Origin of the sequence: Nonomuraea sp. NPDC049309 (assembly GCF_043196965.1) — a bacterium.
GTDB lineage: Bacteria > Actinomycetota > Actinomycetes > Streptosporangiales > Streptosporangiaceae > Nonomuraea > Nonomuraea fastidiosa.
On record NZ_JBICSH010000006.1, the window covers coordinates 169,006 to 393,951 of the forward strand.

Annotated in this window: 201 protein-coding genes, 5 tRNA genes, 1 pseudogene and 2 riboswitches (2 of these 209 cut by a window edge); of the genes and pseudogenes, 124 read left to right on the top strand and 83 right to left on the bottom strand. The window is 71.8% G+C overall.

Going from position 1 to position 224,946, the window contains the following annotated elements; all coding sequences use genetic code 11:
* Nucleotides 1–999 carry the 3' portion of a cysteine desulfurase family protein gene (locus tag ACGFIM_RS32445; protein ID WP_393208217.1) on the top strand. 165 nt of this gene lie to the left of the window's left edge, so only the last 999 of its 1,164 coding nucleotides appear in the window; the start codon falls outside the window, past its left edge; it ends in the stop codon at nt 997–999.
* Nucleotides 1,000–1,083: 84 nt separating this feature from the next.
* Here ACGFIM_RS32445 and ACGFIM_RS32450 read toward each other — a convergent pair whose 3' ends face one another.
* Nucleotides 1,084–2,133: a DUF695 domain-containing protein gene (locus tag ACGFIM_RS32450; RefSeq protein WP_393208220.1), complete on the bottom strand. Its 1,050-nt coding sequence runs from the start codon at nt 2,131–2,133 to the stop codon at nt 1,084–1,086.
* A 66-nt stretch (nt 2,134–2,199) separates the two neighbouring features.
* Between ACGFIM_RS32450 and mnmA the strand changes: the two genes are divergently transcribed.
* Complete coding sequence (gene mnmA / locus ACGFIM_RS32455; protein ID WP_393208223.1) at nt 2,200–3,258, top strand: tRNA 2-thiouridine(34) synthase MnmA; 1,059 nt, start codon at nt 2,200–2,202, stop codon at nt 3,256–3,258.
* Nucleotides 3,259–3,287: 29 nt separating this feature from the next.
* Here the strand turns inward: mnmA and ACGFIM_RS32460 are convergent, their stop codons facing one another.
* Nucleotides 3,288–3,920 (bottom strand): MBL fold metallo-hydrolase, encoded by a 633-nt coding sequence (locus ACGFIM_RS32460; protein WP_393208226.1) that lies wholly within the window; start codon nt 3,918–3,920, stop codon nt 3,288–3,290.
* 24 nt (nt 3,921–3,944) lie between these two features.
* Between ACGFIM_RS32460 and ACGFIM_RS32465 the strand changes: the two genes are divergently transcribed.
* The 6 genes from ACGFIM_RS32465 to gatB all read left to right on the top strand — a co-directional run bounded on the left by ACGFIM_RS32465 (nt 3,945) and on the right by gatB (nt 14,054).
* On the top strand, nt 3,945–4,931 hold the full coding sequence (locus ACGFIM_RS32465; RefSeq protein ID WP_393208229.1) for a methionine synthase: 987 nt from the start codon (nt 3,945–3,947) through the stop codon (nt 4,929–4,931).
* A gap of 65 nt (nt 4,932–4,996) precedes the next feature.
* Nucleotides 4,997–7,186, top strand: coding sequence for an NAD-dependent DNA ligase LigA (gene ligA / locus ACGFIM_RS32470; RefSeq protein WP_393208232.1), 2,190 nt, complete (start codon nt 4,997–4,999; stop codon nt 7,184–7,186).
* Between the two features lie 1,390 nt (nt 7,187–8,576).
* On the top strand, nt 8,577–10,640 hold the full coding sequence (locus ACGFIM_RS32475; RefSeq protein WP_393208235.1) for a putative bifunctional diguanylate cyclase/phosphodiesterase: 2,064 nt from the start codon (nt 8,577–8,579) through the stop codon (nt 10,638–10,640).
* Nucleotides 10,641–10,727: 87 nt separating this feature from the next.
* Nucleotides 10,728–11,027: an Asp-tRNA(Asn)/Glu-tRNA(Gln) amidotransferase subunit GatC gene (gene gatC, locus ACGFIM_RS32480; protein ID WP_364059075.1), complete on the top strand. Its 300-nt coding sequence runs from the start codon at nt 10,728–10,730 to the stop codon at nt 11,025–11,027.
* Nucleotides 11,024–12,517: an Asp-tRNA(Asn)/Glu-tRNA(Gln) amidotransferase subunit GatA gene (gatA, locus tag ACGFIM_RS32485; RefSeq protein ID WP_393208239.1), complete on the top strand. Its 1,494-nt coding sequence runs from the start codon at nt 11,024–11,026 to the stop codon at nt 12,515–12,517. The genes gatC and gatA overlap by 4 nt, the downstream gene beginning before the upstream one ends.
* Nucleotides 12,518–12,548: 31 nt before the next feature.
* A complete protein-coding gene (gene gatB, locus ACGFIM_RS32490) occupies nt 12,549–14,054 on the top strand; it encodes an Asp-tRNA(Asn)/Glu-tRNA(Gln) amidotransferase subunit GatB (protein ID WP_393208241.1) in 1,506 nt (501 codons plus the stop codon).
* Nucleotides 14,055–14,169: 115 nt separating this feature from the next.
* On the opposite strand, the gene ACGFIM_RS32495 is transcribed toward gatB, so the two are convergent.
* The 3 genes from ACGFIM_RS32495 to ACGFIM_RS32505 are packed head-to-tail and all read right to left on the bottom strand — an operon-like array spanning nt 14,170 to nt 17,148.
* A complete protein-coding gene (locus tag ACGFIM_RS32495) occupies nt 14,170–15,687 on the bottom strand; it encodes a tripartite tricarboxylate transporter permease (RefSeq protein ID WP_393208244.1) in 1,518 nt (505 codons plus the stop codon).
* A gap of 1 nt (nt 15,688) precedes the next feature.
* Nucleotides 15,689–16,174 carry a tripartite tricarboxylate transporter TctB family protein gene (locus tag ACGFIM_RS32500; protein WP_393208246.1) on the bottom strand — a complete coding sequence of 162 codons (486 nt, stop codon included), beginning with the start codon at nt 16,172–16,174 and terminating at the stop codon, nt 15,689–15,691.
* Nucleotides 16,174–17,148: a Bug family tripartite tricarboxylate transporter substrate binding protein gene (locus tag ACGFIM_RS32505; RefSeq protein WP_393208249.1), complete on the bottom strand. Its 975-nt coding sequence runs from the start codon at nt 17,146–17,148 to the stop codon at nt 16,174–16,176. Before ACGFIM_RS32505 ends, ACGFIM_RS32500 begins: the two co-directional genes overlap by 1 nt.
* Before the next feature lie 150 nt (nt 17,149–17,298).
* Here ACGFIM_RS32505 and ACGFIM_RS32510 point away from each other — a divergent pair, with 150 nt between their 5' ends.
* The 3 genes from ACGFIM_RS32510 (at nt 17,299) to ACGFIM_RS32520 (ending at nt 21,625) form a co-directional block, all read left to right on the top strand.
* Nucleotides 17,299–18,873: an ATP-binding protein gene (locus ACGFIM_RS32510; protein ID WP_393208252.1), complete on the top strand. Its 1,575-nt coding sequence runs from the start codon at nt 17,299–17,301 to the stop codon at nt 18,871–18,873.
* Nucleotides 18,870–19,538: a response regulator gene (locus tag ACGFIM_RS32515; protein ID WP_393208255.1), complete on the top strand. Its 669-nt coding sequence runs from the start codon at nt 18,870–18,872 to the stop codon at nt 19,536–19,538. Before ACGFIM_RS32510 ends, ACGFIM_RS32515 begins: the two co-directional genes overlap by 4 nt.
* 92 nt (nt 19,539–19,630) lie before the next feature.
* Nucleotides 19,631–21,625 carry a VanW family protein gene (locus ACGFIM_RS32520; protein ID WP_393208258.1) on the top strand — a complete coding sequence of 665 codons (1,995 nt, stop codon included), beginning with the start codon at nt 19,631–19,633 and terminating at the stop codon, nt 21,623–21,625.
* A 329-nt stretch (nt 21,626–21,954) separates the two neighbouring features.
* Here the strand turns inward: ACGFIM_RS32520 and ACGFIM_RS32525 are convergent, their stop codons facing one another.
* Entirely contained in the window at nt 21,955–23,013 is a 1,059-nt protein-coding gene (locus ACGFIM_RS32525) for a PQQ-dependent sugar dehydrogenase (protein WP_393208261.1), read from the bottom strand.
* A 38-nt stretch (nt 23,014–23,051) separates the two neighbouring features.
* On the opposite strand from ACGFIM_RS32525, the gene ACGFIM_RS32530 reads away from it, so the two are divergent.
* From ACGFIM_RS32530 to ACGFIM_RS32570, 9 genes and pseudogenes are all read left to right on the top strand, one after another.
* Nucleotides 23,052–23,960, top strand: coding sequence for a 2-hydroxyacid dehydrogenase (locus tag ACGFIM_RS32530; protein WP_393208264.1), 909 nt, complete (start codon nt 23,052–23,054; stop codon nt 23,958–23,960).
* A gap of 240 nt (nt 23,961–24,200) precedes the next feature.
* Complete coding sequence (locus ACGFIM_RS32535) at nt 24,201–26,822, top strand: putative bifunctional diguanylate cyclase/phosphodiesterase (protein ID WP_393208267.1); 2,622 nt, start codon at nt 24,201–24,203, stop codon at nt 26,820–26,822.
* Nucleotides 26,823–27,020: 198 nt separating this feature from the next.
* Nucleotides 27,021–28,766, top strand: a pseudogene (locus ACGFIM_RS32540) (acetolactate synthase large subunit); the annotation flags it as partial.
* A gap of 60 nt (nt 28,767–28,826) precedes the next feature.
* Entirely contained in the window at nt 28,827–29,351 is a 525-nt protein-coding gene (gene ilvN / locus ACGFIM_RS32545) for an acetolactate synthase small subunit (RefSeq protein WP_393208270.1), read from the top strand.
* Nucleotides 29,352–29,374: 23 nt separating this feature from the next.
* Nucleotides 29,375–30,358: a ketol-acid reductoisomerase gene (gene ilvC / locus ACGFIM_RS32550; RefSeq protein WP_393209247.1), complete on the top strand. Its 984-nt coding sequence runs from the start codon at nt 29,375–29,377 to the stop codon at nt 30,356–30,358.
* A gap of 471 nt (nt 30,359–30,829) precedes the next feature.
* Nucleotides 30,830–31,360, top strand: a complete 531-nt coding sequence (locus ACGFIM_RS32555) for a PadR family transcriptional regulator (RefSeq protein WP_393208273.1) — start codon at nt 30,830–30,832, stop codon at nt 31,358–31,360.
* Nucleotides 31,361–31,457: 97 nt separating this feature from the next.
* Nucleotides 31,458–32,180, top strand: a complete 723-nt coding sequence (locus ACGFIM_RS32560; protein WP_393208276.1) for a siderophore-interacting protein — start codon at nt 31,458–31,460, stop codon at nt 32,178–32,180.
* 168 nt (nt 32,181–32,348) lie between these two features.
* Complete coding sequence (map, locus tag ACGFIM_RS32565; RefSeq protein WP_393208279.1) at nt 32,349–33,116, top strand: type I methionyl aminopeptidase; 768 nt, start codon at nt 32,349–32,351, stop codon at nt 33,114–33,116.
* Nucleotides 33,117–33,361: 245 nt separating this feature from the next.
* Nucleotides 33,362–33,604 carry a hypothetical protein gene (locus ACGFIM_RS32570; protein ID WP_393208282.1) on the top strand — a complete coding sequence of 81 codons (243 nt, stop codon included), beginning with the start codon at nt 33,362–33,364 and terminating at the stop codon, nt 33,602–33,604.
* An 80-nt stretch (nt 33,605–33,684) separates the two neighbouring features.
* On the opposite strand, the gene ACGFIM_RS32575 is transcribed toward ACGFIM_RS32570, so the two are convergent.
* Entirely contained in the window at nt 33,685–34,611 is a 927-nt protein-coding gene (locus ACGFIM_RS32575; protein ID WP_393208285.1) for an adenosine deaminase, read from the bottom strand.
* Between the two features lie 88 nt (nt 34,612–34,699).
* Here ACGFIM_RS32575 and ACGFIM_RS32580 point away from each other — a divergent pair, with 88 nt between their 5' ends.
* On the top strand, nt 34,700–35,896 hold the full coding sequence (locus ACGFIM_RS32580) for a helix-turn-helix domain-containing protein (protein ID WP_393208288.1): 1,197 nt from the start codon (nt 34,700–34,702) through the stop codon (nt 35,894–35,896).
* On the opposite strand, the gene ACGFIM_RS32585 is transcribed toward ACGFIM_RS32580, so the two are convergent.
* Nucleotides 35,861–37,048 carry an amidohydrolase family protein gene (locus ACGFIM_RS32585; RefSeq protein ID WP_393208291.1) on the bottom strand — a complete coding sequence of 396 codons (1,188 nt, stop codon included), beginning with the start codon at nt 37,046–37,048 and terminating at the stop codon, nt 35,861–35,863. The two genes, ACGFIM_RS32580 and ACGFIM_RS32585, sit on opposite strands and share 36 nt — an antisense overlap.
* Nucleotides 37,049–37,265: 217 nt before the next feature.
* Between ACGFIM_RS32585 and ACGFIM_RS32590 the strand changes: the two genes are divergently transcribed.
* Genes ACGFIM_RS32590 through ACGFIM_RS32605 form a run of 4 tightly spaced genes read left to right on the top strand, consistent with a single transcriptional unit; the run spans nt 37,266 to nt 40,615 of the window.
* Nucleotides 37,266–38,327, top strand: coding sequence for an ABC transporter substrate-binding protein (locus ACGFIM_RS32590; protein ID WP_393208293.1), 1,062 nt, complete (start codon nt 37,266–37,268; stop codon nt 38,325–38,327).
* Nucleotides 38,324–39,073 (top strand): ABC transporter ATP-binding protein, encoded by a 750-nt coding sequence (locus tag ACGFIM_RS32595; protein ID WP_393208296.1) that lies wholly within the window; start codon nt 38,324–38,326, stop codon nt 39,071–39,073. The genes ACGFIM_RS32590 and ACGFIM_RS32595 overlap by 4 nt, the downstream gene beginning before the upstream one ends.
* A gap of 13 nt (nt 39,074–39,086) precedes the next feature.
* Nucleotides 39,087–39,839 carry an ABC transporter permease gene (locus ACGFIM_RS32600; protein ID WP_393208298.1) on the top strand — a complete coding sequence of 251 codons (753 nt, stop codon included), beginning with the start codon at nt 39,087–39,089 and terminating at the stop codon, nt 39,837–39,839.
* On the top strand, nt 39,836–40,615 hold the full coding sequence (locus ACGFIM_RS32605; RefSeq protein WP_393208301.1) for an ABC transporter permease: 780 nt from the start codon (nt 39,836–39,838) through the stop codon (nt 40,613–40,615). Before ACGFIM_RS32600 ends, ACGFIM_RS32605 begins: the two co-directional genes overlap by 4 nt.
* Nucleotides 40,616–41,032: 417 nt before the next feature.
* On the opposite strand, the gene dacB is transcribed toward ACGFIM_RS32605, so the two are convergent.
* The 4 genes from dacB to ACGFIM_RS32625 all read right to left on the bottom strand — a co-directional run bounded on the left by dacB (nt 41,033) and on the right by ACGFIM_RS32625 (nt 45,845).
* Nucleotides 41,033–42,577, bottom strand: coding sequence for a D-alanyl-D-alanine carboxypeptidase/D-alanyl-D-alanine-endopeptidase (dacB, locus tag ACGFIM_RS32610; protein WP_393208304.1), 1,545 nt, complete (start codon nt 42,575–42,577; stop codon nt 41,033–41,035).
* 191 nt (nt 42,578–42,768) lie between these two features.
* Nucleotides 42,769–43,317 carry an FHA domain-containing protein gene (locus ACGFIM_RS32615; protein WP_393208307.1) on the bottom strand — a complete coding sequence of 183 codons (549 nt, stop codon included), beginning with the start codon at nt 43,315–43,317 and terminating at the stop codon, nt 42,769–42,771.
* Nucleotides 43,318–43,445: 128 nt separating this feature from the next.
* Nucleotides 43,446–44,807 (bottom strand): MFS transporter, encoded by a 1,362-nt coding sequence (locus ACGFIM_RS32620; protein ID WP_393208310.1) that lies wholly within the window; start codon nt 44,805–44,807, stop codon nt 43,446–43,448.
* A gap of 300 nt (nt 44,808–45,107) precedes the next feature.
* Nucleotides 45,108–45,845 (bottom strand): hypothetical protein, encoded by a 738-nt coding sequence (locus ACGFIM_RS32625; RefSeq protein ID WP_393208313.1) that lies wholly within the window; start codon nt 45,843–45,845, stop codon nt 45,108–45,110.
* A 361-nt stretch (nt 45,846–46,206) separates the two neighbouring features.
* On the opposite strand from ACGFIM_RS32625, the gene serA reads away from it, so the two are divergent.
* Nucleotides 46,207–47,796 (top strand): phosphoglycerate dehydrogenase, encoded by a 1,590-nt coding sequence (gene serA, locus ACGFIM_RS32630; protein ID WP_393208315.1) that lies wholly within the window; start codon nt 46,207–46,209, stop codon nt 47,794–47,796.
* A gap of 766 nt (nt 47,797–48,562) precedes the next feature.
* Here the strand turns inward: serA and ACGFIM_RS32635 are convergent.
* Nucleotides 48,563–48,967, bottom strand: coding sequence for a C40 family peptidase (locus ACGFIM_RS32635; RefSeq protein ID WP_393208318.1), 405 nt, complete (start codon nt 48,965–48,967; stop codon nt 48,563–48,565).
* Nucleotides 48,968–49,180: 213 nt separating this feature from the next.
* A riboswitch (cyclic di-AMP (ydaO/yuaA leader) is annotated at nt 49,181–49,322 on the bottom strand.
* Between the two features lie 99 nt (nt 49,323–49,421).
* Between ACGFIM_RS32635 and ACGFIM_RS32640 the strand changes: the two genes are divergently transcribed.
* Together ACGFIM_RS32640 and ACGFIM_RS32645 are read left to right on the top strand one after the other, a co-directional pair.
* On the top strand, nt 49,422–50,468 hold the full coding sequence (locus ACGFIM_RS32640; RefSeq protein WP_393208321.1) for a 3-isopropylmalate dehydrogenase: 1,047 nt from the start codon (nt 49,422–49,424) through the stop codon (nt 50,466–50,468).
* 243 nt (nt 50,469–50,711) lie between these two features.
* Nucleotides 50,712–51,809 carry a branched-chain amino acid aminotransferase gene (locus ACGFIM_RS32645; protein WP_393208323.1) on the top strand — a complete coding sequence of 366 codons (1,098 nt, stop codon included), beginning with the start codon at nt 50,712–50,714 and terminating at the stop codon, nt 51,807–51,809.
* A 56-nt stretch (nt 51,810–51,865) separates the two neighbouring features.
* Here the strand turns inward: ACGFIM_RS32645 and ACGFIM_RS32650 are convergent, their stop codons facing one another.
* Complete coding sequence (locus ACGFIM_RS32650) at nt 51,866–52,849, bottom strand: aldo/keto reductase (RefSeq protein WP_393208326.1); 984 nt, start codon at nt 52,847–52,849, stop codon at nt 51,866–51,868.
* A 130-nt stretch (nt 52,850–52,979) separates the two neighbouring features.
* Here ACGFIM_RS32650 and ACGFIM_RS32655 point away from each other — a divergent pair, with 130 nt between their 5' ends.
* Both ACGFIM_RS32655 and cimA read left to right on the top strand, forming a co-directional pair.
* The gene (locus ACGFIM_RS32655; protein WP_393208329.1) at nt 52,980–53,624 is read left to right on the top strand and encodes a DsbA family protein; all 645 of its coding nucleotides are present in this window, start codon (nt 52,980–52,982) and stop codon (nt 53,622–53,624) included.
* Between the two features lie 235 nt (nt 53,625–53,859).
* Complete coding sequence (gene cimA, locus ACGFIM_RS32660) at nt 53,860–55,434, top strand: citramalate synthase (protein WP_393208332.1); 1,575 nt, start codon at nt 53,860–53,862, stop codon at nt 55,432–55,434.
* Nucleotides 55,435–55,484: 50 nt separating this feature from the next.
* On the opposite strand, the gene ACGFIM_RS32665 is transcribed toward cimA, so the two are convergent.
* Nucleotides 55,485–57,041, bottom strand: coding sequence for a heparinase II/III family protein (locus ACGFIM_RS32665; RefSeq protein WP_393208335.1), 1,557 nt, complete (start codon nt 57,039–57,041; stop codon nt 55,485–55,487).
* Nucleotides 57,042–57,273: 232 nt separating this feature from the next.
* Here ACGFIM_RS32665 and ACGFIM_RS32670 point away from each other — a divergent pair, with 232 nt between their 5' ends.
* Nucleotides 57,274–57,870 carry an HD domain-containing protein gene (locus ACGFIM_RS32670; protein WP_393208338.1) on the top strand — a complete coding sequence of 199 codons (597 nt, stop codon included), beginning with the start codon at nt 57,274–57,276 and terminating at the stop codon, nt 57,868–57,870.
* A gap of 24 nt (nt 57,871–57,894) precedes the next feature.
* Here the strand turns inward: ACGFIM_RS32670 and ACGFIM_RS32675 are convergent, their stop codons facing one another.
* Nucleotides 57,895–58,278: an antibiotic biosynthesis monooxygenase family protein gene (locus ACGFIM_RS32675; protein WP_393208341.1), complete on the bottom strand. Its 384-nt coding sequence runs from the start codon at nt 58,276–58,278 to the stop codon at nt 57,895–57,897.
* A 193-nt stretch (nt 58,279–58,471) separates the two neighbouring features.
* Here ACGFIM_RS32675 and ACGFIM_RS32680 point away from each other — a divergent pair, with 193 nt between their 5' ends.
* On the top strand, nt 58,472–59,248 hold the full coding sequence (locus tag ACGFIM_RS32680; RefSeq protein WP_393208344.1) for a fumarylacetoacetate hydrolase family protein: 777 nt from the start codon (nt 58,472–58,474) through the stop codon (nt 59,246–59,248).
* The gene (gene gltX / locus ACGFIM_RS32685) at nt 59,241–60,614 is read left to right on the top strand and encodes a glutamate--tRNA ligase (protein ID WP_393208347.1); all 1,374 of its coding nucleotides are present in this window, start codon (nt 59,241–59,243) and stop codon (nt 60,612–60,614) included. Before ACGFIM_RS32680 ends, gltX begins: the two co-directional genes overlap by 8 nt.
* A 61-nt stretch (nt 60,615–60,675) precedes the next feature.
* Here the strand turns inward: gltX and ACGFIM_RS32690 are convergent, their stop codons facing one another.
* On the bottom strand, nt 60,676–62,646 hold the full coding sequence (locus tag ACGFIM_RS32690) for a M3 family metallopeptidase (protein ID WP_393208350.1): 1,971 nt from the start codon (nt 62,644–62,646) through the stop codon (nt 60,676–60,678).
* 164 nt (nt 62,647–62,810) lie between these two features.
* Between ACGFIM_RS32690 and ACGFIM_RS32695 the strand changes: the two genes are divergently transcribed.
* A tRNA-Gln gene (locus tag ACGFIM_RS32695) sits at nt 62,811–62,882 on the top strand.
* A 38-nt stretch (nt 62,883–62,920) separates the two neighbouring features.
* Here ACGFIM_RS32695 and ACGFIM_RS32700 read toward each other — a convergent pair.
* The gene (locus tag ACGFIM_RS32700) at nt 62,921–63,847 is read right to left on the bottom strand and encodes an alpha/beta hydrolase (RefSeq protein WP_393208353.1); all 927 of its coding nucleotides are present in this window, start codon (nt 63,845–63,847) and stop codon (nt 62,921–62,923) included.
* A 110-nt stretch (nt 63,848–63,957) separates the two neighbouring features.
* On the opposite strand from ACGFIM_RS32700, the gene ACGFIM_RS32705 reads away from it, so the two are divergent.
* The 5 genes from ACGFIM_RS32705 (at nt 63,958) to ACGFIM_RS32725 (ending at nt 67,611) form a co-directional block, all read left to right on the top strand.
* The gene (locus ACGFIM_RS32705; protein WP_393208356.1) at nt 63,958–65,271 is read left to right on the top strand and encodes a sensor histidine kinase; all 1,314 of its coding nucleotides are present in this window, start codon (nt 63,958–63,960) and stop codon (nt 65,269–65,271) included.
* 40 nt (nt 65,272–65,311) lie between these two features.
* Complete coding sequence (locus ACGFIM_RS32710; RefSeq protein ID WP_393208359.1) at nt 65,312–65,932, top strand: response regulator; 621 nt, start codon at nt 65,312–65,314, stop codon at nt 65,930–65,932.
* A 979-nt stretch (nt 65,933–66,911) separates the two neighbouring features.
* The gene (locus ACGFIM_RS32715) at nt 66,912–67,361 is read left to right on the top strand and encodes a hypothetical protein (protein WP_393208362.1); all 450 of its coding nucleotides are present in this window, start codon (nt 66,912–66,914) and stop codon (nt 67,359–67,361) included.
* Nucleotides 67,362–67,443: 82 nt separating this feature from the next.
* A tRNA-Glu gene (locus ACGFIM_RS32720) sits at nt 67,444–67,519 on the top strand.
* A 19-nt stretch (nt 67,520–67,538) separates the two neighbouring features.
* Nucleotides 67,539–67,611 (top strand) — tRNA-Glu (locus tag ACGFIM_RS32725).
* 439 nt (nt 67,612–68,050) lie between these two features.
* Here ACGFIM_RS32725 and ACGFIM_RS32730 read toward each other — a convergent pair.
* On the bottom strand, nt 68,051–69,766 hold the full coding sequence (locus tag ACGFIM_RS32730) for a hypothetical protein (RefSeq protein WP_393208365.1): 1,716 nt from the start codon (nt 69,764–69,766) through the stop codon (nt 68,051–68,053).
* Between the two features lie 58 nt (nt 69,767–69,824).
* Nucleotides 69,825–70,541 (bottom strand): IclR family transcriptional regulator, encoded by a 717-nt coding sequence (locus tag ACGFIM_RS32735; RefSeq protein ID WP_364058936.1) that lies wholly within the window; start codon nt 70,539–70,541, stop codon nt 69,825–69,827.
* A 61-nt stretch (nt 70,542–70,602) separates the two neighbouring features.
* Between ACGFIM_RS32735 and leuC the strand changes: the two genes are divergently transcribed.
* The 4 genes from leuC to ACGFIM_RS32755 all read left to right on the top strand — a co-directional run bounded on the left by leuC (nt 70,603) and on the right by ACGFIM_RS32755 (nt 73,209).
* Nucleotides 70,603–71,988 carry a 3-isopropylmalate dehydratase large subunit gene (gene leuC, locus ACGFIM_RS32740; protein ID WP_393208368.1) on the top strand — a complete coding sequence of 462 codons (1,386 nt, stop codon included), beginning with the start codon at nt 70,603–70,605 and terminating at the stop codon, nt 71,986–71,988.
* 15 nt (nt 71,989–72,003) lie between these two features.
* Nucleotides 72,004–72,591, top strand: a complete 588-nt coding sequence (gene leuD, locus ACGFIM_RS32745) for a 3-isopropylmalate dehydratase small subunit (protein ID WP_393208371.1) — start codon at nt 72,004–72,006, stop codon at nt 72,589–72,591.
* On the top strand, nt 72,570–72,809 hold the full coding sequence (locus ACGFIM_RS32750; RefSeq protein WP_393208374.1) for a hypothetical protein: 240 nt from the start codon (nt 72,570–72,572) through the stop codon (nt 72,807–72,809). Before leuD ends, ACGFIM_RS32750 begins: the two co-directional genes overlap by 22 nt.
* Before the next feature lie 100 nt (nt 72,810–72,909).
* Nucleotides 72,910–73,209 carry an HU family DNA-binding protein gene (locus ACGFIM_RS32755; RefSeq protein WP_364058924.1) on the top strand — a complete coding sequence of 100 codons (300 nt, stop codon included), beginning with the start codon at nt 72,910–72,912 and terminating at the stop codon, nt 73,207–73,209.
* Nucleotides 73,210–73,311: 102 nt separating this feature from the next.
* Here ACGFIM_RS32755 and ACGFIM_RS32760 read toward each other — a convergent pair whose 3' ends face one another.
* Together ACGFIM_RS32760 and cofC are read right to left on the bottom strand one after the other, a co-directional pair.
* On the bottom strand, nt 73,312–73,527 hold the full coding sequence (locus tag ACGFIM_RS32760; RefSeq protein WP_364058921.1) for a hypothetical protein: 216 nt from the start codon (nt 73,525–73,527) through the stop codon (nt 73,312–73,314).
* Nucleotides 73,528–73,554: 27 nt separating this feature from the next.
* Complete coding sequence (gene cofC / locus ACGFIM_RS32765; protein WP_393208378.1) at nt 73,555–74,205, bottom strand: 2-phospho-L-lactate guanylyltransferase; 651 nt, start codon at nt 74,203–74,205, stop codon at nt 73,555–73,557.
* A gap of 131 nt (nt 74,206–74,336) precedes the next feature.
* Here cofC and ACGFIM_RS32770 point away from each other — a divergent pair, with 131 nt between their 5' ends.
* The 3 genes from ACGFIM_RS32770 (at nt 74,337) to ACGFIM_RS32780 (ending at nt 77,169) form a co-directional block, all read left to right on the top strand.
* The gene (locus tag ACGFIM_RS32770) at nt 74,337–74,996 is read left to right on the top strand and encodes a lysophospholipid acyltransferase family protein (protein WP_393208381.1); all 660 of its coding nucleotides are present in this window, start codon (nt 74,337–74,339) and stop codon (nt 74,994–74,996) included.
* 4 nt (nt 74,997–75,000) lie between these two features.
* The gene (locus tag ACGFIM_RS32775; RefSeq protein ID WP_393208384.1) at nt 75,001–76,011 is read left to right on the top strand and encodes an NAD(P)H-dependent glycerol-3-phosphate dehydrogenase; all 1,011 of its coding nucleotides are present in this window, start codon (nt 75,001–75,003) and stop codon (nt 76,009–76,011) included.
* A 63-nt stretch (nt 76,012–76,074) separates the two neighbouring features.
* A complete protein-coding gene (locus ACGFIM_RS32780; protein WP_393208387.1) occupies nt 76,075–77,169 on the top strand; it encodes a D-alanine--D-alanine ligase family protein in 1,095 nt (364 codons plus the stop codon).
* 10 nt (nt 77,170–77,179) lie between these two features.
* On the opposite strand, the gene ACGFIM_RS32785 is transcribed toward ACGFIM_RS32780, so the two are convergent.
* The gene (locus tag ACGFIM_RS32785) at nt 77,180–77,611 is read right to left on the bottom strand and encodes a DUF3515 family protein (RefSeq protein WP_393208390.1); all 432 of its coding nucleotides are present in this window, start codon (nt 77,609–77,611) and stop codon (nt 77,180–77,182) included.
* 61 nt (nt 77,612–77,672) lie between these two features.
* On the bottom strand, nt 77,673–77,906 hold the full coding sequence (locus tag ACGFIM_RS32790) for an Lrp/AsnC family transcriptional regulator (RefSeq protein ID WP_393208393.1): 234 nt from the start codon (nt 77,904–77,906) through the stop codon (nt 77,673–77,675).
* Between the two features lie 68 nt (nt 77,907–77,974).
* Between ACGFIM_RS32790 and ACGFIM_RS32795 the strand changes: the two genes are divergently transcribed.
* Nucleotides 77,975–78,931 (top strand): thiamine-phosphate kinase, encoded by a 957-nt coding sequence (locus ACGFIM_RS32795; protein WP_393209250.1) that lies wholly within the window; start codon nt 77,975–77,977, stop codon nt 78,929–78,931.
* A gap of 267 nt (nt 78,932–79,198) precedes the next feature.
* A complete protein-coding gene (locus ACGFIM_RS32800) occupies nt 79,199–80,812 on the top strand; it encodes a hypothetical protein (RefSeq protein ID WP_393208395.1) in 1,614 nt (537 codons plus the stop codon).
* Nucleotides 80,813–81,589: 777 nt separating this feature from the next.
* Here the strand turns inward: ACGFIM_RS32800 and rpmB are convergent.
* The gene (rpmB, locus tag ACGFIM_RS32805; protein WP_043618345.1) at nt 81,590–81,775 is read right to left on the bottom strand and encodes a 50S ribosomal protein L28; all 186 of its coding nucleotides are present in this window, start codon (nt 81,773–81,775) and stop codon (nt 81,590–81,592) included.
* 268 nt (nt 81,776–82,043) lie between these two features.
* Here rpmB and ACGFIM_RS32810 point away from each other — a divergent pair, with 268 nt between their 5' ends.
* The 8 genes from ACGFIM_RS32810 (at nt 82,044) to mutM (ending at nt 90,520) form a co-directional block, all read left to right on the top strand.
* Entirely contained in the window at nt 82,044–83,624 is a 1,581-nt protein-coding gene (locus ACGFIM_RS32810) for a DAK2 domain-containing protein (RefSeq protein WP_393208398.1), read from the top strand.
* 75 nt (nt 83,625–83,699) lie between these two features.
* On the top strand, nt 83,700–85,874 hold the full coding sequence (recG, locus tag ACGFIM_RS32815; RefSeq protein ID WP_393208401.1) for an ATP-dependent DNA helicase RecG: 2,175 nt from the start codon (nt 83,700–83,702) through the stop codon (nt 85,872–85,874).
* 604 nt (nt 85,875–86,478) lie between these two features.
* Complete coding sequence (gene rsmD, locus ACGFIM_RS32820) at nt 86,479–87,045, top strand: 16S rRNA (guanine(966)-N(2))-methyltransferase RsmD (protein ID WP_364058885.1); 567 nt, start codon at nt 86,479–86,481, stop codon at nt 87,043–87,045.
* 14 nt (nt 87,046–87,059) lie between these two features.
* Nucleotides 87,060–87,536, top strand: a complete 477-nt coding sequence (gene coaD / locus ACGFIM_RS32825; RefSeq protein ID WP_393208405.1) for a pantetheine-phosphate adenylyltransferase — start codon at nt 87,060–87,062, stop codon at nt 87,534–87,536.
* Nucleotides 87,537–87,608: 72 nt separating this feature from the next.
* The gene (locus ACGFIM_RS32830; RefSeq protein ID WP_393208408.1) at nt 87,609–88,160 is read left to right on the top strand and encodes a YceD family protein; all 552 of its coding nucleotides are present in this window, start codon (nt 87,609–87,611) and stop codon (nt 88,158–88,160) included.
* Nucleotide 88,161: 1 nt separating this feature from the next.
* On the top strand, nt 88,162–88,341 hold the full coding sequence (gene rpmF / locus ACGFIM_RS32835; protein WP_082535183.1) for a 50S ribosomal protein L32: 180 nt from the start codon (nt 88,162–88,164) through the stop codon (nt 88,339–88,341).
* 243 nt (nt 88,342–88,584) lie between these two features.
* Nucleotides 88,585–89,277, top strand: a complete 693-nt coding sequence (rnc, locus tag ACGFIM_RS32840; protein WP_393209253.1) for a ribonuclease III — start codon at nt 88,585–88,587, stop codon at nt 89,275–89,277.
* A 388-nt stretch (nt 89,278–89,665) separates the two neighbouring features.
* Nucleotides 89,666–90,520, top strand: coding sequence for a bifunctional DNA-formamidopyrimidine glycosylase/DNA-(apurinic or apyrimidinic site) lyase (mutM, locus tag ACGFIM_RS32845; RefSeq protein WP_393208412.1), 855 nt, complete (start codon nt 89,666–89,668; stop codon nt 90,518–90,520).
* Here mutM and ACGFIM_RS32850 read toward each other — a convergent pair.
* A complete protein-coding gene (locus ACGFIM_RS32850) occupies nt 90,459–91,634 on the bottom strand; it encodes an MFS transporter (protein ID WP_393208415.1) in 1,176 nt (391 codons plus the stop codon). The genes mutM and ACGFIM_RS32850 overlap by 62 nt on opposite strands.
* A 102-nt stretch (nt 91,635–91,736) precedes the next feature.
* On the opposite strand from ACGFIM_RS32850, the gene ACGFIM_RS32855 reads away from it, so the two are divergent.
* The 6 genes from ACGFIM_RS32855 (at nt 91,737) to ACGFIM_RS32880 (ending at nt 100,553) form a co-directional block, all read left to right on the top strand.
* A complete protein-coding gene (locus tag ACGFIM_RS32855; RefSeq protein ID WP_393208418.1) occupies nt 91,737–92,639 on the top strand; it encodes a LysR family transcriptional regulator in 903 nt (300 codons plus the stop codon).
* 57 nt (nt 92,640–92,696) lie between these two features.
* Nucleotides 92,697–92,984 carry an acylphosphatase gene (locus ACGFIM_RS32860; protein ID WP_393208421.1) on the top strand — a complete coding sequence of 96 codons (288 nt, stop codon included), beginning with the start codon at nt 92,697–92,699 and terminating at the stop codon, nt 92,982–92,984.
* 190 nt (nt 92,985–93,174) lie between these two features.
* Nucleotides 93,175–93,369 carry a hypothetical protein gene (locus ACGFIM_RS32865; RefSeq protein WP_090938435.1) on the top strand — a complete coding sequence of 65 codons (195 nt, stop codon included), beginning with the start codon at nt 93,175–93,177 and terminating at the stop codon, nt 93,367–93,369.
* A 189-nt stretch (nt 93,370–93,558) separates the two neighbouring features.
* On the top strand, nt 93,559–97,239 hold the full coding sequence (gene smc, locus ACGFIM_RS32870; RefSeq protein ID WP_393208424.1) for a chromosome segregation protein SMC: 3,681 nt from the start codon (nt 93,559–93,561) through the stop codon (nt 97,237–97,239).
* Between the two features lie 193 nt (nt 97,240–97,432).
* Entirely contained in the window at nt 97,433–98,608 is a 1,176-nt protein-coding gene (gene ftsY, locus ACGFIM_RS32875) for a signal recognition particle-docking protein FtsY (protein WP_393208426.1), read from the top strand.
* A 259-nt stretch (nt 98,609–98,867) separates the two neighbouring features.
* The gene (locus ACGFIM_RS32880) at nt 98,868–100,553 is read left to right on the top strand and encodes a tetratricopeptide repeat protein (RefSeq protein ID WP_393208429.1); all 1,686 of its coding nucleotides are present in this window, start codon (nt 98,868–98,870) and stop codon (nt 100,551–100,553) included.
* A gap of 96 nt (nt 100,554–100,649) precedes the next feature.
* Here the strand turns inward: ACGFIM_RS32880 and ACGFIM_RS32885 are convergent, their stop codons facing one another.
* The 3 genes from ACGFIM_RS32885 to ACGFIM_RS32895 are packed head-to-tail and all read right to left on the bottom strand — an operon-like array spanning nt 100,650 to nt 103,515.
* Nucleotides 100,650–101,441, bottom strand: a complete 792-nt coding sequence (locus tag ACGFIM_RS32885) for an ABC transporter ATP-binding protein (RefSeq protein ID WP_393208432.1) — start codon at nt 101,439–101,441, stop codon at nt 100,650–100,652.
* Nucleotides 101,438–102,481: a FecCD family ABC transporter permease gene (locus ACGFIM_RS32890; protein ID WP_393208435.1), complete on the bottom strand. Its 1,044-nt coding sequence runs from the start codon at nt 102,479–102,481 to the stop codon at nt 101,438–101,440. Before ACGFIM_RS32890 ends, ACGFIM_RS32885 begins: the two co-directional genes overlap by 4 nt.
* The gene (locus ACGFIM_RS32895) at nt 102,481–103,515 is read right to left on the bottom strand and encodes a FecCD family ABC transporter permease (RefSeq protein ID WP_393208437.1); all 1,035 of its coding nucleotides are present in this window, start codon (nt 103,513–103,515) and stop codon (nt 102,481–102,483) included. Before ACGFIM_RS32895 ends, ACGFIM_RS32890 begins: the two co-directional genes overlap by 1 nt.
* A gap of 98 nt (nt 103,516–103,613) precedes the next feature.
* Between ACGFIM_RS32895 and ACGFIM_RS32900 the strand changes: the two genes are divergently transcribed.
* The gene (locus ACGFIM_RS32900; protein WP_393208440.1) at nt 103,614–104,597 is read left to right on the top strand and encodes an ABC transporter substrate-binding protein; all 984 of its coding nucleotides are present in this window, start codon (nt 103,614–103,616) and stop codon (nt 104,595–104,597) included.
* Between the two features lie 117 nt (nt 104,598–104,714).
* Here ACGFIM_RS32900 and ACGFIM_RS32905 read toward each other — a convergent pair whose 3' ends face one another.
* Nucleotides 104,715–105,788, bottom strand: coding sequence for a PLP-dependent cysteine synthase family protein (locus tag ACGFIM_RS32905; RefSeq protein WP_393208443.1), 1,074 nt, complete (start codon nt 105,786–105,788; stop codon nt 104,715–104,717).
* Between the two features lie 246 nt (nt 105,789–106,034).
* Here ACGFIM_RS32905 and ACGFIM_RS32910 point away from each other — a divergent pair, with 246 nt between their 5' ends.
* The gene (locus ACGFIM_RS32910; RefSeq protein ID WP_393208446.1) at nt 106,035–106,619 is read left to right on the top strand and encodes a sigma-70 family RNA polymerase sigma factor; all 585 of its coding nucleotides are present in this window, start codon (nt 106,035–106,037) and stop codon (nt 106,617–106,619) included.
* On the opposite strand, the gene ACGFIM_RS32915 is transcribed toward ACGFIM_RS32910, so the two are convergent.
* Entirely contained in the window at nt 106,620–107,528 is a 909-nt protein-coding gene (locus tag ACGFIM_RS32915; RefSeq protein WP_393208449.1) for an anti-sigma factor RsbA family regulatory protein, read from the bottom strand.
* 54 nt (nt 107,529–107,582) lie between these two features.
* A complete protein-coding gene (locus ACGFIM_RS32920; RefSeq protein WP_393208452.1) occupies nt 107,583–108,422 on the bottom strand; it encodes an EamA family transporter in 840 nt (279 codons plus the stop codon).
* A 93-nt stretch (nt 108,423–108,515) separates the two neighbouring features.
* On the opposite strand from ACGFIM_RS32920, the gene ACGFIM_RS32925 reads away from it, so the two are divergent.
* From ACGFIM_RS32925 to ACGFIM_RS32940, 4 genes are all read left to right on the top strand, one after another.
* The gene (locus ACGFIM_RS32925) at nt 108,516–109,091 is read left to right on the top strand and encodes a helix-turn-helix domain-containing protein (protein WP_393208455.1); all 576 of its coding nucleotides are present in this window, start codon (nt 108,516–108,518) and stop codon (nt 109,089–109,091) included.
* A gap of 399 nt (nt 109,092–109,490) precedes the next feature.
* Nucleotides 109,491–109,796, top strand: a complete 306-nt coding sequence (locus tag ACGFIM_RS32930; RefSeq protein WP_393208457.1) for a hypothetical protein — start codon at nt 109,491–109,493, stop codon at nt 109,794–109,796.
* A gap of 30 nt (nt 109,797–109,826) precedes the next feature.
* The gene (locus tag ACGFIM_RS32935) at nt 109,827–110,618 is read left to right on the top strand and encodes a polysaccharide deacetylase family protein (protein WP_393208460.1); all 792 of its coding nucleotides are present in this window, start codon (nt 109,827–109,829) and stop codon (nt 110,616–110,618) included.
* Between the two features lie 31 nt (nt 110,619–110,649).
* Nucleotides 110,650–111,300, top strand: a complete 651-nt coding sequence (locus tag ACGFIM_RS32940) for a DUF2461 domain-containing protein (protein WP_393208463.1) — start codon at nt 110,650–110,652, stop codon at nt 111,298–111,300.
* A gap of 310 nt (nt 111,301–111,610) precedes the next feature.
* On the opposite strand, the gene typA is transcribed toward ACGFIM_RS32940, so the two are convergent.
* On the bottom strand, nt 111,611–113,461 hold the full coding sequence (gene typA / locus ACGFIM_RS32945) for a translational GTPase TypA (protein WP_364058815.1): 1,851 nt from the start codon (nt 113,459–113,461) through the stop codon (nt 111,611–111,613).
* Between the two features lie 178 nt (nt 113,462–113,639).
* Here typA and ACGFIM_RS32950 point away from each other — a divergent pair, with 178 nt between their 5' ends.
* From ACGFIM_RS32950 to ACGFIM_RS32965, 4 genes are all read left to right on the top strand, one after another.
* Complete coding sequence (locus tag ACGFIM_RS32950; protein WP_393208467.1) at nt 113,640–114,383, top strand: AMP-binding protein; 744 nt, start codon at nt 113,640–113,642, stop codon at nt 114,381–114,383.
* A gap of 52 nt (nt 114,384–114,435) precedes the next feature.
* A complete protein-coding gene (locus ACGFIM_RS32955) occupies nt 114,436–116,925 on the top strand; it encodes a LuxR C-terminal-related transcriptional regulator (RefSeq protein WP_393208470.1) in 2,490 nt (829 codons plus the stop codon).
* A gap of 89 nt (nt 116,926–117,014) precedes the next feature.
* The gene (locus ACGFIM_RS32960; protein WP_393208473.1) at nt 117,015–117,395 is read left to right on the top strand and encodes an AMP-binding protein; all 381 of its coding nucleotides are present in this window, start codon (nt 117,015–117,017) and stop codon (nt 117,393–117,395) included.
* Between the two features lie 282 nt (nt 117,396–117,677).
* Nucleotides 117,678–118,445, top strand: a complete 768-nt coding sequence (locus ACGFIM_RS32965) for an alpha/beta hydrolase (protein ID WP_393208476.1) — start codon at nt 117,678–117,680, stop codon at nt 118,443–118,445.
* Between the two features lie 242 nt (nt 118,446–118,687).
* On the opposite strand, the gene ACGFIM_RS32970 is transcribed toward ACGFIM_RS32965, so the two are convergent.
* On the bottom strand, nt 118,688–120,121 hold the full coding sequence (locus ACGFIM_RS32970; protein WP_393208479.1) for an aldehyde dehydrogenase: 1,434 nt from the start codon (nt 120,119–120,121) through the stop codon (nt 118,688–118,690).
* Nucleotides 120,122–120,784: 663 nt separating this feature from the next.
* Between ACGFIM_RS32970 and ACGFIM_RS32975 the strand changes: the two genes are divergently transcribed.
* On the top strand, nt 120,785–121,681 hold the full coding sequence (locus ACGFIM_RS32975; protein ID WP_393208482.1) for a hypothetical protein: 897 nt from the start codon (nt 120,785–120,787) through the stop codon (nt 121,679–121,681).
* Here ACGFIM_RS32975 and ACGFIM_RS32980 read toward each other — a convergent pair.
* Nucleotides 121,651–122,985, bottom strand: a complete 1,335-nt coding sequence (locus ACGFIM_RS32980; RefSeq protein ID WP_393208484.1) for a GH1 family beta-glucosidase — start codon at nt 122,983–122,985, stop codon at nt 121,651–121,653. The genes ACGFIM_RS32975 and ACGFIM_RS32980 overlap by 31 nt on opposite strands.
* A 93-nt stretch (nt 122,986–123,078) precedes the next feature.
* Here ACGFIM_RS32980 and ACGFIM_RS32985 point away from each other — a divergent pair, with 93 nt between their 5' ends.
* Nucleotides 123,079–123,735: a TetR family transcriptional regulator gene (locus ACGFIM_RS32985; RefSeq protein WP_393208486.1), complete on the top strand. Its 657-nt coding sequence runs from the start codon at nt 123,079–123,081 to the stop codon at nt 123,733–123,735.
* Here ACGFIM_RS32985 and ACGFIM_RS32990 read toward each other — a convergent pair.
* Nucleotides 123,732–124,664, bottom strand: a complete 933-nt coding sequence (locus ACGFIM_RS32990; protein WP_393208488.1) for an aldo/keto reductase — start codon at nt 124,662–124,664, stop codon at nt 123,732–123,734. The two genes, ACGFIM_RS32985 and ACGFIM_RS32990, sit on opposite strands and share 4 nt — an antisense overlap.
* A gap of 92 nt (nt 124,665–124,756) precedes the next feature.
* Here ACGFIM_RS32990 and ACGFIM_RS32995 point away from each other — a divergent pair, with 92 nt between their 5' ends.
* The 7 genes from ACGFIM_RS32995 (at nt 124,757) to ACGFIM_RS33025 (ending at nt 133,783) form a co-directional block, all read left to right on the top strand.
* Nucleotides 124,757–125,116 carry a MerR family transcriptional regulator gene (locus ACGFIM_RS32995; RefSeq protein ID WP_393208491.1) on the top strand — a complete coding sequence of 120 codons (360 nt, stop codon included), beginning with the start codon at nt 124,757–124,759 and terminating at the stop codon, nt 125,114–125,116.
* Nucleotides 125,117–125,152: 36 nt separating this feature from the next.
* Nucleotides 125,153–126,592: a penicillin-binding transpeptidase domain-containing protein gene (locus tag ACGFIM_RS33000; RefSeq protein WP_393208494.1), complete on the top strand. Its 1,440-nt coding sequence runs from the start codon at nt 125,153–125,155 to the stop codon at nt 126,590–126,592.
* Between the two features lie 129 nt (nt 126,593–126,721).
* Complete coding sequence (locus ACGFIM_RS33005) at nt 126,722–129,118, top strand: ATP-binding protein (protein WP_393208496.1); 2,397 nt, start codon at nt 126,722–126,724, stop codon at nt 129,116–129,118.
* Between the two features lie 506 nt (nt 129,119–129,624).
* Nucleotides 129,625–130,410, top strand: a complete 786-nt coding sequence (locus ACGFIM_RS33010; RefSeq protein WP_393208499.1) for an AMP-binding protein — start codon at nt 129,625–129,627, stop codon at nt 130,408–130,410.
* A gap of 231 nt (nt 130,411–130,641) precedes the next feature.
* Nucleotides 130,642–131,937: an ABC transporter substrate-binding protein gene (locus tag ACGFIM_RS33015; RefSeq protein WP_393208502.1), complete on the top strand. Its 1,296-nt coding sequence runs from the start codon at nt 130,642–130,644 to the stop codon at nt 131,935–131,937.
* 92 nt (nt 131,938–132,029) lie between these two features.
* Nucleotides 132,030–132,926 (top strand): carbohydrate ABC transporter permease, encoded by an 897-nt coding sequence (locus ACGFIM_RS33020; RefSeq protein ID WP_393208505.1) that lies wholly within the window; start codon nt 132,030–132,032, stop codon nt 132,924–132,926.
* Entirely contained in the window at nt 132,923–133,783 is an 861-nt protein-coding gene (locus ACGFIM_RS33025) for a carbohydrate ABC transporter permease (protein ID WP_393208508.1), read from the top strand. Before ACGFIM_RS33020 ends, ACGFIM_RS33025 begins: the two co-directional genes overlap by 4 nt.
* Before the next feature lie 44 nt (nt 133,784–133,827).
* Here ACGFIM_RS33025 and ACGFIM_RS33030 read toward each other — a convergent pair whose 3' ends face one another.
* The 6 genes from ACGFIM_RS33030 to ACGFIM_RS33055 all read right to left on the bottom strand — a co-directional run bounded on the left by ACGFIM_RS33030 (nt 133,828) and on the right by ACGFIM_RS33055 (nt 140,652).
* Nucleotides 133,828–134,835 (bottom strand): 2-hydroxyacid dehydrogenase, encoded by a 1,008-nt coding sequence (locus ACGFIM_RS33030; protein ID WP_393208511.1) that lies wholly within the window; start codon nt 134,833–134,835, stop codon nt 133,828–133,830.
* Nucleotides 134,832–135,455: a histidine phosphatase family protein gene (locus tag ACGFIM_RS33035; protein ID WP_393208514.1), complete on the bottom strand. Its 624-nt coding sequence runs from the start codon at nt 135,453–135,455 to the stop codon at nt 134,832–134,834. Before ACGFIM_RS33035 ends, ACGFIM_RS33030 begins: the two co-directional genes overlap by 4 nt.
* On the bottom strand, nt 135,452–136,885 hold the full coding sequence (locus tag ACGFIM_RS33040) for an FGGY-family carbohydrate kinase (RefSeq protein WP_393208517.1): 1,434 nt from the start codon (nt 136,883–136,885) through the stop codon (nt 135,452–135,454). Before ACGFIM_RS33040 ends, ACGFIM_RS33035 begins: the two co-directional genes overlap by 4 nt.
* Nucleotides 136,882–138,405 (bottom strand): FGGY family carbohydrate kinase, encoded by a 1,524-nt coding sequence (locus ACGFIM_RS33045; protein ID WP_393208519.1) that lies wholly within the window; start codon nt 138,403–138,405, stop codon nt 136,882–136,884. Before ACGFIM_RS33045 ends, ACGFIM_RS33040 begins: the two co-directional genes overlap by 4 nt.
* An 84-nt stretch (nt 138,406–138,489) precedes the next feature.
* A complete protein-coding gene (locus ACGFIM_RS33050) occupies nt 138,490–139,455 on the bottom strand; it encodes a sugar-binding transcriptional regulator (protein WP_393208522.1) in 966 nt (321 codons plus the stop codon).
* Nucleotides 139,456–139,644: 189 nt separating this feature from the next.
* The gene (locus ACGFIM_RS33055) at nt 139,645–140,652 is read right to left on the bottom strand and encodes a helix-turn-helix domain-containing protein (protein WP_393208525.1); all 1,008 of its coding nucleotides are present in this window, start codon (nt 140,650–140,652) and stop codon (nt 139,645–139,647) included.
* Nucleotides 140,653–140,711: 59 nt separating this feature from the next.
* Between ACGFIM_RS33055 and ACGFIM_RS33060 the strand changes: the two genes are divergently transcribed.
* On the top strand, nt 140,712–141,902 hold the full coding sequence (locus ACGFIM_RS33060) for an MFS transporter (protein ID WP_393208528.1): 1,191 nt from the start codon (nt 140,712–140,714) through the stop codon (nt 141,900–141,902).
* Nucleotides 141,903–141,960: 58 nt separating this feature from the next.
* Here ACGFIM_RS33060 and ACGFIM_RS33065 read toward each other — a convergent pair whose 3' ends face one another.
* Nucleotides 141,961–142,950 carry a LacI family DNA-binding transcriptional regulator gene (locus tag ACGFIM_RS33065; RefSeq protein WP_393208531.1) on the bottom strand — a complete coding sequence of 330 codons (990 nt, stop codon included), beginning with the start codon at nt 142,948–142,950 and terminating at the stop codon, nt 141,961–141,963.
* Between the two features lie 68 nt (nt 142,951–143,018).
* On the opposite strand from ACGFIM_RS33065, the gene ACGFIM_RS33070 reads away from it, so the two are divergent.
* Nucleotides 143,019–144,194 (top strand): CynX/NimT family MFS transporter, encoded by a 1,176-nt coding sequence (locus tag ACGFIM_RS33070; RefSeq protein WP_393208534.1) that lies wholly within the window; start codon nt 143,019–143,021, stop codon nt 144,192–144,194.
* Nucleotides 144,191–144,895, top strand: coding sequence for a hypothetical protein (locus ACGFIM_RS33075; protein WP_393208537.1), 705 nt, complete (start codon nt 144,191–144,193; stop codon nt 144,893–144,895). Before ACGFIM_RS33070 ends, ACGFIM_RS33075 begins: the two co-directional genes overlap by 4 nt.
* Here the strand turns inward: ACGFIM_RS33075 and ACGFIM_RS33080 are convergent.
* Nucleotides 144,884–145,459, bottom strand: a complete 576-nt coding sequence (locus ACGFIM_RS33080; RefSeq protein WP_393208540.1) for a cysteine dioxygenase — start codon at nt 145,457–145,459, stop codon at nt 144,884–144,886. The two genes, ACGFIM_RS33075 and ACGFIM_RS33080, sit on opposite strands and share 12 nt — an antisense overlap.
* Entirely contained in the window at nt 145,456–146,316 is an 861-nt protein-coding gene (locus ACGFIM_RS33085) for an amidohydrolase family protein (protein ID WP_393208543.1), read from the bottom strand. Before ACGFIM_RS33085 ends, ACGFIM_RS33080 begins: the two co-directional genes overlap by 4 nt.
* 235 nt (nt 146,317–146,551) lie before the next feature.
* Here ACGFIM_RS33085 and ACGFIM_RS33090 point away from each other — a divergent pair, with 235 nt between their 5' ends.
* Complete coding sequence (locus ACGFIM_RS33090) at nt 146,552–147,517, top strand: LacI family DNA-binding transcriptional regulator (RefSeq protein WP_393208546.1); 966 nt, start codon at nt 146,552–146,554, stop codon at nt 147,515–147,517.
* Between the two features lie 39 nt (nt 147,518–147,556).
* Here the strand turns inward: ACGFIM_RS33090 and ACGFIM_RS33095 are convergent, their stop codons facing one another.
* Both ACGFIM_RS33095 and ACGFIM_RS33100 read right to left on the bottom strand, forming a co-directional pair.
* On the bottom strand, nt 147,557–148,891 hold the full coding sequence (locus tag ACGFIM_RS33095; protein WP_393208549.1) for an aromatic amino acid lyase: 1,335 nt from the start codon (nt 148,889–148,891) through the stop codon (nt 147,557–147,559).
* A gap of 13 nt (nt 148,892–148,904) precedes the next feature.
* Complete coding sequence (locus ACGFIM_RS33100; RefSeq protein WP_393208552.1) at nt 148,905–149,285, bottom strand: phage holin family protein; 381 nt, start codon at nt 149,283–149,285, stop codon at nt 148,905–148,907.
* Nucleotides 149,286–149,416: 131 nt separating this feature from the next.
* On the opposite strand from ACGFIM_RS33100, the gene ACGFIM_RS33105 reads away from it, so the two are divergent.
* On the top strand, nt 149,417–149,692 hold the full coding sequence (locus ACGFIM_RS33105) for a hypothetical protein (RefSeq protein ID WP_393208555.1): 276 nt from the start codon (nt 149,417–149,419) through the stop codon (nt 149,690–149,692).
* Nucleotides 149,693–149,853: 161 nt separating this feature from the next.
* Here ACGFIM_RS33105 and ACGFIM_RS33110 read toward each other — a convergent pair whose 3' ends face one another.
* Entirely contained in the window at nt 149,854–150,735 is an 882-nt protein-coding gene (locus tag ACGFIM_RS33110; RefSeq protein WP_393208558.1) for an FAD:protein FMN transferase, read from the bottom strand.
* A 50-nt stretch (nt 150,736–150,785) separates the two neighbouring features.
* The gene (locus ACGFIM_RS33115) at nt 150,786–151,487 is read right to left on the bottom strand and encodes a hypothetical protein (RefSeq protein WP_393208561.1); all 702 of its coding nucleotides are present in this window, start codon (nt 151,485–151,487) and stop codon (nt 150,786–150,788) included.
* Nucleotides 151,488–151,539: 52 nt separating this feature from the next.
* Between ACGFIM_RS33115 and ACGFIM_RS33120 the strand changes: the two genes are divergently transcribed.
* The 3 genes from ACGFIM_RS33120 to ACGFIM_RS33130 all read left to right on the top strand — a co-directional run bounded on the left by ACGFIM_RS33120 (nt 151,540) and on the right by ACGFIM_RS33130 (nt 153,405).
* Nucleotides 151,540–151,932, top strand: coding sequence for an OsmC family protein (locus tag ACGFIM_RS33120; protein WP_393208564.1), 393 nt, complete (start codon nt 151,540–151,542; stop codon nt 151,930–151,932).
* A gap of 376 nt (nt 151,933–152,308) precedes the next feature.
* Complete coding sequence (locus ACGFIM_RS33125) at nt 152,309–153,235, top strand: nucleoside hydrolase (RefSeq protein WP_393208567.1); 927 nt, start codon at nt 152,309–152,311, stop codon at nt 153,233–153,235.
* Nucleotides 153,236–153,328: 93 nt separating this feature from the next.
* A tRNA-Lys gene (locus ACGFIM_RS33130) sits at nt 153,329–153,405 on the top strand.
* A gap of 439 nt (nt 153,406–153,844) precedes the next feature.
* Here the strand turns inward: ACGFIM_RS33130 and ACGFIM_RS33135 are convergent.
* Both ACGFIM_RS33135 and ACGFIM_RS33140 read right to left on the bottom strand, forming a co-directional pair.
* Nucleotides 153,845–154,279, bottom strand: a complete 435-nt coding sequence (locus tag ACGFIM_RS33135; protein ID WP_393208569.1) for a nucleoside deaminase — start codon at nt 154,277–154,279, stop codon at nt 153,845–153,847.
* A 324-nt stretch (nt 154,280–154,603) separates the two neighbouring features.
* Nucleotides 154,604–155,464, bottom strand: coding sequence for a DUF4429 domain-containing protein (locus ACGFIM_RS33140; RefSeq protein WP_393208572.1), 861 nt, complete (start codon nt 155,462–155,464; stop codon nt 154,604–154,606).
* A gap of 50 nt (nt 155,465–155,514) precedes the next feature.
* Here ACGFIM_RS33140 and ACGFIM_RS33145 point away from each other — a divergent pair, with 50 nt between their 5' ends.
* On the top strand, nt 155,515–156,096 hold the full coding sequence (locus tag ACGFIM_RS33145; protein ID WP_393208575.1) for an HD domain-containing protein: 582 nt from the start codon (nt 155,515–155,517) through the stop codon (nt 156,094–156,096).
* 138 nt (nt 156,097–156,234) lie between these two features.
* Here ACGFIM_RS33145 and ACGFIM_RS33150 read toward each other — a convergent pair whose 3' ends face one another.
* The 6 genes from ACGFIM_RS33150 to ACGFIM_RS33175 all read right to left on the bottom strand — a co-directional run bounded on the left by ACGFIM_RS33150 (nt 156,235) and on the right by ACGFIM_RS33175 (nt 164,614).
* Complete coding sequence (locus ACGFIM_RS33150) at nt 156,235–157,893, bottom strand: catalase (protein ID WP_393208578.1); 1,659 nt, start codon at nt 157,891–157,893, stop codon at nt 156,235–156,237.
* Between the two features lie 74 nt (nt 157,894–157,967).
* The gene (locus ACGFIM_RS33155) at nt 157,968–158,342 is read right to left on the bottom strand and encodes a BlaI/MecI/CopY family transcriptional regulator (protein ID WP_393208581.1); all 375 of its coding nucleotides are present in this window, start codon (nt 158,340–158,342) and stop codon (nt 157,968–157,970) included.
* Nucleotides 158,343–158,396: 54 nt separating this feature from the next.
* Nucleotides 158,397–159,341, bottom strand: a complete 945-nt coding sequence (locus ACGFIM_RS33160; protein ID WP_393208584.1) for a sugar kinase — start codon at nt 159,339–159,341, stop codon at nt 158,397–158,399.
* Nucleotides 159,342–159,618: 277 nt separating this feature from the next.
* A complete protein-coding gene (locus ACGFIM_RS33165) occupies nt 159,619–160,830 on the bottom strand; it encodes a CU044_5270 family protein (RefSeq protein ID WP_393208586.1) in 1,212 nt (403 codons plus the stop codon).
* A gap of 37 nt (nt 160,831–160,867) precedes the next feature.
* Complete coding sequence (locus ACGFIM_RS33170) at nt 160,868–161,422, bottom strand: RNA polymerase sigma factor (protein WP_393208589.1); 555 nt, start codon at nt 161,420–161,422, stop codon at nt 160,868–160,870.
* A 51-nt stretch (nt 161,423–161,473) separates the two neighbouring features.
* Nucleotides 161,474–164,614 carry a BTAD domain-containing putative transcriptional regulator gene (locus tag ACGFIM_RS33175; protein WP_393208591.1) on the bottom strand — a complete coding sequence of 1,047 codons (3,141 nt, stop codon included), beginning with the start codon at nt 164,612–164,614 and terminating at the stop codon, nt 161,474–161,476.
* Between the two features lie 337 nt (nt 164,615–164,951).
* Between ACGFIM_RS33175 and ACGFIM_RS33180 the strand changes: the two genes are divergently transcribed.
* From ACGFIM_RS33180 to ACGFIM_RS33190, 3 genes are all read left to right on the top strand, one after another.
* Nucleotides 164,952–166,016 (top strand): HesA/MoeB/ThiF family protein, encoded by a 1,065-nt coding sequence (locus ACGFIM_RS33180; RefSeq protein WP_393208593.1) that lies wholly within the window; start codon nt 164,952–164,954, stop codon nt 166,014–166,016.
* 353 nt (nt 166,017–166,369) lie between these two features.
* Nucleotides 166,370–167,581: a hypothetical protein gene (locus ACGFIM_RS33185; RefSeq protein ID WP_393208596.1), complete on the top strand. Its 1,212-nt coding sequence runs from the start codon at nt 166,370–166,372 to the stop codon at nt 167,579–167,581.
* Between the two features lie 66 nt (nt 167,582–167,647).
* Nucleotides 167,648–169,342: a serine/threonine-protein kinase gene (locus ACGFIM_RS33190; RefSeq protein ID WP_393208599.1), complete on the top strand. Its 1,695-nt coding sequence runs from the start codon at nt 167,648–167,650 to the stop codon at nt 169,340–169,342.
* 5 nt (nt 169,343–169,347) lie between these two features.
* Here ACGFIM_RS33190 and ACGFIM_RS33195 read toward each other — a convergent pair whose 3' ends face one another.
* The 3 genes from ACGFIM_RS33195 to ACGFIM_RS33205 form a co-directional block, all read right to left on the bottom strand.
* Nucleotides 169,348–173,523 (bottom strand): protein kinase, encoded by a 4,176-nt coding sequence (locus tag ACGFIM_RS33195; RefSeq protein WP_393208602.1) that lies wholly within the window; start codon nt 173,521–173,523, stop codon nt 169,348–169,350.
* 105 nt (nt 173,524–173,628) lie between these two features.
* Nucleotides 173,629–174,183, bottom strand: a complete 555-nt coding sequence (locus tag ACGFIM_RS33200) for a GNAT family N-acetyltransferase (RefSeq protein ID WP_393208605.1) — start codon at nt 174,181–174,183, stop codon at nt 173,629–173,631.
* Nucleotides 174,184–174,195: 12 nt separating this feature from the next.
* Nucleotides 174,196–174,705 carry a shikimate kinase gene (locus ACGFIM_RS33205; RefSeq protein ID WP_393208608.1) on the bottom strand — a complete coding sequence of 170 codons (510 nt, stop codon included), beginning with the start codon at nt 174,703–174,705 and terminating at the stop codon, nt 174,196–174,198.
* 38 nt (nt 174,706–174,743) lie between these two features.
* Between ACGFIM_RS33205 and ACGFIM_RS33210 the strand changes: the two genes are divergently transcribed.
* Together ACGFIM_RS33210 and ACGFIM_RS33215 are read left to right on the top strand one after the other, a co-directional pair.
* On the top strand, nt 174,744–175,067 hold the full coding sequence (locus ACGFIM_RS33210; RefSeq protein ID WP_393208611.1) for a hypothetical protein: 324 nt from the start codon (nt 174,744–174,746) through the stop codon (nt 175,065–175,067).
* On the top strand, nt 175,054–175,437 hold the full coding sequence (locus ACGFIM_RS33215) for a ChaB family protein (protein ID WP_393208614.1): 384 nt from the start codon (nt 175,054–175,056) through the stop codon (nt 175,435–175,437). The genes ACGFIM_RS33210 and ACGFIM_RS33215 overlap by 14 nt, the downstream gene beginning before the upstream one ends.
* A 279-nt stretch (nt 175,438–175,716) precedes the next feature.
* On the opposite strand, the gene ACGFIM_RS33220 is transcribed toward ACGFIM_RS33215, so the two are convergent.
* Complete coding sequence (locus ACGFIM_RS33220; RefSeq protein ID WP_393208617.1) at nt 175,717–177,543, bottom strand: transketolase; 1,827 nt, start codon at nt 177,541–177,543, stop codon at nt 175,717–175,719.
* 182 nt (nt 177,544–177,725) lie between these two features.
* A complete protein-coding gene (locus ACGFIM_RS33225) occupies nt 177,726–177,989 on the bottom strand; it encodes a hypothetical protein (protein WP_393208620.1) in 264 nt (87 codons plus the stop codon).
* 54 nt (nt 177,990–178,043) lie between these two features.
* Here ACGFIM_RS33225 and ACGFIM_RS33230 point away from each other — a divergent pair, with 54 nt between their 5' ends.
* From ACGFIM_RS33230 to ACGFIM_RS33240, 3 genes are read left to right on the top strand one after another with little or no spacing between them, the layout of a single operon-like run.
* Nucleotides 178,044–179,135 carry a DNA topoisomerase IB gene (locus ACGFIM_RS33230; protein WP_393208623.1) on the top strand — a complete coding sequence of 364 codons (1,092 nt, stop codon included), beginning with the start codon at nt 178,044–178,046 and terminating at the stop codon, nt 179,133–179,135.
* 55 nt (nt 179,136–179,190) lie between these two features.
* The gene (locus ACGFIM_RS33235; protein WP_364058644.1) at nt 179,191–179,439 is read left to right on the top strand and encodes a BON domain-containing protein; all 249 of its coding nucleotides are present in this window, start codon (nt 179,191–179,193) and stop codon (nt 179,437–179,439) included.
* Nucleotides 179,423–180,166 carry a metallophosphoesterase gene (locus ACGFIM_RS33240; protein WP_393208627.1) on the top strand — a complete coding sequence of 248 codons (744 nt, stop codon included), beginning with the start codon at nt 179,423–179,425 and terminating at the stop codon, nt 180,164–180,166. The genes ACGFIM_RS33235 and ACGFIM_RS33240 overlap by 17 nt, the downstream gene beginning before the upstream one ends.
* A 92-nt stretch (nt 180,167–180,258) precedes the next feature.
* Here ACGFIM_RS33240 and ACGFIM_RS33245 read toward each other — a convergent pair whose 3' ends face one another.
* Complete coding sequence (locus ACGFIM_RS33245) at nt 180,259–180,408, bottom strand: GPGG-motif small membrane protein (RefSeq protein WP_345388959.1); 150 nt, start codon at nt 180,406–180,408, stop codon at nt 180,259–180,261.
* Between the two features lie 199 nt (nt 180,409–180,607).
* Between ACGFIM_RS33245 and ACGFIM_RS33250 the strand changes: the two genes are divergently transcribed.
* The gene (locus ACGFIM_RS33250; protein ID WP_393208631.1) at nt 180,608–181,204 is read left to right on the top strand and encodes a nucleotidyltransferase; all 597 of its coding nucleotides are present in this window, start codon (nt 180,608–180,610) and stop codon (nt 181,202–181,204) included.
* A 1-nt stretch (nt 181,205) separates the two neighbouring features.
* Here the strand turns inward: ACGFIM_RS33250 and secA2 are convergent, their stop codons facing one another.
* The 3 genes from secA2 to ACGFIM_RS33265 form a co-directional block, all read right to left on the bottom strand.
* Nucleotides 181,206–183,407 (bottom strand): accessory Sec system translocase SecA2, encoded by a 2,202-nt coding sequence (secA2, locus tag ACGFIM_RS33255; RefSeq protein WP_393208634.1) that lies wholly within the window; start codon nt 183,405–183,407, stop codon nt 181,206–181,208.
* Between the two features lie 121 nt (nt 183,408–183,528).
* Nucleotides 183,529–184,404 carry a DMT family transporter gene (locus ACGFIM_RS33260; RefSeq protein ID WP_393208637.1) on the bottom strand — a complete coding sequence of 292 codons (876 nt, stop codon included), beginning with the start codon at nt 184,402–184,404 and terminating at the stop codon, nt 183,529–183,531.
* Between the two features lie 285 nt (nt 184,405–184,689).
* The gene (locus tag ACGFIM_RS33265; protein ID WP_393208640.1) at nt 184,690–185,772 is read right to left on the bottom strand and encodes an acyltransferase family protein; all 1,083 of its coding nucleotides are present in this window, start codon (nt 185,770–185,772) and stop codon (nt 184,690–184,692) included.
* A 190-nt stretch (nt 185,773–185,962) separates the two neighbouring features.
* Here ACGFIM_RS33265 and ACGFIM_RS33270 point away from each other — a divergent pair, with 190 nt between their 5' ends.
* Together ACGFIM_RS33270 and ACGFIM_RS33275 are read left to right on the top strand one after the other, a co-directional pair.
* Nucleotides 185,963–186,337, top strand: a complete 375-nt coding sequence (locus tag ACGFIM_RS33270) for a VOC family protein (protein WP_393208643.1) — start codon at nt 185,963–185,965, stop codon at nt 186,335–186,337.
* Nucleotides 186,338–186,513: 176 nt separating this feature from the next.
* Complete coding sequence (locus tag ACGFIM_RS33275) at nt 186,514–187,455, top strand: hypothetical protein (RefSeq protein ID WP_393208646.1); 942 nt, start codon at nt 186,514–186,516, stop codon at nt 187,453–187,455.
* Here the strand turns inward: ACGFIM_RS33275 and ACGFIM_RS33280 are convergent.
* A complete protein-coding gene (locus tag ACGFIM_RS33280; RefSeq protein ID WP_393208649.1) occupies nt 187,382–188,578 on the bottom strand; it encodes an FAD-dependent monooxygenase in 1,197 nt (398 codons plus the stop codon). The two genes, ACGFIM_RS33275 and ACGFIM_RS33280, sit on opposite strands and share 74 nt — an antisense overlap.
* 86 nt (nt 188,579–188,664) lie before the next feature.
* Between ACGFIM_RS33280 and ACGFIM_RS33285 the strand changes: the two genes are divergently transcribed.
* From ACGFIM_RS33285 to ACGFIM_RS33300, 4 genes are all read left to right on the top strand, one after another.
* On the top strand, nt 188,665–189,375 hold the full coding sequence (locus ACGFIM_RS33285) for a TetR/AcrR family transcriptional regulator (protein ID WP_393208652.1): 711 nt from the start codon (nt 188,665–188,667) through the stop codon (nt 189,373–189,375).
* Nucleotides 189,376–189,525: 150 nt separating this feature from the next.
* A complete protein-coding gene (locus tag ACGFIM_RS33290; protein ID WP_393208655.1) occupies nt 189,526–190,728 on the top strand; it encodes an acyl-CoA dehydrogenase family protein in 1,203 nt (400 codons plus the stop codon).
* Entirely contained in the window at nt 190,725–191,888 is a 1,164-nt protein-coding gene (locus ACGFIM_RS33295) for an acyl-CoA dehydrogenase family protein (RefSeq protein WP_393208658.1), read from the top strand. Before ACGFIM_RS33290 ends, ACGFIM_RS33295 begins: the two co-directional genes overlap by 4 nt.
* On the top strand, nt 191,885–192,940 hold the full coding sequence (locus ACGFIM_RS33300; RefSeq protein ID WP_393209256.1) for an acyl-CoA dehydrogenase family protein: 1,056 nt from the start codon (nt 191,885–191,887) through the stop codon (nt 192,938–192,940). Before ACGFIM_RS33295 ends, ACGFIM_RS33300 begins: the two co-directional genes overlap by 4 nt.
* Here ACGFIM_RS33300 and ACGFIM_RS33305 read toward each other — a convergent pair.
* Nucleotides 192,911–193,501 (bottom strand): TetR/AcrR family transcriptional regulator, encoded by a 591-nt coding sequence (locus tag ACGFIM_RS33305; RefSeq protein ID WP_393208661.1) that lies wholly within the window; start codon nt 193,499–193,501, stop codon nt 192,911–192,913. The genes ACGFIM_RS33300 and ACGFIM_RS33305 overlap by 30 nt on opposite strands.
* A gap of 171 nt (nt 193,502–193,672) precedes the next feature.
* Here ACGFIM_RS33305 and ACGFIM_RS33310 point away from each other — a divergent pair, with 171 nt between their 5' ends.
* Nucleotides 193,673–194,440, top strand: coding sequence for a nuclease-related domain-containing protein (locus tag ACGFIM_RS33310; RefSeq protein WP_393208664.1), 768 nt, complete (start codon nt 193,673–193,675; stop codon nt 194,438–194,440).
* A 9-nt stretch (nt 194,441–194,449) separates the two neighbouring features.
* Here the strand turns inward: ACGFIM_RS33310 and ACGFIM_RS33315 are convergent, their stop codons facing one another.
* Both ACGFIM_RS33315 and ACGFIM_RS33320 read right to left on the bottom strand, forming a co-directional pair.
* The gene (locus tag ACGFIM_RS33315) at nt 194,450–195,826 is read right to left on the bottom strand and encodes a VWA domain-containing protein (protein ID WP_393208667.1); all 1,377 of its coding nucleotides are present in this window, start codon (nt 195,824–195,826) and stop codon (nt 194,450–194,452) included.
* Nucleotides 195,819–196,658, bottom strand: a complete 840-nt coding sequence (locus ACGFIM_RS33320) for an AAA family ATPase (protein ID WP_393208670.1) — start codon at nt 196,656–196,658, stop codon at nt 195,819–195,821. The genes ACGFIM_RS33315 and ACGFIM_RS33320 overlap by 8 nt, the downstream gene beginning before the upstream one ends.
* A 114-nt stretch (nt 196,659–196,772) precedes the next feature.
* On the opposite strand from ACGFIM_RS33320, the gene ACGFIM_RS33325 reads away from it, so the two are divergent.
* Nucleotides 196,773–196,846 (top strand) — tRNA-Lys (locus ACGFIM_RS33325).
* Nucleotides 196,847–197,106: 260 nt separating this feature from the next.
* Here the strand turns inward: ACGFIM_RS33325 and ACGFIM_RS33330 are convergent.
* Nucleotides 197,107–197,889 (bottom strand): hypothetical protein, encoded by a 783-nt coding sequence (locus ACGFIM_RS33330; RefSeq protein WP_393208673.1) that lies wholly within the window; start codon nt 197,887–197,889, stop codon nt 197,107–197,109.
* A gap of 125 nt (nt 197,890–198,014) precedes the next feature.
* Between ACGFIM_RS33330 and ACGFIM_RS33335 the strand changes: the two genes are divergently transcribed.
* The gene (locus ACGFIM_RS33335; protein WP_393208676.1) at nt 198,015–198,425 is read left to right on the top strand and encodes a RidA family protein; all 411 of its coding nucleotides are present in this window, start codon (nt 198,015–198,017) and stop codon (nt 198,423–198,425) included.
* 22 nt (nt 198,426–198,447) lie between these two features.
* Here the strand turns inward: ACGFIM_RS33335 and ACGFIM_RS33340 are convergent, their stop codons facing one another.
* Nucleotides 198,448–199,662 (bottom strand): sensor histidine kinase, encoded by a 1,215-nt coding sequence (locus ACGFIM_RS33340; protein WP_393208679.1) that lies wholly within the window; start codon nt 199,660–199,662, stop codon nt 198,448–198,450.
* 18 nt (nt 199,663–199,680) lie between these two features.
* On the bottom strand, nt 199,681–200,337 hold the full coding sequence (locus tag ACGFIM_RS33345; RefSeq protein WP_393208682.1) for a response regulator transcription factor: 657 nt from the start codon (nt 200,335–200,337) through the stop codon (nt 199,681–199,683).
* 164 nt (nt 200,338–200,501) lie between these two features.
* Between ACGFIM_RS33345 and ACGFIM_RS33350 the strand changes: the two genes are divergently transcribed.
* Genes ACGFIM_RS33350 through ACGFIM_RS33365 form a run of 4 tightly spaced genes read left to right on the top strand, consistent with a single transcriptional unit; the run spans nt 200,502 to nt 204,197 of the window.
* Nucleotides 200,502–201,035, top strand: a complete 534-nt coding sequence (locus tag ACGFIM_RS33350) for a hypothetical protein (RefSeq protein WP_393208685.1) — start codon at nt 200,502–200,504, stop codon at nt 201,033–201,035.
* Nucleotides 201,035–202,114, top strand: coding sequence for a peptidoglycan-binding protein (locus ACGFIM_RS33355; protein ID WP_393208688.1), 1,080 nt, complete (start codon nt 201,035–201,037; stop codon nt 202,112–202,114). The genes ACGFIM_RS33350 and ACGFIM_RS33355 overlap by 1 nt, the downstream gene beginning before the upstream one ends.
* 8 nt (nt 202,115–202,122) lie before the next feature.
* Entirely contained in the window at nt 202,123–202,884 is a 762-nt protein-coding gene (locus tag ACGFIM_RS33360; RefSeq protein ID WP_393208691.1) for an ABC transporter ATP-binding protein, read from the top strand.
* Entirely contained in the window at nt 202,884–204,197 is a 1,314-nt protein-coding gene (locus ACGFIM_RS33365) for an ABC transporter permease (RefSeq protein ID WP_393209259.1), read from the top strand. Before ACGFIM_RS33360 ends, ACGFIM_RS33365 begins: the two co-directional genes overlap by 1 nt.
* Here the strand turns inward: ACGFIM_RS33365 and ACGFIM_RS33370 are convergent.
* Nucleotides 204,182–204,619 carry a hypothetical protein gene (locus ACGFIM_RS33370; protein ID WP_393208694.1) on the bottom strand — a complete coding sequence of 146 codons (438 nt, stop codon included), beginning with the start codon at nt 204,617–204,619 and terminating at the stop codon, nt 204,182–204,184. The genes ACGFIM_RS33365 and ACGFIM_RS33370 overlap by 16 nt on opposite strands.
* 42 nt (nt 204,620–204,661) lie before the next feature.
* Nucleotides 204,662–205,294, bottom strand: a complete 633-nt coding sequence (locus tag ACGFIM_RS33375) for a TetR/AcrR family transcriptional regulator (RefSeq protein WP_393208697.1) — start codon at nt 205,292–205,294, stop codon at nt 204,662–204,664.
* A gap of 60 nt (nt 205,295–205,354) precedes the next feature.
* Between ACGFIM_RS33375 and ACGFIM_RS33380 the strand changes: the two genes are divergently transcribed.
* Complete coding sequence (locus tag ACGFIM_RS33380; protein WP_393208700.1) at nt 205,355–205,645, top strand: antibiotic biosynthesis monooxygenase; 291 nt, start codon at nt 205,355–205,357, stop codon at nt 205,643–205,645.
* Here the strand turns inward: ACGFIM_RS33380 and ACGFIM_RS33385 are convergent.
* The 3 genes from ACGFIM_RS33385 to ACGFIM_RS33395 form a co-directional block, all read right to left on the bottom strand.
* Nucleotides 205,642–206,154 carry a VOC family protein gene (locus tag ACGFIM_RS33385; RefSeq protein ID WP_393208703.1) on the bottom strand — a complete coding sequence of 171 codons (513 nt, stop codon included), beginning with the start codon at nt 206,152–206,154 and terminating at the stop codon, nt 205,642–205,644. The two genes, ACGFIM_RS33380 and ACGFIM_RS33385, sit on opposite strands and share 4 nt — an antisense overlap.
* 235 nt (nt 206,155–206,389) lie before the next feature.
* The gene (locus tag ACGFIM_RS33390) at nt 206,390–207,343 is read right to left on the bottom strand and encodes a rod shape-determining protein (protein WP_393208706.1); all 954 of its coding nucleotides are present in this window, start codon (nt 207,341–207,343) and stop codon (nt 206,390–206,392) included.
* 218 nt (nt 207,344–207,561) lie between these two features.
* On the bottom strand, nt 207,562–208,056 hold the full coding sequence (locus tag ACGFIM_RS33395; RefSeq protein WP_393208709.1) for a PadR family transcriptional regulator: 495 nt from the start codon (nt 208,054–208,056) through the stop codon (nt 207,562–207,564).
* A gap of 56 nt (nt 208,057–208,112) precedes the next feature.
* Between ACGFIM_RS33395 and ACGFIM_RS33400 the strand changes: the two genes are divergently transcribed.
* The 4 genes from ACGFIM_RS33400 (at nt 208,113) to ACGFIM_RS33415 (ending at nt 212,256) form a co-directional block, all read left to right on the top strand.
* Nucleotides 208,113–209,582: an MDR family MFS transporter gene (locus ACGFIM_RS33400; protein WP_393208712.1), complete on the top strand. Its 1,470-nt coding sequence runs from the start codon at nt 208,113–208,115 to the stop codon at nt 209,580–209,582.
* A gap of 37 nt (nt 209,583–209,619) precedes the next feature.
* Nucleotides 209,620–209,832, top strand: coding sequence for a DUF5302 domain-containing protein (locus tag ACGFIM_RS33405; protein WP_393208715.1), 213 nt, complete (start codon nt 209,620–209,622; stop codon nt 209,830–209,832).
* Between the two features lie 169 nt (nt 209,833–210,001).
* Nucleotides 210,002–210,143, top strand: a riboswitch (cyclic di-AMP (ydaO/yuaA leader).
* Between the two features lie 193 nt (nt 210,144–210,336).
* Nucleotides 210,337–210,936 carry a hypothetical protein gene (locus ACGFIM_RS33410; protein WP_393208718.1) on the top strand — a complete coding sequence of 200 codons (600 nt, stop codon included), beginning with the start codon at nt 210,337–210,339 and terminating at the stop codon, nt 210,934–210,936.
* Between the two features lie 474 nt (nt 210,937–211,410).
* A complete protein-coding gene (locus ACGFIM_RS33415; protein WP_393208721.1) occupies nt 211,411–212,256 on the top strand; it encodes an alpha/beta fold hydrolase in 846 nt (281 codons plus the stop codon).
* Nucleotides 212,257–212,756: 500 nt separating this feature from the next.
* Here the strand turns inward: ACGFIM_RS33415 and ACGFIM_RS33420 are convergent, their stop codons facing one another.
* Nucleotides 212,757–213,125: a winged helix-turn-helix transcriptional regulator gene (locus tag ACGFIM_RS33420; RefSeq protein ID WP_393208724.1), complete on the bottom strand. Its 369-nt coding sequence runs from the start codon at nt 213,123–213,125 to the stop codon at nt 212,757–212,759.
* A gap of 54 nt (nt 213,126–213,179) precedes the next feature.
* On the opposite strand from ACGFIM_RS33420, the gene ACGFIM_RS33425 reads away from it, so the two are divergent.
* Complete coding sequence (locus tag ACGFIM_RS33425; RefSeq protein ID WP_393208727.1) at nt 213,180–213,797, top strand: NAD(P)-dependent oxidoreductase; 618 nt, start codon at nt 213,180–213,182, stop codon at nt 213,795–213,797.
* Between the two features lie 116 nt (nt 213,798–213,913).
* On the opposite strand, the gene ACGFIM_RS33430 is transcribed toward ACGFIM_RS33425, so the two are convergent.
* A complete protein-coding gene (locus tag ACGFIM_RS33430; RefSeq protein WP_393208730.1) occupies nt 213,914–215,350 on the bottom strand; it encodes a DUF4032 domain-containing protein in 1,437 nt (478 codons plus the stop codon).
* A gap of 22 nt (nt 215,351–215,372) precedes the next feature.
* Between ACGFIM_RS33430 and ACGFIM_RS33435 the strand changes: the two genes are divergently transcribed.
* Nucleotides 215,373–216,941, top strand: coding sequence for a DUF885 domain-containing protein (locus ACGFIM_RS33435; RefSeq protein WP_393208733.1), 1,569 nt, complete (start codon nt 215,373–215,375; stop codon nt 216,939–216,941).
* 189 nt (nt 216,942–217,130) lie between these two features.
* Here the strand turns inward: ACGFIM_RS33435 and ACGFIM_RS33440 are convergent, their stop codons facing one another.
* Complete coding sequence (locus ACGFIM_RS33440; protein WP_393208736.1) at nt 217,131–217,763, bottom strand: class II aldolase/adducin family protein; 633 nt, start codon at nt 217,761–217,763, stop codon at nt 217,131–217,133.
* Nucleotides 217,764–217,782: 19 nt separating this feature from the next.
* The gene (locus ACGFIM_RS33445) at nt 217,783–218,370 is read right to left on the bottom strand and encodes a TetR/AcrR family transcriptional regulator (RefSeq protein ID WP_393208739.1); all 588 of its coding nucleotides are present in this window, start codon (nt 218,368–218,370) and stop codon (nt 217,783–217,785) included.
* Nucleotides 218,371–218,416: 46 nt separating this feature from the next.
* Between ACGFIM_RS33445 and ACGFIM_RS33450 the strand changes: the two genes are divergently transcribed.
* The 4 genes from ACGFIM_RS33450 to ACGFIM_RS33465 all read left to right on the top strand — a co-directional run bounded on the left by ACGFIM_RS33450 (nt 218,417) and on the right by ACGFIM_RS33465 (nt 221,671).
* Nucleotides 218,417–219,331 carry a carbohydrate kinase family protein gene (locus tag ACGFIM_RS33450; protein WP_393208742.1) on the top strand — a complete coding sequence of 305 codons (915 nt, stop codon included), beginning with the start codon at nt 218,417–218,419 and terminating at the stop codon, nt 219,329–219,331.
* A 54-nt stretch (nt 219,332–219,385) separates the two neighbouring features.
* Nucleotides 219,386–220,600 (top strand): aminotransferase class III-fold pyridoxal phosphate-dependent enzyme, encoded by a 1,215-nt coding sequence (locus tag ACGFIM_RS33455; protein WP_393208745.1) that lies wholly within the window; start codon nt 219,386–219,388, stop codon nt 220,598–220,600.
* Nucleotides 220,601–220,749: 149 nt separating this feature from the next.
* Nucleotides 220,750–221,034, top strand: a complete 285-nt coding sequence (locus ACGFIM_RS33460) for a 4a-hydroxytetrahydrobiopterin dehydratase (RefSeq protein ID WP_393208748.1) — start codon at nt 220,750–220,752, stop codon at nt 221,032–221,034.
* Between the two features lie 85 nt (nt 221,035–221,119).
* Nucleotides 221,120–221,671, top strand: a complete 552-nt coding sequence (locus ACGFIM_RS33465; protein WP_393208751.1) for a hypothetical protein — start codon at nt 221,120–221,122, stop codon at nt 221,669–221,671.
* Between the two features lie 94 nt (nt 221,672–221,765).
* Here ACGFIM_RS33465 and ACGFIM_RS33470 read toward each other — a convergent pair whose 3' ends face one another.
* On the bottom strand, nt 221,766–223,133 hold the full coding sequence (locus ACGFIM_RS33470) for a serine hydrolase (protein ID WP_393208755.1): 1,368 nt from the start codon (nt 223,131–223,133) through the stop codon (nt 221,766–221,768).
* 164 nt (nt 223,134–223,297) lie between these two features.
* Between ACGFIM_RS33470 and ACGFIM_RS33475 the strand changes: the two genes are divergently transcribed.
* Nucleotides 223,298–224,946, top strand: partial view of a sensor histidine kinase gene (locus ACGFIM_RS33475; RefSeq protein WP_393208758.1) — the 5' portion only. The gene runs 103 nt beyond the window's last position; only the first 1,649 of its 1,752 coding nucleotides appear in the window; the start codon lies at nt 223,298–223,300; its stop codon lies off the right edge, out of view.

Genomic DNA, 224,946 nt, shown 5'->3' on the forward strand with positions numbered 1-224,946 from the left:
GCCGATGCGCTCGGCGCGCGGCCAAGCGAGGTCGTCTTCACCTCGGGCGGCACCGAGGCCGACAACCTCGCGGTCAAGGGCCTCTACTGGGCGCGCCGCCCGCGCCGCCGCGTGCTCATCAGCTCCGTCGAGCACCACGCCGTGCTCGACCCCGCCCACTGGCTGGCCGACAGCCAGGGCGCCGAGGTCGAGCTGCTGGAGGTCGACGAGCTCGGCCGGGTCCACCCCGAGACGCTGCGCGCCGCCATCGAGCGCGACCCCGGCGACGTCGCCATGGTCAGCGTCATGTGGGCCAACAACGAGGTCGGCACCGTCCAGCCCGTCCAGGTGCTGGCCGCCATCGCCCACGACCACGGCATCCCGTTCCACAGCGACGCGGTGCAGGCCGTCGGGCAGCTTCCTGTGTCGTTCTCCGGCTCGGGCGCCGACGCGATCACCATCAGCGGGCACAAGGTCGGCGGTCCCGTCGGGGTCGGCGCGCTGCTGCTGGCCAGAGGGCTGACGCCGGTGTCCGTGCAGCACGGCGGCGGTCAGGAGCGCGACGTGCGCTCCGGCACGCTCGACGTGCCCGGCATCGCCGCGTTCGCCGCCGCCGTCAGCGTCGCCGTACGCGAACAGGAGGCGCTCGCCCGCCGCCTGTCGGAGCTGCGCGACGAGCTGATCAGGCGGGTACGCGAGGTCGTGCCCGACGCCGTGCTCAACGGCGACCCCGACGACCGGCTGCCCGGCAACGCCCACTTCTCCTTCCCCGGCTGCGAGGGCGACGCGCTGCTCATGCTGCTCGACGCCAAGGGCGTGGAGTGCTCCACCGGGTCGGCCTGCTCCGCGGGGGTCGCGCAGCCGTCCCACGTGCTGCTCGCCATGGGCGCCGACGCGGCCACCGCGCGCGGCTCGCTGCGCTTCACGCTGGGCCACACCTCGACGCGCGACGACGTCGACCGCCTCATCGAGGTGCTGCCGGCCGCCGTGGAGCGCGCCCGCCGCGCCGGCCTCGGCTGACCCGCGCGGCCGCGGGCGGCTCTTCGGAGAGGGTCAGCAGGGCCGGTTCCGCATGAGGCGGCCAGGGGCGGCGGTCAGCGTACGTCAGGTGAGGAACGGTGCGACGGCCGTCCACGCCGGGTCGCGTGAGACGTCCACCAGCGCCTTGCCCTCCCGCCAGCCCGAGGCCAGCTCCTCGGCGACCGCGGCGGCGCCGGCGTCCGGGTCGGCGTAGACGTGGACGACGCGGTGACCGTCGGCGCTCAGGTGCACCGCGAGCAGCGCGTCGGCGGGCAGCTCGCCCAGGCGCGCGGTCAGCCGTTCCTCGAGGTCGCGCAGCGCCTCAAGCGAGCCGCTCGCGGGCAGGTCCCGCTCGTCGCGCTCGTCGTACGGGAGCGTGATGGCGATGTGCTGGTCGCACAGCGGATGGTCGACGGGACGCAGCGGGTAGCGGGCGGTGGCCACCAGCGGCTTGCCGCCGGCCTGACCCTCGAGCAGCACCCACTCGTCCTCACCGACACCCGAGGCCACGTCGGCGACCACGGCGGGCAGGTGGACGGCCGCGACGGCGTCGATCGGCTCGAACGCGACCGCCGTGATCTCGCCGATCCACCTGGCCACCTCGTCCTCGCCGAGCAGCGCGTCGAGGGCGCGCAGCGTGGTCTGCATCCGGTCGTCCGGCTCCAGCTCGCCGAAGACCGGGTGGTAGGCGGCGACGTCGACCCTGGCCTGGTTGCGCGGCACGCGCAGCCCCAGCGTCATCCTGTCGATCCCGACCGCGTACTCGCCGACCTCGATGGTGCGCTCGGCGGCGCGCGGGTCGGCCTGACGCGACGGGTGGAACTCCCACAGCAGGTCGGCGGGCGGCGCCGCCTTGGCCCAGCGGTGGGCGAGCGGGCGCAGCTCGGCGTCGCCCTCCGCGGTCACCACGAGCGCGTGCGCGGCCTCCTTGCCCGGCGCCACCTCACAGACCAGCGCCGGATCCATCGCGGCGACCGGGGCCGCGAGCAGCTCCTCCAGCTCGCCGGTCTCGCCGGAGGCCACCAGCGCGTCCAGCCGCGGCCCGTTCTCCTGCCACCAGGTCCAGAATCCGGCGATGGCCGCTTCCCCCTGGCCCGCCCTTTCGTCTGCGTCTTTGCGCCCGAACAGTCGCATGGACGAATCCTTCCAGACCCATGCCATGGTCGCGCACTCCCGCCCGGACAGTACGCTGGATGCGTCATGGGATTGCGTGTGCTTGCCGCCATGTCGGGCGGCGTCGATTCAGCGGTGGCCGCCGCCCGCATCGCCGAGGCCGGCCACGACGTCACCGGTGTGCATCTCGCGCTGTCGGCCAACCCTCAATCCCACCGCACGGGCGCCAGGGGCTGCTGCACGATCGAGGACTCGCGTGACGCGCGCCGCGCCGCCGACGTCATCGGCATCCCGTTCTACATCTGGGACATGGCCGAGCGCTTCCAGCGCGACGTGGTCGAGGACTTCGTCTCCGAGTACGCCGCGGGCCGCACGCCTAACCCGTGCCTGCGCTGCAACGAGAAGATCAAGTTCGCGGCGGTGCTCGACCGGGCGCTCGCGCTCGGCTTCGACGCGGTCGCCACGGGCCACCACGCCAGGCTGGTCGACGGCGTGCTGTCGCGCAGCGTCGATCAGAGCAAGGACCAGTCGTACGTGCTGGGCGTGCTCACCCGCGAGCAGCTGAGCCACGCGATGTTCCCGCTGGGCGACTCCACCAAGGCCGAGGTGCGCGCGGAGGCCGCCCGGCGCGGCCTGACGGTGGCGGACAAGCCCGACAGCCACGACATCTGCTTCATCGCCGACGGCGACACCCGCGGCTTCCTGGCCAAGCGGCTCGGCACCGCCGAGGGCCCGATCGTCGATCAGAACGGCGAGGTCGTCGGCACCCACCAGGGCGCTCACGGGTTCACCGTGGGCCAGCGCAAGGGCCTGCGCATCGACCGTCCCGCGCCCGACGGGCGCCCCCGCTACGTGCTGTCGATCGAGCCGGTCTCCAACACGGTGACGGTGGGCCCGCGCTCGGCGCTCGAGGTCACCACGATCACCTGTGGCCGCCCCGTCTGGAACGGCCCGTCGCGCTACGACGACCTGACCGTGCAGCTCAGGGCGCACGGCGAGGTCTACCCGTGCCGGTTCGAAGAGACCGGCGACGGCCTGACGATCGAGCTCGACCGGCCCGCCACGGGCGTCGCCGCCGGGCAGGCGGCCGTGCTCTACTCGGGTGACGTCGTGATCGGGTCGGCCACCATCATGTCCGCCGCCTGACCGTCCAGCCGGCCCGACCGCCCGATCGTCTAGCCGATCGTCACCGACTCGCCGACCGGGATCCGCCGGATGTCGGCCTGCTGCTTGTCGGCCTCCATGCGCAGCCAGTTGTCCACCAGGCCGAGGCCGATCTCGCTGTAGAGGCCGTCGTGCGTCGAGTACGCCCGCGCCGGGCGGAGCTTGCGCAGGTATTCCACGGTCTCGGCGAGCTTGAGCCACGGCGCGCCGGTCGGCACCAGCACCGTCGGCACCTCCACGCCGGGATCGGTCAGCGCGTCGCCCGGGTAGAAGACCTCGTCGTCGATCAGGAAACCGACATTCTGCACGATGGCCATGTCCGGGTGGTTGTAGGCGTGCCACTCGCCGAACACCCGGATGCGGAAGCCCGCCACGTCGAAGCCGTCGCCCTGGCGTACCACCTGGACCTTTCCCGGCACCTCGGTCAGGAGGGCCGCGACGCCCTCGCACGTGTAGATCTCCAGATCGGGCGATGCGGCCTTGAGCCGGTCGACGTCCACATGGTCGGCGTGCTCGTGGGTGATGAGCACCGCGTCGGCGCCGTCGAGCACCGGGCCCTTGGCGAACGCACCCGGGTCGATGACCAGCGCCTTGCCGTTCTTCTCCACGCGGACGCAGGCGTGATCGTGCTTCGTGAGCTTCATGCGGCAGAGCCTACGCTTGTGCACATGTCTATAGGGGAGGCCACCGGGGTCGGCTCGCACCCCGGTTCCGATCATCTTGAGGCGATCAGAGTCGTGTTCGGCGAGGTGCCGGGGCTGCCGTACCTTCCGGAGCTGCCCGCGCGGGGCGTCGGCGCCGACATGGTGGGGCGGAGCGCGGGGCTGCTGATCGACCTGCCCGTGGAGGTGCAGCCCTCGGGATGGAGGCTGACCGACCGGCCGGGGCGCGACCACCAGCGCGCCGTCGATCATCTGCGCCGCGACCTCGACGGTCTCGAGGAGGTCGGCCACGAGTACGCGGGGCCGCTGAAGCTGCAGGTCTGCGGGCCGTGGACGCTGGCGGCGTCGATCGAGCTCAAGCACGGCGACAAGATGCTCTCCGACGCGGGCGCCGTACGCGATCTGATCGCCTCGCTGGCGCAGGGCGTGGCCGATCACTGCGCCGAGGTGCGCAGGCGGCTGCCCGGGGTGACGGAGATCGTGCTGCAGCTCGACGAGCCGGGGCTGCCCGGCGTGCTGGCCGGTACGGTGCCGACCGCGTCCGGGTTCGGGCGGCTGCCCGCGGTCGAGGAGTGGCGGGTCGAGGAGTCGCTGCGCCACTTCGAGTCGCCGGTGGTGCACTGCTGCGCGCCGGATGTGCCGTTCGCGCTGCTGCGCAGGGCCGGCGTGCGCGGCGTGTCGGTGGACGCCTCGCTGCTGCGGCGGCGTGACGAGGACGACCTCGGCGAGCTGTTCGAGGCGGGGCTGACGCTGTTCATGGGCGTCGTGCCCGGCACCGACACCCGGCTGCCGGACATCGGCGTGGTGGCCAAGCCCGCGCTGGAGCTGTGGCGGCGGCTGGGGTTCCCGGCCGACCGGCTGGCCGAGCAGGTCGTGCTCACCCCGGCGTGCGGGCTGGCGGGCGCCTCTCCCGCCTACGCGCGCCAGGCGCTTGCCGCGTGCACGAAGGCGGCCCAGGTGCTCAGGGACGATCCCGCGGGCGAAGGCGGCTGAGACATGGTTTTGTCGGTGGCCGGCGGTAGCGTTTGCTCAGGTCGTCGTACGGAAGGAGACGTCGCGTGAGTGAGGCGGGCGGCGAGGTCGAGGGCGTGCCGGTGACCGCGCTCAAGCGGCATGCCGAGCTGAGCGAGCTGGTCAAGGAGGCGCGCTGGCGCTACTACGTGCTCGACCAGCCCACGGTGAGCGATGCCCAGTTCGACGAGTGGTTCAAAGAGCTGCTCGCGCTGGAGGAGCAATATCCCTCGCTGCAGACGCCCGAATCGCCCACGCAGCAGGTGGGCGCGCCGGTCTCGGGGGAGTTCGCGAAGGTTCAGCATCTCGCCCGGATGGAGAGCCTCGACAACGCGTTCAACGCCGACGACATGGCCGCCTGGGTGTCGCGGGCCGAGCGGCTCGCCGAGGGCCACCCCGGTCCCTTCCTGTGCGAGCTGAAGATCGACGGGCTCGCCGTCGCGCTGGTCTACCGCGACGGGAAGCTGGAGCGTGCCGCCACCCGCGGCGACGGCCGCACCGGCGACGACGTCACCGACAACGTCCGCACCATCAAGGGCGTCCCCCACCGGCTCACGGGCGACGGCGTGCCGAGCCTGGTCGAGGTGCGCGGCGAGGTCTACATCCCGGTCGAAGACTTCAAAAAGCTCAACGAGCAGCTCGTCGAGCAGGGCAAGGCGCCGTTCGCCAACCCGCGTAACTCCGCGGCCGGCACGCTGCGGCAGAAAGACCCGCGCATCACCGCCCAGCGGCCGCTGCGCATGCTGGTGCACGGCATCGGCGTGTGGGAGGGCTCCGAGGAGCCGCGCGCGCAGTCGGAGTGCTACGAGCGGCTGCGCGAGTTCGGGCTGCCGGTCAGCGACCTGTACAAGGTGGTGCCGGGGCTCGACGAGGTCAACGAGTTCATCGAGCACTACCGCGTCCACCGCCACGACCCGCCCTACGAGATCGACGGCGTCGTGGTGAAGATCGACGACTTCCGCACCCAGCGGGAGCTGGGCTCGACCTCGCGCGCGCCGCGCTGGGCGATCGCCTACAAATATCCGCCGGAAGAGGTCAACACCAAGCTGCTCGACATCCAGGTCGGGGTGGGGCGCACCGGGCGGGTGACGCCGTTCGCGGTGATGGAGCCGGTCACGGTGTCGGGCTCGACGGTCGAGCGGGCCACGCTCCACAACGCCGCGATCGTCAAGAAGAAGGGCGTGCTCATCGGCGACACCGTGGTGCTGCGCAAGGCGGGCGACGTCATCCCCGAGATCGTCGGGCCGGTCGTGGCGCTGCGCGACGGGACCGAGCGCGAGTTCGTCATGCCGACCCACTGCCCCGAGTGCGGCACCGAGCTGGCGTACGAGCAGGAGGGCGACGCCGACCTGCGCTGCCCCAACGCGCGCGGCTGCCCGGCGCAGATCCGCGAGCGGCTGTTCTTCGCCGCCGGGCGGCGCGCGCTCGACATCGACGGGCTCGGCTATGTCGCGGCCACCGCGCTCACCCAGCCGCTGCCGCCACAGGAGCCGGTGGTGCGCACCGAGGCCGACCTGTTCGACATCACCCTCGACCGGCTCATCCCGATCAAGTCGGTGGTCCGCGACCAGGAGACCGGGCTGCCCAAGATCGACCCGAAGACCGGTAAGGAGAAGGTCGTCACGTTCTTCTCCAACGTCAACGGCGAGCCCAGCCAGAACGCCCTGCGTCTGATGGAGGAGCTCGAGCGGGCCAAGCAGTCCTCGCTTGCGCAGGTGCTCGTCGCGCTGTCCATCCGCCACGTCGGCCCGCCCACCGCCCGCGCGCTCGCCGACGCGATGCGCTCGATGGACGCGATCATGAACGCCTCCGAGGAGGAGCTGGCGGCCGTCGAGGGCATCGGTCCCAAGGTGGCGGCCACGATCAAGGAGTGGTTCGAGGTCGACTGGCACCGCGAGATCATCGAGCGGTGGCGGGCCGCCGGGGTCCGCATGGAAGACGAGCCCGCGCCCGAAAAGGGGCCGCAGACGCTGCAGGGCCTGACGTTCGTGGTGACCGGCACGCTCGACGGCTACACCCGCGACTCGGCCGCCGCCGAGATCACCAGCCGGGGCGGCAAGGTGTCCAGCTCGGTGTCGAAGAAGACGTCGTTCCTGATCGCGGGGGAGAACGCGGGGTCGAAGTACGACAAGGCCGTGGACCTGAAGGTGCCGATCCTGGATCGGGCCGGCTTCGAGGTTCTGCTGAACGAAGGCCCCGAGGCCGCCGCCCAGGTGGCCACCACACCGGACGACTGAGCGGGCCGGGCGGAGGCGCCCGGCCTGCGCGTGAGGGGGCTGCTCGCGGCGTGGGCGGCCCCTTTTGGTGTGGCGGCGCTGGGTGTGTGGGCGGCCCCCTTTCCGTGTGGTCGTGCTGGGTGTGTGGGCGGTGCGGTTCTGTGTGGGTGTGCTGGGGGTTGGGTGGGGTCGGGTGGTGGGGGCTGGTTCGGGGTGTTGTGGGTGGTCCGTTGGTGTGGTCGTGCTGGGTGTGTGGGCGGTGCGGTTCTGTGTGGGTGTGCTGGGGGTTGGGTGGCGTCGGGTGGAGGGGTTGGCTCGGGGTGCGGGCGGTGAGCGTCCGTGTGGTCGGAGCGGGTGCGGAGCGGAGCTGCGCACCCTTCGTCCCGGCGGCCCCGGAACCGACCACGGGAAGCCATCGCGCGGGCCGTCGGCACACCGCCGGAGGCGGCCACGGACCGTCAGGGCCGCTCTCCTCGGCAAGAGACGACGCCGCTCGACACGACGGCACCCAGCCGGCGCTCCCCGATACGAGCGTGAACACCAGAGACGTTTCAGGTCACTCGACGAGCGTGAACACCAGAGACGTTTCAGGTCACTCGACGAGCGTGAACACCAGAGACGTTTCAGGTCATTCGACGCTTTAGAGTGACACCCTCACCCCTGCAAAACGAGCGAACCAGGACAGGCTTGCGGCGGACCAGAGAATCACTCGCTCACCGGCCAGGTGATAGCACTGGTGCGGCGGTGCCCCGACCACGCAACGCGCGAAAACGCGAACCGTCCCTGTAGCACCCCGCCCGAACAGCACAAGCGCAAGCGCGGTCCACAACCGCCACGCCCAGCACATCGCGGGCAGCATCCGCAGCAATCGCGGGCAGGATCCGCAGCCGCGCAACAGGCGACCTCCCGACAGCGCGGAAGCCCACCGGCACGACACCCGGAAGGAGCTCGCCCATCCCCGATAGCCCCGAGTAGCCCTCGCCCATCCCCGACAGCCCCGAGTAGCCCTCGCCCATCCCCGACAGCCCCGAACAGCCCTCGCCCATCCCCGATAGCCCCGAACAGCCCTCGCCCATCCCCGACAGCTCCGAAGAGCCCCCGTTCACCCCCGACAGCCCCGAACAGCCCCCGTCCACCCCCGAACAGCCCCCGTCCACCCTCTGACGGGTTGTTTACAGCTATGGGCAACCGTTTGTGGGGGTTGGTCGTCTTCTATGCGAGCCGTGTGGGCGTTGCCCGGGTTCAGGCTGCTTCGGCGTAGGTTGGGGTCGCTGTGTGCTCGGTTTGCTACACAGGGTGCTTTTTGGGTATATGTCGGAAAGGAGAAGTGACGGAACGTACGCGCTTGGTTTCGCGAAGTGGGGTGAAGGTCGTACCCTCCCATAGTGACCTAATGGGGGTTCTGTTACCGATGACTGACCCAACCGACACCCGCGACACAGGGCCACGCGTCGGCACGCCGTTGTGGGGTTACCTCGCGGGCGTCACCGTGATCGGCTTCACCGGCCTGCTGGTGGCCATGCTGCGGCTGGACCCGTCCGGTCTGGTGGAGCTCGCCAACACCCCGCTGTTCTGGGTGCTGGCGGTGCTGGTGATCCTGGGCGAGCTGCGGCCCGTCATGGTGTCGTCGGCCACCGCCGTGGGCGGCACGTACCCGTCCACCATGTTCACCTTCGCGGTGCTGCTGCACCTCGGACTGCCCGTCGCCGTGCTCATGCAGGCCGTGGCGGTGGCGATGAACGGCGCGGTGACGCGCAAGGCGTGGCATCGGGTCATGTTCAACATCGCGCAGTCCTCCCTGGCGCTGATCGCGGCCGCCGTGGTGCTGAGCCTGTTCGGCATCGTGCCGAGCCCGGCCGCGCCCTGGGTGCCCGCGGGTGACGACCTGCTGGCCATCGCGCCGGCGGGGATCGCGTACTTCCTGGTCAGAGGCGCGCTCGTGTGCGGCGCGGTCGCGTTGCACGAGCGGCGCTCGCTGGTACGCGTGCTCAGGGCCAGCGTCGGCCCCCAAGCGCTGGTGTACATCGGCCTGCTGGGCCTCGCGCCGCTGGTGGTGGTCGTCATGAACCACTCGCCGGGGCTGGTGCCGCTGTTCGTGGCCCCGCTGGCCGCCGTCTACTTCACCGCCACTCTCTCCTTGCGCCGCGACCACCAGGCCATGCACGACGAGCTGACCGGCCTGCCCAACAGGAAGATGCTCGTGGTCAGCACCGAGGAGGCGCTGGCCGAGGTGCGCCAGGACGAGCGGGTGGGGCTGTTCCTCCTCGACCTCGACCGGTTCAAGGAGGTCAACGACACGATGGGCCACCCGGTCGGCGACCGGCTGCTGCAGCTCGTCGCCCACCGGCTCACCCACGCCGTACGCCCGGGGGACGTGGTGGCGCGGCTCGGCGGCGACGAGTTCGCCGTGCTGCTGCCCTCGATCAGGGACGCCCACGCGGCCAGGGAGGTCGCGGCGCGGCTGCGCGCGGCGCTCACCGAGCCGGTGCGCCTGGAGGGCATGACGTTCGACCTCGACGCCTCGGTGGGCATCGCGCTCTACCCCGATCACGCGCCCGACTTCGAGCTGCTGCTGCAGCGGGCCGACGTGGCGATGTACCTGGCCAAGGAGGGCCGTACGGGCGTCGAGCTCTACCAGCCCGACAAGGACCGCAACTCGCCGGAACGCCTGACCCTGCTCGGCGACCTGCGCCGCGCCATCGACAACGGCGAGCTGCGCCTGCACTACCAGCCCAAGGTGGCGCTCGGCACCGGCGACGTGCAGGGCGTGGAGGCGCTGCTGCGCTGGCGGCATCCCGTGCACGGGCCGGTGGCGCCGGCCGACTTCGTGCCGCTGGCCGAGCAGTCGTACCTGATGCGGCAGCTCACCGCGTACGTGATCGAGGAGGCGATGCGGCAGGCCGCCGCCTGGTGGCACACGGGCCTGCGGGTGCAGATCTCGGTCAACATCTCGGCCCGCGACCTGCTCGGCTCCGCACTGCCCGAGCAGCTCGGGGTGGGCCTGGCCAAGTACGCGCTGCCGCCGACCGCCATCCAGCTGGAGGTCACCGAGCGCATCCTGACCGGCGACCAGGCGTACACGCAGGAGACGATCAAGGCGCTGGCCGCGCTGGGTGTGCCGCTCGCGATCGACGACTTCGGCACCGGCTACTCCTCGCTGATCAGGCTGCAGCGGCTGGCCGTCTCGGAGGTCAAGATCGACGCCTCGTTCGTGCGCCGGATCGCCGAGTCGGAGGACGACTACCGCATCGTCCGCTCCATCGTCGACCTCGTACGGAGCCTGGGCCTGCGCTCGGTCGCCGAGGGCGTCGAGTCGGAGGAGGTCGCGATGCGCCTCGTCGAGCTGGGCTGCGACATCGGGCAGGGCTGGCTGTTCTGCGAGCCGATGCCCGCCGAGGAGGCCGCGGTCTGGCTGCGCGACCGCACGGGCGGCTCGGTGGACTACGAGTACCAGCCGGAAGTCAGCTCGGCCTGACCGGATAATGCGTTCGGGGGTGCTACGTCAAGACCCCTAGGATGGCAGTGTCCAAAGACTCCATCCACGAAACGGGTTCAACGACTCATGTCCGCCATAACCCGCGACGAGGTCGCACACCTGGCCCGGTTGTCCAGGCTGGCGCTCAGCGACGACGAACTCGATCACTACGCCACCCAGCTCGATGCGATCATCGAGTCGGTCGCGAAGGTGGCCGAGGTCGCCGCCGAGGATGTGCCGCCTTCGTCGCACGCGCTTCCGCTGACCAATGTCTTCCGTGCCGACGAGGTGCGACAGTCCCTGACGCCCGACCAGGCCCTCGCCGGCGCGCCCGCCGTCGAGGACGACCGCTTCCGGGTGCCGCGCATCCTCGGGGAGGAGGCATGAGCCTGATCCGCAAGACCGCCGCCGAGCTCGGCGCGATGATCGCTGCGGGCGAGGTGTCGGCCGTCGAGGTGGCCGAGGCGCACCTCGACCGCATGGCCGAGGTCGAGCCGAAGGTCCAGGCCTTCCTCCACATCGATCGTGAGACCACGCTGGAGCAGGCCCGCGCGGTGGACGCCCGTCTGCGGGCGGGGGAGAAGCTGGGCCCGCTGGCCGGCGTGCCGGTCGCCCACAAGGACATCTTCACCACGCGCGACATGCCGACGACGGCCGCGTCCAAGATCCTCGAGGGTTGGCGGCCGCCGTACGACGCCACCGTCACCGCCCGCCTGCGCGAGGCCGGCCTGGTCATCCTGGGCAAGACGAACCTCGACGAGTTCGCGATGGGCTCCTCGACGGAGAACTCCGCCTACCACGTCACCCGCAACCCGTGGGACCTGAGCCGGGTGCCCGGCGGCTCCTCCGGCGGGTCGAGCGCCGCCGTGGCCGCGTACGAGGCGCCGCTGTCCACCGGCACCGACACCGGCGGCTCGATCCGGCAGCCCGCCGCCGTCACCGGCATCGTCGGTATGAAGCCCACCTACGGCGGCTCGTCCCGCTACGGCCTGATCGCCTTCGCCAGCTCGCTGGACACGCCGGGCCCGTTCGCGCGTAACGTGCTCGACGCGGCGCTGCTGCACGAGGCGTTCTCCGGTTACGACCCGATGGACTCCACCTCCATCGACGCGCCGGTGCCCTCGGTGGTCGAGGCGGCCAAGCACCCCGACGTCGCCGGCATGCGCATCGGCGTGGTCAAGGAGTTCTCCGGCGAGGGCTACCAGCCGGGCGTGCTGGCCCGCTACAACGAGGCCGTGCAGCTGCTGGAGTCGCTGGGCGCCAAGGTCGTCGAGGTCTCCTGCCCGTCGTTCAAGACCGCGCTGCCCGCCTACTACCTGATCGCGCCGTCGGAGTGCTCGTCCAACCTGGCCCGCTTCGACGCCATGCGCTACGGCCTGCGCGTCGGCGACGACGGCACCCGCAGCGCCGAGGAGGTCATGGCGCTGACCAGGGCGGCCGGGTTCGGTCCCGAGGTCAAGCGGCGCATCATGCTCGGCACGTACGCGCTGTCCAGCGGCTACTACGACGCCTACTACGGCCAGGCCCAGAAGGTGCGCACGGTCATCTCGCGCGAGTTCGAGGCCGCCTACCAGCAGGTCGACGTCCTGGTCTCGCCCACCACGCCGACCACGGCGTTCCCGATCGGCGAGCGCACCGACGACCCGATCTCGATGTACCTCGCCGACCTGTGCACCATCCCGTCCAACCTGGCGGGCAACGCGGCCATCTCCGTGCCGGTGGGCCTGGCCGACGAGGACAACCTGCCGGTCGGCCTGCAGATCATGGCCCCGGTCCTGGCCGACGACCGCTGCTACCGCGTCGGCGCGGCCGTGGAGCAGGCGCTGGAGGGCCGCTGGGGCGGCAGCCTGCTGTCCAAGGCACCGGAGCTGGCGTGACACGCAACGAGCTGAAACTGAGGACCTCACCATGACTGCCGGTACGCTCATGCCGTACGACGAAGCGCTCGAGCGCTTCGAGCCGGTGCTCGGCCTCGAGACGCATGTCGAGCTGGGCACCAAGTCGAAGATGTTCTGCGGTTGCAAGACGACCTTCGGCGCGCCGCCCAACACGCAGGTCTGCCCCACCTGCCTGGCGCTGCCCGGGGCGCTGCCGGTGGCCAACCAGAAGGCCATCGAGTCGACGATCCGCATCGGCCTGGCGCTGAACTGCTCGATCGCCGAATGGTGCCGCTTCGCCCGGAAGAACTACTTCTATCCGGACATGCCGAAGAACTACCAGATCTCCCAGTACGACGAGCCGCTCTGCTACGACGGCTACATCGACGTGGAGGTCGACGGCAAGACGGTCAGGATCGGCATCGAGCGGGTGCACCTGGAGGAGGACACCGGCAAGTCCACCCACGTGGGCGGTGCCACGGGCCGCATCCACGGCGCCGACTACTCGATCGTCGACTACAACCGCGCCGGCATCCCGCTCGTCGAGATCGTGACCAAGCCCATCGAGGGCGCCGACCGGCTCGCGCCGGAGGTGGCCAGGGCCTACGTCACCGAGCTGCGCGAGATCATGCGCTCGCTGGGCGTCTCCGACGTGCGCATGGAGGAGGGCTCGCTGCGGTGTGACGTCAACGTCTCGCTGATGCCGCGCGGGTCGTCGGAGTGGGGCACCCGTACGGAGACCAAGAACGTCAACTCCCTGCGCAGCGTCGAGCGCGCCGTGCGCAGCGAGATCGAGCGGCAGGCGGCGGTGCTGGCCGGCGGCGGGAAGATCATCCAGGAGACCCGCCACTTCCACGAGGACACCGGCACCACCACCTCCGGCCGGTCCAAGGAGGAGGCGCAGGACTACCGCTACTTCCCCGAGCCCGACCTGGTGCCGATCGCGCCCGACAAGGCGTGGGTGGCCGAGCTGAAGGCCGCGCTGCCCGAGCTGCCGTCGGTCAAGCGCAAGCGGCTGCAGGCCGAGTGGGGCCTGTCCGACCTCGACATGCAGGCCATGCACAACGCCGACGCGATCGACCTGGTCGAGGCCACGGTCGCGGCCGGTGCGCCGCCGGCCGACGCCCGCAAGTGGTGGATGGGCGAGCTGGCGCGGCGGGCCAACGAGACCGGTGTCGCGCTGGCCGACCTGCCGATCACGCCCGAGCAGATCGCCCGGGTGACCGAGCTGGTCGCCTCCGGCGCGCTCAACGACAAGCTGGCGCGCGAGGTGCTCGAAGGCGTGCTGGCCGGCGAGGGCACGCCCGACGAGGTCGTCGAGCGGCGCGGCCTGCGCATCGTCAACGACGAGGGCGAGCTGTCGGCGCTCATCGACCAGGTGCTGGCCGAGAACGCCGACGCGGCCGAGAAGGTCCGCGCCGGGAAGATCGCCGCGGCCGGTGCGCTGGTCGGCGGCGTGATGCGGGCCAGCAAGGGCAAGGCCGACGCGGCCAGGGCCCGCCAGCTCATCCTGGAGAAGCTCGGCGTCCAGGAGTGACCCGCGCCGGGCGGCCCCGCGTAGCGGGCGGAGCCGCCCGGCAGCGACCCCGTGGGAGGGCTCCGCCGCATCGGCGGGGCCCTCCCGCTGCGTCCGGGCCGCTGCGTCCGGGCCGCTACGAGCCGGCCGGTTCCGCCGTGCGGGCGGCGCGCCGGGCGTACCACCGCCTGATCAGCGGGCTGAGCAGGGCGAGCAGGGACAGCGTGAGCAGGACCACCGCGACCGGGCTGCGCACGAGCACGGTCACGTCGCCCGCCCCGATGGCCAGCGCCCTGCGGAGCTGGACCTCGGCCATCGGCCCCAGGATCATGCCGATCACGGCGGGCGCGACCGGCAGGCCGAAGCGGCGCATGGCGTACCCGAGCAGGCCCAGCACGTACAGGACGAACAGGTCCACGACGGTGCCGTTGAGCGCGTAGACGCCGAGCGCGGCGAACAGCACGATCCCGGCGTACAGGTACGGGCGGGGGATGCGCAGCATGCGCGCCCACACCGGGGCCAGCGGCAGGTTGAGCACCAGCAGCATCGTGTTGCCGAGGAACAGCGACGCGATCATGCCCCAGACCAGCGCCGGGTTGTGGTCGAAGAGCTGCGGGCCGGGCTGCAGGCCGTACTGCTGGAACGCGGCCAGCATGATCGCGGCCGTGGCCGAGGTCGGCAGGCCCAGCGTGAGCAGCGGGACCAGGGTGCCGGCCGCGGAGGCGTTGTTGGCCGCCTCGGGACCGGCCACGCCCTCGATGGCGCCCTTGCCGAACTCCTCCTTGGCCACGCCCTTCGCCAGGCGCTTCTCGGCCGCGTACGACAGGAACGTGGGGATCTCGGCCCCGCCGCCGGGCAGCGCGCCGAACGGGAAGCCCAGAGCGGTGCCGCGCAGCCACGGCTTCCAGGAGCGCCGCCAGTCCGAGCGTCCCATCCAGGCCCGGCCCACCGGCACGACCTCGGGAGGCGCGTGCCGCAGGCGGCTGGCGACGTACAGGGACTCGCCGAGCGCGAACAGGCCGACCGCGACGATCACCACGTCGATGCCGTCGAGCAGCTGCGGGATGCCGAGCGTGAGCCGCGCCTGCCCGGTCTGCTGGTCGATGCCGATCAGCCCGATCACCAGGCCGAGTCCCAGCGAGGCCAGGCCGCGCACGATCGAGCGGGACAGCACCGACGAGACGGCGGTGAAGGCGAGGATGGCGAGGGCGAAGTAGTCCTCGGGACCGAACGCGATCGCGAAGCTCACCACCGCGGGCGCGGCCACCACGAGCAGCGCCGTGGCGATCGTGCCGGCCACGAACGAGCCGATGGCGGCCGTGGCGAGGGCCTGCGCCGCCCGCCCGCGCCTGGCCATCTGGTTGCCCTCCAGCGCCGTGATCATCGAGGAGGACTCGCCGGGCGTGTTGATCAGGATCGAGGTGGTCGAGCCGCCGTACATGCCGCCGTAGTAGATGCCGGCGAACATGATGAACGCGCTGGTCGGCGGCACGGTGAAGGTGATCGGCAGCAGCAGCGCCACGGTCATCGCGGGCCCGATGCCGGGCAGCACGCCGACGAGGGTGCCGAGCGTGACGCCGACGAGCGCGTACAGGAGGTTGACGGGGGTGAGCGCGGCGGCGAAGCCGTCGAGCAGGAGCTGGAACGAGGTCACCTCAGATCAGCCCCTCCAGCGGCCCGCCGGGCAGCGAGACGCCGAGCCCCTTGACGAACAGCAGGTACGTCACCACGCCCATCACCACCGCGATCCCGGCCGCGCGCATCCGGTTCCCGGCCCCCAGCGCGACGGCCAGCCCGAAGAACAGCAGGCTCGCGCCGATGATCCAGCCGAGCACGTCGAGCAGCGCGGCGAAGGCCAGGAAGACGCCGCTGACCAGGCCGAGCGTGCGCCAGTCCGTGGGCGCGTCGGCGTCCACGTCCTCGCTCTCCTCGGGGTCGGCGCGGCCGCCGCGCAGCACGTCGGCCACGTAGAACAGGCCGATGAGCACCATCGCGCCGCCCACCAGCATGGGGAAGAACCGTGGCCCGAGGCCGAGCTGGGAGGCCGCGGCCGACACGTCGAGCGTGCCGACCATGACGAACACGCCCAGCAGCAGCACCACGAGCGCCAGCCCGAGCTCGGGCCGCCACCAGCGAGCCATCAGGACACGAGCCCCATCTCGGCGATGATGCCCTTGACCCTGGCCTGCTCGGCGGCGAGGAAGTCGGCGAACTCCTGCCCGGTCTGGAACGAGTCGATCCAGCCGTTCTTGGCCACCGCGTCCTTCCACGGCTGGGCGTCGTGCATCTTGGTGATCAGGTCGGTCAGGGCCTGCTTGTCGGCGTCGGAGATCCCGCCCGGGGCCACGAAGCCGCGCCAGTTGGACAGCTCGACGTCCAGCCCGGCCTCCTTCAGGGTGGGGGCGTCGACGTCGGGCAGCCGCTCGCCGGAGGTGACGCCCAGCGCGCGGAGCTTGCCGGACTTCACGTGCTCGGCGAACTCGCCGACGCCCGAGATGCCCGCGCTGACCTTGTTGCCGAGCAGCTCGTTCAGCGCCTCGCCGCCGCCGGAGTGCGCGATGTAGTTGACCTGCTTGGGGTCCACGCCGGCGGCCTTGGCCATCAGCCCGGCCACGATGTGGTCGGTGCCGCCCGCCGAGCCGCCCGAGATCGACACCTTCGCCGGGTCGGCCTTCCAGGCCGCGACCAGGTCGGCGAGCGTCTTGAACGGCGACTCGGCCGGGACGACGACGATCTCGTACTCCTCGGTCAGCTTGGCGATGGGCGTGGTCTCGGACAGCGTGACCTTCGACTTGTTCTGCTCGATGGCGCCCACCATGACCAGGCCCATCGTCATCAGCAGGTTGCCGTTGCCCTTCTCACCGGCGAGCTGGGCCAGGCCGATCGTCCCTCCCGCGCCGGGCACGTTGTACACCTCGACCTTGCGGTCCGGCACGGCGGCCTTGAGCGCCTGTTCGGCCACGCGGGAGGTCTGGTCCCAGCCGCCGCCGGGCGCGGCGGGGGCCATGATGCGCAGGGTGGCGTTCGCGGACGTGCCGCCTCCGCCGGCGCCGCCGCAGGCCGTCAACGCGCCCAGGGTGAGTGCCGCGAGGGCGGCGAATACGCGCAAGCGCATGTTCACTCCAAGATGGGGGGGTTTCACAGTCGTCGGGAGTGGCATGGTGAGGTCCGTTTCCCGCCGCGTCGAGACTTTGTGTGGTTGCCGTCGTAGTGGTCGTATTGGTCGCGACCCGGACGTGACCTGCTTTTGTTTCGATGAGCCACGATGAACAGGCTGAGAAGGGTTCGTGACGCCTCGCTCGGCACGCAGCTCTTCGCGCTCCAGATGGTGATCGTGCTGCTGGCCGCCGGCGGCACGGCCGCCGTGTGGGCGGAGCACACCCTTGACCAGCTCGACTCGCTGCACGAGCAGCGCGCGCTGGCGATCGCCCAGTCGGTGGCCGCGCTGCCGCAGGTGCGTGAGGCGTTCAAGCTGGAGCACCCGGAGAGCGTGCTGCAGCCGCTGGCGCTGAGCGTCCAGGCCGAGACCGGCGCCGACTACGTGGTCATCGCCGACACCCGGCAGCTGCGCTACGCCCATCCCAACGCCTCGCTGATCGGCAAGAAGCTGTCCACCGACGGCAGCACGGTCCTGCGTACCGGCCGGAGCTGGGTCGGCGTCGAGACGGGCACGATCGGCACCACCCTCAGGGGCAAGACGCCCATCAGGGACGAGTACGGCGAAATCATCGGCCTGGTCTCCGTCGGCGTGCTGGAGACCACGGTCACCGGCCAGCTCTTCGACGCCCTGCCGCCGCTCATCTGGACCGCGTGCGCGGTGCTGCTCGCGGGGCTCGCGCTGGCGGCGTTCATCACGGCGCGGGTGCGCAGGCAGACGTTCGGGCTGGAGCCGCGTGAGATCGCCGCGCTGCTCGAGCAGCGCGAGGGCGTGCTGCACGGCGTGAAGGAGGGCCTGCTCGCCCTCGACATGGAGGGCAGGGTCACGCTCGTCAACGACGCCGCCCGCGAGCTGCTCGGCGACGTCGGCGAGGACCTGGACAGCATGCCGGTCTCCGACCGCATGCGCGACGTGCTCGGCGGCGCCGACCCGGGTGAGGACCGCATCGTGCTGCACGGCGAGCGGGTGCTCGTGCTCAACCGCACCCCCGTCTGGGTGCGCGGCCGCCAGCTCGGCTGGGTGGTCACCCTGCGCGACCGCACCGAGCTGGTCCGCCTGGCCCGCGAGCTGGACGACACCAGCAGCGCCACGGAGGCGCTGCGGGCGCAGGCGCACGAGTTCGCCAACCGCATGCACACCGTGGTCGGCCTACTCGAACTCGGCGAGCACGAGGCCGCCATCGGCTTCATCACCCGCACCACCCACGACACCAACGCCACCGACGTGCGCGAACGCGTCCAGGACCCGACGCTGGCCGCGCTGCTCATGGCCAAGTCGGCCGAGGCGGCGGAGCGCGGTGCCAGGCTGGTGCTCTCCGACGACTCCTCGGTGCCCGAGGGCGCGCTCGGCGACCCGCGCGATGCGGTGCTGGTGGTCGGCAACCTCGTCGCCAACGCCATCGACGCGCTCGACGGCGCCGAGGGCACGATCGAGGTGTCCGTACGCGCCGATGCCGACGGGCTGCACGTGCGGGTCGGCGACTCCGGCCCCGGCATCGCGCCCGAGCTGGTGGAGGAGGTCTTCAGGGAGGGCTTCACCACCAAGGCCGCACACTCGGGGCCGCGCGGGCTGGGGCTCGCGCTCACCCGGCAGGCGTGCCTGCGCCGGGGAGGCTGGGTGCGCGTACGCAACGACGGCGGCGCCGTTTTCACCGCCCTGCTGCCCGCGAGGACCGCCACATGACCGAGACCGCCATCCGGGTGCTGGTCGTGGACGACGACTTCATGGTGGCCCGCATCCACAGCGGCTACGTGGCCAGGGTGCCCGGCTTCGAGGTCGTCTCGGTCGCCCACACCGGCGCCGAGGCGCTCGCCGCCGCGGCCGAGCTGCGGCCCGACCTGGTGCTGCTCGACATCTACCTGCCCGACATGTCGGGCCTGGAGGTGCTCAAGGCGCTGGACGACGTGGACGTCCTGATGATCAGCGCCGCCCGCGACGTGCCCACGGTCAGGGAGGCCATGCGCGGCGGGGCGGTCAACTACCTCATCAAGCCGTTCACCGCCGCCGCGCTCACCGAGCGCCTGCGCCAGTACGCCGATACCCGCGAGCGCCTGACCGCCATCGGCCCCGAGGCGCGCCAGGACGACGTGGACCGGCTCTTCGGCCTCCTGCCGTCCGCCGCCCCCATGCCCAAAGGACTGTCCGCGGCCACCTGCGCGCTGGTCGCCGACACGCTGCGCGAGGCCGGGCGCGACCTGTCCGCGGCCGAGGCCGCCCAGCTCACGGGCCTGTCGCGGGTGAGCGCGCGCCGCTATCTGGAGTACCTGTGCGCGGTCGGCCAGGCCGAGCTGAGACCCCGTTACGGGACCGCCGGGCGGCCCGAGCATCGCTACCGGTGGCTAGGTTGACACACTTCCGTATCCATTTCCCGTGACATATGCGGATCTGCGTGCCTTACTGTTGCCTGAGACTTGGCTGCGGACCGGGAGGAGATTGAGGCGTGCGAAACGCCGGACCGATCGAATCACCGACCGACCCGTTCGCCTCGGTGCCTCTACCCACGTCGAAGGTCTCCAAGAAGCCGCGGATCGAAGGGCTGCCCCCCGGAGTCTCCCGGGACATCTTCGGTCCGCCGGACCGGCAGGAGGCCCGACCGGCCCAAGGCCCGGGCGCCGCGGGCGGCACGGCGGGCAAGGGCGGGACGCTGCCGCCGGCGGCGCCGCCCGCGCAACCCTGGCCCATGGCCTCCGAGAAGCCCGCGCAACCCGCGCCCGTCTTCGGGACGCCGGAACGCCCGTCGTCCTTCGAAGAGCCCGAGCCGCCACGGCGCCGCCGGCTGCTGCCCGTCATCGTCTCGGTGATCGTGATCCTGGCCGCGCTCGCGTACGTGGTGCCCGCCGTGCTCATGTCCGGCTCCGTGCTGCGCGGCACCCGGGTCGCCGGAGTGGACATCGGCGGCCTGACCGTGACCAAGGCCGCCGACAAGCTGCGTACCGAGCTGGCCACCAAGCTCAGCAAGCCCGTCATCGCCGACATCGGCGGCAAGAAGGAGACGATCCAGCCGGACGAGGCCGGGCTCGAACTCGACGTCGTCGCCACCATCGGGCAGGCGCCCAGCGGGTTCCCCACCCCCGAGGAGGTCTGGCGGGGGCTCACCGGCACCACCGAGCTCACCCCCAAGATCACCCTCGACGCCGCCCAGCTCGCCAGGACCGTCGAAGGGCTCGCCGGCACCGTCGACAAGCCCGCCCGCGAGGGCCGCATCGTCTTCAACGGGCTCCAGCCGCGCGCCCGCATGCCCGAGAACGGCGTGCTGCTCGACCGCGACGACGCCATCCGCAGGATCGGCAAGGCGTTCCTCAACGGCGGCGGCAACGTCGTGCTCACCCTCAGGCCCGCCAAGCCCGCCACCACCCCTAAGGCCGTCGACGAGGCGCTGACCAAGGCCAAGGCCGCCGTCTCCGCGCCGCTGACCCTCACCTCCGGGGCCAAGCAGGTGCAGATCCCGCCGGCCATGATCGCGGCGAACCTCACGTACGAGGTGAACGGCGACGGGCGGCTCGTGCCGCGGTTCAACGCCAAGGCCGTGCTCCAGCAGGTCGAGAACAACCTGGTGGACGAGGCGCAGCAGCCCAGGGACGCGACGTACGAGATCGTCAACGGCAGGCCCGTCCTCGTGCCCTCGCGGCCGGGACGCGGCGTCAACGACAAGCTGCTCGCCAAGGACGCCGAGAAGGTGTTCGACCAGGGCGGCAGCCGGGTCATCGAGGTACGCCTCGGCACCGTCGCCCCCACCGTCGAGACCTCCCGCATCCAGGGGCTCGGCATCAAGGAGATCGCCGCGTCGTTCACCACCACCTTCGACTGCTGCCAGCCGCGCGTCACCAACATCAGGCGCATGGCGGAAAAGCTCGACGGTTACGTGGTGCGGCCCGGCGAGACGTTCTCGCTCAACGAGGCGCTCGGCGAGCGGACCGCCGAGGACGGGTACGTCCAGGCCGGTCAGGTCGTCGGCGGGCGCACGGTCAACGTCGTCGGCGGCGGAGGCGGGCAGTTCGCGACCACGCTGTACAACGCGGCGTACTTCGCCGGGTTCGAGGACGTCGAACACCAGCCCATGGACTACTACTCCGCCCGCTTCCCCGCCGGGCGCGACGCCACGCTTCTCTGGCCCGACCCCGACCTCAAGTGGCGCAACGACTCCCAGAACGGCGTGCTCATCAAGACCGCCTCCACCCCGACGTCGGTGACCGTCACGCTGTGGGGGGTCAAGCGGTACGACAAAATCGAGGCGGTGGAGTCGGAGCGGCGGGACTTCACCCCGTTCCGGCGGGAGGTCAGCACCGCGCCCGGCTGCGTGCCGACGACGGGGGAGCAGGGCTTCACCATCGACGTGACCCGCGTCTTCCACAAGGACGGCAAGGTGGTCAAGAAGGACAAGAAGGTCACCACCAAGTACCGCCCCCGCCCCCAGACGGTCTGCACCGGCGGCTGACCTCACCCTCAGGGCCCCCTCAACCGTCGCCCGCCTTCCGCTCCCCACCCGAACGGACCGCCCCCGAAAGGGACCTGAGCCCTCGTCCCTCTTCAACCGAAGGGACTGCGGCCGCGACGGTGGGGGAGGGGCGCAGCGGTGGTGAGCCGCCCCTTCGAAGCGACCTCGGCCGCCGCTCTTGTCCGCCCGAGGGACCTCGGCCATCACCGCCTTGGTTCACCGAGGGGACCCCGGCCGCGACGGTGGGGGAGGGGTGTGCGGTGGGAACTCCTGTGCGAGCACGGGGGGCGCAGTGGCGTGGCCCCCGGTAGCGGCGAGCCCCGAGGGGGTCAGGACGGGGCGAGGGTGAGGAGGCGGTCGTCGCCGGGGCGGGGGGAGCCGCGGCCGTCCTTGTTGCTGGTGCCCACCCACAAGGATCCGTCGGGCGCGGCGGCCACGGCGCGCAGGCGGCCGTAGCGGTCGGTGAAGCGGGCGACCGGCGTCCCGGCGGAGCCGTCGGCGCCGAGCGGGATCTGCCAGAGCCGCTCGCCGCGCAGCGCGCCGACCCACAGGGACCCGCCGGCGTACGCCATCCCGGACGGTGACGCCTCCGAGGTGGGCCAGGTGAGGATGGGGTTGATGTAGCGGGGATCGTCGCCGCGCCCTTCGACCTCGGGCCACCCGTAGTTGCCTCCGGGCTTGATCAGGTTGACCTCGTCGTAGGTGTTGGCGCCGAACTCGGAGGCGTACAGGCGCCCGGACGGGTCCCAGGCGAGGCCCTGGACGTTGCGGTGGCCGTAGCTGTAGACGAGGGTGCCGAACGGGTTGCCGGGCGCGGGCGCGCCGTCGGTGGTCATGCGCAGGATCTTGCCGCCGAGGGAGTCGCGCTGCTGGGCGAGGCTCCGGTCGCCGACCTCGCCGGTGGTGGCGTACAGGAAGCCGTCGGGGCCGAAGGCGAGCCGGCCGCCGTTGTGGATGCCGCCCTTGGGGATGTCGCGGACGAGAATCCGCTCGTCGGCGAGCGTGCCGCCGGTGAGGCGGTAGCGCACGATCCGGTTGTCGTTCTCGGCGGTGTAGTAGAGGAAGACCTGGTCGTCCTTGACGGCGACGCCGAGGAGGCCGCCTTCGCCGTCGGGCCGCGCCTCCTTGATGGTGGCCAGCTCGGTGACCTGGCCCGCGGGGGTGACGCGCAGCAGCCGGGCGGTGTCGCGTTCGGTGACGAGCGCGTCGCCGCCGGGCAGGAACGCGACTCCCCACGGCACGGCGAGCCCGGTGGCGACGTCCTTCGGCTCGCCGGGGGCGGCCTCGGCGGTCAGGGTCGCGGTGGGGCTGACCTCGCCGCCGCTCGCCGTGCACGCCGTGAGCGCCGTCAGAACCACCGGCAGCATGATCGTCCAGAGCCTCCTCATGTGTTCCATCCTGCCCCCGCAGTCGTAAGGTTCTCGGCATGAAGACCTGGGTTCCGTCCGAATCGGTGGCAGCTGCACTCTCCGACCTTCCCGGCATCGAATGTGCCGTCTACAACAGCACGACCCCGATGCCCGAAGGGGTGGAGGAGGTCGAGGTCTGGGTTCCGCCGCTGGTCACGGTGCCCGACGTGCCGGGGACGCTGGCGAGGATGACCTCGTTGCGGCTGGTGCAGACGGTGACGGCCGGCGTGGAGCCGTACCGTCCGCACATGCCGGAGGGCGCGGTGCTGTGCAACGCGCGCGGCGTGCACGACGCGGGCACGGCCGAGTGGGCGGTGGGCGCGATGATCGCGGTGCTCAGGGAGTTCCCCGGTTTCGTGGACGCGCAGCGCAGGGGCGAGTGGACCTACCACCCCACCGACGTGCTGGCCGACTCGCGCGTGGTGATCGTCGGCTACGGCTCGATCGGGTCGGCGCTTGAGCGCCGGCTGGAGGGGTTCGAGGTGGAGGTCGTCCGGGTGGCGAGGAGGGCGCGCGACGGCGTGCACGCCATGGACGAGCTGCCCGCCCTGCTGCCGGACGCCGACGTGGTGGTGCTGCTGGTGCCGGCCACCCCCGACACCGCCGGCATGGTGGACGCCGCGTTCCTCGCGCGCATGAAGGACGGAGCCGTGCTGGTCAACGCGGCCAGGGGGTCGATCGTCGACACCGACGCCCTGGTCGCCGAGCTGAAGACGGGCAGGCTGCGCGCGGCGCTCGATGTGACCGCGCCGGAGCCGCTGCCGGAGGGCCACCCCCTCTGGAGCGCGCCCAACGTGCTGATCACGCCGCACATCGCGGGCAGCACCCCCGCGTCCGAACGGCGGACGCTGCGTCTCATCCGGGCCCAGCTGGAGCGTTACGTCGCCGGTGAAGAGCTGGTCAACGTCATAACCGACGAGTACTGAGAGGATTCCGGAACGTGGCTGGTCCGTGACCTCGGTTGCGTACCGTTACGTTTGCAGGGAGTTCCTGACTCCTGTCAAGGAGCTCTTGGCAGCGGCATATTGGTCTGTCTGGTTATCAGATCGGTGACGACATCGGCGTTGTCACCACCCGCGCACCTACGACCGCACACACTGGCAGAGGTGATCGTCCGGGCTCGGGCGGTCGCGGGTGCAGAGTTCGAGACGGGATGGGCAACGACTGTGATCCGCTGGCGTGATCCACGGGTGCCGCCGGCCGCCGCGGCGGTGACGGGCGCGGCGGCGTTCGCCGCCGTCCTGCTGGCGCAGGCCCCTGCCACGATCACCGGTGCGGTCGCCGGCGGGCTGGCGGCGCTGATCGCCGCGGCCTCCCTGTTGATCGCGTCGGTACGACGTGCCGCGACGCACCGTCCCTCGGCGGCGAGCGCCCGCTGGATGGGCGGCGGCGCGGTCATCTGGGCCGCCGGAGTGACCCTGAGGCCGTTCGCCGACGGGTTCGTGGTCAACTTCGCGGACATGTTCGTCCTGCTCGGCACCGTGGTCACGGCCGGCGGCGCGCTGATCGCCGCGGATCGCAGGTTCCCGGCGAGGACGGCTTTACGGCAGCTCACGGACGCCTATCTGTGCGCCGTGTCCCTCCTGCTCATCGGATGGGTGACGGCGCTGCGGCATGTCTACGCGGAGGCCTCGGACCCGGTCGGGTTCACGCTGGCCATGCTGCCGCCGATGATCGCGCTGCTGGTGACGTGCGCGGTGATCCCTTCGGTGGTCACCAGCAAGGCGCCGTCGTCGCTGCTCGGCCTGGCCGGGCTGGGTGTGCTGGTCACCATGACGGTGGCCGCGGTGGGCTCGGCCGTGGGACGGCTGCTGGAGGGCGAGCCGCAGCTGTGGAGCGTCATGCTCGCGCCCGTCGCGTTCCTCATGCTGGCCGCGGTGCCGTGGGGGCCGAAGGGCCGGGCGGCGGGCCGTCCCGCCGTCGGCCAGGCGGTGGGCCTCGCGCCGCTGGTGCTGGTCGCGGTGGCGGTCTGCTCGATGCTGGCCCACCAGATGGGCGGCAACCCCGACCCGCCGAACGCGGGCATCGCGGCGCTCAGCGCCTCGCTCGTGCTGCTCCTGCTCGTACGCCTGTTCGTCGCCTCGGCCACCAACCTGCGCCTGCGCGGCCAGGTCAAGCTGGGCCGGCGCCAGCTCATGGATCTGGCCGAGAGCATCGGCGACGTGGTGTTCACCTGCGACTACCAGGGCGTCGTACGGGAGATCGGGGCCGGCGTCGAGGCGACGTACGGTTACAAGCCCGGCGATGTCGTGGGCGGCTCGATCTTCGACTACATCCACCCGGAGGACGTGCCGGGCATCCAGGTCGCCATGCGCACCCTGACCCTCGACGACGATGCGGCGGCCGCGCCGGGCGCCTGCCTGATCGCCTGCCGGGTACGCGCGGCCGACGGCACCTGGCGGCCCACCGAGTCGGTGGCCACCCGCCGGCTGGGCGGCGACGAGCTGATGCTGGTCACCACGCGCGACGTGAGCGACGAGGAGGCCCTGCGCAACCAGGTGGCCCACCTGACCTTCCACGACGGCGTGACGGGGCTGCCCAACCGCGCCTACTTCGAGGAGCGCACCAGGGAGGTGCTGTCGGGCCGCACGTCCGGCAACGTCGCGGTGATCTTCCTCGACCTCGACGGCTTCACCTCGGTCAACGACTCGGTGGGGCATGCCAGCGGCGACTACCTGCTCGGGCAGGCGGCGCGCAGGCTGCGCAGCGCGGTCCGCGCCGACGACACGTTGGCCCGCTGGGGCGGCGACGAGTTCGCGGTGCTCGTGGAGACCGGCGGCGAGGCGCAGGTGGCGGTCGATCTGGCCGAGCGGCTGGTACGCGCGGTCTCGCAGGAGCCGTTCCGCGTGGCCGACCGCGACGTGGCGCTGACGGCGAGCGTCGGGGTGGCCTTCACCGAGGAGGGCATGCCGGCCGGTGACCTCATGCGCAACGCCGACGTCGCCATGGCGCGCTCCAAGGAGCTGGGCGGCCGGCGGGTCGAGGTGTTCGCCGCGCAGATGCACGCCGACGTGGTGCGCCGCCTGGAGCTGGCGGCCGACCTGCAGCGGGCGCTGATCGAGCAGCAGTTCGCCATCGAGTACCAGCCGGTGGTGGACCTCGCGACGTCGCGGGTGACCGCGGTGGAGGCGCTGGTGCGGTGGTGGCGCGGCTCGGTGTTCGTGCCGCCCGAGCAGTTCCTCGGCCCGGCCGAGGACACCGGGCTGATCGTGCCGCTGAGCGAGTGGATCCTGCGCGAGTCGTGCAGGGAGGTCGCGGCCTGGCGGGCCTCGTCGTGGGACATCGGGCTGTCGCTGAACCTGTCGGCGCGGCAGATCATGGCGCCCAGGTTCGTCGAGACGGTCGAGGAGGCGCTGCGCGAGAGCGGCCTGCCCGCCTCGTCGCTCACCCTCGAAGTCATCGAGGAGATGCTGGTCGAGGACGCCGAGGAGACGATCAAGCGGCTGTCGGAGCTGCGCTCGCTCGGCGTGCGGCTGGCCATCGACGACTTCGGCACCGGCTACGCCTCACTGGCCTTCCTGCGCCAGCTTCCCGTCGACATGATCAAGATCGACCCGTCGTTCGTGGCGGGGCTCGGCAAGGACGACACGCTGACCCTGCTCACCCGTACGATCGTGCAGCTCGGCCGCGACCTGGGGCTTATCGTGGTGGCCGAGGGGATCGAGCGTCCCGAGCAGCTCGAACTGCTCAAGCAGATGGGGTGCACGAGGGGGCAGGGCTTCCTGGTGGCGCGGCCGATGGCGGCGCGCGGCGTCGACTCGCTCATGCGGACGAGTCTCACCGTTTGAGACATGTGTCCACCAAGTTGACACCGGGGCGTTCGGAGCGGCTATCGTGTAGGCCATGCTTCGCAGTGAGATTCTCGTAGTACTTCGCTGGCGCGCAGGCCGCTAGCGAAGCACTACGACCTGCGCGCCGCCCCAGACCCACCGTTCGGTGGGAAGGGGCATTTTTTATGTCCTTAAGCGAGTAGCCACGCAAGGAACGAGCCGATGACCGAACGGATGACAGGTGCACAGGCCCTGGTCAGGGCACTGGAGCACGTCGGAGTCGACATAGTGTTCGGGATCCCGGGCGGTGCCATTCTCCCGGCCTACGATCCCCTCTACGACTCGACCAAGGTCCGGCACGTGCTCGTACGCCACGAGCAGGGTGCAGGTCACGCGGCCGAGGGCTACGCGCAGGCCACCGGCAAGGTCGGGGTGTGCATGGCGACCAGCGGTCCCGGTGCCACGAACCTGGTGACACCGCTGGCCGACGCGTTCATGGACTCGGTGCCGATCGTGGCGATCACGGGACAGGTGGCCTCGCCCATGATCGGCACCGATGCTTTTCAGGAAGCCGACATCTCCGGCATCACCATGCCGATCACGAAGCACAACTTCCTGATCACCGAGGCCGGTGACATCGCGCGCACGATCGCGGAGGCGTTCCACATCGCCTCCACGGGACGCCCCGGCCCTGTGCTGGTGGACATCTCGAAGGACGCGCTGCAGGCGGAGACCACGTTCAGCTGGCCGCCCGTCCTGCAGCTCCCCGGCTACCGCCCGGTCACCAAGCCCCACAGCAAGCAGATCCGCGAGGCGGCCAAGCTCATCGCCGAGTCCCGCAGGCCCGTCCTGTACGTCGGCGGCGGCGTCCATAAGGCCCGCGCGTCGGAGGAGCTGCGCGAGCTCGCCGAGCTGACGAACATCCCGGTCGTCACCACCCTGATGGCCCGCGGCACGTTCCCCGACAGCCACCCGCAGCACATGGGCATGCCCGGCATGCACGGCAGCGTCTCGGCGGTCGGCGCGCTGCAGAAGTCCGACCTGATCATCGGCCTGGGCGTGCGCTTCGACGACCGGGTGACCGGCGACCTGTCGACGTTCGCCCCCAACGCCAAGGTCGTGCACGCCGACATCGACCCGGCGGAGATCTCCAAGAACCGTCACGCCGACGTGCCGATCGTGGGCGACTGCAAGGAGGTCATCAGCGACCTCGTCGCCGCGATCAAGGCGTCCGGCCAGAAGGGCGACTACACCGAGTGGTGGAAGGTCCTCAACGGCTACAAGGAGACCTACCCGCTCGGCTACGAGCAGTTCGAGGACGGCTCGCTGGCCCCGCAGTACGTCATGGAGCGGCTGAGCGCGATCGCCGGCCCCGACACCTACTACGTCGCCGGCGTCGGCCAGCACCAGATGTGGGCCTCGCAGTTCATCGACTACGAAAAGCCCGGCACGTTCATCAACTCCGGCGGCCTCGGCACGATGGGCTTCGCCGTCCCGGCCGCGATGGGCGCCAAGATGGGGCGGCCCGACACCACCGTGTGGGCGATCGACGGTGACGGCTGCTTCCAGATGACCAACCAGGAGCTGGCCACCTGCGCGCTCGAAGGCGTGCCGATCAAGATCGCGGTCATCAACAACGGTAATCTCGGCATGGTCCGCCAGTGGCAGACCCTGTTCTACGACGAGCGTTACTCCAACACCGACCTGCAGACGGTCCGGCGGATCCCGGACTTCGTCAAGCTGGCCGAGGCCTATGGCTGTGTGGGCCTACGATGCGAGCGTCCGGAAGACGTGGACGCCGTGATCAAGAAGGCCATGGAGATCAACGACGTGCCCGTGGTGGTCGACTTCGTCGTCCACCAGGACGCCATGGTCTGGCCCATGGTGGCCGCGGGCACGAGCAACGACGACATCAAGATCGCCCGTGACATGGCGCCGAAGTGGGAGAACGAGGATGACTAGGAGCGGACCCGGCGCGACGACGCAGCGCCCGCGCGGCGCACGGAGGAAGGTGAGCGAGCGATGAGCCGTCACACGCTGTCGGTGCTGGTCGAGAACCGGCCCGGTGTCCTCGCCCGCGTCTCATCGCTGTTCAGCCGGAGGGGGTTCAACATCGACTCCCTCGCCGTCGGTCCCACCGAGCACGACGACATCTCCCGCATCACGATCGTGGTGAACGTCGAGGAGCTGCCGCTTGAGCAGGTCACGAAGCAGCTCAACAAGCTGGTGAACGTGCTCAAGATCGTCGAGCTGGACCCCGCGCAGTCGGTGCAGCGCGAGCTGATGCTGATCAAGGTCAAGGCCGACGCGGAGAGCCGCTCCCACGTGCTGGAACTCGTGCAGCTCTTCCGGGCCCGCTGCGTCGACGTGGCGGCCGACGCGGTGACCATCGAGGTCACCGGCACTCCCGACAAGCTTGAGGCGTTCGTCAGGGTCCTCGAGCCGTTCGGGATCAAAGAACTCGTCCAATCGGGCATGGTGGCCATCGGCCGCGGTGCCCGCTCCATCACCGACCGGTCCCTCAGGGCACTGGACCGTACCGCCTGAAAGGTTTTGAGCAAGTGACCGAGATCTACTACGACGACCAGGCCGACCTCTCGATCATCCAGGGACGTCACGTGGCCGTGCTGGGGTACGGCAGCCAGGGCCACGCCCACGCGCTCTCCCTGCGTGACTCGGGTGTCGATGTGCGCGTCGGGCTGCCCGAGGGCTCCAAGAGCCGCGAGAAGGCGGAGAACGACGGCCTGCGGGTGCTCACCCCGTCCGAGGCCGTCGAGGAGGCCAACCTCACGATGATCCTCGCGCCGGACCACGTCCAGCGCGACCTGTACAACCAGCACGTCGCCCCCAACCTCGTCGAGGGTGACGCGCTCTTCTTCGGCCACGGGCTCAACATCCGTTACGGCCTCATCGAGCCGCCGGAGGGCGTCGACGTCTGCATGGTCGCCCCCAAGGGCCCCGGCCACCTCGTGCGCCGCCAGTTCGAGGCCGGCCGCGGCGTCCCGGTGCTCGTCGCCGTCGAGAAGGACGCCTCGGGCAAGGCGCTCGACCTCGCGCTGTCGTACGCCAAGGGCATCGGCGGCACCCGCGCCGGCGCGCTGCGCACCACGTTCAAGGAGGAGACCGAGACCGACCTGTTCGGCGAGCAGGCCGTGCTGTGCGGCGGCGTCTCCGAGCTGATCAAGGCCGGCTTCGACACGCTCATCGAGGCGGGCTACCAGCCCGAGGTCGCCTACTTCGAGTGCCTGCACGAGATGAAGCTGATCGTCGACCTCATGTACGAGGGCGGCATCTCCAAGATGTACTGGTCGGTCTCCGACACCGCCGAGTACGGCGGCTACACCCGCGGGCCGCGCGTCATCAACGACAAGACCCGCGAGGAGATGCGCCGCATCCTCGGCGAGATCCAGGACGGCAGCTTCGCCCGCCAGCTCGTCAACGAGTTCGACAGCGGCCAGAAGGAGTTCAAGCGCTACCGCGAGGAGCTCGCCGAGGACGCCATCGAGAAGACCGGCGCCAAGCTGCGCCCGATGATGAGCTGGCTCAAGGGCTGAGCCCCACCGGCCTCACCCGCCTCGCACCCCCGGCGCCACACGGCCGCGCGCAGCACCTAGCGCCCGGCCACCCGGCGTGAAGGGGTTTCGTGCGCGGCCGCCCGGCCTCGCTCCGAGGGGGTCTTGTGCGCGGCCGTTCGATCCCGCCGCAAAGGGCCCCCTTGTGGGCGGCCGGGCGGTCTCGTGCGTGGCCGCTCGGCCTTGTGTGCGGCGGCCGCCGCTGGCTCTGTCGCCGGGCCCGGCCCCGGCCTCGCCGCCGAGCCGCGAGCGGTCTGGCGGGCGCCTCGTGAACCGCTGAGCGCGGCGGGCGAGGGGAGTACCCCTCGCCCGCCGCGCTTTTTCGTGCCCGCTCGCGCGAGGCTGCGGTGCTTGCTCCTGCGCGGCCATGCCCGAGGTGAGGTGCTCGCTCTCCTTCGAAGTCGCGATATTACGTCTTTACGGCGGTATATCGTTCGATATAGCATCCGAGTCATGATGAACGCGCGCCGCAGTCCGGGCGCGGGCGGGTTCGGCCCCACGGGCCGCTTCTTCGGGCCTGGCGAGCTGCGCCTGGCCGTGCTCGCCCTGATCGCCGAGCAGCCCGGTCACGGTTACCAGGTCATGACCCGTCTCGCCGACCGCTTCAACGGCACGTACGAGCCCAGCGCCGGCTCCATCTACCCCACGCTCCAGCTCCTGGAGGACGAGGGCCTCGTCCGCGTCGAGCCCGAAGGTGGCCGCAGGGTGTACCACGCCACCGAGCAGGGCCTGCGGGTCGCCGAGGGGCAGCGGGAGGAGATCGAGCGGCTGTGGGGACGTGCGGCCAGCAGGGGTCAGTGGGGGATGTTCGGCGAGCCCGAGGCCGCCGAGATCGTCGGCCCCGCGCTGCGCCTGGTCAAGGCGGCGGTGAAGACGCTCGCGCACGCCCACCGCGACCCCCGGGTGATCGAGGGTGTGCTGGAGGTGTTCACCGACGCCCGCCGCAGGATCGAGGAGCTCGACCCGAAACGGAGGTCATCATGAGGGCGTCCGCTTACTCGCCGGCCGCCCGGCCCGAAGCGAGGAACGCGACGAGGCGGCCGCTCGCCGGCCGGTCGCCCGGCCTGGAGCGGAGGCCGTCATGAGCCGTCCGCTCGCGCGCAGGCTGCTCGACCCGTGGCTGGTCAAGGGGCGGGTCGCCGAGACCGGGCAGGTCGCGCCGCGCATGCGGCGCATCAGGATCGCCGGCCCCGAGATCGCCGGTTTGAGCTGGACTCCGGGCCAGCACGTACGGGTGCTCGTCGGCGGCGGGAGCGTGCTCGGCGGCGTGCTGCGGACGTACTCGGTCTGGCGGCACGACCCCGAGCGGGAGTCGATCGAGCTCATCGGGTACGACCACGGCGGCGACGCGCCGGGCGCCACCTGGGTCAGGAGCGTCGAGCCCGGCCACGAGGTCGCCTTCACCCGTCCGGAGGGCGGCTTCGTGCTGCGTCCCGGCGCCACATATCACCTGTTCGCGGGGGAGGAGACGGCCTCGGTGGCGTTCGGGGCGATGCTGCGGGCGCTGCCCGGGGACGCCAGGGTCTACGGGGTCGTGGAGGCCGAGGGCCCCGGAGATCACCTCGACCTGCCGGGCGGCCTGGTCACGGTGTGCAGGAACGGCGCTCCCGCGGCCTCCTCCCAGGTCCTGCTGGAGGCGGTCAGGAAGCTGGAGCTGCCGGACGAGCCGGGCACGGCCTACCTGGCGGGTGAGGCCCGCACCATCCAGGCGATCCGCGCTCACCTGGTGACTGAGCGCGGCTGGCAGCGCAGGGACGTCCGGACGAAGCCCTTCTGGGCACCCGGCAGGAAGGGGCTGGACTGACCGCAGCGCGCTGCTCCCCGGCGTCGCGCGCCCTCGGGGCGTGAGACCGGTCCTCCTCGCCATCGCGTGCTCCGGGCGCGAGACCGGCCGCACCGCCCGTCTCTCCGGTGTCGCCGCGCCCATCGGGCGTGATAAAAATACCGGTATAGTTATCGACGAGGAGGGGCCGTGATCGAGCTCAAGTCAGCCGGGGAGATCGCCGCGATGCGCGAGGCGGGCCGGGTCGTGGCCGCCGTGCACGCGGCGACGCGGGAGCAGGCCGGCGTGGGAGTGACGCTGAAGCACCTGGACGAGGTGGCGAGGACCGTCATCGAGGAGGCGGGGGCGGGCGCGTCGTTCTTCGGCTACCACCCGTCGTTCGGCGCGACCCCCTACCCGGGCGTCATCTGCACCTCCGTGAACGGGGTGATGCTGCACGGCCTGCCGACGCCGTACCGGCTGCGCGACGGCGACCTGATCAGCATCGACTGCGCGGCGTTCGTCGACGGCTGGCACGCCGACGGCACGGTGAGCTTCACCGTCGGCACGCCGCGCGACGAGGACCTCAAGCTGATCCAGGTCGCCGAGGAGACGCTCGCCGCGGGCATCGAGGCGGCCAGGCCCGGCAACAAGCTGGGCGACATCGGCCACGCGATGGCCACGGTCGGCCGCGGCGCCGATTACGGCATGCAGAACGACTTCGGCGGCCACGGCATCGGCCGGGCCATGCACGAGTCGCCGTTCGTGCCGAACGTGGCCCCTCGCGGGCGCGGGCTGCGGCTGCGGCCCGGCCTGGTCATCGCGATCGAGCCCAGCCTGATGGCCGGCGGCCGCGACGACTACTACATGGCCGACGACGGCTGGTCGGTGTGCTCGGGCGACGGCAGCAGGAGCGTTCACGTTGAGCACACGGTCGCCATCACGGAGGACGGGCCGGTCGTGCTGACTTGTCCGTGAAACCCCGCTTGTACGGGCTCCGCGGGCCCCGCGGACCGGTCATGCTTCGGCAAGGTCAGCGCCCGGCGGCCTTCAGCGGGGGACACCTCTTCGTCAAGTGAGACGATGATCGGTATCCGTTCGGCCAGACGCCGTATTCGGCCTGGTCAACAGCGAAAATATGGGCGTTTGTCGAACTTGGGCGATGGGCAGATCTTCCTCCGGTAGCTACGGAGAGTAGTCGAGAGGTATCAGGGGGAAACACTATGTATCGCAAGGGACTCGTCCTGGCCGGGCTCGTCGGCGGGATGGTCATGTTCGGAGGTTCCGCGCTCGCCGCGTCGCCCGTCGTCACGGCCGAGTCCGGTCAGGCTCGCATCCTTCCCGGCCCGAACCACGGCAAGGATGCCACTTGGGACTTCGGCGAGTGGAACAACTTCGGTGAGGACAACGACATCCTCGACCTGGACCTCCTGAACCAGCTCCTCTCGCGCGTGCTGAGCGGCTGACGAGAGACGTACGAACAGGGGCTCGCCCGGACCATGGGCGGGCCCCTTTCGCCGTCCCGGGGCCCGTCGTGTCGCGGGGTTCAGCCCTGGTACGCGAACGACGCCTCGAAGGAATTGCGCGCGATCGCGTCGAGCTGCGCCTCGCTCATCCCCAGCTCCCGCCGCAACGCGGCGTAGTTGTCCTCCACATAGCCGCCGAAGTAGGCGGGGTCGTCGGAGTTGACGGTCACCAGCAGGCCCTCGTCCAGCATCGCGGGCAGGATGTGGTCGCGCAGCGACGGCACCACGCGCAGCCGCACGTTCGACAGCGGGCACACGGTGAGCGGGATGCGCTCGTCCCGCAGCCTGGCCACGAGCTGCGGATCCTCCATCGCCCTGATGCCGTGGTCCACCCGCTCGACGCGCAGCACGTCGAGCGCCTCCCACACGTAGTCGGGCCCGCCCTCCTCGCCGGCGTGCGCCACCCGGTGCAGCCCTTCGCCCCCGGCGATCTCGAACACCTTGCGGAACAGCGACGGCGGATGCCCCACCTCCGCCGAGTCCAGCCCCACTCCGATGAAGTGCTCCCGGTACGGCAGCGCCTCCCGCAGCACCTGCTCGGCCTCCTCCGGCCCTCGATCGCGGAGGAAGCACAGGATGAGCGCCGCCGAGATGGGGCCGTCCTTGAGCGCGGCGGACAGGCCGGCGAAGACGACCTCCAGCGGCACGCCCCTGCTCAGATGCGCCTGCGGATCGAAGAAGATCTCCGCGTGCCGCACCCCCTGGGCGGCGGCCCTGCGCAGGTAGGCGGCGGCCAGGTCGTGGAAATCCTGCTCGGTGCGGAGCACGGCGAGGTTCTCGTAGTACACGTCGAGGAACGACTGCAGGTTCGCGAACGAGTACCGCGCGCGGATGGCCTGCACGTCATACGTCGGCAGCTCGATCCGGTTACGCCTGGCCAGCTCGACGACGAGCTCCGGTTCGAGGGTGCCCTCGATGTGCAGGTGGAGTTCCGCTTTGGGACGCATGCCCACGAGTAAACAGGACCTGTCAGGGCCTAGGTATCGTGCGAACCTCTGAACTCTCAGCTGTTGACCTGGCATAACATCAGATTTCATGAGGCTGGAGGATCTGCTGGCGCGCGAGGACCTGCGGCTGACGCTGGTGACGGGCTCCGGCGCGCTCGACAGGGAGATCCTCAGGGCCTATCCGACGGACCTGCCCGACCCCCGCCGCTACCTGCGCTCCGGCGACCTCGTGCTGACCAGCGGCGTCTGGTACTCCCAGCCTTCCGACTGCGAGCGCTTCGCCGACGCGCTGTGGGCGAGCGACGCCGCCGGTCTGGTCGTCGGTCTGGTCGTGCTCGGCGAGCTGCCGGCCGAGCTGGTCAAGGCGTGCGAGCGGCGCCGCCTGCCGCTCCTGCTCGCCGCCCCCGACCAGGCGTTCGGCGCGATCACCGAGGTGGTGACCGCCGAGGGCTTCGCCGCCGAGCAGCGCAGGGCCGAGCGGGTCAGGGCGCAGACCCTGCTCGACGTGCTCGGCCGCATACCGCCCGGCGAGGTCTCCGCCCACCTGCGGCTGCTCGGCGCCGACCCGGGGCTGCCGACCACGGCCATGGCGGTGACGCGGACCGGCGGCCCCGAGCTGGACCTGCCCGAGCTGCTGCATGAAGGGCTGGCGAAGAAGGGCCGCCACCTGATCGTCGGCGGCACCTCCGACGAGGCGATCGTACTGGTCAACGGCCGTGCCTCGCGCAAGAGCCTGGCCGACGAGCTGCGCGCGCTGATCGCCGCACGCCCCGGCACCAGCATCGCGGCCGGCATCAGCGAGATGGCTTCCAGCGTCTCCCAGCTCGGCGAGGCGCTGGAGACGGCCAGGCGCGGCATGGAGTCGGCGCGCAGCGGCCCAGGCCCCGTCTCGATCATGTCGCTGGCCGACATCGACAGCTTCGACATGCTGCTCGCCGCGCTGCCCGCCGCGACCCGCCGCTCGTTCCGCGACCACCTGCTCGGCCCCGTCGAGGAGTACGACGCCCGCCACGGCTCCGAGCTGCTGCGCACGCTGGACACGTTCCTGGAGACGTGCGGCTCCTGGCAGCGCACCGCCGACGAGCTGTACGTGCACGTCAACACCCTGCGCTACCGGATGCAGCGCATCGAGGAGCTCACCGGGCGGCGCATGTCGTCGATGCGCGACCGCACGGACCTCTATCTGGCCCTGCGCTCAGGACAGACCGGCTCAGGACAGGACAGCTCAGGACACAGCTCAGGACGGGTTTCAGGGCAGGCGGCCGGCGACGACGCGGCCACGTGAGACGACGGCCACGATGTTCTCCGCGGCCAGGTCCTCGATGTTCTCCCACGGGCGGCCGCGCAGCACGATGAGGTCGGCGCCCAGGCCCACCTTGACCCGCCCCACCGGCATGCCGAGCGCGTCGGCGGCGTCGGAGGTGGCCGCGCGCAGCGCCGACTGCGCATCCATGCCGAGGATGCGCGTCATGTGGACGACCTCGGCGAGCTGGTCGCCGAACTGCACGTGGTGACCGTTGGCGTCGGTGCCGAGCACGAACCGCACGCCCAGCGCGGCGGCCTGGGCGAGCAGCACGTCGCGGGTGGCGACCAGCTCGGCAGCCTTGGCCCTGGCCTGCGGCGTCACGGGCACCCGGCCCTCGGCGATGGCCTCGTTGATGAGCAGCGTGGGCGCGACGGGCGTGCCTCTGGCGGCCAGCGTCTCGGCCAGGTCGCGGCTGAGCAGCGTGCCGTGCTCGATGGAGTCGACGCCCTCCTCGACGGCCACCCGGATGCCCTCTTCCGAGTGCGCGTGCGCGGCGACCGGCATGCCGAGCGCGTGCGCCTCGTCGATCACGGCCCTGATCTCGTCGCGGGTGTAGTTGCGCCAGGCGTTCTTGTCGCCCATGGACAGCACGCCGCCGCTGGTCGTGAGCTTGATGCCGTCCATGCCGGCCCTGGCCCATGTGCGTACGAGCTTGCGGCACTCGTCGGGCCCGTCGGCCACCGGCTTCCTGAGCGCGGCCGGCACGGCGGGCGGCACGAACAGGTCGTTGTGCCCGGCGGTCATCCCCACCACGCCGTGCACCTGGATGCGCGGCCCGGGCAGCACCCCGGAGTCGAAGACCCGCCGCAGCGCGATCTGCGCCTCGTCGCCGGCGAGGTCGCGCAACGTGGTGACGCCGTGGCGCATGGCCTTCTGGGCGTGCGCGACGCCGTGCAGCACCTGCTCGTCGCGGGTGGTGGTGAGCGGCCATGTGGCGAAGTCGGGCGGCTCGCCGTCGCCGGCGTAGCCGACCAGGTGAACGTGGGTGTCGACCAGGCCGGGCAGCACGCACAGGTCGGTGTGCCTGGCGGGGGCGGCGTCGATGCCGGTGATCCGGTCGGGCTCCCATGTCAGGTCGACCGGGCCGCGGAATTCGGTACCGTCCCAAAGGGGGATTCCGTCGAGTCTCATCTTCCGTTCGACGGTACCGGAGCGGCCGGGCGGCTGGAGGGATCTACGGTCCTCGCGAGGCCCTCTCGTAGGGACCTACAGGGACGGCCAGCGGTTTTCCGGCGATGTACGCACATGGCAGCCCGAAGCGGCCATTGTCCGAAATGACCGTCACACTTTGGTAATAATCGATAGATACCGTCCTGACCTGCTGGTTCACCGCCGTCCAAGGAGAATTATGGCTACCTTCGACCGTCGCGCGTTCCTGCGGACGACAGGTCTGGCCGGTCTTGCGCTCGGTCTGGCCGCCTGCGGCGACAACGGCACCGCCACGTCCGGCTCCTCCTCCGCGAGCGGCGCGGACGGCTTCGGGGCGGTCAAGCTCCAGCTCTCCTGGAAGAAGAACGTCGAGTTCGCCGGCGAGTACTTCGCCGACACCAACGGCTACTACAAGGCGGCCGGGTTCACGCAGGTCGAGCTGCTGTCCGGTGGCGGCTCCGGCACCTCGGTCGAGTCGGGCCTGGCCACCGGCCGCTGCTGGGCGGGCCTGTCGGCGCCCACGATCACCGCGCCCGCCGTGCTCCAGGGCGCCCCGCTGAAGATCGTCGGCGCGACGTTCCAGAAGAACCCGTTCGCGATCATCTCGCTGAGCAAGAACCCCATCAAGGAGGCCAAGGACCTGGCCGGCAAGCGCATCGGCGTCCAGGACTCCAACGAGCTGGTGTGGAACGCGCTGCTCAAGGCCAACGGCCTCGACGCCTCCAGCGTCACCAGGGTGCCGTTCCAGTCGGACCCGTCGATGCTCACCTCCGGCCAGCTCGACGGCTACGTCGGCTTCGTCACCAGCGGCCCGGTCAACCTGCGCCTGCAGGGCCACGACCCCGAGTACCTGCTGCTCTCCGACGCCGGGCTGCCGCTGGTCGCCGAGACGTTCACGGTCACCCAGGAGACCATCGACAACGAGCGCGACAAGCTCAAGGCGTTCCTGACCGCCGAGATCAAGGGCTGGAAGGACGCCGTCGCCGACCCGGCCAAGTCCGCCGAGCTGGCCGCCACCGTCTACGGCAAGGACCAGAACCTCGACGTCAAGGAGCAGACGGAAGAGGCCAAGATGCAGAACGAGCTGGTCGTCACCGACGACGTCAAGAACAACGGCCTGTTCACGATGACGCCCGAGCTGATCGAGCAGAACATCGCCTCGCTGGCCAAGGCCGGGCTGAACATCAAGGCCGAGCAGCTCTTCGACCTGTCGATCCTCGACGAGGTCTACCAGGCGGACCCGAGCCTGAAGCTGTCATGAGCGGCATCAGCATCACCGGGCTGAGCAAGACCTTCGGCAAGGGGCTGACGGCCGTCCGGGACGTCGACCTGCGGACGCCGAAGGGCTCGTTCCTGTCGCTGCTCGGCCCGTCCGGCTGCGGCAAGTCCACGGTGCTGCGCATCCTCGCCGGCCTGGAGGAGCCCACCACCGGCGAGATCCGGGTGAACGGCATGACGCCGCAGGAGCTGCGCAAGGCTCACCAGCTCGGCATCGCCTTCCAGGACTCCGCGCTGCTCGCCTGGCGCAGCGTCGCCGCCAACATCCGGCTGCCGCTGGAGGTCGCCGGCATCAAGCCGGAGCCCGGCGTCATCGACGACCTCATCAAGCTGGTCGGGCTCGAAGGCTTCGAGAAGGCGCGGCCGTCGGAGCTGTCCGGCGGCATGCGCCAGCGGGTCTCGATCGCCCGCGCGCTCGTGGTCAAGCCCAGCGTGCTGCTGCTCGACGAGCCGTTCGGCGCCCTCGACGACATGACGCGCCAGCGCCTGAACCTGGAGCTGCTGCGCATCTGGACGGAGAAGCCCGCCACCACGCTCATGGTCACCCACGGCATCGGCGAGGCGGTCTTCCTGTCGGACGTGGTCGCCGTCATGAGCCCGCGCCCCGGCCGGGTCATCGAGCTGGTGGAGATCGACCTGCCCCGGCCGCGCACGCCCGAGATGATGCGCACGCCCGAGTTCCACGCGCTCCACGACCACCTCAGCGACCTGCTGTTCGGGCACGGTTGAGGGGGACCGGCTCATGAGACGGATCCAGGGCCTCATCGGCGTCGTCGTCCTCGTCGCGCTGTGGTGGCTGCTGGCCGCCACGGTCTTCGCCGGCGGGGGAGCGGTGCCCACCCCGGCGGCGGTGGTGGCCTCCATGGCCGAGGACGGCTGGTCCTTCTACGGCCCCAACGCCTCGGCCACGCTGTCGGCCGCCGTCCAGGGCTTTCTGTGGGGCAACGGGCTCGCCATCGCCGTCGCCCTGCTCGTGCTGCTCGTCCCCAGGCTGGAGGCCGTGGCCACGCAGCTCGCGGTGATCAGCTACTGCATCCCGCTGCTCGCCATCGGGCCGATCGTGCTCGTCGTCTTCGGCGGCAAGGCGACCGTGGTGTTCCTCGCCGCCATCTCCGTCTTCTTCACCACGCTCATCGGCGCGCTGCTCGGGCTGCGCTCGGCGGACCGGGCCGGTCTCGACCTCATCACCGTCTACGGCGGCGGCCGCCTGGCCAGGCTCAGGTACGTCCAGGTCATCGCGGCGCTGCCCAGCACGTTCGCCGGGCTGAAGATCTCGGCGCCGTCCGCGCTGCTCGGCGCCATCATCGGCGAATACCTCGGCAGCAACGACCAGGGGCTCGGCGTCTCGCTGATGATCTCGCAGCAGCAGTTCCAGGTGCCGCGCACCTGGGGGCTCGCGCTGGTCGCCGGCCTCATCGCGGGCCTCGGGTACGCGATCGTCGCGCTCGTCGCCCGCGTGGTCACGCCGTGGTCGAGAGGGGAGGCCCAGCGGTGATCGGGCGTATCGTGCTCCGGATCGTGGGCCCGCTCGCGCCCTCGGTCGTCATCGTCGTCGCCGCGTGGTGGCTGGCGCTGGAGGCGTTCGGCATCAGCCCGCTGGTGGGCAAGCGGCCGCCGCAGGTGTGGGAGTACCTGACCTCCTCGCAGGAGCATCGCGACGCCGTGTTCGGCGCGCTCGGCATCACGATCAGGGACGCGGCCACCGGCTTCGTCTCCGGCATGGTCGCGGCGGGCGTCGTGGCGGTGCTGTTCGTGCTGTTCCGGACCGTCGAGCAGACGTTCATGCCGGTCGCGATGCTGCTGCGCTCGGTGCCGCTCGTGGTCATGACGCCGCTGATCACGCTGATCTTCGGCCGCGAGCTGCCCGGCGTGGCGGTCATCGGCGGCATCGTGGTGTTCTTCCCCGCGCTGGTGAACATCGCCTTCGGGCTGCGCTCGGCCTCGCCCCAGGCCACCGACCTGATCATGGCGTACGGCGGCACCCGGATGACCGTGCTGCGCAAGGTGGCCGTGCCGACCGCGATGCCCTCGGTCTTCGCCTCGGCCAGGATCTCCGTGCCCGCCTCGATCATCGGCGCTCTCATCGCCGAGTGGCTGGCCACCGGGAAGGGCATCGGCGCCGAGATCCTGCGGGCGATCGGCGGATTCCGCTACGACGAGGTGTGGGCGGACATCGTGGTGGTCACCGGGGTGTCGATCCTGGCGTACGCGGCGGTCGGCGTGGTCGAGGCGCTGGTGCTGGCCCGCTTCTCGGACCGGCCGCAGGACTGACCCTGCAGGTTATCGTGAGCCTGGCTCGTGTTTGCGGACCCGGCCGCGGTCCTGTGTGCGGGGGGAGGCGCGGCCGGGTCCGCCCGAAGGGGAGCGCTGCGGGCGTGCGGTGGGAGACCGGCTCGGGGTGGGCCGGTGAAGCCCTGTTCGCTCCCATGGTCCGTACGAGCGCCGTAGCGGGCGGCGTTGGCGCTCAATCACGAATTCTGTCCTGACTGAGCCGCGTTTGTAGGCAAATGGCCGACTAACCTGGAGCTCCAGGTGGCCGAATCGTGATGACATATCGCCTGAACTCGGTAAACCCCGGCGGACTCTCACGCGTCGAGACATCGCCGGGGTCGTGCGCCGGTCACGCATCAGCCGTGCACCGGCCGCGGAGCGGCCCGTGCACGGCTGTCGGGAGACGTCGGCCCGCCGTCAGCAGGAGGCCGGCTTGAGCCAGGAGCACTCCAGCTCGCCCGCCTGCGGCGCCTGCGTCGCGCGGAGCTGGACGGTCCCATCCACCGCCGCCGTATGCGAGAACTGCGCCAGCCGGACCGCGATCTTGTCCTCGATGTCCTTCGGCGAGCCCGACAGGTACTGGTTCAGCATGATCGAGAAGATCAGCGGCTCGCCGTCCGCGCTCGTGACGTAACCGGACAGCGAGGTGACGCCCGTCAGCGAGCCGGTCTTGGCGTGCACGTTGTTCTCCGCTGGCGTGCCCTGCATGCGGCTGCGCAGCGTGCCGCCGGTGAACCTGTCGCTGTTGCCGGCGATCGGCAGCGACTCGTACCAGGTGTCGAACCACGGCTTGTCGCGCACGGCCGACAGCAGCTGCACGATCGAGGCCGGCGAGAAGCCGTCGCGGCGCGACAGGCCCGAGCCGTCCCGCATGTTGATCACCTCGACGCCGTGCGCCTTGGCGAAGTCCGTGGTGACCTTGAGCCCGGCCGACCATGTGCCCTGGTTCGCGACCTTGCGGCCCATCGCCTTGGTGAGGATCTCGGCGTGGATGTTGTTGCTCAGCTTCAAGAACGGCACCAGCAGCTCGCCGAGCGTCATCGACTCGTGCTTGGCCAGCTCCTTGGCGTCCGACGGGGCCGCCCCGGTCGTGGTCGGGCCGAGCACCTTGACGCCGTGCCGCTGCAGGCCGTCGCGGAACAGCGAGGCCGCGTACGCGGTGGGGTCGTCGACCGCCACCCACTCCTGGTACGGGTCCTTCACCGTGCCCGTGATGACCACCGTGCGGGTGCCGTGCTGCCGCTCGATGAGGACGTCCGTCGAGTCGCCGACCGTCGCCTTGTTGACGATCTTCAGGTAGTCGGTCTCCGGCGTCGTGGTCACCTTGACCTTGCCGCCGCTCGCCGAGACGGCCACGACCACCGAGCCCGCGTCGTAGTCGCGGTCGGGCGCGGCGGTCAGCGCCGAGATCGGGGCGGCGTAGTAGGCGGTCTCGTCGTCCCAGGCCCAGTCGTTGCCGAGCCGCTGTGAGTCGAACCAGGTGTCGTCGGCCACCAGCTTGCCGGTGACGACCTTGACGCCGGCCTTGGCGACCTGGGCGGCCAGTGCGTCGTAGTCCTCGGCCAGCATCGTCGGGTCGCCGGTGCCGCGCAGCACCAGGTCGCCGGTCAGCACCGAGCCCGCCTTGCGGCCGGTGCCGAGCACGCTGGTGGTGAAGCGGTAGTCGAGGCCGAGCGTCTCCACGGCGGCGGCCGAGGTGAACAGCTTGGTGTTGGACGCGGGGATGAGCAGCTTGCCCGCGTCCGTGGCGTACAGCTCCTCGCCGGTCTTCGCGCTCTTCACCACGACGCCCGCGCGGGCGATCGTGAGCCGGGAGTCGCTGAGGATCTGGTTGATGTCCTGGGTCAGGTCCGCCACGCCCACGTCGGGGTCTTGCGCGATGGCCGGGGAAGAGGGGGCTGACGCCCACGCGAGGGCCGCGACGAGCGCGCCCGCGACGAGTGAGGCTGAGGTGCGCCGCATGGGGTCTCCAAGTGACTGGGGGAATCGCCAGAAGAGCATGAATCACCGCAGGCGGCCTGTAATCCGCAAATACACGTATTTATCGGCTGTAGCAGCGTTGTGAGAACGGACGGGCCGCGTACGGACGGCTCTTTTCCTAGCACGCTCCGACAGCGCCGTGCGGCGTGTCGGGATGGACGGCCGGAAATGTGTCAGGACGGGCGCTCGGCCGTGAGCAGGAAGCCGCAGTCGCCGAAGGCCACCTCGTCGCCCGACTTCACCCGCGCGGGCCCCACCAGCCGCCAGCCGTTCAGCCGGGTGCCGTTGAGGGAGCCGAGATCGACCAGCATCCACGCGCCGTCGCTCTCGCGCCGCAGCTCGGCGTGCACGCGGGAGACGGTCAGGTCGGTGAGCACGAGGTCGCAGGACGACCCGCGCCCGACCACGTAACGCTCGCGGTCGTCGTCGGGGAGCGCCAGGCGGGGCAGCCGGGGCCGCCGCCATGCGGCCTGGATCTTGGTGGTGAACTCCGACAGCGAGGCGACCGCGTCCGTCAGCCGCTGCCGGAGAGTGGGCCGCCTGGGCAGGTCGGCCACGAGTTCGTCGAGCTCGTGCCGGTTACGCGCGCGCAGTGCCTGATCGACGCGGCCGACGAAGGTGTCATGGGAGATGCGGCCCTCGACGGCGCGGTGCTTGAGCTCCTCGATCGCACGGTCACGTTCCCCATCTGAGGCGCGAAAAGGCGGATGAGTGGAGCTCATAGAGCGAGTATCGGCCCGAACCTCGGCCGCTGTCCAGAATACGGGGATCAGATGGAAATGGCCCCAGGACAAGGGCCATGCGGCGCTCCGGGTGGGCGCGCACGCCCGCCTGGGCGGTCACTCCGGGGTCACTCCGCGGTCGCTGCGGCCGGTACGGCCGGCGGCTTGAGCCGGTACTTCAGCGTCATCAGCACCGAGGCGAAGATGATCAGCGCGGGGATCAGCGTCTGCCCGATGAGCACCGCGCTCAGCGCGCTCTCCGGCTGCTCGACCGGCCGGCTCGGCTCCGACTCGATGAAGCCGCCGATCGACAGCACCACGCCGAAGATCAGCGCGCCGAACGCGCTGACCCCGCTCTCGATCGCCGTCCACAGCCCGGTGAGCACGCCGGCCCGCCGCTTGCCCGTCGCCGCCGCGTCGGTCGCGATCACGTCGGCCAGCATCGAGAACTGCAGCAACTGCATCCCGGCGTAGCCGATGCCGACCAGCAGGATCCAGCCATGCGCCCACGGCGAGCCGAACATCGGCGTGGCCAGCGCGGCCGTGGTGCCGCCGCCGTACATCAGCGCCGCCAGCACCATCGCGCCGCGCTTGTCGAAGCGCTTGGCGAGGCGCACCCACAGCGGCATGGTCAGTAGGATCGGCCCCACGAGCGCGGCGAACAGCGTCTGCGTGGCCCCGGGGTCGCCCAGCGTGTACGTCGCGAAGTACGGCGCCGCGGCCAGCATCATGCTGACCGCCAGCATCTGCGTGCACGACAGCACGGTCAGCCAGAGGAACGCCGAGTTGCCCTTGATCGCCGCGAACTGCTCGCGCCACCCGCCGCGGTCGGGCTCGGGCGCCCCCGTCATGGGCGCGCGTGCGGTGCCGAAGAACGAGGCGAGCATGGCCACGAGCATGATGGCCGCGATCGTCAGCCCCATCACGCGGTAGCTGCCCACGGTGCCGTGCTCGCCCTCGCCCGAGGCGATGGCGGGCGCCAGCACGCCGCTGATCGCGGTGGCCGCGCCGATGAAGACCATCCGCCACTGCAGCAGCGACGTGCGCTCGTGATAGTCGTGCGTCATCTCGCCGGGCATCGCCTTGTACGGCACCTCGAACAGCGCGTACGCGGTGGCCGTGGCGAGGAAGCAGGCGCCGACGTACAGCGCGGCGGGCACCCCGGACAGCGGGGGACCGGCGAACATCAGGAAGAACGCGACCGGCATCGTGCACGCGCCGGCGAGCAGCCAGGGCCTGCGCGGCCCCCAGCGCGAGACGGTGCGGTCCGACCAGCGGCCGACCAGCGGGTTGATGATGAAGTCCCAGACCTTCGGCGCGGTCACCACCACGCCGGCCAGCCACGCCGGCACGGCCAGGAAGTTCGTCATGTAGTACAGCAGCAGCAGGCCGGGCACCGTGTTGACGGTGGCGGTGCAGAAGGAGCCGATGCCGTAGCCGAACCGCACGCCCTTCGAGACGGTGACCTGGCCCGCGCCCGGTGTGATCATTACCTCATTGAAGCCGAGCCAGGGCTTGTTGGGGAGGGCCCAGTTTCCCGGCCAAGGTCCGTTTCCGGCGGGCTCGGTCCGGGGACGGGGGCTCGGGCCGGCGCCGGCCCGGCCCGGCCCGGCGGCGAGGGCGCGAACGAAGCGGCGCCTTTCGGGGGGAGGGTACGGGGCGGAGTGGTGCCGTCCGGCGGGGGAGGGTGCGGGCGGAGTGGTGCCGTCCGGCGGGGGAGGGTGCGGGCGGAGTGGCGCCGTCCGGTGAGGGAGGGCCCGGATGCAGCGGGCCCTCCGGGGTTCAGCGGGTCAGTCGTTGACGCTGGCGCAGACGACGTGGGCGCCGATCTCGATCATGCGGCGCTCGCTCCGCGCGTCGGCGACCCTGGCCATCAGGATCGGCGCGCCGGAGGCGGCGAACTGCGGCAGCCGGGCGCGCACGAGGCGGTGCAGGTCGCGTACGACGTCCTCGGCCGCGGACATGTGCACCTTGACGTGCAGCATGATGCCGGTGGCGCCGGAGGCCGTGCGGGCCTCGCTGATCCACACGTGGTGCACGAGCGGGAAGTCGACCAGCAGGTACGCGATCGCCTTGCGCAGCGCGGGCAGGATCGGGTGCGTGCACCGCCGGTAGCCCGGGTCCACCTGCTGCATCGGCCCCGACAGGTGCGGGCGGGGAGCGGGCACCCAGGGCAGCGCGGGCGCTTCGGGCGAGGGCGGCGCCACCTGGGCCAGGGCGGCACCGCGCGAGACGGTGGCCATCGCGCCCGTGGCGTAGGCGGCGGGGGCGGCCCCCGACAGCACGGGCGTGGATCCCGTGCGCGTCGTGGTGATGAAACGCTGCAGATCGTCGATGGGCACGGCCGCGGCCGCCGGTCCGGCCGCGTCGATCACGATCTCGCGCACCCCGGTGACGCGCTGGATGTCCAGGATGGTGTCGGCGTCGCAGGCCGAAAGGGAATGGCTGCCGCGGTGCCGGGCGTAGGTGGCGGGGCTGGTGTATCCCAGCAGCACCCGGTCACCCAATTGCGTGGTCCCGAGGACCACGGAACGATCTGGTCGCACTGCCACCAGGACTCCACCGTCGGCAAGAGCGCCCAGGAGGCGGTGAGGGGTGCCATGCTGGGCGAGCACGTCGGCAAGCGCAGGATTCCCGATGCTCATATGACGAACCATAGGTAGTCGGCCACGGCTTATCAGGCTAATGGCGAATAAATCCCCCGATCAAGACAAAGATGGGAGCCGCGTGGATGACTTTGCCGCCCGGTGGGTACACCGCCGCGCGTCTCACATCGTGAGTCCCTCGTGAACGCGTTCACAAGCGCCCGATAGACTCTGTGGGACCGCCGGGGGGGATCCATGGACGTGTCCCCTCCCCCAGCCCGCCTTGCCTTAAGGATCCACACCAGTGAACAAGCCCGTCGTTCTGGTCGCAGAGGAGCTGTCCGAGGCCGGTCTCGCCGTTCTCGGCGCCGATTTCGAGGTCCGCCACACCGACGGCGCCGACCGTTCCCAGCTGCTGCCCGCCCTCGCCGACGTTGACGCGCTCATCGTCCGCTCGGCCACGCAGGTCGACGCGGAGGCCATCGCCGCGGCGCCCAAGCTGCGCGTGGTCGCCCGCGCGGGGGTCGGCCTCGACAACGTCGACGTCGAGGCGGCCACCAAGGCCGGTGTCATGGTCGTCAACGCTCCGACCTCCAACATCACCAGCGCCGCCGAGCAGACCATCGCCCTGATCCTGGCCAGCGCGCGCAACACGCCCCAGGCCCACGCCGCGCTGAAGAACGGCGAGTGGAAGCGCTCGAAGTACACCGGTGTCGAGCTGGACGGCAAGACCGTCGGCATCCTCGGTCTCGGCAAGATCGGCCAGCTCGTGGCGCAGCGGCTGGCGCCGTTCGGCGTCGAGCTGATCGCCTACGACCCTTACCTGCCGCCGGCCCGCGCCGCGCAGATGGGCGTCCGGCTCGTCAGCCTCGAAGAGGTGCTCAAGCAGTCGGACTTCATCACCGTCCACCTGCCCAAGTCCAAGGAGACCATCGGGCTCATCGGTGACCGCGAGCTGCACCAGGTCAAGCCCAACGTGCGGATCATCAACGTGGCGCGCGGCGGCATCGTCGACGAGGGCGCGCTCTACGCGGCGATCAAGGAGGGCCGGGTCGCGGGAGCCGGCCTGGACGTCTTCGCCAAGGAGCCGTGCACCGACAGCCCGCTCTTCGAGCTCGACCAGGTCGTGGTCACGCCGCACCTCGGCGCCTCCACCCACGAGGCCCAGGAGAAGGCCGGCACCCAGGTGGCGCGGAGCGTGAAGCTGGCGCTGGCCGGCGAGTTCGTGCCCGACGCGGTCAACGTCCAGGGCGGCGCGGTCGCCGAGGACGTCAAGCCGGGCCTGCCGCTGGCCGAGAAGCTGGGCCGGGTCTTCACCGCGCTGGCCGGCGAGGTGGCCACCAAGCTCGACGTCGAGGTGCGCGGCGAGATCGCCTCCCAGGACGTCCGGGTGATCGAGCTGGCCGCGCTCAAGGGCGTCTTCGCCGACGTGGTGGAGGAGCAGGTCACCTACGTCAACGCGCCGCTGCTGGCGAAGGACCGCGGCATCGAGGTCGAGCTGGTCACCAGCTCCGAGAGCCCCGACTGGCGCAACGTGGTCACCGTGCGCGGCGTGCTGGCCGACGGCCGCACGGTCTCGGTCTCGGGCACGCTGTCCGGGCCGCGCCAGATCACCAAGATCGTCGAGGTCAACGGCTACGAGATGGAGATCGAGCCGACGGCCCACCTGTGCTTCTTCACCTACACCGACCGCCCCGGCGTCGTCGGCGTGGTCGGCCGGCTGCTCGGCGAGCACGGCATCAACATCGCCTCGATGCAGGTGGCCCGCGACGTCAAGGGCGGCAAGGCGCTCATCGCGCTGACCGTCGACTCGGCGATCCCGGCCGACGTGGTCGAGCAGATCGGCGCCGAGATCGGCGCCGAGAGCGGCCGCTCGGTGGACCTGGAGGACTGAGCCGACTCCGCCCGGCCGGGAGAGGCGAACCGCCTCCCGGCCGGGCGGAGGGCCGCGCATCCGGGTCGTGGTCGTGGAGAGGGAAGTCCTCCACGGCGAACCGGCTCCCGGCCGATCCGGAGGGTCGCGCAGCGGACCTGAATGAGGTGGGCCGGAGGCCGCGCTTTCGGCCGACCGGCTCGGGGCACACCCCTGATGACCTGCGAAGGGCCGTCACCCGTTTCGGGTGGCGGCCCTTTTCTGTCTCAGGATGCGAGATAGTAGGACATCCAAGCTTCATCCTCGGGTACTGTGGCGGTGATGCGCCAGGTTCTCGTACTCATTACCTGCCGCGGCGGGGCCTGTTAGGGCAGGTCGACGTACCCGCCGCGGTGAGCGGCGCATGTGTCGGCCGTTAAGTCCCTTCGCCTGGTCCGCAACCCGGACCACGAGATCAGGCCCGATCGGGCTCGCGACCGGAGCCCGGCTTCCCCCTCTTGTTCAGGAACGCGTCCGCGAAGCGAGATGAGTCACATGTACGAGATGTATGCCTACAACCGTGCCGAGGACCACGAGGACGAGGCCACGGAGGCCGTCCAGATGGCCCTGGACCGGCGCGACAACGGCGGAGCCCCGCAGAGCAGGTGAGCACGAGCGGCCCCGCGCCCGTCGCACGGGGCCGATGAGTCGCCGGAGTGCCGCCGCGGTTCGGCCGGGTTCACGGTCAGGTGCCGGAGTTCGGCCGGAGTTCGCGCGGTGTGGTCCGGCGGGCCTCACGGGTGCACGCTCAGAGGGTGGCGGTGAGCATCGGCGGTGCGGGTTCCTTGCGCCGTTCGAGCTCCTTGGCCCACCGGCGGACGCCCTTGGGGTCCGGCCTGACCGCGCCGACGAACGCCTGACGGCGCCACTCGGAGAGCTTCTCCTCCTTCACCACGTCGCCTGAGTGCGGCGCGTGCACCATGTATCCGGGCTTGGAGATCATGCCCACGTGGCCGAGGCCGCTGAAGAAGACCAGGTCACCGGGCTTGAGCTGGTTCCAGCCGATCTTCCGGGAGAACGCGTGGTACTGCTCGGCGGCGGTGCGCGGCAGGTGGATCCCCGCCTTCCCGTACGCCCTGAGCATGAGCCCGGAGCAGTCGTAGCCGCCGTTGCCGGTGCCGCCCCACACGTACGGGGTGCCGCGCTGGCGCATGGCGAACCTGAGCGCGACCTTCCAGGCGGGCTTGGGCAGGCGCTTTAGCTGGATGCGCTTGACCTGGGGGCCGGTGAGGGTGATCGGGCCGGCCGGCTTGGTGTCCTGGCCGGCGTGGTCGCGGCCTTTGCCGGGGTCGGCGGAGGCCGGAGAGGGGAGTGCGATGAGCCCGGCGGCGACGCCCGCCAGGGCGATGGCGATGCGAGACAGGGGTCTGTCCTTCCACGTGGCCGACCGGGTTAGCTGACGGGCTCGGGCCTGGAAGACAGCCCTACGGCGTGTGCCGATTCGCCCCTGGGGGAGGTTGGGTCCCCGGCTCCACGCACCCGCTGCGTGGATTAGGCCTGACGGACTCTAACGAAACGGTCAAAAGGTCGCAATGCGTCTAAAATCGGACGTCCGGACAATGAGATGATGTGTTCGTCAGTCGAGACGAGCCGGTAAGGTACCGCCCATGGAGTCGCGTAACATCCGCTTGGCTGTCATCCCCGGTGACGGCATCGGCACCGAGGTCGTCGCAGAAGGACTCAAGGTCCTGGAGGCGGTGGGTACGAAGATCGAGCCCACCCACTATGACCTGGGCGCCGCCCGCTATCACCGCACCGGCGAGACGTTGCCCGACTCGGTGCTCCAGGAGCTGCGCGGCTACGACGCCATCCTGCTCGGCGCCGTCGGCGACCCCAGTGTGCCGCCCGGCATCCTGGAGCGCGACCTGCTGCTGCGGCTGCGGTTCGAGTTCGACCACTACGTCAACCTGCGCCCGGTCAAGCTCTTCCCCGGCGTGCGCACCCCGCTGGCCGACACGCCGCCCGAGAACATCGACATGATCGTCGTCCGCGAGGGCACCGAGGGCCTCTACGCCGGCACCGGCGGCGCCATGCGGCGCGGCACCCCGCACGAGATCGCCACCCAGGAGTCGCTCAACACCGCCTACGGCGTCGAGCGCGTGGTGCGCTACGCCTTCGACAAGGCGCAGTCGCGCCCCCGCAAGAAGATCACGCTCGTCCACAAGACGAACGTCCTCACCTACGCGGGCGACCTGTGGCAGCGCACGGTCGACCGCGTGGCCGCCGACTACCCCGAGGTCAGCGTCGACTACTCCCACATCGACGCCGCCTCGATGTTCTTCGTCACCCAGCCCGAGCGCTTCGACGTGGTCGTCACCGACAACCTCTTCGGCGACATCATCACCGACCTCGGCGCCGCCATCGCGGGCGGCATCGGCCTGGCCGCCAGCGGCAACATCAACCCCACCGGCGCCGCGCCCAGCATGTTCGAGCCCGTTCACGGCAGCGCGCCCGACATCGCCGGCCAGGGCAAGGCCGACCCGACCGCGACCATCCTGTCCGTCGCCATGCTCCTCGACCACCTCGGCCTGAGCGCTGAGGCGGCCAAGGTGGAGCAGGCGGTCGCCGCCGACATCGCGGCGCGTGCCGAGGGCGCCGGCCCGCGCAGCACGCAGCAGATCGGCGACGACATCACCGCGCGAGTAGCCGGCTAGGGTCGCCTAGCCGATTCACGAGCGCCCGGCGGCCCTAGGACGGACTGCCGGGCGCTTTTTGGTGTCCCCAGCACCGGGGAAAAGTGCGCTTAATGCACGATTGACCCCTTGCCATCCCATATAGCGAGACAATAGGAAGTACGGACTGCCTCCGGCACGGCCGCCCCGCGGCAGTCGCGCAGCACCGCAGCCGGCGGACAGCTCCGTTAGATTCGGTAGATCGCAGAGAGAAGGATCGTCGTCATGACCGTCGCTCAGAAGCTCAGCTTCGACGTGCAGCTATCCGACCACGCTCGCACCGCGGCCGAGCGGGAGCAGGTACTGGCGAACCCCGGTTTCGGGCAGATCTTCACCGATCACATGGTCTCGATCGATTACACCGAGGGTCAGGGCTGGCACGACGCGCGGCTCACGCCGTACGGGCCGCTCACCCTCGACCCCGCCACTGCGGTCTTCCACTACGCCCAGGAGCTGTTCGAGGGCCTCAAGGCGTACCGGCAGGCCAATGGCTCGATCGTGATGTTCCGCCCGTACGCCAACGCCCGCCGCTTCAACCGCTCGGCCCAGCGCATGGCCATGCCCGAGCTGCCGGAGGAGACGTTCGTCGAGTCGCTCGAGCTGCTCGTCGACACCGACAAGGAGTGGGTGCCCACCACCGAGGGGCACAGCCTCTACCTGCGGCCCTTCATGATCGCCACGCAGGTCGGGCTGGGCGTCAACTGGCCGTCGAAGACCTACCGGTACATGGTCATCGCCTCGCCCGCGGCCTCCTACTTCACCGGCGGCGTCAAGCCGGTCTCCGTCTGGCTGTCCACCGAGTACACCAGGGCCGCGCCCGGCGGCACCGGCTTCGCCAAGTGCGGCGGCAACTACGCCGCGGCCTTCGTGGCGCAGCGGCAGGCCGTCGAGAACGGCTGCGACCAGGTCGTCTGGCTCGACGCGCACGAGCACCGCTACGTCGAGGAGATGGGCGGGATGAACCTGTTCTTCGTCATCGGCGGCAAGCTCGTCACCCCCGCGCTCACCGGCACGCTCCTGCCCGGCATCACCCGCGACTCGATCCTCCAGCTCGCCGGCGACCTCGGCCTGGAGACCGAGGAGCGGCTGGTCTCCGTGGACGAGTGGCAGGCCGGATGCGCCAGCGGCGAGCTGACCGAGGTGTTCGCCTGCGGCACCGCGGCCGTGGTGACGCCGGTCGGCTCGGTCAAGGGCGCCGACCGCGCCTGGACGATCGGCGACGGCACGCCCGGCCCGATCACCATGCGGGTGCGCGAGGAGCTCGTCGGCATCCAGTACGGCGCCCGCCCCGACACCCACAACTGGATCCACAAGATCGCCTGAACCCCCGGCGGCGGGCGCGGCCGGCGAGGTGGCGGGGCGGGCCGACCGGGGCGGCGTCAGGTGTCGAGGTTGGCCAGGTAGGCGGCGTTGCCCCGCTCACCGGCCACCGCGCCCGGCGGTACCAGCGCCTCGAGCCGCCGCACGGTCTCCTCGTCGAGGGCGACGTCGGCGGCCGCGGCGTTGGCCCGCGCGTTCTCGGCTCTGCGCGTCCCCGGGATCGGCACGGTCCCGCGGTGCACGAGCCAGGCCAGCGCGAGCTGCGCCACCGGCAGCCCCAGCTCGGCCGCGAAGCCCGCCACGGCGTCGGCCAGCTCCACGTTGCGGTCCACGTTGCCCTCGGCGAAGCGCGGGTTGCCCCTGCGCCAGTCGCCCTCCTCCAGCGAGTCCCGGCCGCGGATCGCGCCGCCGAGCAGGCCGCGCCCGAGCGGGCTGTAGGCGACGAACCCCACGCCCAGCTCGTCGCAGGCCGGGCGGACGTCCTGCTCCGGGTAGCGGTGGAACAGCGAGTACTCGGTCTGCAGGGCCGTGACCTGATGGACGGCGCAGGCGCGGCGCAGCGTCCGCTCCGACACCTCCGACAGGCCGATGTAGCGGATCTTCCCCGCCTGCACAAGCTCGGCCAGCGCGCCCATCGTCTCCTCGATCGGCGTCGTGGGGTCGAGCCGGTGCTGGTAGTACAGATCCACACGATCGGTACGGAGGCGGTCGAGGCTGGCCTCCAGCGCCCTGCGCACGTACTCGGGCCGGCCCATGCCCGGCAGCAGCCGGCCCTGCTCGTCGGAGTTCCCGCCGAACTTCGTGGCCAGCACGACCTCGTCCCGGCGGCCGCGCAGCACCCGCCCGATCACGGTCTCGCTGTGCCCCGCGCCGTAGATGTCGGCGGTGTCGACGAACGTCACGCCCGCGTCCAGCGTGGCCAGCAGCGTCTGCTCGGCCTCCGGCTCGCTCACGTCGCCGTACAGCCTCGGCGCCAGGGTCATCGCCCCGAAGCCCACCGCCGAAACCGTCGGCCCGTCGCGGCCGAGCGTCACGTACCGCATCCGCGTTCCCCCTTGTGCGCATGTCCCCTGAGGACCACACTGCCCGTCGCGCCGCAACCCTACGCGCGTGATCGGCGTTGTCACCGCTTCCGGTAGGGTCTGCGCGATCGATAAAGGTGAGAGTGGGCTCATGAAGAAGCGGTTTGTGGCGGTAGTGGCGGCCTTCGCGGCGATCGCCGTACTCGGGGTGCTGGCCTTCGCCCGGCCCGGCATGTCATCCGACGGGGTGGAACTGACCAGGCAGGCGGACGGCTCGATGATCCTGGCGGACCTGGGCAGCGACGCCCCGGTGCTCGACGTGTTCGAGGATTTCGACTGCCCGGTGTGCAAGGACATGCACAACAGGGTCGATGCGACGATCCAGCGCCTGGCCAGGGAGGGCAAGGTGAAGGTCGTCTTCCACGCGGTGACGATCTTCCGCGACGAGCCCATGCGGTCCAACTCCATCCGCGCCGCCGCGGCCGCGCGCTGCGTGCCGGAGCAGAACTGGCTGGCCTTCAGGGACGCCCTGTACGCCATGCAGCCCGCCCCGCACGGCGTGGCCTCGGGCTTCACGGTGGAGGAGCTGGTGGCGGCGGCGAGGAAGGCGGGAGCGTCGGTCGACGCGTGCGTGGAGTCGCAGGCGTACGCGGACGAGCACCTGGCGGAGACCGCCAAGATCCCGCTGGAGGGCACGCCGACCGTGCTGCTCGACGGCCGCATGCTGGGCGGCGAGGTCTTCGACCCGGTCGCGCTCGAGCGGCTGATCACGGACGGCGGCGGCGTCCGGGTGTGACCGTCCTTCCGACGCCGTGTCCCAAGGGGTGAGATCCGTGTGCCAGATGGTGAATCCATGTGGCACACTGGACGGCACCATGTTCTACGGTCTGCTCATTATCGGCAGGCGCGCCGGCTGACAAGGGACACCGCCGGCGCGCAGACCTCTCACGTCCGTGAGGGGTCTTTTTGTTTTCCCGGACGATTCTCCGCCCCAGACCCGACAGAGAAGCACCCGCAGAGAGAAGAGACTCATGGCCGACGACCGCTTCCACGTCTACGACACGACGCTACGCGACGGCGCACAGCAGGAGGGGCTCAACCTCACCGTCGCCGACAAGCTCGCCGTCGCTCGTCACCTGGACAGCCTGGGCGTCGGCTTCATCGAAGGGGGCTGGCCGGGCGCCAACCCCAAGGACACCGAGTTCTTCAGGCGCGCTCGAACAGAGCTGGACCTGAAGCACGCGCAGCTCGCCGCGTTCGGCGCGACCCGCCGGGCAGGTGTGAAGGCCGCCGACGACCCTCTGGTGGCCGCCTTGCGCGAATCCGGCGCGCCGGTCGTGACCCTTGTCGCCAAGAGCCACGACCGGCACGTGGAGCTGGCCCTCCGCACGACTCTCCAGGAGAACCTCGCGATGATCCGCGACACGGTCTCTCACCTTCGTGCGGAGGGCCGGCGCGTCTTTCTCGACGCCGAGCACTTCTTCGACGGCTACAAGTCCAACCCAGCGTACGCGCTGGAGGTCGTCAGGACCGCCGCCGAAGCCGGGGCCGACGTCATCGCCCTGTGCGACACCAACGGCGGCATGCTGCCCGACGAGCTGGCCGAGATCGTGCACGAGGCCGTGCAGACCAGCGCCAGGGTCGGCATCCACTGCCACGACGACACCGGCTGCGCCGTCGCCAACACCCTGGCCGCGGTCAAGGCGGGCGCCACCCACGTCCAGGGCTGCGCCAACGGCTACGGCGAGCGCTCGGGCAACGCCAACCTCTTCACCGTCGTCGCCAACCTCCAGCTCAAGCGCGGCTACGACCTCGTGCCCGAGCAGTCGCTCGCCGAGATGACCCGCATCGCGCACGCCATCACCGAGGTGACCAACGTCACCCCCAACTCCCACGCCCCCTACGTCGGCACCTCCGCCTTCGCGCACAAGGCCGGGCTGCACGCCAGCGCCATCAAGGTGGACCCCAACCTCTACCAGCACATCGACCCGGCCCTGGTCGGCAACGACATGCGCATGCTCGTCTCCGACATGGCCGGCCGCGCCTCCGTCGAGCTGAAGGGCCGCGAGCTGGGCTACGAGCTGACCCCCGAGGACACCAAGACGCTCGTCGAGCGGGTCAAGGACCTCGAGGCGCGCGGCTTCACGTTCGAGGCCGCCGACGCCTCCTTCGAGCTGCTGCTGCGCGACACCGTCGAGGGCGAGCGCAAGCGTCACTTCGCGGTCGAGTCGTGGCGGGTCATCGTCGAGCGCACCAAGGGCGGCGAGCTGGTCAGCGAGGCCACCGTCAAGCTCCACGCCAAGGGCGAGCGCATCGTCGCCACCGGCGAGGGCAACGGCCCCGTCAACGCCCTCGACAAGGCCGTACGCCAGGCGCTCGAACGGCTCTACCCCGAGCTGGCCAAGCTGGAGCTGGTCGACTACAAGGTCCGCATCCTGGAGGGCACCCACGGCACCGGCGCCGTCACCCGCGTCCTCATCACCTCCAGCGACGACGTCTCGGAATGGGCCACGGTCGGGGTGGCGGAGAACATCATCGACGCCTCGTGGCAGGCGCTGGAGCAGGCGGTCACGTACGGGCTGCTGCGGGCCGGCCACGGCTGCTGACCGCGCACGCCGGGCCCCCGCGGCGGGGGCCCGGTCGCACCGCACGCGGCTTACAGCACCTTGGCCGGGAACGACACCCCGTTCACCTTGACCTTGCCGCCCGAGCACGACACCGCGGGCGCGTCCGTGCCCGGCACGATCACCGTCAGCACCGACGCCGCGGCCGGCGAGACCACCACGTTGGTCCGCTGCTTCGACAGGTAGGTCGGCGACACCCAGCCGAGCTTGCCGCCCCGCTCGACCTTCTGCCCGCCGAGCCGGGCGCACGACGGCGTGAGCTGTAGCAGCGTCACCTTGAACGTGCCGTCGCCCAGCACCACCTTGCCGCGCTCCTTCGAGACGAGCTTGAGCGAGGGGGCGAAGCGCCAGATGGTGCGGACCTTCTTGCCACCCGACGCCGTGTCGTAGACCGCCATCAGGTCGTCGTCGTGGTTGACCAGCACCGATCTGGTCCTGCTCACCCCGTACGCCTTGTCGGTCAGCCGGAACGCCTGGCGGCCGCCGCCGGACGAGGTCTTGACGAGCTTGCTCGCCGTGCGCGGGCGGAACTTGGCGCCCACCACGGTCGGGACGTTGTGCGCCTCGGGGGAGAGCGTCCAGTAGCGGTAGGAGCTCTTCTCGTAGGAGTGGAAGCCGCCGTCCATGAGGATGTCGTGGCCCTGCGCGTAGTAGGTGACGCTCAGGTGGTCCTCGTGGCCGTGCCACTTCATGCCGGGGCCGAACCTGATCGAGTAGTACGCCGACTCGGGCTCGTTCCACTTGGTGCGGCCGAAGACGTAACCGGCCCGGTACGCCTTGACCTTCTGCTTCGGCGTGCCCGTCTCCATCTTGGGCTCGGTCTCCGCGCTGCCGTCGCCGATCGGCACCATGTAGCCGTTCGGCATGGTGGCGTGCGCGATGAAGTCCTTCAGCGCCTCGGCCCGCTTCGCGATCGTGCCGGGCACCTTGCGGCCGCACGCCTTCATGTTGCCCATCGCGACCTGGAGGCGGCCGTGCACGTAGACGGCGTAGCGCGGCGCCTGCTCCATGAGCGCGCCCTGCGCGTCCACGTCGAGCTTGACGGTGCCGGTCAGCCGCTTGACCGCCAGGTCCGCCCAGTCCTTGCGGCCGTAGCGGCAGCCGATGCCCATGAGCGCGATGTCCTGGTCGATGCCGTGGTTGTGGCCCTTCTTGTACAGCCGCGGGTTCGCCAGGAGCTTGGCGTGCACGGCCAGGCTGTCTTTCAGCCATTTCGCGTTCACGTGCCGGCTCAGGCAGAGCAGCGGCTGGGTGCGCAGCGAGACCGGGTGGTCCTTCCACACGTACGAGGGCGTGCCGCGGGCGCCGTACTTGTTGCGCGCCACCCAGTCCTTGGCGATCTCGGTGGCGCGGTCGAGGTAGCGCTGCTCGCCGGTGTTCTCGTACTCCACGACGAGCGTGCCCATCCAGCGCAGCGACTGGAAGACGTACTCCCAGGAGCGGTTGCGGTACGGGCTCGCCGTCCAGTTGATCTTCTTGCCCAGCTTGTACGCGGGCAGCCCGACCAGCGAGATCTCGCCCTTCATGACGTCCTCGGCGGTCGGCGTGGCGGGCAGCCAGTCGCCCTGGCATTCGGCGGTGCGGGTCACCTTGTCCGTCGGTCTCGCCGCCTGTGCCGGGCTTACCGAGGCACCGAGTACGAGCGTTAAGGCAAGAGGTATCGCGAGCCGGCGCACGCCAGTTCCTTCCAGGACAAAACGGTGAGGGCGGGACATGCTTTCGAAACGACGATCATAGGGTCAAGCCGAATGGCCGTTTCGTTAGGTGCCCGATGCCCTGCCACAATCCCCGGCGACCGGCCGGCAGGGCATGCTGGTCCATGTGAGACTCGACGACCTGGTGATGCCCGACACGCCCGCCTGCCGGGGCGCGCTCGAAGTGGCCACCCGCTACCACACGCCCTCGCTGCTCAACCACTCCGTGCGCGCCTACCTGTGGGCGGCGGCGTACGCCCAGGACAACGCCATCGCCTTCGACGCGGAGCTGCTGTACGTGGCGGCGCTGCTGCACGACATCGGCCTGGCCGCCGAGTACGACAGCCACGCGGTGCCGTACGAGGAGGCCGGGGGCCACGTGGCCTGGGCGTTCTGCGCGGGTGCCGGCTGGTCGGCGGAGCGGCGCGACCGCGTCGCCGAGGTCATCGTCCGGCACATGTGGGACGAGGTGCCCGTGGACGAGGACCCCGAAGGGCACCTGCTCGAACTGTCCACGGGCATGGACATCTCCGGCCGCGACATCCACAGGATCCCGGCCCGCGTGCGCGAGGAGGTGCTGGAGCGCCACCCGCGGCTGGAGATCGCCAAGGAGTTCAGCGTCTGCATCGCCGACCAGGGGGCGCGCAAGCCGTCGAGCCGCGCGGCCCGGTTCGTCCGCGACGGGATCGTCGACCGGATCGTCCGCAACCCGCTCGACGACTGACCCCTGCCCGGCGCAGGGCGGGGGCTACGCCTTGGGGCCCGCGTTCTCGACCACCTCGAAGCTCCACAGCTCCGAGCCGGTCGCGGCCGGGCCGCCCTGCCCCTGCCCCTGCCCGTGGCCATGCCCCTGCCCCGGCCCCTGCCTGTGAGCGCCGCCGGAGCGCTCGCCGGCGGCCTGGGCGTGGCCGCGCTGGAACGCCTCGCCCTGCTGCCACTTCTGGAAGTCCTCCTCGCTGCGCCAGCGGGTGTAGACGAGGTAGCGGTCGGTGCCGTCCACCGGGCGCAGCAGCTCGAACCACTCGAACCCGTCGGCGGCCTCCACCATCCCGGCCCGCCCGGCGAAGCGGCGCTCGAGCTCCTCGCGCATCTCGGCGGGCACGGTCAGCACGTTGATCTTCACGACGGACATCGCAGGACCCCTCTCGTCAGCGCGCAACACGGTGCGGCACAGGTGCGGCTCCAGGCTAACGCGGGCACCCTCCGCCGCCTGGTCACGCCCCAGCGCGTCGCGCGCACCGGCTCCATCGCAGCTCAGGGGACGCGACGCGCAGCGGACGCCCGAGGTGGGCGGACCCCTCCGGCGGCGGCGATAGCCTTGACGGGTGCGTATAGCGAGGTTCTCCACAGGCGAAGGCGTCTCGTTCGGCGTGGTCGAGGGCGGTCCAGGCGAGGAGTTCGTCTCCACCATCTCCGGCCACCCGTTCGGCCAGGTGCAGTTCACCGGCGAGCGGTTCCCGCTCTCCCAAGTGAAACTGCTGGCCCCGATGTTGCCGAGCAAGGTGGTCGCCATCGGCAGAAACTACGCCGAGCACGCGGCCGAACTGGGCAACGAGGTGCCCGAAGAGCCGCTCATCTTCATGAAGCCGTCCACCTCGGTGATCGGCCACGGCGAGAACATCGCCTACCCCACGTCGCTGTCCGACCGCGTCGACTACGAGGGCGAGCTCGCCGTCGTCATCGGCAGGCTCTGCCGCGAGGTGCCGGTCGAACGCGTCAAAGACGTCATCTTCGGCTACACGTGCGCCAACGACGTCACGGCCCGCGACCTGCAGAAGAAGGACGTGCAGTTCACCCGGGCCAAGGGCTTCGACACGTTCTGCCCGCTCGGGCCGTGGATCCAGACCGATCTCGACGCGAGCGACCTCGCGCTGACCACCACGGTCAACGGCGAGATCCGGCAGAGCGGCCGTACGAGCCAGCTCATCCACGACATCCCCGCGCTGGTCGCGTACGTCAGCGCGGTCATGACGCTGATCCCCGGCGACGTCATCCTGACCGGCACCCCGGCGGGCGTCGGCCCCCTGCAGATCGGCGATGAGGTCAGCGTCGGCATCGAAGGCATCGGCACACTCACGAACAAGGTGGTCTCCCGTGACTGAAGTACGGGTGCGGTTCGCGCCGTCCCCAACCGGCATGTTTCACGTGGGCGGCGCGCGTACGGCGCTGTTCAACTGGGCGCTGGCCCTGCAGTCGGGCGGCCGGTTCGTGCTGCGCATCGAGGACACCGACGCGTCGAGGAACCGTCCCGAGTGGACGGAGGGCATCATCTCCGCCCTCGACTGGATCGGCATCAACGGCTCCAACCCCGCCTTCGAGGGCCCCTACTTCCAGTCGGCGTACGAGCCGCAGCACCGCGAGGCGGTGGCCAAGCTGCTCGCCGACGGCCGCGCGTACTACTGCGACTGCACCCGCGAGGCGCTGGTCGCCCGCACCGGCTCCGAGCACCGCGGCTACGACGGCCACTGCCGCGAGCGCGGCCTGACGCAGGGCGCCGTGCGCTTCCGCACCCCCGACGAGGGCGTCACGGTCGTAGAGGACCTCGTACGCGGGAACGTCGAGTTCCCCAACGAGGCGCAGGAGGACTTCGTCATCGCCCGCTCCGACGGCTCGCCGCTCTACGTGCTGGCCAACGCGGTCGACGACATCACCCAGAACATCACCCACGTCGTACGCGGTGAGGAGCACCTCGGCAACGCGGCCAAGCAGATGCTGCTGTGGCCCGCGCTCGGCGCCACCCCGCCGGTCTGGGCCCACCTGCCGGTCATCGTCAACGAGCAGCGCAAGAAGCTGTCCAAGCGCCGCGACAAGGTGGCGCTGGAGAGCTACCGCGACGAGGGCTACCTCCCCGAGGCGATGGTCAACTACCTGATGCTGCTCGGCTGGGGCCCCGGCGACGACCGCGAGATCATGCCGTGGTCGGAGATGGTGCCGCTGTTCCGGCTGGAGAACGTCAACTCCGCCAGCGCGTTCTTCGACGAGAAGAAGCTGCGCGCGTTCAACGGCGAGTACATCAGGGCGCTGCCGCTGGAGACGTTCGAGGAGCGCTGCGCGCCCTTCCTCGACCCGTCGTGGGACCGCGAGCTGTTCAGCAAGGTCGCCGCGCTGGCCCAGACCCGCATCTCGGTGCTGTCGGAGATCCGGCAGAACGTCGACTTCCTCTTCCTCGACGAGCCCGTCTTCGACCAGGCGTCGTGGGACAAGGCGATGAAGAACGCCCCCGAGGAGATCCTCACCGGCTACCTGGAGCGCCTGGAGACCGTGAGCTGGGACCCCGAGTCGCTCAAGCAGGCGCTCGAGGAGGTCGGCGCGGCCCAGGGGCTCAAGCTGGGCAAGGCGCAGGCGCCGGTCCGCGTGGCCGTCACCGGCCGCACGGTGGGCCTGCCGCTGTTCGAGTCGATCGAGGTGCTGGGCCGCGAGCGCACGATGGAGCGGCTGCGTGCCGCCCTGGCCCGCCTGCGCGGCTGAGCACGTTCTGTCATGGCTACGGCCGGCGCGATGTCTTCCACCGCGCCGGCCGTAGCGCGTTCTAGTCCAGGCCGCGGCGGGCGAGCAGCGGCCCGATGCCGGGCTCGCGCCCGCGGAAGTTCTTGAACGCCGTCAGCGGGTCGAGGCTGCCGCCCTTCGACAGCAGCTCGCGGCGGAAGTGGTCGCCGTTGGCCCGGGTGAGCCCGCCGTTCTCCTTGAACCACTCCACGCTCTCGGCGTCCAGCACCTCGCTCCAGATGTAGGAGTAGTAGCCGGCCGCGTAGCCGCCGGAGAAGATGTGCGCGAAGTAGTTGGTCCGGTAGCGCGGCCGGATCAGCGGATACGCGATGCCCGCCGCCTCCAGCGCGGCCGCCTCGAACGCCTCCGGGTCCTCCACGGTCTCGCCGGGCGCGAGCTTGTGCCAGGCCCAGTCGAGCAGCGTGGCGGCCAGGTATTCGACGGTCTTGAAGCCCTGGTTGAAGGTCTCGGCCGCCTTCAGCTTCTCGACCAGCTCGGCCGGCATCGGCTCGCCCGTCTCGTAGTGCTTGGCGTAGTTGGCCAGCACCTCGGGCCAGGTCGCCCACATCTCGTTGACCTGCGACGGGTACTCCACGAAGTCGCGCGGCACCTTGGTGCCCGACACGCGCGGGTAGCGCACCTGCGAGAACAGCCCGTGCAGCGCGTGGCCGAACTCGTGGAAGGCGGTGGTGACCTCGTCGTACGTCAGCAGCGTCGGCCCCGAGGCCGGCTTGGTGACGTTGAGGTTGTTCATCACGACCGGCTTCGTGCCGAACAGGAACGACTGGTCGACCAGGTTGTTCATCCACGCGCCGCCGCGCTTGTTCGGCCGGGCGTACGGGTCGAGCACGAACAGGCCGAGCGGGCTGCCGTCCTCGTTCGACACCTCGAACACGGTCACGTCGGGGTGGTAGCCGCCGAGGTCGGGCCGCTCGGTGAAGGTGAGGCCGTACAGCTTGCTCGCCGCGAAGAACACGCCGTCGCGGTAGACCCGGTTGAGCTCGAAGTACGGCCGCACGGCCGCGTCGTCGAAGTCGTAGCGGGCCTGGCGCACCTTCTCGGTGTAGTAGGGCCAGTCCCACGGCTCGATCGGGAACCCGGCCTGCTCCGCCAGCGCCTCGGCCTCCTTCTTCGCGTTGCGCATGGCCGGGCCGACGAGCTGGCCGAGCATCTCCTCGACCGCCTCGACGGTCTTGGCGGTCTGGTCGGCGACCACGTACGCGGCGTGGTTGGGGAAGCCGAGCAGCGCCGCACGCTCGGCCCGCAGCGCCGCCATCTTGGCCGCGATCTCGAAGTTGCCGGGGGCGCGATTGACGCTCAGCTCGTACAGGCGGCGGCGCACGTCGCGGTCGGTGAGCTGGGACAGGCCGGGCTGGGCGGTGTAGTTCAGCAGCGGCAGGACGTACGTGCCGTCGTCCTTGCGCAGCGACTCGATCTTGGCCTCGTCGAACCCGTCGAGCTCCTTGGGGTCGGTCACGACCAGCGCCGACTCCGTGGTGGCCTTCAGCAGGCTCTGCGCGAACTCGGTGGACAGCCGCGACAGCTCCTCGTTGAGCTCGCGCAGGCGCTCCTGCTCGGGCTCCGACAGGTCGGCGCCGGCCCTGATGAAGTCCTGGCGGTACTTCTCCAGCAGCCAGGACTCCTCGGGGTCGTCGGTCGTGACCTGCTTGATGCGCTCCCACAGCCGGCGGTTGAGCCGGATCGCGTCGCTGTGCCGGGTCAGTTGAGGGGAGATCTGCTTCTCGATCTCCATGATGCCGTCCGTGGTGTTGGACGAGGCGATGCTGAAGAAGACCGTGCTCGTGCGGTCGAGGATCCTGCCCGACCGTTCGAGCGCTGCGATCGTGTTCTCGAACGTCGGCGGCTCGCTGCTGCCGGCGATGGCTTCGACCTCCTCGAGCTGCTCCGCCATGCCGCGCTCGAAGGCGGGCAGGTAGTGCTCTTCCCGGATCGCGGCGAAGGGCGGCAGCTCGTAGGGCAGATCGCTTGGGGCGAAGAACGGATTCTCGGCCAACGCTTGGGCTCCTCCACGTGGTGTTTTGTCCCCTTCAGCTTGGCACGGCCGGGGAGCCGGTGGGAGCGGCGGAGGGCGGCCGGAGGATTCGTTTTGGCCTTAGCCCCGGAGCTGGGCTATTCTTTCGGACGTCGCCAAAGCGCTCCGCAAGGAGATCGCAGCGGTGGGGTATGGTGTAATTGGCAGCACGACTGATTCTGGTTCAGTTAGTCTAGGTTCGAGTCCTGGTACCCCAGCATCTGAACGGATGTCTCCTAGTGAGACGTCCGTTTTTTCATTTCGCCAGCCGATGCAGAATTTCGGAGATCTCCCTGTACGCCTGCCTTGTCGGCGCGTGCGAGGTGGCCACCGAGAAAACCCTGAACCGGTTGCCCGGCGTGGCCGCGTCCGCCTCCCTGATCATCCGGTCCTGCAGCGCGACCGGGATCATCCGGTCCTTGGTGTGGCGGATGTAGACCCGGCGCACCCGGCCCCACCGGTCCCTGCGGCCCCGGGCGTCGGCGCCCTGCACGAGCATGCTCTCGTCCGGCAGCAGCCCGTTCAGCAGGGCCAGGAACTCGCCCTCGCTGCCCTCGTCCATGAACGCTTTCTTGGCCGCGTCCAGGAACTTCGGGTTCGCCGAGCGCCAGTTGATGCGCACCGCGCCGATCGCCGAGGGATCCGCCACGATGCCGTCCACCAGGCTCGCCGCCAGGCTCGTCCGCCCCTCAGGGGTGGTGGCGTAGTCGTTGGGGGAGCGCAGCCGGGTGCAGCAGTACGCGGCGTCGTACACGAGCGTGTCGATCAGGTCGGGCACCTCGTCGGCCACCTTCGTGATCGTCGCGCCGCCCAGGCTGCCGCCCACCAGGATCACCGGCCCGTACCCGGCGACCCGGCGCACCACCTTGACCGCCGCCTCCACGTAGTCGTCCAGCCGCACCTTCGCCATCGGCGACTTCAGCGTGGCCAGCGCCTTCAGGTCCTGCGGCGCCTGGTAGGCGCGGTGGAACTGCCCTTCGTGCGCGTGCCCCGGCAGGTCCACGGCCACGGTGCGGTGGCCGCGCAGCGCCAGCTCGGAGTCGGCGGTGGCGCCGCCGTTCGAGCCGGTGACGAAGACGTACGTGGTGACCTCTTTCTTCGGCCGCGCCACCGGCGCGGCGGCCGCCGCTCCGGCACCGGCGGCGGCGAGCTTGAGAACCGTTCTGCGAGTCGTGTCCTTCATGCCGTCGATGCTCGCCCTGACGGGGCCCGCCGCACATCGCCCGACCGGCCGCGAAAGCGGTGGACGGCGGCCATCCACCGATCGGTCGATGCTGTGCCAGGCTCGACACCATGACCGGTCACGAACGGACCGCCGCGGCGACGGCGGGGGAAGGGCGCGAGCGGTGGGTGTTCGCCGGGCTGGGCTACGGCCTGCTCGCGCTCGGCTCGCTCATGACCGTCCTCGGCGTTCCACCGGCGGCGAGCGCTCCTGGCCGCCTGCCGTCCTGGCTGGCGGGCCCGATCGCCGTCTGGACGTCCCAGGAGCCCGCTCAGGAGCCCTCCCGGGGGGATCCGGTGGTGGCGGCGTGGGAGAGCGTGCCGTGGCCGTTCCTGGCGCTGCTGGCGGCGGTGTGGCTGGCGCCCGTCGCGTGGCTCCATCCGGTACGTGAACGGCGGCGGGCCCTGGTCGCCGGCCACTTCGCCGTCCTGCTGGCCATCGCCGCCGGGCTGACGCTCAAGGCGCCGGGGTTCGTGGTGTTCGCCTCGATCGGCTACCCGCTGGCGATCGGCATGCTCCCCGCCCGCCTGGTCATGGCCGGAGTCACGCTGACCGCCCTCGTCTCCGTCGCCGCCCAGGCCGGGCCGGGCGACCGCGACACCCTGCTCACGGTGCTCGCCGGCGTGGCCGTGCCGCTCGTGGCCGCGGGCTGGTACGTCGCCGCCGAGCACGACAAGCGCCGCCGCCTCGTCGAACGCCTGCGCGCCGCCATGGACGAGAACGCCGAGCTGAACGCCCGCCTCCTCGCCCAGGCCAGGCGGGCGGGCGTGCTGGACGAGCGGCACCGTGTCGCCGGTGAGATCCACGACACGCTCGCCCAGGACCTCGTGGCGCTCATCGGCCGGCTCGACGCCGCCCGCGCCGTCGCCGGGCCCGGCCGCGAGCACCTCGACAAGGCCGCCGAGCTGGCCCGCCGCGGCCTGGCCGAGACCCGCCGCTCCATCAGCGCCCTGCGCCCCGAGCCCCTGGAGTCGGCCGAGCTGCCCCAGGCCCTGCGGCACATGGCGGACTCCTGGGCCGAGACGTCGGGCGTGGACATGCGCTTCGAGGTCGCGGGCACGCCCGTCGCCCTGGCCCCGGAGGTGGAGTCCGCCCTGTTCCGCATCGCCCAGGAGGCACTGGCCAACGTCGCCAAGCACGCTCAGGCCACCAGGACGGCTCTCACCCTGACGTACACCGACGAACTCGTCCTGCTGGACATCCGCGACGACGGGCGCGGCTTCGTCCCGCAGCGGCGATCTGACGGCTTCGGGCTGGACGGCATGCGCCAGCGGGCCGGCGGCGTCGGCGGCACGCTGACCGTCGAGTCCGAGCCGGGCTCCGGCACCGCGATCGCCGCCGCCGTCCCCGTCATCCCGCCACCCGCCGAGACCGCAGAACGGTGATGAGACACTGCGACAATCGTCACCTCGGGAGGGAGCCTTGATGCCGGTCCAGGTGCTGATAGCCGACGATCATCCGATCGTGCGCGACGGCCTGCGCGCGGCGCTCGCCCGCGAGGCCGCCGGCGACATCTCGGTGGTGGGGGAGGCGGGCGACGGCGAGGAGGCCGTGCGCCTGGCCGCCGAACTGTCGCCCGACGTCATCCTCATGGACCTGCGCATGCCCGGCATGAACGGCATGACCGCCATCCGGCGGCTGGCCGGCACCGGTCCCCGGGTGCTGGTGCTGACCACGTTCGACAACGACGTACTGCCCGCGCTCGAAGCCGGCGCCGCCGGCTACCTCCTCAAAGACGCCCCGCCCGCCGAGCTCGTCCGCGCCGTCCTGGCCACCCACCGCGGCGAGACCGTGCTCGCCCCCGCCGTCGCCGGCCGCCTCGCCGACCAGGTCCGCAGGCCTGCCCGGGGGCAGCTCAGCCCGCGCGAACTCGAGGTCCTGCGGCTGGTCGCCGAAGGCGCCACCAACAAGGAGGCCGCCGCCGCCCTCTTCATCAGCGAGGCCAGCGTCAAGACACACCTGCTGCACATCTACGCCAAACTGGACGTCCGCGACCGCGCCGCCGCCGTCGGCGAGGCCTACCGCCGTGGCCTCCTGACGAGCTGACCCGCCCCGCCCTCCTGACGAGCTGACCCGCCTCGTTCTCCTGACGAGCTGATCCCCGCCCCCGGCCTGAGCCCGGACCTCCCCGGCCGCCCACCGTCCCACCGCGCTGACCGCCTGCTCCATCCCTCGCCGGAGGGTGGCAGGCTCCTGACGGTCACCAGCCACCGCAGCCGCCGACCACACCGTCGCGCCCCTCTTCGGTCCCTCGCCCGAGGGGCGCCTGCTTACGGCCTCCGGCTGACCGCGTCGATGACTGCGCCTTCGTGCACCCCATTCGGCTCCTTGCCTGGTGGGCGGCTTCTTGCGGTCTCCGGCCGATCGCGTCGATGACTGTGCCTTCGTGCACCCCACTCGGCCCCTCGCCTGAGAGCGGGCAGTTCCAGGCGGACACCTGGGCGAGCGCAGCAGATGACCGTCCCCTGCGTTGCGACCGGCGCTCGCATCTGCGTGTGCGGTGCGGCCGGTGGGTGGTCGGCTCGGTCCGGCCGACTGCCGCTGACCGGCGCACGGCCGCTGACCGGCGCAATCGCCGGCCGGCGCGCGGCTTGGGGCGGCTCACCCCCTCCAGCCGGCGGAGGCGGCGCCTGGCGGATGGCCGGAGTGATGCACGGTGATGGTCGTCACACGCGAGGCACCTGTCGTGCTGCTGCCCTCCGCGCCGGTGACTCGCGGTGGAGTCGAGCTCGTGCTGCGGTCTTCGGCCGGTGGGGTGCGGCGGTCGCGTGCTCGCGGTGGCGTTGTGGCTGTGGACTTCAGCCGGGGACTGCTGGTGACGGGCGGCGGTGGGCATCCGAAGGTGGTCAGTTGCTCACCGTGATCAGTTGGTGGCGGTTCGGTAGGGTGGGCCGCCTTATGGTGGAGTTTCGACCCCGGGGGGGTCCCGCGCTTTCTTGCGCCGTTCATCGCCCCGCTCGTCCTCTTCTTCGTCGTCATCCTCCTCCTGGGCGCGATCTTCACGAACAGCACCGCGCTCGGCATCGTGATCGGCGCGCTCGCGACGGGCGCGCTGGTCGCCGTCCTGGCCGTCAAGCACCGCGACCTCACTCAGGGCACCGTCGTCCGCTTTTCGCCAGAAGGCGTCGAGCTGGCCGACCGCATGGGTTTCCGGGTGTGGCTGCGCTGGCCCGACATCACCCGGATCGACGTCGTGGACACGCAGCTCGCCGATCCCCGCAGGGTCGGCAGGCCGGGCGGTGCGCGGGCCCGGGTGGGGGCGCTGCGCTCGGTCGGGCTCATCGGCTGGGGGCAGCGTACGGTGCCGCCGCGCATTCCGGCCTGGATGCGCGACCGCCTGGCCCGCGTGCCCGTGGACCCGGCGACGGGCCGGCCGGAGGTGACGATTCCGCTGGGCGAATTCGACCCGGTGTGGCAGCGCGGACCGATGGGGGATTGGGTCCGCCGCTACAGGCCCGATCTGATGGGCCATTAAGCGGTTTGGAGTGGTCTTCGAGGTGCGGTAGAGTTACCTGCGTCGCCGGGGCGAGCCCCCGGCACACGCAGCTTGTGGACAGGGTCCCGTCGTCTAGTGGCCCAGGACGCCGCCCTCTCAAGGCGGTAGCGCCGGTTCGAATCCGGTCGGGACTACCACTGCACGCAAGCACACCAAGGTCCCGTCGTCTAGTGGCCCAGGACGCCGCCCTCTCAAGGCGGTAGCGCCGGTTCGAATCCGGTCGGGACTACTGTCAGCAGCAATCAGCTCCGGTGCTCATCACCGGGGCTTTTTGTTTTGCCGGCATGCTCGCCTGCTCGCCTGCACGGCGACACAGCCCACTTCTGCGCGTCCCACCGACGCGTTCCACGGCGACCGACTTCCGCGCGTTCCACCGGGGCCCACTTCGTGGCGGGCGCGCGCCTCTGCGCCGGTCTCCGCTGGGCGGGCGTGTCCGCCCCTGCCCCCGGTTCCGCCGGCGGGTCGCGCTGTGCTTGTGCCGGCGGTCGGCGTCCGCCTCCGCTTCCGATGGGAGGGGGTGCTCGTCATTGTGCCCGTGTCCGTCCGCGTGCCTTCGCTCCTGCGGGGAAGCGTGGTGCGGCCTCACCCCGTCGGCCGGTATCCGGAACCTCTGATGAGGCCGGTGGGTGCCGTCGTGGCGGTGAGGCCGGACGGCACCCACGCGGGTGTCACTTCTGCTTGGAACGGGCCTTGAACAGCGCGCGCCGCGCCGCCTTGGCGACCTGCTTGTCGGGGTGGACCTGCGAGATCAGGTCGAGCAGCTCCTCCACGTGTGCGTGCGGGATCTTCCAGATCACGTCGAGCAGGTTGCCGACCATCTCGGGCCCGATCTCGCGCAGGCTGCTGACGAACTCGGCGCGGCCGAGCCCGGCCGAGATCGTCCACATGTCGAGGATGAGCCAGTGGGTGTCGTCGGGGGTCGGCTCCGGCGCGCCTTCGACGCCGAGCTGGCTGAGGTGAGTGGCCGCGTACGGGCGCAGCGACGGCTGGTCGAGCGCCGCCTGCCAGGCGGGGATGGCGGCCTCGCCCAGGGTGCCGACCACGCTGGCGGCCTGCACCCTGATGAGCGCGTCGCTGTCGTCTTCGGCCGCGGCGGCCAGCAGCTCCTCGGCGGCCTTGGCGGGCTCGCGCAGCCGCATCCAGGCGGCGAACTCGGCGTCGGCCTCGTCCTCGGGCAGCTCGGCGCTGAGCGCGAGCAGCTCGTGGGCGCTCATGGAGTCGATCGCCGGGCGGGCGTCCACCTCGAGGTCGGCGTCGTCGATCAGGTGGACGACGCCTTCGGTGCCGAGCGGGGTGAGGCGCAGCACGTCGCCGTCGCGCTCGACCATGCCGTAGCCGGTCAGCCACTCGATCGAGGAGGCGAGCGGGTCGCCTGCCGCCTCCCAGGCGTCGGTGCCCAGCTCGTCGAGCTCGGTGGCGGCCTCCTTCAGCTCGCGGGCGAGCCCGTCGAGCTCGCGCGAGCCGCCGGCGAGCAGCAGCCGGACGAGCAGGCCGCGGGTCAGGCCGGCCAGCGCCATCGTGAGATCGTCGTCGTCGAGCTCGGGGTCGCCGTAGTCGACGGAGTGGATGCCGAGCATCCAGGCGTCGAGCACGTCGTCGTCGTCCTCGAACGGCCACTCGGCGGTGTCGTCCTGGACGGTGACGGTGCCGCCTTCGCCGGGTTCGAGGAACTCGAGATCGACGGCGAGGTTCCAGAGGTTCCACAGCTCGGGAACGGCCTCGGAGACGGGCCCGTCGGTCTCGGGCTTGGGCAGCCCGACGGCCTCCAGCGCCTCCAGGACCTCGGCATCGGTGAGCAGCGTCTCCTCGCCCACCTTGCGTCCCGTGCCCACCCACACCGCGAGGTCGCGGGCCTTGGCGATGAGCGGCACCCGGCGGGCCGCCGCGGCGAGCTCGGCGTCGGGGCGCAGCCTGACCGTGTCCAGCTCGGCCAGCTCGTCGGCGAACGGCTCGAAGTCGCCGAGGTCGCCGGCCTCGTCCTCCTCGTCGCCGCCCTCGCCGTCCTCGATCAGCTCCTCCATGAGGTCGACGAACTCGTCCTCGACGTCGTCGAGCTCGGCCTGCAGATCGGCGAGGGAGTCCGAGTCCTTGTTGAGCCGGCCTGTGCTGGACAGGAAGGTCAGGTAGGCGTCGACGGCCGGGAGCATCCCGTCGGCGGCCGCGTCGGGGTCCTCCACGACCTTCGGCATGCGGTCGAGCAGCAGGTTGCGCAGGTCGGCGCGCTTCCACGTGCCGAGGTCCTGCGAGAAGGCGAGACGGTGCCACAGCGCGGCGGGCCCCACCAGCTCCGGGTCGCTCTCGGGCGCGTTCGTACGCGCCCACACGATGAACTCTTCGAGCAGGGGTCGCAGCTCAGTGGCGGCTACCTCGATGCGATCTGTCACGCACTCAGGCTAGTGCGCCCGCGAGGCTGTCGGCTCCCGAAATACCGCCTTTTACTGATCATGACGAGCGGCGCATGGCCTCGGTGATCCGCTCGGCGGCGGCCATGACGGGCACCGCGTGGAGCCTGCCGGGCGCCCTCGTCAGCCGCTCGATGGGCCCCGAGACCGACACGGCCGCGATCACCTTGCCGCCCGCGCCCCTGATCGGCGCCGAGACGCTCGCCACGCCCTGCTCGCGCTCGCCGACGCTGTGGGCCCACCCGCGGCGGCGCACGGAGGCCAGGGTCGCTGCGGTGAACTTGGCGCCGCGCAGGCCGCGGTGCAGCCGGTCGGGCTCCTCCCAGGCCAGCAGGATCTGCGCCGCAGAGCCCGCCGTCATGGGCAGCGCGGATCCGACGGGTACGGTGTCGCGCAGGCCGCTGGCCCGCTCGGCGGCGGCCACGCACACGCGCTCGTCGCCCTGGCGCCGGTAGAGCTGGGCGCTCTCCCCGGTCAGGTCACGAAGCTGCATCAATATGGGTCCCGCGACCGCGAGCAGCCGGTCCTCGCCGGCGGCGGTGGACAACTCCGACAGCCTCGGTCCGAGGACGAACCGTCCCTGCGTGTCGCGGCTCACGATGCGGTGGTGCTCAAGGGCGACGGCCAGCCGGTGGGCGGTGGGGCGGGCCAGACCGGTGGCCTGGACGAGCTGGGCCAGTGAAGCGGGTCCCGCTTCGAGGGCATTGAGTACAAGAACCGCCTTGTCGAGTACTCCGACTCCGCTAGAGTTGTCCATACACCGATACTGCAGTCTCGACATATGAGAAAGCAAGTCGGAGATTCTCAAGGAGGAGATCATGGGCCGCACACTGGCCGAAAAGGTCTGGGAGCAGCACGTAGTCCGTCGTGCGGAGGGCGAACCGGACCTGCTCTATATCGACCTGCACCTCATTCACGAGGTGACCAGTCCGCAGGCGTTCGACGGGCTCAGGCTCGCCGGGCGCAAGGTGCGACGGCCCGATCTCACCATCGCCACCGAGGACCACAACGTGCCGACCGTGCTCGGCCCCATCGCCGACCCGGTGTCCAAGACGCAGGTCGAGACGCTGCGCAAGAACGCCGCCGAGTTCGGCATCAGGCTCCATCCGATGGGCGACGACGGCCAGGGCGTGGTCCACATCATCGGCCCGCAGTTCGGGCTCACCCAGCCCGGCATGACCATCGTGTGCGGCGACTCTCACACCTCCACGCACGGCGCGTTCGGCGCGATCGCGTTCGGCATCGGCACCTCCGAGGTCGAGCACGTGCTCGCCACGCAGACGCTGCCCGCCTACCGGCCCAAGACGATGGCCATCGAGGTCAGCGGCGAGCTGCCCGTCGGCGTCACCGCCAAGGACCTGATCCTGGCCATCATCGCCAAGATCGGCACCGGCGGCGGCCAGGGCCACATCGTGGAGTACCGCGGCGAGGCCGTGCGCAAGCTCTCCATGGAGGGCCGCATGACGATCTGCAACATGTCGATCGAGGCGGGCGCGCGGGCCGGCATGATCGCCCCCGACGAGACGACGTTCGCGTACCTGAAAGGCCGCCCGCACGCGCCGAAGGGCGAGCTGTGGGACCAGGCGGTCGAGCACTGGAAGTCGCTGTGCACCGATGAGGACGCCGTCTTCGACAAGGTCGTGGAGATCGACGCCTCCACGCTGACCCCGTACGTCACGTGGGGCACCAACCCCGGGCAGGGCCTGCCGCTGGGCGAGTCCGTCCCCTCGCCGGAGAGCTTCTCCGACCCGGTCGAGCGCGCCGCCGCCGAGCGGGCCCTGGAGTACATGGGGCTCACCGCCGGCACGCCGCTGCGCGACATCGAGGTCGACACCGTGTTCGTCGGCTCGTGCACCAACGGCCGCATCGAGGACCTCCGCTCGGCCGCCGAGATCCTGAAGGGCCGCAAGGTCAAGACCCGCACGCTGGTCGTGCCCGGCTCGATGATGGTCAAGAAGCAGGCCGAGGAGGAGGGCCTGCACGAGATCTTCCAGGCCGCGGGCGCCGAGTGGCGCGCGGCCGGCTGCTCGATGTGCCTCGGCATGAACCCCGACACGCTCAAGCCGGGCGAGCGCAGCGCCTCCACCTCCAACCGCAACTTCGAGGGCCGCCAGGGCAAGGGTGGCCGCACCCACCTGGTGTCGCCGCAGGTCGCCGCCGCGACCGCCGTCACCGGCCGCCTCACCGCACCCGCCGACCTGTAAGGGAGACCACGTTCCATGGAAGCCTTCACCACCCACACCGGTACGGCGGTGCCGCTGCGCCGCAGCAACGTCGACACCGACCAGATCATCCCGGCCGTCTGGCTCAAGCAGGTCAGCCGCACCGGCTTCGAGAAGGGCCTGTTCGCCGCCTGGCGCGAGGACCCGGAGTTCGTGCTCAACGACCCCGCCTACGAGGGCGGCTCCATCCTGGTCTCCGGCCCCGACTTCGGCACCGGCTCCTCCCGCGAGCACGCCGTGTGGGCGCTGCAGCAGTACGGGTTCCGCGTCGTGATCTCGGCCCGCTTCGGCGACATCTTCCGCAACAACGCCACCAAGATGGGCCTGCTCCCGGTCGTCCTGCCCGGCGAGAAGGTCGAGGAGCTGCAGGCCGCCGTCGAGGCCGACCCCAAGCTCGAGGTGACCGTCGACCTGGTCGAACGCCAGGTCCGCTGGGGCGGCAAGACGGTGCCGTTCGAGATCGACGACTACACCCGCTGGCGGCTGATGGAGGGGCTCGACGACATCGGGCTGACCCTGCGTCACGAGAGCGAAGTGGCGGCGTACGAGAATGGTCGGCAGCCATGGCTGCCGACGACCGTCTAGAAGACGACGAACTGGCGCGGCGGCTGCGCGATGCGCACCGCCGCGTCCGCATGCTGCCCGCCGACCGCAGGGAACGCCTCGCGCGCCGCTATCTCGCGATCTGCGACCTGGCCAAGCACGACCGGGAAAGGGCCGCGATGCGTCTCGAAGCGTTTCTGCGCGCCCTTGACGAGGCTTTCGACACGCCACGTAACGAAGAAAACCCGCTCGGTGATTGAGTTCAAACGCGATCCCGCCTACTTTCAGAGCCCGTAAGGGGTTTCTACGTCGAACTCGTGAGCTGGAACCCCGAGCCGTAACTGGGGGAGCAGGACTTTCATGAACAAGCGAGAACTCGTCGAGGCCATCGCGGATCGGGTGGGCGACAGGAAGACGGCCACGGAGGCCGTCAACGCGGTCATCGACACCATCCAGAAGGCCGTGGCCGGCGGCGACAAGGTCTCGATCACGGGCTTCGGCGCGTTCGAGATGGTGAACAAGCCCGCCCGCACGGCGCGCAATCCGTCCACCGGCGCGGAAATCAACGTGCCGGAGAGCTGGGCGCCCAAGTTCCGTCCCGGTTCCGATTTCAAAGAACTGGTGAACGAGGGCGGCAAGAAAATCGGCAAGAAGAAGTAAATACAGCGGACCGCTGAACGCCCGGGCCACGCGGCCCGGGCGTCCGCGTGTCCGGACGCCTCAGGACGGGACCGCGAAAGCGCCTGGGGAGGGGCCGGGGCCTCAGGAGGTGAAGGCTTCGGGCACCGGGAACGTGGACAGCGTGATGTAGGTGATCTCGCCGTCCCTCATCCCGAGATTGACGCGCTGGCCGGAGCGGAGCAGCCGCAGCGGGCCCGCGTCGAACGCGGCCGTGCCGAACGGGAGCACGGCACCGTCGTCGAGGAAGACCGTGCCGGAACGGGTGGCCTGGTCGAAGCTGCGTACGGTCGCCTGCACGCCACCAGCTTAAGCGCCGCGAGGGATTCACGCGGGGCCCGGATCGGCCTCCGGCCACAGCTCGGCGACCACGGCGGCGGTGTGCCGCCCGAGGCCGAGCCGGATGGCGGCGCGCAGGTCGTCGGGGGTGTCCACGTCGCGGCGCACGGAGTCGATGCCCGGCACGCACAGCTCCTTCGCGCCGCCCGCCAGGTGCTTGGCCCGTGACTCCCCGCCGAACCTCGGCGTGAACGGCTGCCCCGGCCGTACCCCGTAGAACGTGGTACCGACGTCGAGCGCGTCGGGCACGAACGCCTGGTCGAACTCGGCCGCCGCCTCCAGCGCCACCGCCAGCTCGGCGGGGCGCAGCGCGGGCAGGTCGGCCTGGAGCGCGCCCACCGCGTCATCGGGCGCGAGGCGTACGGCGTGCGCGGCGCCCGTGCGCAGGGCGGTGTTCAGCCCCCGGTCGGGATCCGGCACCACATCGGCGCCCAGCGCGGCGAGCGGCCCCGCGGCGGCGGGGTCGGCCGTCACCACGATGACCCGCGCGACCGGCGGGCAGGCGAGCGCGGCGGCCACGGTGTCGCAGGCCACGGCCACGGCCAGCCGCGTGCGATGCGGCCCCGTCGCGGCCGCCAGCCGGGTCTTCGCCGCGACCAGCGTCTTCACCGGAATCACCAGGGACCAGCGGATGCTCATAGGGTAAGCATCGCGCCTCGACAGCCCGCGCGGCGAACCGGGAGACTTGGGGCGCATCCCGTACGTGTTGGAGGAAGACCATGAGCCGCCCCACGAGACCACCGCGTTTCTGGGAGACCCTGGCAGTCATCGTGGTGAAACCACTGTCCTGGCTCCTGGTCAAAAAGGACTGGCGCAACGGCGACCGCATCCCGAGGACCGGTGGCGTGATCATCGCGGCGAACCACCTGTCGTGGACCGATCCCGTGCTGCTGTCGCACTTTCTGTACAACCACGGCCGCTGGCCGGTCATCCTGGCCAAGTCGGGGCTGTTCAGGGTGCCGTTCCTCGGCCGGGCCATCTCCTCGCTGCTCGCCATCCCCGTCGAGCGGGGCAGCAGCGAGGCCGCCAAGTCGCTGCGCATCTCGGAGGAGCGGCTGGCCAACGGGTGCGCGATCCTCTTCTACCCGGAGGGCACCTGCACCCGCGATCCCGACCTGTGGCCGATGGTCGGCAAGACCGGCGCGGCCAGGCTCGCGCTGAAGACCGGGACCCCGGTCATCCCCGTGGCCCACTGGGGGGCGCAGGAGCTGCTGCCGTACGGGGCCAAGCGGCCCAGGCTGTTCCCGCGCAAGACGTTCCGCGTGGCCGTGGGGCCGCCGGTGGACCTGTCGAAGTACGCGGACAAGCCGCTGCGCGCCGACGTGCTGCGCGAGGCGACGGCCGACATCATGGCGGCGGTCACCGAGCTGCTCGCCGAGCTGCGCGGCGAGAAGGCCCCCGAAACCCCTTATGACCCGTCGAGGCGGTGAGCGCATGACGAAGGCAGCCGTGTTCGGCACGGGTTCATGGGGCACCACGTTCGCGATGATCCTGGCGGAGGCGGGCAACGAGGTCACGCTGTGGGGCCGCAGGAAAGAGCTGGTCGAGGCCATCGACCGTGACCACGCCAACCCCGACTACCTGCCCGGCGTGCCGCTGCCGCCCTCCATGAGGGCCACCACCGACCCCGAGCGGGCGCTGGCGGGCGCCGACTTCGTGGTGCTCGCGGTGCCGTCCCAGCAGCTGCGGCCCAACCTCGCGGCGTGGAAGCCGTACATCCCGCCGCGCGCGGTGCTGGTGAGCCTGATGAAGGGCATCGAGCTCGGCACCACCAAGCGGATGAGCGAGGTGATCCGCGAGGTCGCCGAGGTGCCCGACGAGCGGGTCGCCGTCGTCTCCGGGCCCAATCTCGCCCAGGAGATCGCGCACCGCCAGCCCGCCGCGACCGTGGTGGCCTGCACCGACGAGGGCGTGGCCGAGCGGCTGCAGGCGATCTGCCACCTGCCGCCGTGGTTCCGCCCCTACACCAACCCCGACGTCGTCGGCGTCGAGCTGGGCGGCGCGGTGAAGAACGTCATCGCGCTCGCCGTCGGCGTCTCGGCGGGCATGGGCATGGGCGACAACGTCAGCGCCATGCTCATCACGCGCGGCCTGGCCGAGATCTCCCGGCTCGGCGCGGCGCTCGGCGCCGACCCTCACACCTTCGCCGGCCTGGCCGGCATGGGCGACCTGGTCGCCACCTGCACCTCCCCGCTGTCGCGCAACCGCACCTTCGGCGAGAACCTCGGGCGCGGCATGACGCTGGAGGAGGTCGTCGCCGCCACCAAGCAGACCGCCGAGGGCGTCAAGTCGTGCGAGTCCGTGCTGGAGCTGGCGCGGAAGCACGACGTGGAGATGCCGATCACCGAGGTCGTCGTCGGTGTCGTGCACGACGGCATGTCTCCGGCCGAAGCGGGCATGCTGCTGATGTCACGCTCACCGAAGCCGGAACGATACGGGTTGTGAAATGACCTGAATACGGCGTGCTCGACTCGCTGTGACCGGTACACCCCGGTAGATTCGGACACCATGAGCAAGCCACGCGTCGCCGTCGTTTTCGGAGGTCGCAATTCCGAGCACGCCGTGTCCCTGATGGGCGCGGGCAGCGTGCTGGAGGCGATCGACAGGACCAAGTACGAGGTGATCCCGATCGGGATCGCCCAGGACGGCAGGTGGGTTCTGGCCACGTCCGACCAGCGGTTCGCCATCGAGTCCGGCGAGCTGCCGGTCGTCGACACCTCGGGGGCGGCGCTCGCGCTGCCGTCCGGCGGCGGCAGCCTCGTGGCGTACGACCAGGGCAGCATCCCGGTCGAGCTCGGCACGGTCGATGTGGTGTTCCCCGTGATGCACGGCCCGTTCGCCGAGGACGGCACCATCCAGGGCCTGCTGGAGATGGCCGGCGTCCGCTACGTCGGCTCCGGCGTGCTGGCCAGCGCCGTCGGCATGGACAAGGCGTACATGAAGACCGTGATGGCCGCGGCGGGGCTGCCGATCGGCCGTTACGTCGTCGTACGCGACCGCGACTGGCGGCTCAACCGCGAGGCCGTGCTCAAGGAGGCCGAGGAGCTCGGCTACCCGGTCTTCGTCAAGCCCGCCAGGGCCGGCTCGTCCCAGGGCATCTCCAAGGCGCACGACCGCGCCGAGCTGGAGCGGGCCGTCGAGTTCGCGCGGGAGCACGACCCCAAGGTGCTCATCGAGGCGGCGATCGCCGGCCGCGAGATCGAGTGCGCGGTGCTGCAGTCGCTGGGCGACGAGCGGGCCGCCGCGTCCATGCCGGGCGAGGTGAAGGTCGAGGGCGGGCAGGAGTTCTTCGACTTCGAGGCGAAGTACTACCCGGACCAGATGTCGCTGACGGTGCCCGCCGACATCCCCGCGGAGACCGCCGAGGAGCTGCGCGCGATGGCGGTGCGGGCGTTCGAGGCGCTCGACTGCGAGGGGCTCGCCCGGGTCGACTTCTTCTACACCCCTGACGGCAAGCTCATCTTCAACGAGATCAACACCATGCCGGGGTTCACCTCGCTGTCGGTGGCGCCGCAGCTGTGGGCCGCCTCGGGGCTGTCGTACCCGGAGCTGGTGGACCGGCTCATCCAGCTCGCGCTGCAGCGCAAGGCCGGACTGCGCTGACGGCCCGTCGTCAGGCCGCCGGCGCGGTGGCCTGCGCGATCGGCTTCGACAGGTCGGTGAGCACCTCGGCGGGCACGTGCTCGCCGCCGATCGTGACCTCGACGTACGCGGTCTCGGTCACGGCCGTGAACAGTGCGGGCTTGTCCGGATCCGAGAACCAGCCCACGCCGCCGACCTCCTGCAACTGGTCGGTGGGCGCCATCCGCGCCGGCCGGGGCACGCCGCAGCGCAGCGCGATGACGCCCGAGCCCCAGACCGCGACGTACGGGGACGCGGGCTCCGAGGTGCCGCGCTCCTCGCCGTCGAGGGTCTTGGGCAGCAGCGGCGCCAGCCGGTCGCAGGCCGCCGCCGCCTCGCCCTCGGGTCTGGGCGGCTCGATCTGCACCGTGCCGCCGCAACCGGCGAGCGCGAGGAGAACGAGCAGGACGGCGGCGACACGCATGCGACGACCACTACCTCCGCGACGGGGGCGGCTCACGCGCCCGTCAGATGTCTCAGGTATGTCAGATATGGACGATCGGACATGTAAGCGTACGCGTGATGCCCTGCACCGACTGAATCTGGGCCACGACGAGCTTGCCCAGCTCATCGACGTTGTTGGCTTCCGCGCGCACGATCACGTCGTAGGGCCCCGTCACGTCCTCGGCCCGCGTGACCCCGGGGATGCCGGAGATCTCGCGCGCCACGGCGGCGGCCTTGCCGACTTCGGTCTGAATAAGGATGTAGGCCTGCACCATCACGTCCTCCCGGGCGATTGGATCACGCCGAAGGGCCACCGTACCCTGTGTGCGTCAGGAGGTGCGTCATCACAGTCGGAGATCTCGGCGAATTCGGTGTGGTAAGTCGCATCACTGGACGTCTGCCCCAAGGCGCCGCGGTGATGCTCGGCCCGGGTGACGACGCCGCCGTCATCGGCGCCCCCGACGGGCGCGTAGCGGTCTCGACGGACCTGCTGATCGAGGGCCGCCACTTCCGTCGCGACTGGTCGGGCGGCTACGACGTGGGCCGCAAGGCCGCCGCTCAGAACCTCGCGGACGTGGCCGCCATGGGCGCCCGCCCCACCTGCCTCGTGGTCGGTCTCGGCCTGCCTCCCGACGTGCCGGTGGACTGGCTGGACGCGCTGACCGCCGGCTTCGCCGACGAGTGCGCCACCGTGGGCGCGAGCGTGGCGGGCGGCGACGTGACCCGCTGCGACCTGGTCGTCCTCGGCGTGACCGCGCTCGGCGACCTGGGCGGGCGCGCTCCCGTCACCCGCTCTGGGGCGCGGCCCGGTCACGTGGTGGCGGTGGCCGGTCGGCTCGGCCGTTCGGCCGCCGGGCTGGCGCTGCTGTCGGCCGGGGCCGCGGTGGCCGCTCCTGCGGCGGCCGAGGCGGTGGCGGGGCATCGGCGGCCGTCCCCGCCGTACGAGTGCGGCGTCGAGGCGGCGGAGCTGGGCGCGAGCGCCATGCTGGACGTCAGCGACGGGCTGCTGCAGGACCTGGGGCACATCGCGCAGGCGAGCGGCGTGCACGTCGAGCTGGATCCCGCCGCGTTCGCCCCCTTCACCTCGGACGAGCCGGTGGCGGCTGCGGCCAGGGAACTGGGTGCCGATCCGCTGGAGTGGGTGCTGTCGGGTGGCGAGGATCACGCCCTTGCGGCGGCTTTCCCGGATGATGTACGCCTGCCGGATTCGTGGCATATCGTGGGCCGGGTGACCGAGGGCTCCGGGGTGAGCGTCCTTGGGAGAGAAATCGGACAGCGCGGGTGGGATCACTTTCGGTGATGACTTGTCCCGATTTACGTGAAATTTTCCTGGTTTGGGGTATGACTAGTGGGATTGCTGTGACAACGGCGTAGCAAAGGTGTTATGAAGAGTGGCGGCCACTGTAACCGGGAAGAAAGGGCAGCCATGGGCCGCCACGGCACAGGTGGATCCGAAGACGGGGACGAACGGGGGCACAGCGCTTTCTGGGGTCCTGACGAGCAGGCCGAGCCGCCGGGCTGGCCTTCGCTGCCGGACCAGCCTGAGGTGACGGGGCAGTGGGCCCCGATGCCGCGGCGTACCGACGCACCGCCACCGCGCGCGACGACGTCGGAGCCGTTCGAGACCACCGGGGCTTTCGCGCTGCCGACCAACGTCCCCGGCGGGTTCCCGCCGGGCAACGACCCCGCGGGCGCCTACCCGCAGCAGCCTGGGCGCGACACCGGGCCGGATGAGCCCGGGCCGTTCGAGACGACGGGCGCGTTCGCCCGCCCGCCGGAGTGGAACCGGCCCGACCACGGCCCCGCCGACCAGACGGCCGTCTTCGGCGGCGGCCCCGGCCAGGCGGGCGCGTACGCCCAAAGCGGCGACACGCTGTCCGACCTGTCCTCCGAGCAGCGCGGGCTGTTCGACCCGCCCAAAGACCAGCGCGGCGCCTTCGACGACGACCAGCGGGGCTCGTACGAGGAGCGGACCAGGACGTTCGACGGGCCGATCGATCAGGACGGGCCGTTCGAGGCGGACCGGCGCGAGCCCTTCGGCTCCTCTGCCGGCTCCTCCTTCGACGACGCGCCGGACGACCGTACGGCGAGATTCGACCCGCCTTCGGGGCCCAGCCCCGTCTACGGCGGCCCGCCCGAGCCCGGCGACGTCAAGGTCGCCGGCGAGCCGACCGCTGCACCGACCCCAGCCTGGGCCAGCGCCGAGACCTCCTTCCTCGGCGCAGACCCGGGCTGGTCTGACGAGGACGACGAGCCGCGCGGCCGCCGTGGCCGCCGCAGGCAGGGCCGTGGCGGCGGCGGGGACGACGACGCGCTCGCGGCCGCACCCTCCGGGGGCGGCAAGGGCCGCGTGGCGCTGCTGTCCGTGGCCGCCGTGGCCGTGGTGCTCGGCGGCACGGTGGCGGGCGTCAAGTTCATGAGCTCCAGTGACCCGGCCAAGTGCGAGGGCGCGACGTGCGCCGCCGTACAGGCTCCGAACCAGCGCCCCGCGCCCGCCGGGTCCGGGCCCGCCGAGGAGGAGACCGAGGCCGAGCCCGAGGACGAGCCGCTGGACGAGGAGCCGGTGGAGACCGAGGAGCCCTCCAAGTCCGCGGCCCCGTCTCCCACGATGAACGCGGGGGTGCCGCGCCGCACCGCCGATCCGTCGCCGACGCCCACCAAGACCAGGGCGAAGAAGCAGGAGGAGAAGCCGGTCTCCGAGCCGTCGCCGGACATCGAGGAGACCGCCTCCGAAGAACCCAGCGAGGAGGTCTCCCGGCTCGACGACGCCGGCACCGCCGACAACACCGGCACCACCCCGCAGGACCAGCCCTCCCCGACGCCCAGCGACGTCAGTGTCGGCGTGGACGACGGTCTCGGGTTCGAGCAGCCGTTCGGCAACGCCGGCGCGCTCAACGTCAAGCAGACCATCAAGCAGCGGCTGACGACCTACCAGGCGAACCTGACGCTGCTGAACGAGTCCGCGCAGCCGCTGCGGAGCCCGACCGTGTCCGTGCCGGTCGAGGGCAAGGTCGTGAAGGTGGACGGCGCGCAGTGGACCCAGGACGGCGACCTGCTGATCCTCGACCTGTCCACCACGCTGGCCTCCGGCGACTCGGTCGAGGTGTCCTTCACCGCCACCGGCAGGGGCGCCAAGGCCCGCAACTGCGGCATGGTCTCCGGCCAGTGCGCCATCAGCTGACCCGCTGAGTCCCGGGGGGTCGGCTCTCCGCCCGGGACCGAAGGACCGGCTCCGCCGCGAGCCGGTACGGGTGCGCCGGAACCTTCCTTCCGGATCGTCCCGCTGTGGGCTCCGGGTGTTCCGGAGCCTTGTGGCCTCCCGGAGCCGCCGGCACGCGTCGCCTCAGCCTGGCGGCCGTCGCCGGGGAGCGGGGCGTTCGGGGGTCCGTGCGGGTGCTCGGGCTGCGCGCCCGCCCGCGTCAGCGCGTCTCAGCGCCGCACAGAGCGTGCGGAAACGTCCGTGGGCACCCGATTGCCCGGAATGACGCAGAACGGTGCTGTCAGGACGTGTACGGCCCGAGGCGACGCCGCGACGCCGTGGGGGAGGCGAGCCTCATGAGCCCACTGACGGCGACCCGGCACGCGGCTCGCCGTCAGCGAGCCTGCCGGCCGCACCTGTGCGGATTGTCGCGAGCCGTTGGCGGCGCCCCTTCGGCTTCTTATCGGGTTGCGGCGGGAGCCGGCACATCTTCGGCTTCTTGCCGGAGTCCGGGGCGGGAGCCGGCGCCCCTTCGGCTTCTCATCGGGGCTTGCGGCGGGAGCCGGCACACCTTCAGCTCCTTATCGGCGCCTAGGGCGGGAACCGTCGGCGCGGCTCGCGTGGCCGACGCGAGCCGCGCGGCCCGTTACCGGAGCTCAGGACACGAGCCTGCGCGGTTCGCTGCTGTGACGTCGGCCGGGCATGACGAAGGCCCGCTGCTCCCTCTGTGGGAGGCGGGCCTTTCGTCGGAAGTGTGAACTAGCGGGTGACCTTGCCCGCCTTGATGCACGAGGTGCACACGTTCAGCTTCTTCGGCGTGCCGCCGACGACCGCGCGAACCGTCTGGATGTTGGGGTTCCAGCGCCGACGGGTGCGGCGGTGAGAGTGAGACACGTTGTTGCCGAAGGTCGGGCCCTTGCGGCAGACATCGCAGACGGAAGCCACGGTATCGCTCCTTTAAAACAGTCGATGTAGCCCTGTCCGCTGATGCTTTCCGGGCGGAGGGCATGCCGGGACGACCGGCCAGCCAGATGAGAATATCCGATCCACGCCGATGGGCGCGAACCAGAGCACCTGGACCGGATCCCGGGCGGCGATATTCTCCTCGCACAACCGTAGCGCATCCCGGCGGTGAGCCTGGCCGATCCCGGCCGGTCGCTCGCCCGCCGGCCTGTCAGGGCAGTCGGTCGGGGGACGTACGGAGGCACACCACATGAAGATCCTCGACCCGCCCACGGTACGACGCTGGGCCCGCCTGGCCGCCGACGCGCTGGGCCAGGCCAGGGCGGAGATCGACGCGCTCAACGTCTTCCCCGTCGCCGACGGTGACACCGGCACCAACCTGCACCTGACCATGCTGTCGGCGGCCGAGGCCGTCGAGTCGCTGCCCGAGGACGTGGACGCCGCCGTGGTGTGGCAGACCCTTTCGTACGGGGCGCTGGTGGGCGCGCGCGGCAACTCGGGGGTGATCGTCAGCCAGGCGCTGCGAGGCATGGCCGAGGTGCTCAAGGACGGCTCCGACCTGCGGGCCGGGCTGATGAGGGCGGCCGTGCTCGCCAGGCAGGCGGTGGCCAGGCCGGTCGAGGGCACGGTGCTGAGCGTGCTGGAGTCGGCGGCGCGGGCCGTACAGGACGCCGAGGGCGATCTGACCGAGGTGGCGCGGCAGGCGGCGGGGGAGGCGCGGGCGGCGCTCGTCCGCACGCCGGGCCAGCTCGACGTGCTGGCCCGCAGCGGCGTGGTGGACGCGGGCGGCGCGGGGGCGGCGATCGTGCTGGAGACGCTGGCCGCGGCGATCGCGGGCGAGCCCGGCGGGCACGACGAGGTGCCCGCGCCGTCTTCGCGGGTCGCGCCGATGGCCGAGGCGGGGGCGGGCTACGAGGTGATGTACCTGCTGGACGCCGGCGATCAGGCCGTCGCGCAGCTGCGCGGCGAGCTCGACGCGATGGGCGACTCGCTGGTCGTGGTGGGCGGCGACGGGCTGTGGAACGTGCACGTCCACGTCCCCGAGGCGGGCCCGGCGGTGGAGGCGGGGATCAGGGCGGGGCGTCCGCACCGCATCCGCATCACGTACCTGGCCGAACGCACCCACGTCGGCGCCACAGGACGTGCCACAGGACGCGGCACAGGACGCGGCACAGGACGCGGCATCGTGGCGGTCGCGGCGGGCGACGGGATCGCGGCGCTGTTCGAGGAGTGCGGCGCGATCGTGGTGCGGCGCGCGCCCGGCACCCGGCCCACGCTCCCCGCGCTGCTGGCCGCGATCAGGCAGGCGGGCGGCGAGGTCGCGGTGCTGCCCAACGACGACGGCGTGCGCGCGGTCGCCGCCGCTGCCGCCGAGATCGCCCGCGAGGAGGGCGTGACGGTGAGCGTGCTGCCCACCGAGTCCACCGTGCAGGGGCTGGCCGCGCTGGCCGTGCACGATCCGCTGCGGCGCTTCGACGACGACGTGGTGGCGATGACCGACGCCGCGGGTCACACCCGCTGCGGCCACGTCACGGTGGCGGAGCAGGAGGCGTTCACCAGCGCGGGGGTGTGCCGGCCCGGCGACGTGCTCGGGCTGATCGGCGGGGACGTTGCGGTGATCGGCGACTCGGTCGCCGGGGTGGCGGTCACGGTGGTCGATCGCATGCTGGCCGGCGGCGGGGAACTGGTCACGCTGGTCATGGGTTCCGGCGCGGACAAGGGGCTCGCGGAGGAGGTGGAGCGGCATCTCGGGCGTACCCGGCCGGAGGTGGACCTGGTCGTGTACGACGGCGAGCAGGGCGGCTACCCGCTCCTCATCGGTGTCGAGTGATCCGCCGGCCTCCCGGCGTCCCGTCCCCGCGTCGCGCGGGATTCCTGTCGGTCGCAGGCGGTAGAACTGAATGCCGTGAGTCGTTTCGACGAGCCTTTGACGAAGGCGCTCGACCCGAAGACCGCCAAGCTGCTCAAGAGCGTGCTCGGCTTGGAGACGGTCGGCGACCTGCTGCGCCACTATCCGCGCCGCTACGCCGAGCGCGGCGAGCTGACCTCGCTCGACGCGCTGGAGGTCGATGAGCACGTCACCGTGGTGGGCGAGGTGACCAGGCTCATGCGCAAGCCGATGCGCAACCGCGGGGGCACCTGGCTGGAGGTCGAGGTCGTCGACGGAAACGGCAACAAGATCTATCTGTCGTTCTTCGGCAAGGGCTCCCACGTGGCCGAGTCGCGGCTCAAGCCGGGCAGGCGCGGCATGTTCGCGGGCAAGGTGGGCCTGTTCGGAGCGCGGTCGAGGCCGCGCTGGCAGCTCGCGCACCCGGAGTTCGAGCTGTTCGAGGAGAGCGAGGCGAGCGCCGAGGAGTTCGCGGCCGCGCCGGTGCCGATCTACCCGGCGGGCAAGGACCTCACGCCGTGGGCGATCAGGCGGGCCGTCGGCGTGGTGCTCGACACGCTGGGGCCGCTCGACGACCCGCTGCCCGCCGAGCTGCGGGCCCGCCACGGGCTGCAGGACCTCGGCGAGGCGCTGGTGGCGATCCACCGCCCCAAGGACTTCTCGGACGTCGGGCGGGCGCGCAAGCGGCTGAAGTTCGACGAGGCGTTCGTGCTGCAGGCCGTGCTGCTGCAGCGGCGCCAGGCGGCCACCGCCTTGCCGGCCAAGCCCAGGCCCCGGCGTCCCGACGGCATACTCGCCGCGTTCGACGAGCGGCTGCCGTTCTCGCTGACCGAGGGGCAGATGAAGGTCGGCGAGGAGATCGCCGCGGACCTGGCGAGCGAGCACCCCATGCACCGGCTGCTCCAGGGCGAGGTCGGCGCGGGCAAGACGGTCGTGGCGCTGCGGGCGATGCTGCAGGTGGTCGACGCCGGCGGGCAGGCCGCGCTGCTCGCGCCCACCGAGGTGCTGGCCCAGCAGCACCACCGCTCGATCACCGCGATGCTGGGCGACCTGGCGCAGGGTGGCATGTTCGGCGGCACGGCGGTCACGCTGCTGACCGGCTCGATGGGGGCCGCCGCGCGGCGTTCCGCGCTGCTCGACGCCGCCTCGGGCACGGCCGGCATCGTCGTCGGCACCCACGCGCTGCTGCAGGAGCACGTGCAGTTCGCCGACCTGGGTCTGGTCGTGGTGGACGAGCAGCACCGGTTCGGCGTCGAGCAGCGTGACGCGCTGCGCGAGAAGGCCGATGGCGGGCGCCCTCACGTGCTGGTCATGACCGCCACGCCGATCCCGCGCACGGTCGCCATGACCGTCTTCGGCGACCTCGAGGTCTCGACGCTGTCGCAGCTTCCCTCCGGCCGCGCCCCGATCACCACCCACGTCGTGCCGGCCGCCGAGAAGCCCCACTACCTCGAGCGCACCTGGCAGCGGGTCAGGGAGGAGGTGGCGCTGGGGCGGCAGGCGTACATCGTGTGCCCGCGCATCGGCGACCTGGAGGGCGACGAAGGCGACATGGGCGCGGCCTCCGACGACGAGCGCCGGCCGCCGCTCGCGGTCCTCGACGTCGCCGAGATGCTCACCCAGGGGCCGTTCAGCGACCTGCGGGTGGGCACCCTCCACGGCAAGCTGCCTCCTGAGGAGAAGGAGGCGATCATGCGGGCCTTCACCCGCGGCGAGCTCGACGTGCTGGTCGCGACCACGGTGATCGAGGTCGGCGTCGATGTCCCCAACTCCTCCGTCATGATCATCATGGACGCCGACCGCTTCGGCGTCTCCCAGCTCCACCAGCTCCGGGGCCGGGTCGGCCGGGGCGGGCTGCCCGGCCTGTGCCTGCTCGTCACCGACTTCCCCGAGGGCACCCCCGCCCGCGCCCGCCTCGACGCGGTGGCGGCCACGCTCGACGGCTTCGAGCTGTCCCGGGTCGACCTGGAGCAACGGCGCGAGGGCGACGTCCTGGGGGCCGCGCAGTCCGGCAAGCGGTCGTCGCTGAAACTGCTGCAGCTGCTGCGCGACGAGGAGGTCATCGCCACCGCCCGCGAGGAGGCGGCGGCGCTGCTGGCCGGCGACCCGGAGCTGAAGCGGCACGAAGGGCTGCGCGCGGAGATCGAACGGCTGCTCGCCGACGAACGCGCCGAGTACCTGGAGAAGACCTGACCCCGGCCCCGCTCGGCTGGGGTCGTGTGGTCCCGGGTTGCCGGGGGCGGGGTCTCGTTCAGCCGGGCGCGGTCGCGGTCTGCCTGGGGTGGCGGGGTGGCGTTCAGGCGGGGTTGCGGTCGCGGATTGCCGGGGTGGCGCGGTGCTGGTCGGGTGAGGTCGTGTGGTCCCGGCGGTCGGATGGGGTCGTTGCCGGGGCCGTTGCGCCGGTCGGAGGGGCGGGGTGGTGTGCCGTCGCGCGACGCGCGTGGTGAGAAGCCGGGCGGCCGGAGTGGTCGGGTGGGTGCCGGTGGCGGTGCCGGTGCCGGTGGCGGTGCCGGTGCGAGGTGGCGGTGCCGGGGTGAGGTGGCGGTGAAGGCCCAGCCGCCGGGGACGGCCTCCCCCCGAATGCCGTCCCCGGCTGGGCCCACCCTCGGGTCAGGTGCCGAGGGAACCGGCGTGCGGAAGGGCTCACGATCACGCCGGTCGGCCTTCATGTGGGTCACCTTGAAGGCCGCAGTCATCATCATGCGGGCCGGTCCGGCCGATGGGAATCACCCTTGCGCAGTCGAGGCCGACACTTGTCCACTCTTGACCTGCGTGAACATGCGGGACAATGGGGGACATGACGCGGATCATCGCAGGCACGGCGGGTGGACGGCGGCTGGCGGTGCCGCCGGGGCGCGGCACACGGCCGACCAGCGACAGAGCCAGAGAAGGCATCTTCTTGACGCTGGACTCGCTCTACGGCCTGCACGAAGCCCGCGTTCTCGATCTTTATGCGGGTTCGGGCGCGATCGGCCTGGAGGCGCTGTCGCGGGGCGCGGCCGAGGCGGTGCTGGTCGAGTCCGATCCCAAGGCGGTGCGCACGATCAAGGCCAACGTCGCCTCGCTCGGTCTCGACGGGGCCCGGGTGGTGGCCGACAAGGTGGAGCGGGTGCTCGGCAGGCGGGCCGACACGCCGTACGACATCGTCTTCGCCGACCCTCCGTACGCGCTGCCCGACGACGACGTGCGCACGGTGCTTGAGCTGCTGCGCGACAACGGGTGGCTGGTCGAAGAGGGATTGGTGGCGTTCGAGAGGGAAAGTCGGGGAGGGCCACTGATGTGGCCTAAAGGGTACGTTGAGGAGAGGGTCCGTCGTTATGGCGAAGCGTCCGTTTGGTACGGTCGCGCCGCCGGGAACCCGTAGACCTGGGAGGCGTCTTGCGCCGCGTAGTCTGCCCGGGGTCGTTCGACCCCGTCACCAACGGTCACCTCGACATCATCGGCCGCTCCGCCCGGCTGTACGACGAGGTGACGGTGGCAGTCCTCATTAACGTCGAGAAATCCAGCCTGTTCACGGTGGATGAACGCATCGACATCCTGCAGGCCGTGACCAAGGACATTCCGAACGTCAAGGTACGGAAGTTCCACGGACTGCTCGTCGACTTCTGCCGGCAGAACGACATCCCCGCCATCGTCAAGGGCATCAGGGTCGTCAGCGACTTCGATTACGAGTTGCAGATGGCGCAGCTCAACTATCGGATGTCCGGAGTCGAGACGCTGTTCATGCCCACGAATCCCGAGTATTCGTTCCTGTCGTCGTCCCGGGTGAAGGAGATCGCCCGGTATGGTGGAGACGTCTCGGGTCTCGTGCCCGACCTCGTCCACAAGCTGCTCATCGAGCGGCTCAGAGGCTAGTCGCAAGCTGCTATCCTTACTTTTCGGCCTTGTACGACGGCGATGCTTTTCGCCATGCCTAGCGAGAGCAGGATGACTCAGCACCTGGACCCCCGCTCCCCGTGGGTGATCTCCACACACGACCTGGGGAAGCGGCCGGGCACGATGCGGCAGTTGGCCCTCGCTCTCCCGGCTCCGGCGGATCTCGGCGTCGACATGATCGGTGTCCCCAAAGACGCCGAAGTCGAGCTGGATCTCCGGCTCGAGGCAGTGATGGAAGGCGTGCTCGTGTCAGGCACGGCGCAGGCCCCGCTCGCCGGGGAGTGCGCGCGGTGTCTCGACCCGGTCTCCTCGGAGATCCGGGTCGATCTGCAGGAGTTGTTCTTCTATTCCGACGAGGACGCCTCGGAGGAGGATTCGCTGCTCGACGGCGAGCTGCTCGACCTCGAGCCGACGTTTCGCGACGCGGTGGTGCTCGCACTGCCGTTGAGCCCCGTGTGCCAGGAAGACTGCGCCGGGCTCTGCGCGGAGTGCGGAATCAAGCTGGCCGAGGCCGGCGAGGATCACCGGCACGAGAAGATCGACGCTCGCTGGGCGTCGTTGCAAGGTCTGTTTACCGACAAAGATAACGATCAGGAGAAGTGACGTGGCCGTCCCGAAGCGAAAGATGTCGCGGAGCAACACCCGCGCCCGTCGCTCCCAGTGGAAGACGACTGCTGTCGCCCTGGTGAGCTGCCCGCAGTGCCGGTCGCCCAAGCAGCCGCACATTGCGTGCCCCACCTGCGGCACCTACAACCGTCGTCAGGTCGTCGAGCCGTCCGCCTGATCGCCGGCAGTTGACGTGATGCCGACCGGGTGCCATTGTGCCTCGGTCGGCGTTAACGTCTCAGACGCGTGCGGCGGCGGTTCGCCCGCGGCCGTGGTGGACGCCGGGGCTAACGCGTTTACCCCGACGCCCACCACGTTTTCGGGCATCTTCCGCAGTCGGCGCGCCATGTGAAGATGTCCGAGGAGGAAGCACGTGGGCGCAGGTCCTAAGCCGGTGGCCGTCGAGGTCGCCCGAGACGAGCTGGAGAAGGTTCTTTCCGTCTCTCTGGAGACGACGATCCTCGAGCGGGCGCTGACGCACCGCTCCTACGCGTACGAGAACGGTGGCCTGCCCACCAACGAGCGCCTGGAGTTCCTGGGCGACTCGGTGCTGGGCCTGGTCGTCACCGACACGCTCTACCGCAACCACCCCGATCTGCCCGAGGGCCAGCTGGCCAAGCTGCGGGCCGCGGTGGTCAACATGCGCGCGCTGGCCGATGTCGCCAGAGGCCTCGGCGTCGGCCGCTTCCTGCGGCTCGGCAGGGGCGAGGAGGGCACCGGCGGGCGCGACAAGTCGTCCATCCTGGCCGACACCCTTGAGGCGCTGATCGGCGCCATCTACGTCGACAAGGGTCTCGACGAGGCCTTCCGCGTCGTCCACCTGCTGTTCGACCCGCTGATCGTGCGCTCGGCCTCGCTCGGCGCGGGGCTCGACTGGAAGACCTCCCTGCAGGAGCTGACCGCCTCCGAGGCGCTCGGCGTTCCCGAGTACCACGTCGAGGAGAGCGGGCCCGACCACGCCAAGTCGTTCACCGCGATGGTGCGGGTCGGCGGCGAGTCCTACGGCTCGGGCACCGGGCGCAGCAAGAAGGAGGCCGAGCAGCAGGCGGCCGAGGCGGCATGGACCCGCATCCGCGCCCGCCGCGAGCAGCGCGAAAGCCAGCCGACCGCCTGACGACCGGCTTCCGCTGCCGCGTCGCCCCTCTGACGACCGGCTTCCGCCTTCGCGTCGCCCGCCGGTGACGCGTGAGGTGAGCGTCCGGCAGTGGGCAGGCCACGGGTGCTGCCGGTCCCCGGCTGGTCGGTCGTGCGTGAGCGCGGGTCCAACCGGACGCTGATGGGCCCGGATGCCAACCGCCGGACGCTTTTCGGGCGTGACGTCTGTGGCGTGGCCGGGATTTCGGTCAGGCGAGGGGCTACCTGCGGAGGAGGGGTCTGCCTGAAGATGGTGGTCCTGATACGCGCGATCGTGAGCAGGGCGCCGGGAAGGGCCGGGGCGGCGTCCGATGTTGTCCGGAGGGTGAGACTTACGTTCCCTCCGCTGTCGAAGGGCGGGGTCCGAGGTGCCTGAGCTGCCGGAGGTCGAGGTCGTCAGGCGCGGCCTCGCGCAATGGGTGACCGGGCGCGAGATCGCCGCCGCCGAGGTGCTGCATCCGCGCGCGATCCGGCGGCACGTGCCGGGCGCCGGAGAGTTCGCCGCCCGGCTGAAGGGCCGCACCCTGCTGTCGGCGGAGCGGCGCGGCAAGTACCTGTGGCTGCCGCTGTCGGGCGCGGAGGAGGCGCTGCTCGCGCACCTGGGCATGAGCGGCCAGCTCCTCGTGGTCGATCCTGGCAAGCCGCCGGAGAAGCACCTGCGGGTGCGCCTGCGGTTCGAGGACAGCGGCCCCGACCTGCGCTTCGTCGACCAGCGGACGTTCGGCCACGTCATGCTGACGCCGCTGGTGTCGGGGGTGCCCGCGCCGATCGCGCACATCGCGCCCGACCCGTTCGAGCCGGCGTTCGACGAGGCGGAGTTCGCGCGCAGGCTGCGCGCACGGCGTACGGAGATCAAGCGCGCCCTGCTCGACCAGTCGCTGATCAGCGGCGTCGGCAACATCTACGCCGACGAGGCCCTGTGGATGGCGAAGCTGCACTGGGCGCGCCCGACGCAGACGCTCACCCGGCCGAAGATCGCCGAGCTGGTGTCGGCGGTGCGCACCGTGATGAGCGCGGCGCTGGAGCAGGGCGGCACCTCGTTCGACAGCCTGTACGTCAACGTCAACGGCGAGAGCGGCTACTTCGAGCGCTCGCTCGAGGTGTACGGCCGCCGCGACCGGCCCTGCTCGCGCTGCGGCACGCCCATCAGGCGCGACCCCTTCATGAACCGGTCGTCCTACTCCTGCCCCAGATGCCAGCGACGGCCGCGCTCACCGCGGTGAGGGCGGCGCCCGTCCACATCACGGCGGGCACGGACACCGCGTCCGTGATCCGGCCGCCCGCGAACGAGCCGAGGGCGATGGAGAGGTTGAACAGGCAGACGTAGAGCGCCGTGCCCTGCTCGCCGCCGCCCGCTCGCAGCAGCCAGAGCTGCAGGGCGACGCCGATGCCGCCGTATCCGAGCCCCCAGACGAGGAGCGCGGCCAGGGGCGGTACGCCGGTCAGCACGAGGGCCAGCATGGCCGCGGACATCAGGACGACCAGCGCGATGAACGTGGACTTGGGGTTCCTGCTCGCGCGGGCGCCGGAGGCGAAGTTGCCGACGACGCCGGTGACGCCGTACAGCAGGAGCGCGGTGCCGACGAAGGCGGCGCCGGCGTGGGCGACCTGCTCCAGGAACGGGCGTACGTAAGTGTAGGCCGCGAAGTGCCCCGAGACGGTCAGGGCCGTGAGCACCAGAACGAGCACCAGCGGCCCTGAGAGCCACGCCAAGCGCTGTTCCCGGGCGGCGGACCCGGAGGCGTCGGCCTCGTCGCGCAACGGCGGCAGCGTCGCCGCCAGCAGCGCGAGCAGCACGAGCGCCAGCACTCCCGCGGCGACGAACGCGCTGCGCCAGCCCGCGAACGACGACACGAACGTCGCCGCCGGCACGCCCAGCACCGACGCCACCGACACCCCGCTCATGATGATCGACGTGGCCCGCCCCACCGAGCGCTCCGGCACCAGCCGCGCGCCCAAGGGGGCGGCGAACGCCCAGAATCCGCCGATGCTCACGCCCGTCAGCACCCTCGCGGCCAGCATGACGGCGTGACCGGGCGCGGCGGCGGCCGCCAGGTTCGCCACCCCCAGCAGCGCCATCAACCCCATGAGGATCAGCCGGCGGTCGATACCGCGCATGCCGAACACGAGCACCGGTGCGGCGACGGAGGCCACCAGACCTGGAGCGGTCATCGCAAGACCGGCCGTCCCCGTGGACACATGCAGGTCGCGGGCCATCGAGGTCAGCAGCCCCACGGGGAGCATCTCACTGGTGACCACGGTGAACGTGCCCACCGCGACCGTTGTCACGGCGAGCCAGCGCGCACGTACGGCGCTTGAGATCTCAGTCGTCGTCATGCCGCTCAGCCTCGTGGGGCGGGCGGGCGGGAACAATGACGAGACCCGAAGGCTTGCTTTAGTCAGGCTAAGCGGTCGGAAACCGGAGCCGGGGAGTGGCGCATGGAGTTCAAGGAGCTGGAGTGCTTCGTCGTCCTCAGCGAGGAGCTGCACTTCGCGCGTACGGCCGAGCGTCTCTACCTGTCGCCGGGCCGGGTCAGCCAGCTCGTGCGCTCGCTGGAGTCCAGGATCGGCGGCCGGCTGTTCGAGCGCACCAGCAGGCGGGTGCGGCTGACGCCGCTCGGCGAGCGGTTCCTCGCCGACCTGCGGCCGTCCTTCGACGGCCTGGCGCAGGCGGTGAGCAGGGCCAGGGCGGCGGCCAGAGGGGTGACGGGGGAGCTGCGGGTGGGCTTCCTGGCCACGCCGACGCAGGTGGTGGCGGGCAGCGTACAGGCCTATGAGCGGCGCAACCCCGGCAGCGTGGTCAAGCTGGTCGAGATCCCGCTGTCCGACCCCTTCGGCAAGCTGCGGGCCGGCGAGGTGGACATCACGTTCACGCTGCTGCCCGTGGAGGAGCCCGACCTGGTGGCGGGGGAGGCGCTCAACCGCGTCTTCTACCGGCTCGGCCTGTCCGTACGCCACCCGATGGCCGAGCGGGCGGTCATCGAGGCGGAGGAGCTGGCCGAGATCCCGCTGATCGGGCTGGACGGTCCGGCGCCGCGCGCCTGGCAGGAACGTATCGCGCCGTCCGCGACCCCTTCCGGGAGGAAGATCCCGCTGGCGGGTAAGGTGGCGACCACGCAGGAGGGCCTGACCCAGGTGGCGCTCGACCGCGGCGGCATGCTCTTCTGCACGCCCACGGCGGCTCAGTATCCCCGGGCCGACGTCGTGTTCGTGCCGGTCACCGGGCTGCCCGCCTCGATACTCGGCCTGGCCTGGACGAAGGCGGGCGAGACAGCCTCCGTCAGGGCGTTCAACGAGGCCGCGGTCGCCAACGCGCACGCGGCGCCCGTCCTGGTGGCATGATCACACCTTGATACATGAGCCGATCACACGCTGTGACCGCGGCATGGAGGAGTGGGGATGTCTGACAGCGGTGCGGAGACCCGGCTGACCGCCTGGGTGCGCGGCCGGGTGCAAGGCGTGGGCTTTCGCTGGTGGACCCGGTCGCGGGCGCTGGAGCTCGGACTCACCGGATGGGCACGCAACATGGAGGACGGCCGCGTCGAGGTGGTCGCCGAGGGGCCGCGCGAGGCGTGCGTCAAGCTGCTGGAGCTGCTCAGAGGTTGCGACACGCCGGGAAGAGTGGATGGAGTAGTGGAACGCTGGAGCGAACCCCGAGGTAGTTTGCGGGGGTTTGTGGAAAGGTAGCTCGTTTCGCTAAACCGCCCAAATAGGGTATAGTTGTATGTCGGGAGTGCCCATCAGTAGGGCTCAGCGGTTCGATCGACTTGACCGCCCACACTGCCGGTGCGACTCTTGTTAGGTACCACGCGCACCCCTCCCGCGGAATAGAAGTGCGCGAACCAGTCTGGTCACTCAGCGTGGAGGACCCTTTACCATGGCGAAGGCTCTACTCGGCCACGTCGGCGGTCCTGACCCTCGAATGGTCTCGGAAATGCGCCGCCTGCAGCAGCGCATACGAGACCTGGAGGCAGAACTCATCCGACTTCAGGCCACCAATGACGCTCTTGCGGCGCAGACCCGCGACGAGGCACTAAGCCGCATGCAGGAGCGCGAGCCGGCACTCACCTGAGAGTGATCGGAGCGCAAGACCTAGGGACGTCTCGATGAGGCGTCCCTTGTTACGTGCCTCATACCTCACCCGCGCACCTCGGACACCGCCGAATACCCAGGTCCTCCGCTCGCGGCCATGATGCCCACTCGCGGCCCTCAGGACCAGTAGGCTTTTCCGAGTCCGTTCCGGGGAGAGGGGGTCGCGCTCGTGTATCTGAAGACCCTCACCCTGCGCGGCTTCAAGTCCTTCGCCTCGGCGACCACCCTCCGCTTCGAGCCGGGCATCACCTGCGTGGTCGGCCCCAACGGCTCCGGCAAGTCCAACGTCGTCGACGCCCTGGCCTGGGTCATGGGCGAGCACAGCGCCAAGTCGCTGCGCGGCGGCAAGATGGAGGACGTCATCTTCGCCGGCACGGCCAACCGGCCGCCGCTCGGCCGCGCAGAGGTCACGCTGACCATCGACAACAGCGACGGTGCGCTGCCCATCGACTACACCGAGGTCACGATCAGCCGGCTGATGTTCCGGTCGGGGCAGAGCGAATACGCGATCAACGGCGACACCTGCCGCCTGCTCGATATCCAGGAGCTGCTGTCCGACTCCGGCATCGGCCGTGAGATGCACGTCATCGTCGGCCAGGGCCAGCTCGACACCGTGCTGCACGCGGGCCCCGAGGAGCGCCGCGCCTTCATCGAAGAGGCCGCGGGCGTGCTCAAGCACCGCAAGCGCAAGGAGAAGGCGCTGCGCAAGCTCGACGCGATGCAGGCCAACCTGACCCGCGTCCAAGACCTCACCACCGAGCTGCGCCGCCAGCTCAAGCCGCTGGGCCGGCAGGCCGAGATCGCCCGCAAGGCCGCCGTCATCCAGGCCGACCTGCGCGACGCCAGGCTCAGGCTGCTCGCCGACGACGTGTGCACGCTGCGGGCCAAGCTGGAGCGCGAGGCCGCCGACGAGGCCGCGATCATGGCCAGGCGGCAGCAGGTCGAGGCCGAGCTGGCCGAGGCGCAGCAGCGCGAGGCGGCGCTCGAGGCGGCCGAGGCGGAGGCGCAGCCGCGCCTCGCCGCCGCACAGGAGACGTACTTCAGGCTGTCCTCGCTGCGCGAGCGCATCACCGGCCTCGAACAGCTCGCCATGGAGCGCCACCGCCACGCGCTCGACGCCGCCTCCATCGAGCGGCGCGGCCGCGACCCCGAAGATCTCGAGCGCGAGGCCGCCGAAGTGCGCGAGCGCGAGCAGCTGCTCAGGGCGGAGCTTGAGCAGGCGCAGGAGCTGCTGGAAGAGGCCGTCCAGCGGCGCAGCGCGGCCGAGGCGGAGCTGGCCGCAGAAGAGCAGCGCCTCGCGCTCGCCGCCAGGGCCGCTGCCGACCGCCGCGAGGGCCTGGCCAAGCTGCGCGGCCAGGTCGACTCCGTACGCAGCCGCGCCAGGGCCGCAGAAGAGGAGATCGGTCGGCTCACCCAGGCGGTCGCCGACGCCGCCGAGCGCGAGCGCCGGGCCAGGGAGGACCTTGAGGCGCAGCGGCAGGAGGTGCCGGCCGCCGACCCCGCGCTGATGGAAGAGCTCGCCGCGGCGCAGGCCGCCGTCGAGGAGGCCAGGGCGGTGGCGGACGAGGCCCGCGCGGCTCTCGAGGAGGCGAAGGCCGGCCTCGAAGCGCCGCGCGCCGCGCTCAAGGCGGCCAAGGCAGGCGTGAGCAACGCCCGTGCCGCCGACCAGGAGGCGCAGCGCAAGGTCGCCGCGCTGGCCGCCCGCCGTGACGCGCTGCAGCTCAGCCTGGCCAAGGGAGACGGCGGCGTCGCGCTGCTCGACGCCGGCCTGGGCGGCGTGCTGGGGCCGCTGGCCGCCTCCATGCAGGTGACGCCAGGGGCCGAGCAGGCCGTGGCCGCCGTGCTCGGCCCGGTCGCCGAGGCCATCGCGGTCAAGACGCTCGACACCGCCGTCGAGGCCCTGGAGCTGCTGCGCGCGCAGGGCACCGGGCAGGCGACGCTGCTCGTGGCGCTCGGCAACGGCGCGAACGGCGGCGCGCGCGGCGAGGCGCCGGGCGGCGGGCGGTGGGTGGCCGACCTGGTGACGGTGCCCGACCACCTGCGGCCCGCGCTCGACCACGTGCTCTCCGGCGTGGTGCTCACCGACGACCTCGACGCCGCGCGCGCCCTGGTCGAACGCCACCCCGAGCTGCGCGCGGTCACGAAGGCGGGCGACGTCGTCGGCGCCCACGTGGCCGCCGGCGGATCCACCGGCGGCACCTCCGTGCTCCAGGTGCGCGCCGCGCTCGACGAGGCGCTCGCCGACCTCGAAGCGGCCGAGGCGACGGCCGAGGAGAGCGCGGTGGCGCTGGACGAGGCGGTCGCCGCCGAGCAGGCCGCTCAGGCCGCGCTGGAGGCCGCGGAGGCCCGCGTCAGCGAGGCGCAGACCGCGCTCACCACCGCCCAGGCGGGGGTGAGCGCCGCGCAGGGCACGCTCGACCAGATCAGGGGCCGCCAGCGCGAGGCCGACCAGGCGAGCGCCGCGGCGGCCAGGCGCCTGGCCCAGATCGAGGCCGCCGCCGACGCCGCGCGCCAGGAGGCCGAACGCCTGACCGCGAGCGTGGCCAGGGCGGAGGAGGCCCGCGCCGAGCGCCTGGAGGAGCTGGCCGAGCTCGAGGTCCGGCTCGCCGAGGCCGAATACGCCCAGGAGCTCGAGTCCGAGCCCACCACCGACCTGCGCGACGAGCTGGCGAGCGCCTGCGAGGCGGCCAGGCAGCGTGAGATGGACACCCGCCTTCAGGTCCGCACCGCCGAAGAGCGCGTCAAAGGCATCGAGGGCCGCGCCGACGGGCTGCTCAGGGCCGCGAGAAGGGAGCGCGAGGAACGCGCCCAGGCGGCCGCTCAGCGGGCCAGGCGCAGGCGCCAGGCGGCGCTGGCCGACGCCGTCGCCAAGGGCGCGAGGAAGGTGCTTGCGGCGCTGGGCGACTCGGTCGCGCTGGCCGAGCGCGAGCGCGACGAGGCCGAGCTGGCCAGGGTGGCGGTCGACGCCGAGCTGAAGCAGGTCCGCGTACGCGTGCGTGAGCTGGGCCAGGAGCTCGACAAGCTGACCAACCGCGTCCACGGCAACGAGATGGCCCGCACCGAGCAGCGGCTGCGGCTGGAGCAGATGGAGCAGCGGGCGCTCGACGAGTTCGGCGTCGAGGCCGAGGCGCTCATCGCCGAGTACGGCCCCGACGTGCCGGTGCCCGGCGAGCCGCCGGTCCCCTACGTACGCGAGGAGCAGGAGAAGCGGGCCAAGGCCGCCGAGCGGCAGATGAACCAGCTCGGCAAGGTCAACCCGCTCGCGCTGGAGGAGTTCGCGGCGCTGGAGGAGCGCCACGCGTTCCTCAACTCTCAGCTCGAAGACCTGAAGAAGACCCGGCGCGACCTGCTGACCGTGGTCAAGGAGGTCGACGACCGGGTGGAGCAGATGTTCGCCTCCGCCTACGCGGACGTCGCCCGCGAGTTCGAGCAGATCTTCACCCGGGTCTTCCCCGGCGGCGAGGGCCGGCTGGTGCTGACCGACCCCGACGACATGCTGACCACCGGCGTCGAGGTCGAGGCCAGGCCGCCGGGCAAGAAGGTCAAGCGGCTGTCGCTGCTGTCGGGTGGTGAGCGCTCGCTGACGGCGGTGGCGTTCCTGATCTCCATCTTCAAGGCGCGGCCGTCGCCGTTCTACGTGATGGACGAGGTCGAGGCGGCGCTCGACGACACCAACACCCAGCGTCTGCTCACGCTCTTCGAGGAGCTGCGGCAGAACTCGCAGCTCATCGTCATCACCCACAACAAGCGCACGATGGAGAGCGCCGACGCGCTTTACGGCGTGTCCATGCGGGGCGACGGCGTGACCCAGGTGGTGAGCCAGCGCCTCAGGGAACGCGAATCGGCCTGAGGCGCGGAAGCGGGCCGCGCCTGCGGCCCGAGGTGGCGTGGTCCGGCCGGCGCCCGGTGTCCGGGCCGCGGTGCCGGGCGGTGCGGGTCGTCCCGTGTGCGGTGGCCGGGGCGTGAATTCGCGGGCGCTGGTCCGCCTGATCGGTGTGGCCTTGTGCGTGACCATGCCGTTCGATCTGGAAAACTGACATCTTGTGGATTACCTCGGCGTCATCGTGATCGTGGCCGTCGTCGCCATCTTGGCGGTCGGCGGTCTTTTCCTGCTGTTCAGGCCGGGCCGCAAGGCTGCGCCGCCGGTCAAGCCGCCGGAGGCCCCCACGCTGCCGGAGGAGGGCGAGAAGAAGCCCGCCGGCGCCGGTGAGGAGGCCGACGGCGCGACCACCACGCTGCCGCCTCCGGCCAAGCCCGCCGAGCCGGTCGTCAAGGCGCCCGAGGTCGAGGTGCCGCCGCCGTCGGCGGGCCGCATGGTGCGGCTGCGCTCGCGGCTCGCCCGCTCGCAGAACGCGCTCGGCCGCGGTCTGCTGGAGCTGCTGTCGCGCGACCACCTCGACGACGAGGTGTGGGACGAGATCGAGGAGCGTCTCATCACCGCCGATGTGGGCGTCGCGCCGACCCGCGCCATCGTGGAGGAGCTGCGCACCAGGGTGAAGGTGCTGGGCAGCCGCAGCCATGAGGAGGTGCGCGGCCTGCTGCGCGAGCAGCTGCTCGCGCAGGTCGACCCCGACCTCGACCGCACGCTGCACGTGCGAAAGCACGGCGAGCGTCCGGCCGTCGTGCTGGTCGTGGGCGTCAACGGCACCGGCAAGACCACCACCACCGGCAAGCTCGCCCGCTCGCTCATCGGCGACGGGAAGAAGGTCGTGCTGGGCGCGGCCGACACGTTCCGCGCCGCCGCCGCCGACCAGCTCCAGACGTGGGGCGAGCGGGTCGGCGCCGACACCGTGCGCGGGCCCGAGGGCGGCGACCCGGCGTCCGTGGCGTTCGACGCGGTGGCGAGGGGCATCGAGGACAAGGCCGACGTGGTCATCGTCGACACCGCGGGCCGGCTCCACACCAAGACCGGTCTCATGGACGAGCTGGGCAAGGTCAAGCGGGTCATCGAGAAGAAGGCCACGGTCGACGAGGTGCTGCTCGTCCTCGACGCCACCACCGGCCAGAACGGCATGCGCCAGGCCCAGGTCTTCGCCGAAGTGGTCAACATCACCGGCATCGCGCTGACCAAGCTCGACGGCACCGCCAAGGGCGGCATCGTCATCTCGGTGCAGCGGGAGCTGGGCGTTCCCGTGAAGCTGGTGGGGCTGGGCGAGGGGCCCGACGACCTGGCGCCGTTCGACCCCGAGGTTTTCGTGGACGCCATTCTGGGCGAATGATTTACGGTTACGCCGTAAACCTGCGTGAAGGAGCCCTTACCAGATAGGCCTTGATCGACCTCTTTTTCATGTGTTGACATATATCGTCATCAAAAGATCGTTCGGTCCCTTCGGTACGTGAAAGGCCGCTCATGAAGAAGATCGTCGTCCACCGGCCAGGAACTGTGAAGCCGACCGCTGCGGCGGCTCCGAGGCACAGCGCCTGAGCTGCGGGGGCCGGCGTCTCGGTGGGGACGCCGGCCAGAGCAGAACGACCCACGTGGAGACGATCCTCATCGACGCGGACCGCCGGATCGGCGGGCCGTATACGCTGGCCGCGGCGTTGCTGGCGCGGCTCGTCCCGGGCGCGCTGAAGACCGCGCCCGGCCTGGTCGCGGCACACGACATCGAGATCAGGGCGGCCGCGCCCGCGCTGCGCGATGTGGTGCCCGCGCGCAGGCGCTCGCTGGCCGACGACCTGCCCAGGGCGCAGCGTGTGCTCGTGCCGGGTGCGCGGCGCAGCCTGCGCATCGCCAACGGGCTGGCCGAGTTCGTGCGCGACTACCTGACCGCCACCGGGCCGCTCACCCTGCGGGTGACGAACCTCGGCGAGGCCGACTACACCGACACCGAGCTGGTGACGGTGCTGCGCCGCCGGCTCGACCCCGAGCTGCTGCGCATCGAGGAGGGCCCGTCGGCTCCGGGCAGCGGGCCGCTGCGGACCGACTTCGGCCGCTACCGCGACGAGGGCTTCCATCACGCCATGGCCGAGTCGGGGCTGGAGGTGCTGCGCGGGCTGGCGTACGACGACGACCCCGAACGCTGGCAGCTCCTCGTGCAGCGGGTCGCCGCCGCGCTGGAGGCGATCGAGCGCGAGGACGAGGCCCGCGACCTGTACGACCGGGCCAGGCGGCTGAGCACCGACCCCAAGCACCGCGCCACGATCGCGTACGCCACCGCCATGATCCTCGTACGCCACCACGACCCGGCCCGCCGCGACCCCGAGCAGGCGCTGGCGTGGATCAACGAGGCCGTCACCATCACCTCGCTGCTGCCGGACCCCCGCGAGCGCGCCTTCCACCTGGGCTTCGACCTCAACGGCAAGGCCCTGGTCGAGCTGCGCAGAGGCCGCAGGGAGGCGGCCATGGAGCTGGTGCAGCAGGCGATCGACCTGGCCGAGACGCACCTGCGGGACGAGCATCCGATCCACCGGCTCATCCTGTACGCCAACAGGGGCCAGCTGCTCGCGCTCGGCGGGCGGCGCGAGGAGGCGCTGGCCGACTACGACAGGGCGATCGCGGCCGACCCCGGCTACCCCGACTACTACCTCGACCGGGGCAACCTGCTGCACGCCATGGGCCGCTCGGAGGAGGCGCTGGCCGACTACGAGGCGGTGATGCGGCTCAGCCCGCCGTTCCCCGAGGCGTACTACAACCGCTCGGAGGTCCGCTACGCCGCAGGCGACCTGGCGGGGGCGCGCGCCGACCTGGACCACACGCTGGAGCTGGACCCGGACTTCGCCCCCGCCTACGTCAACCGCTGCGGCCTGCACGTCGCCGCGGGCGACTACGTGCGGGCGCGGCAGGACGTCGAGCGTGGGCTCGCGCTGGCCCCCGAGGACCCGTACCTGCTGTGCGTGCTGGGGCAGGTCGAGCTGGCCGAGCAGCGCTACCCGGAGTCGCGCCTGGCCTTCGACCGGGCGCTGGAGATCGCCCCCGACCTGGTCGCGGCCTGGGCGGGGCGGGCGGAGCTCGCGTTCGAGCGCGGCGACAACGAGCTCGCGGTGTCCGACCTGACCAGGGCGCTGAAGCTGGGCGAGACGGCCGCGCTGCTCTACAACAGGTCGCTGGCCTACCGGGCGGCGGGGCTGGGCGAGCAGGCGCGCCAGGACCTGCTGCGGGCCGCGGAGCTGGACCCGGACGACGCCGACGTGCGCGCGGCGCTGTCGGAGCTGGGCGACGCCTGACCGGCCGCCGGGGATCGCGCGGCCGGTCGGGAGAACGTCCGGCGGCCGTGCGGTCAGGCCGGTGGGCGATCGGCGGCCGCGTGGCCTCCCGCGGTGTCAGGACGTGTGCGGGAGCGGGCGGATCGGGACGACCAGCGGGGTGCCGGCCACCGGGTCGGGGATGACCTTGGCGTCCAGCTCGAACACCTCGCGCAGCAGCTCCTCGGTCAGCACCTCGTGCGGGGTGCCCGAGGCGATCACCCGGCCGGCGCGCATGGCGACCAGGCGGTCGGCGTATCGGGCTGCCAGGTTGAGGTCGTGCAGGACCATGACGACCGTGCGGCCGCCCTCCTCGTGCAGGTGCCTGACCAGCTCCAGCACCTCCACCTGGTGGGCCAGGTCGAGGAACGTGGTCGGCTCGTCGAGCAGCAGCAGGTCGGTGCCCTGGGCGAGCGCCATGGAGATCCACGCCCGCTGCCGCTGCCCGCCGGACAGCTCGTCCAGCGGCCGCTCGGCCAGGTCGGCGAGGCCCGTCATGTCCAGGGCCGCCGCGACCGCGCCCTCGTCGTCGGACGACCACTGCCGGTACCACGTCTGGTGCGGGTGACGTCCCCTCGCCACCAGGTCGGCGACCGTCAGCCCCTCGGGGGCGGTGGGCGACTGGGGGAGCACGCCGAGGATCTTGGCCACCTCGCGGGTGGGGATCTTGTCGATGCGCTTGCCGTCGAGCAGCACCTCGCCGCCCTGCGGTTTGAGCAGCCGGCCGAGCGCGCGCAGCAACGTGGACTTGCCGCAGCCGTTGGGGCCGATGATGGTGGTCACCGTGCCCGCCTCGATGCCGAGGTCGAGCCCGTCCACGATGAGGCGGTCGCCATACCCGAGCTTGACGCCGGCGGCCTGCAGTCTCACTTTCGCGACCTCCAGATCAGGTGGATCAGGTACGGTGCGCCCAGCACGGCGGTGACGATGCCGACGGGCAGCTCGATGGGGGAGAACAGCGACCTCGCGATCAGGTCGGCGGCCGTGGTGAGCACGGCGCCGACGACCGCCGAGCACAGCAGCGGCGGCTGCCCCGAGCGGACCAGCCGCAGCGCGATCTGCGGCGAGGCCAGCGCCACGAACGCGATCGGCCCGGCGGAGGCGGTGGCCACGGCGGCGAGCAGCACGGCGGCCAGGATCATCAGCGCCCTGGCCAGGTTCGTCCGCACGCCGAGCGCGGTGATGGTGTCGTCGCCGAAGCGCAGCGCGTCCAGCGAGCGGGTGCCGAGCAGGGTGAGCGGCACCAGCACGGCCAGGGCCAGCCCGGTCGGCACCACGTGCTCCCAGCCGCGGCCGTTGAGCGAGCCGCTGATCCACACCATGGCGCGGCCGGTGTCGTTGACGTCGCCGACGGTCAGCAGCCAGAACTTGACGTTCGTGAACACCGCGGCCACGCCGATGCCGACCAGCACCAGGCGGTAGCCGTCGAGGCCGCGCCGCCAGGCCAGGCCGTACACGACGGCGGCGCCGATCAGGCCGCCGAGCAGGGCCAGCGCGGGGATGCCGAGGGTGGCGAGCAGGCCGCTGACGCCGCCGTACGCGCTGCCGCTCGCGACCACGCCGGCCACGACCGTGACGGACGCGCCGGTGGTGACGCCGAGGATCTCGGGGCTGGCGAGCGGGTTGCGGGCGATGGACTGGATGATGGCGCCGGACAGCGCGAGCGCGGCGCCGACCAGGGCGCCGGTGAGCGCGCGCGGCAGGCGCAGCTCCATGATGACGAAGTGGGCGGGGCTGTCCGCGTCGAACGTGCCGGAGACCACGTCGGGCAGCGTCATCTCGATGTCGCCGATGCGCATGTTCAGCGCCATGAGCAGGGCGAGCAGCACGGCGCCGGTGACGGCGACGGCGACGCCGCGCATCCGCAGCCGCCAGGACAGGCCGCCGAGTCGCAGGGGGAGTGTGGTCATCACAGGCGTACGGGCTTTCTGCGGCGTACCAGGGCGACGAAGAAGGGCGCGCCGAGCAGCGCGAGCACCACGCCGACCTCCAGCTCGCCCGGCGGGGCGACGACCCGGCCGACCACGTCGGCCACCAGCAGCAGGGCCGCGCCGATGAGCCCCGAGTACGGCAGCAGCCACCGGTGGTCGGTGCCGGACAGCGGCCTGGCCAGGTGGGGCACGATGAGGCCGACGAACGCGAGCGAGCCGCAGGCGGCCACGGCGGCGCCGGTCAGCAGGGTGACGGCGGCCACGCCGACGGCGCGGGTCCGCTCGACGTTCTGGCCGAGGCCGCGCGCCACGTCCTCGCCGAGCGAGAGCGCGTTGAGCCCCGGGGCATTGACCATCGCGAGCACCAGGCCGGCCGCGATGAACGGCAGCACCTGCCAGGCCACGTCGGCGCCCCTGGCGGCGATCGAGCCGGCCTGCCAGAAGCGGAAGACGTCCATCGCCTGCTCGTCCAGCAGCACGATGGCGGAGGTCAGCGCGTACAGCAGGGCGCTCACGGCGGTGCCCGCCAGCGCCAGCGTGACGGGCGTGGGGCCGCCCCTGCCGCCCACCATGCCGAGCGCGAAGACCGCGACGCTGGCCACGAGCGCGCCCGCCAGACCGAACCAGATGTAGGCGAGCAGGCTGGAGGTGCCGAGCATGATGATCGACGACACCATGGCGAACGCGGCGCCCTGCGTGACGCCGAGCAGTCCCGGGTCGGCCAGCGGATTGCGGGTGTGACCCTGCATGAGGGCGCCCGCGACGCCGAGCGCGACGCCGGCCATGACGCCGAGCGCGGTCCTGGGCAGCCGCAGCGAGCGGATGACGATGTCGTTCTCGGTGCCGGTCGGCGCGGTGATCGCGTGCCAGGCGTCGGCGAGCGGCACGGACTTGGAGCCGATCGTGATGCTCAGCAGGACGCCTGCTGCCACGGCGGCGAGCAGCGCGCCGAGAACGCCGAGCCGGCGCCGCTGAACGCCGTGGAGGCGCGGGGCGACGGCGGATACGCTCACCCGAGTCCTCCTGACGTTTGCCCGATCCCGCTGAAGTATGCCAGGTTAGGCAGGGCTAACCTAATTTAGGCTTACCTTACTTCGGGGAAAGGGGTCTGATGAGACCGTTGCGCGTGCTGATCGGCGCCGTCCTGCTGGCGGCACTGGCCGCCTGCGGCTCGGCGGAGGGCGGAGACGCCGGATCGGGGCCGGAGACCTCGCAGGGCGCGGCGCCGTTCAGGACCGTGCGGCACGCGATGGGAGAGACGGTCATCCCCGCGCAGCCGAAGCGCGTGGTGGCGCTCGACCAGAGCTTCGTGGACGCGGTGCTGACGCTGGAGACGCCGGTCGTCGGCTACACCACGTACCGGTCGATCGAGACGAAGCTCCCCGACTACCTCGGCCCGGTCGTCGAGCAGTACGGCAAGGAGGCCACCTCGGTCGGCACCCTGGAGCAGCCCAGCCTCGAGAAGATCATGGCGCTCAAGCCCGACCTGATCGTCTCGGCCAAGGTCCGTCACGAGGCCCTGTACGACCGCCTGTCCAAGATCGCCCCCACCGTGTTCAGCGAGACCACCGGGGCCATCTGGAAGGACAACCTCCGGCTCATGGGCCGGGCGCTGGGCAAGGAGGACCTCGCCGAGCAGCGGATCAAGGCGTACGAGGAGCGCGCCGCCACCATTGGGCGGGAGATCAAGGAGAAGGAGGGCGAGCTGCCCACCATCTCGGTCGTGCGCTTCGCCGGCGAGCCGACCACCCGCCTGTACGTCGAGAACTCCTACTCCGGCGTGGTGCTGAAGGACGTCGGCTTCCCGCGCCCCGAAGGCCAGCCCACCGCGCAGGACAAGATCGCGGTGGACGTGAGCCAGGAGCGCATCGCCGATCTGGACGCCGACCACATCTTCGTCGCCACCTACCCCGACCCGGCCTCCGAAGGGCCGAAGCAGAAGTTCGTCACCAACCCGCTGTGGGGCAAGCTCAAGGGCGAGAAACACGAGGTCAGCGACCTCACCTGGATGACCGCGGTGGGCATCCAGGGGGCGCACGCGATGCTGGACGACGTGGCCGGGATCTTCGGCGTGGACCCGGCCAACACGTCCTGACCGCGAGCAGCGGGCCGGCCGCGCCAGGGGACGGGCCGCTCCAGGGGACCGGCCGCTTGAGGGGACGGACCGCGCCAGGGGAGCGGCCTGGTCGAGGGGAGCGGTGGGGCCGAGGGGCTAGCTGTTCATGAACCTGCGCAGCTCCTCCAGGTGCGGCTCGATGTCGAGGCCGTTGGCGGCCAGCCACTCGGGGTTGCCGTACGTCCCCCGGTACCGGTCGCCGCTGTCGCAGATCAGCGTCACGATGCTGCCCCGCCGGCCGGCCGCCCGCATCTCCTCGATGAGCTGCACGCACGCCGCCATGTTGGTGCCGGTGGAGCCGCCGACGTCGAGCCCGGTCACCTCGCGGGTCCAGTGCATGGCGGCGATCGACCGGGCGTCCGGCACGGCGATCATGCGGTCGATGACCGAGGGCAGGAACGAGGGCTCGACGCGCGGGCGTCCGATGCCCTCGATGCGGGAGCCGGGGGCGGTGACCGTGATGTCGCCGTCCACCCAGCCCGGGTAGAAGGCCGAGCCCTCGGGGTCCACGACGGCGAGGCGGGTGTCGTAGCGGCGGTAGCGGATATAGCGGCCGATGGTGGACGACGTGCCGCCGGTGCCCGCGCCTACCACGATCCAGGCCGGCTCGGGGTAGGGCTCCATGGCCATCTGTGAATAGATCGATTCAGCGATGTTGTTGTTGCCGCGCCAGTCGGTGGCCCGTTCGGCGTAGGTGAACTGATCCATGAAGTGGCCGCCGGTCTCGGCGGCCAGACGGTGAGATTCGTCATAGATCGCACGCGGGTCGTCAACCAAATGACATTTTCCGCCGTAGAACTCTATGAGGTGACACTTCTCCGGCGACGTGGAGGCGGGCATGACCGCGATGAAGGGAAGACCGAGCAACCGGGCGAAGTACGCCTCGCTGACGGCGGTGGATCCGCTCGACGCTTCCACGATCGTGGTGGAGGGGCCGATCCAGCCGTTGGCCAGGCCGTACAGGAAGAGAGAGCGGGCCAGCCGGTGTTTCAGTGATCCGGTTGGATGCACCGATTCGTCTTTCAGATAAAGGTTTACGCCCCAGTGCGGGGGCAGCGGAAAGACGTGCAGATGTGTGTCGCAACTGCGGTTGGCGTCGGCCTCGACCTTGCGTATGGCCTCCGCCACCCAGCGGCGTGTCCCCGAGTCATGCCGGTCCACGAATCTCATGGCCATACGCTATCCCATGTGACTCTTGCCACTATTCCTACGGAATTGGGTGGGTAGTGTTATGATAATGAGACTTGTCCCGCCGTGGACGTGACGCACGCCGCGAGCAGATGGACGACGACCCCCTTCTGATCGAGGCGGAACCTCTCTAACGCCCCCCTTACCAAGGGCTTGCGAGGATGGAACCGCCGTCAGGCGGCTTGTGCCGAAACGGGGGATAGCGCAAGGGGGAATGAATTGATCACCATGACCGATGAGCAGCGCCAGGACTGGTTCGAGCGGGACGTCGTGCCCGTGACGTCGCAGCTGTTCGCCTCCGCCATGCGCCTGACCCGCAACACCGCTGACGCGGAGGATCTGGTGCAGGAGACGGTGGCGAAGGCGTACACGTCATACCACCAGTTCCGCGAGGGCACCAACCTCAAGGCGTGGCTGCACCGGATCCTCACCAACAACTTCATCAACGACTACCGCAAGAAGCAGCGCTCGCCCAAGCTGTCCGCCGCCGAGGACATCGAGGACTGGCAGCTGCACGCCGCCGAGTCGCACAGCTCCACCGGCCTGCGCTCGGCCGAGACCGAGGCGCTCGACCGCCTGCCGGACAACGTCGTCATGAACGCGCTGCGCTCGCTCCCCGAGGACTTCCGCGTGGCCGTCTACCTCGCCGACGTCGAGGGCTTCGCGTACAAGGAGATCGCCGAGCGCATGGGCACGCCCATCGGCACCGTCATGTCGCGGCTGCACCGCGGCCGCCGCCAGCTGCGGGCCCTGCTGGAGGAGTACGCCCGCGAGGAGGGCGCCGTGCGCCTGCCCGCGCAGCGGGCCGCCTGACTACCGCTCCACCCTCAGGTGGAGGCGGACCCGTAACGCACCGTCCTCCGCGCGCAGATCCACCAGATCGCACAGCTGTCTGCTGATCCAGAGCCCGTATCCCCGTGGGGACTCGGGCTCTGGCGGTATGTAGCCGGGTAACGGGTCGTCGATCGCGCCTCCCGGGTCGGAGATCTCGCAGATCAGCTCGCCGTCCCTGATCCACATCGCGACCGTGCCGTGGCCCGCGCCGTGCTCGACGCTGTTGGCGGCGATCTCCGAGACGCTGATCACCAGCGACGTGACGAGTTCGTGGTCCATGCCCGCCGCCCTGGCGTAGTCGCCGACGTTCCGGCGCAGCCGCTTCAGCTCGCGGCCGGTGAAGCCGAACCTCTCCGCGCCGGGCGCCGGCGGGGGCAGCGGCGCGCGGTCCCCGTCGAGCACCAGGTCGTGCGGGTGAACGAAGCGGGTGCTCGTCACCTCGCCGTCGGGCCCGAGCAGGCACGGGTGGGTGACCGGCCCGTAGGCGACCATGGGCCCGGGGGCCCGGCGCACGTCGTACGGGCACATCACGATCGCGGCCGCGCGGTGCAGCGCCACGTTGATCACCGAGTCGCAGCGGATCAGCTCCCTGACGTCGCGCTCGCTCATGCCCGTCCAGGACGGCTCGGCGATCACCAGCGTGCTGCGGCCGCGGGTGTAGTCGTGGCAGGCGGCGAGCATCCGGTACGGATGGGCGTACCAGGAGGCGGGGGAGCGGCTGTCGATGCGGGCGGCGTCGGGCCCGAGCGCCGCGGCCAGCAGGCCGAGCCTGGCCGCGCCGGTCACGACCAGCACCTGCCTGCCTTCGTCCAGCGCGGAACGCACGCGCGGCACGATGAGGGTCACGAAGGACTCCTCGGAGTCGTACGGCACCGCGACGTGCCTCAACGATCCGCCATCGGTACGTGCCCGGCCAGGGCGCACAGGCGGAACGTAGCAAGGCTAGGAGTGCTGTGCAACGGCTATGAGCGCCACCGCGGCCAGCGCGCACGCCACGCCGGCGATCTGCACGGCCCGCAGGCGCTCGCCGAGCACCCGGTTGGCCAGCACCAGCGTGCTCGCGGGATAGAGCGAGACGAGCACGGCGACCAGGCTGAGCAGGCCGTCGCGCTGGGCGAGCAGATAGAGCACGTTGGCCGCCATGTCGAGCACGCCCGCCGCCACGATGACCGGCAGCGACCCCGCGCCGGGCCGCAGCCCGCGCCCGGTCACCAGGGCCGGCAGCGCCACGACGGACACCGACGACAGCCGGGCCCCGACCAGCGGCCACAGGCCGGAGTCGCCGGGCGCCATGGACAGCAGGATGAAGAATCCGCCGAACCCGGCACCCGCCGCCAGCGAGACCAGCACCGAGCGCGGCGTGACCTGCCCGCCGCCCTTGCCCTCCTGGCTGACCAGCAGCACCGCGCCGAGCGCCAGCGCCACGCCCACCAGCGCCCACACGCCGGGACGGTCGCCCGTGGCCAGGCCGAACACCACCGGCAGCGCGGCCGAGGTGACCGCCGTGGTGGGGGCGACCACCGACATCACGCCGGTGGCCAGCGCCCGGTAGAACAGCACCAGCCCGGCCGCTCCCGCAAGGCCGGCGGCCAGGCCCCAGGAGAGCGCGAGCGTGCCGTACGAGCCGGGCAGCAGCGGCAGCAGCACGAGGATCAGCGCCAGGCCCGCCGCCTGCGAGAGCACGACGACGGAGAGCACCCGCGAGCGCCGGGTGGCCAGGCCGCCGAAGAAGTCGGCGGTGCCGTACACGATGGCGCAGGCGGTCGCCAGGATGACCGTCACCGGGGGAGTCCTTCCTCAGATCAATATGCTGCACTATTAGTGCAATTCACAGAGTACATCCTGCTGCACAAAGCATTCACTAGACTGCACTGCATGGAGGACCCCGAGCTCATCACCCAGGCCATCGCCAACAACGTGCGCGCCCAGCGGGCCCATCGCGGGCTCACCCTCGACGCGCTGGCCGCCAGGTCGGGCGTGAGCCGGGGCATGCTCGTCCAGGTCGAGCAGGGGCGCACCAACCCCAGCGTGTCCACGCTCACCCGCATCGCCTCCGCGCTCGGCGTCACCGTCGCCCGCCTGGTCGAGGTCGGCGACGTGCCCATGGTGCGGGTCGTGCAGAAGGACGACGTCGTCACCTTCGACCAGGGCGATGGCCGGGCGCGGCTGCTGGTCGGCGCCGACATGCCGATGATCCTGGAGCTGTGGGACTGGCGGCTGTCCCCCGGGCGGCACCACGACGGGGACGCCCACCCGCCGGGCACCCGCGAGATGCTCACCGTGCTCGAAGGCGAGCTGACGCTGGTCGTGGCGGGCAAGAGCCACGTGGTCGGCACCGACGCCGCCGTGCTCTTCACCGCCGACCGGCCGCACCGTTACGCCAACCAGGGGGAGGCCGAGCTCAGGTTCATCATGGCCGTGGCCGAGCCGCGTACCGCCGGCGACGCCTGAGCCGGGCTCTTGGGGAAGGCGCCTGAGCCTCAAGGCGACGCCCGCGCCCTCTGCGCGAAGCGGCGGTTGCGGTCTCGGAGGCGGTGCCGGCGCCTTATCGATGAAGCGGCGCCTGCGATCTCGGAGACGCCGCCGGCGCCCGCACCCTATCGATGAGGCGGCGGCCGCGATCGGTGAGGCGGAGCATGCGAGCTGTGAGGTGGCCGCCGGCGCCCGACGTATGAGCGCGCCCGATCTAGGCGTAAACGATCTATAAGCGCGAAACCCCTCCGCGTGACCCGCCGGAGTTTCATGATTACTCCATGGCTTGGACGGCTGATGCCCGTGGCTGGGTACACCCCCTGTGTGCGGCGACCGCGTCCCGCGGCCGGCGCGCTCGACGTCGGCAGGGGGTGACGTGTGAGTGAGGCCAGCGCGGCGACGGAGAAGCTCCAGGCGGAGCTTCACGGTCTGGGCGTCACCAGCGCCTACGAGATAGGCGACGGTGCGACCGTCTCGGTGTGGATAGGGCTGGTCGTACGTTATAGAGATGGTTTTTACCGGTGGCAGGAAGGACCGGTGAAACGTCGGCATCTGGGTACGGATCCGCTTGGATGTGCCATGCGCGTGGCGCGCCGCTTCCAGGAATTGCAGGCCGATATCCCACTCTGGTGGGACGACCTGGCCAGGGAACTGCGGGGGGTGCCGGTCCAGGACTATCCATAGGCCCCCGCATGCGGCGTTTCGGGGGGAAGCATGCGCGTATGGGCCTTGCCGCTGGCCCTGCTCGCGCTGGCGAGCTGTGTCACGTACTCGGTGGCACGGCGCCAGCACCAGCACGTGGACGTCACACCCATGAGGCTCGGCGCCTTCGATCCGGTGGCGCTGGCCAAACGACTGAAGTCGATGCAGGCGGGCTGGCCGCGCAGCAGGGACTTCGACTGCGCGAGGCTCAAGTGCGTGGCCCTGACCTTCGACGACGGACCCGGCGAGCACACCCCCCGGCTGCTCGACCTGCTGCGCGAGCGCGACGTCAGGGCCACGTTCTTCGTCATCGGGGAGATGGTGGCGGCCGACAAAGGCGGCAGGACCGTCCGCCGCATCGTCGACGAGGGCCACGAGATCGGCAACCACTCCTGGAGCCATCCGTCGCTCACCTCGCTGCCACTGCACGGGATCAAGCGGGAGCTGCGGAGCACCGAGGAGATCGTGCAGCGGCTCACCGGGGTGCGCATGCGGGTGATGCGCCCGCCGTACGGGGCGACCGACGCCAGGGTCGCGGCCGAGACCAGGCGCGAGGGCCTCGCCCAGATCCTGTGGACCCTCGACACCCTCGACTGGCGCGACCGCGTCACCGAGACCGTCGCCAAGCGGGCGGGGCACGCCAGACCCGGCTCGATCGTGCTGATGCACGACATCCACCGCACCACCGTGGACGCCGTCCCCAAGGTGCTCGACACCCTCACCAGGCGGGGCTTCACGTTCGTCACGATCTCGGAGCTGTACGGCAGGACACCGTCACCCGGGAAGATGTACACCGAGCGCTGATCCGCCCCGGTCCCGTGGCACGCTTGACGCCATGGCTTTCACCGGCTTCCCCGACGAGGCGTTCATGTTCTACGAGGGGCTGGAGGCGGACAACTCCAAGACGTACTTCGCCCGGCACAGGGACCTCTACGAGGAGGCCGTGCGGGCGTCCATGCAGGCGCTGGCCGACGAGCTGGAGCCGGAGTTCGGCGCGGTCCGGCTCTTCCGTCCCTACCGCGACGTGCGCTTCTCCAAGGACAAGTCGCCGTACAAGACACATCAGGGGGCCTTCGCCGGCCGGATGCCCGGCATCGGCTACTACGTCGAGGTGAGCGCGGACGGGCTGTTCGTCGCGGGCGGCGTCTACAGCACCGCCTCCGACCAGGTGGCCCGCTACCGCGCCGCGGTCGACGAGGACATCTCGGGCAAGCCGCTCGCGGCGCTGGCCGAGCGCCTGGAGGCCGCCGGCTACGAGCTGATGGGCGACCGGCTGAAGACCCGGCCCAAGGGCTTCGGAGAGGACCACCCGCGCATCGGCCTGCTGCGCCACCGCACCCTGTACGCGGGCGTGCGCTGGGAGCCCGAGCCGTGGGTGCACACCTCCGAGGTGCGCGGGCGCGTCGAACGCGCATGGCGCGCCTTCGGCCCGCTGGTCGAGTGGCTGTGCACGCACGTACGCGGCAGCGAGCTGCCCCGCCGCTGAGCCGGCCCCAGCGGGTCGCGGTGCCCGCGACCTGGCCGCCCTCAAAGATCCGGTCCACGGTCTGGCCCGCGGCCGACGAGACGGCGGTGGCACCGCCGGCGAGCACCCCGGCCGGCGCCGGGGCGGCAGCACGGCCCTGACGAGCCTGCGGCGCTCGGCCTGCTCGGCGGGCTCCGGCACGGCCGGGCGCGGCCCGTTGAGCAGCCGAGGCCGGGGTGGCGGCGCTTGGCGTGAGCCCGGGGACCTGCCGGCCGGGGTGGGGGCGCTTGGCGTGAGCCCGGGGACCTGTCGTCCGGAGAGCGGGCTCGCGTCAGGAGCGCTTGGCGCGGGCGGCGGCGCGGGCGCGGGTGGCGGCGTCGAGGATGACCTTGCGGATGCGTACGGCCTCGGGCGTGATCTCCACGCACTCGTCCTCGCGGATGAACTCCAGCGCCTGCTCCAGCGACATCACCCGCGGCGGGATCAGCTTCTCCGTCTCCTCGGCGGTGGAGGAGCGCATGTTGGTGAGCTTCTTCTCCTTGGTGATGTTCACGTCCATGTCGTCGGACCGGGAGTTCTCGCCGACGATCATGCCTTCGTACACCTCGGTGCCGGGCGAGACGAACAGCGTGCCGCGCTCCTGGAGGTTGAGCATGGCGAACGCGGTGACGGGGCCGGACCTGTCGGCCACGAGCGAGCCGTTGTTACGGGTGCGCAGCTCGCCGAACCACGGCTCGTACGAGTCGAACACGTGGTGCACCAGGCCCGTGCCGCGGGTCTCGGTCAGGAACTCCGTGCGGAAGCCGATGAGGCCGCGCGCCGGCACCACGAACTCCATGCGGATCCAGCCGGTGCCGTGGTTGGTCATGTGCTCCATGCGGCCCTTGCGGACGGCCAGGAGCTGGGTGACCGCGCCGAGGTACTCCTCAGGGCAGTCGACCGTCAGCCGCTCGACCGGCTCGTGCACCTTGCCGTCGATGACCTTGGTGACGACCTGCGGCTTGCCGACCGTCAGCTCGTAGCCCTCGCGGCGCATCTGCTCGACCAGGATGGCCAGCGCCAGCTCGCCGCGGCCCTGCACCTCCCAGGCGTCGGGCCTGTCGGTGGGCAGCACGCGCAGCGAGACGTTGCCGACCAGCTCCTTGTCGAGGCGGTCCTTGACCATGCGGGCGGTCACCTTCGAACCCTTGACCTTGCCGACCAGGGGCGAGGTGTTGGTGCCGATGACCATCGAGATGGCGGGCTCGTCGACCGTGATGAGCGGCAGCGGGCGCGGGTCGTCGGGGTCGGCCAGCGTCTCACCGATCATGATCTCGGGGATGCCGGCGATCGCGATGATGTCGCCGGGCCCGGCCTCCTCGGCGGGCTTGCGCTCCAGCGCCTCCGTCATCAGCAGCTCGGTGATCTTCACCTTCTGGATCGAGCCGTCCGTACGGCACCAGGCCACCTGCTGGCCCTTGCGCATGACGCCCTGGTGGATGCGGCACAGCGCGATGCGGCCGAGGTAGGAGGACGCGTCGAGGTTGGTGACGTGGGCCTGCAGCGGCGCGTTGGGGTCGTAGGTGGGCGCCGGGATCGTCGACTTGATGATGTCGAACAGCGGCTCGAGGTCTTCCGAGTCGGGCATGCCGCCGTCGGCGGGACGCTGCAGCGAGGCCCGGCCGGCCTTGGCCGAGGCGTAGACGATCGGGAAGTCGATCTGCTCGTCGGTGGCGTCGAGGTCCATGAACAGCTCGTAGACCTCGTCGACGACCTCCTTGATGCGGGCGTCGGGCCGGTCGACCTTGTTGATGCACAGGATGACCGGCATCTTCGCGGCCAGCGCCTTGCGCAGCACGAACCGGGTCTGCGGCAGCGGCCCCTCGGAGGCGTCGACCAGCAGCACCACACCGTCGACCATCGACAGGCCGCGCTCGACCTCGCCGCCGAAGTCGGCGTGGCCGGGGGTGTCGATGATGTTGATGGTCATGCCGCCGTGCTTGACCGCGGTGTTCTTCGCGAGAATGGTGATGCCCTTCTCGCGCTCCAGGTCGTTGGAGTCCATCACGCGGTCGTCGACGTCCTGGTTGGCGCGGAAGGCCCCGGACTGCCAGAGCATCGCGTCGACCAGCGTGGTCTTACCGTGGTCGACGTGCGCGATGATCGCGATGTTCCGCAGGTCGTCGCGGCTGTTCAAAGGCATGATGACGTCTCGCTCTGTGTCGTGGGGGGCGGCCGCGCGAAGTCGCGACCTTCTCAGTCTAGTTGATCCCCTCCGCTGACCGGCGCGAGCCGCCGGCGGCCCCCGTTCCCCGCGACTACATAGCGGCCTGCACATTCCTGCGCATGGCAAGCACGGCCCGGATCCCTAGATTGGCGGCATGACCTGGACAGAGCTGGTGATGGCGGCGGCACCGATGCAGGGCGATCAGCCGGCGGTGAGCGACGTCAGGACCGGCGAGGTGCTGTCCTACGCGGCCTTCGCCAGGCGGGTCACCAGGGCGGCGGCGGGCCTGCACGCGCAGGGGCTCCGGTACGGCGAGCGGGTGCTCGTCGACGTCCCGCTCGGCGCGGCGCTGCCCGTCGCGGTGCACGCGGTGGCCTGGGCGGGCGGCATCGCCGTGCTGGGCGGGCGCGGTGAGTCGCGCATCCTCATCACCTACGACCGCTACGACCCCGCCGCGGTCAAGGCCGACCTGGTCTTCTCCTTCCGTCCCGTCGCGGGCGCCCGGTCGTTCGGCGACCTGGTGGGGGCGGCGGCCGTCGAGTTCGGCCCGCTGGCCGGGCCCGCGATCACGCTCGACGGCGTGCGGCTGCTCGACAACGCCGAGCTGGCCACCGACCTGCGCAGGCTCTCCACGCGTCTCGTCGTCACCAAGGACGACGTGGTGATCAGCGCCGTGAGCGAGCCGTTCCGCGGCCTGCGCACGATCGACCTGGCGATGACGGCGGGCGCCCATGTCGTCGTCGCGCACGAGCCGAGCCTGGTCGGCTGCCGGGTGCTGGCCCAGGAGCGGCGGGCGACCGTGGTGGTGGCGCCGTACGACCTGGCGCGGCGGCTGCTCGGCGACCCCACCCTGCGCGTCGTGGACGAAAGAGCGGTCGTGAGCTCACTCGGCGTGTGAGACGTGCGAGACTGTGCAAGAGTGTGATCCTTCGGCGACGCAGGGTGAGCACATGCCAGATTCCCCCCGGCACAACCTTCCGGTCGAGCCCAACCGGTTCATCGGCCGTGAACGCGATCTCGACGATCTGCGCGACCTGATCGGCGAGACCCGCGTGGTGACGCTGTGCGGGGTCGGCGGCATCGGCAAGACCCGGCTGGCCCTGCGGGTGGCGGCCGGGCTGGTGCCGTCGTTCCCCGGGGGCGTCTGGCTGGTGGAGCTGGCCAGGATCGGCCGGCCCGAGCTGGTCGACCACGAGATCGCCCAGGTGCTCGGCGTCGGCGAGGAGCCGGGCACCCCGCTGCTCGACACGGTCACGGCCCGGTTGCGCGATCAGCGCTGCCTGCTGCTGCTCGACAACTGCGAGCACCTCATCGACAGGTCGGCCCACGTGGTGTCGGCGCTGGTGTCGGCGTGCCCGTCGCTGCGCGTGCTGGCCACCAGCAGAGAGCCGCTGCGCATCGCGGGCGAGCTGGTCTGGCGGGTGCCGCCGCTCGACCTGCCCGGCGGCTCCGCCGGCGGAGGCAGCGCCCCCGACGCCTGTGCCCCCGACGCCTGTGCCCCCGACGCCTGCCCCCCCGACGCCTGCGCCGCCGAGTCCGTGCGGCTCTTCCTCGACCGCGCCGCCGCCGTCGGCACCAAGCTCGGTCCCGAGAGCCTGCCGGACGTGGTGCGCCTGTGCCGGGCGCTCGACGGGCTGCCGCTGGCGCTGGAGCTGGCCGCCGCGCGTACGAGCCTGCTCAGTCCCGGCCGCATCGCCGGCCGGCTCGACGACCGCTTCCTGCTGCTGACCACCGGCGGGCGCACGGCCCCCGCGCGGCAGCGCACGCTGCTCGCCACCGTCGAGTGGAGCTACGACCTGCTCTCGCCCGGAGAGCAGGTGCTGCTGCGCCGGCTGTCGGTGTTCGCCGGCGACTTCGATCTCGAGCTCGCCGAACGGGTGTGCGCGGCCCCGCCCATCGCGGCGGGCGAGATCCTCGACCTGCTGGCCGGCCTGGTGGACAAGTCGCTGGTGCTCTGCGACGAGGCGCGCTCGCGCTACTGGCTGCTGGAGACCATCAAGCGGTACGCGCTCGAACGCCTGGACCGGGCGGGCGAGCGCGGCGCGCTGCGCGAGCGGCACCTGCACGTACTCTGCGACCTGCTCGAACACCACTTCGCGGTGGAGATGACGGCGCCCAGGGAGCCGTGGGAGCGGCGGCTCGCGGCGGCGCGGGCGAGCCGCCGCCTGATGGACGACCAGCGCGCGGCGCTCGAATGGGCGGCCGAGTCCGGCAACGTCGCGCTCGGGCTGCGGCTCTGCCGCACCAGTACGGGTCTGCTGCCGCTGGGCGGCAACGTCAGGGAGATCGTCGGCTGGGTGGAGCGGCTGCTCTCGCTGGGCACCGGCGACGTGCCGCCCGAGGAGGTCGCGCACTCTCTCGCCTACCTCGCGTACGGGCTGGAGGCGCGCGACGAGCTGAGCCGGTCGCTGGAGCTGGCCCGGCGCAGCCTGGCGGGGCTCGGGCCTGACCAGGTGTTCCCGCGCTGCGTCATGCACAGCCTCATCGTCGTCGTGCTTCTGCGCATGGGCAGCATGGGCAGTGCCGATGAGGCGCTGCACCACGCCGAGGAGGGCCTGGCGCTGGCCACCGCGTCCGGTGACACCTGGAACCAGGCGGCGGGCCTGGCCGGGCTGTCGGCGGTGGCGCTCACCAGGAGGCGGTTGCGCGAGGCGCAGCGGCTCGGCGAGGAGGCGCTGGTGCGGGCGCGCGAGCACGGCCACCGCTGGATCATGGCGAGGACCGCCGTGCAGCTCGGCTGCGTGGCCGAGGCCAGAGGCGATCTGGTGACCGCCAAGGAGCAGTACGAGCAGGCCGTGCCCTGGCTGCGCGAGCTGGCCTGCCATCTGGAGCTGGCGCGCTGCCTGGCCAGGATCGGCCGGGTGGCGGCGATGCTGCACGAGTTCGGCCTGGCCCGCGAGCGGCTGGCCGCCAGCCTCGACCTGAGCCGCGCCGCCGGGCAGCGGCAGGGCGTGGCGCGCTGCCTGGTGGGGCTGTCGGTGCTGGCCGAGTGCGAGGGCGACCTCGAAGGCGCGGTGCTCGCGGCAGCGGCGGCGGCCGCGCTGCGCGAGGAGATCGGCCAGCACTTCGCCACGCTCAGGATCGACGAGCTGCTGGGCCGGGCCAGGACGAAGCTGGGCGAGGGCCGTACGGCCGCGTTGTGGTCGCGCGGCAGGACGATGAGCCCCGACGACGCGGCCCGCCACGTGCTCGACGGGCGCCCCGCGCCGCCCGCCCCCGCGGCGGCCGAGCCGGTCAGGCGCTCGCTGCTGACCGCACGCGAGCTGGAGATCGCCGGCCTGCTCACCCGCGGGCTGTCCAACCGGGCCATCGCCGAGGAGCTGGTCATCAGCCCGGCGACGGTGGCCCGCCACATCGCCAACATCATGGAGAAGCTGGGCTACACCTCGCGCGCGCAGATCGCGGTGTGGGCGGCCGAGCGGCCCCGGTCCGCCACGTAGGGGCGTCCAGTGGACGAGCGCGCATCTGCATAGGGATCTGCATATTCCGCCCCATGTGTGCACAGGTCGCCCTCCTTACGGTGTTCCCCATGGATGAGCGCATCGTGATGGTGGACTCGGGCACCGGCCTGAAGCTCACCGAGGAGCAGCTGGACGAGCGGTCCGCGGTCGCGGCCATCCGCCTCCGGCACGCGGGGGTCCGGGCGGGCGACACCGTGCTCATCTGCCTGCCCGTCGGGCCCGACCTGCTGGTGGCGACCGACGCGGTGATCGCCGCGGGCGGCGTGGTGTGGCCGTTGCCCGTCCATCTCGACGCGCCCGTGCTGCGCGACCGCATCCAGAAGAGCCGCGCCAGGGTGATGATCTCGAACGTGCGGGAGGCGCTGGAGGCGGCCGAGGAGTCGCGGGTGCGGATCGTGCTCAGCATGGCCGACCTCAGCGGCGACCCCGCCGTCCTTCAGCGTCCCTGAGCGCCGTCTCCCGTCGCCTCTGAGTGGTGTCCCGGTCGAGTCCGGCACCTCCAGAGCAGGCACCCCACCCCCTCGGAGCGTCGCCCCGGGCGCATCCGGTGTCCTTTCGAGTGGCACGCGGGGCAGGGCGGGCGAGGACCCGGAGGCGGACCCGGAGACGGAGGCGGACCCGGAGACGGAGGCGGGCGCGGAGACGGAGGCGGGCGCGGACACGGAGGCGGGCGCGGAGGCGGAGGCGGGCGCGGGCGCGGAGGCGGAGGCGGCGAGTTTAAGCTCGTGAGCATGCCGTTCGCGCCCAACTTCCCCGTCATGCTCAGAACCGAGGACGGCGTCCGCATCGACGCCGCGCACACTCCGCCCACCGGCCAGGGCGCGAGCGCCGACGTGGGGATCGTCGTGGCGCACGGCTTCACCGGCTCGTGGCGGGAGCGCAGCGCGCGCCGCATCGTCCACGTGCTCAGCCGGTACGGCGGCGTGATGGCGTTCGACTTCCGCGGCCACGGGCGTTCTGGCGGCGAGACCACGGTCGGCGACCTGGAGATCCTCGACGTGGAGGCCGCGGTGAGGCACGCCCGCGTGATCGGCTACCGGCGCATCGGCGTGGTGGGCTTCTCCATGGGCGCGGCGGTGGCCGTACGGCACGCGGGGTTGCGCGGCGGCGTGGACGCGGTGGTGGCGGTGAGCGGCCCGGCCCGCTGGTACTACCGGGGCACCCGGCCGATGCGGCAGGTGCACTGGGCGATCGAGCGGCCGTTCGGCAGGTTCGCGGCGCGGGTGGCCAAGCGCACGAGGATCGCGCGCGGGCAGTGGGACCCGATCCCGATGCCGCCGTACGAGGCCGCCGGGCTCATCTCGCCGACGCCGTTGCTGATCGTGCACGGCGACGCCGACGCGTTCTTCCCCCTGGAGCACGCCGAGCAGCTCTACGCGGGCGCCAAGGAGCCGAAGGAGCTGTGGGTGGAGCCCGGCTACGGGCACGCGGAGTCGGCGGCGACCCCCGATCTCATCCGCCGCATCGGCAAGTGGCTGACAACCCGTCTTTCAGCGTAATTCCCGTCGTCCTGCGGCGTACGAATGGAAACCGCCGGGAGAAAGTCTCCGAGGTGGCAAAGCGTTCGTAGCGCCCGTCGTGGGACATACTGCTGCGGTCAGTCCGTAGCGGATGCGTCACGCGCTGTCTCGCGCCGCTTGGACCTAGCGTCGCGGGGGCGCGCTAGGTCCGTACGGAGCTGGAGCGAAGGGGGCCTTCGAGGGGGGTCTCGTACGGGGAGGCCCCCTTCCGCTCGGTGTGCTCAGCCGAGGCGGGTGATGGTCTTGTACTCCAGGTAGCCGTTGAGTCCCTCGGGACCGAGCTCGCGGCCGATGCCGCTGGCCTTGTAGCCGCCGAACGGGGCGTTGGCCTCCAGCATGTAGCAGTTCACCCCGTACGTCCCGGTGCGCACCTGGCGGGCGACCTCCATGCCGTGCTCGGGGTCGGCCGTCCACACGGTGCCGGCCAGGCCGTACTCGCTGTCGTTGGCGATGCGCACGGCGTCCGCCTCGTCCTCGTACGGGATGACGGCGAGCACCGGCCCGAAGATCTCCTCCCTGGCGATGCGCATGTCGTTGGAGACGCCCGCGAAGACGGTGGGGGCGACGTACCAGCCCTTGTCGCGCGGCCGGTCGAGACCGCCGACGACGACCTTCGCGCCCTCCTCCATGCCGATCCTGATGTAGCCCTCGACGCGCTCCTGCTGCCGCTTGGCGACGAGCGGGCCGATGCCGGTGGCGGGGTCGGCGGGGTCGCCGACGGCCTGGGAGGAGACCATGCCGGCGACGGCGTCCACGACCTCGTCGTAACGCTGCCTGGAGGCGAGGATGCGGGTCTGTGCCACGCACGCCTGCCCGTTGTTCATCAGCGCGGCCATCTGCAGGAAGCCCATGCCGGCCTGCAGGTCGGCGTCGTCGAGGATGATCGCCGCGGACTTGCCGCCGAGCTCCAGGCTGACCCGCTTGAGCTGCTCGCCGCAGATGGCGGCGATGCGCCGTCCGGCGGCGGTGGATCCGGTGAAGGCCACCTTGTCCACGCCGGGGTGGGAGACGAGGTGCTCGCCGACCTCGCGGCCGGCCGCGACGACGTTGAGCACGCCGGCCGGTACGCCCGCCTCGGCCGCCCACTCGGCCAGCAGGTACGCATCCAGCGGCGTCTCCGGCGCGGGCTTGAGCACGATCGTGCACCCGGCGAGCAGCGCGGGCGCGACCTTCGTCATGGTGACGAACTGCGGCACGTTCCACGGCACCACGGCCGCCACGACGCCGACGGGCTCCCTGCGCACGGTGAGCGGGCCGAACAGGCCGGGTCGCTGCTCCTCCTGCTCGAACGTCCTGCCCAGCTCGGCGTAGAAGCGCAGCATGGACAGCGGCTGCGGGGCCTGCGCCAGCTTGGAGAAGGTGATCGGCGAGCCCATCTCCTCGGTGATGAGCCGCGCCATCTCGTCCTGTCGCGCGTCGTAGATGTCGGCGAGCCTGCCGATCACCTCGGCCCGCTCGGCGAACGTCATGCGCGGCCAGGGCCCGTGGTCGAACGCCTCCCGGGCGGCGGCGACGGCGCGGTCCATGTCCTGCGCGGTGCCGTCGGGCACGCGGCCGACGACCTCCTCGGTGTGGGGAGAGATGACGTCTATCGTCCCGGTGCCCGCCGGGGCCACCCATTCGCCCCCGATGAACAGCGTGTCGTGCTGGCGCATGACGTGGACCTCCTGCTTGACCGAATGCTTGCTTGCTGGGGGAGTTCCTCAAGGCGACCGAACCATGTTCTGTCCGCACGTGCAAGAGGCGCGCCGCGCCTTCCGCGGGCGGGGCGCGCCGTGCGTGCATGGGCGACGCCGCGCCTCCAGCGGGCTCGACACGCCGCGCTTGTCCAAGTGGCCCGCGTCGCTTGTCCAAGCGGCACGCCGCGTTGTCCAAGCGGCACGCCGCGTTGTTCAAGCGGCGCGTTCACGCCTGTCCAAGCGGCGCGTCATGCCTGTTCAAGCGGTGTGCCACGCCTGCCCGAGGAGGGTGTCGCGCCTGCCCGAGGAGGGTGTCGCGCCTGCCCGAGGAGGGTGTCGCGCCTGTCCGAGGAGGGTGGCGCGCCTTTCCGAGGCGGGCGCCGTGCCTGTGGCCGGCTCGGGGTGCGGGCCGGGCGGGGGTGTGCGCCTTGGCGTGTCGGGCGCGATTTCGCGGAGGCGGAATCGCGCCGTAGTCTCGGGCCGCCGGCGGTCTCTGTGGGCGCCGAATTTTTATCTCCCGCTTATGTCTGGCAAAAGCCCGAAAACCCCATCAAAGGTGCAGTGGTTACGTCGTTCGGATGACAGGAATCAAGATCATCTTCTATAGTTTCGGTCCGTCTACGAGGGGAGGGGACGGGTGTGAGAATCTGGCGGTTCGCCGTTCTCCTCACCGTGCTCGCCGGGCTCCTCGCGCTCCCCGACCCGACTCCGGCCGCAGCCGCCCCCTCCCCGGCCGAGCTGCGGAAACTCACCCAGGAGGCGGCCCAGCTCGAAAAGGACTACCGCGGCCAGATCCAGAGCCTCGAGGACATCAAGCTCGAGGTGAAGCGGGCCAACACCACGTCCAGCGCGCTGCAGGCCCAGCTCAAGGCCGCGCAGGAGGAGGTCAGGCGCATCGCGCAGACCTCCTACATGGTCGGGCCGCTCGAAGGCGTCCACCTCCTCACGCCGTCCGGCGACCCCTACCAGGTGCTCGGGCAGGCGGCGAACCTCGCGTACATGGCCAACGAGCGCGCCCAGCGGGTGGCGAGCATCAAAAGGCTCATCGCGAAATCGAACCAGGCCAAGATCAACGCGAATAAGAAGGTCGAGAAGCTCCGCAAGGAGATCAAGCGGCTTCAGTCGCGGCGTTCCGAGGTTCAGAAACTGCTCGCCAAATACGGCTTCCAGCAGCCCGGCCCGTCCACCGGCCTGACCCCGCGCATGGTCGCGGTACGCGCCGAGATCATGGCCAACTTCCCCATGAAGTACGGTGTCGGCTGCCTGCGTCCTGGCGACCCCGGCGAGCACGGCAAGGGCCGCGCCTGCGACTTCATGATGTCCAGGGGCGGCACCAGGGCCACGGGCGCCGACGAGGCCGTGGGCGACGCGCTCGCCAACTGGCTGATCAAGAACGGCGCCCGCATCGGCGTCATGTACATCATCTGGAAGCAGCGTTATTACGACATACGCTCAGGCGGCGGCTGGGATCCGATGTCCGACCGGGGCGGCGTGACGGCCAACCACTACGACCACGTCCACGTCTCGGTCTTCTGAACGCTCTGGGCGCTCAGAAACTCGCGGAACCAGTGATAGGAGCGCTTCGGCGTGCGCCGCTGGGTGGCGAAGTCCACGTGGACGAGGCCGAAGCGCTGGTGGTAGCCCTCGGCCCACTCGAAGTTGTCCAGCAGCGACCAGATGAAGTAGCCGCGCACGTCCACGCCGTCGTCCATGGCGCGGCGCAGCGCCGCGATGTGCCCCTCGAGGTACGCCACGCGGCCGGTGTCGTCGATCACGCCGTCCTCGCCGGGGACGTCGGCCTGCGAGCAGCCGTTCTCGGTGATGAGGATCGGCGGGAGCGCGGCGCCGTACCGCGCGCGCAGGCCGGTGAGCAGCTCGTGCAGGCCCTCGGGCACCACCGGCCAGCCGAAGGCCGTCGTGGGGTACCCGGTGATCCCGGCGTCGGTGAACGGCAGGGCGTCGTCGGCCGGCGCGGCGATGCGGGTGGGGTTGTAGTAGTTGACGCCCAGGGCGTCGATGGGGGCCGAGATGATCTCCAGGTCGCCGTCCCTGACGAACCCGAGCTCGGCGGTATAGGCCGACATATCAGGATACGTGCCTGCCAGCACGGGGTCGGTGAACAGGCGGTTGTGCAGGATGTCGTACGCCTCGGCGGCCCGCACGTCGGCCTCGTCACCGGAGGCGGGCCTGACCGGGGTGTAGTTGTTGGTGAGCGCCACCTGGCGCGCTCCGGCCGCCCGCAGCGCCGCCACCGCGCGGCCGTGGGCCAGGAGCTGGTGGTGCGCGGCGGGCAGCGCGCCGGTCAGCAGCGCCTGGCCCGGGGCGTGCATGCCCATCGCGTAGCCGTAGGCCATGTGCACGAACGGCTCGTTGAGCGTGATCCACAGCGGCACCCGGTCGGCCAGGCGGCCCGCGACCACGGCGGCGTAGTCGGCGAACCGCTCGGCGGTGTCGCGGTTCAGCCAGCCGCCCCGGTCCTCCAGCGCCTGCGGCAGGTCCCAGTGGAAGAGCGTCGGCACCGGCCGTACGCCCGCCGCGAGCAGCCCGTCCACCAGCCGGTCGTAGAAGTCCAGGCCGCGCTCGTTCACCCGGCCCGCGCCCTGCGGCAGCACGCGCGGCCAGGCGATCGAGAAGCGGTAGGCGTTGACGCCGAGGTCCGCCATGAGCGCGACGTCCTCGCGCCAGCGGTGGTAGTGGTCGCAGGCCACGTCGCCGGTGTGCCCGTCGCGGGTGCGGCCGGGCTGGTGGGAGAAGACGTCCCAGATGGAGGGGCCCCTGCCGTCCTCGCCGGTCGCGCCTTCGATCTGGTAGGCCGCCGTGGCCGTACCCCACAAGAACATGCCCGGCCCTCCGCTCACTCCGCGAGTCCGGCTCATGTTATCTAAGGGCGCCGTTTCCGGCTCGGACTCACGGATTTGCGCCAGGATGGGGGCATGACCAGTACCTTGCGCCGCCGCCCCGCCCAGCGCCGGAGCGTCGAGCGCGTGGAGCGCATGCTCGACGAGTGCGCGCTGCTGCTCGACGAGGTCGGTTACGACGCGCTGACGACGAAGGAGGTCGCCCGCCGGGCCGAGGTGCCGATCGGCACCTTCTACCAGTTCTTCCACGACAAGCAGGGCCTGGTGCGGGCGCTGGCGCGGCGCAACCTGGAGGCGTTCCTGCAGCGCGTCGTCCAGCGGATCCAGCAGGCCCGCCCGGCTCACTGGGGCGAGCTGGCCGACCTGACCATCGACGAGTTCGTGGAGATGAAGCGCACCACGCCCGGATTCGGGGTGGTCGACTTCGGCGAGGTGCTCGCCGCCCCCGGCGGGCCCGCCGTCGGAGGCAGCAAGCGGGCGCTCGACGAGACCCAGGAGAACGGCATGGTGGTGGCCGAGCGCATGCGCGCGCTGACCCTCCACCTCGTCGATGCCCCCGCAAGCCCCGAGCTCGATCGCGCCCTGCTCGTCGCCATCGAGGCCAGCGACTCGGTGCTCAAGCTGGCCTTCAGAGCCGACCCGGCCGGCGACCCGAACCTGATCGCCGAGTGCAAGAAGCTCGTCCGCCGCTACCTCGCCGACCACCTCCCGCCGCTGCCCGAGCAGGACTAGCAGGCCGCGTCGAGCCGGGCGCGCTGGCTGTCGTCCAGCGTGAGCCGCGCCCCGCCGATGGCCTCGTCGAGCTGCTCCATCGTGGAGACCCCGACGATGGGCACCACGCCGCCGCCGATCAGCCAGGCCAGCACCACCTGGTTGACGGTGGCGCCCAGCTCCGCCGCCACCTCCCGCAGCGCCGTCAGCCGCCGCACCGTGCCCGGGTGGTCGTAGATCTCCGGGATCTGCCGGTCCTCCCGCGTATACGCACCGAAGAGGAGCGCATTGTACGCCCACAGCGTGATCTCGGGCTCGGCGGCCAGGTAGTCGAAGGTGTCGTCGTTCGCCAGCGTGTGCCCGGCCTCGGCGGGCCGGGTGCCGGGACGCGGCCGCAGGTAGGTGTGGCGGAGCTGGAGATGGGTGTAGCGGGCCCAGCCGTGCGCGGCCGAGACGTTTCTGGCCCGCTCCAGCCGCCACGTGGTGATGTTGCTCGCCCCGATCGAGAGTGCCTTACCGGCGCGTACGAGCTCGTCGAACGCCCCCAGCGTCTCCTCGAAAGGCGTGCTCCGGTCGTCGAGGTGCGCCCAGTAGACGTCGATCCTGTCGGTGCCCAGCCGCTGCAGGCTGCCCTCCACCGCCTTGGCGATGACGCCCCCCGACAGGCCCTCGGCCGAATCGAGCGTCCGGTCGCCGGGGACGGTCGGCCGCGCGCCCACCTTCGTGCTGATCACCATGTCGTCCCGGGCGCCGCGCGCGGCCAGCCACGCGCCGATGGCCAGCTCGCTCTCGTCGCCCGTACACCCGTCCACCCAGAACGGGTAGTTGTTGGCCGTGTCGAGTCTGGTGCCGCCGGCCTCGCGGAACCGGTCGAGGATGGCGAAGGTGTCCTCCTTGCTCACGGACGTACCGAAGTGGATCGTGCCCAAGGCGATGTCGATGCCGTTCATGACGCCGACTCTGCAGCCTGGAGTGCACTCCACGTCAACAGCGCTCGAATCGGGTTGACCTGGAGTGCACTCCAGGTGCCATGCTGGGGCCCGTGAGCGTGTACACCCCCGCGCAGGTCTCAGAGGAGACCGGTTTCAGCATCGACACCCTTCGTTACTACGAGAAGATCGGCCTGCTGGAGCGCGTCAACCGGAACGCGGCGGGCCAGCGCAGGTTCACGGAACAGGACGTCGGCTGGCTCGGCATGCTGCGCTGCCTGCGCGACACCGGCATGCCCATCGCCACGATGCTGCGCTTCGCCGAGCTCGTACGCGCCGGCGACCACACCATCCCCGACCGCATCGAGCTGCTGGAAGAGCACGACCGCCAGGTGCAGGCCCAGATCGACAACCTCATCGAGCGGCAGCGCTACATCCACAACAAGATTTCCTACTACCGCAGCGTCCTCTAGCTCCCGCTTTGCGGCGTAGTTGGTACATCTCGAACCATGGCCGGTTCGAGGGCGAGGTGGATCAACGTACCCCTGGCCCGCGTGGCCAGGTTGTGCTCCGTGCTGCTGTTCGTGCTGCTCGCGCACCTCACGCTCATCCAGGAGTTCGGCGCGGGCACGCTGAACGCCGACCCCAGGAACGAGCGCACGCTCATCGACAGGTACGCCCGCCCGCGCGGCGACATCCGCACCTACGACGGCACCGTCATCGCCACCAGCCGCCTCACCGAGGGCCGCTACCGCTACCAGCGCGTCTATCCGCAGGGGGCCCGGTACGCGGCCGTCACCGGCCACCTGTCGCTGCGCCGGGCCACCGGCATCGAGCAGGCGGAGGAGCCGCTGCTGACCGGCGACGACCCCAAGGTCAAGGTGCGCTCGCTGGTCAGCGGCGGCGGCGCGGGCGCCCACGTACGGCTGACCATCAGAGACCGCGTGCAGCTCGCCGCCTACCAGGGGCTGGCCGCCGCCGGGCTGGCGGGCGCGGCGGTCGCCATCGACCCGGCGTCCGGGGCCGTGCTGGCGCTGGTCACCGCCCCCACCTACGACCCCAACACGCTGGCCACCTTCGACCGGCTCAGGCTCGCCGCGGCCGCCACGCGGCTGCGCGAGTCGCCCGACCGGCCGCTGCTCAACCGGGCGCTCAACCGGCTCTATCCGCCCGGCGCCACGTTCAAGCTGGTCACCACGGCGGCGGCGCTGGCCTCGGGCGAGTACACGCCGAGCGCCCTGCTGGACGCGCCCGCCCGGCTGCGGCTGCCCGGCTCGCCCGTGTACGTGCGCGACACCGGCTGCGGCGCCGAGCACCCGACGCTGCTGTACGCCTTCCAGGCCCCCTGCGACACGGCCTTCGCCGGCATCGGGCTGCAGCTCGGGCAGGACCTGCTCAGGGACCAGGCGGAGGCGTTCGGGTTCAACGCGGGCGAGCTGCGCATCCCGCTGGCCGCCACCGGCAGCCGCTTCCCGGTGACGACCGACCGCTCGCAGACGGCGCTCGCGGCCATCGGGCAGCACGACAACCGGGCCACGCCGCTCATGGTGGCCATGCTGTCGGCGGCGGTGGCCAACGACGGGGTGCTGATGCGGCCGTACCTGGTGGAGGACGTCAGGCTCGCGGACGGGGCGGTGATCAGCAGAGCGGTGCCCGCGCCCTATCGGACGGTGATGCCGCCGGCGCTGGCGCGGTACCTGGCGGCCATGATGGCGACCGCTCCGAGCAGCGGCAGCACGAGCGCGACGGTCGCGGGCGTCCGGGTGGCGATGAAGGCGGCCACCTCGCCCCCTGGCGTGCCGGGCGCGCAGGACCTCGCGCTGGTCACCGCCTTCGCTCCCGCCGAGGCGCCGGAGGTCGCGGTCGGTGTGGTGCTCGAACGTCCCGGCACGCGGAGCCACGCGGCGACCGCGATCGCCCGCGCCATCATCCAGGCGGCGCTCTCCTGACCCTCCCGCAGCGGGCCACAGGCGGCGCCTCCGCCGGCCTCCCCGCCGGTCTCCCCGCCGGGCTTTATCGCGGGCTTTACCGGCGGATTGCTCTGGGCGCGAAACGTAGTTGGTGTCACACTCACAGTGATGCTGCGAACCGCCGACCTCACCAACCTGCCGGCCGAGCCGAACCCGTTCGTGGGCCGGGAGTCCGATCTCGACGAGCTCGTCCACCTTCTGGACGTCTCCCGCTGCGTGACGCTGTGCGGAGCGGGAGGCATCGGCAAGACCAGGCTGGCGCTGCGGCTGGCCGCCCGCCTCGGCGCCCGCCGGGACGCCGGAGCATCGGAGCCCGGCCGCTACCCGGGCGGCGTCTGGCTGGTCGAGCTGGCCGACCTGGACAAGGGCGAGGTGCGCGGCCACGTCGCGGCGGCGCTCGGCATCGCGGGCGACCTGGCGGAGACCATCGGCGACCGCCGCATGCTCCTGCTGCTCGACAACTGCGAGCCGGTGATCGCCGAGTGCGCGGAGCTGTGCAGGGACCTGCTCGGCGCCTGCCCGGGCGTGACGGTGCTGGCCACCGGCCGCGAGCCGCTGCGCGTCCCCGGCGAGACCGTGTGGCGGGTGCCGCCCCTGTCGGTCAGCAGGCCCGAGGGCGACGGCGAGAGCGAGGCGGTGCGGCTCTTCGTGGCCAGGGCGGAGGCGGCGCGGCCCGGGTTCGAGCTGACCGGCGAGAACCGGCCGCTGGTCGAGGAGCTGTGCCGGGCGCTCGACGGGCTGCCGCTGGCGATCGAGCTGGCCGCCGCCATGGTCAGGGTCCTGTCGGTGCACCAGCTCGTGGAGCGGCTCGACGACCGGTTCAGGCTGCTCGCGGGCGGGGCGCGTACGGCGCCCGCCCGCCACCGCACGCTCAGGGCGGCGCTCGACTGGAGCTACCGGCTGCTCAGCCCGCAGGAGCGGCTGCTGCTGCGCAGGACGGCCGTCTTCCGCTCGGCGTGGACCCTCGACCTGGCCGAGTGGGTCTGCTCCGGCCCCGGGCTGGCCGAGGAGGAGGTGCTGCCCCGGCTGTGCGACCTGGTGGACAAGTCACTGGTCGCGCTCGACGGCGAGATCGCCGGGCAGGCCCGCTACCGCCTGCTGGAGACCGTCCGCGAATACGCGCTCGAACAGCTCGTCGCCTCCGGCGAGGAGGCCGAACTGCGGCGGCGGCACCTGTCCGCGCTGGCCGGGCTGGCCCAGCGCTTCAAGCACGCGCTGTCCCCGGGCGTGCGCACGTCATGGCCGGTGCTCGAGCGCTACATCAACCTGTTCGACGGGCTCAAGGCCGAGGTGAGCGCCGCCTGCGACTGGGCGATCATCGCCGGCGCGCCGCGCGAGGCGCTCGGCCTGCTCTGCGACACCCGCTACCTGCTGATCGGCAGCGGCAGGAAGCTCGACATGACCGAGCGGCTCGACCGGCTGCTCGCGCTCGACTGCCCGCAGGTGCCGCAGGCGCTGCGCGGGCAGGCCACGATCCTGCGCGGCGAGCTCGCCATGCTGGCGGGCGACGTCGAGCCGGGGCTGCGGCACGTACGGGCCGGGCTCGAGCTGTGCCTGGCCGCCGGCGACGAGTACGGCGAGACCGTCGGCACGATCGCGCTGGCCTACCTCACCGGCGACCCCGCCCTGCTGGAGCGCGCGCTCGAGCTGACCGGCCGCTCCGGCGACCTCGTGCTCGAGTCGCTGGCCAAGGCCGCCCGCGCCCGCTTCGGCCTGCACCACGGGCGGCTGCACGAGGCCGGGCGCGACTTCCGCGACGTGCTGCGCATCCACGAGGAGCTGGACAACCATTACGGGCAGAGCCTGGCCCACATCGGCCTGGCCCAGGTGGCCAGGCGGTCGGGCGACCTCGCGGCGGCCAGGCGGCACTACGAGTCCGGGCTGCTCCTGCTGCGCCACATCGACGCCCGCCAGCACATCGTGAGCTGCCTGGCCGGGCTCGGCCGGGTGGCGCTGGAGGAGGGCGATCTCGCCGAGGCGCGGGCCAGGCTCACCGAGGCGCTGATCCTCAGCCGCGACGCCGGGCTGCGGGCCGGCATCGCCAAGCGGCTGGAGGCGTGGGCGGCGCTCGCGGTGGCCGAGGGCGACCACAAGCGGGCGGTACTGCTCACCGCGGCCGCGGTGACGCTGGGCGGATGGCAGCCGGACGCCCGCACCGAGGACATCCTGCGTCCAGCCCGCGACCGGCTGGGGGAGGCCGTGGTCGGCGTGCTGTGGGCCGAGGGCGTCACCATGACCGCCGAGCAGGCGGTGGCCTGCGCGCTCGACGGCGAGCTGCCCGAGCCGCCGGCCGAGCCGGTCGCGCCGGTCAGCCGCGACAGCAGGCTCACCGCCAGGGAACGCGAGATCGCCGAACTGGTCGCGCGCGGCCTGTCCAACCGGGCCATCGCCGACGAGCTCGTCATCAGCCCGGCGACCGTTGCACGGCATGTCGCCAACATCCTCGCCAAGCTCGGATTCTCCACGCGTACACAGATCGCCGCATGGGTGATCGGCGGCAAGTGACGTCTCTACACATCCCGCCGCGTCCCCGCTTACATCGTCGAATGGCCATGTCAGCGCATGTGCGGCGGCATGTGCAGGCCTACCGTTCTTCCTGTGATCGGCCGCGCGCCCGGCGTCTGCGCCAGGCGACCGCAGGCGCCGCAGCCGGTCGGCCGCAGGCGTCACGCGTCCGTACGGAGGCCGGCCTTCTCGGAGGGGTGGGGGCCGGGTTCCCGGGGCGCGTGACAGCGGGCCCGAGTCGCGCAGGGCTCGGGCCCGCCCCACCGGCTGCTCGGACCCGTTCCACCGGCTGCCCGGGCCAGCCCCGCCGCCCGTCCCGGGTCCGCCCGGCCGCCTGCGCCCGGCCCGCCGCTCGTCCCGGGTCCGCCCGGCCGTCTGCGCCCGGCCCGCCGCCTGTCCCCGGCCCGCCTCGTCGGCCGCTCGGCGTCGCCCGCCCGGCCGAATGCACAACCGCCTACATAGATCGGTGGATGCCGGGCCGCCCGGCCGGCCGTACGTTGGCGGGCATGAGATCCACTGCCCCGGCCCCTGACCCGGCCACCGGCACCGTGATCCACGAAGTCTTCCGCCGGGCCTACGAGCGCGGCGACCGTCCCGCACTCGTCGATCTGCGCGGCGGCCACGTCTACGGTTACCGCCGCCTGGTGACCGAGGTGACCAGGGCGGCCTCCGGCCTCGTCCGCAGAGGCGCGCGGCGTGACCAGGTGGTGGGCGTGCACGTCTCGACGGCGGGGGCGCAGACGCTCGCGGTGCACACGGTGATGGCGGCGGGCGGGGTGGCGGCGCCGGTCGCGGCGGGGATGGGGGCGTACGAGCTGGGGGCGTGGCTGCGCGACTGCGACGCCCGCGCCCTGATCACCACGCCCGACCTGGCCGAGTCGGCGATCGCGGCGGCCGAGCAGTCGCGGGTGCGGCAGATCTACTCGCTGGGGCGCGCGCTCGACACGATCGACTTCCGCTGCCTGCTCTCGCTGGAGCCCACCGCGCTGCCTGCGCTCGACGCGGCCCGCCAGCCCGCGCTGCTGCTCGCCGACGGCCGCCGGCTGTCACACGCCGAGCTGCTCGCCGAGATGGCGGAGCTCGACCTGCGGATCCGCCTGACCGAGTCCGACGTCGTGCTGACCACCTGGCCGCCCGACGGGGGCTGCGACCTGCTCGCCCTGGTGGCGCTCGGCGTGTCGAAGGGGGCGCTGGTCGTCGCCGCGGGCGGCGGCGACCTCGCGGGCACCGGCCACGACTTCGGCGTGACCGTGATGGCGGGCCCGGACGGCAGGCTCGAACGCGTCGCCTGACAGAGCGCAGTCAACCCGGCGGGGCGCGCCGGTCGGCGCCGGGCGCCGGGGTGTGCGGCGTCTGGGCCGGTGGCGGGCCCGGCGCGGTGCGGCGTATCGCTTCACAGCCCGAATATGCGGAGCTGTTACCGCCCATCCCTTGACGCGGCGCGGCCGGAAGTGGGTTGATAGCCACACGTTGACAACGTTGTCAAGGCAAACCTTCGGGGGGATCGAAGGGATGGTGTGGGGATGCGACGGTGGTTAGCAGCCGTATCGATCACGATGGTCAGCGTGCTGGGCCTGGCCGCCTGCGGAGGCGGAGACGGCGGGCAGGCATCGCAGTCACCCGCGGCGGACAGCGGCGGGAAGAAGCAGGTCGAGGTCTTCTCCTGGTGGACGGGGCCGGGCGAGGCCGACGGCCTGCAGGCGATGAAAAAGATCTTCGAGGAGAAGAACCCGGACTACTCCTTCTTCGACGCCGCGGTGGCGGGCGGCTCCGGTGACAAGGCCAAGGCGCTGCTGCAGTCGAAGCTTCAGGCGAACACCCCGCCCGACACGTTCCAGGGCCACGCGGGCGCCGAGCTGCAGGGCTACATCAAGGCGGGCAACCTGGAGGACCTGACCCCGCTCTACGACGAGCTGAAGCTCAAGGACGTCTTCCCCGAACAGCTCATCGAGCAGATCAGCGTCGACGGCAAGATCTACTCGGTGCCGGTGAACATCCACCGCTCCAACGTCCTGTGGTACAACCCGGGCGTGCTCAAGGAGGCCGGCGTCTCGGGCGCGCCCAAGACGATCGAGGAGTTCATCGCGGCGCTGGAGAAGGTCAAGGCCACGGGCAAGATCCCGCTGTCCATCGGCTCCGAGTGGACGGTCACCCACCTGCTGGAGAGCGTGCTGCTCGGCACGCTGGGCGCCGACGCCTACAACGCGCTGTTCAAGCCCGGCGCCGACTGGAACAGCGCCCAGGTGACCACCGCCCTGCAGAACTTCGCCAAGATCATGGAGTACGCGGGCGATCCGCAGGACGACTGGCAGCCGGCGGCCAAGCAGGTGGCCGACGGCGAGGCGGCGTTCAACATCATGGGCGACTGGGCGTACGGCTACTTCCACAACCCGCCGGAGGGCGGCCTCGGCAAGACGTCGAAGACCGACTTCGACTGGGCGCCGTCGCCCGGCACGGAGGGCACGTACCTGTGGCTGTCCGACAGCTTCACGCTGCCCAAGGGCGCGAAGAACCGCGACGGTGCGCTGGCCTGGCTGAAGGTGGCCGCCAGCAAGGAGGGCCAGGACGCCTTCAACCCGAAGAAGGGCTCCATCCCCGCCCGCAAGGACGCCGACCAGTCGCTCTACACCGACTACCTGGCGGACGCGCTGAAGGACTGGCAGAGCAACCAGCTCGCCGGCTCCATCCAGCACGGCGTGGCGGTGAACCAGCCCTGGCTGGCCGCGATCAACGAGGCGGTCGGCCTGTTCATCGGCACCAAGGACGTCAAGGAGCTGCAGAAGGCCCTGGCCGACGCGGCCGCGGCCAACGCGCAGTGACGATCCCGGCTGATCACTCGACAACAGCCACTCGATAAACGGCACAGGCGCGGCGGGCCCGGCTCGCGGGCCCGCCGCACCCGTGGGAGGTCATGCTTGTGAGGCGGGCACGCTCGTGGCTGCCCGGGCTGCTCCTCGTGACACCGTCGATCATCCTGATCGCTGTCTTCGTGTACGGCATGCTGGGCTGGAACTTCAGCCTGGCGATGACCGACAAGCACGACGAGGTGTCCGAGGGCGAGTTCGTGGGGCTGCAGAACTTCGTGGACATCTGGGACCAGTCCCGGTGGCACCTGTCCGTGAACCACGCGATCATGTTCACGGTCGTCTTCGTGCTGGGAGCGCTGCTGCTCGGGTGGCTCCTGGCGTTCCTGATGGAGAAGGGGATCAGGGGCGAGGGCACGTTCCGCGCGATCTACCTGTTCCCGATGGCCATCTCGTTCGTCGCGACCGGCATCGTGTGGCGGTGGCTGATGAACTCCGGCACGGGCGAGCGGGCGGTCGGTCTGAACCGGCTGTTCGACTGGCTGGGGCTGCCGCAGTGGCAGTGGTTCCGTGACCCCGACTGGGGGATGGCCGCGATGGCACTGCCAGCGATATGGCAGATGTCCGGATATGTCATGGCGCTTTTCCTGGCGGGGTTCCGCGGCGTCCCCGAGGAGCTGCGCGAGGCCGCCCGGGTGGACGGCTGCAACGAGTGGGGCGTCTACCGGCACGTGGTGCTGCCCATGCTCCGGCCGGTCACGCTGTCGGCACTGATCATCCTCGGCCACATCTCGCTCAAGGTCTTCGACCTGATCGTCGCGGTGTCCGGCAAGCAGATCATCACCGACGTGCCCGCGGTCTTCATGTGGGTGGCGGTGTTTGACTCGCACGACCCGGCCAAGGGCGCCACGATCGCGTCCTACATCGTGCTCAGCGTGGCGATCTTCGTGATCCCGTACCTGATCTGGTCGGTGCGCAAGGAGAGGCAGGAGAGGCGGTCATGACGGCGGTGGCCGGGCGCAGGGCGGCGACCTTCCAGTACGTGCGGCTCGCCGTGCTCATCCTGTTCGTCCTGATCTTCCTCATCCCGATCTACGTGCTGCTGGTCACCAGCTTCAAGCCGCTCACCGAGGCCGACCCGGGGCAGGCGTGGAACCTGCCCCAGACGTGGACGACCGAGGCGTGGCGGGTGGCCTGGGAGAAGCTCGCGCCGGGCCTGTGGAACAGCGTGCTGCTCGCGGTGCCGGGCTCGCTGCTGTCGTGCGCGCTCGGCTCCATGAACGGCTACGTGCTGTCCAAGTGGCGCTTCCCCGGGGCCGACGTGCTGTTCACGCTCTTCCTGTTCGGGATGTTCATCCCGTACCAGGGCGTGATGATCCCGCTCGTGCAGCTCCTCGTCGGGCTGAACGACCTCACCGGGCTCGACGGCGTCTTCTACGGCGGCATCCCCGGCCTGGTGCTCGCGCACGTCGTGTACGGCATCCCGATCTGCACGCTGATCTTCCGCAACTACTACGTGACGATCCCCGACGAGCTGATCGAGGCCTCGCGCGTGGACGGGGCGGGCATGCTGCGGGCGTACTGGTCGGTCATCCTGCCGGTGTCCGGGCCCGCCATCGCCGTGGTGATCATCTGGCAGTTCACCTCGATGTGGAACGACTTCCTGTTCGCGGTGTTCCTCACCGGGCCGACGAGCTGGCCCACGACCGTGATGCTCAACAACATCGCGGGCGCGCAGGCCACCCCGTACAGCCAGCAGATGGCCGCCGCCATCCTGGCGTCGATCCCGACGATGCTGATCTACGTGCTGCTGGGCCGGTTCTTCATGCGCGGTCTCATGGCGGGCGCGCTGAAGGGCTAGCTCCGGCCCGGCGCCGGCCCGGGGTCGGCCCGGGCCGGCCCGGGTCAGCTCGGGTTGGCGAGGTGGGCGATGGGCTCGCCGCGTACGTAGCGGGCCACGTCGGCGGCCACGATCTCGGCCGCCTTCTTCGCCGTCTCCTTGCTGGCCCCGGCCAGGTGCGGGGTCATCACCAGGTTCGGCGCCGTGAGCAGGCGCGACCCCGGCGGGATCGGCTCGTCGGGGAAGACGTCGCAGGCGGCGCCGAACAGGTGGCCCGATTCGAGCGCGTCGCACAGTGCGTCGTAGTCGAGCAGCGCGCCCCGCGCGCAGTTGACCAGCACCGAGCCCTTCGGCATGGCGGCGATCTCGGCCGCGCCGATCATCCCGGCGGTCTCGGGGGTGGCGCGGGCGTGCAGGGAGACGAACAGCGAGCGCTCCAGCAGCTCGCGCAGGCCGACGGTGCCGGGCGCGTCCACGTACGGGTCGTAGACCAGCACGTTCGCGCCGAACCCCTCGAGCATGCGGGCCACCCGGCTGCCGATCGCGCCGTAGCCGATCAGGCCGACCGTGTTGCCGTCGAGCTCGGGCCCGACCTGGTCGTAGGAGTAGTAGTCGCTGCGCCACGCACCGCCCTTCAGCTCCATGTGGGTCTGCGGGATGCGGCGGGTGGCGGCGAGCAGCATCGCCAGCGTGTGCTCGGCGGTGGCCACCGCGTTGCGGCCCGGCGCGAACGTCACCTTCACCCCGGCCTCGGACGCCGCCTTGAGGTTGGCGTTGACGGGGCCGCCCCTGCTCACGCAGAACAGCCGCAGGTCGGGCGAGGCGTCCAGCACGCGCTTGGTGAGCGGCGCCATCTGGGTGACGCACACCTCGACGCCGCGCAGCGCCTCGATCAGCTCGTCCTCCACGTCGGACGCCTCGTCCACCTCGCCCACCGGGCCGAACGGCACGACCGGCCAGGGCAGCGTCAGCTCGCGGACGTCCAGCTCACCGGGCACCGCGCTCTTCAGCGCGTCGATGAGCAGGTCGTTCCTGACGAAATGGTCGCCTGCGGCGAGGACTTTGAGTGTCAACGAACGGCTCCAATCGGGGAGTTGTACTGCAGCAGCGACACCCGTCCCGTGCCGGCCTCGTCCAGGCGCAGCTCGGTGAGGGCGCAGTTGTCCAGCCGGGGGAACAGCCGCCGGTACTCGCCGAGCGGCAGGCCGAGCAGCCGGCACAGGGAGAGCCTGATGGCGGTGGTGTGCGCGACGACCAGCACCCGGCCGCCGGCGTGTACTGCGGCGATGTCGCCGAGCGCGGCGACGAACCGCGCGGCGGCGGCGTACGGGTCCTCGCCGCCCGGCAGCGGATGCGCGGCGGGGTCGGCCTCGAACGCGGCCCTGGCCTCGGGGAAGCGCTCCTTCATCTCCGCCGAGGTGAGGCCCTCGCCCTGGCCGAAGTCCAGCTCGCGCAGCCGGGCGTCGGTGCGGACGGAGAGCCCGGCCTTGGCCGCGGCGGTCTCGGCGGTGATCACCGCCCGGCTCAGCGTGGACGCCCACACGGCCGCAAGCCCCGCTCCGGACGCCCAGGAGGCCAGCTCGGCGGCCTGCTCGCGGCCGCGCGGTGTCAGCTCGACGTCGCTGATCCCGGCGTAGCGGTTCTCGGCGTGCCAGACGGTCTCGCCGTGGCGGACGAGCACGAGGTCGGTCATCGGGCGGTCCTCTCGCGGGCGTGTGCGGCGGCCCGGCCGTCGAGCCAGCCGCGTTCTTCCAGCTCGGCCACGAACCGCAGGTACGGCTCGCGCACGCCGGCGTCCACGGGCTCGACGACGGCGCTGGTCCTGATCATCGCGTCGGGGTCGCCGCCGGCCAGGACGGCCATGCCCAGGGCGGGCTCGGCGTTCTCGCGCAGCGTCACCGGGCGTTCGAGCACGTCGGCGCGGAGCCGCGTCCAGTACGCGCTCCTGGTGGCCCCGCCGGTGAGGATGATCTCGCCGTCCGCGGGCGCGCCGAGCAGGTCGAGGTAGTCGAAGCAGAGCCGCTCGACGAAGGCCGCGCCGAGCAGGATCGCGGCGTAGCGCTCGACGTCGTCGGACGGCGCGCCGAGCGTGAAGCCCTCGGCGTCCGGCGCGGCGAACGGGAACCGCTCGCCCCGCGAGACCAGCGGGTAGGTGACGGCGGGCGGCAGGCGGCGGCCGTAGCGCTCGGCGGCCTGCCGGCTGAGCGCGTCGAGGTCGGCGCCGGGCAGGTCGCGGGAGAGCACGCCCGCGCCCGTGCTGGACGCGCCGCCGGGCAGCCACGAGCCGTCGGGTGCGCGGTGGGAGTAGACCACGCCGAGCGGGTCGTGGATCAGCTCCTTGGTGACGCCCTTGAGCACCAGCGTCGTGCCGAGCACCGAGTTCCAGCTCCCCGGACGCCGGGCGCCCGCGCCGAGCTGGGCGGCGCAGCCGTCGGTGGTGCCGGCGATCACCGGGGTGCCCTCGGGCAGGCCGGTCTCCGCGGCCGCCGCCGCGCACACCGTGCCGAGCCGGGCGCCGGGACGTACGACGGGGGGCAGCGTGCCCTCGGGCACCCCCAGCGCGTCGAGCACATCCTCGGGCCAGCGCTCCTCGATCAGGTCCACGCCGGTCTTCAGGGCGTTGCTCAGGTCGGTGGCCACGTCGTGACCCACCAGGCGGCGGTTGACGAAGTCGCTCTGGTGCGCGGCGCGGGCACCGCGCGGGGCGTCGCGCAGCAGCCAGAGCAGCTTCGGCAGCGCCCAGTTGGGCTGCATGCGGCGGTAGCCGAGGCGCTCCCACACCGCCGCACCCGCCTCATTGGCGCGGGTGGCGTCGGCGCGGCGGTCGTCGTACATGAGCGCGGGCGTCAGCGCCCGGCCGCCCGCGTCGGTGAGCAGGATCGTGCCGGAGGTGGCGTCCACCGCCACGCCCTCGACCCGCTCGCCGTCCGGCAGGCCGCGCAGCGCCTCGCGGGTGGCCGCGGCCAGCTCGCGCCACCACTGCTCGGGGTCCTGCTCGTGCCGGGAGCCGTCGCGGTGGCTGGTCAGCGGGCGGCTGCCGGTGCCGAGCACCGTGCCGTCCGCGGCGACGGCGAGCGCGCGCACGCTCTGCGTCCCGAGGTCGATGCCCACCCACACGCTCATGAACGGCTCCTCAGCTCGGCGAGCAGCGGCCAGGTGCCCGCGGTGCCGCCGCGCAGGGTCAGGAAGTCGGCGAAGAGGTCGTCGTAGAAGGCCCGGCGGGCGGGGTCGGGCTCGACGGGCTCGCGCAGCCGTACGTGCCGGGCCGCGGCCTCGGCGACGGACGGCGCCGCGCCGGTGGCGGCCAGCCCCACCAGGGCCGCGCCGCGCGCGCCCACCTCGCTGTCGGCGGAGCGGTGCACGGGCAGCCCGGTGACGTCGGCGATGAGCCGCAGCCAGACCGGGCTGTTGGCGCCGCCGCCGCACACGCGCAGCTCGGTCGGGGACGCTCCGGTCGCCTCCAGGCAGTCGCGGATCACCATCGTCAGTCCTTCGAGCACGGCTCTGGCGACGTGCTCGCGGCCGTGCTCGAACGACATGCCGTGCAGCGACCCCCTGGCCTGCGGGTCGGAGAACGGCGCCCGCTCACCGGCGGGCGACAGGTACGGCAGGAACGCAAGGCCCCGGGCGCCCGGCTCGCTGGTCGCGGCCAGCTCGCCCAGCTCGGCGGGGGCCGACAGCCCGAGCAGGCGGCACGTCCACTGCACGACCTCGGTGCCGGCGAAGGTGGGGAAGGCCCGCAGGTAGCCGCCGGGCAGCGCGATCGTGATGCCGGTCGGGGGGCCGTCGAGGCCGGGGGATGCGGCGATGACCTCGGTGCACAGCGTGGTGCCGAGGATGCCGCACGCCTGTCCCGGGCTGACCGCGCCGGAGCCCAGCGCGGTGGCGGCGATATCGTACGGGGCCATCACCACCGGCGTCCCCGCCGCAAGGCCCAGCGTCTCGGCGGCCCGCGCGGTGAGCCCGGCGACCGGGCACGGCCGGATCGGCGGCAGCAGCCGCTCGGCCCACTCCAGCCCGAACAGGGCGAGCAGCTCGGGGGAGTACGCCCGCTCGGCCAGGTCCATGAAGGGCGCGGAGGCGTCGGACTCGTCGGCCGCGATCTCCCCGGTCATCCGGGAGAAGATCCAGCCGCCACAGGTCAGCATGGCGCTCGACCGGTCGAGCCGGCCGGGGTCGTGGGCGCGCAGCCAGGTGAGGATGGCGTGCGGCAGCCCGGACGCGGCCGAGGAGCCGTTGCGCCGGAACGCCGTCTCGGCCAGGCCGTCGCGCGTCCACGCGGCGACGGTGGCGGCGGCCCTGGCGTCGTTCCACAGGATGGCCGGGCCGGTGGGCTCGCCGTCGGCGTCCACCAGCCAGCAGCCGTCGCCCTGGGCGGTCACCGCGACCAGCTCGGCGCCGCCCGTCATGGCCGCGACCTCGCGCACGGTCTCGGCCACCGCGTCCCACACGGCGTGCATGTCCTGCTCGGCGTGTCCTGGGTGGGGCCTGGTGACGACGGTCTCGCGCCGGGCGACGGCCGCCTCCAGGCCGGATTCGTCGTAGCCGACGGCCTTGATGACCGTGGTGCCGGCGTCCACGCAGATGATCGCCATCGTGCCCTTCCGTGTGAGGTCCTGGACCGGCGCAGGGCGCCCGCGCATGACAGGACACCCTGGGTGCCGCTCACGGTAGCGCGCAGCCTGAAACTTTGTCCAGCACAGATGTTCAGCGCTGGCGGTGCGGGATCAGAGCTGGTGAGCCGCCGCCACCAGGCCCTCGGCCGTCGGCGTGTCCGTGACGAGCTGGTTGAAGTAGCCGCCCCGCGCCCCGGCCACGATCGACAGCACCTTCTCCGCGCCCACCGCGACCGCGATCGCGTGCGGGATGCGCCGCAGGTCCTCCTGCTTGGCGGCGACCAGCCGCTCGCTGCCCGGGTACGTCACCGGCGCGCCGTCGCGGTCGTAGATCCGCATGCACACGTCGCCCACCGCCTGGCGCAGGCTCTCGGCGTCGCGCGGCATGAGCGAGGGCACCATCTGCCGCATCAGCGGCGCCGAACCGACGCCCACCAGCGCGCACTTGGCCCGGCCCCACAGGTCCGTCACCCGGCGCACCGACGGCTCGTGCTGCAGCGAGGAGAACAGCTCGGGCCCGGGCAGCGCGGGCGCGTACAGGTAGGCGGGCACGCCACCGAGGCGTTCCGCCAGGATGCGGGTGGTCTCGTTGGTCTGGAACCAGGGCTGCGGCTCCTCCTGGCCGCCCACCGCCGGGGCGACGGTGACGCCGGGGTAACGGCCGAGGTCCTCGCGGGCGCACTGGTAGACCGTGGTGCCGGAGGAGACCAGCACGACGTCGCCCGACTCCAGCCCGGCGCCGGCCAGCGCGCGGGCCACACCGGGGGCCAGCCACGGGCCCGGCGCCGGGCCGCTGACCTTCGGCACCAGGTGGACGCGGTCGAGACCGAGCAGCTCGGCCACCTCGGCGGCCAGCGGGCCGTCGCCCAGCGAAGCGGGGCGGTGCACCCGGATCTCGACGATGCCCTGCCTGCGCGCCTCGGTGAGCAGGCGGCTCACGGTGGCCCTGCTCACGCCGAGCCGCTTGGCGATGTCGCCCTGGGTGGCGTCTTCGAGGTAGTACTGCCGGGCCGCGGCGTACATCAGCTCCTGGGGAAACCTGGCCTGCGTCTCGGGGGCGACGTCGGCGGCATTCATGCGCGCGCTCCTGGATGGACTGTGAACAGATTTGCAGAACTGATGCGCAACCAACTATAGCCACGCGCCTTCCGCGCGCGCCGGAGTAAAGAGTGGCCGCCGACCAGGGTGCGTCGGAGGAGGGGTCGGCCGCTGATCAGGGTGCGTCGGAGGAGGGGCCGGCCGTCGATCAGGGTGTGCCGGTGGGGGTCAGTCGCTGATCAGGGTGTGGAGGAGGGGGCGGCCGCCGATCAGGGCGTCGCCGAGCGGGGTGCGGGCGTAGACGACGCTGCGGCCGGTGCGGGTGCCGGCGATCAGGCCCGCGCCGCGCAGCGCCGCCACGTGCTCGCCGGTCGTGCCCACGCTCTGCCCGAGCAGCGCGGCGAGCTGCGTGGTCGTCGCGGGCTCGGCCAGCTCGGCGAGTATGCGGGCCCGGCTGCGGCCGATGAGCGCCGCCAGCCTCTCGGGCGCCGGCCGCGCCTGGCCGTACGCGGCGATCCCCCTGGCCGGGTAGACCAGCGCGTACGGCCAGGGCTCCTCCAGGTACGCGCCCACGCCGTCCATGAACGCCGACGGCAGGAACAGCAGCCCCCTGCCGCCCAGCCGCCGCTCCTGCCCGCGCATGCTGCGCAGCTTCACCTCGATCCGCCCGCCGCGCCAGCGCACCTGCGGGCTGAGGTCGTCGAGCGCCGCCTGCCAGCCGTAGGCCGCGAGCCGCCCCGCCCGGTAGGCCACGTCCCGCTGCAGCACCGCGCGCAGCCGCGGCCAGTCGTGGACCAGGATCTCCGTCCACAGCGCCTCGTACGCCCGCGCGACCAGCGTCACCACGTCGGGCCCCAGCAGCAGCTCCCGCACCCGGCCGGGCACCGGGGGGCGCTCGGCCAGCACCCGCTCGATCTCCGCGTGCGCCCGTGACACCGGCGTGGCCCGCACGGCGGCGATCTCCGCCTCGAACGGCACGTCCACGGCCGTCGGCGGCGGCGCGATGAAGTCGACGTTCGATCCCATGTTGCCGGTGACCGCCATGGTGGCCCGCAGCGCCGGCAACTCGCGTTCGAGCCGCCGGTAGGTCTCGCGCCACCGCGCCGCCCACGGCTCGTGCGGGCCCGCCGGGTAGCGGCCCGCCAGCACCCATTGGGCGTGCATGGTCTCGATCAGCGGCGAGATGGCGAACCTGCTGGCCATGATGTCCTGCGGCACCACCTCGATCGTCACCACCTTTCGGTTATATCCGAAAAAGTCGCCCGAGCTCGGTGGCGGCCGGAGCATCGGGAACCGTGAAAAGCGCGACGTTCGGCGAGGTCTTCGCCGTCAAGGAGTTCCGCGTCCTGTTCGGCAGCTTCGCCCTGATGATCGGCGGCGACGTGATCAGGATGCTGGCGTTGTCCGTGCTCGTCTACGCGCGGACCGGCTCCGCCGGGCTGTCGGCGGCGGCGTACATGGCCGGGTGGCTGCCCTACATCGCGGGCGGGCTGTTTCTGATCTCGCTGGCCGACCGGCTGCCGCCGCGGGCGCTGATGATCGCAGGGGAGCTGGTCAGGGCCGTCACCTGCCTGCTGCTCGCCTACGCCGGGCTGCCGGTCTGGGCGATGCTGGCGCTGGTGCTGGCCACCGGGCTGTTCTCGCCCGTCTTCTTCGCGGCGCGGGCGGCGATGCTGCCCGAGGTGCTGCCCGGCGACGCGTTCGTGCTCGGGCGCTCGCTGCTCAACATGGCCTCGGCGAGCGCGCAGGTCGCCGGGCTCGCGGCGGGCGGCGCCGTCCTCGCCGTCACCGGTCCCTCGGGGGCGCTCGCGATCACCGCCGCGCTGTCGGCGGCGGCGGCCGTGGTGCTGCGGCTCGGGCTGCCGCCCAGGGCGGCGCGGGGGAGCGGCGGGCCCGGCGCGATACGCCAGACGCTGCGGGTCAACCGCCGGCTACTCGCCGACCGGCACGTGCGCGGGCTGCTGCTGGCCGGATGGCTGCCGTGCGTGTGCCTGGCGGGGGCCGAGGCCATGGTGGTGCCGTACCTCGGCGGGCAGGGGCAGGCCGGGACGGTGCTCGCGGCGGCGGCCCTGGGCATGGCGGCGGGGGAGTTCGCCGTGGGACGCTTCGCGGCGCCCGCGCTGCGGGAGCGGCTGTCGTTCCCGCTGGCACTGCTGCTCGGCGTGCCGTGGACGGGCTTCGCGCTCGGGCCCGGCATCGGGTGGGCGGCGGTGCTCGCGGCGCTCGGCGCCGCAGGGCTGTCGTACCAGCTCGGGCTGCAGCGGCGGTTCGTGGAGGCGGTGCCCGAGGAGGCGCGCGGGCAGGCGTTCGGGCTGCAGTCGGCCGGGCTGATGACGGGGCAGGCGGCCGGCGCGGCGCTGATCGGCGCGCTCGGGGAGGTGATCGCGCCGGGCTACGCCATGGCCGCGTCCGGGCTGGCCGGCGTGGTGGTCGCGGTCGCGCTCGCGGGCGTGCTGCGCCCCCGGGCCGCCCCCGTCCACGCGTGAACGCGCCGGGCCCGCTGTCTGGGGGAGCGCGCCTTCAGGACCCCGGGGCGGCTCGTCCTCAGGGCCCGGCCGGCGGCAGCTCGCCCGAGCCGCGCACGATGAGGCGCACCGGCAGCTCCACGTGCTCGGAGCGGCCGGTGTCCCCGCCCAGGCGGCGGAAGAGCAGCTCGGCCGAGACCCGCCCCATCCACGCCGGGTCCTGCGCCACCACCGTCACCCCGGGGTCGAGCAGGTCGGCCAGCTCGAAGTCGTCGAACCCGACCAGCGCGATCCGCCGCCGCTCCAGCGCCCGCAGCGTCGTCACCGTGTAGCGGCCGTTACCGGTGAACAGCGCGGTCGGCGGGTCGTCGAGGGCGAACATCCGCCGCAGGTCCGTACGGATCGCCTCCAGCGATGGCGGCCGCATGGCGACCAGCCGCTCGTCGTACAGGCCGCCCAGCTCGTCCCGGTATCCGCGCAGCCGCTCGGCGGCGGTGAAGATGGCCGGATCGTCGCCGAGGAAGGCGATCCTGCGGTGCCCGTGCGCCATGAGGTGGCGTACGGCCAGCCGCGCACCACCCGCGTTGTCGGCCAGCACGGTGTCCACGTCGAGCCCCGCGCCCGGCGGCCGGTCGGCGAAGACCACCGGCGTCCCCGCCTCCAGCTCGGGCCGCAGGTAGGTGTGGTCCTCACCGGCCGGCACCACGATCAGCCCGTCCACGCGCCGCGCGCAGAACGTCTCGACCAGCTCCCGCTCCCTGCCGGGCTCCTCGCCGGACGAGCCGCTGAGCAGCAGGCAGCCGTGCTCGATCACGACGTCCTCGACCGCCCGGCTCAGCCCCGAGTAGAACGGGTCGGCCACGTCCTCGATGACCAGCCCGATCGTGGCTGTCCTGCCCCTGCGCAGCACGCGCGCGCTCTCGTTGCGGCTGTAGCCGAGCCGCTCGATCGCCGCACGCACGCGCGCGGCGGTGGCCGGGTGGACGCCGGGCTCGCCGTTCACGACGCGCGAAACGGTCTTGAGCGCGACGCCGGCCGCCGAGGCGACGTCCTTCATCGTCGGTCTCACGCCTGGATCATTTCCTACTCGGGAGGGGCGGACAACGCTGTCAAGCGGGTGTGCCAGAGTGGTCGTCTATGTCGTGGAGATCTGCCGTGCTCGTGGCCGGGTTCGCCCTGGCCGCGCTCAACCTCCGCCCGGCCATCGCGGGCGTCTCCCCGCTGCTCGACGAGATAATGGGCGACGTGGGCCTGAGCCCGGCCGGCGGCGGTGCGATCACCACCGTCATGGTCGTCTGCCTGGGCGTGTTCGGGCCGGTCACGCCGCTGCTCGCCCGCCGCGTCGGGCTCGACCGCACGCTGCTCGCCGGCCTGCTCGTGATCGCCGCGGGCGTCGCCGTACGCGGGCTCGACGGCGCGCCCCTGCTCTACATCGGCTCCGCCCTGGCCGCCACCGCCATCGCGGTCATGAACGTCTCCATGCCGGGCGTCGTCAAGCAGCACTTCCCGGACCGCGTCAACCTCATGACCGGCGTCTACGTCTCGTGCGTGGTCGCCGGCGCCGCGCTCGCCTCTGCGCTGGTGGTCCCCGTCGAGCACGCCACCGGCGCCGACTGGCGCGGCGTCACGGCGCTGCTCGCCGTGCCCGCGCTGCTCGCGGCGCTGCTCTGGCTGCCGCAGGCGCTGCGCGGCGGGCCGCAGCAGGCGGGCCCCGACGGCCCGCGCCCGTTCGGCGCCGTGCTGCGCAGCCGCGTCACCTGGTACGTCACCGCGCTGATGGGGCTGCAATCGCTCACCTTCTACGTCATGCTGGCCTGGCTCCCCACCATCTTCCTCGAAGCGGGGACGCCCGCCGACCAGGCCGGCTACCTGCTCAGCCTGACCAACGCGGTCCAGGTCGGCACCTCGCTCGCGGTGCCCGTGCTGGCCGGGCGGCGCGCCTCGCAGGTGCCGTACGTGGTGGGCGCGTGCCTGCTGACCGTCTTCGGCTACCTCGGCATGCTGCTCGCCCCCACGACGCTGCCGTGGGTGTGGATGATCGTGCTGGGCATCGGGCAGGGGGCCTCGTTCGCGCTGGCACTGCTGATCATCGCGCTGCGCCCCGCCGACCCCGCGGCCGTGACCGCGTTGTCGGCGGTCGCCCAGTCCGTCGGCTACGTCGTCGCGGCGCTCGGCCCGATGCTGTTCGGCCTTCTCAGGGAGATCTCCGGCGGCTGGACGGTGCCGCTCACGGCCGGGCTCGGCGCCCTGGGGGTGCAGCTCGTGGCCGGTTGGCTGGCCGGCCGCCCTGCCAGGTTGGAAAGAGCCCGATGACCGGCGACGGAGGGGCCCGCGTGCTGACCGACACGCTCCGGCGGCTGGCGGATGAGCGCGGCGGGGTGCTCGGCGTGGTGCCCGGCCTCGTCATCGACCCCGGCGACGGCTCCTGGACCCCGGTGACCGAGCTGGTGCGGGAGCCGTACACGCTGCTGACCGAGCTGGTGGACGAGACCGCCGCGCGCTGGAACGCCCCGAGGCACGTCGGCGCGGCGCTGTTCTGGAAGACCTACGGATACTGGCACGCGCTGCCGCTGGCGCTCGGGTGGGCGCTCGGCGGGCGGGTGCCGGTCATGCCGTTCGAGGCCACGTACTTCCAGGTCTCCCCGGCCGGGGTGACGCTGGGCGCCTCCCGCGTGCGGTGGGACACCGGCGTCGCCGCCGTCCGCGGCGCGCTGGAGGAGTCGCAGCGCCCGCTGGTCGAGGCGATCAACGCGCTGACCAAGGTGGGCGAGCGCACGCTGTGGGGCTCCACGGCGGAGGCGTTCGCCCACCCGCTGACCACGATCGTGCCCGGCGACTACATGGAGCTGCTGCGCCTGATCGGGCCGCCGCTCGACGGGCTGATCGAGCCCGCCGGCGACGGCTACTTCCGCAGGACCTGCTGCCTGTGGATCACCCTGCCCGGCGTGGAGCCCTGCGGAAGCTGCTGCGTGCTCAGGCCCGCCGCGGGGTCGGGCGGAGGCTCAGGCGACTGACCCGACCGGCTGCGCCTCGGGCACGGCCTCTTGAGCGGCCGCAGGCTCGTCGATGGGGCGCAGCTCGTCGGCGTAGCTCACCGAGACGCGGCGCATGACGCCCGTGCCGTCGATCGAGTACTGGCCGAGCCGCCACAGCGGCGGCGAGTACGCGTGGATGGACACGCTCTGGTCCGTGGCGCCCGTCAGCCGGTGGATGTGGTCGGGACCGAACGAGAACGACTGCCCCTCCGTCACCACCGTCTCCAGGTGCTCGCCGCCGATGCGCGGGTTGCACTCGCGCAGCGCGCCCTGCACCACGCGTACCGCCCCTGAGGAGATGTCGTGGTCGTGCCAGCCCGTGTCGTCCTCGGGACGCCAGCACAGCACCCAGACGTCCACGTACGCGTCGCGGTAGAGGGAGGCGTAGTGGCGCCCGCCGTCGGCGGGGAAGTCCACGTGGTGGCGCCACTCCTCCGGGTGGGCCGCCAGCTCGTCCACCAGGTCGCGCAGCTCGCGCCGGTCGAGGGTGCGCTCGGGGAGCCTGGAGCAGGTGCCCCCGTCCTGGATCTGGTCAGTGCTCACGTACGAGTCTCCTTTCCGTTCAGTAGACGACGGGGGTTGACCACCCGGATGGCGTGGCCCGCGGCCGCGCCGAGCCCGGGATCGGGTGCGGTGGCGTAGGGGGCGTCGGATCCGTTGACCACGACGTCGATGCCGAGCTCGCGGACGATCGCGTCGATCGCGCGCGGGCCGTAGGAGGAGGTCTCCACGAAGAAGTCGCGGTCGACCAGGCCGCGCCCGCCGCCGCCCCTGGTGATGAGGCGCTCGGAGTGCAGCGGCGCGAGGCCGGCGAGCAGCGCGAAGCAGACCCGCAGCCGGGGATGCCTGGGCCGGACGACGGCGTGGAAGTAGTGCCACGCCTGGTGCATCTGCTGGACGTACGGCACCAGCGCGGGCCACCACGGCGGCGTGCCCGGGGTGAGCGCGGCCGGCCCGGGGTGCACGAACAGCGGCAGGTCCCTGTCGGTCAGGACCTCGAGCAGCCGGTCGTCGGGGTCGGCGGTGGCGGGGATCTGCAGGCCCGCGAAGCCGCGGTCGAGATCCTTGGCCAGGCGCTCGGGGTCGATCTCGCTGTGGCAGGTGGCCGCCCACGCGCCGTACGGCTCGCCCAGCGCGAGCGCGCCGTCGTGGTAGGCGTCGATCAGCGGCCAGGCGTCCTCGGGCGGCAGGAACTCGATGCCGAGCGGGCTCGACAGCGACACCAGCGCGAGCTCCAGGCCGGTCGTGTCGCGCCCTTCGTGATCGGCGGGGTTCACCTCGTACGGCGGCTCGCCGTCGAGGATCAGCGTCCAGCCGTCGAGGTACGGCGGACGGGTTCTGGCGCGCAGCGCGGCGACGAATACGGGCGTCCACAAGTGCTGGTGCACGTCGATCGTCATGCCGTCGCTCCCTCCTTCCCCGCTATTTCCTACTCACAATACATGTAAACCGGCCTGCCTGCGCAAGGGCCAGCGTGAACCGTTTCAGTGATGCGGTTCAGTGAAACGCTTCACGAAGGTCATGTCAACGGACGTTTCGGTCCTTAAACCGACAAGCTGTGACGGGAAAGCGGCTCTTGTCGGTCTCACGCAATAGGCTGGCTGGATGCCTCGGAAGAGAGCCACGATCCGTGAGGTGGCACGGGCCACGGGCCTGTCGCCGGCGGCCGTCTCCTACGCACTGCGCGGCCTTCAGGTGTCGGAGGAGACCATGGAGCGGGTCCGCGCCGCCGCCGCCGAGCTCGGCTACGAGGCCGACCCCATCGCCAGGGCGCTCGCCAGCGGCCGCACCGGCATGATCGGCCTGCTCTGCGGCTCGCTCGAAGACCTGTGGCAGCAGTCGCTCGCCGTCGGCATCAGCAGGGGCCTGCGGAAAAAAGACCGCTACGCCCTCATCCTCGACGCGGTCGGCGACCCGGCCCGCGAGCGCGTCCTCGCCCAGCAGCTCCGCGACCAGCGCGTCGACGGCATGATCGTGCAGCCCATCGATCCCGCCGCGGCGTTCTGGCCCGAGCTGTGCGAGTCGGTGCCGGTGGTCGCGATCGGCGACTCCATCACCGGTACGGCCGGCGAGGTGGTCTTCGACAACCGCAGCGGCGTCACGCTCGCCCTCGAGCACCTCCACGAGCTCGGCCACCGCCGCATCGCCGTGCTCACGCCCACCCGGCCGAGCACCCCCGACCGGCCCGCCGACGTCCACGTCACGGCCGAGGCCGAGCGCCTGCGGCTCGACATCGAGCTGACCACCGCGCCCCACGACCTGGCCGGCGCCACCCGGGTCGCCCTGCGGGTGCTGTCGGGCGAGCAGCCGAGCGCCGTGTTCTGCTTCAGCGACTCGATCGCGTACGGCGTCTACGCGGCGGCGGCCGAGCTGGGCCTGTCGATCCCCGGCGACGTGTCCGTCATGGGCTACGACGACCACCCGATGTCGGGGCTGCTCAGCCCGGGGCTCACCACGGTCGACTGGGACATCGACGGCATCGTCAGGGCCGCCGTGCGGCTCGTCACGGCGGCGGCCGACGGCGGCGCGCGCAGGCGGCGGGTCGTGCAGAAGCCGACACTGCGCGAACGCGGCTCGGTGGCCCGCCGCTCCGGGGCCTGACGGGGCGACGCCCGGGCGGTCATGTCGCCGGGCGCGGTCTCAGCCCGGAGCGACGCGGGTGAGGGCCTGGCGGGAGGCCTCCAGGTCGGCCGTGAGCGGGCGGTCGGGCGCGGGGGCGTCGAGCGCACGGGCCGCCGCCGTACGCTCGCAGGCCAGCACGATCTCCAGCGGCTCCAGGCAGCGCAGCGTGTGGCGGGCCGCCTGGGTGGCGAAGCCGGCGTGGTCCTCCGCGCCCCGCGAGAGCACCGCCGTGCCCGTGGTCACCGGCGCCGCGAGGTGACGCAGCTCGGCGACCGCGTCCTGGGCGACGTACTCCAGGATCAGCATGCCGGAGGCGCCGGGACGGTCGGCGAGGAAGGGCAGGCGGCCGGTGTAGGCCGGGTCCATGAGCGTGGCCAGGCGGGCGGCGCTGAGCTGGGCGGTCTGGACGAGCGCGGGCCGCAGCGCGTCCAGCGCCAGCGCCACGGGCGCCGAGTGGAAGTTGCCGTTGTGCCAGGCTAGGCCGTCGGCGAAGAGCGGGTTCTCGGCCGAGGCGTTGAGGTCGGTCTCGATCGCGGTGACCGCACGGCCGAGCGCGTCCACGGCCGCGCCGTGCACCTGGGCGAAGGCGCGGAAGCCGTACGGGTCCTGGACGCGGGTGCTGGGCTCGTGCGAGACGAGCCCGCGCAGCGCCGCCGCCACCGCCGCCTGGCCGGGATGCGGGCGCGCCTCGTGCACGACGGCGGCCAGCGGCTCGGCGGAGGCGTCCACGGCGGCGAACGACATGGCGGCCACCTCGGCCGCGGCATCCAAGAGCCGGCGCAGCCGGTGCACCGCGATGGCGGCGTCGGCCAGCGTGGCCGCGCCCGAGCTGATGAACGGCAGCGCGTCGCTGGAGGCGAGCCGGAAGCGCGGCTCGGGCGCCGTCACTCCGGGCGCGCGGTTCCAGGGCAGCTCGCCGAGCAGGCAGAGCGCCGTCGTGGACAGCGCGGTCAGATCGCCGGTGCCGATCGCCCCGTACGTGCGCAGCGGCGGCGTGAAACCGTGGTTGATCGCGTACGCCAGCGCCTCGCACACGCCCGGGTCGATGCCCGAGCCGCCCGCGAGGAGCTGGTTGAGCCGGACCACGAGCATCGCCCTGGCCCTTTCCGGCTCGACGGGCGGTCCCGCACCACAGGCGTGGCTGCGCAGCAGGTCGAGTCCGCCGCCCTCGAGGAGCACGTCCCGGTTCGCGCCCACTCCTGTGCTCCTGCCGTACACCGGGCGGCCGGTCAGCGCCTGGGCGGTCGCCCACGCGGCCCGGGCCCGATCGAGGGAGACGATCGAGACCCGGGCCCCTTCACAGGCGGCCTCGTGCACTCGCGCGCACGTCAGGCCGGAACCGTCGAGCTCCATGGATGGTGCGTGTCTAGTCGCCGTCGGGGATGAACGCGCTGAGCAGCCAGCTCACCACGCTGATGATGATCGCGCCCCAGAAGGCGGCCGGGTAGAAGTTGTCCACGTGGAAGGGGATGCCGAGCTCACCTGCGATCCAGCTCGTCAGCAGCAGCATCGCCGCGTTGATGACGAGCAGGAACAGGCCCAGCGTGAGCACGATGATGGCGCAGCCGAGCGCTTTCACGATCGGCTTGACGATGGCGTTGACGAGACCGAAGATCAACGCCACCAGCACCAGGACACCCCAGTACTTGGCCGAGTTCGTGGGGGCGTCGACCTCGATGCCGTCGAGCAACTGGATGGCCACCCACAGCGCCACTGCCGCTGCGAGCGTTCTGATGATGAATCTCACGCTGGTTGATCCTCCCACTTGAGATCAGCGGTCGATAGGGGCGCCGCCAGAACGATTCCCGTCGATCACTCTCCGTAGTCTCGGTTATCGGTGGACATCGGGGGGAAGAGGCGTGCAGGGGAGGAACCGACATGGACGCGAACGGGCTCGAGTCGTTGCCGGCCGCCGAGTTGCACGACCGGGCGGTGCGCTACGCCGTACGCCACGGGGACCTGGGGTTCCTATGGGAGTTGCTGAAAGTGATCCCGGCCGCGGAGGCCGCCACCGGTCACCACGACGAGAGCGCCAACGACCTCAGCAGGGTCTCGGCGCTGCTGAGCGACGCTCTCGTGGCGGGCGAGGGCAAGCTGGGCGAGGCGCTGCGCCCGATCTATCTCGACTACCTGCGTAAGCATCCCGACGCCTGAGCGAACATGACTCGCGCATCCGGCCGACGCCTGCGTGCCGGCCCGCGCGCACCGGAGCCCGCCTGCGTGCCGGCTCGCGTGCATCGGAGCCCGCCTGCGTCCCGGCCCACGCGCACCGGAGCACGCGTGTAGGTGGCCACGGTCGTGGAGAGGCCGGTGCGTCAGCCGGCCAGGCGGGTGCGGCGGTCGTCGTAGACCGCGAAGCCGGGCGTGGCCAGCTCCTGGCCGTCGTGCAGCACGATCAGCGTCTCGTAGGAGCCCTTCGCGGCCAGCTCGCTCGCGAAGCGGCGGGCCTGGATCGGGCCCATGGCGTACATGGCCGTCGCGTACGCGTCGGCCATCCCCAGGTCGGGGCCGATGACGGTGACCGATCCGAGCGTGTCGCGGACCTCCCCGGTGTGCGGGTCGAGCACGCGGGACCCGCCGGAGGTGGCGATGCCGAGGTCGTGCGCGAGCACGGTGCGGCGGATCTTGCCGGTACGCGGGTCGGGCACGGGCACCCGCCAGCGCCTGCCGGGGGCGTGGGAGCCGCGCACGCGCACATCGTTTCCGGCCGTGATGCGGTGATCGCCCGCGCCCGCCTGCAGCAGCGCGCGGGACAGGCGCTCCAGCGCCCAGCCCTTGACGTAGCCGGAGGGGTCGGTGACGCCGTTGATGCGGGCGTCGAACCAGCCGCCGGTGGCCTCGCTCAGCTCGTCGCAGCGGTGCAGGACCTCGATCAGCTCGGGGACCTGCTTGAGCGTCAGGCCGCGGTTGAGCCGGGTGATCTGGCTGTCCTCCTTGGAGGGGCTGAAGGTGTCCTCGACCCAGCGCAGCCAGGCGAAGGCGTCGTCCATGAGCGGGGTCAGCTCGCGCGCCGGCAGCGGCGTGCGGATCTCGATGGTGACCGGCCGGCCCATGAAGGTCTCGGTGCGGCTGCTGCCCGGGAAGGACGCCGCCGCGGTCTGTGTCGGGGGAGCCGTGGCGGCCTTGGCGATATGAGAGGTCATCGCGGACTCGGCGATGGAAGTCGTCACGGACTGGAAACGATCAGAAATCGTCATGTTGCCTCCTTGTCCGCCGTCCACGCTGTCAGATCGCTCGTATGGTAAGCCTAAACCTTGAGGTCAGAACTGAAATGGATCTGTGACCTCGGCACGGCCAGGCGCGACAGCGCCCCACCTACATAACGCTGAAAGCGCCGTGGACCTGCCACCACCACCTCGCGTTCGGCGATGTCGGGAATCTCACGTCCGAGCCCGGACGCGCTCACCCGCTCCTTGGCGCGCGGGTCGTGCTCGGCGCCCTCCACGAGGATGACGCGGTAGCGGGCCTGCAGCTCGCGCAGCTCGTCGGTGACGCGCTCGGTGCGGTAGACGGCGACGGTGCCCGGCTCGCCTGCCAGCCGCTCGCGCAGCGTCCTGGGGTCGAGCCCGGTCGCGATCAGCAGGGACGGTCTGGAGTCCCGGGGCGTGCGGTGGCTCAGCACGGCCATCACGGCCGCGGCCGCGTACAGCAGGAGCGAGCACGCCCGGCCGACGCCGCCGGCCGAGGCCGCCGGGCTGAACTGGTGCGCCACCAGCAGCGCCCCGGCGAGATAGCCGCCGAGCCGCAGGCGCTGCCTGGCCTCCTCGGTGCGGAGGTACGCGGCGGCCTTGACGGTGACGAAGCCGAGGGCGACGAGCAGCGCCGCCGCGGCGTAGGCGGAAGGAGTCCATGCGGAGCCGGATCCCGGCTGGATCGCCCCTGACTCGGCGATCGCGACGCCGCTCCAGAAGAGGATCGGCCCCCGTTGAGCATTCGCCTCGCTAGCCATATCTCCACCTTGCGGGCGGAACATGAAAGCCGTCTGAGTAGGTTCTAGAAACATGGCTAACGTGCGTGTGGAGCGGACTGAAGACGGCGGATTCCGGGCGACGAACGCCCGCGGCGCCGAGGTGGCGATCGGCGGCGGCGACCAGGAGGGGGTGTTCACCCCGGTCGAGCTGCTGCTGGCGGCGGTCGGCGGGTGCAATATCGTCACCGTCGAGCCGCTCACCGCCCAGCGGGGTCACCGGCTGGTGCGCCTGGCGATGACCGTCGAGTCGGAGAAGATCGAGTCCCACAAGCTGGGGACGGTCACGGTGACGTACGACGTCGAGGTGCCGTCGGAGGAGGCCGGCGAGGTGTTCGAGGCGGTCGCCCACCGGGTGCACGAGAAGTACTGCACGGTGAGCCGGTCGCTGCAAGACGGTACGGAGGTCCGGTTGGAGCTTCCGTAGTTGGGATTAAACAGATATTCGACCCCGTTATGACGCGACCGTTGCATTCGTCTCGGTAGCGTAGTAGCAGGTCAGGAGCACTGGCGACTGACCGAGGACCTTCACCGATGCGGACGCGGAGGGGGACCGCGAGCCGCAAGTGCGGGACCGCCGGCGTTTTGGGGGAAGACGCCGGCCTGGACCGCCGCCGATCGGGCCGGGCAGATTTGGGGGAACTGCCCGGCCCGATCCATGTCCGCCCCCAGGATGCCCGCACCTCGCCCCATGCCTTTGCTTTCCGCGGCCGGATGCCCGCTGGATCCCCGGCCGGGCTATCGATCACCCAGTCTCGATCCCGTCCGTCACCGGGTGCGGACCGATGCGTATCCTCCGGTGCGTGAAGAAAGTTCTCATTGACTGCGATCCGGGGATAGACGACGCGCTCGCCCTGGCGCTGGCCGCCGGCTCGTCGGACGAGATCGACCTCGTGGGCATCACCACCGTCGGCGGCAACGTGGACCTGGAGTTCACCACCGCCAACGCGCTGGCGCTGCGCGAGTTCCTGCGGATGGGCGACGTGCCGGTCACCCCGGGCAGCGCGGGCGCGCTGCTGCGCCGCACGGTCCGGGCCACCGACGTGCACGGGCCCACCGGGCTCGGAGACGTCGTGCTGCCCGCCCCCACGCGGGGACCCGCCGAGGGGCACGCGGTCGACTTCATCGTGGAGACACTGCGGGCCGCGCCCGGCGAGATCACGCTCGTCGCGGTGGGGCCGCTGACGAACATCGCGCTCGCCGTACGCCGCGAGCCGCGCATCGTCGAGTGGGCCCGCGACTTCGTCATCATGGGCGGTTCCTTCACACGCGGCAACCACAACCCGGCCGCCGAGTTCAACATGCTCGCCGACCCCGAGGCCGCCGCGATCGCCTTCGAGGCCGGGTGGACGGTCAAGATGCTGGGCCTCGACGTGACGCTGACCGCCGCCGTGACCTCGCCGGTGCTGGAGCGCATGCGGCCGCTCGGGCGGCTGTCGGAGCTGCTGGTGCCCGCCGCGCAGTACTACGGCATGGTGACGGCCGAGGGCGGGCCCGCGATCCACGACGCCTGCGCGGTCGCGTACGTGCTGCGGCCGTCGCTGTTCACCTGCGTGCCCGCCGTGGTGAACGTGGAGACCGCAGGGCGGTACACCAGGGGCATGACCGTCACGGACTTCCGCGTCGCAGGCCGCCAGGCCAACGCCCTCGTCGCGACGTCGATGGACGTGCCGGCGTTCTGGGATCTGGTGCTCGGGGCGTACGAGAAGCTGGCGGCCCGCCTGGCGTGACCGTGTCGTGAGGGGGCCGCCAGGGACCGGGTGAGGCCGGATGCGTGCGGGCGGCGCGGGCACTGCCTCAGGGCTGATAGAGTTAACCCCGTTGCGCCGCTAGCTCAGTTGGTCAGAGCAGCTGACTCTTAATCAGCGGGTCCGGGGTTCGAGTCCCTGGCGGCGCACCACAGCGAAAACCCCAGCTCGGGATGACCGGGCTGGGGTTTTCGGCGTTCACGGCACTGTACGGCCCAGTCGGTGGGCGCATCGCCTCTTCACGTGGCGGGCGGGGCGTCGCCGGCTCGTGGAGCGGCCGGGGGTGCGCACGGCCAGGGCGTGACCTGGCGCACCCGCTCGTGACGGCCGGTCAGGCGGGGCGTTCGTCGACGACGCCCGCGCCCACGCCGGTGGTGAAGACGCCGCCGCAGCAGCCCTGCGACGTCCGCCCGCCGCGATCTGCCGGCCCCGGTCAAGGTGAAGACGCCGCCGCAGGAGCCCTGCGACCGCCCTGAGCGGCCGGGCTCCAGACGGACCCACTCGCCGGCCACGCCTGGGTCATGCCGCAGGCCACCACGGCGCGGACAGCGCGGTCGCTGCAGAACGCGACGCCGAGGGTGACGGCGATGCCTAGCGGTAGTAACCCTCGACGGGGACTCGGGCCTCGTCGTACAGGGCCGGGCCGGTGCTGGGCGGGTCGGTGAAGGCGCTGCCGGGCGGCTTGAGGCCGTCGAGCTGCTCGCCGGACAGCGCGTACACGACCCGGCCGAGCCCCGAGCGGGCGATGGCGCCCGCGCACATGCCGCACGGCTGGCAGCTGGTGAACATGGTGGTGGCCGCCGCCGTGTCCGGGTCGAGCTCGCGGGCCGCCCAGCGGGCCAGCTTCAGCTCGGGGTGCGCGGTGATGTCGCGGTCGGTGAGCGAGCTGTTGCGCTCTTCGGCCAGGATCGTGCCGTCCGGGCCGGCGAGCAGCGAGCCGAACGGCGGGTTACCGCCGGCCCGCGCCTCGGCGGCCAGCTCGATCGCGCGGCGCAGCAGCCGCTCCTCGTCAGGTGTCACGGTCACCGCTCCTCCTCGTTGTCGGGATCCTCGCAGCCTCTCACACGGCAACCCGCACTCCGCCACCCAATAAAGGGCATTCCCTGTCATTAAGGGCGCATCGCCGTGCGGTAAAGGCGCGTCAGGAAAGCGCGGCCCGCCAACACGTCAAGGAGGGTGTGGCTGGTCTGGGGCGTGGCCGGTCCGGGAGGGGGTGGCGGGGCGACGCGTTCAGGAGGGTGTGGCTGGTCGAGGGCGTGGCAGGTCCGAGAGAGCGTGGCGGGGCAATGCGTCAAGGAGGGTGTGGCGCGGCAACGGAGGATGTGGACGATCGAAGAGGGAGCGGCGCCGTCACGTCTCCTGGAGGCGGCGGATCATGGCCTGCTTGGCCGCCGCGAACTCCTCATCCGTCAGCACCCCTGACTGGTGCAGCCGGCCCAGCTCGGCCAGGCGGCGCAGCACCGCGTCGTGCACGTCGTCGGCGGGCGGCGCGGACAGCGGCTGGGGCTCGGGCACGTTGCGCGGCAGGCGCGCGAGCACGGCGGCGGCCACCAGGGCGGTGGTGCCGCCGTACCGCTGCACGCCCCACGACACGCAGCGCGGGTCCTTGTCCGGCGCCAGGCCGGGCCCGCCGCCCTTGAGGCGGAAGCGCAGGCTGCCATAGCCCATGCCGGACTGCGGCTTCCACTCCACTCCCGTCACGTCGGCCAGCGGGAACTCCTGCGGGCCCAGCTTCTCCTTGTCGCTGCTGGCCCAGCCGGTCCACTCCAGGCGGATGCGCTCGCCGTCGAAGGTGACCGTGCCGTCGCCGGCGGTGGCGGAGATGGGCACGTCGGGGACGCGGACGAGGTAGTGCTCGCAGGGACCGCTGGGCGTCTGGAAGACCCGCAGCGTGTCGCGGACCTCGTCGGCGAAGTATTCGGCCGCGCCCGTGCGGCCCTTGGGCACGGCCAGCCGGTACGGGTCGGCGGGCGGCGACAGCGCCCCCGCGACCACGTCGTAGAGCGCGTCGGCGCCCTTGCGCAGCCGTAACCTCAGGTGGCCGCCCTTGCGTCCAGGCTCGAACGACACCCCCGCGATGCCTTCGAGCGGAACGTCGATGTCGCCGATGGCTCTGCGCAGCTCATCGATGCCCTTATCGCTCCCAGGGACGATACGCAGCGTTTCCCCATCAAACGTCCACGACCCGTCGGGCACCGCGATCTCGGCCATATTCTCAGCCTAGGACACGCGCGCGGCGCGATCACAGACGAGGGAGCGCGATGGAGATCTTCACGAGCTGGCCGTCGTGGGCGCACGCGGAAGGCCCGCTGGCCGCGGCGCTTCCGGCGCAGACCGTGGACGCCCTGCGTGACGCGGTCGCCTTCGCCAGGCGCAGGCACGGCGTGCAGCAGCGGCCGACGGGGCGGCCGTACCTGGAGCATCTTCTCGAGGCGCTGGAGGTCGCGGTGCGCGGCGCCGGGCTGCGCGACAGGGACGTGCTGGTCGCGATCGTGCTGCACGACGTCCTGGAGGACACGCCCTGCACCGAGGCGGAGGTCGTGCGCCGGTTCGGGCCCGAGGTGGGCGCGCTGGTGCGCTGGGTGACCAGGCCGCCGGGCGGATCGAAGGCCGACCACCTGGCCTCGCTGGTGAAAGCGCCGCCCAAGGCGGTGCTGGTGAAGCTGGCCGACCGGGTGAGCAACGTCCAGGAGCTGCAGCGCATGCCGTGGCGGTTCCAGCGGCGCTACTACCTGGAGACGGTGGCGTACATCATGCCGCTGGCCGGGGCGCATCCGTGGTTCGCGACGTGGTTCGCCGAGTGGCGCGAGCGCTGGCGGCGCGTCGAACGCTGGCCGGCCTAGCAGCCTCCCAGCCTCGCCCGCGACGCCGGCCTGACGGCCCGAGCGGACACGGGGTCCCTCACATGCGGGTCCCTCACATGCGGGCCCCTCACATGATGAGCGGGCCCCCGCGCAGGAGGCCCGCCCGGCGCGTGCGCGTCACGCCTCGGCGTGCGCCGCCCGCTCGTTCGGGACGCAGTGGGTCATCTTCAGGCCCTCGACGTCGCGCGAGCCGTTCCTGCCGAGCTTGGCCAGCCGGTCGCGGTCCTCGTCGGTGAGGTCCTGGCTCTGCAGCGGCTCCAGGTGCGCGACGTCGTCCGGCGTGATGCCGAGACCCTCACCGACGCGCAGGCCGAGCTCGTCCTCGGCGAGCAGGAAGTGCCAGACCATGCGCTCCTGGATGGGCCGGTCGCACTCCTGCAGGTTGGTGACGAGGTTGTGGACGAGGTCGTCGCGCTCCCACTCCTCCATGAGCAGGTACCGCTGTCCCGCCTGCTTGTAGTCGTTGGTGCGCGGGATGCGCTTGCGGGTGAGCCGCCCGGTGATGACCGGGCCGACCTCGTCGGGGTGCGGATAGTGCGCCTCGCGCAGCCCGCCGCGCAGCGACGGCTCGTAGTTGATGTGCGGGTCCTCGCCGCCGGTGTCGACGAAGTACGTCATCTGGCCGTCGCGCTGGTTGGTCCTGCACTCCGCCTTGGTCTGGTTGACCGGGAGCTGCAGGTAGTTGGGCCCGACGCGGTAGCGCTGGGTGTCGCTGTAGGAGAACGTGCGGCCGATGAGCATCTTGTCGTCGGAGAAGTCGAGCCCGTCGACCAGCACGCCGGTGCCGAACGCGGACTGCTCGTTCTCGGCGAACTGGTTCTGCACGTTGCGGTTGAGCACCAGCCGGCCGACCGGCAGCGCGGGGAACTCGTTCTCCGGCCAGGTCTTGGTGTCGTCGAGCGGGTCGAAGTCCAGCTCGGGATGCTCGTCGTCGGTCATGATCTGCACGCGCAGCTCCCACTCGGGGAACTCGCCGCGCTCGATGGCGTCGTGCAGGTCCTTGGTGGCGTGGCCCAGGTCGTGCGCCTGCACGGCGGCGGCGTCGGCCTGGGTCATGCTGCGCACGCCCTGCTTGGGGATCCAGTGGTACTTCACCAGCCGGGTCTCGCCCTGCGCGTTGACCCACTTGTACGTGTTCACGCCGAAGCCCTGCATGTGCCGGTAGTCGGCGGGGATGCCGCGCGGGCTGAACAGGTTGACGAGCATGTGCATGCTCTCCGGCGTCTGCGACATGAAGTCGAAGATCCGGTTCGGGTCCTGGCGGAACGTGACGGGGTCCGGCTTGAGCGAGTGGATCACGTCGGGGAACTTGATGGCGTCCCTGATGAAGAAGACGGCGAGGTTGTTGCCGACGAGGTCCCAGTTGCCGTCCTCGGTGTAGAACTTGACGGCGAAGCCGCGCGGGTCGCGGGCCGTCTCCGCGGAGTCGCGCCCGCCGATCACGGTGGAGAACCGTACGGCCACGTCGGTGCGCTTGCCCTCTTCCTGGAAGAGCTTGGCCCTGGTGTAGCGGGCGATCGGCTCGTCGCCGAGCTTGCCGTACGACTCGAAGTAGCCGTAGCTGAGCGTGCCCCTGGCGTGCACGACCCGCTCGGGGATGCGTTCGCGGTCGAAGTGGCTGATCTTCTCCAGGAACTGGTAGTTCTCCAGCGTCGCCGGACCGCGCGGGCCGATCGTCCGCTGGTTCTGGTTGTCATAGACCGGGTGCCCCTGCCGGTTGGTGAGGATGGGGCGCTGGTCATCCGGTCGCGAGCCCTGGCCCGAAACGTCGGTCATCGTACCGATTCCTTCCCCCTTGCGTACGTCCACCCGCCTGCCCGCGAGGCTGGGACGGAAACGGGGGCGTCCGGTTACGGGCGGCGGCTGCCGGGCGGTACCACCTGGAGCGCCGTCTCCAGCGCGGTGGCTTCCTCGGGCGTGAGGCGCTCGAGGAAGTGGACCAGCGTGGCGGCCTGGTTGCCGCTGGCCGCCAGCGCGTGGCGCATCAGCTCGGCGGTGTAGGCCTCTTTGGTGGAGACGGGCTCGTACACGTAGGCCCGCCCGACCGGCTCGCGCCTGAGCAGGCCCTTGGTGTGCAGCTTGTCCATGACGGTCATGACCGTCGTGTACGCGATCTCCCGCTCCTTGCGGAGGTCTTCGAGCACGTCGCGGACGGATGCGGGCCTGCGGTAGGACCACATCCTGTCCATGATCGTGGCTTCGAGCTCTCCCAGGGGGCGTTTCATGCCCCACATGTTAAAGCGTGGTCAGCGACGGACCTCGCCGCGTCGGAACCTCGGTCAGCGGCTCACGCCGTCGGCCGGCCGCCGCAGCAGGTCGAGGTCGGAGCGCCGGGGCAGGCTCTCCCAGTCGCCCTGCGAGGTGACCGCGAACGCCCCCGCCGCGCACGCCGTGGCCAGCCGGTCGGCGGGCTCGGCGCCGGCCAGCCAGTCGGCCAGCCACCCGGCGGCGAACGCGTCGCCCGCGCCCACGGAGTCGACCTCGGTCACCTGGTACGGCTCCGCCCGCAGCACCGTGCCGCCGGACAGCTCCATCGCGCCCTCAGCGCCGAACTTGATCAGCACGTGCCGCGGGCCCCGCCTGGCCAGCTCGGCGGCCAGCTTCTCGGGGTCCGCGACGTCGGCGATCAGCCGGCCCTCGGCCTCCGTGGCGAACAGCACGTCCACCTCGCCGATGACCTCGCGCAGCCAGGCGCCGGCCTGCTCGGGGCTCCACAGCGCCTTGCGGTAGTTGACGTCCAGCGAGATCGGCACGCCCGCGTCCTTGGCCACGGCCATCGCGTGGTGCACGGCCTCGCGGGCCGACGCCGACAGCGCGGGCGTGATCGCGGAGACGTGCAGGATCCTCGCCGACCTGATGAGCTCGGGGTCGAGGTCGGCGGCGGACAGCCGCGAGCCCGCGCTGTCCTTGCGGTAGTAGCGAACGTCGATGAGATCGGCCGTGCGCCGGCCTTTGATCATCAGCCCGGTGGGCGCGCCGGGGTCGGCGATGGCCCGCACGTCGACGCCCTCGCCGGCGAGCGTGAACCTGATCAGGTCGCCGAACTCGTCGGCCCCGACCCGCCCGACCCAGGTCGCCCCGTGGCCGAGCCGGGACACGCCGATCGCGACGTTGGACTCCGCGCCGCCCAGGCCGAGGTCGAAGTCGCGGGCGAAGCGCAGCGGCCCCGTGCGCCGCGCCGCGAACAACGCCATGGTCTCGCCGAAGGTCACCAGCTCAGTCATCGGATCGTGCCACCCAGCCCTTCCTCGAACCAGCGCCGGCTCCCGGCGGCCCGGCCGGTCCCGCGGCGGCGCGTCCCCCACACCCTAGCGGGGCGCTCCCGCGCCGCCGCCAGGGCCTGGAGGTCCGCCGGAGCTCCGCGGAAGGACGGCCGGAGCTCCGGCGGAAGGACGGCCCGCGCGCGCCCAGGGCGGCGGCACCTCGAAGGGTCAGCGGCTGTGCAGGCCGCCGACGGCCCGCGCGCGCCCGGGGGTGGCGGGCTCGGGCGGGTGCGGCGGGTCAGTTCTGCGGGCGGTCGCCGAGCTTGTCGGTCCAGCCCAGCTCTTCGAACGTCACCCGCGTGGTGTCCTCGCCCTTCTCCGCCACCGCGTACTCCAGCAGCTCGGCGGTGTCCTCATCGACGACCAGCCGGAACTCGTACCCGTCGTCGCTGTCCACCGCCACGCTGACGCCCTCGCGCCCCGCGGCGTCCTTCACCTCGCCGCCGGAGCGGATGCCCGGCTGGTCGGCGAGGATCCGGAAGACGGCGGCCCGCGTGCCGGGGCTGGCCGGCGCGGTCATCAGATCGACGGCGGTCTGCCACAGGTAGAGGTCGAACTCCTTGTCGTCGTCCGGCAGCCGGTCGAAAGCGGCGCGCAGCCGGGCGGCCAGCGCCTTCTTCGACGTGGGCAGGTCGCCGACGTTCTGCAGGGTGATGTCCATATTGGAGATCGACAGCGGCCTGGGCAGGGTGTCGTCCACGCTCTGCGACCGGTCCTGCAGCAGCTTCGGCGAGCCGAGCCTGCGCCACTCGGCCTCGTCCTGCGGCGTGGGGAAGACGACCTTGCGACCAGTGTGCTTGGTGCGGTTGGTGCCGCCCGCCCGCTTCGCCCGCCACAGCTCCTCGGTCTCGACGACGTACGCCGTGAACGGCGGCCCGTCGGGGTAGATGCTCTCGCGCAGCTCGGCCAGCTTCTTGTTGTACTTCTCGTTGATGGCGACCAGCTCGTCGTCCTTCGCGCCGGTCCTGTCGATCTCGGCCTGCTCCTGGCGCTGCAGCTTCGCCACGCCGTCCCAGAACTCCTTGGGCCAGTAGCCGGTGGGTGAGGTGGTGCGCTGCCGCACGTACCAGTAGGAGCCGGAGCCGGGCTGCTCGCGCAGCGCGGTGTCGGCGGCGGCGAGCAGGAAGGTGCGCGCGTCGATCGTCGCGGTCGGCGACGCCCCCGCCTCGCCGGTCGCGACCTGCGGGGTGCCCGGGGACGGGACCTGCGCCGGCGGCGTGCCGGTGAGCACGCCGGTCGAGACGGCGACGGCACCCGCGGTGACGGCGGCGATGGCGCCCGCCGCCAGCAGGAACACCGGACGCCGGGCGGGAGCGCGGCGCGGCCGGGTCTCCGTCCTGGCCTCGGCGAAGGCCCTGGCGAGGTCGCCGTCGCGGCGCCGCCGGTAGCCCGCCTCGGCGAGCTCGTCCAGCTTGTCCGGCTTGAGCCGGGCGAACGTACGGTCGGTCATGTCTGCCCCCTGAGGGTCGTCGTAGGCACGTCAGCTCTCATCGGCTCTCCTCGGCGAATCGGCCGCCGGGTGATCGGGCGGGTGACCTCGCGGCCTGCGCCTCCTGGTGGAGTGCGCGGCCGAGCCGCTTGCGGGCCCGGTGCAGCCGCACGTTGAAGGTCCGTGCCGAGCAGCCCATGACGGTCGCGGCCTGGTCGGGTGCCAGGCCGTACCAGGTGGCCAGGATCAACGCCTCCACGTCCTTGTCGGGAAGGGCGCGCAGGGCGGAGATGGCCTGCTCCCGGTCCACCACGTGCTCGGCGACGTCCCAGGTCAGGTGCTCGTGCTCGGTGGTCAGCGCGGAGATGCGCTCGACCAGGTCCTGACGCCGGTGCCGGAGCTGACGTTGCTTGGCGAGTTTGTTACGGGCGACGCCCAGCAGCCACGGCAGCGCGTGCTCGGGTAACTCATCGAGCCGCCGCCAGGCCACCAGGAACGTCTCGCTGCACACGTCCTCGGCCGCGCCCTGCTCGACGCGGAGCAGCACGTAGCCGAGCACGTTCCGGTAGTACCGGTCGTACAGCGCGGTGAATCGCTCTTGGGGATCGTCCACACCCAGTAGTCCCTGCGGCCGCCTCTCGATTACCACGGGACCCGAAATTTCTCAGTGACCGGTGAGGAGCGCCGCGGTCTCGTGCTGTTCCGGCACGCCGATCCCGGTGAACAGGGCGTGGGCCTGCGCCCAGAGGCGGGCCGCCCGGCCGTCGTCGCCCTCCCTGCTGCGGGCGTGCCCGAGCGTGGTCAGGGCGCGGGCGTGCTGCAGCGGCTGCCCCGATCTGCGGGCGTGCCGCAGCGCCCGCTCGCACTCGCGTACGCACGACTCGGTGTCGCCGGAGGCCAGGTGGGCGGCGGCGCGAAGGCGGTGCGCGCGGGGCAGGTCGATCGGGTTGGCGGTGCGCACCAGCTCCAGCGCGTGGCCCGCGTCCGCCAGGGCGTCGGCGTGCCTGCCCTGGCGCAGCCTGACCTCCGCGCGTTCCAGCAGCACCTGGTCGAGGTCCATGCCGGTGTCCTCGGCGAGCCCGGCCGCCGTGCCGAGATGCGCCAGTGCGGCCTCCACCCGGCCGAGCCCGGTCTCGGCGGCGGCGATGCCGGCGAGCGAGGCGATCTGGCAGCGCCGGTTCTCGACCTCCCGCGCGAGGCCGAGCGCGCGGGTGAAGGCGTCGATCGCGCGTACGTGGTCGCCGGCGTCGCGGTGCACCCAGCCGTACGTCTCGTATGTGACCGCCTCGGCGTAGAGCAGGCCCGCCGCCTGGGCCACGGCCAGCGCCTCGTCCAGGTGACCGAGGGCGTCGGCGAACCTGGCCTGCCGCTGCCGGACGAGCGCCAGGTTGACCAGCGTCAGCGTGCGCAGGTGCGCGTCCTCGGGCCGGCCCGTGAGCGCGAGGCAGGCCAGCAGCGACTCCTCCGCCTGGTCGAGGCGGGCGAGCATGAGGTGGGCGGAGGCCAGGTTGTTGAGCACCCTGGCCTCGCCGCGTACCAGGCCGAGCGAGCGGTTGATCTCCGCGGCCCGCCGGTAGAGCGGAATCGCCCGGCGCGGCTCGCCGAGCTGCTTGCGCGTCACGCCGAGTGTCTGCAGCACCGCCGCCTCCTGCTGCGGCCAGTCCGCGCGGCGGCACAGCTCTTTCGCCCGCCCGAGGTAGCCGAGCGCGCCCTTGAGGTCGGCGACGAGCAGGCGGGCCCGGCCGATCGAGTGGCACATCGCCGCCTGACCGCGCAGGTCGCCCGCGCGTTCCGCGGCGGCGAGCGCGGTCTCGGCCAGGCGCATCCATTCCACGCGGCTGCGCCGGTACTGCAGCAGCACGTCGGTCAGCGCCTCGACCAGCAGCCAGGCGTACGGCGGCGCGCCGGAGGCGATCACTCCGGCCAGGTTGTCCCATTCGACGTCCAGCCAGGCGAGCGCCTCCTCCCGTCCGGCGAAGGCCACGGGTTCGCCGCCGGGCGTCTCGGGCACCTCGAAACCGGCCGCCGTGAGCGCGCCCGCCGCCGTGCGCAGGTAGTGGTCGTACAGGCGCCGCAGAGCGGCCTCCCGGTCGGCGGCGGAGTCCTCGGCGAGGCCGCGCTGGGCCGCGTACTCCCACACCAGGTCGTGCGCGGCGAACCGGTCGGGGCCGATCTCCTCGATCAGGTGGATCCGCGCCGCCGTGCCGAGCAGGACCGCCGCCTCCTCCGCGGTGGTGCCGGCCAGCGCGGCGACGGCCGCGGCCGAGATGCCCGCGCCCTGCGCCAGGCCGAGCAGGCGGAACGCGCGCCGCGCCGGCTCGGGCAGCGCCCGGTACGACAGGTCGAGCGCCGCCCGCACCGCCACGCTCTCGTCGCCGTCCACCCGCAGCTGCATCAGCCGCCCGCGGTCGGCCAGCTCGCGCACGTAGTCGCCGATCCTGCGGTGCTCGTGGTCGCCGATCCAGGACACCGCGATGGACAGCGCGAGAGGCAGGCGGCCGCAGAGCGCCACCAGCTCGCGCGACGCCTCCGACTCGCGTGACAGCCGCTCCGCTCCGACGCCCGCCGAGATCAGCCGCAGCGCCTCGTCCTGCTCCAGCACGCCGAGCGTGATGCGCTCGGCACCGTCCAGCGCGACCAGGCCGCCCAGCCGGTGCCTGCTGGTGATGAGGACGCGGCAGCCAGGGTCGCCGGGCAGCAGCGGGCGCACCTGGTCGGGCTCGCCGACGTCGTCGAGCACCAGCAGCACGCGGCGGCCCGCGAGCAGCGAGCGGTAGAGCGCGACCTGCGCGTCCAGCTCGACCGGGATGTCCCTGGCCGGATGCCCGAGCCCCTGCAGCAGCAGCGGCAGCGCCTCGGCGGGCGTCATGGGCGCGCGCTGGTCGAAGCCCCGCAGGTCGAGGAAGAGCTGCCCGTCGGGGAACCGATCGGCCCGCCGGTGCGCCCACTGCAGGGCCAGCGCCGTCTTGCCGACCCCCGCGGGGCCGGCGACGAGCGTCACCCGGCCGTCGTCCATGCGGCGCAGCTCCTCCTCGCGGCCCACGAAGTGGCCGGTGACCGGGGGAAGCTGGCGGGGGATCGGTGCCGCGGGCACCTCCTGCGGCTCCGCCGCACGCGCCGGCTCGCCGTGCTCCGCCGTCTCCGCCAGGATGCGCTGGTGCAGGGCGTGCAGTTCCCTGCCGGGTTCGACGCCGAGCTCGCGTACGAGCCGGTCGCGGAACTCCCGGTAGACCCGCAGTGCCTCGGGCAGGCGCCCGCCACGGTGCAAGGCCAGCATCATCAGGGCGTGCGGGCGCTCCCGCAGCGGCTGCTCGGCCACCAGCCTGGCCAGACCGGCGACCGCCGCCTGATGCCGCCCGAGATCGAGCTGCGCCTGCGCGCGGCCTTCGACCGCCTCGACCCTGAGCTCGTCGAGCCGGTGCCGCTCCGCCGCGGCGACGGGGCAGCTCAGCTCTTGGTACGGGTCGCCGCGCCACAGACCGAGCGCCCGGTCGTACGCGGCGGCGGCCTCGGCCGGCTCCGCGCCGCCCGCCTGCCTGATGAGGGCGGCGAACTCGTCGGCGTCCACCTCGACCGCGCCCTCGGGCACGAGGTAGCCGGGGCTGCGGGTCTCGATCGTCTCGCCGATCGCCCGGCGCAGCTCGGCGACCAGCGCGCGTACCCGGGCGGCCGCCGACGGCGGCGGATCCCCGCCCCACAGCCGCTCGGCCAGCCGATCGACCGACACCACGCGGCCCGCGTCGAGCAGCAGCGCGGCGAGTAAGGCGCGCTGCCTGCCGGTCAGGCGCACCGACCGGCCGTCCACGACGGCCTCCAGGGGACCTAGGAGGAGGACGCGGACAGCCTGACAACGCACAGTCAAGAACGCTAGTGCAGTGCCCGACAAGGGATCAATCGGACCCTTCGCCGTCCCATGCGGGATCCATGCGGCGTCCATGCGCCCGCCTGCCAGATTCTGACCGGCACTTCCGCTGACCGATGCGGCCCTGAAGGAATCGGGCGCCGTGGAGGTCGGCCCTGAAAAAGGTGGCCCCTGGAAAAGGTGGCCCCCGAACAAGGTGGGCCCCCGAACAAGGTGGGCCCCCGAACAAGGTGGGCCCCCGAACAAGGTGGGCCCCGAAAAGGTGAGCGCTGAAGAACCGATGAGGCCGAGACTGAAGACCCTCGCCCGCGAGCGCGTCGGAGACGAGCTGCGGCTCGTGTACGACCCCCGCGACCGGCTGGTCCTCACCGACCGCGACGGGACGGTGGAGAAGCTGCTCGACCTTCTCGAGCAGGGCGGCAGGACCGTCGAAGAGCTCGCGGGCGAGCTGTCGCTGCCGGTCGCCGACATCTCCGCGGCCGTCGCGGCGCTGGACGCCGAGCGCCTGCTGGAGGACGGAGACCACCTCGGCCTGCTCGACCCCGGCGACGCCGAGCGCCACTTCAGCAACCTGGCCTTCTTCGAGTCGTTCGGCACCCTCCGGCGCAGCCGCGAGGACCTGCTGCGCCGGCTGCGCGAGTCGCACGTGCTGGTGCTCGGCACCGGCGGGCTCAACTCCAACACCATCCCCCACCTCGCCGGGCTCGGCGTCGGCAAGATGACCCTGCTCGACAGGGACACCGTGGACCCGCGCAACTTCGCCCGCCAGTACCTCTACCGGTGGGACGACGTCGGCTCGCGCAAGGTGGAGCGCGCCGCCGACTGGGTCCGCGCCTTCGACCCGTCCATCGAGGTCGAGACCGTGGACATGGGCGTGGAGAGCCCCGAGCAGCTCGACGAGCTGGTCGCCCGCACCCGCCCCGACGTCGTGGCCTCGGGCATCGACCGGCCGACCCAGATCGACCTGTGGGTGAACGCCGCCTGCGTGCGGCACGGCGTGCCGTTCGTACGGGGCGGCATGTGGGTCACCTCCGGCACCGTGTGGTCCGTCGCGCCGGGCGTCAGCGCCTGCCGCGCCTGCGTGCCGCCGAGCGCCGACGCGGACGGCCCCGACCTTGCGGCGATCCGCCTCTACCGCGACGGGCCGAGGCCCAATCGCGGCATCGGGCCGGTCGCCGGGCTGCTCGGCGCGTACGGGGCCTTCGAGGTCCTGCGCTACCTGACCGGATTCGAGCCGCCGGCCTACGCGGGCCGGCCGCTGATCATCGACTTCGCGGGCGGATGCGCCACCAGTCGCACCGAATGGACCCGCGATCCCGGATGTGAAATCTGCGGAGGGAGGTGACCCATGAAGATCGAGATCGTGCGCATCGAGAACACCCGGCTGACCGTCGACGCCGACCCGGGCTCGGACTCCTGATGATGCGGGGCCGCGCTTCTCTCCGGTGTGGAGCGCGGCCCCTCACACAGCCATGACAAAAGGCGATCACGGCACGTGCCTCCGCGTGCCGCGGCGGTTCACCCGCGCTCCCGGAGCCACCCCCCTCATGACGGTCCCCCCGCTCCGGGAGCGACCGGAGTCCTTCGGCGGGTGCCCGCCAGGGCTTCCGCGGCCCTCGGGTTCCGGGAGCGACCCCCGCCCCTCGCCGTACTTTCGCAGTTCACGAGCAATCGCACTTCTTTGGTGGTGGGAGACCGATGACCGCGTCCACGGACGCCGGCCTGCGTGAGCGGGCCGCGCGGCTGACCGTCGCCTTCGACGGCGAGGCCTGGGTGCTGGGCCGGCCGGACCTGGGCGTCTTCGTCGCGGTGCCGGAGCCGGGCGCGGTCTTCGTCACCACCTTGCAGGAGACCGGCTCGGTGGCCGAGGCCACGGCGCGGGCCAGTGAGAAGGCCGGAGAGCCGGTCGACGGCGACGACTTCATCGCGGGGCTCACCGCAGCGGGCCTGCTCGACGCCGCCACCGCCGCGCCGGACGACGACGCCTCGGGGCGCGGCCGCCGCGTCAGGTGGATCGAGGGCATCAGCCCGCAGGCCGCGGCCCGCCTGTTCGGGCGTACCGGATGGACGGTGTACGCGGCGGCGCTGGTGTTCGTGATCGCCGTTCTCGTGGCCCGCCCCGATCTGCGGCCCTCCTGGCAGGACGCGTGGTTCCTGCCCAGCATGGGCCTGTCCGTCCTCGGCTGGCTGGTGCTCGGGATCGCCTTCGGCGCGCTGCACGAGGCGTGGCACTGGCTCGCCGGGCGCGCGGTCGGGGTGCCCGCCACGTTCCGCGTCAGCTACCGCGGCATGTACATCGTCTACGAGACCGACCTGACCCAGATCGTCGCGGTGCCGCGCAACCGCCGCCACGGCGTCTACCTGGCCGGGATGGCCGTCGAGATCGTGGTCGTGGCCGCCGCCCTCGCCCTGCGGATGATCGTCCCGCCCGGCCCGGTGAGCGACCTGCTCGCCGCCGTCGTCCTGTTCAGGGTCGTCGCCATCGTCTGGCAGTGGGCGGCGCTGCCGCTGCGCAGCGACTCGTACGCGCTGCTCGCCAACGCGCTGCGCTGCCACAACCTCTACCGCACGACCTGGCTGACCGTGAAGAACCGGTTCTTCCGCCTCACCGAGGCGGAGGCCGCCGAGCTCGCCGCGTCAGGGGCGCGCGACCGCGACATGGCCCGCTGGTTCGCGCTTCTGTACGTGGCGGGCATGGCGGTCATGGTGTGGCTCTTCCTCACCGTCATGCTGCCGCTCATGGTGTCGCTCGCCCAGTGGGGCATCGACCGGCTCGCCTCCGGGCAGATCGGGTCCGCCGGGTTCTGGGAGGCGCTGCTCGTCACCGCGTACGTGGCGCTGCGCATCGGCCTGCCCCCGCTGCTCGCGTTCCGGGAACGGCGGCTCCGCCGCGCCGGTGCCCTGCTCTGACGGCCCGGCCCTGCCCGGGCGGCCGGCGATGGCGGCGGCGGGTGCCCGGGCCCTACGCTGCTGCGCATGCAGACACGGGTGATCGACGGCCGCTTCGAACTGGTGGAGCGCCTCGGCGGAGGCGGCATGGGCCAGGTGTGGCGGGCCTGGGACGTCGCCCTGCACCGCGAGGTCGCGCTCAAGGAAGTGCGCCCGCCCGACCCGGCGCTCGACGAGCACGACCCCACGCACGCCCGCGAGCTGCGCGCCCGGGTGCTGCGCGAGGCGCGCGCCCTGGCCCGGCTCAACCACCCGCACGTCGTGACCATCCACCACATCGTGGATCCGGGCGAGCAGGGCTACCCGTGGATCGTCATGGAGCTGGTCACCGGCGGCTCGCTCCAGGACCGCCTCCAGCGCGGCCCCGTGCCCCCGGCGGAGGCGGCGCGCATCGGCCGCGAGGTGCTGTCGGCGTTACGCGCGGCCCACGCGGTCGGCATCCACCACCGCGACGTCAAACCCGCCAACGTGCTGCTGCACGCCGACGGCAGGTCCGTGCTCACCGACTTCGGCATCGCGGCCATGCGCGAGTCCACCAGCCTGACGTCCACGGGGGCGTTCATCGGCTCGCCCGAGTACATGGCGCCGGAGCGCATCAACGGCGTCGAGGGCGACCCGGCCTCCGACCTGTGGTCGCTCGGCATGATGCTGTACGTCGCCGTCGAGGGCCGCCACCCGCTGCGCAGGAAGACCGTGCTGGCCACGCTGGCCGCGGTGCTCAACCAGGAGGTGCCGCCGCCGGAGCGGGCCGGGGCGCTGGCACCCGTGCTGACCGCGATGCTCGCCCGCGATCCCGCCGCCCGTCCCGGCGCCGAGACGCTCGACCGCATGCTCGCCGCGGCCCAGGACCCGGCCGCCGCACCTCAGTTCACGCCACCGGCCGGCAGCGGCCACGCCACGGGGCGGGGGCACGCGACGGGGCCGGGGCAGGCGACGGGGCTGGGGCAGGCGACAGGGCTGGGGCAGGTGCACACCCTGCCGCCCGGCCAGGCGCGTCCTCATCAGTGGCCGGCGCCGGGCGGCGGGCCGGTGCCGCAGGCCGACACGCTGGACCCGCGCGGCGCCTGGCGCCGCGGCAGGGGAGCGGCCGTGGCGGTCTCGCTCTCGGCCGTCGTGGTGACCGGCGCGCTGGTGTGGCGGCTGCTGCCCGGCACGTCCGATGAGTCCGTACGCGACCCGGCGCCGAGCGACCTGGCCGTCACCGCGCCGCCGTCCCCGAGCACGACCGCCCCCAGCCCCACGGTGTCCCCGACACCGACCCCCACGCGGACGGCCCCGCGGAACATGCTGACCCCCGCCGCCATCCGCGAGATGCTCGCCAAGGCCGGGCCGGTCATCAGCGGCGGCAAGATCGTCAAGATGTACGTCTACGAGCAGCACGCCTCCATCGAGGTGCCGGCCAAGCACGACAAGGACGTCTACGACACCTACGACTACCGCGACGGCGTGTTCGACGAGCCCCGCATCGGCAACAAGATCAGGACGCCGCTCGTCGACATCCGCAAGTTCGACTGGGACCGCCTGCCCGCCCTGCTCAAGCGGGCCGACAGGGACCTCGGCGTGCCCAAGCCGACCTCGCACCACATCATCGTGGACCCCGACTACGCCTTCACCTCGGAAAAGCAGGTGCTGCTCGTCTACGCCGGCGACGACTACCACCGCACCGGCTACCTGGTGGCGACTCCGCAGGGCAAGGTCATCAAGCTGGTCCGCAACGAGTAGGGAGATCAGCAGATGTCGCGGTAGCCGGTCTCCGGGATCAGGCGGGCCCACTCCTCGCGCGTCAGCGAGCCGCCCGCGCGTTCGCACACGGCCCGCGCCGTCAGCGCCGGATCGACGGGGAACTCGCGTACGGAGCCGTCCAGCGCCACGCCGCGCAGGTGGGTGCCGTCCTGGCTGAACGCCGGGCCCGCCGCCCACGACCCGGCCTGGCCGACCTCGCGCAGCGTCGCGGTGTCCCACAGCGACGTACGGCTCGTGCTGACCGCCACCAGCTCGCCGTCCGGCGAGAAACGCAGCTCCTCCACGGGGCCGCCACCGGTCGTGATGGTGCCGATGGAGGTCCGCTCGCGGACGTTCCACAGCAGCACCCTGCCGCCTTCCAGCCCGAACGCCAGCCGCTCGCCGTCGGGCGAGAACGCCAGCGCGGTCGTCGCCGCCCCGTCGCCGGCCCTGGCCGCCTGGTCGAGCGGGGTCACCTGCCCGGTGCGCAGGTCGAGCAGCCGGGTGCCGGCGGCGAGCGTCCTGCCGTCGGGGCTGAAGCCCAGCGCCAGGTCGCCCGCGCCCTCGTACGCCCTGATCCGCCGCCCGGAACGCACGTCCCACGTCTCCAGGAGACGGCCGCGCGCCGTGGCCAGCGTGCGTCCGTCGGGGGAGAGCGCCACGGCGGCAACGTCGCCGCCCGCCGCGATCGACGTCACCTGGCGACCGCTCGACACCTCCCACACCGTCACGGGGTCGCCCGCCACCGCGAGCAGCCGCCCGGTCGCGTCGAACGCCAGGTCTCCTGCGGCGGCGATACGGCCGAGCGTCCTGCGGTTCTCGGCGTCGGTCAGCTCGATCCCGTCGCCCACCTCCTTGGCCGCGACCCTGCCGTTGCCGGAGAACGCGGCCTCCTGCGCCTCACCGGCCGGTGCGGGCAGGCCGGAGACGTCGAGCGAGACGACCGTGCCGACGCCGCTCAGGTAGTGCAGAGCGCGGCCGTCGGCGGAGAAGGCGAGTCCCCTGCCGGGGTCCTTGAGCGGGTACGAGCCGGCGAGCCGGCGCTCGGCGACGTTCCATACGCGCACTTCGCCGTCGCCGGGCAGCGCGAGCAGGCGGCCGTCCGGGCTGAACACCAGCGGGCCCGCCGCCGTCGCGGGCGTCACCTCGAGGCCGTCGACGACCTCGACGCCCCAGGTGCCGTCCGCGCCCGTGCCGGGATCGCCGCTCTTGACCCGCTCCTTCTTCGCGTGCCTGGCCCGTGCGATCTCCGCCTGCGCCTGTGCCTTCGCGCTCTTCACCTGGGCCGTCGTGCTCTCCGCCCGGGTCTTCGCGCCCTGCCGGACGGACGCGGCCTCCCGCGTCACCATGGTGTCGCGCGCGTTCGCGTCCGCGGGCTCGGGCCGCGATGCGGCCCCGCGCGCGTCCCCGGCGGCACGCGCCGGTGCGGCGGTGTCTCGCCTCTCGCCGGAATCCGGAGCCGACGCGGCGTTCGCGGCCTTGGCGAGCGTCAGGCTCTGCGCCCACGCCGCGTTCCCCGCGGGCGAGGCGTTGCGCGCACCGGCGTTCCGGTCACCCGCATCGGAATCCGACGGGCGCGCACGGTCGCCCCGCGCCCTGGTGTCGTCAGGCTTCGTGGCGTCAGCGTCCGCGCCGGAGCCTGTGCGCGTCACCTCGGGTGCAGGGGTCGTGGTGGGCCGGGCGGTCCCGGACGCCGGGACGCCGGACGGCTCGGGCGAGACGGTGGCCGGAGGGGAGCCGCTCGGCGACGGGGAGGGAGTGGGCCGCCGAGTGGAGGCGGCGGCGTGGCTGCGCGACGGCGCGGGCTCGGGGCCGGCGGTGCCGTCGCGCCTGTCGCGCCTGTCGCGCCTGTCGCGCGACGCGATCGCAGGCCCTCGCGTCTCGGGCGCGGGGCGGAACGTCTCGCTCTTCCCCGAAGGAGCGGGGCGGGCCGTGGCGGGCGCGTCGGAAGGGCCCGCCGTGGCGGCGGGGCGGGGCGACGCGGCGTCCGTACGGGCGTCAGGCGCGGGCGCGGCCGGAGACGACGGCTGCGGCAGCGCGAGCAGCCCGGGACCGGGGGAGAGCGGCGCGCTCGGCGACGGCAGCACCGGCAGGGTGGGCTCCTGCGTCGCGGTGCGGGTGGCCAGGGTGTCGGAGGCGTCCGTACGCCTGCCGCCCGTGCCCACCAGCGTGACCCCGTCGCGCCCGGCGACGGCGAGCGTGACGCCGTCCGGGCTGAAGGCGAGGGCGGGCGCGGCGGCCCCGGCGAGCGGCGCGACCTTCACCACCCCGGTGCGCATCCGCCTGGGCACCAGCTCCCACAGCTCCACCCGCCCGTCCAGGCCGGACAGCGCCGCGCGGGTGCCGTCGGGGGAGAGCGCCACCTTGCGGTCGACCACGTCGAACAGCACGCGCGTCCCCCGGTAGACCCGGGTCCTGTTGCCGCGGCTGATCGTGAAGACCCCGTCGGCCGGCGGGTGACCGGTCGCCACCTCGATGGGCCCGTCGGGTCCCTCGGCGAACCGCCCGTCGTCGCTCAGCCCGGCGCTGCCCGACGGCATCGGATAGGTGGCGACCCGCCGCCCGCCCGGCACGTCGTAGACGGTCACGGACGCGGTGTCCCACCGGACGAGCTCGTCGCCGCGCAGCAGGTAGTTGGCCCGCCCGTCCGCGCGCGGGTCGGTGAACACGCCCAGCTCGGGCTGGACCAGCGACGCCTGCAGCGCGGACCGCGCCTCGAAGACCGGCGACATGCGGTAGGCGGCCACGCTGAGCCGCATCGCGGTGCGGGGATCGGTGGTCCGCATCGCGTCGGCCCGCGCGGCGACGGCCCGCGCCCCGGCCTCGATGAGGCGGTCGCGCAGGTCGTTCTGCCCGTGGACGGTCACCACCGTCATGGTCACCGCGACCGCGACCACGGCGGCGACGGCCGACAGCGCGGGCACCAGCATCTTCCTGCGCTGCCTGGACAGCGCCACGCTGTCGCTGATGAAGTCGCGTTCGAGCTGGCTGAGCCGCACGTGGCGGCGCTTGGCCGCGGCCCAGCCGAGCGCGTCGGCGAGCTCCTCGCCGCGCAGCAGATGGCTGCGGTCGCGCCGGTGCTCGGACCAGTGCCTGGCGGCCTCGCGCAGATGGCGGTGCACCTCCATGCCCTCGCGCTCATCGGCGACCCAGCCGCGCAGCCGGGGCCAGGCGCGGTAGAGCGCGGCGCTCGCGGGGGTGACGCGGTCGTCGCTGATCGCGACGAGCTTGCCGATGGCGGTCTCCGAGGGGGGAACGCGGATGCTGCGGCGTACGAGGAGGCCCGCCGCCATGAGCGGGGCCAGCGCCTCGCCCTCGTCCTGCGGCCGGTCGCCGTCGAGCAGCCGCAGCAGCAGCCCGGGCACCTCCTCCTGCTGGCGCGGCGTGAGCGACAGGTACGCCTGCTCGGCCACCTCCCCCAGCGACGGCGTGCGCACGAACGCCTCCGGCGGGCGCAGCTCGGTCTCGCTGTCGATGAGCAGCTCCGCCGCGGCGGGCCGGTCGGCGGGATCCTTGGCCAGCGCCCGCTCCACGAGCCCCGCCAGCGGCTCGGGCAGGCAGCTCAGATCGGGATCGAGGGTCAGCAGGCGGTGCATGACGGCGCCGGGGCTGTCACCGCCGAACGGGTCGCTGCCGGTGGCCGCGAACAGCACCACCGCGCCCCACGCGAACACGTCCGCCGGAGCCCCGGCGTCCTGCCCGGTCAGCACCTCGGGCGCCTGGTACGGGCACGCGCCGCCCCGCTGCGCCCCGGCCGCCAGCCCCAGCTCGATCACCCTGGGCCCGTCGTCGGCGAGCAGCACGCACTCGGGCTTGAGCCCGGAATGCGTCAACCCGGCCGCGTGCAGCGACCGCAGCGCCGTCGCCAGCGCGGCGGCCAGCGCGATCAGCTCGTCGCCCGAGTAAGGGCCGCCGTGCAGCCCGACGGCCTGGCGCAGGTCGGGGCCGTTGACGTATTCGCTGACCACGTACGGGATGCCGCCGTCCGACCCGACGGCCACGACCTGCGCGAGATGGCGGCAGGTCACCTGCTCGTAGCGGCGGCCGACCTCGCACCTGGGCACGGTGACGGCGAAGCGCCGTCCCTCGTCGTCATAGGCGTCGTAGACGACCCCGCGCCCGCCCGCGCCAAGCCTGGCGGCCAGCCAATAGCCGCCAAGCCTCTCGGGATCACCGGGCACCAAGCGCATCGTCACTGATGCTTAGATGCACGACACCGCCTATTGGTTGCCTTGAAGACGCCACAGGTCCCCCGCGCGCCTCGGGGGACCCATGCGTCATGATCATTATGCCAGGGTTCCGGTACGTGCCTGCCACTCCGGGCGGAGTATGGCCATCACGACCACGTCGTGCCATTCGCCGTCCCACAGCAGCGCGTCGCGTTCGACGCCTTCCACCACGAACCCCGCCTTCTCGTAGACGTGCCTGGCCCGCTCGTTGAAACCGAACACCTCAAGCCGCACTCGGTGCAGCGGCGTCGTGCGGAACGCGTGATCGAGCACCAGCCCGATGGCCTCGCTGCCGTAACCCCTGCCGAACGCCCGCGGGCCGATCAGCGCGATGCGCAGGTTGCAGGACAGATTGTCGGTGTCCAGCTCGTTGAGCACGACCTCGCCGACGAACTCGCCGTCCACCGTGATCGCCAGATCGAGCCGGTCGGCGTGGCCGGCCCTGGTGGCGTACCAGGTGCGCAGGTTCTCCAGGTCGAAGCGGGCGCGCGAACCGGTGAGCCGGCGCACCTCAGGATCGGATGCCAGCTCGAACAGGCCCTCGGCGTGCTCGGGCCGGACCGGGCACAGCGTCACCCGCTCGCCCTTCAGCGTGGGTTTCTCGGCGAACATCCTCGTTGGCTATCAGCCGCGATCACCGTCGGGCAAGCCCATTTTGCTCAGCACCGCGTCGCGCACCTGCTCGGGACTCATCACGCCGACGTCGCACACCAGATCCGACACCTCGCGGAAGTACCGCTCGCGGCGGGCCCGCATCGCGGCCGGGTCGTAGTCGGGGCGGTGGTCGCTGGTGTGCATGCGCGCGCGCAGCACCGCGTCGTCGGCATCCACCCACACCACGAACGCCTTGCGCAGCGCCGCCCGCACCTCAGGGTTCTCCAGCGTGCTCGCCGCCGCCGCGATGACCTTCGGCGGCCCGGCCAGCTCGGCCAGCACGTGCTCCGCCTCGTACCGGTGCAGCGCCTCCTTGCCCTCACGGGCCGCGATCGGCGCGGAGGTCCCCCCGTGCTTGTCGAGGAGGTACTGGTCGCTGTCCGACAGGGGAAGCCCGAGCGCCTCGGCGATCAACCGACCGGAGGTCGACTTGCCCGAGCCCATGAGCCCGACCATCACGACGGGTTTGTTTTTCGACATGTGGATAGAGGTTCCTTCTTGTCAAGGAGGTAGATCAGATGACCATCGCCGGAAGCATCATCCTCATCATGCTCGGTGCGATCCTCACCTGGGCCGTCGAGTTCGACCTCGCCGGCCTCGACATCAACGTAGTCGGCGTCGTGCTCATGCTGGGCGGCCTGGTCGGGCTCGCGTTCGGCCTCTACCGCATCAGGGTCGCGCGGCGCGCGGTCGGCCCGATCGACGAGCCGGTCCACCGCCACGAGATCTACGAGGAGCCCCGCGCCCGCCGTACCACCGTGTACGAGACCGCCGTCGTTATGACGAGCCGCCCCTCTGACCCGCCGCCCCTTCAGGAGGTGCCACATCATGCCAGGAGTTGACGAGCTTCCGTCGACCGTCAAGCGTTCTCCCAAGAAGGCGCAGGACACGTGGATCAAGGCCCACGACTCGGCCGTCAAGGAGTACGGCGAGGGACGCCGCGCCCACATGACGGCGTTCGCCGCGCTCAAGCACTCGTTCGAGAAGGTCGGCGACCACTGGGAGCCGAAGGCGAAGAAGGGCCCGTCCGACAAGGGCGCCACCGACCGCTCCGGCCGCACGGCCGAGGGCGTGGACGCCAACGCGAGCAAGACCCACCTGCAGAGCGTCGCCGCCAGGCTCGGCGTGCGCGGGCGGTCGAAGATGACCAAGCAGGAGCTCGTCACCGCCATCAAGAAGGCCAACCGGCGGGCCACGGCCAAGTCTCGCTGAGCGTCCCCCGCACCGGCCCGCTCCGGCGGCACGTTCCGCGCTTCCGGCGCCGTGCTTCCAGCCCTCGCGCTCTCCGCGCTGCGGCCGCCGCCGCCCGTGGCGTGCCCGCCGCCCGCTCGCGCCGCGCCCGCCGCTAGCGTCGCGTTCCCCGCGCCGCTCGCGTTCCCCGCGCTGCCCGCGTCGCTTTCGCGCCGGGTTCTCCGTGTCGCGGCCGTGGCCGGGGCCTGGGCGGTGAGTCCGCTCCGTGGCGGGCGCTCCACGCGGTCCAGGCGGGCGGGGTCAGAGGAGGCGTTTCACGGCCTGGGTGATGGCGTGGCGGTCGATGCGGGCGTCGGCGAGCTGCTCGCGGGACGTCGCGGAGCCCGGCAGGTCGCGTACGGCCAGCTTGATCACGCGCGGCCCCAGCTCGCTCACCGCGTCCGAGACGGCGTCGCCCAGCCCGCCCTCGATCCTGTGGTCCTCGACCGTGATGAGGTTGCCCGTGGTGGTGGCCGCCTCGGTCAGGGCGGCGGTGTCCACGGGTTTGATGGAGTACAGGTCGATGACGCCCACCGGGATGCCGTCCGCGCGCAGGTCGTCGGCGGCGGCCAGCGCCTCGTGCACGGTCACCCCGGCGGCCACGATCGTGGCCCGGTCGCCGCTGGAGTGCCGCAGGACGCGCGAGCCGCCCACGGGGAAGCGCTCGCCCGGCTGGTAGATCACCGGCGTGGGCCCGCGCGTCGTACGCAGGTAGGACACGCCTTTCAGGTCGGCCATCTCCGCCACCAGGGCCGCCGTCTGGTTGGCGTCACAGGGGTAGAGCACGGTGCTGCCGTGCACGGCGCGCAGCATGGCGAGGTCTTCCAGGCCCATCTGCGAGGGACCGTCCTGGCCGATCTCCACTCCGGCGTGCGAGCCGGCGAGCCTGATGGACGCCCCGCTCACCCCGGCCATCCTGATGAAGTCGTGTGCCCTGGTCAGGAAGGCCGCGAACGTCGCGGCGTACGGCTTCCACCCGCGCACCTGGAGCCCGACGGCGGCGGCGACGAGCTGCTGCTCGGCGATGTACATCTCGAAGAACCGCTCGGGGAACTCCTTGGCGAACGCCTCGATCCTGGTGGAGTCGGCCACCTCGCCGTCGAGCGCCACCACGTCGCCCCTGGCCGCGCCGAGCGCCGCCAGCGCCGCTCCGAACGCGTCCCGCGTCGCCACCTGCTCGCCCACCGGGTACGCGGGCAGCGCGAGCCCGTCGTCGCCGAACCTGACCGGTTCGGCGCCGGACTCGGGGGGACGCACGGCGACGCGGACGTCCCTGATCCCGCCCAGCTCTTCCACGGCCTTGTCCGGGTCCTTCAGCGCCTTGCCGTGGGCGCCCTCGCGGTTCTCGACCTCCAGCACGCCCTCGCCCTTGCGGGTCTTGGCCAGGATCACGGTGGGCCGGCGCCGGGTGTTCGCGGCGTCGGTGAGCGCGAAGTCGATCTGGCCGGGGTCGTGGCCGTCGATCTCGATGGTGTGCCAGCCGAACGCGCCGAACCTGCGGGCGTACGCGCCGGTGTCCCAGCCGTGCCGGGTGGGCCCGCGCTGGCCGAGGCGGTTGACGTCCACGATCGCGGTGAGGTTCGCCAGGCCCTCGCTGCCCGCGTGCTCGGCCGCCTCCCAGATGGAGCCCTCGGCCAGCTCGCCGTCGCCGCACAGCACCCACACCCGGTACGGCAGGCGTTCCAGCCGCCCGGCCAGCGCCACGCCGACCCCGATGGGCAGGCCCTGGCCGAGCGAGCCGGTGGCGACGTCCACCCAGGGCAGGCGCGGGGTCGGGTGCCCTTCGAGCCGGCTGCCTCGGCGCCGGAACGTCAGCAGCTCCTCGTCATCGATCGCGCCGGCGGCCTTGTAGAGGGCGTAGAGCAGGGGAGAGGCGTGGCCCTTGGAGAAGATCACGTGGTCGTTGGCGGGGTGGTCCGGCCGGTCGAAGTCGTAGCGCAGGTGGCAGGCGAACAGCACGGCCATGAGGTCGGCGGCCGACATCGACGAGGTGGGATGGCCGGAGCCGGCCGCGGCGGCGGCACGGACGGAGTCGACCCGGAGCTGCGCCGCCAGCTCGGCCAGGTAGTGCAGATCGCGCTCAGGCACGATGTCCTCCTCGTTGACGGGTTTCCGCCCCGCCTACCCGGGCGGGACCGGTCCGGCGCAGGACGGCGGCGGTCACGGCAGGCGTGAGGAGGACGGGCGCGCGGTGCCGGGGGAGCCGGAGCCGGGGACTTCGCGCGAGGGAGCGGTCGGCCGCCCGCCCTCGCAGGGGTGGCATGCCGGGATCAGCCCGCCTCTCCGTCTTGTCCTGTGCGCTGCTTCTGCCGCCGTACGGCCATCATCAGGTCGATCACCGCGACGATCGCCGCGATGACCGCGATGACGGCCAGGACCCACGCGCGCGTCATGATCCCCAGCACCGTGAACGCGAACAGGAACACCAGCATGAAGGAGACGACTCTGATGTGCACCACGTCGCGGGGGGTGGCGGGCACCATCGCATGGCCTCTGCTGTCTCGTTCCTCGTGCCACTCACCTTTGTCGGACATGGGCCTCCACTGCCCGTGCCGTTTGTCCCCTAACGTCGCGGGTAGCCGCATCGGGTGCCCGAGACGAAACCCCGTACAGAACCGCCCGATGCCGAGGCCCTGGCCGCGGTATTCGCGACCGGGCCGGACGTCGACGGGCAAGCCGAGCTGCACCCGAGCGACCAGAGCGAGCCCGGCATCACCCGCCGCAGGCGCGGGCGCGGGTTCAGCTACCACGACTGCGACGGGCGGCCGGTGCGCGACCCGGAGATCCTGGAACGCATCAGGGCGCTCGCCATCCCGCCGGCCTGGCGCGACGTGTGGATCTGCGCCTCGCCCCGCGGGCACCTGCAGGCCGTGGGCACCGACGCGGCGGGACGGCGGCAGTACCGCTACCACGACGTGTGGCGCGAGCAGCAGGACCGGGCCAAGTTCGACCGGGTGCTCGAGGTGGCCGAGCGGCTGCCGGCGTTCCGGAAGGTCGTGGACGAGCAGCTCCAGGGGCGCGGGCTGACCAGGCAGCGGGTGCTGGCCGCCGCCGCCCGGCTGCTCGACATCGGCTTCTTCCGCATCGGCGGCGAGAGCTACGACACCTACGGCCTGGCCACGCTCAGGATGGAGCACATCACCTGCTCGCGCGGCATCGTCACCTGCGCCTACCAGGCCAAGGGCGACATCCTGCGCGAGGTCGAGGTCGCCGACCCCGGGGCGTGCAAGGTGCTGCGCGCGTTGAAGGCGCTGCGGGTGGACGGCGAGCTGCTGCGCTACCGGCGCGCCGGTGGGTGGGGCGACATCAAGAGCGAGGACATCAACGAGTACCTGCGCCAGACCATCGGCTACGAGGTCACCGCCAAGGACTTCCGCACCTGGCACGCCACCGTGCTGGCGGCCGTGGGGCTGGCGGTGTCCGGCCCGGCCGGGAGCGAGAGCGTCACGCGCAAGAGGCAGGCGATCATGCGGGTGATGCGCGAGGTGTCGGAGTATCTGGGCAACACGCCGACCGTGGCCAGGGCGTCGTACGTGGACCCGCGGGTGATCGAGGCGTACGAGCAGGAGCGGACGATCGCGGCGGCGCTCACCGAGCTCGGTGCGCACGCCGACTTCGGCCAGCTCGCCACGGCGGGCCCGGTGGAACGGGCGGTCATCAACCTGATTCGTACTGTTTGAGGCTGTTTGAGGGATTAGCGCTCGGGCATGCGGCGACAGAGAAGGGGGACGATCGATGGAAGCTCCGCAGTACGTCGCGGCCCGTGTCCAGCAGGCGCTGGCCGAGGACGCCCGTACGACCGAGCTGGGCATCCGCGTCGACATCCGAGGTGATCAGCTCTTCCTGCGCGGCCAGGTCAGCGGGTGGGAGCAGCGCGACCGGCTCGGGCAGGTGGCCCACGAGGTCGCGCCCGACCTGCACCTGCACAACGAGATCAACGTCGTCGAGGCCGGCGAGCCGGGGGAGGATGAGCATCTTGACTGACCTGCGCATAGCCGCGGTGGGCGACATCCACCTGGGCAAGGACGTCAAAGGCCGGTACAGGAAGCGGCTGCGCGGCATCGAGGACCGCGCCGACGTCTTCATGCTCGCAGGCGACCTGACCAGGCACGGCACGCTGGAGGAAGGCAGGATCGTGGCCGACGAGCTGCGCGGCCTGCCCATCCCGACGGTCGCCGTGCTCGGCAACCACGACTACCACTCCGATCTGGAGCGCGAGATCGCCGACGAGCTGCGCGACGCGGGCGTCATCGTGCTGGACGACGACGGCGTGGTGCTGCAGTGCGGGGACAAGAAGCTGGGCGTCGTCGGCGGCAAGGGGTTCGGCGGCGGCTTCGCGGGCAAGTGCGCCAGCGAGTTCGGCGAGCGCGAGATCAAGGCGTTCGTCCACCACACCCGCCAGATCGCCGAGTCGTGGAAGATCGCGCTCAAGGAGATGGTCGCCGACTATCGCGTGGTGCTGTCCCACTATTCGCCGATCAAGGAGACGCTCGAGGGCGAGCCGCCGGAGATCTACCCGTTCCTCGGCAGCTACCTGCTGGCCGAGGCCGTGGACACGGCGGGCGCCGACCTCATCCTGCACGGGCATGCGCACAAGGGCAGCGAGAAGGGCATGACGCCGGGCGGCATCCGCGTGCGCAACGTGGCGCTGCCGGTGCTCGGCCGGGCGTACTGCGTCTACTGCATCAATTGCGCCGAGGTCCACGAGTGAAGCGTGCGGCGCTGACAACACCGGAAAACCGCCGGGCCGTTCTCGGGGATCGGCCCGGCGGATACGGACAGGAAACCGGAAGAACGGCTCCCTTAGACATTGAAGATGCTGACCCCACCGGGCCCGACCAGGAATCCGAGAACGATGAGCACGATACCCCAGAGGATGTCGCGCCGGGCCAGGAGCACGTAGATCCCGGCGATGACGAGAATGACGGCGATGATCCAGAGCAATGTAGCCATAGGCCTGCACCTGCCCTCGGCAAGTGACGCATAACCTGTTTCTTACGCCGGCAAAGAAAACGGGAGATCAGCCGCCGTTTCGGCCGGGGAGCTCCGCCGGTGCAGCGGCTCGCCCGGCGTTTTGGTCATAGCTCATCGGCCTACCCAGATACCCCGGTCTCCAACGTCTAGCCGACGATCGTCCGGGTAGCCCACCCGCATGGGCAGCCACAGCCACGCGGTCACCGACGCGATCCTCGACACGCTCAAGCGAGCCAGCTCGGGGCTCAAGGACGCCGGTGTCAAATACGCGCTGGCCGGAGGCTGCGCCGCGTACGCGCGCGGCGCCGCGCCCTCGCTGCACGACGTGGACTTCGTGCTGACCGAGCACGACGTGCCCGCCGCCCTCGAGGCGCTGCGCGGCATCGGCTTCCAGACCGCCAAGCCGCCGGAGGACTGGCTGGTCAAGGCGTACGACGAGGGGCGGCTCGTCGACCTGATCTTCCGGATCTCCGACATGCCGATCACCGACGAGCTGCTCGACCGGGCCGAGCCGCTGAAGGCGTCGGCGGTGATCGTGCCCGTGCTGCAGGCCACCGACCTGGTGATCTCGTGGCTGCTGCCGCTGTCGGAGCACGCCTGCGACTACGGCGCGCTGCTCGCGCAGGTGCGGGCGCTGCGCGAGCAGGTGGACTGGCCGCGGGTGGCCGCCGTCACCGAGACCTCGCCGTACGCGGCGACGTTCATCACCCTGCTGGAACGCCTGGGCGTGCTCGACGGCCCGGTGTTCCCCAAAGGCGAGTCCACCTGGCCGTGAATCAGCGGCGGCGGCCTCCGTCCGAGACCCGCTTGAGAATGCGGTCCCACTCGGTGCCGAACGGGTTGTCCTGCACGAGGTAGGTCCACGTCGCCGAGGGCCGCTTCAGGTCGGGCTCCGGCGCCTCGAACGACTCCAGCGAGCGCCGCTCCACCTCCGCGAGCAGCTTCTTGTACTCGGCCACCGCCTCGCGGTGGAACTCGTCGATCGGGCTCATCCGGCCGAGCGCCCGCAGGTGGATGCCCTCGCGCAGGTCGGTCAGGAACGCGAGGTGCTCGGTCCAGCAGCTGTCGATCGCGTGCAGCACGATCTGCCGCGCCGTCTCGTCGCGGGTGTCCTCCGGCATCGCCGCCCACCGCTCGGGGTCGGCCTCGGCCAGCGCCTTGGAGGCGGCGTCGCCGTGCAGCACCTTGTCGCGCCACTCCAGGATCAGCTCGCGCTGGTGCTCCAGCAGCCGCGTGTAGCGCCACGTGTTGCGGTGGATCTCGAGGTTCACGCCTTCGGCGACGCGCTGCGCGTGGCCCACGATGTACGCCCCGCGCCGGTGCCTGATGATCCCGTCGGGATCGGGGGCGGGCGGGCGCTCGTCGGGCACGAACTGCGTGATCAGCGGGTCTTCCATGCTGACGAAGAACACCGAGCCGCCGGGGTCGCCCTGGCGGCCGGCCCGCCCGCGCAGCTGGTCGTCGAGCCGGCTGCTGGCGTGGCGGCCGGAGCCGATCACGTACAGGCCGCCCAGCTCGGCCACGCCCTCGCCGAGCCTGATGTCGGTGCCGCGGCCCGCCATCTGCGTGGAGACGGTGATCGCGCCGCGCTCGCCCGCCCTGGCGATGATCGCCGCCTCTTCCGCGTCGTTCTTCGCGTTGAGCACGACCGGCTCCAGGCCGCGCCGCTGCAGCAGCTTGGCGAGGTTCTCCGACTCGGCCACGTCGAGCGTGCCGATGAGGATCGGCCGCCCGGTCTCGTGGACCGCCTGGATCTCCTCCACCAGCGCCGCGTCCTTGTCGGGCACCGTCGGGTAGATGCGGTCGGGCTCGTCCACGCGGATGCACGGCCGGTTGGGCGGGATCACCGCGACCTTCAGCCCGTAGAACTCGCCGAGCTGCTCGCTCACCGCCACCGCCGTGCCTGTCATGCCGCAGATCTGCGGATAGCGGCGGATCAGCCCCTGGACGGTGATCGAGTCGAGGATCTCGCCCTTCTCGCTCGGCGGCAGCGCCTCCTTCGCCTCGACCGCCGCCTGCAGCCCGTCGGGCCAGCGCTGCAGCAACGCCACCCGGCCCCGTGACGGGTTGATGAGCTGCACCTTGCCGTCGCGCACGATGTAGTCGACGTCGCGGGTCAGCAGCGCGTGGGCGTGGAGTGCGAGGTTGAGCTCGATCAGCGTGCCCGGCTCGTTCTCGTCGTAGAGGTCGACGCCCAGGATGTTCTCGACGCTGTCGGCGCCTTTCGGGGTGAGGTAGACGTTGCGCGACTGCTCGTCGATCTCGTAGTGATAGCCGCGGACGAGCTGCCTGACCAGCGCCGCCATCTCCGGCACCGCGTTTCCCGCGTCGGTCGCGCCCGCCATCACCAGCGGCACGCGGGCCTCGTCGACCAGCACCGAGTCGGCCTCGTCGATCAGCGCCACCTCGGGCTCCGGCACGATCAGCTCGCTCGCCTTCGTGCGCAGCCGGTCGCGCAGCACGTCGAAGCCGATCTCGCTCACCGGGCCGTACGTGACGTTCTTCGCGTACGCCTCGCGCCGCTCCTCGGGCGTGGAGTTCTGGTCGATCCAGCCCACGCTCACGCCCAGCGCCTCGTAGAACGGGGCCATCCACTCGGCGTCGCGCCTGGCGAGGTAGTCGTTGACGGAGATCACGTGGACGCGCTTGCCCTGCAACGCGTAACCGGCCGCCGCCATCGCCCCGGAGAGCGTCTTGCCCTCACCGGTGGCCATCTCGGCGACCTTGCCGTCGAGCAGCGCCAGCGTGCCCAGCAGCTGCACGTCGTAGGGCCGCAGGCCGAGCGTGCGGTCGGCGGTCTCACGGACGATCGCGCAGAAATCGACTAGATCGCTCATGTCGGGCACCGGCAGCTCGTCCATGCCGCGCAACCGGTCTTCCCGCGCCCCGGCCGCCTTCACGATCTTCTGGTAGGGCGCGAGAGGGACGCCTCCCGGTCGGTCCAGGAGGTTCCTCAGTATTCCCTTAAGCGAGGCCACAGTTCCTCCAACGCGCGCTACGCCGACACCGTTCCCCCTGCCGCTCTGGGGGAACGGAGCGACGATTCGGCAAGCGCCGCCGTACCGGACCTTAACTCATCCGGCCCTCTGTGCCGTCACATCACGGCGCATCGGCTCGTGCGGCCAGCGCGGCCACCGCCGCGAGCAGCAGCACGCAGCCCGTCCAGGCCGACGCGGTGAGCCGCTCGCCGAACAGCACCACCCCCAGCAGCGCCGCGCCCACCGCCTCGCCGAGCGAGATGATCGACACGGTGGTGGCGCGCAGGGCGGTCAGCGCGCGGAAGAACAGCCCGTACGCAAGGGCCGTCGGCACCGCGCCCAGGTAGCCGAGCAGCGCCGCCGACGTCCAGGTCAGCTCGGGCAGCGCGCCTTCCACCAGCGCGAACGGCGCGAGGAACAGCGCGCCCGCCACGAATCCGCCGATCGCCGCCGCCTCCGGGCCGCCGTCGTCGCGGTGCCGCCGCGAGACCAGCGTCACCCCGGCGTACCCGGCGGCGGAGGTCAGCGCGAGCAGCACCCCGAGCACGGATGTCCGGCCCGCGTCCGGCGTCGCGGACCCGGCGGTGAGCAGGACGAGACCGGTCAGCGCGGCGGCCAGGGAGATCAGCGCCGTGCGGCCCAGGCGCTCGCGGAGCAGGAAGCGGCTGCCCAGGGCGGTGAAGATCGGGCTGGCGCCCATCGTCACCACGGTCGCCACCGCGACGCCCGAGTGCGCGATCGCGGCGAAGTACGCGGCCTGGTAGAGCGCCATCCCGGCGCCCACCACCACCGTCCGCCCCGTGACGCGCAGGCCGCCCGCGCCGCGGATGAGGACGAGAAGGAAGGCGGCGCCGATGAGGTACCGCCACATCGACACGCCGGCGGGGCCCAGCCCGCCGGTCTGGAAGAGCAACGACCCGGCGGCGCCGCCGGTGCCCCAGGCGGTCGCGGCCACGGACACGTAGAGGGCGCCCCGCCGGGCGGAGACATGCGTCATCGAAGAGTTCTCCGGAGGTGAGAATCGATCAGGGCCCGGTGAGCGGGCAGCGATCACCCCCGGATCGGTGACGACCCGGCGAAAGTCAGAAGACGCCGCCCGCTAGCGGGCGGGAGGCGGAGAACAGATCAGGCGCCGATGCATGCCCCCTAAGATAGCCGCCCGCCCCGGCGGCACCCCGCCCGCTCGGGGCACGCACAGGGCCGGGGTGGCTTCGACCGGGCGGTCGGCCCTCGTCCGCTGGGCTGCTCGCGGGGCAGGGAGGCCCGGGCGGGGACGGCGGGGTCATCCGGTGGGGGTGCCGGCGGGGACGGTGGCGCGTGCGGAAGGTTCCTTCTTGGACAGCAGGCGCTTGAGCCGGGGCGCGAGCGGCCGCTCCACGAACCGGTGCACCGCGTACGCGGCCACCAGCATGACGGTGATCATCCCGACGAGCAGCACGTACTTGTTGAACGCCCCTTCCAGCCTGGCGAACAGGATGAAGCCGACGTGCGCGTGCAGCAGGTACAGCGGGTACGTGAGCGCGCCGGCCGTCACCAGCCACGGCCTGGCCAGGGGCCGGGTCACCCCGAGCGCGATGAAGGTCATGACGAGGAAGATGAGCACGACGACGGCGGTGATGACGACCGGCGAGTACGTCACGTCGTAGCGCTCGCCGACGGCCTCGGCGTACCCGATGGCCCGGTAGACGGCGTTGCCCAGGCAGATGGGCACCAGCAGCGCGATCTGCCAGTCGAGCCCGAACCGGTAGAGCAGGAACAGCGCCATCCCGGCGATGAAGTAGTGGGAGAACTCGGACTGGACGACCAGGTCGGCGACGCCCGGCAGCACGCCCAGCTCGACGAGGAACGTCAGCGCCAGCCAGCCCCACAGCCCGATCATGATGCGGCCCCGCGTGATGCCGATGACGGTGGCGATCAGCATGAGGATGTAGAACCGCATCTCGGCCCAGAGCGTCCAGTAGACGACGTCCACGTTCTCGATGTTCGGCACCGCCTGGAACATCGTCAGGTTGGCCAGCACCTGCGGCAGCGTCACCTGGAACATGCCCCATCCGAGCAGCGCGGTGACGGTCGCCGTGACGGCGATGCCCACCCAGTACGCCGGATACAGCCGCACCACGCGCGAGACGATGAACTGCCGGGGCGTCCTGCCCCACGCGCTCATCAGCACGACGAAACCGCTGATCAGAAAGAACAGGTCGACCCCGAGGTAGCCGTATTTCGCCCAGGCGCTTTCCGTGACGAACGTCACAGTGGTCTTTCCTCCGGCCCAGCCGGAGAAGAGGTAGTGGAACAGCACTACGCACAGTGCCGCCAGCAGCCGGAGCCCGTCGATCTCGTAGAGCCGTTCTGGCCTGGTACGCACGGCATCTCCCTTCTGATGTGGAGAGGGTGGCGGCATCAGCTTGCGGAATGGTTAAAGGACAGCAAAGGCATTCTTACGGGTTTACGGGACTACCGGCGCGTACTTGACGCGATGTCCGACAAGACACTCACGACCGGCGGGTTCTCATACCTGACAGGAGGTGGCAGGTATGGCTGCGACGCTTGCCGGCATGACGACGAAAGCAAGCCTCATGGCCTTCACCATCGACTGCGCGGACCCCAAGGCGCTGGCCGGCTTCTACCACCAGGTGACCGGGATGGAGATCACCTACGCCGAGGACGAGTACGCCGCGATCGGCGACGGGACGGTCTCGATCTACTTCGGCCGCGTGCCGGACCGCAAGCCGGTCACGTGGCCGAGCCCGGACAAGCAGTTCCACCTCGACTTCCGGGTGCCGGACGTGGAGCGGGCGGTCGAGGAGTACGTGGCGCTGGGCGCGACGAAGCCCGATTTCCAGCCCGGCGTCACCAAAGAGGGCACCCGCTGGGTGGTGCTCCAGGACCCGCAGGGCCACCTGTTCTGCGTCTGCCCGCAACCGGCATAACCGGGCAAACGGAGGCCGGTGGGGGCCCAGGAGAGGCCAAGGAGCGGCTACGAGTCCGTACGCGTCGAGACCGATTTGTATGGACTTTTCCACCTAAAGAGTGATTCTGCGCCTCCTCGGGCCTCATAGGCTGGAGCAATGCTCCTGGAAGGATCCTTGCGTCTGCTCGGGCCGCGATGACCTGGGTCGGCATGCTGATCGCGCTGGCGGGGGCGCTGGGCTACGCGCTCGGTGCCGCGTTGCAGCAGTACGAGGTCGTGGCCGAGGGCGCCTCGCTCGGCCTGGTGCGCAGGCCCCGCTGGTGGGCGGGCGGAGTCATCTCCTTCACCGGCGCCTGCCTGCACGCCGTCGCGCTCAGCTTCGCGCCGCTGGTGGCCGTCCAGCCGATCAGCGTGGCCACGCTGGTCTTCGCCGTGCCGCTCGCCGCGTTCATGTACGGGCGCAAGCCGTACCGCGCCGAGATCATCGGCTCGATCGCGGTGGCCGTCGGCCTGCTCTGGCTGATGCTGCTGGTGCCCGCCCACGACGTGCCGCCCCACCTCAGCGACAAGGCGGCGCTCGGCTTCCTCGGCGTCGTCGCCGCCGTCACGCTGGTCACCCAGCTGCTCGCCGGCCGGGTGGGCGGGGCGGCCAAGGCGCTGCTGCTCGCGGTGGGCGCGGGCGTGATGACGGCGAGCGTGTCCACGTTCGTCCGCGTGGTGGCCGGCGGCATGCAGGGCGACTGGGGCCGGCTGATCCACTGGTTCACCCTGGCCGTGCCGGTGCTGCTGGTCTGTGCGGTGGTGCTGCTGCAGCGCTCGTACGCGGTCGGCTACTTCGGCATCGCCTACGCGGGGGTCCAGGTCATCGACCCCATCACGTCCGTGCTCGCCGGGTCGATCCTGCTCGGCGAGCCGCTGCCCACCGCCCCCGGCACGGCCGTGCCCGCCCTGCTGGCCGCCGCGCTGACCATCGGCGGCACGATCACGCTCGGCAGGCTGGCCCCCGACAAGAGCAAGCCGGTCCCCGCGCCCGAACCCCTGGAGAGCCCCCCGGAGGACGCTGTCAGCGAGCCGCCTCCGCCGGTGGACGCCAGCGCAGGATCTCGTCCATCGACCGCAACATCAGATCTGGGCTGATCCGGTTCGCCGCGGTCAGCGCGAAGTCCCGCAGCCACACGGCGAGCGGGTTGCGCAGCCGGCTCACCCGGCACAGCGTCAGCGAGCGCCGGACGATCCGGGTCGTCCGCTCCTTCCTGGCCGCGGTGTAGGCGGCCAGACTCTCCGCGGGACGTGCGGGGTCGGCCACGTGGCCGAGCACGACCGCGTCCTCGATGGCCTGGCAGGCGCCTTGGCCGAGGTTGGGCGTCATCGCGTGGGCCGCGTCGCCGACCAGCGCCACCCTGCCCCGGTGGTAGGCGGGCAGCGGCCTGGCGTGGTAGTGGATGTCGCCGCGGATGATCCGCGCCGGGTCGGCCGCCCGCAGCAGCGCGGGGATGGGCTCGTGCCAGCCGCCGAACCTGCGCAGCAGCTCCTGGCGCTCGTCGGGGGCGCTGCCGCCGGGCGGTGCGACGTCGGTGGCGTAGATGTAGACCAGGTCGCCGGCCAGCAGGTGGACGCCGAGCACGGCGCCCCTGCCCCAGCTCTCCGAGCGCGGCACGCGTGACGGGTCGCACGGGCTGCCGTCGTCGAGGCGCACGTCGCCGAGCGGGATGAGGGCCCGCCAGACCGTCACCCCCGCGTACGCCGGGTCGGGATGACCGGGGAAGAGCGCGCGCCGGGTCACCGACTTGATGCCGTCGGCCGCCACGATGAGGTCGGCCTCCAGATCGCCCGCCGAGGTCCGCACGACGCCGCGCTCGGCGTCCACGCCGGTGACCGCCGTGCCCACCCGCAGGGTGTCCGGCCCGCCCGCCTCGGCGAGCCCGCCGGCCAGGATGTCGAGCAGCGCGGCCCGCAGCATCACCACGACCGAGTCGCCGTACTTGCCGTCGGCCGCCTCCTCCGTGGTGGCGGTGAGCCGCCGGCCGTCGGCCCTGCGCAGCACCAGCGGCCCTTCGGCGTGGGCGAGCTCGCGCGCCCGGTCGCCGAGCCCGAGGGCGTCGAGCGCCTTCAGGGCGTTGGCGGCGATGGCCAGACCGGAGCCCACGGGTTCGATGGCGGGCGCCCGCTCCAGCACGGTCACGTCCCACCCCTTGCGCAGCAGCGCGACGCCGGCGCTCAGCCCGCCGACGCCGCCGCCGATCACCACGGCTCTGGCCATTGCGGCCTCCTTCGTTTCACTACGTCTGTAGTTTGAGAATACTACGTCTGTAGTGAGGCCTGACTACTCCTGTAGTATCTGGTGCCGTGAAGCGCTCAGACGTCGTGGCGGATGCGGCCATCGCCCTGCTCGCCGAGCGCGGCATGCGCGGCCTGACCCACCGGGCCGTCGACGAGGCCGCCGGCCTGCCGCCGGGATCCACCTCCAACCTCGCGCGCACGCGGGCGGCGCTGCTGGAGCTGACGCTGGCCAGGCTCACCACGCTGGAGTGGGAGGCGGTGTCGGGCGCGTACGAGGGCGCGTACGAGCGGGCCCACGACCTGGCCGGGCTCTCCGCGCTGCTGGCCGGGGCGCTGCACCTGCGGCTCGCCGCCCGCGAGCACACCCTCGCCCGCTACGAGCTGGCGCTGGAGGCCACCAGGCGGCCGGAGCTGCGCGCGATCTACGACAGGGCGGGCCGCCGCTTCCGCGATCCCGCCATCGCCATCCTGGCCGCCCTGGGCTCGCGTGACCCGGTGCGGCACGGGCGCACGCTGGTGACGTTCGCCGAGGGCTTGCTGTTCGACGCGGTCGCGGGTGCGGGCGCCGTGCCCACGCGAGAGGAGCTGGAGCAGGCCATCCGCGAGCTGCTCGCCGGCATGCTCGGCCGGAGCGCCGATGGAAAGCTCGCCCCGGAGGCGGACGCCGCTCGCGGAAACGCCGCAGGCGCGGACGCCGCCCCTGAAGACGCCGCGCCCGGGAAGGCCGCGCCCGGGGGCGCCGCGCCCGGGAAGGCCGCGAAGGGCCGGTCGGAGTAAGGCTCGGCAGGCCGCCAGGCGGGCCTGAAGGCGGTCGCGGTGCGGCGGCCACGGTGGAAGACCCAGGTGGGGTGGGTAGATGGCCACCCGAGGGCATTTGCCGGAAGCCACCTGTCGACACGCATACCGGCCGGTCGGTAGGGTCGCGTCATGGACTTCGCCTTCGACACCGTCACCGAGGACCTGCGCGAGCGATTGCTCCGCTTCATGGACGATTGCGTCTACCCCGCAGAACCGGCCTTCGAGGAACAGGCGAAAACCAGCGGCTGGAGCCCGCCGCCGCTGATCGAGGACCTGAAGGACGAGGCGAAAAAGCGCGGGTTGTGGAACCTGTTCCTGCCCGGTGAGTACGGTGCGGGCCTGACGAACCTCCAGTACGCCCCGCTGGCGGAGATCATGGGCAGAAGCCCCGCCATCGCCCCCGTCGCCACCAACTGCGCCGCCCCCGACACCGGCAACATGGAAGTCCTGGCCATGTTCGGCAGCGAGTGGCAGCGCAAGGAGTGGCTGCGGCCGCTGCTCGACGGCGAGATCCGCTCGGCGTTCGCCATGACCGAGCCCGACGTGGCCTCATCCGACGCCACCAACATCGCGACCTCGATCGTCCGCGACGGCGACGAGTACGTCATCAACGGCCGCAAGTGGTTCATCTCCGGCGCGATGAACCCGAACTGCAAGATCTTCATCGTCATGGGGCAGACGAACCCCGACGCGCCCAAGCACCGCAGGCAGAGCATGATCCTCGTGCCGCGCGACACGCCCGGCGTGCACGTCGAACGCGGCATGCACGTCTTCGGCTACACCGACGCCGACCACGGCGGCCACGCCGAGATCGTGTTCGAGGACGTACGGGTGCCCGCGGCGAACCTCATCGGCGAGGAGGGCGGCGGCTTCGCCATCGCGCAGGCAAGGCTCGGCCCCGGCCGCATCCACCACTGCATGCGCCTGATCGGCATCGCCGAGCGCGCGCTGGAGATGATGTGCCGCAGGGCGCTGTCGCGCACCACGTTCGGCAAGCCGGTCGCGCAGCAGGGCGTCGTCCAAGACTGGATCGCCGAGTCGCGCGTGAAGATCGAGCAGCTCCGCCTGCTCGTGCTCAAGACGGCCTGGCTCATGGACACGGTGGGCAACCAGGGCGCGCACACCGAGATCCAGGCCATCAAGATCTCCACCCCGATCACCGTGGAGCAGATCCTCGACAAGGCCGTCCAGGTGCACGGCGCCGGCGGCGTCTCCCAGGACTTCCCCCTGGCCGCGCTCTGGGCGCACGCGCGCACGCTGCGCCTGGCCGACGGCCCCGACGAGGTGCACAAGCGGTCCCTGGCCTATCGCGAACTGAAGAGGTACATGTGAACGAGGCACAGATCAAGGAGCGCGTGGCCGCGTTCCTCAGGGAGCACGATCCGAGCGGCGACCGCCTGGAGTTCCTGCGCGCCCGCTTCGACGCCGGGCTCGCCTGGGTGTGGTTCCCCGAAGGGCTCGGCGGCCTCGGCGCGCCGCGCGAGCTGCAGCAGGTCGTCGAGCGGGAGCTGGCCGACACCCCGCAGCTCAACAGCGGCAAGCAGGGCATCGGCCTCGGCATGGCCGCCCCGACGATCCTGGCGTTCGGCACCGAGGAGCAAAAGCGCCGCTTCCTCAAGCCGCTGTGGACCGGCGAGGAGATCTGGTGCCAGCTCTTCAGCGAGCCGGGCGCCGGTTCCGACCTGGCCACGCTGGCCACCAGGGCGGTCAGGGACGGCGACGAGTGGGTGATCGACGGGCAGAAGGTGTGGACGTCGGGCGCCCACCACGCCCGGTGGGCGATCCTCGTCGCCCGCACCGACCCGGACGTGCCCAAGCATCGCGGGCTGACGTACTTCATCTGCGACATGCACGCGCCCGGCGTCGAGGTGCGTCCGCTGCGGCAGATCACCGGCGAGGCCGAGTTCAACGAGGTGTTCCTGACCGGCGTCCGGCTCTCCGACGACCTGCGGCTCGGCGCGGTCGGCGACGGCTGGCGGGTCGCGCAGACGACGCTGATGAACGAGCGGGTGGCCATCGGCGGCGCGCCCACGCGGCGCGGCGGCGGCGTCATGGCGTCCGTGCTGTCCGCCTGGCGCGAGCACCCCGAGCTGCGCAGCCACGATCTGCACCAGCGGCTGCTGTCGCTGTGGGTGGAGGCCGAGGTGACCCGCCTGTCCGGGGTGCGGCTGCGCGAGCAGCTCGCCGCCGGCCAGCCGGGGCCCGAGGGCTCGGGCATGAAGCTCTCGTTCGCCAAGCTCAACCAGGCGCTGACCGGCCTGGAGATGGAGTTCAGGCGCGAGCTGACCTACGACGACTGGACGTTCAGGCGCTCGGAGAACGTCGACTTCTACGGCCGCGGCCCCGGCTACCGCTACCTGCGGGCCAAGGGCAACTCGATCGAGGGCGGCACCTCCGAGATCCTGCGCAACATCATCTCTGAACGGGTGCTCGGCCTGCCGTCGGAGCCCCGTGTCGACAAGGACGTGCCGTGGAAGGACCTGCCGCGATGAGCCTGCTCTACTCCGACGTCGAAGAGGAGCTGCGCGCCGCCGTGCGCGCCCTGCTGGCCGACCGCTGCCCTCCCTCCGCGGTGCTGGGGCGCGTCGAGTCCGAGCCGTACGACCTGGACCTGTGGAAGACGCTGGCCGGCGAGATCGGCGTGGCCGGGCTGCTGGTGCCCGAGGAGCTGGGCGGCGCGGGCGCGTCGGCCAGCGAGGCGGCCGTGGTGCTGGAGGAGCTGGGGCGGGCCGTCGCGCCGGTGCCGTTCCTCACCAGCTCGGTGCTGGCCACCAGAGCGCTGCTGCCGACCCGCGACGCGCTGCTCGGCGAGCTGGCCGAGGGGCGCAAGACGGCGGCGCTGGCCGTGTCGTTCGCGGCCTCGGCGTACCGGCCTGACCGGGGCGCGTCGGTGAGCGTGGACGGCGAGGGGCGGCTGTCCGGCACGGTCACCGGCGTGGCCGGGGCCGAAGTGGCGGACGTGCTGCTGGTGCCGGTGGACGGCGACCTGTACGCGGTCGAGAGCATCGAGCCCGAGACGGTCCGGGTGGTGCCCTCGATCGACCTGACCAGGCCGGTGGCCGAGGTGACGTTCGCGCGGACGCCCGCCCGCCGGGTCGGCGCCTGCGACCTCGCCGCCGTGCTGCGCTTCGGCGCGGGGCTGCTGGCCTCCGAGCAGCTCGGGGTGGCCGAGTGGTGCCTGGAGACGACGCTGGCCTACGTCAAGGAGCGCCACCAGTTCGCCAGGCCGATCGGCTCGTTCCAGGCGATCAAGCACCGGCTGGCCGACCTGTGGCTCGACGTGGTCAGGGCCAGGGCGGCGGCGCGGAACGCGGTCGCGGACTCCTCGTCGATCTCGGTGGCGGTGGCGCAGGCGTGGAACGCGGGCGTGGCCGTGCGCGCGGCCGAGGAGGCCCTGCAGCTCCACGGCGGTATCGGGATGACGTGGGAGCACCCCGTTCACCTGTATCTCAAGCGCGCCAAGGCCGCCGAGGTCGCGCTCGGCACGCCGGGCGACCACCGGGAGGCGCTGGCCTCACTCGTCGACGTGCCCGGCCCCGAGTGAGGCGAGCAGCAGGTCGGCGAAGTGCTTGCCCACCTGGGCGCCGGTGAGCGGCCCCTTGGCGTTGTACCACGTGCCCAGGTGGTGCACCGAGCCGAAGAAGTAGTCGACGACCAGCTCGGCGGGCACCCGGTCGCTGAAGACGCCCGAGCGCTGGCCTTCCGCCACGAGGTCGCGGAAGCGCTCGTGGTAGCGGCGGCGCTCGGCGCGCACCGACTTGCGGGTCTCCGGGGCGAGCAGGTGCATCGACCTGAAGAAGATCTTGGAGTCGTCGAGGTTCGCGGTCGTCGTCTCCACGACGTCGGCCGCGGCCCGGTGCAGGCGCTCCTGGACGGTGCCGGGGCCGTCGGCGATCTCGAACAGCCGATCCATCTGCATGCGCAGGACCCGCATGTAGATCTCGTGCAGCAGATCGTCCTTGGAGCTGAAGTAGTGGTACATGGCGCCCTTGGTGACGCCCGCCGCCGCCACGATCTCCTGCACCGAGGTGCTCTCGAAGCCGTGCTCGGCGAACAGCCTGGTCGCCTCGGCCAGCAACCGCTGCCTGACCGGTTCGTCTTTCACTCGGTCCCCCTTGGTCACCGCCTTAGCATACCGACTGGTCGGTTGATTGGTCTTGCGGGTACTAATTCCCTCACCTTAGGCTCACCTTGGTCGGGGAACGGGTATCCCATGACCGGCGAGGGATCTTCGGCGTGGCAGATCCTGCACTACGACGATTTCGGGGAGTTTGCCGTGCCCGGTGGCTCTATCTACGTGCAGCCCAACGAGAAGTACACAGGCTCATCCCCGCAGTGGTGGTACGAGAAGTTCTGGCGCGACGACGCGCCCAACCGGCTCAAGCGCAGGTACGTCAAGGCCGCTGTGGGTTTCGTCATCGGTGTGGCGCTCGGTCTCAGGTTCGATCTCGCGGGCGGCTCCGCGTTCACCGGCCTGCTGGCCGCCGGGCTCGTCTTCGGTGGCGACTGGCTGTACGACATCTACTCCTTCCGCAAGACCGCCGTCTGGCGCGGAGCCAAGCGCGGCGAGATCATCATGGGACGCCTGCTGCGCCGCTCGCTGCGCCGCCACGACTACCACGTGCTCGATGGCCGGGCGATCCGCGGGCAGGCCTCCATCGACCACCTGGTGATCGGCCCGGGCGGCGTGTGGATCATCGACAACGAGTCGTGGAGCCCCGACACCGAGATCGCCTGCTACGCCGGCCGGCTGTTCTTCGGCGAGAAGTACGGCACCAAGACCGCCAAGCCGCTGGTCGAGCAGGCGGAGAAGTTCGCCGAGCTGCTCAGCCGCGAGACCGGCATCCAGGTGAGCATCACGCCCATGCTCGCCGTCCACTGCGGCATACTCCCCAGGAACGGCGTGGTCTCGGCCGAGGGCCTGACGCTGGCCAAGCCGCGCACGATGGCCAGGCTCATCAAGGCCGCCGACCGCGACGTGCTCAGCCCGGCGCAGATCGAGGTGCTCGCCCGCACCGCGGCCCGCGAGCTGCAGCGCGTCTGACCGGGCCGCTCACGCCAGCGTCTCGATGAACGCGGTGAGCTGGGCGACGTTGCGGCACTCGTACATGGGCACCACGGTGCCGTACTCGCCCGCCACCGAGTCGCCGGTGTCCCACTGCCGGCGCGGCTCCGGATTCAGCCAGTACGCGTGCCGGCACCGCGACACCAGCGACCTGAGCAGGTCGAGCGCGGCCGGCTGGTAGTTGGAGCGGGCGTCGCCCAGGATCAGCAGCGACGTCTTCGGGCCGAGCGCGTCGCCGTACCGCTCGGCGAACCGCTCCAGCGCGTTGCCGTAATCGGTGCGGCCGAAGCGCACCATGTCGGCCTCGTTCGCGAGCCTGGTCATCGCCTCGACCACGTCGGAGCCGGGCTGGAAGAACCGGGTGATCTCGTCCACGGTGTCCACGAAGCCGAACGCCCGCACCTTCGTGAACTGCTCGCGCAGCGCGTACGTGAGCAGCAGCGTGAAGTGCGCGAACGACGAGACCGAGTCGCTGGTGTCGCAGAGGATCACCAGCTCGGGCTTGTGCGGCCGGGGCGGGCGCAGATGCATGGTCAGCGGCACGCCGCCGCTCTGCAGCGAGGCCCGCATGGTCCTGCGGAAGTCGAGCCGGCCGCGCCTGCCCTTGCGCTGCCGCATCGCCAGGCGCGCGGCCAGCCGCCGGGCCAGCGGGTGCACCTCCCTGCGCAGCCTCGCCAGGTCGGCCCTGGTGATGCGGAGGAAGTCGATCTGGTCGAGCGGCGGGCGCACGGCCGAGCGCGCGATGCGCTCGATCCCGGCGTCCTCGGCGATGCGGCGGCGCACGTCGCTCGCCACCGCCTCCTCGAAGCGCCGGATGTTCGCGGTGACGCCCTGCCGCACGGTCTTCTCCGCCAGCCCGCCGCGCTCGCGGCCCTGCAGCACCGCGCCCAGGATGCCGGCCATCAGCGTCTCGGGCGACAGGGCGCGCAGCACGCTGTAGGAGAACCAGTTCTGCCGCCCGGGAGCGGCCTGCTGCCGGCCGAACCGCTCCACCATGGCCTCGGCGAACGCCCGCATCTCCTGGTCGGTTGAGCCGGTCAGCAGCTCCGCCAGGTGCTCGCGCAGCTCCTTGACGCCGGCCGTGGCGAAGTCGATGCGTTCGCGGCCGGTGCGCCGCGCCCGCAGCCCGGTCGTGGACGCCGGGAACCACAGGTCGAACAGCACGTCGAACCCCGGCCGGTGCACCGGCCGCTTGACCAGCGTGGCGGCGTACGCCTCCCGCAGCGACTCCCGGTCGGCCAGGTCGATCACCCGCAGCGCGTTGGCGGCGTCCAGCCCTTCGGCGATCGACACCGGCAGGCCCGCCTCGCGCAGCGCGTGCACGAAGCCGACGTGCCGGTCCACCAGCGAGGCGGTCTCAGGCATCGGGCAGCCCCAGCTCCTTGATCGCCCGCGCCTGGTCGGATGCGTGCTTGAGCACCACGCCGAGCGTGCCGGCCACGGTCGCCTCGTCCAGCTCGTCGCGGCCGAGCGCGAGCAGCGTGTTGGCCCAGTCGACGGTCTCGGCCACCGACGGCGCCTTCTTCAGCTCCAGCGAGCGCAGCGTGGCGACCGTGCGCGCGAGCTGCTCGGCCAGGTCGGCGCGGAAGCCGGGCACCTGGGCCAGCACGATGTCGCGCTCGCGCTCGGGGGTCGGGTATTCGATGTGCAGGTAGAGGCAGCGCCGCTTGAGCGCCTCCGACAGCTCGCGGGTGGCGTTGGAGGTCAGCACGACGTACGGGCGGCGGGCGGCGGCGATGGTGCCCAGCTCGGGGATCGTCACCTGGAAGTCCGACAGCAGCTCCAGCAGCAGGCCCTCGACCTCGACGTCGGCCTTGTCGGTCTCGTCGATGAGCAGCACGGTCGGCCCCTGCGCCCTTACGGCCTTGAGCAGGGGGCGCTCCAGCAGGAACTCCTCGCTGAAGATGTCGTCGTCGGCGCTGGTCGCCTGGATGCGCAGGAGCTGCTTTTTGTAGTTCCACTCGTAGAGGGCTCTGGACTCGTCGAGGCCCTCGTAGCACTGCAGCCTGATGAGGTCCGAGCCGGTCGCCTGGGCGACGGCCTTGGCGAGCTGCGTCTTGCCCACTCCTGCCGGCCCCTCGACCAGCAGCGGCTTGCCCAGCGCGGCGGCCAGGAACACCGAGGTGGAGATGGCGTCGTCGGAGAGGTAGTCCACGGCGGCGAGCCGCTCCGTCACGTCGGCGGGGGAGTCGAACATCCAATGATCCTGTCTGCCGTCCCGGAAAGTACCGAATTTTATTCTAGCGTGGCCTGTCCTCCGGATTCCGATTCGACCAGGATCCCGATCACCGGTATATTCCTTCCTGCCAGCGCGCCGCTAGCTCAGTTGGTCAGAGCAGCTGACTCTTAATCAGCGGGTCCGGGGTTCGAGTCCCTGGCGGCGCACCGGATCGGGCGCCCACCTCACCAGGTGGGCGCCCGAAGTGTTTTCACCGGCATGTACGCCCTCATCGCCTCGTCCCGGGGGCCGGACGGTACGCACCGGTCGCGGCTGTTCGGGCCCGGCCACGGGTGTTTGAGGCCGGCCACGGCTGTTCGGGCCCGGTCGCGGGTGTTCGGGCGCCGCCACGGGTGTTCGGGCGCGGATGCGGGTGTTCGGGTGCGGATGCGGGTGTTCGGGTGCGGCCGGGGACTCGGCCGGGGCTTCAGGTGCGGCGGGGCCGGCGCAGGCGCAGGCCGGTGAGCGCGGCCAGCAGGATCACCAGGCCGATTCCCATCAGCGCCCGGCCGTCCGGGCCCGCCAGGCCGCCGCCGCCCGTGTCCGCGCCGCCCGACGGCACCTCGGCGGGGGTCTCCTCGGCGTCCTCGGTCTCGCCGGTGTCCCCGGTCTCGCCGGTCTCGTCCGGGGTGGGGGTCGTGCTCTCCGTGTCGTCGGCCGTGGGCGTGGAGGAGGTGGTGGGGGAGCCCTGGCCGGTGCCGACCGTGATGGGGTACTCGGTCCTGGTGGCCGTGTCGGAGGGCGTGCACTTGATCAGCCGGTCCGTGTTCGTCAGGCCGAAATTGATCGAGGCGGCGTGCACCTTTCCCGTGCCGGTGTTCCTGGGGGTCGTCTTGAGCTCGACCCTGGTGCTGGGGAGCACGATGGGTTCGCCGGGAATGACCGTGCCGATCTCGGCGACGCCGGTGGCCGAGGTGAAGCCGGTGATGCCGCTGATGCCGGCGGAGACGTACATCTTGATGTCGCCCTCCAACCCGGTGGCGGGGGCCACCAGCTCGGAGTCGCCCGCGTACGAGCCGGTCCAGCCGATCGTCAGCTCTTCGTTCACCTCGGCCTGCGCCGGCACGGTCAGCTCCACGTCGATGCTGACCTGCTGCGTGGCACCGCCGACCGTGCAGCTGTACTGGATCGGGGCGGCCGCATGAGCGGCGGGCACGGGGAGGACCGAGAAGACGGCGGCGGCGGATAAGACGGCCGGCAGGACGCGCACGAATGTTCTCCTTGCGATGGACGAGGTGTACGAGAAAGGACGAAGCTCGGGCACACTCGGGTGACGCGGTTATCCAACCGCAATTCAGATGCATCGTCATCCGGGCAACTGATAGGAAACCACTCATGACTTCAGGTGTCCGACTCATCCGTGACGACCGGCTGGCCAGGGTCGATTACGCGTACGCCGCCACCACGGACGCACCGCTCCGCTCCATCTGGGTGGCCGGGGCGTGCCCGCTCGACACCGACGGGGCCACGGTCGCCGCCGGCGACTACGCCGGGCAGACCCATCAGGTGATGCGCAACCTCATCACCGCGCTCGAAGGCGCGGGCGCCGCGCTCACCGACGTCGTCAAGACCACCGTGTACGTCGCCTCCAGCGACCAGAAGGACCTCGTGACGGCGTGGAACGTCTACCGCGAGTACATGGGGGAGCACGAGCCCCCGAGCACCCTGCTCGGCGTCACCGTGCTCGGGTACCACGACCAGCTCGTGGAGGTCGAGGCCGTGGCGGTGCTCCCGGGCGCCGGGTGAGACGGCCTCCCCGAGCGGGGCGTCAGCGTGCGCGGGGGAGCGACACGACCACGACCAGCCCGCCGCCCTCGCGGGGCCGCGCCCGTACGTCCCCGCCGTGCGCCACCGCCACCGACCGCACGATCGACAGGCCGAGACCGGCGCTCGTCCCGGTCACCGGCCGCTCGTCTCCGAGCCGGTGGAACGGCTTGAACAGCAGCGGCACGTCGTACGGCGGCACGTTCGGCCCGGTGTTGGACACCTCCACCTCGACCGTCTCCCTCGATGCGGTCCTGCTCTCCACCCGCACCCAGCCGGTGCCGTCGCTGACGTTGTAGCGGACGCCGTTCTCCACCAGGTTGTGCACGAGCCGTTCGAGCAGCAGCGCGTCGCCGGTGGTGGGGGCGGGCCCGGTGACCTCCTGCAGCGCGACCCCGGCGGCCTCCGCGGCGCCGGCGTTCTGCTCGATCACGTGCGCGACCACGTCGGCGAGGTCCACCGGCGAGCGGTCGGCCGGCTCCTGCTCCGACCTCGCCAGCAGGAGCAGCCCGCTGATGAGGCGTTCGTGCCTCGCGTTGATCTCCAGCAGGCTCTCGCCCAGCTCCTTGACGTCGGGCGAGGCGGTACGGCGGTGCATGGCCAGCTCCACCAGCGCCCTGTTGAGGGTCAGCGGGGTGCGCAGCTCGTGGGAGGCGTTCGCGACGAACCTGCGCTGCCCCTCGAAGGAGCGGTCGAGCCGCTCCACCATGGTGTCGAACGTGTCCGCCAGGTCCTTGACCTCGTCGTCTGGCCCGCGCAGCGCGATCCGCTCGGACAGCCCGCGCTCGGCCATGGGGGCGGCGGCGATCCTGCGCGCGGTCTCGGTCACCAGGTTCAGCGGGGCGAGCACGCGGCCCGCGAGCAGCCAACCGAGCCCCACGGCGAGGCCGCCGACCAGCAGCAGCGCGAGCGCGCCCTGGACGACGAGCGAGGCGACGGCGGCGTCGTGCACGCCGGCCTGCTGCTCGCGCAGCCACTCCAGGGCCGCCTCACCGGAGAGCGTGACGCCGTTCCTCGTGATGAAGAGCTCTTTGTGCTTGCCCGGCTCGGAGACGTACTGGCGCTCGAAGATGGCCTTGAGCTGCTGGTCGAACAGCAGGTACGTCACCGCGAGCAGGGCCAGGCCGGCCAGCAGGAACAGCACGCTGTAGACGAGCGTGAGCCGCAGCCGCAGCGTGGGCCGCGGTCTGCGCAGCAGGCGGGGAAGGGTGAGGCTCATCGGATCGCTTGCGGGCGGTCACGGGATGCGGTAGCCGACGCCCGGCACGGTCTCCACGACCGGCGGATCGCCCAGCTTGCGGCGCAGCTTGAGGATGGTCAGGCGGACCGCGCCGGTGAACGGGTCGGCGTTCTCGTCCCACGCCTTCTCCAGGAGCTGCTCCGACGAGACCACGCAGCCGCCGGCCCGCATCAGCTCGGCCAGCACCGCGAACTCCTTCTTCGACAGCGGCACGAACCGCCCGTCCCTGAACACCTCCCTGCGCGCCGGGTCGAGCGTGATCCCGGCCCGCCGCAGCACGGGCGGCACGGCGGGCCGCGAGCGCCGCCCCAGCGCCAGCACCCGCGCCGCCAGCTCGGGAAACGCGAACGGCTTCGTCAGGTAGTCGTCGGCGCCCAGCGACAGGCCGGTCACCCGGTCGTCGAGCTGCGCGGCGGCCGTGAGCATCAGCACCCGGGCGGCGCGCTCGGCGGCCACCATCTCCCTGCACACCTGGTCCCCGTGCACGCGCGGCAGATCCCGGTCCAGCACGACCACGTCGTAGTCGTTGACCGCGATGCGTTCGAGCGCGGCCTCCCCGTCGTGCGCCAGATCCACCGCATGCGTCTCCTCACGCAGCCACTCGGCGATCGCGTCGGCGAGCATCGGCTCGTCCTCAACCACCAGCACCCGCATGACGTCCCTCAGGTCCCTTCCTCTCGCCGGCGAAGCTCGCTGACGAAGCCGAGTGTGCTGCATGCCGCGTTCGCTCCAGGTAAGCCGCCGGCGGAAACGCGGAGGAAACACCTCAATCTGTTCCATCTCCCCTCGTACGACGTTCCTCCACGAAAGGGAGCCTCATGCGAGGAGGAGAACGAGCACGCGCCGCCGCCCTGCTGGCGGCGGCCCTCTGGACGGGCCTGCTCGCCGGGTGCGGCACCGGCGACGGCGGCGGGGCCGACGTGGCCTCGGTGACCGGCGCGGGCGCCCAGGCCGCCGCCGAGGCCGAGCCGAGCGAGGATCCGAAGGAGAAGGCGCTCAAGTTCGCCCAGTGCATGCGCGAGAACGGCATCGACGTGCCCGACCCCGACTCCAGCGGCCGGTTCACGATGCGGTTCGACAAGAACACGCCGAGGGAGAAGGTCGAGGCCGCCCAGGAGGCCTGCAAGCAGTGGGCGCCGAGCGGCGACGGCAAGCGCGGCGGCGACGGCAAGGTGGCCGAGCGGCTGCGCAAGCTCGCCCAGTGCATGCGCGACAACGGCGTCGAGAGCTACCCCGACCCCGAGGGCGGCATGATGCGCATCACCCCGGAGGTCGCGGAGGACCCCGACTTCGAGGCGGCCAAGAAGAAGTGCCAGAAGGAGGCCGGTGAGGCCGGCCTGGGAGACCTCTGATGCGAGCGGGAACCCGCAGGCGCGGCCTGGTGGTGGGGCTGCTGGCCGTGGTGGCGGTGGCCGGCGGCGGGCTGGTCGCGGCGGCCGGCGCGGGCGTGCTGGACGGCGGCGCGAGCCCGCCCGAGACGGCGCGCGCCCTCCCGCCGGCCACCGCGACGATCACCAGGGAGACGCTGCACGACACCAAGGAGGCCGACGGCGAGCTCGGCTACGGCCCGGTCACCACGGCCGTCGCCAGGCGGCCCGGCACGATCACGTGGCTGCCCGAGAGCGGCGCGACGATCACCCGCGGCAAGACGCTCTACCGCATCGACGACGAGCCGGTCACGCTCATGTACGGCGGCACCCCCGCGTACCGGGACCTCAGACCCGGCATGACGGGCAAGGACGTCGAGAACCTCGAACGCAACCTCAGCGAACTCGGCTACGACGGCTTCACCGTGGACGACGAGTACACCTGGGACACCGCCCAGGCCGTCATGGAGTGGCAGGACGACCGCGGCCTGCCCGAGACCGGCGTGGTGGAGCTGGGCCGGGTGGTGTTCGCGCCCGGCAAGGTGCGCGTGGAGAGCCTGGAGGCCGAGGAGGGCGGTCCCGCGCAGCCCGGGCAGCGGGTGCTCGCCTACACCGGCACCGCGAAGGTGATCACCGTGCGGCTCGGCGCCGAGGACCGGCGCCTGGCCAGGAAGGGCGCGAAGGTCCAGGTCACGCTGCCGGACGGCACGAGCGTGCCGGGCAAGGTGACCGAGGTCGCCACCGTCGTCGTGCCCGCACAGGGGCAGGGCGAGGAGCCGGAGACGCGGGTGGAGGCGCTGGTGTCGATCGGGTCGGCCAAGGCGGCGCGCGGCCTGGACAAGGCCTCGGTCGACGTCACGTTCACCGCGTCCAGGCGCGAGAACGTGCTCGCCGTGCCGGTCGCGGCTCTCGTCGCGCTGCGGGAGGGCGGATACGGCCTGGAGGTCGTCGAGGGCGGCAGGACCCGGTACGTGGCGGTCGAGACCGGCCTGTTCGCGGGGGGCAAGGTGGAGGTGTCCGGCGACGGGATCGCCGAGGGCATGACCGTGGGGATGCCGAAGTGACGTACCCGATGATCGCACTCGCGGACGTGTCCAGGACCTACCCCGGCGGGGTCGCGGCGCTGCGCTCGGTCTCGCTGCGCGTCGGCCACGGCGAGCTGGTCGCGATCGTCGGCCCTTCGGGGTCGGGCAAGTCGACCATGCTCAACGTCATCGGCACCCTCGACCGGCCGACGGCCGGCAGTGTGCACATCGACGGCCACGACGTCTCCGCGCTGACCGACGACCAGCTCTCCGCGCTGCGCGCCACCACGATCGGCTTCGTCTTCCAGTCCTTCCACCTCGCGCCGAAGGTACCGGCGCTGGACAACGTCGCCGACGGCCTCGTCTACACCGGCATGAGCCGCTCCGAACGCCGCCGCCGCGCGGCGCAGGCGCTGGACCGCGTTGGGCTCGGCCACCGCATGGACCACGAGCCGCACGAGCTGTCCGGCGGCGAGCGGCAGCGGGTGGCGATCGCCAGGGCGGTGGCCGGCGACCCGCCGCTGCTGCTCGCCGACGAGCCCACCGGCGCGCTCGACTCGGTCTCCGGCGCGGGAGTCATGGAGCTGCTGCGCGAGCTGAACGCCTCCGGCACCACCATCGTGATCATCACCCACGACCGGGAGATCGCCGACGGGCTGCCCCGCCAGGTACGCATGCGCGACGGCGAGATCGTCTCCGACTCGGCGGAACCGGCGCTCTCCGGCGCCTGGGGGCAGGCCTCGGGGACGGCGCGACCGGCGGCCCGGAAAGTGGCCTCGGGAGCGTTCATGGGGGAGGGCGAGGCGTGATGGCGATCGTCGAGCGGTCGAATGCCGCGTCGGCGCGGCCCCGCCCCGTCCCCGCCCGGATGCGGGCCGGCGACGTGCTGCGGGTCGGCGCGGTCGGCCTGCGCACCAGGCCGCTGCGGGCGTTCCTGTCCGCGCTCGGCATCGCCATCGGCATCGCCGCCATGGTCGGCGTGGTCGGCCTGTCGGCGTCATCGGGCGCCGAGCTGGACCGGCAGCTGTCCGCGCTGGGCACGAACCTGCTCACCGTCACCTCGGGCACGACGCTGATGGGGGAGCAGGCGCAGCTTCCGCTGGAGGCCGAGGCGATGATCGAGCGCATCGGCCCCGTCCAGGCGGTCTCGTCCGTCGGGAAGGTCACCGAGGCCAAGGTCTACCGCTCCGAGCACATCCCCGAGGCGCAGACCGGCGGCATCAGCACGTACGCGGCCAGGCTCGATCTGCCCGCCACCGTCGGTGCGACGCTGAGCAGCGGCACCTGGCTGAACGCGGCCACGGAACGCTACCCGGCCGCCGTCGTCGGCGCGACGGCCGCCAAGCGGCTCGGCATCGGCGCGGCCGGGCCGGACACCCTGATCGTGGTGGGCGGCGTCAGGTTCGCCGTGATCGGGGTCCTGGAGCCGGTGGCGCTGGCTCCCGACCTGGACGGCGGCGTGCTCGTCGGCTGGCCGGCGGCGGAGCGGCTGCTGGGCTTCGACGGGCATCCGACCACGGTCTACACCCGCTCGGACGAGTCGCGCCTTGAGGCCGTACGGCAGGTGCTCGGCGCCACCGCCAACCCGGAGGCGCCCAACGAGGTGGACGTCTCCCGCCCGTCCGACGCGCTGGCCGCCAAGCAGGCGGCCGGCCGGGCGTTCGCCGGGCTCCTGCTGGGCGTCGGCGCGGTTGCGCTGCTCGTCGGCGGGGTCGGCGTCGCCAACACGATGGTCATCTCCGTGCTGGAACGCCGGGCCGAGATCGGGCTGCGCCGCTCGCTCGGCGCGACCAGAGGGCAGATCCGCACCCAGTTCCTCGCCGAGTCGCTGCTGCTGTCGGCGCTGGGCGGGGCCGGCGGCGTGCTGCTCGGGACGGGGGTGACGGTGGCGTACGCGCTCCACAGCGGCTGGCCGCCGGTCGTGCCCGCGTGGGCGACTGCGGGCGCGCCGGCCGCGACCCTGCTCATCGGCGCGGCGGCCGGCCTCTACCCGGCGATCCGCGCCTCCCGCCTCCCGCCTGCCGCCGACGGAGGCGCTGGCGACGCCATAGCGGCGCGGGCCAGGTCCGAGGGGGCGCTTTCTGGATCGTGCGCCCGCGGAGGGGATCAGTCGGTGGCGTAACAGATGGTCTTGCCGATCACCCGGATGTCGCCGCCGTCGCGGGGGTTCAGCGTCAGCTCGAACGTCACCTGGGTGCGCGGATTGCGGAAGACCGCGACGTCGTCGGCGTCGTCACGCAGGTCGACGTCGTCGGTGACGCGGTCGTAGCCCAGCGCGCCCAGGCGTTCGAGCAGCCCGTCGGAGCCGCCTGCGAGGTCGCCTTCAGCGCGTACGGAGTGGCGCACCTGGCCGGGCACGCAGGTCTCGTCGCCGAGCAGCCGCACCGCCGGGCGGGCCAGGCCGGAGCCGAGCAGCGTATCGGCGTCGTGGTCGAGCTGCCGCGCCGCCTCCTCGAAGCCGGGCGGCTCGGAGGCGTTCGCGCAGGCCGTCATCGCCGCGACGCAGATGAGCACCGCGGACAGGACGTGGCTGCGGGCGCGCACGCTTCGACCATAGCGAGGACCTTCGCGGCGATCGAGGGGGTTTCACCGGTCGAGGAGCTGGGCCGCCAGCGTGTCGTACGCCCACTCCTCGAACCGCTCGTGCGGCCAGCCGCGCGCCCCTGTGAGCAGCAGGTAGAGCTCGGGGCTGAGCAGGCCGTACAGCACGTCGGCGGCCTGCTCGGGCGGCACGTCCGAGCGAGCGCCCGGCTTGGCCATCAGGCTCCGCGCGGCGGCGCTGTGGACGACGTGGCGGGGGTCGGTGTCCTGCTCCCACTGCGCCGCGACCTCGGGGTCCATGGCGACGGCCGTGTCGAGCACCTTCATGATCGGCGCGACCCTGGCCAGCACCGCGGACGATCCGTGCACGAGCGCCCGCAGGTGCGCGGCGGCCGTCGGGGCGGCGAGCACCTCCTTGAACCAGGGCCTGTCCATGGTCGCCACCGGCTCGTCGTCGCCTGCGATCGTGACGTCGACCAGCTCTTTGAGCAGCGTGCGCTTGTTGCCGAAGACGAAGTAGATGGTCTGGACGGCCACCCCCGCTTTTGCGGCGACGTCCTGCAGGCTGGTGGCGCCGTAGCCCTCCTGGACGAAGAGCTCGCCGGCCGCCCGCAGGATGCGTGCCCTGGTCTCCTTGGCCTTCAGGGCGCGCTTGCTCACCCTCTTGACATCGCTCACTCGCTAAAGCTTAACTCTAGTTAATTCACTAGAAGTGAACTCTAGAGAAGGACTCTCATCATGTCCGTGCTGCGCATCGTGCGTTTCACCGCCGACCCCGCCGACGCCGACCAGATCCTCGCCCGGCGCGCCGACCTCATCAGCGCCGTACGCGCCCGCTTCCCCGGGCTGGCCGAGACCAGGCTCATCCGGCCCGACGAGCGCACCTGGGTCGACTCCTGGCGCTGGGACTCCAGAGCCGCCATGGACGCGGCGGTGGCCGGCGCTCATGACCTGCCCGAGACCGGGGCCGCGTTCGCCCTGGTCAAGGACCCCACCAGTGAGGAGGGAGAGATCGTCGACGAGCGCTAAGGACGCCAGCGGCGCAGGTCGGTCTCCTTCTCGTACGCCTGCGCGTCCGGGTACGTGACCAGCTCGACGGTCGCGCCCCACGGCGTGCGGCAGTAGACGAACCGGTTGTGCGGGCCCGCCTCGGGGCCGGGCAGCGGCACCGGCTCCGTCAGCGCGGTCCCGCCGGCCTCGGTGACCAGCCGCACCGCCTCGTCCAGGTCGTCCACGTACACCGCGACGTGCTGCCAGCCCACGTCGCACGGCACCAAGGGGCCGCCCTGCCGCGGCCCCGCGAACTCGAACAGCTCGATGCCCGGCCCGTTCGGCAGGCGCAGCATGCGGACCGCCACCTCGGCCGTTCCCTGCGGCACGCCGAGCCGCCGCTCCACCGCCCAGCCGCCCTTGGGCCCCCGCTCGCGGGGCAGGGTGTCGTAGAGCACCTCGGCGCCGAAGGCGCGGGCGAAGAAGTCGGTGGCCGCTTCGAGGTCGGGCACGGTGACCCCGATGTGGTCGATGCCGCGCACGGTCATGGGTTCGCCTCCCTGTCGACACTGCTCCGACACTGATCCGACACTGCTCAGGTACTGCTCAGGCACTGTTCAGGCACTGCTCCGACGCTGATCCGACACTGCTCAGGCACTGCTCCGACACTGCTCAGGCACTGCTCCGACACTGCTCAGGTACTGCTCCGACACTGCTCAGGCACCGCTTCGAAACTGCTCAGGCGCTGCCGGACGCTGATCGGCTGCTTTTCGCGCGGGCCGCTCACCTGTGGCCGCGCAGCCTTCCGATCAGGCCCAGCTCGTCCACGACCCGGCCGAGCCCGAGCGCCACGGCCTCAAGCGGGCGCTCCGCGCGGCGCACCGGCATGCAGAGGGCCTCGCGCAGGCAGCGGCCCAGGCCGCGCAGCATCGCACCGCCGCCCACCACGACCGCGCCGCGCACCCCGAGGTCGGCGGCCAGCTCGGCCGGGCAGCGCTCGACGGTCTCCACCGCCGTGCGTGCGATCGACTCGAACGACGGCGCGGTGGCCTCGAAGATCTTCTGCACGGGCAGCACCAGTTCGTGCTCGCGCCCGGTCTCCGGGTCCCTGGCCCGCACGGTGACCTCGGGATGCATGCCCGTGGACCGGCGCTTGGCCGACTCGGCCTCCTCGTCGTCGAGCAGCAGGCCGTGCTCCCGCTCGACGAACCTGGCGATCGCCCGGTTGATCGCCAGCCCTCCGTACGGGACCGAGCCCGACGCCACCACCGACTCGCCGGACAGCACCGCGATGCGCGCGTTGTCGCGGCCGATGTCGATCACCATGTGCCCGGCGCAGTCCGACAGCTCCAGGCCCGCTCCGAGCGCCGCCGCCACCGGGTGCGGCACCAGGCGGACGATCCGCGCGTCCGCCTCGTACGCGATGTCGCGCAGCGCCGCCCGGTCGATCGGCGTGGAGTCGCCGGGCAGCGCCATGACGACGCGCGGACGGGAGTAGGGGTGCCAGTGCACCTTGCGCAGGAAGTGCCGGATCATCCGCCGGGCCAGCTCGGTGTCCGCGGGCAGGCCGCCGCGCACCGGCCAGCACGTCCGGCCGCCGCCCCCGAGGGCGGCGGCTTCCGCGCCGTACCCGATGACCTTGCCGGTGCGGCCGTCGCACATCACGGCCGAGGGCTCGTCCAGCACGATGCCTCTGCGCTTGGCGTAGATGCGCGTACTGGCGGCTCCCAGGTCCATCGCCAAATCACGACCGAAGAGACTCATCGCCGGACGTATTTCCTGAGCTGCTCCAACGCAACACCAGGAAGAGAACCGGGCATTTTTACCCAAACGGTGTTAGCTGGGCGTATCGGGCCGTGGCGCCGCCCCCGCGGAAGCGCGACCCACGCGGTGATGAGCGGCGGGCGCGGCGCGGTCATCGCGGCCCGGCGGAACCGGGTGCGGCGCGGCCTGGATCAGGCTTCCCTGAGCTCGGCGAGGGTGTCGTCGGCCCACTGGAGGCCGGCGCGGGCCAGGGTGAGGCCGAAAGCGTGGGCGTGGCGGCCGAACCGGCCGGGCCGCAGGGCCTCCAGCTTCTCCAGCTGTGCCTGGTAGCGGGCCCTGATGCGCTCGACGACGGCGATCGCTTGATCGCGCTCCATCACGTGGAGGAGGAACGCCTGGAGCGCGATCTCGCTGCGTGCGGGCAGCACGGGGTGGTGCTCTTCCATCCACGTGCGCAGCTCGCGCTCGCCTTCGGGGGTGATCGCGTAGATCTTGCGCCCTCTCGCGCCCTCCGCCTCGACGGTCACGAGCCCGTCGGCGGCCATCTTCACCAGCTCGGGATAGATCTGCGTGTGCCCGGCCTGCCAGACGTGGTTGAGCGAGCCGTCGAACGTCTTGGCCAGGTCGTAGCCGCTGGCGGGGCCGACGGTCGAGAGTAGTCCGAGCAGCGCGATCCGTAGGGACATGGCCCTCAGGATATCGAAGGCTTGACATGTAAAGACTTACATATCACTCTTCACATGTGAGCAATGACAAGAAGGGTGACGGCATCCTCCTGTTCGCCGTTCTCGGCGGCATGTTCCTGGCGATGCTGGACCAGACGATCGTGGGCACGGCGCTGCCGCGCATCGTGGCCGAGCTGGGCGGCGGCACGCTCTACACCTGGGCGGTGACCGCGTACCTGCTGACCTCCACGGTCACCGTGCCGCTGTACGGCAGGCTGTCGGACCAGCACGGCAGGAAGCCGCTGCTGCTGATCGGCATGGTGGTGTTCCTGATCGGGTCGGCCCTGTCGGGCGCCGCGCAGGACATGACGCAGCTCATCGCCTTCCGCGCGCTCCAGGGGCTCGGCGCGGGCGCGCTGATGCCGCTGTCGATCGCGCTGGTGATGGAGATGTTCCCGCCGGCGTCGGGCGGCGCCCGCGTGCAGGGGGCGATCGGCGGCGTGATGGGGCTGACGTACCTGGCGGGGCCGTTCCTCGGCGGGCTGTTCACCGACCAGGCGACCTGGCGCTGGGCCTTCTACGTGAACGTGCCGATCGGGATCGTGCTGGTGGCGATCATCGTGCTGCGGCTGCCGCGCCGCCCCGGCACCGGCGGCGGGCGTCCCGACTACGCCGGCATCGCGGTGTTCACCGTGGCCGTCACCGCGTTGCTGCTGGGCCTGACCGAGAAGGGGCTGGACGGCCACACCTGGACCGACGCCCCCGTGGCCGGGCCGATCCTGCTGGCACTGGCGCTGCTGGCCGTCTTCGTGGCGGTCGAGCGGCGGGTGGCGAGCCCCATCATGCCGGTGGAGCTGTTCGCGAACCGCTCGTACACGCTGGTCAATCTCGTCTCGTTCGTGACGGCCTTCTGCATGTACGCGGGCGTGGTCTTCCTGCCCCGCTACTTCCAGCAGGCGCTGGGCGCCAGCGCCACCGCCTCGGGCCTGCGGATCTATCCGCTGACGCTGGGCATGGTCGCGGGCAGCGTGCTCATGGGCGCGCTGATGGCCAGGACCGGCCGGTACAAGCCGTGGCTGCTGATCTCGCCGGTCCTGCTGGGCGCGGGCGCGCTGCTCTGCCTCAACCTCTCCGTGAACAGCGGGGGTCTGGCGGTCGCGCTGTGGATGCTGCCCCTCGGGCTCGGCATGGGGCCGATGCTGTCCGGGCTGACGGTGGCCGCGCAGCAGTCGGTGGAGCCGCGGCACCTCGGCACCGCCTCGGCCAACCTCACCTTCTTCCGGCAGATCGGCGGTTCGGTGGCGCTGGCGGTGGGCGGCACGCTCTACGCGGGGGAGTTCGCGGCGAACGTGCCCGTGGTGGGCGAGGCCGCCGCGCACGCCTCGGCCGCCGCGCTGGTGGTGCCGGCGCTCGGGGTGGCGGGCGCGCTGATCGCCCTGGTGGCGGTGTCCGCGCTGCCGGACCGGCGGCTCACCCGTCCGGGATCGCCGCCCGCAGGGCGCGAGGACGCGCGGGCGGGCTCGGTGGAGGCCGGTTTCGCGTCATGAACGGCACCGTGCGAAGCTGTTCGGTATCCCCGACACCATGGAGGTCCTCATGGCGGATGCACCGGAGCCGGAAGTCAGCGAGACTCCCGAGGACGCGATGAAGCGCAAGTTCCGCGAGGCGCTCGAACGCAAGCGCAATCAGCAGGCGGGCTCAGGCGCGGGTGGCAGGGGCTTCGATCCATCGAAGATTCACGGGACGCACGGTCCGGCCGCCAGCAAGAGATCGTTCAGGCGTAAGAGCGGCGGCTGATCAAGCGAAATCCCCAGGGGCACGGCATGCCGTGCCCCTTTCGCATTTTCATTCCCGCCTAAGGTAGATCTTTTGTCCGATTCATGGTGAAACGTTTGCGGGTGTCCAGTCCCGTCGTTAGAGTGTTCGCCATTACCAGCCGGTGACCTAGTCCTTACCCAAGACGGACGACCGGCTGGCGCCGAATCCCGAACCTTTCGGGAACCGGGGAACCACCCTCCCCTTGGGGTGAATCCGGCCCCCGTGGCCGGTAGGGCAACTCCACCGCCCGAACCCGTCAGCTAACCCGGTAGGCGTGATGGAGAGGATTGCGTATCACATGTGTCACCAGCGTGTCGTACCCCCGGACCGCTTCGTGCTGACGGCCGCCTGCTGAGCGGCCCCCTTCCCCAGGCTCGTTATTTGCGTCGCGCGTAGCGCGCGGATGCTCTGCTCCGCCGTGCCCATTTCCCCCTCAGCGCCGGCGTAACTCCCCCTGTCCCCTCGTGAAGGGTTTGCTGCTTCATGTCTGCCTGTTTCGGCCTGCGTTCCCTCGCCTCGCTGACCACCTGCTGCGCGGTCGGCATGACCATCGCCGGCACGGCGGCCCACGCCGACACCGTTGACGAGAAGATCCTGCTCAAGGGCTCGACCACGGCCTCCTACTTCTGGGACGACGCCTCCGGCCGAGCCGGTGACACCGGGCTGCCGGCCAGCGGCAAGCCCATGCAGAAGGGTCTCGCGGCCAGCCCGAGCTGGCCGCTGATGACCGAGGGATACGTGGTCTACAAGGGCAAGAAGGCGCCGTTCTTCGTCGGTGACCGCGGTCCCGGCGAGCCCTCCAACCGCGGCATCATGCTCGACCTCGACGCCAAGACGTTCGCCGAGCTGACCGGCGGCACGTTCAACCCGAACACGCTGCACGTCGACGGCATCGGCGGCCAGGGCCACATCGAGGTCCAGTACGTCATCACCAAGTGGGGCCCAGGGCCCGGCAAGAAGAACTACCCGGTGCCGTTCTCGACCGGCGCCTGGTCCAGGCGAGACAGGAACCCCGCGCCCCCGCCCGCGCAGGACGAGCAGTCCCAGCAGGCCGGCGGCCGCTCGGTGCCCGCCGCCCGCTGACCCGGCGCCTACGCCGTCCGCTGACGCGCCGTCCCCGTCCCCGTGCGGCGTCGCGGACGTGCGCCATCGCCGCGCCGGTGCGCCCTTCCCCCTCCGCGTGCCGGCGCGGCGATTCTCTCCCCGCCCCAGGCGCGGGCCCCGCTCCATGCGCGGGCCCCGCTCCATGCGCGGGCCCCGCTCCATGCGCGAGTCCCGCTCCATGCGCGGGTCCGTCATGGCGGCACGCCGCCACGTGGCGCGCTGTCGAGTGGTCCGTAGTCGCGCGGTGTGCTGTCGTGTGGTGCGTTTCTTGGTCGTTGCACACCACGCCAGGAGGTCCTCACCCATTTCAAGATCCTCGACGGCGAGTCGCAAATCCCGTATCGCTGTCACCAACGTCTGTGGCCGGTATACCTAGGGGGCGCGTTTCGCGGACTCGTAGCGGCGTACAAATGCCGCTTTACGGGCGCCGACCAGAATGACATTCTGGTCGGCGTGACGACCCGTGTAGCCGCAAACGGCATAGAGATCGCCTACGACAGCTTCGGCTCACCCACAGGGCGGCCGCTCCTCCTGATCATGGGGCTCGGCGCCCAGCTCATCCAGTGGGACGAAGGGCTCTGCCGGCTCCTCGCGGAGCAGGGACACCACGTCGTACGGTTCGACAACCGCGACGTCGGCCTGTCCACGCACTTCCACGACGCGGGCGCGCCCCGGCCGGGGGAGCCCGCGCCGTACCTGCTGGAGGACATGGCCGACGACACCGCCGCGCTCATGGACGCCATCGGCTGGCCATCCGCGCACGTCGTGGGCGCCTCGATGGGCGGCATGATCGCCCAGACGCTGGCGATCAGGCACCCCGAGCGCGTGCTCACGCTGACCTCGATCATGTCCACACCCGGACCCGACGTCGCCCCGCCCACCCCCGAGGCGCTCAAGGCGCTGCTCACCCCGCCGCCGAAGGACCGCGCCGGGGTGATCGACCAGTCGGTGGTGACCTGGTCGACGATCGGCTCGCCGGGCTACGAGATGGACGAGGAGGCCATCAGGACGCGGGCCGGGCTGGCCTACGACCGCTGCTTCGACCCCGCGGGCACGGCCCGGCAGTTCGCGGCGATCAGGGCGTCGGGCGACCGGACGGAGGCGCTGGCGAACGTCCGCGTCCCCACGCTGGTGATCCACGGCGAGGCCGACCCGCTGGTCCCCGTGGCCGGCGGCCGCGCCACGGCGGAGGCGGTGCCGGGGGCACGGCTGGTGACGTACCCGGGGATGGGGCACGACCTGCCGAAGGCGCTCTGGCCCGACATCGTCTCCGAGATCACCAAACTGACCTCGGCCTGACGCGCCGGCCGGCGGCCCCACCCCTGCGCCACGGACCGCCGGCCACCCCCGCCCGCCCATCGACTATCCCGCCCGTCATCCGCCCCAGCTCCGCCGGCCGCCTCCGCCTCCGCCGGCCGCTGTCCGTGCCCCGCTGGTGGTGTCCGCGCTCCGTTGTCCGCTGGGTGCGTCCCGTCGGCCGCTCTCTGCGCCCTGGTGGCTGTTATCCGCGCTCCGTCGGCCGCTCCCCGCCCCCGCGGGCCGGCTCCATGCCAGCCCGCGGCGCTTCTTGAAACCGCGGCGCTCGCCTTTGAAACCTGCGGTGCTCGCCCCTTGAAAGCCGCCCGCATCGGGCGCGCGCATCGGCGTGGTGCCGTCCCCTGCCGTCGGTGAGGCGTCCGCCGGTGCGCGACCCGCTGTCATGCGCCATGCACGTCATGCGCCATGCACGTCATGCGGCGTGCACGTCATGCGGCGTGCACTCGACCGGCTTGCCCGCAACCGGCACGCTCCGGCCGGGATCACGTGCCGGTGCGCGACGCGTACTTCTCGCGGCAGCGCATGATCTCGTTGACGTTGCGCTCCGCCCAATCCGCCACCACCGAGATCGGCCCATGGAGCGAGCGCCCCAGGTCGGTCAGCGTGTACTCCACGCGCGGCGGCACCTCCGCGAACACCTGGCGGGTCAGCAGCCCGTCCTGCTCCATCGCCCGCAACGTCTGGGTCAGCACCTTGGGCGTGACGCCGCCGATCCGCTCCCTGAGCTGTGTGAACCGCATCGGCCCCGAGAAGAGGCAGAGCAGCACCAAGGCCGACCACCTGTCGCCGATCCGGTCGAGGACCACCCTGGTCGGGCAGTTCGGGTCGAAGACGTCGCCTTTAGTATCCACAGGGTACTTATAACACGATGAAGTAACCAGTATCTGATGGATACTCTTGGTGGCATGAAGATCCTGGTCTTTGGCTCGACCGGCATGATCGGTCAGCGCATCGCCACCGAGCTCCGTAACCGTGGCCACGCCGTAACCGGTGTCAGCCGCCGCGGCGGCACCGCCGAGGGCGACATCAAGGGCGACATCCACGACGCCGCGAGCCTGGCTGCCGGCCACGACGCCGTGGTGACCGCCATCGCGCCGCCGCGCGACGGCACCGAGCCCGAGGGGCCGTTCCTGGAGGCCAACAAGGCGCTCATCGAAGGGCTGCGCACCGCGGGGGTGCGCAGGCTGATCGTCGTGGGCGGCGCCGGCAGCCTCCAGGTCGCGCCGGGTCAGGACCTGGTGGACACGCCCGGCTTCCCGGAGATCTACAAGAAGGAGGCGCTGGCCGGGCGCGCCCTGCTGCACCTCTACCGGGGGATCGACGACCTGGACTGGACGTTCGTCTCCCCGGCCGCGGAGATCGCTCCGGGGGAGCGCACCGGGAAGTTCAGAGTCGGCGGCGACACGCTGCTCAGCGACGATCAGGGCCGCAGCTTCATCAGCGCCGAGGACTACGCGGTCGCGGTGGCCGACGAGCTGGAGAAGAACGCGAACATCCGCAAGCGCATCAGCGTCGCCTACTGACCCCGTTCTCGCCCGTCCCCGCGCCTGCCGGTCGGGCAGCGCCGCGTGCTGCGCTCGCGCCGCCCGCAGGCGCGGGTTTCTCGTGTCGGTCGGCCGGGCGGTGGCGGAGTGCGCGGTTACTTGCCGGCCGATGTGTCGGGCGCTGCCGCCGCGTCCGGGGCGTCGGCGGTGCCCTGCACGCCGGTCGCGTCCGGGGCGTCGGTCGTGTCCTGTACGTGGGTCGCGTCCTGCACGTCGGCCGGGCCTTGCGGGGAGGCCGCGTCCCGCGTGTCACCCGCCCCCGCGGCGTCACCAGTCTTCGGGGCGTCGGCCGCAGCCGGCGTGTCGGTGGTGTCGGGCGCGGGGAGTGCTCCGGCGTCGTCCGGGAGCAGGGCCTGCTCGTCGGGTTTGTGTACGAGGACGTTCTCCACGTACGACTCCACCGCCTTGGCGAGTCCCACGTCCGCGCCTGCCTGCTCGGACAGGAACCACCGGTGGTCGAGGATCTCGTGGAAGATCTGTGCGGGCTCCAGTTTGCCGCGCAGCTCCACCGGGATGGCCTCGACCGTCGGCTGGAACACCTCGGCCAGCCACCGGTGCGCGACGATGGCCTCGTCCTCGTGGCGCAGCCCTTTGGCGACGCGGAAGCCGTCGAGGTCGTTGAGCAGCCGCCTGGCCTGGTTCTCCTCGACGTCGAGCCCGGTGAGCCTGAGCAGCCGCCGCTGGTGGTGCCCGGCGTCCACGACCTTGGGGCGGACGATGAGCCGTCCGGTGCCGACCTTGCGCCGCACCATCATCTCGGCGACGTCGAAGCCGAGCAGGTTGAGGCGCCGGATGCGCTGCTCGACGCGGTGCCAGTCGACCTCTTCGATGATCTCGCTCTCGTTGAGCTCGTTCCAGAGGCGGTGGTAGCGGGCGACGATGTCGTCGGCGGTCTCCATGGGGTCGATGGACGGGTGGAGCAGCCCGCCGGCCTCCAGGTCGAGCATCTCGCCGAAGATGTTCGTGTGGGCGGTGTCGATGTCGCCAAGCCGCTGCCCCTCGCTGATCATGGGGTGCATCTCGCCGGTCTCGGCGTCCACCAGATACGCGGCGAACGCGCCCGCGTCGCGCCGGAAGAGCGTGTTCGACAGCGAGCAGTCGCCCCAGTAGAAGCCGTTGAGGTGCAGCCGTACCAGCAGCACGACCAGCGCGTCGAGCAGGCGGGTGAGCGTGTCGGGGCGCAGGGTGCCCGACATGACGGCGCGGTAGGGCAGCGAGAACTGCAGGTGCCGGGTGATGAGCGCGGCGTCGAGGCCGTTCTCGCGGCCGGTGACGTACGCGACGGGCTCGACGGCGGGCGCGTCCAGCCGGGCGAGGTCCCACAGGAGCTGGTATTCGCGCTTGGCGTACCGCTCGCTGATCTCCTTGATGGCGTACACCTTGCCGGAGAGCCGCGCGAAGCGGACCACGTGCCGCGAGATGCCGCGCGGCAGATCGACCAGGTGGTGCTGCGGCCAGTCCTGCAGCGGAAGTTCCCAGGGGAGGCGGATCAGGTCAGGGTCACCTAGCGCGCCAGTGATCTGGAGGGGCATTTCCTCAGGATATTGTGCGTCGGTGGACGAGTTTCTCAAGTGGTACTTTTCCGACCGTCCGGTCATCGCCGCCATGCTGGGGGCCGATGGCTACGATCACACGCTCGGCGACTTCACCGCGGAGGCCTGGCAGAACCGCGAGCGCGAGCGGGTCCGCTGGCTGGAGCGGCTGTCGAAGGCCGAAGCGCCCACGCTGGACGACGCGATCGACAGAGATCTCGTCGTATCGCAGCTAAGAGGCGACATCGCCATGGCGTCCTGGCCGGTGTGGCGCCGCGACCCGAGCGTCTACCTCGGCTCGATCTTCACGGCCATGTACAACCCCTTCCAGAACCGGCTCAAGCCCGAGCCGGAGCTGGTGAGCGCCGCGATATCCCGTCTGGCCGAGGTGCCCGGCGTGCTGGCCGCCTGCCGCGCCAACCTGGATCCCGACCTGGCCGCCCCGCTGCTGGTCAAGCGCGGGCTCGGCCAGGCCCGTACGGGACGCAACTTCCTCACCCGCACCATCCCGTCGATGGTCGAGGACCCCGAGCTGCGCGCCAAGCTGGCCGAGGCGGCCGAGCCCGCCGCGCGGGCGTTCGACGACATCGTCACCTTCCTCGAGGGCTTCGAGTGCGGCGGCACCTGGCGGATGGGGGAGCGGCTCTACTCCCAGCTGCTGCGCGAGCGCGAGATGCTCGGCTACGGCGCCGCCGAGCTGCACGAGAAGGGCAAGGCCGCCTGGGCCGAGCTGGACGCCCGCATGCAGGAGGTGGCGGTCAAGGTCAACGGCTCGCGTGACTGGCGGGCCGCCATGGAAGTCATCATGGACGACCACGCGCCCACCCTCGACGACATGCGCGCCGAGTACGAGGCCGAGACGCACCGCGCAAGGGAGTTCGTCCGCCGGCACGACCTGGTCACCTTCGCCGAGGACGAGGAGTGCCTGGTGCTGCCGTCCGCCGAGTACAACCGCCCGGTGCTGGCCGTGGCGCACTACCTGGCCCCGCCGCCGCTCAGCGCCTCGCGCCGCGGCGTCTTCTTCGTCCCCTACACCCCGGACGACTTCACTCCCGAACAGGTACGCCAGCGCCTGCGCACCAACGCGCGGGCCCAGATGCCGTCGATCGCGGTGCACGAGGCCTACCCGGGCCACCACTGGCACCTGTCGTTCATCGCGGAGAACCCGCGCACGGTCAGGAAGGTCTTCAGGACGCCGTACTTCGTCGAGGGCTGGGCGCTGTACGTCGAGAAGCTGCTGCACGAGCACGGCTACTTCGACACTCCGGCCAAGGAACTCGCCCACCTCGACTTCCGGCTCTTCCGCGCCGCCCGGATCATCGTCGACACCGCGCTGCACTGCGAGGACATGTCGATCGAGGAGGCGGAGACGTTCATGTCGACCAAGGCGTCGCTGTCGCCGGGCACCGCGCAGGGCGAGGTCAACCGCTACTGCGCCTGGCCGACGCAGGCCCCCTCCTACCTGACGGGCGCCATCGAGATCGACCGCATCCGCGCGTCGTTCACCGGCGGGCTGAAGGAGTTCCACGACCGCATCGCGGGCGCCGGCGGCCTGCCGCTCGGCCTGGCCGAGAAGGTCGCGCTGGCGTAGCGCGCCTTGGTGCCGCCCGGGGCGGGCGCACGCGGCGCTCCGCCGGGCCTGCCCGCACGCGGTGCTCCGGCCGGGGCGGGCTCATGCCGGGCCCTGGTCGGACTCGCGCCGCCGGGCCGGGCCGGGCTCAAGGGCGGGGGACGTCCGGCGGGCCGGGCTCAAGCGCAGGGGAACTCCGGCGGGCCGGGCTCAAGCGCGGGGGAACTCCGGCGGGTTGAGCGTGCGCTCGACCACGGCGGCGAGCTGCGCGTCGGTGAGCACGGCGGGCGTGCCGATGCCGGCCGCGCGCACGTACACCTCGCACAGCCACTCCAGCACCCGGGTGGCCTCGAACGCCTCCTCCAGCGTCGCCCCGATGGTCACCCCGCCGTGGTTGGCCATCAGGGCGGCCCGCCTGCCCTCCAGAGCGGCGCGCACGTTCTCGGCCAGCTCGGGCGTGCCGTACGTGGCGTAGGGCGCCACCCTGACCACTCCGCCGAGCAGCAGCGTGTTGTAGTGCACGGGCGGCAGCTCGGTCATCGTCGTGGCCACGACCGTGCCGAAGACCGAGTGCGTGTGCACCACGGCCTGCGCGTCGGTGCTCTCGTAGACGGCGAGGTGCATGGGCGTCTCGCTGGACGGCCGCAGGTCGCCTTCGACGAGCCGGCCCGCCGTGTCCACGATCGGGCACATCTCGGGGGTCAGCTTGTCGAGCGCGACGCCCGAGGGGGTCACCGCGATGCGGTCGCCGTCGCGCACGCTGAGGTTGCCTGACGTGCCGATGACCAGGCCCAGCTCGACCGCGCGACGGCCGTACTCGCACAGTTGCTCGCGAAAGGTCATAAGCCGGGAATGTAGTGCATCACAGGCGCTCGATGGCGGCGAGCATGATCCGCCCGGCCCGCTCCCGGCTCAGCCGGTCCGGGTAGAGCATCAGGTGCAGGCTCAGCCCGTCCACCAGGGCGAGCAGCTCCTCGGCGAGATCCTCGAGGTCGCCGTCGCCGCGCAGCTCGCCGGCCTCGCGGGCGCGGCCCAGCAGTTCGCGTACGGCGGCCCGCAGCTCGGCCGCCTCCGCCCGCTGCACCTCGGCCAGCCGCTCGGCGGCCAGGCTGCGGCTCCAGAAGCTGACCTCCAGGCGGGTCTCCTGGGCGCGGTCGGCGTCCAGCGGCAGGTTGTCGAGCAGCAGTTCCCGCAGCGCGGCGAGCGCCGTCGGCGCGCTTTCGACCTTGGCCGTGAGCCGGGCGCGGATGCGCTCGTGCGACTGCCGCAGCGCGGAGAGCAGGATCTCGTCCTTGTCGGCGAAGTAGTGCGCGAGCACGCCGTTCGAGTAGCCCGCCTCCTTGGCGATCGCGCGGGTGGTCGCGGCGTCGATGCCGTCCCTGACGATCACCCGGCGCGCCGCCGACATGACCTCACGCCTGCGCTCGTCGTGATCGACGATCTTCGGCATCGGCCCCTCCGTTGACTTTTTATTCGGACGTCTGTCTATTTAGACTATGACCGTCGTCACAGTCGGCGTCCATATCGTCGACATTCTCGCCAGGCCCGTCGACCACATCCCCGAGGGCCAGGACACCGTGCTGGTCGACCAGATCCGCATCACCGCCGCGGGGGCGGCGGCGGGCACCGCGGTCGATCTGGTCAAGCTGGGCAACGACGTGGTCACCATGGGGGCGATCGGCGACGACGAGCTGGCCGACTTCCTGCTCATGGTGCTGGCCGGGCGCGGGGTGGACACCTCCGCGCTGGTACGCAGGACAGGAGAGCGCACGGCGGCCTCGATCCTGCCGATCAGGCCCGACGGCGGCCGGCCCGGCTTCCACGTGCCCGGCGCCGACCTCACCGTCACCTACGCCGACCTCGACGTGGCCGTGCTGCGCCGCGCCAGGGCCGTCCACCTGGGCGGCATGGACGTCACGTTCGGGCTCGGCGACCACGCCTTCTTCACGCTCCTCGACGAGCTGCGCGCGGGCGGCACCATCGTCACGATGGACCTGCTCTCCGAGATGGCCGACCTGCTGCAACCGGCCAGGGCGTTCCTGCCGCACGTGGACTACGTGCTGCCCAACGAGTCGCAGGCGCTGCTCATGACCGGCGCGGCCGACGCCGCCTCCGCCGCGCGGGCGCTGCTCGCGGACGGCCCCCGTGGCGTGCTCGTCACGCAGGGGGAGGCGGGCAGCCTCGTCGTCACCGCCGGCGGCGAGGAGCGGGTGCCCGCGATCAAGACGGAGGTGGCCGACACCACCGGCTGCGGTGACGCGTACTGCGCCGGGTTCCTGACCGGCCTGCTCCACGGCCGCGACGTGCCGACCGCCGCCCGCTGGGGCACCGCCGCGGCCGCCCGCGTCGCCACCGGCCTCGGCTCCGACGCCGGGCTCACCGACCTCGACTCGGTCCTCGCCCTGCTGTGAGACCGGCCCTCGTACACCCCCCGACACCCCCCGACCCTCTCAAGGACTTCTCCCATGACCGACGCAGAGCTTCGTCAGCGTGCACGCAAGGTCGTCCCAGGCGGCATGTACGGCCACCTCAACGCGGCCCTGTTCGCCCCCGGCTTCCCCCAGTTCTTCGAGCGCGGCCAGGGCTGCCGCCAGTGGGACGCCGACGGCCGCGAGTACATCGACTTCATGTGCAGCTGGGGCCCGGTCGTGCTGGGCCACCACCACCCGCGCGTCGAGGAGGCCGCCGCCCGGCAGGCCAGGCTCGGCGACTGCCTCAACGGCCCCGGCGCGATCATGGTGGAGCTGGCGGAGCTGCTGGTGGACACCATCCCCAGCGCCGACTGGGCGATGTTCTCCAAGAACGGCACCGACGCCACCACCCAGGCGCTCATGGTCGCCAGGGCCGCGACCGGCAGGACGAAGGTGCTGATGGCGCACGGCGCGTACCACGGCGCCGACCCCTGGTGCACGCCGTCGCCCGCCGGCACCACCCCCAACGAACGGGCCGACCTCGTCGAGTTCACCTACAACTCGCTGGAGTCGCTGGAGGCCGCGGCGGCCACCGTGGAGGGCGATGTCGCCGCGATCATCGTCACGCCGTTCAAGCACGACTCGTTCGAGGACCAGGAGCTGGTGGAGCCCGCGTTCGCGCGCGGCGCGCGGGCCCTGGCCGACCGGATCGGCGCGGCGCTGGTGATCGACGACGTGCGCGCCGGCTTCCGCATCGACCTGCGCGGGTCGTGGGAGCCGTACGGCGTGCGCCCCGACCTGACCGCCTGGTCCAAGGCGATGGCCAACGGCTACCCGATCGCCGCCGTCACCGGCACCGACGCGCTGCGCGGCGCCGCGCAGCAGCTCTACTCGACCGGCTCGTTCTGGTTCTCCGCGGTGGCGATGGCCGCGGCCAAGGCGACCATCGAGACCCTGCGCGACACCGACGGCATCGCCGCCATGGAGCGGGCCGGCACCCAGCTCAGGGAGGGCCTGTACGCCCAGGCCAAGTCGTACGGGTTCACCGTCGACCAGACCGGCCCGGTCACGATCCCGTGGCTCAGCTTCGACGGCGACGCCGACCTGTCGGTGGCCATGTACTGGACCGACGCCTGCCTGCGGCACGGCGTCTACCTGCACCCCTGGCACAACTGGTTCATGTCGGCCGCCCACACCGAGGAGGACGTGGCCAAGGCGCTCGAAGGCACCGACCAGGCGTTCGCGGAGACCAGGGCCCACTTCGGCTGAGGTCGGCGCCTGCACGGCCCGGCCGGGGGCGTGCCGCCTCACGACCGGCCTGCACGCGTCGTACGCCGGCGCCTCCGGACCGGCCTGGGAGGGCCGCCTTGCGGTGCCGCCTCCGGACCGGCCCGGGGGTGCCGCCGTACGGTGGTGACATGGACATCGACGGCAAGCTCGCCTCCGTGCCGGCCTGGCGGCGCGACGGCGAGGTGATCAAGCGTTCTGTCACCGCGCCCGACTTCCCGACCGCGATCCGCATCGTGGACGAGATCGCGGTCAAGGCCGAGGAGCTCGACCACCACCCCGACATCGACATCCGCTGGCGCACGCTGCACTTCGCGCTCACCACCCACTCGGCGGGCCGCCTCACCGACAGGGACTTCACGCTCGCCGCTGTGATTGACGAGATCGTGGCAAAACATGGCGCGGTGCCCCAATAACCCAGCGTGACGGAGCGGTCACTCGTTAGAGTGGGTGCCCTCTCGGAGCCCGTATGCCGGAAGGGCTCGGATCATGGGGGGTCTCATGCGCGTGCCCGCGTTCCTGCTCATCCTGGCGGCCTCGGCGACGGCCTGCGCGGGGCCGTCCGCGCCGGTCCAGAACGCCAAGACCGCGCCCGACGACACGATCAGCCTGAGCGCGGCGGGCGAGTTCACCACCGACGACACCGCGGCCATCGCCCACGACCGCAAGCTCGCCCCCGCGGGGGCGCAGGCCAGCGTCACCGTGGAGTCGTCCGGCGGCGAGACCCGCACCTCGCTCACGGTGGAGGGGCTGCTGCCCGACCGCACGTACGGCGCCCACCTGCACGTCAAGCCGTGCGGCGCGAAGCCCGACGACTCCGGCCCGCACTACCAGCACCACCCCGGCAAGATCGACCCGGTGAGCGAGGTCTGGCTCGACGTCACCACCGACAGCGAGGGCAAGGGCACCTCCAGCTCGCGCAACGCGTGGAACCTGCAGGCGGACAAGCTGCCCGGCTCGCTGGTCATCCACGCTCAGCCCACCGTGAAGTCGGGCCCCAAGGTGGGCACCGCCGGCGACCGCGTGGCCTGTCTCACGCTCGAGCAGGACTGACGCCGGAGCAGGCGGGCGCGCCCGCTCCGGCGCGCCCCCGTGGCTCTGCCCGGTCACGGGACGTCCGGGGAGGTGCCTCGGGCCGTCCGGGCGGTCACGAGCCGTGGGCGAGGGTGAAGGCGCTGCGGGCCAGCCCGATCTGCTCCAGCGTCGCCACGTTGCCGATCGGGGTCTTGCGGTCCACGGACATCGCGGTGACCACGTACGCCTTCCCCTCGGCCGTACGCGCGAGGTAGCTCACGTCCGACAGGCCGGGCTCCGAGCCGCCCTTGAACCACACCGCCGGCCACGTCGTCCTGTCCAGCCCGATGGCGCCGTCGTTGATCGACATGACCTGCCCGATGCGCCCGTCGTCCAGCTTCAGCAGCTCGGCGTAGGCGCGGCAGATGTCGCGCGGCGCGGCGAACCACTCCAGCGTGTCCAGCTCTCGGGGCATGGTGTAGATCTTGACGTCCGCGAGCTTCTGCCCGGCCACCACCTTGCTCAGGTAGGCGCGCTGGGCGCGGTCGTCCAGCGACAGGTACTTCTTCGCCAGGCGCGGATACGTCACGCCCTTGAGCACGAACAGCTCCCGCGTCGTCAGCAGCGGTACGTTGCGCTCGTCGTGCACGCCCCAGGCGCGCAGCGTCCGCTCGATCGCCTCCCGGCCCGCCTTGTGGATCAGCAGGTCGGTGGCCGTGTTGTCGCTGATCGAGATCATCAGCTTGGCGGCTTCGAGCACGGTGACCCTGCTGCCGTCCGGGCGGTTCTGCAGCTCGCCGCTGGGCAGGCTCTTCAGCTCGTCCTTGATGGTCAACTCGGTGTCCCAGCCGTACGCGCCACGCTTGATCTGCTGGGCGACCGTGCCGAGCACGTACAGCTTGATCATGGAGCCGAGCGGGCGGCGCTTGCCTGCGGCGATCGCGTGCACGGGGCGGCAGCGACCATCGGCGGTCAGCTCGGCGGCGAGGAGGCCCGTTCCCGGCGCGATCGCGCGCAGCCGCCGGTCCACCTCGCTCCAGCTCCGCGCGTCCGGCGCGCGGAACAGCAGCCCGTCGATCAGGCCGGCGCCGTCCACGGAGATGATCAGGTCGATCGGGATGCGGCCGAGCAGCACGCGCGCCACGAGCCGCCGCTCCTGGGAGGCCGTCAGCCGTTGGAAGGTGATGCCCCGGTACTCGGCGAGCGCCTGGTTGAGGAGTGCGGGCGGGTAGTCCTTGAGGAATCCGGCGGCGACGTGCGCGCGCAGCTCCGGCTCGGGGACCGGCGCGCGGGACACCGCCCGCAGCACCCAGCCGAGCTGCCGCCCCGCCGGCGTGTCCGGGAGCTCCGGAGCGGTCACGGCGGTGATGCCTGTTGGGCTGGTCTCAGCGTGTGTCTCGGCGTGCACGGGCATGCCGCCCGTCACCGCGGCCCCGGCCCCGGCCGTCACCGCGAGCGTCGCGGCGGCCAGGAACCGGGCGGGCTTCGATGAGGTGATCATGGACGAGGCTCCTCACGGGATCGACTGCGTGGCCTCCAGTCGACCGTGCGCACCCCGCCCGCGACCACCGTGCGAACCGCCGTCCTCGCAGGTGCGGACGGCCGTACGAAATATGCGGATAACCTCATAGACGCCCGATTGCATGCTCGTCACGATGGGGGCCTATGAGTGTCAGGCCGCTGGCCGGGCCGGTGGCGTTGATCGCGGCCGCGAGCGCCACCGCGGGTGCTCTCCTCGAGAGCGGGCTGCCCGCCCCGGCGACGCAGTGGGCGCTGGTCGTGCTCTTCCTGCCCACGCCCGCGCTGGGCTGGCTGCTGACCGTGCGCAGGCCCGAGCTGCGTTACGGCCCGCTGCTGCTGGCCGCCGCGCTGACGTTCGGGCTCGGCGCGCTCGGCGTCGGCCTGTCCGCACGCGGCGTCCCCGACCCGATCGTCATCCCGCTCTCGGTCCTCTTCGCCCTCTTCTACGGCCTGACCTGGGTCTTCGTGCCGCTGCTGTTCCCCGACGGGCGGCTGCCGTCGCCCCGCTGGCGGCCGGTGGCGTGGATCGCCGCCGTGGCGCTCGCCCTGCACACCGCCGGCAGTCTGCTGATGTGGGTGCACCCCTTCCGGCCGTTCACCGGCCCGACGGGGATGCGCGGGCTCGCCGGCGCGCTCGCCTCGGGGATCGGGCAGCTCGTCGTGGTGATCACGGCGGTGGTGGTGTTCTGCGGGCTCGTGGTGCGCTGGCGGCGCAGCGGCCGGGACGAGCGCGGCCAGTACGCGTGCATGGTCGCCGGCACCGCCGCCACCCTGATCGGCGCGGCGGTGATGCTGGTCATCCTGGGCGGCTCCTACGCCGGTCGCGAGCCGGACGGCGGCATCCTCGCGTTCGCGATGACGCTGGTGCTCGGGGCGCTGCCCGCCGCGATCATCGTGTCCATCGTCCGGCACCGGCTGCTCGACGTCCGCATCGGCATCAGGGGCTCGCGCCTGCACCTCGTGTTCGACCTGCGGCCGACCGTGGACGAGATGCTGTCCGACCTCGGCACCGCGCTCGCCGCCACCTCCGAGCCCGCCGAGCAGCTCGACCGGCTCGCCGCCGCCATCCGCGCCGGGCTCGACCTGCGGTGGGCCGCCGTCACGCGCGCCGACGGCACCCGCGTGGTCGCCGGTGACGAGGACGGCCCGCCCGCACTGGAGGTGCCCGTGCCCGGCGGCCTCGGCCGCATCAGCGCCGGCCCCAGGGACGGCGGCCCGCTCACCCGCACCGACCGCCGCCTGCTCGAAGCGCTGGCCGTGCCCGCGGGGCTCGCCATCCAGAACGCCGGCCTGGTCACCCGCCTGGTCAACGCCCAGGAGGCCGAGCGGCGCCGCATCGAGCGCAACATCCACGACGGCGTGCAGCAGCAGCTCGTCGCCCTCATCGCCGGGCTCGAACTCGCCAGGGCCACGGGCGCGGGCCCCGACATGCTCGCCCACCTGCGCGAGCAGGCCCGCCAGACCCTCGACGACCTGCGCGAGCTGGCCGCCGGCATCCATCCCTCGACCCTCAGCCAGGGCGGCCTGGTGGAGGCCGTGGAAGAGCGCTGCTCGCGCCTGCCCGTCAAGACGACGGTGACCGCGCCTGCGCCGCTGCGCACCCGGCGCTTCCCCGACGAGATCGAGAGCGCCATGTACTTCACGGTCAGCGAAGCCGTGACGAACGCGCTCAAACACGCCAGACCCGGCCACATCGACGTTCGGCTGTCGCTGGACTCCTGCCGCCTGCGCGCGACCGTGGCCGACGACGGCACGGGCTTCGACCCGCGTACGGCGGCTCGCAGAGGGCTCGT

What these genes read in the sequence shown, in the direction of transcription:
- ACGFIM_RS32780 (WP_393208387.1), top strand. Translation starts at nt 76,075, where the DNA reads ATGAGCAAGCCACGCGTCGCCGTCGTTTTCGGAGGTCGCAATTCCGAG.
- ACGFIM_RS33200 (WP_393208605.1), bottom strand. Translation starts at nt 174,183, where the DNA reads ATGTTCGCCGAGAAACCCACGCTGAAGGGCGAGCGGGTGACGCTGTGC.
- ACGFIM_RS32460 (WP_393208226.1), bottom strand. Translation starts at nt 3,920, where the DNA reads ATGAAGCTCACGAAGCACGATCACGCCTGCGTCCGCGTGGAGAAGAAC.
- ACGFIM_RS32775 (WP_393208384.1), top strand. Translation starts at nt 75,001, where the DNA reads ATGACGAAGGCAGCCGTGTTCGGCACGGGTTCATGGGGCACCACGTTC.
- ilvN (WP_393208270.1), top strand. Translation starts at nt 28,827, where the DNA reads ATGAGCCGTCACACGCTGTCGGTGCTGGTCGAGAACCGGCCCGGTGTC.
- ACGFIM_RS32705 (WP_393208356.1), top strand. Translation starts at nt 63,958, where the DNA reads ATGACCGGTCACGAACGGACCGCCGCGGCGACGGCGGGGGAAGGGCGC.
- ACGFIM_RS32650 (WP_393208326.1), bottom strand. Translation starts at nt 52,849, where the DNA reads ATGCGGTACGTGACGCTCGGCCGCGACGGGCCGACGGTTTCGGCGGTG.
- cofC (WP_393208378.1), bottom strand. Translation starts at nt 74,205, where the DNA reads ATGAGCATCCGCTGGTCCCTGGTGATTCCGGTGAAGACGCTGGTCGCG.
- ACGFIM_RS33245 (WP_345388959.1), bottom strand. Translation starts at nt 180,408, where the DNA reads ATGGCTACATTGCTCTGGATCATCGCCGTCATTCTCGTCATCGCCGGG.
- ACGFIM_RS33155 (WP_393208581.1), bottom strand. Translation starts at nt 158,342, where the DNA reads ATGAAACGCCCCCTGGGAGAGCTCGAAGCCACGATCATGGACAGGATG.
- ACGFIM_RS33350 (WP_393208685.1), top strand. Translation starts at nt 200,502, where the DNA reads ATGCGAGGAGGAGAACGAGCACGCGCCGCCGCCCTGCTGGCGGCGGCC.
- ACGFIM_RS32750 (WP_393208374.1), top strand. Translation starts at nt 72,570, where the DNA reads ATGGCTGCCGACGACCGTCTAGAAGACGACGAACTGGCGCGGCGGCTG.
- ACGFIM_RS33460 (WP_393208748.1), top strand. Translation starts at nt 220,750, where the DNA reads ATGGACATCGACGGCAAGCTCGCCTCCGTGCCGGCCTGGCGGCGCGAC.
- ACGFIM_RS33445 (WP_393208739.1), bottom strand. Translation starts at nt 218,370, where the DNA reads ATGCCGAAGATCGTCGATCACGACGAGCGCAGGCGTGAGGTCATGTCG.
- gatA (WP_393208239.1), top strand. Translation starts at nt 11,024, where the DNA reads ATGAGCCTGATCCGCAAGACCGCCGCCGAGCTCGGCGCGATGATCGCT.
- ACGFIM_RS32855 (WP_393208418.1), top strand. Translation starts at nt 91,737, where the DNA reads ATGGAGTTCAAGGAGCTGGAGTGCTTCGTCGTCCTCAGCGAGGAGCTG.
- ACGFIM_RS32575 (WP_393208285.1), bottom strand. Translation starts at nt 34,611, where the DNA reads ATGCGTCCCAAAGCGGAACTCCACCTGCACATCGAGGGCACCCTCGAA.
- ACGFIM_RS33430 (WP_393208730.1), bottom strand. Translation starts at nt 215,350, where the DNA reads ATGCCCCTCCAGATCACTGGCGCGCTAGGTGACCCTGACCTGATCCGC.
- ACGFIM_RS33075 (WP_393208537.1), top strand. Translation starts at nt 144,191, where the DNA reads ATGACCGGCGACGGAGGGGCCCGCGTGCTGACCGACACGCTCCGGCGG.
- ACGFIM_RS32980 (WP_393208484.1), bottom strand. Translation starts at nt 122,985, where the DNA reads ATGTTCTTGTGGGGTACGGCCACGGCGGCCTACCAGATCGAAGGCGCG.
- ACGFIM_RS33145 (WP_393208575.1), top strand. Translation starts at nt 155,515, where the DNA reads ATGGAGATCTTCACGAGCTGGCCGTCGTGGGCGCACGCGGAAGGCCCG.
- ACGFIM_RS33225 (WP_393208620.1), bottom strand. Translation starts at nt 177,989, where the DNA reads ATGTCCGACAAAGGTGAGTGGCACGAGGAACGAGACAGCAGAGGCCAT.
- ACGFIM_RS33050 (WP_393208522.1), bottom strand. Translation starts at nt 139,455, where the DNA reads ATGAATGCCGCCGACGTCGCCCCCGAGACGCAGGCCAGGTTTCCCCAG.
- ACGFIM_RS33345 (WP_393208682.1), bottom strand. Translation starts at nt 200,337, where the DNA reads ATGCGGGTGCTGGTGGTTGAGGACGAGCCGATGCTCGCCGACGCGATC.
- ACGFIM_RS33045 (WP_393208519.1), bottom strand. Translation starts at nt 138,405, where the DNA reads ATGCGCGGGCGCCCTGCGCCGGTCCAGGACCTCACACGGAAGGGCACG.
- ACGFIM_RS33180 (WP_393208593.1), top strand. Translation starts at nt 164,952, where the DNA reads ATGAGGCCGAGACTGAAGACCCTCGCCCGCGAGCGCGTCGGAGACGAG.
- ACGFIM_RS33380 (WP_393208700.1), top strand. Translation starts at nt 205,355, where the DNA reads ATGTCCGTGCTGCGCATCGTGCGTTTCACCGCCGACCCCGCCGACGCC.
- ACGFIM_RS32585 (WP_393208291.1), bottom strand. Translation starts at nt 37,048, where the DNA reads ATGAGACTCGACGGAATCCCCCTTTGGGACGGTACCGAATTCCGCGGC.
- ACGFIM_RS32505 (WP_393208249.1), bottom strand. Translation starts at nt 17,148, where the DNA reads ATGCGCTTGCGCGTATTCGCCGCCCTCGCGGCACTCACCCTGGGCGCG.
- ACGFIM_RS33385 (WP_393208703.1), bottom strand. Translation starts at nt 206,154, where the DNA reads ATGACCGTGCGCGGCATCGACCACATCGGGGTCACCGTGCCCGACCTC.
- ACGFIM_RS33210 (WP_393208611.1), top strand. Translation starts at nt 174,744, where the DNA reads ATGACCATCGCCGGAAGCATCATCCTCATCATGCTCGGTGCGATCCTC.
- ACGFIM_RS32510 (WP_393208252.1), top strand. Translation starts at nt 17,299, where the DNA reads ATGAACAGGCTGAGAAGGGTTCGTGACGCCTCGCTCGGCACGCAGCTC.
- ACGFIM_RS33005 (WP_393208496.1), top strand. Translation starts at nt 126,722, where the DNA reads ATGCTGCGAACCGCCGACCTCACCAACCTGCCGGCCGAGCCGAACCCG.
- ACGFIM_RS33015 (WP_393208502.1), top strand. Translation starts at nt 130,642, where the DNA reads ATGCGACGGTGGTTAGCAGCCGTATCGATCACGATGGTCAGCGTGCTG.
- ACGFIM_RS32955 (WP_393208470.1), top strand. Translation starts at nt 114,436, where the DNA reads ATGCCAGATTCCCCCCGGCACAACCTTCCGGTCGAGCCCAACCGGTTC.
- ACGFIM_RS33185 (WP_393208596.1), top strand. Translation starts at nt 166,370, where the DNA reads ATGACCGCGTCCACGGACGCCGGCCTGCGTGAGCGGGCCGCGCGGCTG.
- ACGFIM_RS32960 (WP_393208473.1), top strand. Translation starts at nt 117,015, where the DNA reads ATGGATGAGCGCATCGTGATGGTGGACTCGGGCACCGGCCTGAAGCTC.
- ACGFIM_RS33365 (WP_393209259.1), top strand. Translation starts at nt 202,884, where the DNA reads ATGGCGATCGTCGAGCGGTCGAATGCCGCGTCGGCGCGGCCCCGCCCC.
- ACGFIM_RS32675 (WP_393208341.1), bottom strand. Translation starts at nt 58,278, where the DNA reads ATGTCCGTCGTGAAGATCAACGTGCTGACCGTGCCCGCCGAGATGCGC.
- ACGFIM_RS32600 (WP_393208298.1), top strand. Translation starts at nt 39,087, where the DNA reads ATGAGACGGATCCAGGGCCTCATCGGCGTCGTCGTCCTCGTCGCGCTG.
- ACGFIM_RS32850 (WP_393208415.1), bottom strand. Translation starts at nt 91,634, where the DNA reads ATGACGACGACTGAGATCTCAAGCGCCGTACGTGCGCGCTGGCTCGCC.
- ACGFIM_RS33450 (WP_393208742.1), top strand. Translation starts at nt 218,417, where the DNA reads ATGACCGTCGTCACAGTCGGCGTCCATATCGTCGACATTCTCGCCAGG.
- ACGFIM_RS32530 (WP_393208264.1), top strand. Translation starts at nt 23,052, where the DNA reads ATGAAGACCTGGGTTCCGTCCGAATCGGTGGCAGCTGCACTCTCCGAC.
- ACGFIM_RS32785 (WP_393208390.1), bottom strand. Translation starts at nt 77,611, where the DNA reads ATGCGTGTCGCCGCCGTCCTGCTCGTTCTCCTCGCGCTCGCCGGTTGC.
- ACGFIM_RS33315 (WP_393208667.1), bottom strand. Translation starts at nt 195,826, where the DNA reads ATGCCTGAGACCGCCTCGCTGGTGGACCGGCACGTCGGCTTCGTGCAC.
- ACGFIM_RS32865 (WP_090938435.1), top strand. Translation starts at nt 93,175, where the DNA reads ATGGCGAAGGCTCTACTCGGCCACGTCGGCGGTCCTGACCCTCGAATG.
- ACGFIM_RS33020 (WP_393208505.1), top strand. Translation starts at nt 132,030, where the DNA reads ATGCTTGTGAGGCGGGCACGCTCGTGGCTGCCCGGGCTGCTCCTCGTG.
- ACGFIM_RS33270 (WP_393208643.1), top strand. Translation starts at nt 185,963, where the DNA reads ATGACGACGAAAGCAAGCCTCATGGCCTTCACCATCGACTGCGCGGAC.
- dacB (WP_393208304.1), bottom strand. Translation starts at nt 42,577, where the DNA reads ATGCGGCGCACCTCAGCCTCACTCGTCGCGGGCGCGCTCGTCGCGGCC.
- ACGFIM_RS33040 (WP_393208517.1), bottom strand. Translation starts at nt 136,885, where the DNA reads ATGAGCGTGTGGGTGGGCATCGACCTCGGGACGCAGAGCGTGCGCGCG.
- ACGFIM_RS33410 (WP_393208718.1), top strand. Translation starts at nt 210,337, where the DNA reads ATGTCTGCCTGTTTCGGCCTGCGTTCCCTCGCCTCGCTGACCACCTGC.
- ACGFIM_RS33390 (WP_393208706.1), bottom strand. Translation starts at nt 207,343, where the DNA reads ATGGACCTGGGAGCCGCCAGTACGCGCATCTACGCCAAGCGCAGAGGC.
- ACGFIM_RS32790 (WP_393208393.1), bottom strand. Translation starts at nt 77,906, where the DNA reads ATGGTGCAGGCCTACATCCTTATTCAGACCGAAGTCGGCAAGGCCGCC.
- ACGFIM_RS32925 (WP_393208455.1), top strand. Translation starts at nt 108,516, where the DNA reads ATGGAGGACCCCGAGCTCATCACCCAGGCCATCGCCAACAACGTGCGC.
- ACGFIM_RS32570 (WP_393208282.1), top strand. Translation starts at nt 33,362, where the DNA reads ATGTATCGCAAGGGACTCGTCCTGGCCGGGCTCGTCGGCGGGATGGTC.
- ACGFIM_RS32950 (WP_393208467.1), top strand. Translation starts at nt 113,640, where the DNA reads ATGACCTGGACAGAGCTGGTGATGGCGGCGGCACCGATGCAGGGCGAT.
- mnmA (WP_393208223.1), top strand. Translation starts at nt 2,200, where the DNA reads ATGGGATTGCGTGTGCTTGCCGCCATGTCGGGCGGCGTCGATTCAGCG.
- ACGFIM_RS33440 (WP_393208736.1), bottom strand. Translation starts at nt 217,763, where the DNA reads ATGACCTTTCGCGAGCAACTGTGCGAGTACGGCCGTCGCGCGGTCGAG.
- gatB (WP_393208241.1), top strand. Translation starts at nt 12,549, where the DNA reads ATGACTGCCGGTACGCTCATGCCGTACGACGAAGCGCTCGAGCGCTTC.
- ACGFIM_RS33335 (WP_393208676.1), top strand. Translation starts at nt 198,015, where the DNA reads ATGACTTCAGGTGTCCGACTCATCCGTGACGACCGGCTGGCCAGGGTC.
- ACGFIM_RS32645 (WP_393208323.1), top strand. Translation starts at nt 50,712, where the DNA reads ATGACCGTCGCTCAGAAGCTCAGCTTCGACGTGCAGCTATCCGACCAC.
- ACGFIM_RS33275 (WP_393208646.1), top strand. Translation starts at nt 186,514, where the DNA reads ATGACCTGGGTCGGCATGCTGATCGCGCTGGCGGGGGCGCTGGGCTAC.
- ACGFIM_RS32655 (WP_393208329.1), top strand. Translation starts at nt 52,980, where the DNA reads ATGAAGAAGCGGTTTGTGGCGGTAGTGGCGGCCTTCGCGGCGATCGCC.
- ACGFIM_RS32640 (WP_393208321.1), top strand. Translation starts at nt 49,422, where the DNA reads ATGGAGTCGCGTAACATCCGCTTGGCTGTCATCCCCGGTGACGGCATC.
- ACGFIM_RS33470 (WP_393208755.1), bottom strand. Translation starts at nt 223,133, where the DNA reads ATGATCACCTCATCGAAGCCCGCCCGGTTCCTGGCCGCCGCGACGCTC.
- ACGFIM_RS32810 (WP_393208398.1), top strand. Translation starts at nt 82,044, where the DNA reads ATGAAGATCCTCGACCCGCCCACGGTACGACGCTGGGCCCGCCTGGCC.
- ACGFIM_RS33025 (WP_393208508.1), top strand. Translation starts at nt 132,923, where the DNA reads ATGACGGCGGTGGCCGGGCGCAGGGCGGCGACCTTCCAGTACGTGCGG.
- ACGFIM_RS33280 (WP_393208649.1), bottom strand. Translation starts at nt 188,578, where the DNA reads ATGGCCAGAGCCGTGGTGATCGGCGGCGGCGTCGGCGGGCTGAGCGCC.
- ACGFIM_RS33140 (WP_393208572.1), bottom strand. Translation starts at nt 155,464, where the DNA reads ATGGCCGAGATCGCGGTGCCCGACGGGTCGTGGACGTTTGATGGGGAA.
- ACGFIM_RS32755 (WP_364058924.1), top strand. Translation starts at nt 72,910, where the DNA reads ATGAACAAGCGAGAACTCGTCGAGGCCATCGCGGATCGGGTGGGCGAC.
- ACGFIM_RS32940 (WP_393208463.1), top strand. Translation starts at nt 110,650, where the DNA reads ATGGCTTTCACCGGCTTCCCCGACGAGGCGTTCATGTTCTACGAGGGG.
- ACGFIM_RS32515 (WP_393208255.1), top strand. Translation starts at nt 18,870, where the DNA reads ATGACCGAGACCGCCATCCGGGTGCTGGTCGTGGACGACGACTTCATG.
- ACGFIM_RS33150 (WP_393208578.1), bottom strand. Translation starts at nt 157,893, where the DNA reads ATGACCGACGTTTCGGGCCAGGGCTCGCGACCGGATGACCAGCGCCCC.
- ACGFIM_RS33290 (WP_393208655.1), top strand. Translation starts at nt 189,526, where the DNA reads ATGGACTTCGCCTTCGACACCGTCACCGAGGACCTGCGCGAGCGATTG.
- ACGFIM_RS33260 (WP_393208637.1), bottom strand. Translation starts at nt 184,404, where the DNA reads ATGACGCATGTCTCCGCCCGGCGGGGCGCCCTCTACGTGTCCGTGGCC.
- ACGFIM_RS32990 (WP_393208488.1), bottom strand. Translation starts at nt 124,664, where the DNA reads ATGAACGGCATCGACATCGCCTTGGGCACGATCCACTTCGGTACGTCC.
- ACGFIM_RS33010 (WP_393208499.1), top strand. Translation starts at nt 129,625, where the DNA reads ATGAGATCCACTGCCCCGGCCCCTGACCCGGCCACCGGCACCGTGATC.
- ACGFIM_RS32710 (WP_393208359.1), top strand. Translation starts at nt 65,312, where the DNA reads ATGCCGGTCCAGGTGCTGATAGCCGACGATCATCCGATCGTGCGCGAC.
- ACGFIM_RS33405 (WP_393208715.1), top strand. Translation starts at nt 209,620, where the DNA reads ATGGAGGTCCTCATGGCGGATGCACCGGAGCCGGAAGTCAGCGAGACT.
- ACGFIM_RS33070 (WP_393208534.1), top strand. Translation starts at nt 143,019, where the DNA reads ATGTCGTGGAGATCTGCCGTGCTCGTGGCCGGGTTCGCCCTGGCCGCG.
- ACGFIM_RS33340 (WP_393208679.1), bottom strand. Translation starts at nt 199,662, where the DNA reads ATGAGCCTCACCCTTCCCCGCCTGCTGCGCAGACCGCGGCCCACGCTG.
- gatC (WP_364059075.1), top strand. Translation starts at nt 10,728, where the DNA reads ATGTCCGCCATAACCCGCGACGAGGTCGCACACCTGGCCCGGTTGTCC.
- ACGFIM_RS33105 (WP_393208555.1), top strand. Translation starts at nt 149,417, where the DNA reads ATGGACGCGAACGGGCTCGAGTCGTTGCCGGCCGCCGAGTTGCACGAC.
- rsmD (WP_364058885.1), top strand. Translation starts at nt 86,479, where the DNA reads ATGACGCGGATCATCGCAGGCACGGCGGGTGGACGGCGGCTGGCGGTG.
- ACGFIM_RS33160 (WP_393208584.1), bottom strand. Translation starts at nt 159,341, where the DNA reads ATGACTGAGCTGGTGACCTTCGGCGAGACCATGGCGTTGTTCGCGGCG.
- ACGFIM_RS33300 (WP_393209256.1), top strand. Translation starts at nt 191,885, where the DNA reads ATGAGCCTGCTCTACTCCGACGTCGAAGAGGAGCTGCGCGCCGCCGTG.
- ACGFIM_RS33205 (WP_393208608.1), bottom strand. Translation starts at nt 174,705, where the DNA reads ATGTCGAAAAACAAACCCGTCGTGATGGTCGGGCTCATGGGCTCGGGC.
- cimA (WP_393208332.1), top strand. Translation starts at nt 53,860, where the DNA reads ATGGCCGACGACCGCTTCCACGTCTACGACACGACGCTACGCGACGGC.
- ACGFIM_RS32580 (WP_393208288.1), top strand. Translation starts at nt 34,700, where the DNA reads ATGAGGCTGGAGGATCTGCTGGCGCGCGAGGACCTGCGGCTGACGCTG.
- ACGFIM_RS32905 (WP_393208443.1), bottom strand. Translation starts at nt 105,788, where the DNA reads ATGAGATTCGTGGACCGGCATGACTCGGGGACACGCCGCTGGGTGGCG.
- ACGFIM_RS32735 (WP_364058936.1), bottom strand. Translation starts at nt 70,541, where the DNA reads ATGGACAACTCTAGCGGAGTCGGAGTACTCGACAAGGCGGTTCTTGTA.
- ACGFIM_RS33215 (WP_393208614.1), top strand. Translation starts at nt 175,054, where the DNA reads ATGCCAGGAGTTGACGAGCTTCCGTCGACCGTCAAGCGTTCTCCCAAG.
- ACGFIM_RS32700 (WP_393208353.1), bottom strand. Translation starts at nt 63,847, where the DNA reads ATGAAGGACACGACTCGCAGAACGGTTCTCAAGCTCGCCGCCGCCGGT.
- leuC (WP_393208368.1), top strand. Translation starts at nt 70,603, where the DNA reads ATGGGCCGCACACTGGCCGAAAAGGTCTGGGAGCAGCACGTAGTCCGT.
- ACGFIM_RS33000 (WP_393208494.1), top strand. Translation starts at nt 125,153, where the DNA reads ATGGCCGGTTCGAGGGCGAGGTGGATCAACGTACCCCTGGCCCGCGTG.
- ACGFIM_RS33425 (WP_393208727.1), top strand. Translation starts at nt 213,180, where the DNA reads ATGAAGATCCTGGTCTTTGGCTCGACCGGCATGATCGGTCAGCGCATC.
- ACGFIM_RS32475 (WP_393208235.1), top strand. Translation starts at nt 8,577, where the DNA reads ATGACTGACCCAACCGACACCCGCGACACAGGGCCACGCGTCGGCACG.
- ACGFIM_RS33120 (WP_393208564.1), top strand. Translation starts at nt 151,540, where the DNA reads ATGGCTAACGTGCGTGTGGAGCGGACTGAAGACGGCGGATTCCGGGCG.
- ACGFIM_RS33235 (WP_364058644.1), top strand. Translation starts at nt 179,191, where the DNA reads ATGGAAGCTCCGCAGTACGTCGCGGCCCGTGTCCAGCAGGCGCTGGCC.
- ACGFIM_RS32910 (WP_393208446.1), top strand. Translation starts at nt 106,035, where the DNA reads ATGACCGATGAGCAGCGCCAGGACTGGTTCGAGCGGGACGTCGTGCCC.
- ACGFIM_RS33165 (WP_393208586.1), bottom strand. Translation starts at nt 160,830, where the DNA reads ATGACCGACCGTACGTTCGCCCGGCTCAAGCCGGACAAGCTGGACGAG.
- ACGFIM_RS33320 (WP_393208670.1), bottom strand. Translation starts at nt 196,658, where the DNA reads ATGTTCGACTCCCCCGCCGACGTGACGGAGCGGCTCGCCGCCGTGGAC.
- ACGFIM_RS32935 (WP_393208460.1), top strand. Translation starts at nt 109,827, where the DNA reads ATGCGCGTATGGGCCTTGCCGCTGGCCCTGCTCGCGCTGGCGAGCTGT.
- ACGFIM_RS32900 (WP_393208440.1), top strand. Translation starts at nt 103,614, where the DNA reads ATGAGACCGTTGCGCGTGCTGATCGGCGCCGTCCTGCTGGCGGCACTG.
- ACGFIM_RS32615 (WP_393208307.1), bottom strand. Translation starts at nt 43,317, where the DNA reads ATGAGCTCCACTCATCCGCCTTTTCGCGCCTCAGATGGGGAACGTGAC.
- ACGFIM_RS32830 (WP_393208408.1), top strand. Translation starts at nt 87,609, where the DNA reads ATGACTCAGCACCTGGACCCCCGCTCCCCGTGGGTGATCTCCACACAC.
- ACGFIM_RS33395 (WP_393208709.1), bottom strand. Translation starts at nt 208,056, where the DNA reads ATGTCCCTACGGATCGCGCTGCTCGGACTACTCTCGACCGTCGGCCCC.
- ACGFIM_RS32560 (WP_393208276.1), top strand. Translation starts at nt 31,458, where the DNA reads ATGAGCCGTCCGCTCGCGCGCAGGCTGCTCGACCCGTGGCTGGTCAAG.
- ACGFIM_RS32525 (WP_393208261.1), bottom strand. Translation starts at nt 23,013, where the DNA reads ATGAGGAGGCTCTGGACGATCATGCTGCCGGTGGTTCTGACGGCGCTC.
- ACGFIM_RS33110 (WP_393208558.1), bottom strand. Translation starts at nt 150,735, where the DNA reads ATGACGATTTCTGATCGTTTCCAGTCCGTGACGACTTCCATCGCCGAG.
- ACGFIM_RS33355 (WP_393208688.1), top strand. Translation starts at nt 201,035, where the DNA reads ATGCGAGCGGGAACCCGCAGGCGCGGCCTGGTGGTGGGGCTGCTGGCC.
- ACGFIM_RS32450 (WP_393208220.1), bottom strand. Translation starts at nt 2,133, where the DNA reads ATGCGACTGTTCGGGCGCAAAGACGCAGACGAAAGGGCGGGCCAGGGG.
- leuD (WP_393208371.1), top strand. Translation starts at nt 72,004, where the DNA reads ATGGAAGCCTTCACCACCCACACCGGTACGGCGGTGCCGCTGCGCCGC.
- ACGFIM_RS33085 (WP_393208543.1), bottom strand. Translation starts at nt 146,316, where the DNA reads ATGACGATCGACGTGCACCAGCACTTGTGGACGCCCGTATTCGTCGCC.
- ACGFIM_RS32800 (WP_393208395.1), top strand. Translation starts at nt 79,199, where the DNA reads ATGCCGCGGCGTACCGACGCACCGCCACCGCGCGCGACGACGTCGGAG.
- ACGFIM_RS33250 (WP_393208631.1), top strand. Translation starts at nt 180,608, where the DNA reads ATGGGCAGCCACAGCCACGCGGTCACCGACGCGATCCTCGACACGCTC.
- ACGFIM_RS33035 (WP_393208514.1), bottom strand. Translation starts at nt 135,455, where the DNA reads ATGACCGACCTCGTGCTCGTCCGCCACGGCGAGACCGTCTGGCACGCC.
- ACGFIM_RS33455 (WP_393208745.1), top strand. Translation starts at nt 219,386, where the DNA reads ATGACCGACGCAGAGCTTCGTCAGCGTGCACGCAAGGTCGTCCCAGGC.
- ACGFIM_RS32635 (WP_393208318.1), bottom strand. Translation starts at nt 48,967, where the DNA reads ATGCGCCAGCGCGGCACCCCGTACGTGTGGGGCGGCACCGGCAACGGC.
- ACGFIM_RS32890 (WP_393208435.1), bottom strand. Translation starts at nt 102,481, where the DNA reads ATGACCACACTCCCCCTGCGACTCGGCGGCCTGTCCTGGCGGCTGCGG.
- ACGFIM_RS32465 (WP_393208229.1), top strand. Translation starts at nt 3,945, where the DNA reads ATGTCTATAGGGGAGGCCACCGGGGTCGGCTCGCACCCCGGTTCCGAT.
- ACGFIM_RS33360 (WP_393208691.1), top strand. Translation starts at nt 202,123, where the DNA reads ATGATCGCACTCGCGGACGTGTCCAGGACCTACCCCGGCGGGGTCGCG.
- ACGFIM_RS33240 (WP_393208627.1), top strand. Translation starts at nt 179,423, where the DNA reads ATGAGCATCTTGACTGACCTGCGCATAGCCGCGGTGGGCGACATCCAC.
- ACGFIM_RS32985 (WP_393208486.1), top strand. Translation starts at nt 123,079, where the DNA reads ATGACCAGTACCTTGCGCCGCCGCCCCGCCCAGCGCCGGAGCGTCGAG.
- ACGFIM_RS32595 (WP_393208296.1), top strand. Translation starts at nt 38,324, where the DNA reads ATGAGCGGCATCAGCATCACCGGGCTGAGCAAGACCTTCGGCAAGGGG.
- ACGFIM_RS32500 (WP_393208246.1), bottom strand. Translation starts at nt 16,174, where the DNA reads ATGGCTCGCTGGTGGCGGCCCGAGCTCGGGCTGGCGCTCGTGGTGCTG.
- ACGFIM_RS32860 (WP_393208421.1), top strand. Translation starts at nt 92,697, where the DNA reads ATGTCTGACAGCGGTGCGGAGACCCGGCTGACCGCCTGGGTGCGCGGC.
- ACGFIM_RS33190 (WP_393208599.1), top strand. Translation starts at nt 167,648, where the DNA reads ATGCAGACACGGGTGATCGACGGCCGCTTCGAACTGGTGGAGCGCCTC.
- typA (WP_364058815.1), bottom strand. Translation starts at nt 113,461, where the DNA reads ATGCCTTTGAACAGCCGCGACGACCTGCGGAACATCGCGATCATCGCG.
- ACGFIM_RS32970 (WP_393208479.1), bottom strand. Translation starts at nt 120,121, where the DNA reads ATGCGCCAGCACGACACGCTGTTCATCGGGGGCGAATGGGTGGCCCCG.
- ACGFIM_RS32965 (WP_393208476.1), top strand. Translation starts at nt 117,678, where the DNA reads ATGCCGTTCGCGCCCAACTTCCCCGTCATGCTCAGAACCGAGGACGGC.
- ACGFIM_RS32590 (WP_393208293.1), top strand. Translation starts at nt 37,266, where the DNA reads ATGGCTACCTTCGACCGTCGCGCGTTCCTGCGGACGACAGGTCTGGCC.
- ACGFIM_RS32555 (WP_393208273.1), top strand. Translation starts at nt 30,830, where the DNA reads ATGATGAACGCGCGCCGCAGTCCGGGCGCGGGCGGGTTCGGCCCCACG.
- ACGFIM_RS33465 (WP_393208751.1), top strand. Translation starts at nt 221,120, where the DNA reads ATGCGCGTGCCCGCGTTCCTGCTCATCCTGGCGGCCTCGGCGACGGCC.
- ACGFIM_RS32620 (WP_393208310.1), bottom strand. Translation starts at nt 44,807, where the DNA reads ATGATCACACCGGGCGCGGGCCAGGTCACCGTCTCGAAGGGCGTGCGG.
- ACGFIM_RS33115 (WP_393208561.1), bottom strand. Translation starts at nt 151,487, where the DNA reads ATGGCTAGCGAGGCGAATGCTCAACGGGGGCCGATCCTCTTCTGGAGC.
- ACGFIM_RS33095 (WP_393208549.1), bottom strand. Translation starts at nt 148,891, where the DNA reads ATGGAGCTCGACGGTTCCGGCCTGACGTGCGCGCGAGTGCACGAGGCC.